Origin of the sequence: Halococcus thailandensis JCM 13552 (assembly GCF_000336715.1) — an archaeon.
Taxonomy (GTDB): domain Archaea; phylum Halobacteriota; class Halobacteria; order Halobacteriales; family Halococcaceae; genus Halococcus; species Halococcus thailandensis.
In genome coordinates this window covers 1-174,241 of sequence record NZ_AOMF01000166.1, presented here as the reverse complement: position 1 = coordinate 174,241, position 174,241 = coordinate 1, and the positions used below count along the sequence as shown (strand labels likewise).

The following is a 174,241-nucleotide window of genomic DNA, read 5'->3' as shown; positions in this document are numbered from 1 at the left end:
GTCTTCGACATCGAACTCGACGAGGAGGATCCCCAGGAGATCATTCGCACTGTCGAGGCGATGGAACCGACCTTCGGCGGTATCAATCTGGAGGATATCAAGGCCCCCGAATGCTTCGAGATCGAGGAGCAACTCCGCGAGTCGATGTCGATCCCCGTCTTTCACGACGATCAGCACGGGACCGCCATCATCTCCGGGGCCGCCCTGCTCAATGCCAGCGATATCGCCGAGAAAGAACTCGAAGACCTCGAGATCGTCTTCTCGGGCGCTGGCGCGAGCGCGATCGCGACCGCACGCTTCTATCTCTCGCTCGGTGCACGAAAGGAGAACATCACGATGTGCGATTCTTCGGGCATCATCACCGAGGAACGCGCTTCCCACGGCGACGTCAACGAGTTCAAAACCGAGTTCGCTCGCGACGTTCCCGAAGGCAGCCTGGAGGATGCTCTATCCGGTGCAGACGTCTTCGTCGGGCTCTCCGTTGGGGGCATCGTTTCCCAGAAGATGGTCCGCTCGATGGCCGACAATCCCATCATCTTCGCGATGGCCAACCCCGATCCCGAGATCAACTACGAGGACGCCAAAGCTGCCCGTGACGACACCGTGATCATGGCTACCGGCCGGTCGGACTACCCCAACATGGTCAACAACGTGCTGGGCTTCCCGTTCATCTTCCGGGGTGCGCTCGATGTCCGCGCCAGCGAGATCAACGAACAGATGAAGGTCGCTGCTGCGCGTGCACTCGCGGAACTCGCTCGCAAGGACGTTCCCGACGCGGTCGTGAAGGCCTACGGTGATCAGCCCCTGCAGTACGGTCACGAATACATCATTCCCAAACCTGTCGACCCCAGAGTTCTGTTCGAGATCACGCCCGCCGTCGCGCAGGCTGCCGTCGACAGTGGAGCCGCCCGCGCCGACGTCGATATCGACGACTACACCGAGGAACTCGAAGCGCGCCTCGGCAAGTCCCGCGAGATGATGCGCGTCGTTCTCAACAAGGCGAAATCCGAACCCAAGCGACTCGTTCTCGCCGAGGGCGACGACGAGAAGATGATCCGTGCCGCTCACCAGATCGACGATCAGGGTATCGCTCACCCCGTCCTCATCGGCGATCAAGGAATTATCACCGACACGATGGACTCGCTCGGGCTGGAGTTCGATCCCGAGATCGTCGATCCCGACGAGACAGACCTCGACCCCTATGCCGAGCGACTGACCGAACTGCGCCAGCGCAAGGGCGTCACCCGCACCGAGGCCGAAGACCTCCTGCGTGACGAAAACCATCTCGGCAGCGTGATGGTCGAGATGGACGACGCCGACGCCATGCTCACCGGGCTGACGCACGACTACCCCTCCGCGCTCCGCCCGCCGCTCCAGATCGTCGGCACTGCCGACGACGCGAACTACGCCGCCGGCGTCTACCTGCTCGCGTTCAAAAATCGCGTCGTCTTCTGCGCCGACGCGACCGTCAATCAGGAGCCCGATGCCGATGTCTTGGCCGAAGTCACCGAACACACGGCCGACCTCGCCCGACGGTTCAACGTCGAACCGCGAGCGGCCCTGCTGTCGTACTCGGACTTCGGTAGCGTCGACAACGAGGGTACCCGCAAACCGCGCGAGGCCGCACAGAAGCTTCGTGAAGACTCCAACGTCGAGTTCCCCGTCGACGGCGAGATGCAGGCCGACACCGCCGTCGTCGAGGAGATGCTGGAGGGCACCTACGACTTCTCGGAGTTGGACGAACCAGCCAACGTCCTCGTCTTCCCCAACCTCGAGGCAGGCAACATCGGCTACAAACTCCTCCAGCGCCTCGGCGGTGCCGAAGCGATCGGCCCCATGCTGGTGGGAATGGACAAACCCGTCCACGTCCTCCAGCGAGGCGACGAGGTCAAGGACATCGTCAATCTCGCCAGCGTCGCCGTCGTCGACGCCCAGGAGAACGGGATCGGCGAGTGAACTGAGAGGAGTTGGTTCGGTGGCGGCTGGCGGCGCGTCGACGGACGGCTGAACACCCGTCGTCGGCGCTGCCGCGGCGGTCGCTGACATCGCCAGTTATTTACAATCGAGCGCGATACGGGCGTGCATGGAGACGTACGACATCGCCGTCATTCCGGGCGACGGTATCGGCACCGAAGTCACGAGCGCCGCGATGGAAGTGCTCGACACCGTCGCGGAGAACCACGGCTTCCAGCTCGAACGATCGACCTACGACTGGGGCACCGAGCGCTATCTCGACGAGGGTGCGATGATGCCCGACGACGGGCTCGATCGGATCGAGTCGGCCGATTCGATCTTCCTCGGTGCCGTCGGCCACCCCGAGGTTCCCGACCACGTGACGCTCAACGGCCTGCTCCTCCCGATCCGGAAGGGGTTCGACCAGTACATCTGCAAGCGCCCGAACAAACTGTTCGAGGGCATCGAGAGCCCGCTTCGGGGCTACGAGGCCGGCGACATCGATCTCGTCGTCTACCGCGAGAACACCGAGGGCGAGTACGCCAACGTCGGCGGCCGCGAACACCGCGGGTTCAGCAACGAGGTCGCCGTCCAGTCCGGACTGTTCACCCGCAAGGGAACCGAGCGCATCGTTCGCAGCGCCTTCGAGGCGGCGACCGAGCGCGAGGGCCATCTCACCTCGATCACCAAATCGAACGCGCAGGCCCACTCAATGGTCTTCTGGGACGACATCGTCAAGGAGGTCTCGGAGGACTTCCCCGAGGTCGAGGTCGACAGCCTGCTCGTCGATCGCGCCTCGATGGATCTGGTTCGCCGGCCCGAGGAGTTCGACGTCGTCGTCGCCTCGAATCTGTTTGGGGATATCTCCACGGACATCGCGGCGATCATCACCGGCAGTCTCGGGCTCGCGCCCTCCGGCAACATCAACGAGGAGAACGACTACCCCGACATGTTCGAGCCGGTTCACGGCAGCGCGCCCGACATCGTCGGCCAGGGGATCGCCAACCCGCTCGCGTCGATCCTCACCGGTGCGATGATGTTCGAGTATCTCGGCGACGGCAAAGAAGCCGCCGCCGAGGACATCTGGAACGCCGTTGAGGCACAGCTCGCCGACGAGTCCGCACCGCGCACGCCCGACCTCGGCGGCGACGCCAAGACCGTCGACGTCGTCTCCGATCTCAGCGACCGGCTGTAAAGCTTCCAATCACACTTTTTCGACGATCGGTCTTCGGCGAGTCACGGCTATCGTCGGCGCGCTGCGAGATTCTTACGCGGTGGTCGGCGTGACAGTTCTCGAAAAAGACACGGCGTGTTCCGATGGAGCGCCGTCGATCAGGCGACGCGGTTCTTCAGCGATTCGCCGTCCTGGTATCGGCGGACGTTCTCGGCGACCAGCTCGGCGATGTCGAGGTGGTAGCGGTTCGTCGCCGATCCGCGGTGGGGCGAGATGATGACCTCCTCGAAGTCCCACAGCGGCGACTCCTCGGGGAGGGGTTCGGTCTCGAAGACGTCGAGACCCGCGCCGGCGATCGTCCCGGCGTCGAGCGCGTCGACCAGCGCGTCCTGATCGACGATCGGGCCGCGGGCGACGTTGACGAGGTAGGCGTCGTCGCGCATCGTTGCCAGCTCGTCGGTGCTGATCATCCCCTCCGTCGACGGCGTGTGCGGGACGGCGACCGCGACGAACCGGGCGTCGGCGATGGCATCGTGGAGGTCGTCAGGATGGTACACCTCGGAGACGCCCGGGACCGACTCCTGGGAGCGACGGACGCCGACGACGTCCATCCCGAGCGCGTCCGCGCGTGTGGCGATCCCTTGGCCGAGCGTCCCGAGTCCGATGACACAGAGGCGCTCGTCTTCGACGGTGAACGGGCGCTGGTACTCGGGCTCGTACCAGTCGCTATCGTTCTGGTGGTCGCGGTAGACGTGGAGCATCCGGGCGAGCGAGAGCATGTAGCCGACGGCGATCTCGCCGACGGTCGTTCCGTGAATCCCCGTGCTGTTGGTCAGGGGTGTGCCGGTCGTCTCGTACTCGTCGGTGTCGAAGGCGTCGTAGCCCGCACGGATGACGTGGACCCAGCCCGCGTCGAGGAATTCTGGCCGAGGTTTGAACGAGGCGACCGCGTCGCTCTCGTCGTAGCTCTCGTCGTCGCCGACGAGTTCGACGGGAATGGAGAGCTCGTCGAACGCTTCGACGAACCCCTCCTTCGGGATCTTGTTGCCGATCGATTCGTGAACGCAGAGCCGTTGCAGATCGGTGTCGTCGGTCATCGCTGAACACCCGTACGAACACGAGCGCGTCATTTGACTCTGTTGGAACGATCGCTGACAGGATGGGCGAACAATCCCGCTATGCGACAAACTTATGAGCACCCCGGGTTGTGTCGTAGATGTCCATCGACCGATGGAGTACTAGCATGAACGTTAACGAATCTATTGCGGAAGTGCTGAAAGCGGAGGACGTAGAGTATCTGTTCGGATTCCCGAGCAATCCCCTGTTCGACACCGGCTCGGCGGAGGACGCGGGCGTCCGCACGATCATCACACGACAGGAGCGCACCGCGCTGCACATGGCCGACGGCATCGGGCGTGTCTCCTCGGGCGAGAACATCGCGGCCTTCGCCTGCCAGCACGGCCCCGGCACGGAGAACTCCGTCGGGGGCGTCGCGCAGGCATACACGGAGTCGGCACCGCTCGTCGCGATCCCGGCGGGCTACGACCTGGCCGACACCGACGTCGATCCCCGGTTCAACTCGTTCCTCACCTACCAGCCCGTGAGCAAGACCTGCGAACAGCTCACCGACCCCGACGCCGTCGACGACACGATGCGGCGCGCGTTCAACACGGCACGGAACGGCCGCCCGCGGCCGGCCGTCGTCGAGGTCCCGAAGGACGTCTTCTCCGAGGACGTCGAGGAGTTCGACTACACGCCGACGAGCTCGACCCGCTCGGGGCCCGACCCCAGCGGCGTCGAGGAGGTCGCCGACGTGCTGCTCGAAGCGGAGAACCCGATCCTCTACGCCGGTCAGGGCGTCCACTACGCGAAGGCCTGGGAGCCGCTCAAGGAGCTCGCCGAGACGCTCGAAGTCCCAGTTGCAACGAGCCTCAACGGCAAGAGCGCCTTCCCGGAGGACCACCCGCTCTCGATCGGTGCCGGCAGCAAGAGCGAGCCCGGTCAGCTCCACCACTTCCTGCAGGAGTGTGACGTCATCTTCGGCGTCGGCTGCAGCTTCACCGACACCGCCTACGGCATCACCGTCCCCGACGACAAGACGGTCATCCACTCGACGCTCGATGCGGGCGACATCGATAAAGACGTCTCCTCGGAGTACTCGCTCGTCGGCGACGCGAAGCTGACGCTCGAAGCACTCAACGACGTCGTCAACGGTCGCGTCGACGGCTCGCGCGGTCGCCGCGACGACATCGTCCAGGAGATCGAATCGGTCCGCGAGGAGTGGCTCGAGGAGTGGCGGCCGAAACTCACCTCCGACGAGACGCCGATCAACCCCTACCGCGTCGTCCACGAGTTCGACAAGGCGCTCGACAAGGAGGGCTCGATCGTCACTCACGACGCCGGCAACGCACGCGACTTCATGGCCCCGTTCTTCGAGGTCACGGAGCCGCTCTCCTACGTCGGCTGGGGCAAAACCACTCAGCTCGGCTACGGGCTCGGCCTCATGATGGGCGCGAAGCTCATCCGTCCGGAGAAGACCTGCGTCCACATCATGGGCGACGGTGCGATCGGCATGACCGGCATGGACTTCGAGACCGCCGCTCGCGAGGACATCCCGGTCATGGAAGTCGTGCTCAACAACTTCGAGATGGCCTCCTACGACACGCCGTTCTCGGGTCACTACGCCGACTTCGCCGAGTCGCTTGGCGGCTACGGCGAGCGCATCGAAGACCCCGACGAGATCAGCGACGCGATCGAGCGCGGTGTCCAGAAGACCGAGGAAGGTACGCCCGTCCTCCTCGAGTTCCTCACCGCCAAAGAGACCGACAAGTCGATCTTCTAAGCGGGACGAACCACCGTTTCGGACGGTTTTCGGGTATTTACAGCGATCACGACGGGAGAGCGATCCCCGTCGACGGCTGCATCGGGCCGGCTACCGACGATTTTTATACACGGGGGCGAAACGCCATCGCATGGCAGTCAGTCGCCGCGACAGCACTCCGGGCGATCGGGAGGGAGCATGGATCGTATAGACCACAGGAATGGGGAGCAACAGCGATGATACGAAACCGGGAGGAGCTCGCGGAGACGCCCGCCCACGAGACGGCTCTCGACTGTATCGCGGCGGGCATCGAGGCGACGCAGCCGACACGCGTGATGAGCGAGGCGCTCGACCGCGACGGATCGACACTGACGATCGGCGACACGACCGTCGTTCTCGACGAGTATAGTGAGATCGTGGTCGTCGGTGGCGGGAAGGCCGCCGCACAGATGGCGAACGTCATCGAGGACGTGCTCGGCGACCGGCTCACCGACGGCGTCGTCGTCACGAACGATCCCCAGGAAACCGATCGGATCGCGGTCGTCGAGGGATCACATCCGACGCCGAACGAGGCCGGTGAGGAGGGCGCGCGGCGCGTGCTCTCGCTCGCCGACGGCGCGACCGAAGAGACGCTCGTCCTCTGCCTGATCTCCGGGGGTGGCAGCGCGCTCCTGCCGGCACCCGTCGACGGCGTCTCGCTCGCCGAACTCCAGTCGCTGACCGACGACCTGCTGTCGAGCGGCGCGACGATCCACGAGATCAACGCCGTGCGGAAACATCTCTCGGCGATCAAGGGCGGGCGACTCGCCGCCGCGGCGGCACCGGCGACCGTCCACAGTCTGCTGCTCAGCGACGTCGTCGGCGACGATCCGAGCATCATCGCCAGCGGGCCGACCGTTCCGGACGAGTCGACGTACGCCGACGCGCGCGACGTGCTCGATCGGTACGACATTCGACCCTCGGCGGCGATCGTAGAACGACTCGAAAACGGCGACGGCGAGCGATCGGAGACCCCGACCGCCGACGATCCGGCGTTCGAGCGGACCGAGCTCCACATGCTCGCCAACGGGTTCACCGCGCTGGCGGCGGCACGGTCGGTCGCCGAGGAGCACGGCTACACGCCGGTGATCCTCTCCTCACAGGTCGAGGGCGAAGCGCGCGAGGCGGCGAAGACACACGCCGCGATCGCCGACGAGGCGCTCGCGACCGGGAACCCCGTCTCGCCACCGGCGGTGTTGCTCTCGGGCGGCGAGACGACGGTGACGCTGGACGGCGACGGCTCGGGCGGCCCCAACCAGGAGTTCGTCCTCAGCGGCGCACTCACCAGTACGTCGGCGGACGTGGTGGTCGCCAGCGTCGACACCGACGGCAAGGACGGCGCGAGCGACGTCGCCGGCGCGATCGCCGATCGTGACGCACTCGACGACGAACGGCGGGCGCGGGCGGCGCTGGCGGCCAACGACGTCTACCCGTATCTCGCCGAGCGCGGACTGGTCGTCGACACCGGCAAGACGGGCACCAACGTCAACGATCTCCGTGTGCTGGTGGTCGGCGAGAGCGACGACACGCGCTGAGAAATCGAGACAGTCCCTTCGTTCTCACCCGTCCCCGTTCTCGAGACGTATCCGATCCATCGGAATGGCGTTGCGCTATGCTCAATGGATGTTTCGTTCGAGCGAACGACTGCTGCGTTCGGATGCTGACTCGCTGGGAAATCAGGGCAGTGGGTGACGGAGGAGAAAAGTCACTCGTAGGCGACGTTGAGTTCGATGACGTTCTTGATGTTGAGGATCAGCTCCGGCAGTTCGTCGACGAGTTTGCCGTCCTTGAGTCGGCTGCGCGGGCCCGAGACGCTGATCGCGCCGAGCGGCGTGTCGTCGGGATCGGTGATCGCCGTGGCGACACAGCAGAGCCCCTTCAGTCGTTCCTCGCGATCGACCGCCCAGCCCTGATCGGCGATCGTTTCGAGATCTTCGAACAGGACCTCGCGGTCGGTGATCGTGTGTTCGGTCATCTCCGGGAGCCCGTGGCGGTCGATGATCTCGTCCACGCGGCGTTCGGGGAGGCAGGCGAGGATCGCCTTGCCCATCGCCGTCGTGTGGAGATAGACCTCGCGACCGGCGTGCGTGTCGAGGTTGACCGCACGGCTGCTGTCGGCCCGATAGAGGAAGATGCCGCGGCCGTGCTCCTCGACCAGGAGGTTCGCCATCTCGCCGGACTCCTCGGCCAGGCGCTGGATCTCCGGCTTCGCCGTCTCGTAGATCCGTCGCCGGCGGCGCGCACCCACCCCGAGACTCAGGAATCGCAGTCCAACGTAGTAGACGTCGCCGTCGCCCTTGTAGACGTAGCGCTCCTGTTCGAGCGTTCTGAGGTGTTTGTACACCGTGCTCTTCGAGAGCTCCAGCTGGGTGGCGATCTCGGTGATCCCCGCCCCGTTGTGCTCGTGGACGAACTCGACGATCCGGAGCGACTTCGTCGTCGTCTTCACGGTCGTTTCGTCCTCAAGCTTCATGCGTTCATCACATGAGAACGCATCGATCACAACGTAAAACGATTGTTCTTTCGCTGAGCGTGTAGCAGTGGCCGAATCGAGACGGTCGTGAGAACGGATCGCCGGACGATGGAAGGAGGAGAGCGCTGCATCCATCGGTATCGGTTCAGCGTGATCGGTGCCAGCGGTTCGTCCGACTCGTCGTTCGACGAATCTCGTTTCGAAATATGGAATCGAGCGTCGATCGCTGACCGAGCAATCGGAATGGTTTCGGATGCTGGAGACCACCACGGCTAAACCGGGACGATATGCGGCGGACGAGCAGGGAGTTTTTATCGGTCGCCGCTGTAGCGGCGTCGATGACCGACGCGAACGACCCGGACAGTAGCGACGATGCGGACAGCGATTCGAACAGCAAGGTCGTACGGGTGCTGCAACGGTACGAGCTCGTAGGTCTGGGCGACGAGCTCGTCGAATACTGGACGGGCGAGGCGACCGAGCGCAAGAGCCTGCGCGAGCTGGCGGACTACTTCAACCGGGAGCTGCTCGCTCGGGTCCTGCGGGACGCCTCGGTGGACACGCTCGACGGCGAGCAGGCGAACCTCTATCGACTGTTGACCGACGAGGGCGTGAGCAGCGGGGCCGCCGTCCAGGCCACCAATCGACTCGAACAGCACGGGATCGACGTCGATCAACTGACGGCGGATTTCGTCTCGCGGCAGGCCATCCACACCTATCTGACGAGCTATCGCGACGTGAGCTACTCGTCGAGCGACGACGATCCGGTCGAGACCGAAACCACGAACGTCCGGCGACTCAGACGGCGCATGACGACGATCGTCGAGAGCAAAATCGAACGACTGCGCACCACCGGCCGCATCACGCTCGGTGCGTTCAACGTGCTCATCGACGTGCGCGTCCTCTGTGAGGACTGCGGCGCGCAGTATCAGGTGACGGAGCTGTTCGATCGTGGCGGCTGCGAATGCACGACCGATTCGTCGGACGAGTAGCCATGACAGCAGTCACTCTGTCATAGCGGATCGACCGTCGTTTTCCGAGCCCTTCTTCTGCGTTTCGAATCGTCGGCAGTCACTTTTTTATACATGGCGTTGCGAACTCGACCAATGAGTGCCGAGGAACTCGCTGAACGGGACATTCATATCCACGTCGAGAACGTCGGCGGTATCGACCGTACCGACGTCGAGACCGTCGCGGGCGTGACCGTTCTCACCGGCCGCAACGCCACGAACCGCACGTCGCTGCTTCAGGCCGTGATGGCCGGGCTCGGTAGCGACAGCGTCTCGCTCAAAGGTGACGCCGACGAAGGGGCCGTCGAACTCTCGATCGGCGACGACACGTACACGCGCACGCTCACGCGCGAGAACGGCGTCGTCGCCACCGACGGCGAGCCCTACCTCGACGATCCGACCGTCGCCGACCTGTTCGCCTTCCTCCTCGAATCGAACGAGGCACGCCGCGCGGTCGCCCGCAGCGACGACCTCCGCGATCTGATCATGCGCCCGATCGACACCGACGTCATCCGCACCGAGATCAGCGAACTGGAGGACCGCCGCCGAGAGCTCGACGACCAACTGGACGAACTCGACACGCTCCAAGACGATCTCCCAGACCTCGAAGCGAAGCGTCGCCGCCTCGACGAACAGATCGCGGAGAAGCGTGACGCACTCGAAGCAAAGGAAGCCGAACTCGACGACGCCGATCGCGACGTCGACGAAACCCGCGAGGAGAAGGCCGAACTCGAGGACACGCTCGACGAACTCCGTCGGACGCGCTCGAAACTCGAGGACGTCCGCTACGATATCGATACCCACGAGGAGAGCGTCGACGCCCTCCACGACGAACGCGCCGAGCTCGAAGCCGACTACGACGAACTCCCCGACGCGCCCGCCGGCGAGCGCAGCGAACTCGATGCCGAGATCGAACGGTTGCGCGAACGCGAGAGCAGCCTCGAAAGCGAACTCTCCGAACTCCAGAGCATCGTCCAGTTCAACGAGGACATGCTCGACGGCGACGACGTCGGTCGCCTCGATTCCCTCAACGAGGGGTCGCCCGGCGGGGACGATTCGGTCACCGATCAGCTCGTCGCCGACGAGACCGTCACCTGCTGGACCTGCGGCAGCGACGTCGATGCCGATCAGATCGAGGCCACGCTCGATCGCCTGCGGAGCCTTCGCCAGGAGACGCTTTCTGACGTCAACGACGTCCGCGAGGAACTCGACGAGCTCGTCGCCGACCGGAACGCGCTCGACGAGAAACAACAGCAGCGCGACCGGCTCGAACGCCGTCTCGACCGGATCGAGGGCGAACTCGACGACCACGAGACCACCCTCGAGGATCTCGCCGCCGAGCGCGACGCGCTGACCGACGAGATCGAAACCCTCGAAACGGAGGTCGAACAGCTCGAAAACGAGGAGTACACCGAACTGCTCGATCTCCACAAGGAGGCCAACCAGCTCGAATTCGAGCTCGGCCGACTCGAAGGCGACCGCGAGGAGGTCGTCGTGGAGATCGCCGACATCGAGGAGCGCCTCGACGAGCGCGATCGGCTCGAAGAGCAGCGTGCCGACGTGCAGGAGGAACTCGAAGAGCTACGCACGCGCATCGAACGCATCGAAACCGAGGCCGTCGAGGGGTTCAACGACCACATGGCGACCGTGCTCGACCTGCTCGACTACGAGAACATCGAGCGCATCTGGATCGAGCGCGTCGAACAGACTGTCCGCGAGGGCCGTCGGAAGGTCGACAAGAGCGTCTTCGAGCTCCACGTCGTGCGCACCACGCAGTCGGGGACCGCTTATGAGGACACGATCGACCACCTCTCGGAGAGCGAGCGCGAGGTCACGGGACTGGTGTTCGCGCTCGCGGGCTATCTCGTCCACGACCTCCACGAGACCGTGCCCGTCATGCTGCTCGACTCGCTCGAAGCGGTCGATTCGGACCGCATCGCCCGGCTCGTCGACTACTTCGCCGAGTATCCGGAGTACCTCGTCGTCGCACTCCTGCCCGACGACGCCGCCGCCCTCGACGACGACTACGAGCGCGTGACCGAGATCTAACGTCGATCGTCGATTTTAGATCATAGACTCTCGAATCGAGGAAAGCCGCTCGCACGATCGTACATACCGTCGGCGACTGCGATGAATCGCTGCTGACGATCGACGATGAAGTGAACAGCCGAACACCTGTGAAAATACGAACGATCGTATCGCGTCCTAAATAGAAGTAACTATAATATTGGCCGTTCTGACTCCACAAACAAGAAAAGAGAAGCAGAACGGCATCGAGACGACTGGCCGTTCATGTTCCAGCCGAGGATTCGCGCAACAATCGCCGGACGTGGCCCAGCGAGTAGCTGATATCGTACTCCCGTTCAATATGCTTCTGTGCCCGCTCAGGCGTCCATTCAGCCGAATCGTAGCCCAGTTCGGCTGGCGATCGGGCCAGATCGGCCGCCAGCTGCCGTCGTTGTGAGGGGTCGAGTTTCGCCGGGCGTCCCGGTCGGGAGTCGTCCGTGATCGCCTCGGCGATCGACTGCTGTTCGAACCGGTCGAGCCAGGAATAGATGGTCGCGCGCGGGATATCGTAGCGCTCGCTCACGGTTTCGACACTGACGCCGTCGGCGTATGCGAGCGCGACCATCAGCCGTTTCACGGCCTTCGATTCCGACGCGTCCGCGAAAGCGGCCTGCAACGCCTCGATATCGACGTCGGCGAGCTTGTCCATGTAGATGGTAACGCCGCGGACGACAAAAATCTATGTACTTCTGTTCGTTTCTGATATTGAGTGGAAAGTTTCGCGTTTCTATCACACTCTCTGGTGCGAGTCGGCAGTGAGCGGTCGGATGGGATCGTGGACGCTCGGCACAATCCTGACGACGGAGCGAACAGCGATCGGGGGAACGGGGTCGTACCGAATGAACGGCCTCTTGAGCGTTCGTCCGCTGGTGTCGACAATGTCGTCGGAGGAGGAACTCGGGGGGTTCGAGGAGATCCGTGACGAGGTCACGGGCAATCCGATGGTCGGTCTCCTTCGGTATGCGATCCCCTACTGGAAGCGCCTGAGCGTCGGCGTGGGTGCCTCGCTGCTGACACGATTCGCACGGCTCGTCCCGCCGCTGATCGTCGCCGCCGCGATCAACCTCATCGACAGTTCGGCCGGCGGATCGGGACTGCTGGTACAGGCCGGCTTGCTCCCAGGCGGGACCATCACCGGGCAGGCGGCACGGCTCGCGCTTCTCGAACGGCTGGTCGCCATCGCGGCGCTCGCCTATCTCGTTCGATCAGTGACGCGGTTCGTCTCGCGCTACCTGCTCCAGTCGATGGCCCAGAAGATCCAGCGCGACCTCCGCAACGACGCCTACGACCACATGCAACACCTCTCGATGGGCTTTTTCGCCAACCATCAGACGGGCGGAATGATGTCGATCCTCAACAGCGACATCAACAGGTTGGAGCGGTTTCTCAACACCGAGCTCCGCCAGATCATCCGCGTGATCGCCGTCGTCGGCGGCATCGGGATCATCCTCTTCATCCAGTCACCGACGCTGGCGCTCATCGCGCTCGCGCCCGTCCCCCTCATCGGGATCGCGAGCGGTGCCTTCCTCCGCTGGGTCGAGCCGCGCTACCGCGCCATCCGCGAGACCGTCGCACGGCTCAACACCCGCCTGGAGAACAACCTGGGCGGCGCGCCGGTGATTAAGTCGTTCAACCGCTACGCGTTCGAGCGCGGTCGCGTCGCCGCCCAGAGCGAGCGCTACCACGACGAGCAGGTGGGGGCGATCAAGATCCGCCGGGCGTTCTTCTCCGCGCTCCGCATTCTCACCGGCGTCGTGTTCGTCGCCGTGCTCTACGTCGGTGGGCGCGACGTCATCGTGGGTGCACCCGGCGCGGTCTCGGTCGGCGCGTTCGCCGGCGTCTTCCTCTACATCAGACGGCTCTACTCGCCGATGCGCCGGATCGGCAAGACGGCCAACAAGTACCAGCTCGCCAAATCGAGCGCCGAGCGCGTTTTCGGCGTGCTGAGCCACGAACCCGCGATCACCTCGCCCGAGAACGGCCACGTCCCCGAGCACGTCGACGGCGCGGTGGACTTCGACGACATCACTTTCGGCTACGACGACGGCAAACCGGTCATCGACGGACTCTCGCTCGACGTCGACCCCGGCGAGACGATCGGGCTCGTCGGTGCCACCGGTGCAGGGAAATCGACGCTGCTGAAGCTCATCCCGCGGTTCTACGACGTCGACGGGGGCGCGGTGCGCGTCGACGGTACCGACGTCCGCGAGTACGATCTCGAAGCGTTGCGCGAAGCGGTCGGCATCGTCGAGCAGAACCCGTACCTGTTCTCGGGAACGGTCGCCGAGAACATCGCGTACGGCACCGACGAGGCGCTCGAACGGACGATGGACGGAAAGGGGATCGACGAGCGCGTGCGTGCGGCCGCGAGAGCCGCCGAGGCCCACGAATTCGTCAGCGATCTCCCCGAAGGCTACGACACGCAGATCGGCGAGCGCGGCGTCAAACTCTCGGGTGGCCAGCGCCAGCGCCTCGCCATCGCCCGTGCGCTGCTCAACGACCCTGCGATCATCGTTCTCGACGAAGCGACCTCCGACGTCGACACCGAGACCGAAGAGCGGATCCAGGAGAGTCTTGCACGGCTCACCGCCGACCGGACGGCGTTCGTTATCGCCCACCGACTCTCGACGATCCGGGACGCCGACCGCATCGTCGTGATCGAGGACGGGGCCATCACCGAGCGCGGAAGCCACGAGGAACTGCTCGCGGCCGACAGCGCGTACACCGAGCTCTGGCAGGCACAGTCCGAGCAGACGCCTGAGCGGGTCGTCGAGGCGGACGACGACTGAGGGTGAAAAGGGGAAGGGGGTGTTGTTAGTCGATTCAGACGGTCTCGACGCGCTCGAACAGATACGCGCCGACCGAAACCATCACGACCGAGGAGACGACGAGCGCACCGAAATCGAGCAGCGGCGAGTACGTCGAGGCACCGACCAGCGCGGCCCGAAGCCCGTCGACGCCGTAGGTCAGCGGGTTGATCAGCGCGAGATACTGCACCGGGCCGGGCAGCCCCTCGATGGGGTAGATCGCGCCCGAGAGGAAGAACAGGGGGAAGACGATGAACTGCACGATCAGGCCGAACCCCTCGCTGTCGGAGAACTGGGAGGCCAGCGCGATGCCGAAGCCGACGAACGTGATCGCGATGAGGAGTAGGAAAACCGCCGCCAGCGGGATCGACAGCCAGCCCGCAAGCTCGAAACCGAGCGGGATCGAGAGCGCGAGGATCAGGACGGCCTGGACGATCGCGGTCGTCGAGCCGCCGGCGATCCGACCGAGCACGATCGAGGTGCGACTCACCGGCGCGACGAGGATCTCCTTGAGGAAGCCGACGTCCTGGTCGGAGAGGATCGCCAGGCCCGCGAACGAGGCCCCCAGAAGCATGGTGAACCCCATGATGCCGGGGACGAGATACTGGAGGTAGTCGACGCCTTCTGGGAGACCGGGGATGGCCGCGCCACTGAAGCCGAAGCCGAGGAAGAGCAGGAACATCAGCGGGAACGTCAGCGAGCCGACGATCTGTGAGGGTGTCCGCAGGAATCGCTTGACGTCGCGGAGCCAGAGCCCGTAGATGCCGAGTGGGTCGACGAGGCTCATTCGGCGACCTCCGCGGCCTCGGCCGTCGTACGATCCTCGCCGTCCTCGCGCCGGTCGGTGGCGCTCGCCTCGCGCTCGCTGATGGTGCTGCCGGTCAGCGAGAGGAAGACGTTTTCGAGGGTTGGCTTCCGGAGGTCGACCGAGGCGATGCTCGCTCCCGCATCGTCGGCGAGACGAACGAGGTCGGCGACCCGGGTATCGCCGTGAGCCATCGTGACTGCGACGCCCTCCTCGGTCTCGGTGTGCTCGCGCACCCAGGACTGCTCGTCGAGGCGGGCGAACAGTTCCCGGGAGGGGTTCTCCAACCCGAGCGTGACGACGTCACCGCCGAGCGAGTCCTTGAGGCTCTCGGGACTGTCGACCGCGACGATCTCGCCGTGATCCATGATCGCGACGCGCTCACAGAGGAAATCCGCCTCGTCCATGTAGTGCGTCGTGATGATGATCGTCACGTCCGACTGCTCGTTGAGTCGCTGGATGTACTCCCACGTGTCCCGACGGGTGCGCGCGTCCAGCCCGGTCGTCGGTTCGTCGAGGAAGAGCACTGCGGGCTCGTGCATCAGCCCGCGGCCGATCTCGAGGCGGCGCTGCATCCCGCCCGAGTAGCTCTCGACGGGCTGGTCCGCCTCGTCGGCGAGATCGACGAGTTCGAGCACCTCGGGGATGCGTCGCTCGCGTTCGGCCTTCGGTTTGCCGTACATCCGCGCGTGGAAAGCGAGGTTCTCGGCCCCAGTCAACTCCTCGTCGACCGCCGGTTCCTGAAAGACGATCCCGAGACTGTCGCGTACGTCGCCGGTCTCGTCGTTGATATCGTAGCCGTTGACGCGCGCGGTGCCCGACGTTGAGTCGAGCAGCGTCACGAGCATGTTGATCAGCGTCGACTTGCCCGCGCCGTTCGGCCCGAGCAGTCCGAATATTTCGCCCTGTTCGACCGCGAACGACAGGTCGTCGACCGCCGTCACCGCGTCGAACTCCTTCGTCAACCCCTCGACTCGGATTGCATCCATCGATCGTCGTTAACTGACTGTTCAGTTCGCATAAGACTGTTGTCTCGGCCCGCTTCAGCGTCGAGATACCGTCGGTAACCGTCTCTTCGCCGGTTTCTCGCCTCCGTCATCGGCCGAGAGCGACTCGGGGTGCGAACCGACGACCACAGCTGGCAGGACGATTTCGACGATCGAGAGATGAGTGTTATTGACCCACATATTTAACTACCGTGTGACCGCTATCCACGCACACGAATGGCACGCGGAAGTCGACCCGACCCACCGGGTGCGAACCGATGAGTCTCATCGCCATCGTCCACATCGCCCACGAGGATCTCGCACTGTCGCCGACGATCCGCGAGTGTCCGGACGTACGGATCCGGGTCATGTCACAGTCGGTGACCGACCCGGTGACGGGACTGTTCTTCTTCTACGTCGAGAACGGCGGGCAAGCGTTCGAAGCGGCCATCGAGCGCGACCACACCGTCGTCGAGTGGATGCAGGTGAACGACGCCGATTCGGGGACCGTCTATCGGCTGGAACACACCTCGGAGACGCTACTGCTGTCGCCGAAGACGATCGAACTCGGCGGGCTGATGCGCGATGCGACCAGCGACGGCACCGGCTGGACCGTCCGTCTCCAGTTCGAGGATCGGGAGTCGCTCTCGCAGCTCTGGGAGTACTGTCAGGAAACGGGGATCACGTTCGAGCTCCAGCGGCTGTTTCGCGATCAGTCCTGGGTCGACGCGGAGCTGACGGCGCTGACCGACCCGCAGCTCGACGCGCTGGTGACCGCCTACGAGGAGGGCTACTTCGAGGAGCCACGCACGAGCTCACTCGAAGAGCTGGCCGACCAGCTCGACATCTCGCCGACGGCCGTCGGCGGCCGCATCCGCCGTGGGACGGCCGCACTCATCGAAACCACGCTCACCGAGGAGTGACCGAACCGACTCACGGCCGGGGAGAGGACGAACCCGATCGTCACCGATCGATGCAGCTACCAGGAGACGAACCGAAGTCGCCATAGGTCCACGATAACATAGCCTTTTAGATGGTTCGAAGAGAGCGCGCAACGGACGCATTCGCCGTCGGTTGCCCCGCCTTCGATGCAGGCGATCGGTTCTGATACGAACGTTCATTATAATAGTGGCCGACTATGGGAGGAAAGGTTTATACGGTAGCTTGCGAAGAACAGCTATGCGATCCGATAGCACAGCGTAGTCGGCAGCCACGGAAGCGGGCCGCGTCGGCGGACCGCTCAACTGCCGGCGAGACACGCTGGATCGAATCGAACACAGCCACCGACAAGCGGATCACAACAATATGATGATAGTACACGGATGCGAATCGCATCGAACCGACCACGAGCATCGTCCGGAGACCGAAGATGGCTGACGCCGAACACGACGAAGCGATGGGCGAGATGTCGGAAGGGCTGCAGGTAGAGCTGTTCCATCCCGACTCCGAACGGGAGCCGGGGGATACCAACAGGCAGCTACTGGGGGGTCGGTTCGACATCCATCCGATCGTCTTCCCCGGAGCGCTGCTCCTCATCGGACTGTTCATCGCGATCACGCTCCTCATGGGGCAAGAACAGGCCAGCAGCGTCTTCGTAGGTCTCAGGACGTTTCTGGAGTCGACGTTCGGCTGGTTCTACATCATCGCGGTGAACGTCTTCCTGTTCACGATCCTCTATTTCACGTTCAGCAAGTACGGATCGATCAGGATCGGCGGCGTCGAGGCCGAAAAGGAGTTCAGCACCTTCTCCTGGATGGCGATGCTGTTCAGCGCCGGCATGGGTATCGGTCTCATGTTTTACAGCGTCGCCGAACCGATGCTGTACTTCGGTAGCCCGCCGGTCTTCTTCGGTGCCGAAGCCGAGACGGGGGCGGCAGGAGCGGCAGCGATGGCACAGACCATCTTCCACTGGGGGCTCTCACCGTGGGCCATCTACGGACTGGTCGGCCTCGGATTGGCCTTCTTCTCGTTCAATCGGGGGCTCCCGCTGACGTTCCGGTCGATCTTCTGGCCGCTGCTGGGCGAGCGCATCTACGGCTGGCCGGGTCACGTCATCGACCTCGTGTCGGTGTTCGCCACGCTCTTCGGTCTGTGTACCTCGCTCGGTCTCGGCGTTGCACAGGTGAACACCGGGCTCTCGTACGTGTTCGGGAGCAACATGCTCGGAGTGCTGGACGTCCCCACCGGCACACTGCCACAGATCGCCCTCATCGTGGGCATCACCGCCATCGCGGTGCTGTCGGTCGCGGCCGGACTCGACGGCGGTGTCAAGCGCCTGAGTACGGTCAACCTCTACCTGATGTTCGCGCTGCTTGGGTTCCTGCTCATCGTCGGACCGACGCTCTACATCGCGGGGACGTTCTCGCAGGGGCTCGGAGCGTACATCGGCAACTTCCTCTCGCTGACGTTCTTCACCGGTGCCATCGGTGCGGGGGGAGCCTCTTCGCTCGCCACGACAGTCGGCGACTGGACCGTCTTCTACTGGGGCTGGTGGATCGCGTGGTCGCCGTTCGTCGGGATGTTCATCGCCCGCATCTCGAAGGGCCGCACGGTCCGGGAGTTCGTAGTGGGCGTGCTCGTCCTGCCGACGCTGTTCTCGGCCGTCTGGCTCTCGGCGTTCGGCGGGAGCGCGCTGTTCAACTCGCTGTACGGCAACGGACAGGCACTCGCGGCCTACAACGAACTCGGCCAGACCGTCGCCATGTTCTCGCTGCTGGAGCAGTTCCCGCTCGGAGCCGTGAGCGGCTTGCTCGCCACGTTGCTCGTGATCACGTTCTTCGTCACGTCGTCGGACTCGGGTTCGCTAGTGATCGATCACCTGACCTCGGGCGGCAAACACGACGTGCCCCGAACCCAGCGCGTGTTCTGGGCGAGCCTCGAAGGCGTCGTCGCGGCAGTGTTGCTCTGGGGTGGCGGTCTGACGGCGTTGCAGGCGGCGGCCATCTCGACCGCCCTCCCCTTCACGGTCATCCTGCTGTTGATGTGCTACACGGTCTATCTCGGGCTCAGAAACGAGTACGAGATCCTGGAATCGGAGGAGTTCAGGGGCCATATCGAGGAGATCAGCGATCGCGAGGACGTCGCGGTGGACTCCTCCGGTGGCGACGTCGTGACGGATATCTCGGACAGCAGTGACACGACGACGGACGACTGAACATCCCCTGATTCGTGCCGTTTCGCGGAGACGAGCCACACACGATTCGCCTCGAACGTCAATCTATTGGTTCGTGCTACCGTATGGCTATCGACGACAATGGCCAGGGATATCGCGCGAGCCGCCGTCGATACGGCCAGATGGGTCGGCCATCATCTGATCGAGCCGCTTCGAGCCGACGACGAACTGAAGAACTTCACGCTGTCGATCCCCGAAACTCAGACCACGACGGTCGACGGCGACATCGGCTGGGCGAACCGTCCGCCCGCCGTGGTGAACTGCCCGCGATGTGACAGCGAGATCCATCAGTCACGTTCGATCGAGACGATCGACTGCCCACGGTGTGTCGGCGAGTTCGACGCCGCGGAGTTCGCCGCTCTGGAACTGCTCTATCTCCAGTGTCCCGTCTGTCGCACGCGAATGGAACACGGCAACCGCCATCCGAACGCGGTCGACGTGCCCGAATGGGCGACGTGTGAGCGCTGTCGCTACCACTGGGAGTTCGAACATTTCTGATGACCCGCGGAACGATCCGAACGGATCGGGGAAGGTTTACCCGGACGAACACCGATGATCAGTGACGATGAACGTACTCGCGGCAATGCTGGCGATCGCGGCAGTCGCGGCGATGGTGGGTGCAATGGTCCTCATGACCGCCGGGGAGTTCGGACTGGCCGGTGGACTGTTTCTGAGCGCGAGCATCATCATCTACTTCAGGGAGCGGTGGGTATAGCTGTCAGCGCACGATGACGACCACGATCGTGCCATTCATACTACCCTTGTTCGTAGCTTCGGACGATGTCCGCCATACGTCACACACCGGGTCCCGCCGCGGCGGAGGCGTTCACCTTCGGTATCGCGATCGCGACGGTCACGACGCTCGCCGGGATCGGCTTTCTCGTCTGGACCGGCGTGCTGACGGTGATCGGCGCGGTCGCCACGCTCCTGTTGGGGCTGCCGGCACTGCTCCTGATCGTCTCGTGTCTCCTCAGTGTGTGGCTCGGCTACGACAGAGACGCGGTCGACGTGGCGCTTTCCTGAGACGACCGGTTCGAAACGATCAGGGGTGGCGGGCGCGCGGACGCTACGGCCGTGATTCGATCTCGGTCATCTTCGTCGAGATCACCGGCACGGTCGCCGTCCGGACGACTTTCTCGACGATGGTGCCGAGCAACGCGCCGAACCGCCCCTGATAGCCCGTCCCCATCACGATGGCGTCGATCCCCTCGTCGGCAGCGTATTTGACGATCTCCTCGTGTGGCGTGCCGCTTCTGAGCTCGGCGACGCACTCGACGCCGGCCTCGCTCGCCATGTCGCTGACCTCGCTCGTAACGCGCTCGCCGTACTGTTCGTACTCCTCACGGATCTCCTCCTCGTCGTCCCTGAGCGAAAGAGTCCGTGGCACACCCGGCAGGTCCATGACGTACAGCGTATGGACCGTCGCCCCGAGCGCGGCCGCGAGTCCGATACCGTGTTCGGCAGCCTTCCTGGCCTCGTCGCTCCCGTCCGTCGGGACGAGGATCCGGTCGTACATCCCTTTGGTCACCTCTCCGCGGGGCTTCAGCGGCCGAACACATAGCGTTTTGCATGGAATAGCTGTCGATACGACATGACTGGACCCGTCACCGATCGTCTCGGCGGTCACGACGACCCGGCCTCGTCGTCCGTGGCGATCGCCGCGTCGCCATCCACGCTCTCGCCACGGACCGAGCGATGTGCTCCGGCGCGAGAAGTAGCGTCCGTCGTGTTCGGACGGGAAGCACCTCGGGGCCGTGAAACAAAAACGACGATCGCGCCCGCGAGACGGCTACTCGTCGGCTCGGCTGGCGTTCAGTTTGGCCTGCTCGCGCGCGCTCGGGTTCACCGACTCCTGGAACGGCACCTCGGAGACGGTCGCGTAGACCGGCTCGCCGGGTTCCTCGGCGTACTCGTCGGGGAGATGCACCTCGAACTCGATGTCGGCGTCGGCGTCGTAGATGCTGTCGTCGAGCGGTGCGTCGAGGTCACGCAGTTTTTCGGCAGGGACGTGCGCGAGCGCGATGTTGGTGTCGAGTTCGGGGCTGTACCACGGCGAGGTGACGTAGCCACACTCCTCGCCCGTCTCGGGATCGGAGACGAGCCAGAAGTCGGGCGCGTAGTCCCGGATCGGCTCGCCGGCCATCTTCAGCCCGATCAGTTTGTGCGTGAAGGGGTACTCGCCGTTCTCGATCTGCTCTTGCTGGCGTTCGAGCTCTTCCTTCCCGATGTAATCGACGTCGGTGTCGTCAGGGACCTGATAGCCGAGGTTGACCTGGAACGGCGAGGTCTCGTGGTCCATGTCCTGGCCCCACGAGAGGATGCCCGCCGCGATCCGCCGGTGGTGACCCGGCGCGATCTGCATCCCGCCGTGGTCCTTGACGGTTTCGAGAACCGGATCCCAGACGGCCTCGGCGTTCTCCATCACGTCCTTCACGTAGATCTCGAAGCCCTTCTCGCCGGAGAAGCCCGTCTGGCTCACGAGCACGTCACAGCCGTCGACCTCGGCTTCCATCAGTCCGTAGTAGGGGACTTCGGAGACTTCCTCGCCGACGACCTCGACCATCACGTCCTCGGAGAGCGGCCCCTGGATCTGCATCGGCGCGACGTCGATCTCGTCGATCTCGACGTCGTAGTCCTCGCCGACGTTCACGCCCTGCAGCCACTGCATCAGGGTCGAATCGGAGATCGAGAACCAGAACTCGTCGTCGCCGGGCCGCAGCAACACCGGGTCGTTCAGGATGCCGCCATCCTCGTTGCAGAGGATGACGTACTTGCCGTGCATGGTCTCGATCTCGGTCGCGTCCCGAGTGATGACGCGGTTGACGAACGCCTCGGCGTCAGGCCCGGCAACGCGGATCTGGCGCTCGACGGCGACGTCCCACAGCGTGACGCGGTTGACGAGGGCGTCGTACTCGGCCATCGCGCCGCCATCTTCGGGTTCGACCAGCCCGCGGGGATGGTAGAGTCGGTTGTAGACCGTCGCGCGCCACGCGCCCTCCTCGTCGAAGGACTTGTGGAAGAAGGGTGATTTGCGAACGCGCGTCGAGACCAGCATCTCGATGCCGGGATCGCCCGACTGGCGCAGATTTCGTGGTACCGTTCGATCCGACTGATCGACGTTCGGGTGGTTCGGATGCTCCGCTCCGTCCGTTCTCGGTGGCTCGTTCTCGGACATCCCCTTTCGCTACGACCGACGGGTGCCTAAATCGACCAGTTAAACGAGACACCCCTTTATGTTCGTGAACGATTCACATCGCCTCGCCGGCCGTGATTTCGGGCTCGCACGCGCCATCGTGACGGAAAAGGATAGCACGCAGCGAACACGAACCTTGAAGCGACGGTCGGACGAACTCGAATCGACATGTCACCATCCGAAGACGGCCTGCCGACGGACTACGAGATCGCTCAGGACGTCGACACCGACCACATCACCGAGATCGTCGAACCGCTCGGGCTCGCCGCCGACGACCTCGAACTCCACGGCGACGACACGGCGAAGCTCACCTACGATGCCATCGAGCGACTCCGGGAATCCGATCGCGACGACGGCGACGTGATCCTCGTCACCGGGATGACGCCAACGCCGATGGGCGAGGGGAAGACCGTCACCACCGTGGGACTGAGCCAGGCGTTCAACCAGCTCGGCGAGAACGCGCTGGCGGCCATCCGCGAGCCCTCGCTCGGCCCGGTCTTCGGCGTGAAGGGCGGCGCGGCCGGCGGCGGCTACTCCCAGGTACTGCCGATGGAGGAGATCAACCTCCACTTCACCGGCGATCTCCACGCGCTCACGTCGGCGCACAACCTCATCTCGACGATGCTCGACAACCACATCAAACAGGGCAACGAACTGGATATCGCCGTCAATCGGGTCCAGTGGCCCCGTGCGATGGACATGAACGACCGCGTGCTCCGCGAGACCGTCGTGGGTCTCGGCGGCGAGGTCACGGGCGTCCCGCGCGAGGACGGGTTCATCCTCACCGCAGCCTCCGAGATGATGGCCGTCCTCTGTCTCGCCGACGACCTCGCCGACCTCAAGGAACGGGTCGGCCGCATCATCGTCGCCTACGACGAGGACGGCGACCCGGTCACCGCCGACGACATCGAAGCCACCGGTGCAGTCACCATCCTGCTGAAGGACGCACTCAAACCTAACATCGTCCAGACTGTCGAGGGAACACCGGCGTTCGTTCACGGCGGCCCGTTCGCCAACATCGCCCACGGAACGAACTCGCTGATCGCCGACGATGCCGCCCGAAAGCTCTCGGACTATCTGATCACCGAAGCGGGCTTCGGATCGGATCTCGGTGCCGAGAAGTTCATGGACGTCGTCTGCCGTCTGGGCGACATGGAACCGGCAGCGGTCACGGTGGTAGCCTCCATCCGCGCGCTCAAATACCACGGCAAGGACATGTGGCCCGCCGATCTCGACGCGCTCGACGACCCCGACCCCGAAGCGGTCGAGGGCGGACTCGAGAACCTCGACGCCCACGTCGAGAACCTCCGCGGGTTCGGCGTCCCGGTCGTCGTGGCGCTCAACCGCTTCCCCGGCGACACCGACGAGGAAGTCGACGTCGTACTGGATCACTGCCGGGAGGAGCTCGGGATCGAGGCCGCCGAATCGACGGTGTTCGAGGAGGGCGGCGTGGGAGGAACCGACCTCGCCGAGAAGCTCGTGACCGCCATCGAAACGAACGACGAGACGTTCGACTATCTCTACGAGGCCGACGCCCCAATACCGGAGAAGATCGAGACGATCGCCACCGAGATCTACGGCGCGGAGTCGGTGTCCTTCCAGAGCGGTGCCCGCGACGACATCGAGCGAATGAACGATCTCGGCTTCGACGACGTCCCGATCGTGATCTCGAAGACGTTCCACTCGCTCAGCGACGATGCCGAGAAGAAGGGCGTCCCGACCGGCTGGGAACTCGAAATCCAGGAGATTTACCCCTCCGCCGGCGCGGGCTTTCTCGTCGCCCTCACCAGCGACGTGCTGACGCTGCCGGGGCTCCCGTCCGACCCCGCCGCTGCCGACATGGATATCGATCCCGACGGGACGGTCTCCGGACTGTTCTGAAGGGATGGGGCGATCGCGTCACTCGTCGAGAACGCCGTAGCGCCACGACTCGGTGTCCTCGGTTCGGTTGAAGGTGTAGACGTGTAGTCCCCGAATATCGTAGTCGGGATCGTCGGCGTACGGTGCGAGCCCCTCGACGAGCTCGTCGGGCGTGTATCTGCCGCGCGAGCCGACGAGTTCGCGGACGAACCCCACCACTCCCGTGGTCTTCTTGAGGAATTTCACCGAGTCGCCGACGCCGACCTTCCGCGAGATGCTCAACAGTTTGTCGTACTTCATCACGCCCGGGATCCCGACCTCGACCGGGAGTTCGACGCCTCTGTCCCTGACGTCCTCGACCCACTCGACGACGGCCTCGGGATCGTAACAGAGCTGGGTTACGATGTAGGTGGCGTAGGGCGCTTTCTGCGCCATCGCGTCGGCGAGCGTGTCGTCGTCGAGGAACTCGTGGCCCTCCGGGTAGCCCGTGATACCGATCTCCTCGAACTCGTGATCGAGCCCCTCGAGCGCGTCGAGAAGGGCGTACGCCGAATCGAACTCGCCGATCGGCTCCTCGCGATCGCCGCCGGGAACGAAGATATCAGTGACGCCAGCGTCGGCGAGCCGCCGAGCGATCTCGTCCAGATGGTCGACATCGCGGACGTAGCGCGCGGCGATGTGTGGGCTGACGTCGAACCCACGGGCGGCGGCTTTCTCGGCCCACTCGACGGTCGCGTCGAGCCCCAGCTGTGGCGAGGTCGTGATGGCGATCGTCGCGTCCGCGGGGAGTTCATCCATTTCGTCCGCGAAACTGTCGAACGGCATCAGCTCGAATCGCGGATCGTCGAGGAGTCGTGCGACGCCGTCGTCCGCCGCCGACTGGCGCGTTACGGACATGGCTCGTCCGTGCCTCCCGAAACCACGGAGTGCATTTCGGACGCGTCTCGCTCCGCCTCGAACGCGAACATGTGTGAGAGTAGCAGTATCGCACGTTTAGCTCTTGGCCGGCACAACCGAACCGGTATAAGTCGGGGTCGGCAGCCGAATGCACGGTTCGTGTCGAACGCCGAAATCGATCGTCGATCGGACGTCCGGGGATAAACGGGAGCAGCAGTGAGGGCGAAGAATGAATAGCCACGGCCGAGATCAGAATGGCAGCCATGAGTCATGCCAACGGGCTGCCCGACGCGGCCGGAACCGTCGTCATCGGCGCGGGCATCGTCGGCTGTAGCACGGCCTACCACCTCGCCGAGCTGGGTCGGGAGGACGTTCTGGTTCTCGATCGGGGCCCGCTGCCGACCACCGGCGGCTCCTCGACACACGCGCCGGGGATCATGTTCCAGACCGACGAGCCGAAGGTGCTCTCGAAGTTCGCCACCTACAGCCGAAAACTGTACTCCAGTCTGGAGCGCGACGACGGCGAGCCGATCTACAACGAGACGGGCGGCATCGAGGTCGCGCGCAGCGACGAGCGGATGGACTACCTCCAACGACGGGTCGAGTGGGCGAAATCGTGGGGCGTGCCCGATCCACAGCTCCTGAGTCCGGAGGAAGTCGCCGAAAAGCTCCCGCTTGTGGACCCCGACGCCATCCAGGGTGGCTACTACTCGCCGACGGACGGGCAGGCATCGGGCGTCCGTGCGTGTGCGGCGCTGGCCGTCGAGGCGGAGGCAATGGGTGCGGAGTTCGTCGGTCACACGAAAGTCGAGGACATCGAGGCCGACAGCGACGGAGTGCAGGAAGTCGTCACTGAGAACGGTCGCGTCGAGTGTGACGAGGTCGTGGTGGCGACCAACATCTGGGCGCGCCAGCTGAGCGAGAAACTCGACGTCCATCTCCCGGTCGCACCGGTCGAACACCAGTACACGATGACCGAGCCACTCGCCGAACTCGACGGGCGAGAACAGGACGTCACCGACGATCCGGTCTACGAGAACTACCGATCGGTCTCCGGCGACAAGAGCGAAGTGCTCCTCCAGGACCCCGACCGGCCGATACTGCGGGATCAGGACAACGCGATGTACTTCCGCACGCACGGGAATCGGTACGGGATCGGCTCGTACAACCACGAGCCGGTCGTGCCCGACCCCGAAGAGCTCGATGGCAACGAGGACGGCGGCAATCAGGCGTCGATCCACGAGTTCACCGAAGAGTTCTTCGAGAACGCCACCCACCCCGATCGCCAGGAGAAGGCTCCTCGAACCGCGAGCGACGAGCTCCTGCCGGCGACGGATGGGAAACATCTCGACTACAAGTACAACGGGATGTATTCGGCGTCGCCGAACGGAATGCCGACGATGGGGCCAGTCCAGGAGTGTCCAGGACTCTGGACCGGGCTCACGACGTGGATCACCCACGCCGGCGGGGCCGGCAAGGCGCTCGCCGAGTGGATGGAACACGGAGTACCGCGACTGCCCGACGGCCCGATCGACCTCCGAAACTGCGACGTCAACCGGTTCGCACCCCACGCCGGGAGCTGGGACTTCGCACGCGATCTCGCCGACGAGGAGTATCGCAATCTATACAGCATCGTCCATCCGAAGTGGGTCCGCACCGAGTACCAGCGCGACATCCGGCGCACGCCGATCTATCACAGCCATCGGGAACTGGACGCCGAGCTGTGGGCCGAGGCCGGCTGGGAGGCCCCACACTGGTTCGAGTCCAACGAGGATCTCCTGGAGAGCTACGGCGAGCAAATCCCGGACCGGGAGGGCTGGGAGGGCAAGTTCTGGTCGCCGCTCGAAGGCGCGGAGTCGCTCCACGTCCGCGAGGCCGTCGGGCTCCACGACATGACCTCGTTCAACAAGATGGAGCTCGTCGGTCCGCAGGTCGACGAGTTCCTCCAAAACCTCTGTACGAACGACATGGATCTCGACGTTGGACAAATCCGCTACACGCTCATGTGTAACGAGGCCGGCGGCGTCCGCGCGGACATCACCGTGACTCGCGTCGACGAGGACCGATATCTGCTGCTCACGACCGGTCGCGAGGTCGGCCAGAACCACCTCGCGTGGGTTCGCGAGCAGGCCCCCGAGAGCGTGGTCGTCAACGACGTCACTTCCAGCCTGGCGGCGATGGTCTGTACGGGTCCCGACGCCCGAAAGACCCTCTCGAAGGTGATCGACGCCGACCTTTCGGACGAAAGCTTTCCGTTCTACACGAGCCAGCAGACGTTCGTGGAGAACGTCCCCGTGACCGCGCTCAGACTCTCCTATGCCGGCGAGCTCGGCTGGGAGCTCTACACGCCCTCGGAGTACGGCGAGCGGCTCTGGGAACACGTCATGGAGGCGGGTGCGGAGTACGACATCCGCCCCTACGGCAACGGCGCGCTCGACTCGCTCCGCATCGAGAAGGGGCTCAGACTCTGGGGCGAGGATCTCCACACCGAACACGACCCCTACGAGGCGGGGCTGGGCTGGGCCGTCGATCTCGACACGGAGTTCGTCGGCAAGGAGGCGGTCGCGGCGGCCGCCGAGGGCGACGTCGATCGGAGAGTGGCCTGTCTCACGCTCGACGACCCCGAGCAGGTCGTGCTCGCCGACCGGCCCATCCTCGTGCCCGACGGTGACGAAGTGCTCGGCTACGTCCACGCCGCCGAATACGGCTACACCGTCGGTGCCTGCGTCGTCTACACCTACCTCCCGCCCGAATTCGCCGAGCCGGGAACCGAGGTCGACGTGCTCTACGAGGGCGAGCGCTACGGGGCGACGGTGCGCGACGAACCACTGTTGTAGCCACGTTTGTCGATTACCCGACGATTCGTCGCCGCACACCAGCGGACTACTAAACGGCTGTGGTAGTCCACCCCGTGTTTTAAACCCACGACGGCGGAAGCCACACGGCATGAGCACAGGGACCACACCGCCGGAGAGCGCGGGGACCGTCGTCGTCGGCGCGGGCTGTGTCGGCTGTTCGGCGGCCTACCACCTCGCCGAGCAGGGTCGCGAGGACGTCGTCGTGCTGGATCGGGGACCGCTGTTCGAGACGGGCGGCTCGACCTCGCACGCGCCCGGGCTCGTCTATCAGACCAACGGCGGCAAGCTGATGACGGAACTGGCCGCGTACACGCGCGACCTCTACTACGACCTCGACAGCTACCGGATGTCGGGCGGCATCGAGGTCGCCTACACCGAGGACCGTTGGAAGTTCCTCAAGCGAAAGCGCGAGTGGGGCCAGTCCTACGGACTGGACGGTGGCGAACTGCTCTCGCCCGCGGAGGTCGAAGAGCGCGTCCCGCAGATCGATTCGACCGTGATCCACGGTGGCTACTACCTCCCGACCGACGGCAAGGCCCACGCGGTCGACGCCTCGCGGAAGATGGCCGAGCGCGCCCAGGAGGTCGGCCACGAGTTCTACGGCGACACGCTCGTCACGGACGTCGAGACAGGTGACGGGGCGGTCCAGGCGGTCGTCACCGAGAACGGCCGCATCGCATGCGACGAACTGCTCGTGGCGACGAACATCTGGGGCCCGCTCTTTGGGGACATGGTCGACACCGACATCCCGCTGGTGCCGTGCTCGCACCAGTACCTCGTGAGCGAACCGCTCGACGAACTGGCGGGAGCCGAGCGCGAGATCGAACAGCCGCTCCTCCGTCATCAGGACTACTCGGAGTATTTCCGCCAGCACGGCGATTCCTATGGGGTGGGATCGTACAACCACGAACCGCTGCTCGTCGATCCCGAGGACATCTACGGACCCGCAAAACTCGACGACCTCGGACTGGAGTACCCCTCGCTCCGGGAGTTCGCCGCCGAGCATTTCTACGAGAACACCCATCCCGACCACGACGAGAGCGCGTACGACGCCGCGCGCGAACTGGTCCCGGCGTTCGATGGTGTCGAGTGGGAGACCGAGATGAACGGGATGTTCTGCTTCACTCCCGACGGAATGCCGATTTTGGGGCCGGACGAGGACACCGAGGGACTGTGGTGGTCGCTCGCCATCTGGGTCACCCAGTCGGGCGGCGTGGGCAGCGTCGTCGCCGAGTGGATGGAGAACGGAGTTCCGCGCCTCGACGGTGAACGTGTCAACGCCGAGCCCGCCCACATCAGTCGATTCCAGCCCCATTCGGGGAGTCGAGAGTTCACCTACGGGCGGGGTGCCCAGCAGTATCAGGAGGTCTACCAGCTGATCCACCCGCGCGAACAGCCCGAAGACCAGCGCGCGCTCCGCCGAAGCCCGTTTTACGACCGACAGGACGACCTCGGCGCGGAGTTCTACGACACCAACGGCTGGGAGGTGCCCCAGTGGTACGAGACGAACCAGTCCCTCCTGAGCGAGTACGAGGTGCCCGACAGACCGGACTGGCTCGCGCGCAACTGGTCGAAGGCACAGGGCGTCGAACACCAGGCCGTCCGCGACCGGGTGGCGATGTTCGATATGACGACGTTCACCGGCATCGAGATCGCCGGCGAGGGAACGATGGAGTTCCTCCAGCGGTTGCTGACCAACGACATGGACTGTTCGGTCGGGCGGATGCGGTACGCGGCGATGCTGAACGAGGATGGGGGCATCCTCGCGGATCTGACCGTCGCACGGCTCGACGAAGATCGATATCTGCTGACGACGGGCGGCGGCAACTCCGCGACGCTCCACTCGCGCTGGATCCGCGAGCACGCACCCGACTCGCTCTCGATCACGGTCCACGATTCGAGCCGTTCCGGGGTGGGCGTCTGGGGGCCGGAAGCACGGGAGCTGCTCGGACCGCTCGTCGAGGCGGACCTCTCGGACGACGAATTCCCGTTCTACGCGGTGCGCGAGACCTATCTGGAGAGCCTGCCGGTGACGATGCTCCGGCTCTCCTACGCCGGCGAACTCGGCTGGGAGATCTACACACCCACCGAGTACGGCGCGCAGCTCTGGGACACCCTCTGGGAAGCGGGCCAGGAGCACGGAATCGTGCCGATGGGCTGGGAGGCGCTCGCCTCGGCGAGTCTGGAGAAGGGGTATCGGCTCTGGGGAACAGACATCACGCCCGAATACACGCCCGACGAGGCGGGGATCGGCTTCGCGGTCGACACCGATACCGAGTTCGTCGGGAAGGACGCGCTGCTCGCGGCGCGCGAGGCGGGCGTCGACCGAAAGCTTACTCCGCTCACGCTCGATGGATCGGGAATGATCGTTGATTCGGGTCATCCGATCCTCGATGGCGAGGACGTGATCGGCTACGGCTGTCGCGCCGGCTACGGCTACAGCATCGACGCAGGCATCGTCTACTCGTATCTGCCGACCGAGTACACCGACGCCGGCACGGCACTCGACGTACGCTACGAGGGCGAGCGCTACGCGGCGACGGTACGCGACGAGCCGCTGTTCGACCCCGAAATGGAACGGATGCGCGGGTAGTTCGATGAGCGAGTCAGTCACCTACGACGACATCGAGGCGGCCCGCGAGCGCCTCGACGACGAGTCGGTCGTCAAACGAACCCCCGTCGAGCGGAGCACGTCGCTCGGCGAACTGACCGACAGCGAGGTCCACCTGAAGATGGAACACCTCCAGTGGACCGGCTCGTTCAAGACGCGGGGTGCGTACAACAAGATCGCACAGCTCGTCGAGGACGGGGGGACCGATCGCGTGGTCGCCGCGAGCGCCGGCAACCACGCCCAGGGGGTCGCGCTCGCGGCGACGACACTCGGCATCGATGCCACGATCGTGATGCCGAAGGCCGCCCCGCAGGCGAAAGTCGACGCGACGCGTGGCTACGGCGCGCGGGTCGAACTCGTCGGTCAGGACTTCCAGGCGGCGATGGATCACGCTCAGGGGCTCGTCGACGACGAGGCGACCGCGTTCGTCCACGCCTACGACGACCCCGCGATCGTCGCCGGACAGGGCACGCTCGGAATCGAGATGTACGAGGACTGCAACGTCGACACCGTCATCGTGCCGATCGGCGGCGGCGGGCTGATCTCGGGCATCGCGACAGCGATGAACGAGCTCTCGCCGGGGACGCGCGTCGTCGGCGTGCAAGCCGAAGGGGCTGCCACAGTACCGGACAGCCTCGACAAGGGGATTCCAGTCACGCTCGATTCGGTGAACACCATCGCCGACGGGATCGCCACCGGTGGGATCTCGGAGCTCACCCTCTCGCTCATCGAGGAACACGTCGACGAGATCGTCACCGTGACCGACGGCGAGATCGCCCGCGCGGTCCTCCTGCTCATGGAGCGCGCAAAACAGGTCGTCGAAGGGGCCGGCGCGGCGTCGGTCGCGGCCCTCCTGAGCGACGAGCTCGACGTCGAGGGTGAGACGGTGTTCGCGCTGCTGTGCGGTGGGAATCTCGACATGACGATGTTGCGCACGGTGTTGATCCACGCGCTCACCGACCGCGAGCAGATCCTCCGCCTGCGCGTGCGCATCACCGACCGTCCCGGCGAGATGGGCACGGTGTCGAGCATCATCGCCGACCACGGCGCGAACATTCGCAGCGTACGCCACGACCGCTCGGTGCCGGAACTCGACGTCGGTGAGGCCTACCTCGTCTTCGAGATCGAGACCAGCGGCACCGGCCACGCACGCACCGTCATCCGATCGATCCGCGATCGCGGCTACGAGGTCAGCCACGAGAACGCCTGATCGCGGCGATCGGTGACGCATCCGGTAGCGGCGTCCGGTGATCGAGATCGCCCACTGATCGCCACGTGAAATCGACGATCGACGAAAACGGAGTCGACGGAATCATATATCTCGTGGCCGCTTACCGTACGCATGAACGTCGGTATCGACGCGGTCGCCATCCACGCCGGAAAGCTCAGGCTCGACCTCGCGGAGACGCTCGCCCCCGCGCTGGACGAGGAGCCCGAGAAGTTCACGAAGGGGCTCGGCCTCCACGCGAGTTCGTTCCCCGACGTCGAGGAGGACATCGTGACGATGGGCGCGAACGCCGCACACAAACTGATGGAGCGCAAGGGGCTGACGCCCGACGACATCGGGCGGATCGACGTCGCCACCGAGAGCGCCTTCGACAACGCCAAACCCGTCTCGACGTATGTCGCTGGCTGTCTCGAACAGGTCTACGGCGAGGACTTCCACCACGCGAACAAGGGCGAGCGCAAGTTCGCCTGCATCGCGGGCACGCAGAGCCTCGACGACGCCTACAACTGGATCCGTGCCGGGCGCAATCGCGGCCGAGCGGCGCTCGTGATCGCCACCGACACCGCCCTCTACGCGCGCGGCGACGCCGGCGAGGCCACTCAGGGCGCGGGCGCGGTGGCGATGCTCATCGCCGAGGATCCCGATCTCGTCGAAATGAGTGTCGAGCAGGGGTTCGGCAGCGCCGACGAGACCGACTTCCTCAAGCCGAACCAGCAGTTCCCGAGCGTCGACGGCCAGCGCTCGGTTCAGGTCTATCTCGCGCGGATGCGCGAAGCCCTGGAGGACTACGAGAGCGTCGCCGAGGAGACCCATCCCGACCAGTTCGAGTACATCCCGTTCCACACGCCGTTCCCCGGCATGGTCAGGAAGGCCGCGCTGCTCGGCTACCGCCACATGATCCGTAACACCGAGATCGAGGCCGACCTCACCGCGGCGATCGGCGAACAGCCCCGACCCGACGGGTTCGACGACGAGTCACAGTACCGCGACGCCGTCCGCGACTACATGGACGCGCTGAAGGAAACCGACGCGTACGCGGCGTGGTACGACGACACGATCGAGCCGACGCTCGACATCGCCCGTCACGTCGGCAACTGGTACACCGGCTCGGTCCACGTCGCCCGCGCGAGCGCGCTCCGCAGCGCCCGCGAGGCAGGCATCGACATGACCGGCAAGTCGCTGCTGCTTGGCTCCTACGGCAGCGGCGCACAGGCCGAGATCCACGTCGAAACGGTTCAAGAGGAGTGGACCGAGGAGATCGACGCGCTCGACATCGACGAGCAGCTGGCCGCACGCCGCGACATCTCGTTCGCGGAGTACGAGGAGATCCACGACGTCCACAACCACGACAAGGAGATCGACATCGACGCGTTCACCACCCCAAGCGAGGAGTTCGTCCGCGACGGCTCCGGTCCGATGGACGAGCGGACCTACCGCTACGTCGAGTAGTTACGGAAGCTCACCCATCGTTTCGAGCATCGCCTCCAGTTCACCGGCGGCGACCGCCAGCGAGAAGCCGTCGGCACGGGCGAGCGTCGGCGCGTGCTCCCAGAGATCGTCGCGATCGAGCCCGTGGAGAACGACCGCGCTCGGCGTCGGCGTCACCACCCGCAGCGCGACCAGCGCGCCCTCGCCGTGGGTGACACCCGTAAACACGAGCGCGCGATTCGTGCTCTGGCCGTAGAGGCGATAGAACTCCTCGGAGGAGAGCCGCGTGATCGCCTCGATGGAGTTGATGACGGTGTGGCCGGCGACGCTTTGCTGGGTGCCCCCAACGACCTCTGTCGCGCCGATGGCGTCGTAGAACTCCCCGGTGTCGATTGCCGTGGGATACTCCCGGAGGTCGCGGACGATGTCGCCCTCGAAGCCCGCCGAGAGGACCCGGGCGTACTGGCGCAGGTGTTCGCCGCCGCGTGCCTCGTCGATGTCGAGCAGCGCCTCGATGACGCGACGGACGATCGCGATGCCGGGGCTCTCGCGTCGCCCGCTCTCGTAATCCGATACGACGGACGCCGAGACGTCGAGCTCGTCGGCGAGCCTCGTCTGGGCGACGTCGAAATCCGTTCGCCATTTCCGGATCGTCGCGCCGGGGTCGTCGCTCAGGACGACATCGCCGGCGATCTTCCCGGCGAGATCCCGCCGCGTGCGCTCGGTCATGGCCGTGTCTCGCCCGTTTGGCGCAAAAGCCTGCTGGCATCGCCGCAAGGGCTATTCGCGACTGTGCCGAACCCCGTGCATCGACGACCAGTTCTACGAACTGTCGGACGAGTTCGTGTTCTCGAACGATCGAGGTCTCGTCAAGACGTTCGTCGATCTCGGCGGGAGCGAGGTCGCACGCGGCTCGACGGAGCAGGTCCACATCAACAGCGGCGTCGATCCCACGAGAGGGACGGAGTCGAACACCGTTGAGCGGATCTTTCCCGTGGCGCAGTCGGGCTGGCAGCTACTGTTGCTCCTGACAAGTGTGTTCGTTCTCGCGTGCGGTTGTGGGAGACGCGCTAGACGGATCGGTCATTCGATCGGGTGTAGACCACTACGATGGACAACGGAGAACTGAATGGATCGGTCGATGCAATGATGGAATATTAACCGTATAGTGTTCAAAAAGCATATGTGCGGTCATCTCAGCAGTTGCAATCGTGCACCGACCATCATTCAGGCGAATACTGCTTATAACATTGATCGGGGTTTCGGTTGTATCTTCTGTCGCCATCGCACAGGAGAGCGTCGAGATCGCTGGACAAGTCGAAGTTTCGGACGAGGAAGAGGGGCCGCAGAATCTGGCGTGGGATGGTGATTCGATATGGTATTCGAATCGGAATACGGAAACGATATACCAGGTTGATCCGACCTCCGGTGAGATAACGCAGTCGATAGGGACCGGATTGGACTCACCAACTGGTATCGAGGCAACAAATAATGGTCTGTGGGTCGTTACTGATTCATACAACGAAAAGAACTATATACACAAACTGAACCCAAACACTGGTGAGGAGATATCGAAGATCCCGGCGCCAGGAAGTTCCCGTGGGGGATTAGCTTACGATGGACAAAATCTCTGGACCATCGCAGAGGGTGAATCAGGGACAGGAATTTACAAAATCGACCCACAATCCGGTGAAGTAGTCAAATCACTCGAAACAAGACGGGTCAGTCCAACAAGTGGCTTAGCTTGGGGTAAAGGGTTTCTTTGGGTATCTGGCAGCGAATACATAGCGCAGATCGATCCATCGACCCCGTCTGGCGAACCCGTTCAGGAGTTCGAATCCCCGTATTTCGTGCCGACCGGAGTGGCATGGGACGGAGGATATCTATGGGAAACTGAAACGGCGAACAACACAATCACTCGGGTTAATGTCGGACAGGTCAGTCAGACGAATTCGCCGCCGAACGCATCGTTCGAATACTCCCCGAACCAGCCCACAACTGGAAATCGAATCAGTTTCGATGGAGCGTCATCGACGGATTCCGATGGTGTCATCGAGAAATATCAGTGGGATTTCGACGGCGACGGGATTTCTGACGCACAAGGAGAACAGGCTACGTACACGTACGAGTCGCCCGGTAACTATGCTGTGAATCTGACCGTTGTGGACGACAAAGAAGTGACTGGTTCCACCACGAAGCAGATCAGCGTAGGTGAAGCAAATGCTGGCCAGTCGAGTGCTGGTTCCGTTGGAACGGACCCAACCGATACGGAGGAACAGTCGACCCCGACCGCAACGCATACGGCTCAACCAGCAGGGGAATCAACTGACCAGCCATCGGATCCGAGCCAAGAGAACAGCGGCGTGGAGGAAGAGACAGTCGGGAACAGTATGAATAGTACTCAACAGGAGCGCGGCTTCCTCACCAACAGTGATTCGAGTTTACTGAATTTCCTCGGTGATCCGATCGTCCTGACTGTTGGTGGGTTCATCACTTCGGCAATAGGAATCCTGCTCCAGTTGTTCGGAGGACAGTAACGATGGCAAGAGGAAAATACACGAAATGGAGCTCCTTGTTGGGAGTGCCGTTCTTGTTGATCGGAGTGTATCTGTACCTGTTCGGCGGTTCGTTTCCCGAAGAACTGTCGTATCCGTTCATACTGTTCGGTGTCTTCATCTCACTGATCGGACTCTACGTGTATCTCCGCGCTGCACCAGAAGCACCCAATCTCAGAGAAGGTGAAGAGATCGTCGCAACTCAGCATCCCGTGCAACGGGTAGCTATCGTCGAGGTTCTCTTCGGTGGTCTCGTGCTCGGTATCGGGATCTACTGGCTTCTCTTCACCTTTCGTCCATACGTATATCCAACGGTGGCGTTCGTTCTGGGGCTGTACCTGTTTTCGAGCGGTCTCTACACGTATTGGGCCAACTCGCTCACGACGTACTACGTTACCAATCAGCGAGTGATTAGCGAATACCGGTTCTTGTCGTTGGCCAAACGCGAAATCTCCCTGAACAAGGTGCGAGGAGTCGAAGAACGGAGATCAGTCGTCGAAACGCTCGTCGGACTGGGGAACGTCCACATCGCCAGCGGCGGTGGCAAATCACTAGAGATCGAGATGAAAAACATGAAAAATTCGAGCGATTTCGTGGATGATCTGCGGCGAATGATCTAACTCGGTTCGAATATCGCTCGTCGCCACCGAGAGAATTAACTGCCGAAACGGATCATGGTATATTCAGCCCGAAATTCCACACTATCGAATAGAGATACCATGACCTCCGAGGTTTTGACGGAACACATACGTTCTCGGTGGGCGAACCGCGCTCATGGAAACGAGACCGTACGATCCGGAAACGGATTCTGGAGGGTTGTGGGAGCTCAAAGAACGGTTCGAACACGAGCTGGGGGCGCTCGGCGGCGATGAGAAGGCCGATAGTTACGATGGGAAGCTCACTGACGACTACCGCGAGCGCTATCTCGACTGGGTCGCGCGGTGTGTCGAACGCGATCCGGATAGCGTCACGGTCGCGGCTGATGGGAACGATCTCGCGGGCTACGTCTTCGTCCTCCCCGAGGAGCTGGCGATGATCTGGGACGCGGCAGTGTTGAACGAACTCTACGTGCACGAGTCATCCCGCGGGACCGATCTCGCCGACGAGCTCATGGCGGCGGCCTACGACTGCGCCCGTGACCAGGAGCTTCCGCTCGATCGCATCATGCTCGACGTCGATCGCGAGAACGGTCCCGCCAGCGGGCTCTACGCCCGTCACGGCTTCGAGTCGTGGGGCGAACTGCGCGCTCGCGATCTCTGAACGGCGACGAGCACGGCACCACCGAGCGGGCCGAAGACGAGCGGATAGCCGACCCCCGCCACGAGCGCGGGCGTGAGATTCGGACCGACGGCCGCGATGAGCACCGTGACCTGCGTGAGGAAGACACCGACGAACGCGAGCGCGAAGTAGCCCGGCAGGATCGTCCCCCCCGCGGCCGCGGCGATCGAAACACGCCTCGCACCGGCGCGGTGGGCGGCGAGCGCGCCAGCGACGAGCAGGAGTAGCGGCGGAAGGGCGAAGAGCAGCGTGCGCCAGCCGCCGGCGCTCACCTCGACGACGTCCGTCGAGAGATCCATCGCGCTGCTCGTGACCGAGACGTCGACGAAGTGTGCGCCGTAGAAGAACCAGCCCGTGACCTTCCAGGGTGCGACGCCGCTCCCCCCGAGCAGCGAGAGCGTCGCGTCGACGTTCATTCGCGAGAGCTCGGAGCGGACGCGCGAAACCGTCAGCAGATAGGTGAGGAGATAGCCGAGCAGGTAGGCCGCAGCGCCGGTGAGCGCGCCCGCCCTGAACGGGAGCCGGGCGATCAGTCGACCGCTCGCGCCGGTCATCGTCCACCTCTCGAAGCCCCGTCGAAAGTAGCTTCCGGCGGGTCGAACGGGCGCTTTATCCCGTCGCGTTCAGGTACTCGTCCTGGGTGATGGTGTAGCGATACTCGTCGGCGACGCCCTCGTCGTATGGAAGCCAATTTCTGAGCAGCCCCTCACGACGACCGCCGTGAGCCTCGACGTAGTTCTCGACCGCGTGCCGTGATTTCGCGTTGTCCGCGTGGTGGGTGACGGCGACGACCTCCAGGTCCAGTCGGTCGAAGGCGAGTTCGATGAGCGCCGCGGCGCGCTCGCCGGAGTAGCCACGACCCCAGAAACGCTTGCGGAGCCACGTACCGAGCGTTCCCGTACGCCGATCCCAGTCGATCGTGAGCCCGCCAGCGCCGGCGAACGCACCGGCACCGTCCTCGCCCTCGCGCGGACGAATGGCGTAGGTCACGGCCTCGCCCTCGTCCCACTGTTTCTCGCAGCGATCGACGAACTCCCTCGATTCGCCGACCGTCTCGTGGGGATCCCACGGCATATATTCGGTGACTTCAGCCATCGCCTCCTCGCCATCGGCGTCAGAACAGATCTCATAGAACTCGAACAGATCGAGATTCTCGTGCGAGAGCCGTTCGAGAACCAATCTATCGGTCTCGATGCGTTCGGGGAACACGTGCTGAGGTCCCACGGTGGTGTCAAAAACGTTCGGCCGTGCTCCGGAATCACTAAACGCGGCTCGTCCGTAGCGCCGGCAATGGATTGGACCGAGAAGTATCGTCCGTCGACGCTCTCCGAGGTCCGGGGTAACAACAAGGCTCGCGACGCGCTCGCCGAGTGGGCCGAGACGTGGGACGAGCATCGGGAGGCGGTCGTCCTCCACGGCGCGCCCGGCGTCGGCAAGACCTCGGCAGCGCACGCGCTCGCGGCCGACATGGACTGGCCGACGATCGAACTCAACGCCTCGAACCAGCGCACCAAATCCGTCGTCGAGCGCGTGGCGGGCGAGGCCGCGAAGTCGGGGACGCTGACGGGCGGGAGCGCCGGCCGGCGGCTCGTGATCATGGACGAGGCCGACAACCTCCACGGAAACGTCGATCGCGGCGGCTCGCGGGCCATCACGGGGCTGGTGAAGGAGGCCAGCCAGCCGATGGTTCTGATCGCCAACGAGTTCTACGACATGTCGAAGAGCCTCCGGAACGCCTGCGAGACGATCGAGTTCCGCGACGTCTCCGCGCGCTCGATCCTCCCCGTGCTCCGGGACATCTGCCGGCGCGAGGAAGTGGAATACGACGACGAGGCACTCGACGCCATCGCCGAGCGCAACAGCGGCGACCTGCGGGGGGCGGTCAACGACCTCCAGGCGCTCGCCGAGAGCACCGAGAGGCTCACCGCCGACGACGTGGTGACGAGCGATCGCGACAAAACCACCGGCATCTTCGACTTTCTGGACGCGCTCATCAAGGAAGAGGACGCCGAGGGCGCGCTCCGATCGTCCTACGACGTCGACGAGACGCCCGACGATCTCATCAACTGGATCGAGGACAACGTCCCCAAGGACTACGCGGGGGCGGAGCTCGCCGACGCCTTCGACAACCTGGCGAACGCCGATCGCTGGCTCGGGCGCGTGCGAGCCACGCAGAACTACTCGTACTGGCGATACGCGGGTGACGCGATGACCGCCGGCGTCGCCGCCTCGCGCCGGGAGTCGAAGGGTGGCTGGACGCGCTACGGCCCACCGAGCTACTGGTCGAAGCTCGGGCGCTCGCGGGCCACTCGCGACAAACGCGACTACATCGCCAGGCAGATCGCCACGGCGAGCGGCACGAGCATGGCGAGCGCTCGTCGCGAGATCATGCCGTTTCTCGCGACGATGACTCACCACTGCACGAACCGCGACCTCACGGTGTCGATGGCCGCCCGCTACGACATGGACGCCGAACACGTCGCCTTCGTCACCGGCAGCGGCGAGGACACCAACAAGGTCCAGTCGATCGTCGAGGACGCCACGAAACGCAGCGAGGAGGCCGCGGTCGCGGGCTCGGAAGGTGCGTTCGAGGGTGCGACGCGAACCACGAGCGACGGGTCGGACGACCCCGACGAATCGGGCGAAAGTGACGCGACGGACGAAGAGAGCGCAGCTGGCGACGACGACAATACGGCCGACGAGGAGAGTGCGGACGATACCGAGGAGTCCGACGACTCACAGTCCGGTCTCGGCGATTTCTCCTGAGTTCGGAACGAGAAGGGTTTGGCGAAGAACGACTGTCCGGAGTCAATACGCGGATATTTCGATCTCGGTGGGAGCAGCTGACGACACGGCAACTGGACTGACAGTACGAAACGAACGTCGTCAGTCGGCGGTCGTCGCGGCGGTGGTATCGCTGCTCGCTGGGGCCTCGTCGGGCGATTCGTAGGCCCAGACGGTGGTCGCCACGAGCGCGGCGAAGATGACGAGCGCGGCGGCGTGGTGGGTCACCTGGACGAGCGCCGTGTAGGTCGTGACGGTCGCCCCGCCGAGCAGGATCTGGACGGGGAGGACGACCAGTGCGACCGTGCTGGCAAGGCGGGTTCTGCGGCTCTTGTGACCGCGCCAGGCGGCGTAGGTCGTCCCGAGGATCATGAAGCCGGTGACCATCGCGACGAGTCGGTGGAACCACTCGATGAAGCTCGGCCAGTTCGCCGGGAACAGCCCGAAGACGCCGCCGTTACAGAGCGGCCAGTTGGCCCCGCAGGACAGACCCGCGCCCGCGGCGGCGGTGTACACGCCGAGGAGGATGAGCGCGAACGTCATCCCCGTCGTGACGGCAGCGAGGTGGCGGAATCGAACCATCGCCGAGAGTTAGGGGCGGTGGTACTTACGTCTGTTCGACTCGCCGCGGCCGCGATCGTTTTGGGTCGCTCGCTCGATTGACGACCGTGCACACTGACCCGGAAAAGGTCGCCCGTCTCGACGAGTATCTCGCCGGAACCGACTGCGAGGCGGTCTGGTTCGCCCGTCCGTCGAACTTCGCGTGGCTCACCGGCGCGAGCAACGTCGTCGACCGCGAGGCGCGCGTGGGCGTCGCAGCAGCGGGCTACGACGGCTTCTTCCACGTGCTCACCAGCAACAACGAGGCACCACGGTTCAGAAACGAGGTGCTCGATGACGTCCCCGTCGAGACGTTTCCGTGGTACGAACAGTCACTGGCCGAAGCCATCGCCGAGCGGTCGTCCACCCCGTTCGAAGCCGATTTCGAGGTGCCCGATGCGGAGCGCGTGGCCGCCACACGACTCCGCACGCCGCTCACGGAACCCGATATCGAGCGCTATCGTGCGCTTGGGCACGAGGCCGCGATCGTTCTCGAAGACGTCTGTCGAACCGTCGAGCGATCCGATTCCGAACGATCGGTCGCCGCACGACTCGAAGAGGAACTGTCCACCCGCGGAATCGACACGCCAGTCCTCCTCGTCGGTGGCGAGGAGCGCGCACCGAACTACCGCCATTTCCCGCCGACGGAGGCCGAGATCGGCGGCTACGCACTGGTGTCGATCACCGCACAGCGCGATGGGCTCCACGCGAGCGCGACGCGAACGATCGCCCTCGATCCGCCCGACTGGCTCGCTACACGCCACGAGGCAGCCATGCAGGTCGAGGCGGCTGCGATCGCAGCGACGCAACGACTCGCCGAAGAGGGTGGCACCGCCAGCGACGTCTTTCGGGCGATGCAGGACGCCTACGCGGCCGTCGGCCATCCCGACGAGTGGGCACGCCACCATCAGGGCGGTGCCACCGGTTTTGCGGGTCGGGAGTGGAAGGCGACGCCCGACGGCGATGCAGCGATCGAGGCACCGATGGCGTACGCGTGGAATCCGACGGTGCAGGGCGCGAAAAGCGAGGACACCGTTCTGATCGACGATGGCCTGGAGACGCTGACGGCGACCGGCGACTGGCCGACCCACGAGATCGATGTCGACGACGAGACGATCGTCCGTCACGACCTCGGCCCGTAACGACCGAGTTCGTCAGTCGTCGAATATCGGTTTCGGTTGGTTTTTTAGTGGTGTCGGCCGTGACGGTAGACATGGGACTGGACGAGGACGCACTCGACTATCACCGCGAGGACCCGCCCGGCAAGATCGAGATCTCGACGACCAAACCCACCAGCACCNAGACATGGGACTGGACGAGGACGCACTCGACTATCACCGCGAGGACCCGCCCGGCAAGATCGAGATCTCGACGACCAAACCCACCAGCACCCAGCGCGATCTCTCGCTGGCCTACTCACCTGGTGTCGCCACTCCGTGTAATCACATCCACGACGATCCCGACGACGCCTACACCTACACCGCCAAGGGCAACATGGTCGGTGTCGTCTCGAACGGCTCCGCCGTTCTCGGATTGGGCGATATCGGTGCACAGGCCTCGAAACCAGTGATGGAGGGTAAAGGCGTCCTGTTCAAACGATTCGCCGACATCGACGTCTTCGACATCGAACTCGACGAGGAGGATCCCCAGGAGATCATTCGCACTGTCGAGGCGATGGAACCGACCTTCGGCGGTATCAATCTGGAGGANGTCTTCGACATCGAACTCGACGAGGAGGATCCCCAGGAGATCATTCGCACTGTCGAGGCGATGGAACCGACCTTCGGCGGTATCAATCTGGAGGACATCAAGGCCCCCGAATGTTTCGAGATCGAGGAGCAACTCCGCGAGTCGATGTCGATCCCCGTCTTTCACGACGATCAACATGGGACCGCCATTATCTCCGGGGCCGCCCTGCTCAATGCCAGCGATATCGCCGAGAAAGAATTGGAAGATCTGGAGATCGTCTTCTCGGGTGCCGGTGCGAGCGCGATCGCGACTGCACGCTTCTATCTCTCGCTCGGTGCGCAAAAGGAGAACATCACGATGTGCGACTCCTCGGGCATCATCACCGAAGAGAGAGCTTCCCATGGCGACGTCAACGAATTCAAAACCGAATTCGCTCGCGACGTTCCCGAGGGGAGTCTCGAAGACGCTATCGAGGACGCCGACGTCTTCGTCGGGCTCTCCGTTGGGGGCATCGTCTCCCAGGAGATGGTCCGCTCGATGGCCGACAATCCCATCATCTTCGCGATGGCCAACCCCGATCCCGAAATCAACTACGAGGACGCCAAAGCTGCCCGTGACGACACGGTGATCATGGCCACCGGCCGGTCGGACTACCCCAATATGGTCAACAACGTGCTGGGATTCCCGTTCATCTTCCGGGGTGCGCTCGATGTCCGCGCCAGCGAGATCAACGAACAGATGAAGGTCGCCGCCGCCCGCGCGCTCGCCGAACTCGCCCGCAAGGACGTTCCCGATGCGGTCGTGAAAGCCTACGGCGATCAACCGCTCCAGTACGGCCCCGAGTATATCATCCCCAAACCCGTCGACCCCCGGGTTCTGTTCGAGATCACGCCCGCCGTCGCGCAGGCTGCCGTCGACAGTGGCGCTGCCCGCGCCGATGTCAATATCGACGACTACACCGAGGAACTCGAAGCGCGCCTCGGCAAGTCCCGCGAGATGATGCGTGTCGTCCTCAACAAGGCCAAATCCGAACCCAAGCGACTCGTTCTCGCCGAGGGCGACGACGAGAAGATGATCCGCGCCGCCCACCAGATCGACGATCAGGGTATCGCTCACCCCGTTCTCATCGGCGATCGTGAACGCATCTGGGAGACGATGGACTCGCTCGGGCTCGATTTCGATCCCGAGATCGTCGATCCCGACGAGGCAAACCTCGAACCCTACGCCGATCGGATCCACGAACTACGCCAGCGCAAGGGGATCACCAGAACCGAGGCTGCGGATTTCGCTCGCGAGAAGAACTACCTCGGCAGCGTGATGGTCGAGATGGGCGATGCCGACGCCATGCTCACCGGGCTGATGCACGACTATCCATCCGCGCTCCGTCCACCGCTCCAGATCGTCGGCACTGCTGACGACGCGAACTACGCTGCTGGCGTCTACATGCTCGCGTTCAAAAATCGGGTGATCTTCTGTGCGGATGCGACCGTCAATCAAGATCCCGACACCGACGTCCTCGCCGAGACCGCACAACACACCGCGGAGCTGGCCCGGCGGTTCAACGTCGAGCCACGGGCGGCGCTGCTGTCGTATTCGGACTTCGGCAGCGTCGACAACGAGGGTACCCGCAAACCGCGCGAGGCTGCACAGAAACTTCGTGAAGACTCCAACGTCGAGTTCCCCGTCGACGGCGAGATGCAGGCCGATACCGCCGTCGTCGAGGAGATGCTCGATGGAACCTACGACTTCTCGGAGTTGGACGAACCCGCCAACGTCCTCGTCTTCCCGAACCTCGAGGCGGGCAACATCGGCTACAAACTCCTCCAGCGACTGGGTGGTGCCGAAGCGATCGGACCGATGCTCGTCGGCATGGACAAACCCGTTCACGTCCTCCAGCGAGGCGACGAGGTCAAGGACATCGTCAATCTCGCCAGCGTCGCCGTCGTCGACGCCCAAGAGAACGGTATCGAAAACTGACTCGCCGGTAGCGGTTTTTTCGTCGTCGAAAGGGGTTTTGCAACCGGGTTTAGTCGAGAACGACCAGCACGTCGCCCATATCGACCGATTCGCCCTCGGTCGCGGCGACTTCGACCACCTCGCCGCCATGGGATGCCACGACGTCGTTTTCCATCTTCATCGCTTCGAGCACGCAGAGCACGTCGCCGGCGGCGACCTCGTCGCCCGCGGCGACGTTCACGTCCAGAATCGTCCCCTGCATCTCCGCGGTGACCTGCTCGCCCTCGGCGGTGCTCGCGTTACTGCTCCCGCCGTCGTCGCTCCCGCCGCTCGGGCCGGCGGAGCTGAGCTGTTGGGTGTTGCCGCCGCCCCCACCTGAGCTCGCCTGCACCGGCGGTGCGCCGTGCTCTTCGAGATTGACCTCGAAGCGCTTGTCGTTGACCTCGACGACGAAGTCACGTTTGGTGACCTCCTCGTCGTCGCCGTCGCTCTCGGTCTCGGCCGCGCCCCACTTCTCCTGGGCCTCGTCGATGCGCTCGGGATCGAGCTCCTCGTCGAGATAGTTCGTCGTGTGCTCGCCGGCGGTGAACGCCTCGTCGTCGAGCATCAGCCGATGGAACGGGATGATGGTGGTGATTCCCTCGATGCCGAACTCCGCGAGCGCGCGCCGACTCCGAATGAGACACTCCTCGCGATCCTGGCCCCAGACGATCAGCTTGGCGATCATCGAGTCGTAATCGCCGCCGATGTCGTCGCCCTGTCGGAGCGCGTCGTCGAGGCGAACGCCGATGCCGCCGGGCGGATCGTACGTGTCGAGCGTGCCCGTCGCGGGCGCGAACTCCTCGGCCGCGTTCTCGGCGTTGATGCGGAACTCGATCGCGTGGCCGTCGAGTTCGACGTCGTCCTGAGCGAACGGGAGCTCCGCGCCGGCCGCGACCCGAAGCTGCTGTTTCACGATGTCGATACCCGTCAGCTCCTCGGAGACGGTGTGTTCGACCTGGATTCGCGTGTTGACCTCGAGGAAGTAGAAGTTACTTCCCTCGTCGAGCAGTCCGTCCTCGTTGCGGCCCTCGTCCTCGACGAGGAACTCGAAGGTGCCGGCGTTGTAGTAGTCGGCGGCGTCGGCCCCGCGCCGGGCGGCCTCCTGGATTTCGGCGCGCAGGTCATCCGTGAGCGCGGGACTCGGCCCCTCTTCGATGACCTTCTGCTGGCGGCGCTGGAGCGAGCAGTCCCGTTCACCGATATGGCGGACGTTGCCGTGATGGTCGGCGATGATCTGGACCTCGATGTGGCGCGGTGATTCGAGGAACTTCTCGACGTAGACCGAGGAGTTGTCGAAATACGCCTCGCCCTCGCGCTGGGCGCTCTCGAACTGGTCTTCGATCTCGTCCTCGCTCTCAACGACCTTCAGCCCGCGCCCGCCACCGCCGCCCTCGGCCTTGATCGCGACCGGATAGCCCGCCTCGTCGGCGAACGCCGTTATTTCGTCGGCCGACTCGACCGGGTCCTCGGTGCCCGGCACTGTGGGAACGTCGGCGGCGGCCATCTCCTTTCGCGCGCTCGTCTTCTCGCCGAGTTGCTCCATCGACTCGCTGGCGGGGCCGACCCACGTCATCGCGCTGTCCTCGACGCGGGCGGCGAAGTCGGCGTTCTCGGCGAGGAACCCATATCCTGGGTGGACGGCGTCCGCACCGGCCTTCTCGCCCGCCTCGACGATCGCTTCGCCGTCGAGATAGGAGTCGGCGGCCCGCGCCGGGCCGACGTTGTACGCTTCGTCGGCGTAGCGAACGTGGCCGGCGTTCTTGTCGGCCTCCGAATAGACGGCGACGGTGCCGATGCCGAGTTCCTCACAGGCGCGCATCACGCGCACGGCGATCTCCCCGCGGTTGGCGACGAGGACCTTCTCGAACATTCTATCGACAATACCGGGACTTCCGTGATAAATCTATCCGCATGAACTCACAGCGGTCGGCGATCTTACAGTCTATCAGTTCGGCCGGCCGCGCTCCAGGGATCGGTCGGCGCGCCGAGCGTCACCCGGGCCGAGCGCTCGCCGATCGCTCGGAGCCGACCGGCGAACCGCCAGCGCTCGCCCGCCCACGACGGCGTCTCGTCCTCGTCGGCGAGCGCCGCGCGTTCGCGATCGGCGAGGTGGGCGCTCATCGCTGCGGCGATGGCGGCGGCCTCGTCGTCGTCGGCGTCGTCGGGGATGGCCGCCGCGAGCTCGTCGCGGGACGGGTTCGACGCCATCACAGTGGGATGTTGCCGTGTTTGCGCTCCGGCGTCTGTTTGCGCTTGCTCGACAGCATTTCGAGATCCTCGATCAGCGTCGGGCGCGTTTCCTGGGGTTCGATCACGTCGTCGACGAAGCCGCGCTCGGCGGCCGTGTAGGGGTTGGCGAAGGTGTCGCGATACTCGTCGATCAGCTCGTCACGGCGGGCGTCGGTGTCGTCGGCCGCGGCGAGCTCGTCGTCGTAGAGGACGTTGACCGCGCCTTTCGGTCCCATCACGGCGATTTCGGCGGTCGGCCACGCGTAGTTCACGTCCGCCTCGATGTGTTTCGACGCCATCACGTCGTACGCGCCGCCGTAGGCCTTCCGCGTGATCGTCGTCAGCAGCGGCACCGTCGCCTCGGAGAAGGCGTAGAGGAGTTTCGCGCCGTGTTTGATGATGCCGCCCGACTCCTGTTCTTTGCCGGGCATGAAGCCGGGCACGTCGACGAAGGTGAGGATCGGGATGTTGAACGCGTCACAGAAGCGGACGAACCGCGAGCCCTTGAGCGAGGCGTCGATGTCGAGCGTGCCGGCGTTGAATCGGGGCTGGTTGGCGACCACGCCGACCGATCGGCCGTCGAGGCGTGCAAAGGCCGTCACGAGATTTCTAGCGTAGGACTCGGCGACCGAGAAGAACGACCCCTCGTCGACGATGCGCTCGATGACGTCGGTCATGTCGTAGGGTTTGCGCGGCGAGTCCGGAACGAGATCGAGCAGCTCCTCGTCCTCACGTTCGGGATCGTCCCACGGATCGACGCGCGGCGGGTCCTCGACGTTGTTCTGCGGGAGATAGGAGAGCAGCCGCCTGATGTCGTCGAGCGCCTCCTTCTCGTCGCTCTCGGCGAAGTGCGCGACGCCGCTGTCGGAGGTGTGGGCCGCCGCCCCACCGAGCTCCTCGAAGGAAACCTCCTCACCGGTGACGGTCTCGATGACCGACGGCCCGGTGATCATCATGTGGCTCGTCTCCTCGACCATGAAGATGAAGTCCGTGATCGCGGGTGAGTAGACTGCGCCACCCGCGCAGGGACCCATGATCGCCGATATCTGCGGGACGACGCCCGAGGCCTGTTGGTTCCGGTGGAAGACCTCGGCGTAGCCCGCCAGCGAATCGATCCCCTCCTGGATGCGCGCGCCCGCCGAATCGTTGAGTCCGATGATCGGTGCGCCCACCTCCATCGCCTCGTCCATCACCTTACAGACCTTCTGGGCGAACACTTCGCCCAGCGAGCCGCCGAACACCGTAAAGTCGTGAGCGAAGACGAACACCGTCCGGCCGTCGACCTCGCCGTAGCCCGTGACGACGCCGTCGCCCGGCACTTCCCGCTCGTCCATGTCGAAGTTCGTGCTCCGGTGGGTGCGGAGCTGGTCGAACTCGTGGAACGTGTCCTCGTCGAGGAAGTAGTCGATGCGCTCGCGGGCGGTCAGCTTCCCCTTCTCGTGCTGGGATTCGATACGTTCCTCGCCGCCGCCGAGCTCGGCCGCGCGCTTGCGCTCGCGGAGATCGGCGATGGGGTCGGCGTCGGTATCGTCAGTCATGGGTCGTCTCCACGTGGCCGTGCATACCGGGCGTGGTCGGGCAGCGAAAAAGGGTCTTCCGATGAACGATGATTACCGTAGGGGACCCGGAATGATGTAGTAGCCCGTGTCGGGCGTGGCGAGCAGGTCCCAGAGATTGATCCCGACGACGATGACGACAACCGCGAGGATCACCGTTCGAATGCCCCACAGCCAGATCGGCGCGAGCGAGCCGATGCCCGAGCCGCTCGTGAGTTCGTCGATCGCGTCCCGTCCGAGAACCCAGCCGACGAACAGGACGACGAACAGCACCGCGATCGGCAGCAGCAGCGTGACGCCGATGCCGTCGAACCAGTCGAGCCACGCGGTCTCCCACGCCGAGGGGATCCCGAGGAGGAAGATCGCCGCACCGATCCCCGCCGCCGTCGGCAGCCGCGAGAAGCCGTAGTTGTCGACGAGATAGGCGACGACGGCTTCGAGCAGACTGATCGCCGACGACAGCGCCGCGATCAGGATGACGCCGAAGAAGACGACGCCGACCGCCTGGCCGACGATGTCGCCGCCGGGTAGCTCCGCGAGCGCCGTCGGGATGGCGACGAACACCGCGCCGGGACCGCTCGTGTCGGGCGAAACACCCTGAGCGAACAGCAGCGGAAGAACCACGAGGCCGGCGAGGACGCCGATGACGGTGTTCGAGATGCCGATGGTAACACCGTCGACCGGCAGGCTGTCGTCCTCACCGAGATAGGAGGCGTAGGTAATCATCACGCTGAACCCGACCGACAGCGAGAAAAAGGCCTGGCCGAACGCCGCGGGCAGGACGGAGCCGGCGTTGGCGATGATGGTGTCGAGGTTCGGGTTGAGGAAGAAGGCGTACCCCTCGCTCGCGCCGGGCAGGGTCGCCGCGAAGGCCGCGAGGCCGACGAGCATGACGACGACGGCCGGCACCATCACCTTCGTCGCGAGTTCGATGCCGTCCTCGATGCCGAGCGCGACGATCCCGATGGTGATCAGCATGAAGATCGCGTGCGTCCCCACCGAGGGGAGCCCGACCGAGATCGCGCCGAAGTACGACTCGGGTGCGGCGAGCGCGCCGCCGGTGATGCTCCCACCGATGTACCGGAGCACCCAGCCGCCGATCACGCTGTAGTACGAGAGCGTCCAGAAGGCCGCCACGACGCCGATGGCACCGACGAACCACCAGCCAGGATGGCTGAGTTTTCGGAACGCACCGATGGCGCTGGTGTTGGCCCGCCGGCCGATGACGAACTCCGCGAGGAGTACGGGGATCCCGATGAGCAACACGGCCAACAGATAGACGACCAGGAACGCCGCACCGCCGTTCGATGCGGTCTGGAACGGGAAACGCCAGATGTTGCCCAGTCCGACAGCACTGCCGATGGCCGCGAGGATGAATCCCACCCTCGTGGCCCATGTTTCACGTTCTGCCATAGCTGAGGGGGGTTTCGCCCCGGTTAAAAACCTTCGTGAAACGCTCGCGTGTGACCGGCTCTCCAATCAGGCCTCACCGTAGACGGGTACGGCCGCACCGCTCGTGACGCTCGTGGCGTCGCTACAGAGAGCGCAGACGACCGGAGCGATCTCCTCAGGCGTCGGCCAGTCGTCGGGATCGCCCGAGAGCATCTCGCGGTTGGCGGGCGTGTCGATCGTCTTCGGCATGATCGCGTTCGCGCGCAGCTCGCCACGGTTCTCTTCGGCGATCGTCTCCGTCAGCAGGCGCACGCCGGCCTTCGCCGCCCGGTAGGGACCATCACCCTCGCCACCCTCCAGCGACGACTTCGCCGACACCGAGACGATCGCGCCGTCGGTCTCGCGGAGCTGCGGGATGGCGTGTTTCGACGCGAGGAACATGGTCTTGAGGTTGACGTCGAACAATGTCTCGAATTCACCACTACTCGTCTCGTCGATCGGCTGGCCACCCTGCCAGGTGCCGGCGATGTTACAGAGCGCGTCGAGCCGTCCCTCTGCGTCGACGACGTCGTTCACGACGCGCTCGACGTCGTCCTCGTCGGTGAGGTCGGCCTCGTGGAACTCGCAGTCGGCGTCGAGCAGCGAGTCGTCATCGTCGGGCGTGACGAGATCGGTCGCGTGGACGATCGCGCCCGCGCTCTCGAACGCCTCGCAGATCCCGCTGCCGAGCGCGCCGCTCGCGCCGGTGACGAGCACTACCTCTCCGTCGAAATCGAATTCGGTCGACATGCCTCGACGAATGGTCGCCGAACGGAATAAAGCTAGTCACGGATGCCCAAACGAACACGGCACACGATCGAGAGGGAGTTTTGCGGTTCTGTGACGGAGACATCGTTTCCCGATAGGAGCCATCCAGTCGCTTACGCCTCCTCCCCGGACCCGCCGCGGTAGCCGAGATAGCCGACGAAATACGCCCCGGTGATGAACAGCAGTCCCGCGACCGTGTTCACTTCCAGGGCGACGTAGACGCCGATCGCGATGCCCGCGACGGCGACTGCGAGCGCGATCTGCATCCGTAGCGAATACGTCTCACCGGCGTGCGCGGCCTGCGCACCCGCGAAGCCGATGCGGCGCTCGCCGACGTAGGTGAGGGTCATCACCACGAGCGTCACGACCACGAGGACGATTCGCACGGTTCCAGGAAGTTCGATACCAAGCGCCCCGAACAGCAGCGGCGAGCCGATGACGAGCAAGCCGCCGAAGTAGATCAGCAGTCGGTTGGCGACGAGCACGCCGAACAGGGCGTCGAGTTCGCTCGTTTCGGTGTCGGCCATGCGTGCTCTACGCGACCAGTGGGAAAAGCGCAGCCACTCGGGTGAGAGAGCTCGACGGTTCGTCGGCGTCCTCGACGGAGCCGCTGGCGTCGATCGTCGCACGCGGAGCGGGAACGTCGAATAGAGCCGGATGGCGAGTGTGAACACCAGAAACGCGTCGCCGTCGATGAATCGAACGCCGTCTCGAACGATCAGTCCACGAGCGCGTCGGCCACCTTCTCGATCGGATGCGGTGGCTCCTCGCCTTCGTGTTCGCCGAGCTGGCTTCGACAGGACGCGCCGGGTGCGACGACTCGATCACCGTCGCTCTCGTCGACCTGCTCGTAGAGCACGTCGGCGATGGCACGGCTCATCGAGAGATGCTCCGATTCGTAGCCGAACGAGCCGGCCATGCCGCAGCAGCCCGAATCGAGCGCGTCGACCGCGTAGCCCGCCCGTCGGAGAACGCCAACGGCGTGATGATCCTTCTTCGTGGCCTTCTGATGGCAGTGACCGTGGTAGGTGAGCGATTCGTCCCGCTCGCCGAACCCGAGCGCCTCGTCGATCCGGAACCGATCGAGATACTCGCAGACGCCGTAGGTGTTGTCGGCGACGGTTTCGACATTGCTCGCCCCACCGTCCGTGGCTGGCTGCTCGCCTCCTTCGCCGGCGGCGACGGTGCCCGTCGGCACGCTCCGATCAGCGGCGGGGATCAGGTCCGGATAGTCGTACTGGACCATGACGGCGTCGGAGGGTTCGACCACGACGACGTCCCAGCCCCGGCGGACGAGCGGCGAGAGGGCGGCGACGTTCTGCTCGGCGGCGTCACGGGCCTGCCCGACGAACCCTTTCGAGTAGGCTGGCCGACCGCTATCGGTGACGCCGAGGGGGAGTTCGACGTGGACGTCGGCGGCTTCGAGCACTCGCACGGCGGCCTTGCCAGCCTCCGGATGGTTGTAGTTCGTGTACGTGTCGGGGAAGAGCAGGACCTTCCTGTCGGCGTCGGCGGCCGACACCTGCGCGCCGCCGCGGGCTTCGAACCACTCCGCGAAGCTCTCGGCGTGGAAGGTCGGCAGTGTTCGGTCTTCGGCGATGCCGATCGCCTTCTCCAGCACTTTACGTGCGCCCGGTAGTTCGGTCCCCCAGTTCGACAGCGGTGCGAGCCGGCTGGCGAACTCCGAGAGCGAGTCGATGTTCGCGAACAGATGGTCACGGAGGCTCGCGCCGTGGCGCTCGTGGTACTCGTTGGTGACTTCGGCCTTCATCTTCGCCATGTCGACCTCGCTCGGGCAGTCGTTCGCACAGCCCTTGCAGCCGATACAGAGATCCATCACCTCGTTCATGAACTCGACGTCGATCGATTCGTCACCATTGCCGGCATCGAGATCACCGCTCATCGCGTCACGGAGCAGGTTCGCCCGCCCGCGCGTGCTGAGGATTTCCTCCTCGGCGGCGCGGTAGGTCGGACACATCGTTCCGCCAGTGGTCGACTGATGGCCGCGGCAACCGCCACAGCCGTGGCAGAGCTCGGCCATCCCACGGAAGCCGTTCTCGTTCTCCCAGCGGAGTTCGGTCTCGAAGCTCGCGTCGAATTCGTACTCCGAATCGAACCGGAGATCCGCGGTCGGGCTGGGTGCCTCGCTATCGTCGGCATCGTTGGGTAGTCCACAGACCTGCCCCGGGTTGAGGAGCCAGTCGGGATCGAACGTCGATTTGAGATCGCGAAAGGTCGCCCAGAGATCCTCGCCGTAGAGTTTCCGGTTCCATTTCGTGCGCGCGTGGCCGTCGCCGTGTTCGCCCGAGACCGAGCCCCCGTACTCGACCACCAGATCGGTCACGGCCTCGGCGATGGCGTCCATCCGCTCGCGCCCCTCGACGGTTTTCGTATCGATGAGCGGCCGGACGTGGAGCACGCCGGGGCCTGCGTGGGCGTAGAAGCTCGCGAAGGTGTCCTGTTCGTCGAGGATTGCCTGGAAATCGGCGACGTACTCAGGGAGATGTTCCGCTGGAACGGCACAGTCCTCGATGAACGAGATGTGCTTTTCGTCGGTCGTGCGCGAGAGCAAAATGGGGAGCCCGGACTTGCGCATCTTCCAGAACTGCGCACGCGTGTCGGCGTCGTGGGCCTCCATCGCCGCGTTCGCGTACCGTCGTTTCTCCGTCAGTTCGTGCGCGCCATCGCTCGGCTCGGCGTCCGATTCGCTGCCCACGCGGTCGGCGACGAGATCCGCGACCTGCTGTTTTCCATCCCTATCGGACTCGGCGTAGAATTCGACGAGGAGCACCGAATCGGTTTGCTCCGGAAGCAACCCTACGACGTCGGCGAACTCGCTGGTATCGCGTGCGAGATCCAGGAGGACGGAGTCCATCACCTCGACGGCCGCGGGTTCGTGTTCGAGGATGGGCTCGACGTCCTCCATCGCGTCGCCGAGCGAATCGTAGGTCAGCAGACCGATGGCCTTCGTCTCGGGGACGGGTTCGAGCGCGACGGTCGCCGCCGTGACGATCGCGAGGGTGCCCTCGCTGCCGGCGAGCAGGCGTGCGAGGTTCACCGTGCCGTCCGCCGCATCCGAGATCAGCATGTCGAGATCGTAGCCCGAGACGTTGCGCTTCAGGTCGGGATAGGCCGCCTCGATCGCGTCGCCCTCCTCGTCGACGATACGAGCGACTTCGGCGTGGATGCGCGCTTCGAGATCACCCTCGGAGTCGGCGCGCTCGCGGAGTTCCTCGATCGTGAGTTCGCCGAACTCGGTGACAGTGCCGTCGGCGAGCACGACCTCGCAAGACTCGATGTAGGCGTCGGTCTTGCCGTACTTCAGCGAGTGCGCGCCGGTGCTGTTGTTGCCGATCGCTCCCCCGAGCGCGCTCTTGTCGCCCCAGGCCGGGTCGGGCGCGAACTTGAGGTCGTGGGGCGCGAGCGCCTCGTCGATATCGGCGAGATAGATCCCCGGCTGGGCGGTGGCCGTTCTGGATTCGGGATCCACAGCGAGCAGCTCGTCCATGTTGCGGGTGAAATCGAGCACGACCGCCTCGTTGACGGCCTGTCCGGCGAGGCTCGTTCCGCCGCCGCGTGGGAGCACCGGGATTCCCTGGTCGGCACAGTAGGCGACGACGGCGGCGACGTCGGCGGTCGATTCCGGGAAGACGACGCCGATGGGTAACATCTCGTAAGCGCTCGCGTCGGTCGCGTAGAGGTTGCGTGAATACTCGTCGAAGCGGACGTCGCCGTCGACGCGCGCTTCGAGCTCGTCGACGAGCGCCGGACGGTCGACCGCGCCGCCGCGATAGTCGTAGTTCGCGTCGTCCGCTGGGTCGTCGGCCGATCGCTGCGCGAAGTCGGTCGTCACGATGGCGCACGGTTCGTCCCCGGACGGTAAACAGGCATCGGAGAATGCACCATCGATCGATTCGTCTCGGTGGCAGTCGGTCGGGACACGGGCGTACGCCGTTTGGATCGGACCGCATGACGACGGTTCCGCGAAAGGCCGATATAGCTCAGTTCCGAACGATGGACGATGAGTGACGTTCTCACGACGTTCGAATCGTCGCTCGACGGGTTGGACGTCGAAACGACACGAACCGACGGCGACGGGTTCGCCGAGGCGCTCGACGATGCGATCCGCGAGCCGGCCGTCGGCGTTCCGCTGGGTCTCGACGACGTGTCGCTCGCCGACACCGCGGTGACGGTCGATCCCACGGCCGCAGAGCTCGAATCGGCACGGACGGGCGTCACCCCTGTCGAAGCGGGGATCGCTACCTACGGCTCGCTCGCGGTCGCAGCCGACGCGGCGGGGAGCGAGCCGGTGAGTCTCTACCCCGAGCGCCACGTCGCCGTCCTGCGCGAGGAAGACCTCCAGGCCGACATGGACGAGGCGTTCGCGTGGCTCGGCGAGGAGTTCGCCGCCGGGCGGGACAGTTACGTGTTCGCCACCGGCGCGAGCGCGACCGCCGACATGGGCGAGATGGTCGAGGGCGTCCACGGCCCCGCCGAAGTGCACGTCGTCGTGCTCCAGTCATGAGCGCCGACACCCGCCGCGAGAAGGCCGCACGGATCCGTCACCTGCTCGACACCGAGGGCGAGAACGTCCGCGAGAACGCGAGCCACTTCAACGAGAACCGGTACGACGCCATCGACGAGTTCGACGAGTACGAGGAACTCCGCACCACCGTCCGGGAGATCAAGGAGGACGCCATCGAGCGACTGCCCGAACTGATCGAGACGGTCACCGAGAGTGTCGAAGCCAACGGCGGGAACGTCTATCTCGCCGAGGACGCCGCCGACGCGAACCAGTATATCGAGAACGTGGCGGGCGACGCCGAGACGCTCGTGAAATCGAAATCGATGACGACCGAGGAGATCGAGGTCAACGATCGCCTCGAACAGTCAGGGGTGGACGTCTACGAGACCGACCTCGGCGAGTTCGTCCTTCAAGTCGCCGACGAGACGCCATCACACATCGTCGGCCCGTCGATCCACAAATCGCGCGAGGGGATCGCCGAACTGTTCAACGAGTATTTCGATCCCGACGAACCCCTGGAGACGCCCGAGGAACTCACCGAGTTCGCGCGGGACTATCTCGGCGAGCGGATTCGGGATGCGGACGTCGGGATGACCGGCGCGAACTTCGTCGTCGCCGACAGCGGGACGATCACGCTCGTCACTAACGAGGGCAACGCCCGGAAATCGGCCGTGACGCCGGACACGCACGTCGCGGTCGCCGGAGTGGAAAAGCTGATTCCCACGCTCTCCGATCTCCAACCGTTCGTCGAACTCATCGCGCGCTCGGCGACCGGCCAGCCGATCACCCAGTACGTCACGATGCTCTCTCCACCCGTGGAGACGCCGACACTGGAGTTCGAGGATTCCGACGCACCCCTTTCGGAGTCGGATGGCGACCGCGAGTTCCATCTCGTGCTGCTCGACAACGGCCGGACGGCGATGCGCGAGGACGAGCAACTCAGGGAAACGCTCTACTGCATCCGCTGTGGCGCGTGTGCGAACTCGTGTGCGAACTTCCAGCACGTCGGCGGTCACGCCTTCGGCGGCGAGACCTACTCGGGCGGGATCGCCACGGGCTGGGAGGCCGGGGTCCACGGACAGGAGAGCGCCGCCGAGTTCAACGACCTCTGTACGGGCTGTTCGCGCTGTGTCAACAACTGCCCGGTGAAGATCGACATCCCCTGGATCAACGAGGTGGTTCGGGATCGCATCAACCACGACGAGTCGACGGAGTTCGATTTCCTCGTCGAAGGGCTGACACCCGACGAGGAGCCGGGCGGCGTGGATCTCCAGAAACGGTTCTTCGGCAACTACGCCGACCTGGCGAAAGTCGGGAGCGCCACCGCACCGCTGTCGAACTGGATTGCGGGGACCGCCCCCGCGCGGGCGCTCATGGAGCGCGTTCTGGGTATCGATCGCCGGCGCTCCCTTCCGGAGTTCGAGCGTGAAACGCTTCGGAAGTGGTTCACTGCGCGCGGCGGGTCGCGCGTGTCACCGACCGACGCCGACCGCGAGGCGGTGCTCTACCCCGACGCCTACACGAACCACATCGAGGTCGAGCGCGGGAAGGCCGCCGTCAGGGTGCTCGAAGCGCTCGGGGTCGCGGTCCGTGTTCCGGACGTCGCATCGAGCGGGCGCGCACCGCTCTCGCAGGGGATGCTCGCGACGGCCGAGCGCCACGCCCACGATGCCTACGCCGATCTCGCCGAACAGATCGACGCCGGGCGGGATATCGTCGTCATCGAACCCTCCGATCTCGCGATGTTCGCCGGCGAGTACGAGAAGTTCCTGCCCAATCAGTCGGCCGAGCGCCTCGACGACAACAGCTACGAGGTCATGGAGTACGTCTACGGCCTGCTCGAAAACGGAGCCGATGGTGGGCAACTGCCGGCGGGCGACGGCGAGCGCGTGGCCTACCATAGCCACTGCCAGCAGCGGACGCTCGGGCTCGAAGCCCACACCGTAGCCGTCCTCGAAGACCGTGGCTACGACGTGCTCACCTCCGAAACCGAGTGCTGCGGGATGGCCGGCTCCTTCGGCTACAAGCGCGAATACTACGAACTGAGCATGGACGTCGGCAGCGAGCTCGAAACCCAGTTCCAGGACGAGGCGGCACGCGATCGGACCGTGGTCGCGAGCGGCACCTCTTGTCTCGAACAGCTCGACTCGCTCTTGGAGCGGCCGAGCCGGCATCCGGTGCAGCTGCTCGATCCCGACCGATAGCTCTCGGTCCGCCTGCCGAGACGGGAGCTTCCTCGCTCCCGAAGACGATACTGTATTGATGCGAACGAAACCATTATCACAACCCGACGTGTTTTTCCGTTGAGAATGGATCGACGGAAGTATTTAGCGGTGGTCGGTGCTGCAACGAGCCTCGGTCTCGCCGGCTGTAGCAGCGAGACGGGTGAGAACAACAGCAGTGGAAACGGCAGCGGTGACGAGAGTACTGAGGCCGCCAGCGGTGATGCGGAGACCGAGATGGAATCCGGCGGCGAGAGCACCGAGGCAGGCGGAGACGCGACGGAAGCCAGCAGCGACGAGGAGGCGACCGACGCCGAGAGCGAGGAATCCGAGGACGAAACGGCAACCGAATCGGACGAGAGTAGCGACGAGGAGAGCTCCGAAACGGACGCCAGCAGCGGCGATTCCGAGAGTTCCTCGGTCAGCGACTCCGGCGACACCGATGTCTCGGTCAAGAGCGCCGATATCGCAGACGCGTTCAGCCTCGACAGCGTCGAATACTACTCGGAGGACGTGTCCAACGGTGTTCGTGGTGAGGTGACGAACACCTCTGATAGCTCGATCAGCTACACGGGTATCGAGGTCAAGTTCTACGACGGCGAGGATACCCGTATCGGCGAAGCACTCGATAACACGTCCGACCTCGGCGGTGGCGAAACCTACGCGTTCGATGCGATCGGGATGTTGGACAGCGACAAGGCCGATTCGATCGCGAGCTACACGATCACCGTCTCCGATAGCGCGCTGTAACGGCTCGAATCGAGGTTTTTCGCTATTTTTCGATACGTCCGAGTGACGACGATAGAACGGCAGTAGTGCCCGGGGTGGGCTCCGAACCCACGATCTCCGCATATCCCAGGTCCGAGGCGACAGCCTCGGGGGAAAACCGCTCTCGAAACCCTATGAGTGCGGCGCTATGTCCAGCTAAGCCACCCGGGCTACCGATCGGTACTGGACTCGCGTTCATTAACCTTCCCATCTCGGCTTCGGCAGTCTTTTGACGATCGATAGCACAGTCGCGGTATGGACGTTCCCGGGATCGTCCGCGAGCGCCTCGCCGACGAGCGACGGATGACCAGTGTGAACGTCGGCGGCGACGACCGGGTCTACGTCACGCCACCGAAGACGCTCGTCTACCGCGCCGCGGGTCTGTTCAGCAGCGAATCGATCGAGGAGTTCCCCCACGACGTCAGTCGCTTCGACGTCTCGGCCGACCGCCGCGAGGCGACGTTCGCCTTCGAGTACGAACACGGCGTCGAGGCGTTCTCGGCCCCGCGCGAACGCATCGAGACGATCCTCCCGCCGGTGCTCGCGGGCGTGCTCCGGACCACCGACCGCATCGATCCCGACGAGGAGATCGAGGAGAGCTATCGGTTCGGCGATCGAACGCTCATCGTCACCGACCGACGGCTGCTCACCGCCGTCGGCGAAGCCGTCTGGGACCGCGAACACGACAGCTACGACTACGACCGGATCACCGACCTCCGCTTCGAGGACGATCTGCGCATCGACGTCGACGGCCGACCCCGCTATATCGAACTCACGGGCGATGGCCGACGTGAAGCCTACGAAACCCTCGAAGACGCGCTCTGTGCATACCACGGGGTTGCCAGCATCGACCAGCTCGCGGATCGCACGGCCGAATCGACGGCGACTGAACGCACGGCGGAGCCGACGACCACCGACCAGACGGCTGACCGGACGGCCGGGGACCCGACACCGACCGAATCGAGCGATCGAGCGCCTGCTCGTGATCCCGACGACGCGCGGCACGAACCCGCCGGCCGCAACGGCGACGGGACCGACGGGCAGCCGACGGAGCAGCCACCGCGATCCCGTTTCGAGCCCGACGAATCGACCGAGCCGCCGATCCCCGAAGCGTCCGAATCGGGCCGCGAGCCGACCGATCCGAGCCGTGATCCGGCTGAGCCGAACCGTGATCCGGCCAAAGCGAATCAGACGGGCGAGCCGGACCGGCGATCTGTCGAGCCGCGTCGGGAACCGTCCGAGCCGCGCCGTGGATCGAGCGGATCAGACGACGAGCCGGACAGCAGGCCCGTCAGTACGGAAAGCGGGGAGGGCGGGAACAGAACTGCCGACGTGGACCGACTGACAGACGAGGTCGACGCACTGCGCGATCACATCGAGCGCCAGACGGAGCTGCTCGAACGACAGCAGGAAACGCTCGAACGGCTGGCCGAGATCGCCGATCTCAACGACGACCGATAACCTTCCTGATACACGACGAGCCGAAGGGGCCGTGCTCGCCGGCGTCGAACTGGATGACGTAGCCCGTCGTGATCGACGCACCACAGCGCCGGCAGGTGAACTCGCCCTCTCTGGTGACGACGTCGCGCTCGAACCGGACGAACCCACCCGATCGAACGCGGATACGTCCGTCCGCGCGCTCGATGATGCCGCGCTTTTCGGCCGTATCGAGGATCGTGCGGGTCGTATGTGGATCGTTCGTGACGGTTTCGAGCCGGTCGATCGCCGCGGCGAGCGCGAGTTCGTCGTCGTCCAGGTTCGCGAGGAGGCTCACGCCGAGTTCGACGGCATCGCTCACGGTGGCGATCGGTCGCCGACGCCTAAACGTCGTGCGAAACGGATCGAAACCGGCTTCTCGCTCAGGATATAGATTCGGCTGTGTCACGCGCTCGTCGGCGTCTCGCGGGGGTCGCAGTCATCGTGAGTGTGGTGGCGCTCGCCGCGCTCACGATCTCGCCGAGCGTGCTGTTCGATCGGATTGCCGGCCTCCGCTCGCGTCCGTTCGTCTTCGCGCTGGTCGTCGTCGGGCTCTATCTCGGTCGCCCGCTCGTCGCGTGGCCGATGAGCCTCTGTTCGGCGGTGGTCGGCTACGGGTACGGGCTCGTCGGGACGCCGTTCGCCCTCGCCGGCGTGCTCCTCACCTGTCTGCCGCCGTACGTGCTCGGGAGATACGCGGGCAATGCGAGCGCGCTCGGCCGGATCGGCCACGCCGGCGAACGGTTCTTCGCGCGCACCGGCGGCGCTCGTGGCGTGGCCGCCGCCCGACTCGCGCCGCTGCCGGCCGACCCCGTCTCCGTCGGCGCGGGGTTGTCGGGCGTGGAGCTCCGGAGCTATCTCCTCGGCACGCTCGTCGGCGAGGTGCCGTGGACGGTCGCGGCGGTGTTCGCAGGGAGCTCGCTCTCGACGCTCGCCGTCGCCGGCCTCGAAAGCGCGAGCGTGGAACTCGGGCTCGCGGCGGGCGCTATCGCCGTTCTCGCGCTCGCCGGCCCGGCCTACGAGTATCTCCGGGATCGTCGTACTCACCAGAACGTATCGGAACAGTCGTAGACGACGCCGTGGCGCGGGCAGACGTACTTGCAGTGGCGGCGCTGCATGCCAGTGCCACACGCCGGACAGGGGCGGCCGTGGTCGCGATCGCTCATGGAGGAAGTTCGTCGGCGCGCAGGTGAACCTTTGGCCGTCTGGCGAAATTGGGTCGGAGTTCGGTCAACATTCATCCGCCTGTCGTCCCTCGCGTTGGCATGAGCCACGTCTCCACGGACGGATCGTTCGCTCCGGCGATCGTGACGGCGGTGTTCGCGGGCATCGCCGGCATCGTCGGATCGTACGCGCTCGCGGGCTACACGCCCTCGTTCGTCGTCGCACCGATCACCGCCGTTCTCGCACAGAACGTTCCCGCCGCGCTGCTGACGTTCGCCAAGGGGCCGCTCACCCAGTTCGGCCAGGCGTTCGGGATCGAACATCTCGGCCAGCAGGTGAACCTCCTGCTCGCGCTCGCCATCGGGACCGGGCTGTTCGCCTGTCTCACGCTCGCGGCGCTCGCTACCGGTCGCCAGTTGGGCACGGCCACGCTCTCGATTGGACTGACGGGCGTCCTCGTCGCGCTCGCAACGGTGATCGTGGCCGGTGCGATCGTGCCAGCGCTCGGGGCCGGGGTCGCCAGCGCGCTCGTGGTCGCCATCGCGATCGCCACGACGACCGGGACGGAACGGCAGGCGGGAGTGTCGACGGGGCGGCGCTCGATGCTCGGCAGCCTCGCCGGCACGCTCGGGATCGGCGTACTCGGCTACACGCTCGGCAGCAGCGGAGAAGCGGGCGACTCCGTAGCGGCGAGCACGGGCGCTGCCGGCGGTTCGAACACGGGTGGGGGCGGAAGCGACGGAACCAACGCGAGCGGCGGAGCCAATGCCAGTAGTGGCGGGGGACCGTCCGCCGGCCAGCTCCTCTCGAAGGCGGAGTCGGCCTCGTTCGGCATCTCGGGGCTCGAAGGGCTGGTCAGCGGCGAGGACTTCTACGAGGTCGACACGGCGAACGTCAACCCCGACGTGAACGCGAACGACTGGTCGCTGTCGCTGACCGGTGCGGTCGGAAACGAGCGGACCGTCGACTACGATCAGCTCACGTCGATGGCGAGCGAGCTCCGATTCATGACGCTGCGCTGCGTCAGCGACCCGCTCAACGGCGACAAGATGGGCAACGCGCTCTGGGAAGGGGTACCAGTGAGGAAACTGCTCGACACGGCGAACCTCCAGGGCAAGTACGTCATGGCCCGCTCGGACGACGGCTACTTCGAGGAGTTCCCGGTCGAGGCACTGACGACCGGCATGCTCGCCTACGGCAAGGACGGCAACCCTCTCCCGCGCAAGCACGGCCATCCGGTTCGGCTGCTGGTGCCGGGTCACTGGGGCGAGATCAACGTCAAGTGGATCGACGAGCTCGAGATCCTGAACCGCCCGGCGAAGGGGTTCTGGGAGAAACGCGGCTGGCACGGCACCGGCCCCGCCAACACGGTCGCCAAACTCTACGCGACGAACAAGGGGGACGACGAGATCACGGTCGCCGGCCACGCGAACGCCGGCACTCGAGGCATTCGAAAGGTGGAAGTCTCGACCGACGGCGGCTCCTCGTGGAACGAGGCGCGACTCTCCGACGTCCTCGAACCGAACCTCGGGGGCGACGTCTGGCGGCAGTGGGCGTACAGCTACGAGCCACCCGGGGGCAAACACGAGGTCGTCGTCCGCGCGATCGACGGCTCCGGAACGACGCAGCCGAAGAAAAACAGCGGACCCTACCCGCGCGGCGCGAGCGGGTGGGTCTCGAAAACGGTCGAATAACGGTTCTTTCGGCTGACGGCGTTCAGTTCAGCACTCCGACCAGCCACAGGACTCGCAGGTCTTGCAGCCTTCGGAGTAGTACAGCGTGAACGCCCCACAGGAGGGGCATTCTGGACTCTCGCCGTTGTCGATCAGCTGCTGGACGTCGTCGGTCGCGTCGGGTTCGGCCGCGACGCCGCCATCGGCCTCCGGTTCGGCGCCCTCGTCGGCGATCTCGGCGAGGTTGCGCTGCTGGGGATAGGTCTTCTCGATCTCGTCGTCGAGATACCGGCGCATCGCGGTGCCGATCGCGTCCGGGATCGACTGGATCTGCTCGCCCTTGTCCCAGGCGACCTTCGGACTGCGGGTGCCGTCGAGCTCGTCGACGATCTCCTTGGGTGCGACGCCCGAGCGCAGCGCGGTCGAGATCACTTTGGCCAAGGCCTCGGTGAAGGAGTTGGTGAACCCGCCCGAGTGACCGATGTTGGCGAACAGCTCGAACGGCCGGCCCTGCTCGTCCTCGTTGATGTTGACGTAGAGCTTGCCGTAGCCCGTGTCGATGCGCTGGGTCATCCCGTGGAGCACGTCCGGTCGGGGCTGTTTCGCCGCGTAGACCGGTTCGTCGAACGCCTCCTCGGTCGCGAGCGTCTCGCGCACGTCCTCGTGATCGAGGAACGCGTCGAGCCCGCCGAAGACCTCCTCGATCTGCTCGGCGATGACTGCGGCTGCCTCCTCGTCGTCGGCGAATTCGGCGTTGTCCGCCCGCGTGGTGAGGACCTGCTTCGAGCGCGTGCCGTCGCGGTAGACCGTGACGCCCTTGCCGCCGTTGTCGTAGATGTAGCGGTAGACCTCGTCCATGTCCTCCTTCGTGGCGCTGTTCGGGAAGTTGCAGGTCTTCGAGATGGCCGAGTCCACTCCGGCCTGACAGGCCACCTGAACGCCCGCGTGTTCGATGCCCGAGAGATCCGAGGTGACGACGAACAGTTCGCCGATGGCCGCGGGCACCGTGTCGAGCCCCTCGACGCCGTCGAACTCGTTCGCCGCCATCTGATCCTGGGCCTCGCGCTTCACCGCGTCGACGTCGATGTCGTTTGCCTCCAGCACCCGGAGGAAGTAGTCGTCGAACTCGACGAGCATCTCGTCGCCCTGGACGTCGTCGGAGACGTTCTTGTAGTAGGCGACGTTGTAGATCGGCTCACAGCCACCCGTCGTGTTGCCGACCATCGAGGTCGTCCCCGTCGGGGCGATCGTCGTCGTGTTGTGGTTGCGAATGGGGTAGCCGTCGGCCCAGTCGTCGGCCGATTCGCCCGTTTGGGCTTCGAACCACTCGCGGTAGGCGGTGGGGTCGGCGTACTTCGACTCCGCCCAGTCCTCGAAACTTCCTCGAACGTCGGCGAGTTCGTGGGAGGTGGATTTCGAGCCGTGGTTGATGTGCTCCATCAGCTGGCGGGCGATCTCGTTGCCCTCCTCGGAGCCGTAGCGCACGCCGAGCTGGATGTAGAGCTGGGCGAGCCCCATGATGCCGAGCCCGATCTTCCGCATCTCGCGGACCTTCTGCTCGATCTTCTCGACCGGGAAGTCCGACATCGTGACGACGTTCTCGAGGAAGCGCGTGCCGAGTTCGATGCGATGGTCGAACGCCTCAAAGTCGATGGCCTCGTCGAGATAGGCGCTCATCGCTGCCTCCTGACTGTCGTACTCGTCGGCGTGCTCGTCGGACCAGACCCGCCAGTCGGGCGCATCGGTCGCAGCGAGCGTCGAGAGGTTGATGTGGCCGAGGTTACAGGCCTCGTACTCCTCCAGAGGCTGCTCACCACAGGGGTTCGTGGCGAGAATCTCGTGATCGGGATGCTCCTCGACGTCGAAGGAGTGCTCCTTGTTCACCCGTTCGAGATAGATGACGCCGGGCTCACCGTTTTGATAGGCTCCGTCGACGATGTGCTCCCAGAGCGCGGCGGCCGGGATCGACAGCTCTTCGCCGACCTCGACGTGCTCGCCGAGATCGTAGCAGTCGTAGAGTTCCTTCGTCTCGGCGGTGGCGATGTGCGGTTCTTCAGTACGAGGATTGGTGAAGGTGAACTCCTCGCCGTTTTCGAGCGCCTCCATGAAGGCGTCGGTGACGCCGACGGAGATGTTGAAGTTCGAGAGATGGCCCTCGACGGCGTTGCGCAGGTGTTCCGGCACCTTCCCCTCGTCGTCGATGAGCTCGCGGGCCTCCTCCAGCGCGTCGACGAACTGCGTGTGCGTGAAGTCGTCGGGATCGTTGAGTCGCAGCGAGTGCGCCAGCGAGACGTCCTTGTTCTTCGCGTGGATGAACTGGATCACGTCGGGGTGCGAGACGCGCATGACGCCCATCTGTGCACCGCGGCGCGCACCACCCTGTGCGATCGTCTCGCACATCTGGTCGTACGTGCGCATGAACGTGATCGGCCCCGAGGCGATCCCGCCCGTGGAGCCCACGGCGTCGCCGTACGGCCGGAGCTTCCAGAACGCGTAGCCCATCCCGCCGCCGGACTGGAAGACCTGCGCGGCCTCCTTGGCGGTCTCGTGGATGTCGTCGATGTCGTCGGCCGGGGAATCGACGAAACACGCCGAGAGCTGCTGAAGCTCGTCGCCAGCGTTCATCAGTGTCGGCGAGTTCGGGATGAACGACAGCTCCTCCATCGACTCCTGGAACGACTGCGCGGTCGTCTCGACGTGGTCCCGGATCTCCGCCGGCAGCTCGGGCACCACGGTCTCGTAGGCGAACTTGTTGACGTTGTACGCCGACAGCGCCGTTGCGGCCTCGTCGTCGGCCGTCGTCCCCTTGCCGAACACCTCGCTCGCGAGGTCGTCGCGGCGCGGGTGGTCGGGCTTCAGCTGGTCGGGCGTGACGGTGATCTCGGTGTCGGTGCGCTCGGCCTCGAAGACCGCTTCGGCCAGCGCGACGTTCTTCGCGACGCGCTCGAAGAGATCCTCCTGGGTCTCGACGAGCTCGCCGTCCGAATCCTTCCGGAGATAGCGTGCCGGCAGGATGTTCTCGTAGGCGTTCGCGGTCAGGCGCTCTTCGAGCGTGTCGCCGTCGGTGCGCTTCACGGGCAAAACGACCTCGTCGGCCGACCGGTCCGCGCGGCTCATCGACCGTCCCCTCCGGCAGCGTGCGGGCGCTGACGGGCGAAACTCCCCTTTCGGTGTGGTGTAAAATCGGTCATTCGGTGACGAACTCCCTGTTCAATGGCCACCCAAATAAATTATCCGTCTTCATTTGATTTTTTGCAAGTGAGGTTGATTATGCTGTTGGTACTATGCGGCTTTCACTGATCGCGGGTTGCTTCCGAAGGTACCGGCTGGAGCAGTATAAACATACCCTGTCTGGAGTGAAAGTGATTTGTCTGACGAAAAACCACACGACTGCGATTGATGATCCAGGAGAAGCGACCGTATTTTCTAATATTTAAAAGTGTTGTAATTTATAGTTTTGACGGAGTCACAAACAACAGAAAAAGATCAATCTTTAAGTTGATGCCCTCGAATTGAGTCTTTGCTAGGGCTGGCGTGGGTCTCCGGCAAACATGCCGGGATCACGCTAACCTGATGTCACAACCGAGAGTAGCCACAGCACTGCGAGTATTATGAGAGTGATACCAACAGTTAGCAGTCCTGCAATGACTTGCTCCAGTGATGCTAATGACATCAGATACTGGACAACGGAGCGTGCTGCTACGTAGGCGGCACTAACGACAAAGACAACTGCTCCCATCTGCTCTACCTTGTTTCGTGAAGTCGGAGATTCATCTCCTTGTGTCGGTTTGCGCATCATGGTGGTTCAGGGTGCGAGGAATCGCGGAGCAGAGCCAGATGCTAGGGCTGGCGTAGGCGTCCGATCATCCGTCGGTCATTCGGTGACGAACTCCCTGTTCAATGGCCACCCAAATAAATTATCCGTCTTCATTTGATTTTTGCAAACTCAGGTTGAGAGACTGTTGATACTACCCAAATGTCTCCGTCCGTGGGTTGTCTTTCTAGACAAATCCCGAAAGGTCATAAGTGTATCCAGAGCGGAGCGGGAGTGATCGTACCACGAAAAATCAGCCGATGCTAAGTGGGTTCCAGACGAAGCGTGAAGGGGTACGTTCGAGATCGGGGCCTTATCGTCGCCGACCGCTCCAGACCAGCACGCCGCCGACGAGCGCGAAGATCACGCCGAGGGCGAGCGCGCCGATATGCCAGGGCTGGAACCAGACCGGCAGCGACACCACGTAGGAGAGCCCGGCGTGGGCCTGTCCGAGCAGCGGGAGCGACTCCCCGCTCGTCGTCGGTGTGTCGCCGGTGCCGTTCATCCGTGGGAGCCGGTCGTCGTTGAGCAGTTCGTTGTAGGGGAGCCGTTCGGCCTCGTAGGGCCAGATGCCGGTGTCGGTGTGCCAGACGGTCTCGCCCTCGGGTGTGACCTCGACGACGCGGTTGTTGCGGCTGTCGGTGATGAGCGTGTTGCCGTTGGGCAGGCGGTCGGCGTCACGCGGCCAGTCGAAGCGGACGCCGTTGGCCGAATCGACGCCCCATACGACTTCCCAGCTGCCGTTGCGCTCGTGGAGTTCCACGACACGGTCGTTCTCGCTGTCGGCGACGACTATCGCCCCCGGTCCGAGATACTGGGGGTTGTGCTGGTGGTTCAGGATCTCCGGATCGCCACAGCGCACGTCGCCGCCGCTGTCGTTGCTGTAGTCGGCGAGCCCGTTGTTCGCCTTGCAGTTCTGGTCGTTACCGTGGCCGGTGTCCTCGTTGATCACGTCGACGACGCCCTCACCGCGCTCGATGACGAGCAGCTGGTTCGCGTTCCGGACCGAGACCATGTATCTGTCCCCGCCGATCGGGTCGACGTCGTTGATGTGGAGCCAGTCGGTCTGGGTGGGGTCCGGCGGCGCGTCGTAGAAGTTGCTGGCGTTCCACTGCCAGGTGGTCGTGCCGTTCGGCGCGATGGTGAACACGCGCTCGGCGTCCATGTCGGTCATGATCACTTCGCCCGAGGGCAGGATGTTCGCGTCGTGGACCTCACTGTTGAGTTTCGTCGACACCGGGAACGACCACTCGTTGACGACGTGTGGCTCGGGCTGGGGGTCGATGAGCCGGTAGCCCGTCCGCGAGCAGGGCGCTTCGTACTCGCCACAGGACTGCTCGCCCTCGACGATGAAGCCCGCGAGCACCGTCCCGTTGTCGAGTTTCGTCACGTCGAAGTAGTCGACGTTCTCGCCGCGCTCGGTCCAGACATCGTCGCCGTTCGCGTCGTACTGCGTGACGGCTCCTTCGGACTGCATTCCGACGAGCGTCGCACCGCGCGTCGAATCGTTGTCGGCCGCGCTGGCAGTCGGTGTGGTCGCCGCGCTCACGGCGAGTGGCCCGACGACGACGATGACGGCCAGAACCACCAGGAGCGCACCGAGGCGCTGGCGAGAGGGCGAACGCATTGGTTGTGCCGACTGCGTGGCTGGCCGGGTTAACGCTACTGATTCGCGCTCGGGACGCGCTCGCCGTCGAGTACGGAGACGAAGTTCCGAAGAACGTCGTGACCGACGCTCGTGAGCACGCTTTCCGGGTGGAACTGTACGCACTCGATCGGATGCTTACCGTGGCGAATCCCCATCACGAGCCCGTCGGCGGTGCGCGCGCTCACGGTGAAACAGTCGGGCACGTCGGTGGCGATCAGCGAGTGATAGCGCCCCGCCCGGAACTCCTGATCGAGATCGGCGAACACGCCGCGACCGTCGTGCTCGATCGAGACGGCCTTGCCATGGACCGGTTCCGGTGCGCGCCCGACCGATCCACCATACTCGTAGACTGCGGCTTCCAGCCCGAGACAGACGCCGAGCGTCGGGATCTCGGTACTCACCTCACGGAGCACGTCGAGTGTGACGCCCACGTCGCGCTCGTTTTCCGGATGGCCCGGCCCGGGACTGATGACGATCCCGTCCGGGTCGATGGCACGGATTTCGTCGAGCGAGACCGTATTGCGCACGACCTGGGTGTTCGCGTGTTCACTCACGTACTCGACGAGGTTGTAGGTGAACGAATCGAAGTTGTCGACGAACAGGACATCCGGGCGGTCGGCGGCATCGGTGGGGATCGTCGGTTCGGCGGTCATCGGGACGGCTCCGGCGTCATCGACGGCCGTTCGATGCGTTCGAGCGCGGCGAGCACGCCCTTGATCTTCTGCTCGGTCTCGTCGTACTCGCTCGCCGGCTCCGAGTCGGCGACGACGCCCGCACCCGCACGCACGGTGATCCGATCCTCGCCCGCTCCCGACGACTCCACGCCGTGCTCGATCAGCGCCGTCCGGATCGTGATGGCGACGTCGGCGTCACCGTCCCACGAGAAGTAGCCGACGCCGCCGCCGTACAGCCCCCGCGGGGAGGCTTCGAGTTCGTCGATGAGTTCCATCGCGCGGACCTTCGGCGCGCCCGAGAGCGTGCCCATCGGAAAGGCCGCACGCGCCGCGTCGAACGCATCGTTTTCCTCCGTCAGTCTCCCTGTGACCGTCGATTCGATGTGCTGGACGTGGGAGTATTTCAGCACGGTCATGAACTCGGCGACACGCACGGAGCCGGGGCGACTCACCCGGCGCACGTCGTTGCGTGCCAGATCGACGAGCATCGTGTGCTCGGCGCGCTCCTTCTCGTCGGCGAGCAGCTCGCCCGCGAGCCGGCGGTCCTCGACCGGGCTCGATCCCCGTGGACAGGTGCCAGCGAGCGGGTTCGAGACGACTTCGTTCCCGCGGACAGAAACGAGCGTCTCGGGGCTCGCACCCACCACCGAGCGATCGCCGTATTCGAGCAGATACATGTACGGCGAGGGGTTGATCTCGCGCAGGGCGGCGTACAGCCCGCGCGAATCGACCTCGCCAACCAGTTCGCGGGCGCGCGAGAGCACCACCTGATAGCTGTCGCCGTCGAGGACGTGCTCCTTCGCCCGCCGGACGGATTCTTCGTACTCCTCGCGCGAGCCGGCGGTCTCCCCGCGGCGCTCGAATCCACCCACGTCGACCGTCGCAGCGGCGAGTTCCTCGCGGACGCGTGCGACCTCGGCGGTCATCGCGTCGTGGATCGCGGCGGGATCGTCGTCGGGGCGGACGAGCGGCGTGAACACGAGCGAGATCTCGTCGGATGCATGGTCGAACGCCACGGTCTTCGTGGTCAGGACGAACTGCGCGTCGGGCACCGACGAATCGGGCCGATCGATCCCGATCTCGTCGAGCTGTAGATCGTAAACCGAGTCGTAGGCCAGGTAGCCCACGAGTCCGCCGTCGAGCTGCTGGCGATCGGTGTCGGGGAAGTTCACCCGGTCGGCGTCGGGCAGCGCGCCGCGAAGCCGATCGAGGACGTCACCCGTACCGCTGTCGAACGCACCCCGATACCGTTCGGTGAAACACTCGATGTCGGTGCCGTCCGGATCGACGGTGACGAGCGCCGCCGGATCGTAGCCGACGAACGAGTAGCGCGCGTGGCCGTCTGCCTCGGTGGGCGCGAACGCCCCGTCGGGGTCGCTGGAGGCGACCTTCTCGGCGCTTTCGAGCAGGAAGGTGTGGTTCGCATCGTCGGCGAGCGTCGCGTACGCCGCGAGCGGTTCGCTATCGACGTCGAGCCGGGCGACAGCGCGCACGACCGCCGGACGATCTCGATCACTCACGAGATCGACGAACCGCNGCCAGCCCGCTCAGAGATGTGTATAAGAGACAGGTGTCACTCATGCGCGCAGCGGCTCCCCGCTGACACGCGCGACGAATCTCTGGAGTTTCGCGTGGTCTTTGGTGCCCGTACCCTGCTGGTCCTCGATCCCGCTCGATACGTCCACGCCGAACGGTGCGACCGTCTCGACCGCGCTGGCGACGTTCTCGGGCGTGAGGCCGCCGGCGAGCAGGACGGGAGCGTCGAGGTCGGCGACGATTTTCCGGGCGCGCGCCCAGTCGTGCGTCTCGCCGGTGCCGCCCGCACCCTGCTCGTCGGTCGAATCGAGTACGAGCGCGTCGGTGACGGTCGCGTAGTCGTCGAGATCGTCGTCGACCGCATCGACGCCGGCGATCACCGGGACGGCGATGCGTTCCGAGAGCTCCTCGATCTCGGCCGGCGAGCAGCCGTGGACCTGGATGGCGTCGGGCGCGACTCGTTCGACGAGCGCTGCGCCCTCGTCCGGCGTTTCGGGCATCGTGACGAGCACGCTCGTGACGGAGTCGGGAATCCGATCGACGAGCGCGGCAGCACGATCTGGCGCAAGTTCGCGCGGCGTCTCGATCGGCACTCGCGAGACGACCCCGACCATGTCCGCGCCGGCGTCGATGGCGGCGTCGAGATCGCGCTCGCGGGTCAGCCCGCAAAGTTTCGTACGAGTCATCGTCCCTCGCCCGCGACCGCCTCGGCCGTGCGCAGCGCGGCGAGTTTTTCACGGGCACGATCGGCGTCGATCGCCTCGCGAGCGTGTTCGACGCCGTCCTGAATACTGTCGGCGATGCCGGCGACGTACACCGCCGCGCCGGCGTTCGCGAGCACGATGTCGCGCTTCGGGCCCTCGATCTCGCCGGTGACGACCCCACGGAGGTCGGCGGCGTTCTCGGTGGGCGTGCCGCCAGCGACCGCCGCGACGGGGGCCGTATCGAGATCGAGTTCTTCGGGCGTTAGCGTGTACTCCTCGGTCTCCGTGTCGCGGACTTCGGCGACGCGCGTCTCGCCGTGGATACAGATCTCGTCCATGCCGGAGCCGTGGACGACGAGCGCGCGATCGACGCCGAGCTGGGCGAGCGCACGGGCGAGCACTGGGACGAGATCGGGATCGTAGACGCCGACGACCTGTGCGTCCGCGCTCGCCGGGTTCGTCAGCGGGCCGAGCACGTTGAAGATCGTCCGCGCGCCGAGCTCCTTGCGCGGGCCGATGACCGCCTTCATCGCGGGGTGGAACACCGGCGCGAGCATGAACCCGATCCCCTGGCGCTCGATGGCCGCCTCGACGTCCGTGGGTTCGGCGTCGATATCCACGCCGAGCTCGCGGAGCACGTCGGCGCTGCCCGACGAGGAGGAAACCGAGTAGTTGCCGTGTTTGGCGACGTTGACACCCGCGCCGGCCGCGACGACTGCGCTCGCCGTCGAGACGTTGATCGTGTCGTGATCGTCGCCGCCCGTCCCGCAGGTGTCGACGAGCGGCCGGCAGTCGGGTTCGATCGTGCGTGCGGCCGCGCTCATGCCCTGGGCGAAGCCAGCGATCTCGGTCTCCGTCTCGCCTTTCGTCCGCAGCGCCGCGAGCAGCGCTCCCATCTGTGCCTCGGTCGCCCCCTCGAAGATCTCCGTGGCCGCCGTGCGCGCGGCCGATCGCGAGAGATCCTCGCCGTCGGCCACCCGTGCGATGTACTCTTGCATGTGAGGATGTACTGATTCGCGTTGTAATGCACAAGTTCGTACATCGGCTTAAATCTACCGTCAGCGATTTCACATCGTGCCCTCGTTCCGAAACCTTCAATTAGGCCCGCGGCGGAACTGTGGGTAGAGCAAGGGTTCGTGGTCTAGGCTGGTTATGACACCTCCTTGACATGGAGGAGGCCGGCGGTTCAAATCCGCCCGAACCCACTATTTTCCCGCGAACATCTCGGTGAGCGATTTTCGGATAGATAGCTCCCTGATGAGTTCGAATTCCTCAATGTGATCCGTGAACCTGGCCGCAAAGTCCACGAGATAGCGTTGCGCGAGCGTTTCGACGGCGTAGTGCTTAACCTCCAACCTAAACAGGTGCGGCCACATCTCGGAATATAACGATCGACCGTCCAAAACGATAAGCCCGTCTGGGACGACTGGGGACCATGCCAGAAGCGTACGTCGTCGACGCGGTGCGGACCCCGTTCGGCAAGCACGGTGGCTCGTTTCGAGACACCCATCCACAGGACCTCGCGGCGATACCGCTGGAACGGCTCGAAGAGCGCAACGGGTTCTCAGGGCCCGACGACATCGAGGACGTGATCTACGGCTGTGTGGACCCGGTGGACGAACAGGCCAACAACATCGCGCGGATCGCGCCGATGGTGGCCGGCTGGGGCGACGACGTGCCGGGCGTGCAGCTCGACCGAATGTGTGGGTCGGGCCAGCAGTCGATCAACTTCGCGGCGGGCCAGATCCGTGCGGGCTTTCACGACGTTCTCGTCGCGGGCGGGGTCGAGCACATGACCCGAGTCCCGATGGGATCGGCCGGCAGTAGTCTCACCGACACCTACTTCGAGTATTTCGACGAACTCACCACACAGGGTGAGGGTGCCGAACGGATCGCCGAGGAGTGGGGGTTCTCCCGGAACGATCTCGACGAGATCGCCGTCGATTCGCAGAACCGCTGGGCCGACGCCGCGGACGCCGGCCACTACGATGACCAGGTGGTGCCCGTCGACGTGGAACTTGATGGGGAAACGACCCACGTCGAAGCGGACGAACACCCGCGTCCGGGGACGGACGTGGAGACGCTCGGCGGGCTCCCGCTGGCGTTTCGCGAAGAGGGTGAGGGAGTGATCCACGCCGGCAATGCCTCGGGGATCGTCGATGGTGCGGCGGCGACGCTGGTCGCAAGCGGCGAGGCGTGCGAGCGGTTCGGCTGGGAACCGATGGCCAGAATCGTCGACACTCACGTCGTCGGCGTCGATCCCGTGACGATGCTCACGGGACCGATCCCGGCTACGAACGAACTGCTCGACGCGAACGACGTGACGGTGTCCGACATCGATCGCTTCGAGGTCAACGAGGCGTTCGCGTCGGTCGTCGCGGCGTGGCTCAACGAGACGGGTGCCGAGTGGGACCGGACGAACGTCTGGGGTGGCGCGATCGCCCACGGCCATCCGCTCGGCGCGACCGGTGCGGCACTCCTCGGCAAACTGCCCTACCAGCTCGACGCGTGTGACGGCCGCTACGGGCTGTGTACGATGTGTATCGGCTTCGGCCAGGGGATCGCCACGCTGATCGAACGGGTCTGAGATGGTCCGCTCCGATTGAGAGCAGAGACGCGGCGGCAGACGATGACGCCCGTGAGATGACGTCGATCCGAGTGTTTACAGTCGAACCGAAATCACGAATCCGTTCGGAAACTCAGAGCCCGTACTGACTCGCGATGGTGTTGAGCTGGATCTCGTCGGTTCCCTCGACGATTCGGAAGATCCGTGCCTGATGGAGCCGATCCATGAACGGGTTTTCTTCCGCGAGCCCGCTGCTGCCGTGGATCTGCACCACGTCGTCGGCGATCTCCCAGAACGTATCGGTCGCGAACCACTTCAGGATCGACGACTCGGCGATGGCGGGATCGCTCCCGTCGAGCGTCCACGCACACCGCAATCCGGCGGCGTCGGCGGCATAAACGTTGGCGCGCCCGCGAGCGATCTTGTGTGAGATCGCCTGAAAATCACCGATCGGACGGTCGAACGCCTCGCGATCGGTGGCGAACTCGGTGGCACGATCGAGAAGCCACTCGGCACTGCCGACCGCTTGGGCACCGATCTCGAGCCGGCCGAGGCCGAGAAACCCCATCGCATCGTAAAACGCCGCATCGACGTCGCCGAGCACGCGATCGGCAGGGATTCGGACGTCGTCGAGTCGGACCTCGGCCTGTCGGCCCACCGAGCCGACGGCGTTGTTGAGCGATCCGAGTTCGAACTCGTCGTCCTCGACGATGAAGCAGGTGATCCCGCCGTGACGACCCGCTTCAGCCTGTGGGGTAGTCCGTGCAAAGACCTGGATGAAGTCGGCGTAGGGCGCGTTCGTGATCCACTGTTTCGTGCCGTCGAGAACCCACTCGTCACCGTCCTTGTCGGCGTGGGTGTCCATGTTCGGCGAATCGGAACCCACACCCGGTTCGGTCTGGGCGAACGCGGTCGTCTTCTCGGCGCGCATCGCCGGTTCGAGGTACTCTTCGATCTGGTCGCCCTCGGCCGCCGCGAGCAGCGGCTTCGGGCCCGCCGGCCCCGCGAGGACCTCGTTCGACAGGGGGACGGCGGATGTGGCGAGGCGTTTGTTCGCTCGGTACCACGTCACCGCCGACACGTCCTCGCCGCCGACGTCGCTCGGCATGTTCATGGCGTAGTAGCCCGCCTCGGCGCTCCGTTTGCGAACGCGCTCGATCGCATCGAGTACCTCGTCGGTCAATCGCCCATCGGGCTCGTGGCCGAGTCGCGGGTTCGTGAGCGTCTCCCCGAGCTCCTCGGCGATCGGTTCGACCTCCTGCTCCACGAACTCGTCGAGACTCCGGAGAACGAGCTGGGTCTCCTCGTCGATATCGAACGCGACACCGGAATCGCTCGCTGATCGTCCCATGAGCATCCACGTGGTTCGTCGACACCCCACATAATACCTTGCTACTGACGCCTCACTGCCTGGAGCGCGATCCGTACGGATCTCTGTCCGACGGTATTAGCAACGAACTCGTGCGATCCAGAACGGTGAGCGAACTACGTCCGCGAAAGCTTTGCTGCACGCGGTCCGTTTCTCGTTTCGACCATCTCGAACGTGACTTCCTCCCCGAGTTCGGGCACGTGACCCCGCACAGCGTTCGGAAGGAACAGGACGTCCTTCGCCGTCACCTCAGTCTCGATGAACCCCGACTGACTGGCGGCATTCACGTGACTTACCGTCCCTTTCGTCAGTGATTCGTGATTCATTGGTTGTAGATAGCCATGGTACCGACCCTCAAATAGATGTTGGTGTAATGAAGAATGATTGAGGACATGGGCACAGAGTGACAGAACGAGAACAGCGACGAGTTCGACCCGACAAAGGTCGGAGCAGTGGACCTGATACAGCTCTCTGAACGCGGAGCGTCGATCAGGGCCAGATATTCGGCATGCCCGACCGTACGAGCAGCTATGGAGCACACCGGATCGATGAAAGTGCCGGACGGGAAACTCGTCACCGTGACTGCGACCTACGGGGACACCATCGAATCGGTCACGATCACCGGCGATTTCTTCCTCGAACCGCCCGCGGCGCGGGAGAAGCTCGAACGGGTGATCGAAGGGCGACCGACGGCCGTCTCGAAGCCGGAACTGGTCGACGCGATCGAAACGGTCGACGCGGAGCTGATCGGTTTTTCGGCCGCCGATCTCGCCGAGGCGGTCCGGGAGGCGATCGATCGATGAGCGAGCCCGGAGCCACACCCGACGAAAACTGGCGGATCATCGACGGCGGTGTCCACGACGAACCGACACATCACGCGCTCGACGACGTGTTGATCGATCGTCTCGACGACGGCGAGATGGCACCGACGATCCGCTTCTGGTATCGGACGGGACCGGCGGTACCGATCGGTCGGTTTCAGGCCTACGCCGACGAGGTAGCCGACGAGTACGTCCGCGACCACGATATTGACGTCGTGCGACGGATCACCGGCGGCGGTGCGATGTACGCCGAACCCGGCGCGGTGATCACCTACTCGATCTATCTCCCGCGCGCGGCGGTCGCGGACGATATCGAACGGAGCTACGAACGACTCAACCGATGGGCGATCGACGCGCTCCGTGATCTCGGACTGGCAGCCGTTCACGAGCCGCTCAACGATATCGCCCACGAGGACGGCAAGATCGGTGGTGCGGCCCAGCTCCGGCGCTCGAACGCGGTGCTTCACCACGTCACGATGAGCTACGCGCTCGATATCGAGGCGATGCTCCGGACGCTTCGTATCGGTGAAGAGAAACTCTCGGACAAGGCCGTCACGTCCGCCGAGAAGCGCGTCACCCGCATCGCGGACTACGTCACGGAGGATCGCGAAGCCGTCATCGACCGCCTCAAAGACGAGTTCCGTGCCACCTACGGTGGTGAAGAGGGATCGTTGACCGACGACGAGCTGACGACGGCGAAGCGACGTGCCGAGACGACGTTCCGGACGGACGAGTGGAACAAGCGTCTGTAGGACTCGTGGCACAGAATTGGTGTACCACCGCCGTGACTTCCTGGATCGGATGGCAAAATCCGCGGCGTTCGCCCGTATCTCGAGAGCGGTGACAGCAGAAGTGCCGATCGGGATATCGGACGAGCCGATCCCACGGAGACCGACGACTGACCGTCGAGGGGTACGTGACCGTCGGCGATACTGGCAGAACCGTGGGTGGTGTACAGCCCCAACAAGCGAACGTTTCAACTGGCCAGCTTCGCGAGGAGTCGGGGATGGACGATGACAACGCGGTTCCATCGCGCGTTACCGAGCCGTTTCGCTTCGCGTACGACGCACCGACGCTCCGGTGTGGCCGCCACAGCGCCGGCGAGCTGGGTGAGGAGCTCGCGGCTCGCGGTCTCGAACGTGCGCTCGTCGTCAGCGGACAGACCGTCGGCTCGACGTCGGCGGTCATTGATCCCGTTCGATCGGGACTGGACGAGCGCCTCGCGGGCGTTTTCGCCGAAACGACGGCCGAAAAGCGGCTGGCGACGGCCGCCGACGGAGCCGAGCGAGTGCGCGAGCTGGATGCCGACTGTATCGTCGCGCTCGGCGGCGGGAGCAGCCTCGACGCGGCCAAACAGGTGAGCGTTCTCGCCGCACGTGCGGCCGCTGCGGACGACGATCCAGCGGCCGTCTACGACGCCGCGGGCGCGGAACTCACCGAGACGGGAACGCTCACCGTGCCCGAAACGGTCGTCCCGATCGTCGCGGTGCCGACGACGCTCGCGGGTGCGGACGTCTCGCAGGGCGGCGGTGTCGCGGCGACGCCCGAGGGTGGACTCGTCGACGAATCGGTGTCCGGCGGCCTCTCGGACCCCGCTCTGCTGCCGGTGGCCGTCGTCGCCGATAGCGCGCTGTTCGCCACGACGCCCGACGACGTGCTCGCCGCCTCGGCGATGAACGGGTTCGACAAGGGCATCGAGACGCTGTACGCCAGCACGGCGACGCCGGTGACCGATGCCACCGCCGTCCGAGGGCTCTCGCTCTATCAGGACGGGCTGCTCGCGTTCGGCGACGGGACACGCGAGCCCTGGGTCTTCGACGCGCTCGCCCGGGGCAGCCTGCTCGTCCAGTACGGCATCTCGCGGCCGGACGCGGGCACGCTCTCGCTGATCCATTCGCTCAGCCACGGCCTGACACGAGGCAACCCCATCCAGCAAGGGACGGCCCACGGCATCGTCGCGCCTCACGCCCTCGACTATCTCTTCGAGCACGTCGACGGCCGGCGGGATCTGCTGGCCGACGCGCTCGGCATAATCGATGCCGACGACACGGCCGACGCGATCACGACCGCCGTCGCGGACGTCCGGGACGCGCTCGGGCTGCCGACTCGACTCCGTGACGTCGATGGTCCCGAACAGGACGAGTTCCCGGCGGTCGCCGAGGCCGTTCTCGCCGACGGCTTCATGGCGAACGTGCCCGCTGATCTGAACCCGACGAGCGAGGAGATCGAAGCGGTGCTGGCGGCGGCGTGGTAGAGAGCGTTCGTATGTCGTGACCTGTTCGCCGTGGCCCCGTCTCCCTCCCCCCCTCTCACTCAATCGGCGCGATCGGTTCGCCCTTCGTCCGACACCGTCGCCTCATCGGTCGTCGCCACCCCGTTGACGAGCTCGTGGATACCGACGACGAGCGCCGGTACGACGATCATGAAGATGTGTTCCTCGATCGGAATGCCCAGCAGCTCGACGCCGGTACGGAGCTGGATCTCGAAGACACCCACACGGAGGGTGTACCAGTCCCAGACGTACGCGATCGGGTAGAGCGCCACCACCGTTCTGGCGGCCCGTCTGAGCGACCCGGTGTAGGCCAGCAGCGCGAGCGCGGCCGTCCCGAAGACCACCTCGGTCACGAGATAGGTGTACGGGCCGAACACGCCGATGTCCGGTAGCATCATTCCATGCGCTACGTGCGCGGGGGTCAAGAACTGTCGGGCCGTCGGGGTCGCTGCAGCGTGGGCGACGACACGACATCGTGAGAACGAGCAAAGTGTTGATTAGCCCCGCCGTTGAACTGATGAGGGTGAGAGCATGAACATCGCCGACATCGCAACCACCGACCACGTCGAAGTGAGCGCCGACCAGCGCCTCGGGAAGGTTCGAGCGCTCTTCGAGGAGGAGAGCCCGCGTGGGCTCATCGTCACCAACAACGGTGAGTACGCCGGCGTGATCACCCAGCGCTCGCTGATGCAATCACACGTCGAGGACTCGACGAAGGCGAACGCGCTGATGAGCTCGGCCCCACAGGTCAAACGGACGAGCGACGTTCGGGACGTCGCACGGATGCTCGTCGAGGGCAACACGAAAGTCGCCCCGGTCGTCGAGGGCGACAGCCTCTGGGGGATCGTCACCGCCGACGCGATCCTGGAGGCCGTCCTCGACAACCTCGACGCGCTCGTCGTCTCGCAGATCCACACCGACGACGTCATCACCATCGCCGAGGACGCCAGCGTCGGCCAGGCGATCAACCGCCTGCGTGAACACGGCGTCTCCCGGCTCCCCGTCGAGAACGAGGCGGGCTACCTCACGGGCGTGGCAACGACCCACGATCTCGTCGATTTCGTCGTGCGCAACATGGACCAGCCGACCGAGGGCGAGCGCTCGGGCGACTCCGATCGCATGCTCGATATCCCCGTCTACGACCTGATGAGCGCGCCCGTCGAGACGATCTCGGGCGACGAATCCGTTCGCGAAGCGGTGTCACGAATGCTCGACAACGACTACAACGGGCTGGTCGTCACGCCACCCGAGGACGACCGCACCATCGACGGCGTGCTCACCAAGACCGACGTGCTCCGGGCGCTGACGTTCACCGAGGAGGACCACATGGACGTCCAGATCACCAACATCGACCTGCTCGACACGATCACTCGTGAGGATCTCCGTGAATCCGTGACGCAGGTCGCCGACAAGTTCCAGGAGATGCAGGTCCACCACGCCCACGTGCGATTCCACAAACACAAGGAGAAACTCCGTGGCACGCCGTTGATCCAGTGTCAGATCCGCCTGCGCACGAGCCAGGGCCAGGTCGCCGGCACCGGCGAGGGCTACGGGGCCGAGAGCGCCTTCCGGGTCGCACTCGACAAACTCGAACGCAACGTCCTCGAACGAAAGGGGATCAGGGCCGACGAGCAGCGCCGCGGGCAGATCCTCAGAAAGCTAAACGAGATCTGATCGGCGACTCGCGGACGGTGCGACTCTTTTTCATCGAACGAAACGAGCAGTGGTTCGGTCGTATCGCGTCGGATCGCGCTACGATTCGGCTGGCCGATCCGATCAGGCTGCTCCGCCGACGTACAGCACGACGACGAGGAACAGCCACACGACGTCGACGAAGTGCCAGTACATCGAGACGGTGCTCACGGAGGTGTGACGCTCGGCGGTGTACTGTCCGGCGAGTCCGCGCACGAAGACGATCCCGAGGAGGATCGCACCCATCGTGACGTGGAGTCCGTGCAGTCCGGTGAGACTGAAGAAGGCGCTGGCGAAGATGCCGTCGGTGAGGGTGAACCCCTCCTCGATGATGAAGGTGTAGTACTCGAAGACCTGGCCACCGATGAAGACGATCCCCAGGAGAAGGGTGACGCCGAGCAGCCCGAGGAACCCCTTGCGATTGTCCTTGCGCAGCGAGATCTCGGCGAAGTGGATGGTGAAACTGCTGGCGACCAGCAGCGCCGTGTTGATCAGGACCAGCGAACTGAGGAGATGGGGGAGTTCACCGGGTGGCCACGTGCCCACGCGGATGAAGAAGAAGTAGATGAAGCCGGCACCGAAGGTGGCGATTTCGGTGCCCAGAAACAGCAGCATGCCGAATCGGAGTGAGCCCGCGCCGCGGCTGTCTGTGCCGCGCGACCAGTAGTCGGCGACGTAGGCGTGATAGAGCCAGCCGAACAGTCCGAACAGGAAGAGGCCGGCGCTGGCGATGAAGACGATCGGGCCGGCCGATGGCGGGACGAGTTCGATATCACCGTGTCCAAGGAAGAACAGCGCCGCGCCGAGATAGAGCCCGGCAGCGCCCGCAGCGCTGATGAACGGCCACCAGCTCGCCTCGCCGAACCCGCGCGGCCAGTCCTCGGTCGCCGGGAGGTGGTGTCCCTCCCCCTCGTTCGTGTCGTCGGCGGTTCCCATACGCGCCGGTTGCACACCGATGATTAAAAACCCTCTTACACCGCTCGGCAGCCAGCCGTCGGCTGCTCGCCACGGCTGGTGGTCGTTTCGATGGGTTTGTTACGCTCGCAGCCCACGGAGCGGTATGGACGACCAGCCAGGGTTGAGCGACCAGTATCGGATGTCGAGTCCGTGGCCGCTCATCGTCGTGCTCGGCCTCCTGTTTTCGGAGCTCGGCCTGCTGTTCAACGTGTTTCCGGTCGCCGTCGGCGGACTGCTCCTGTTCGTCGGAGCCATCGCCGGCATCGTGCTCGAATCGGGCTACGCCGATCGGCCGTGGAACCTGCTCGCGGGACTCGGCGTCGCGCTCTGTGTGCTCGGCGCGCTCGTCACCGTGACCCAGCTCGACAGCGTCACGTTCGATGCGATCGCCACCGTCGTCGGCCGGCCAAACGGGATCGTCGGTCGTGGCGTCGAGCTGCTGATCGCGGGCATCGTCTCGGTCGTCATCGGGGCGGGCGGACGATTCGCCGAGAGCGAGTCCATCTGACGATACAGCGCCGAACGAGACACCGGGGAACCGACAACCTATTTATCCGGCCGGGTGAAGGGGCCAATCATGTCAGAGCGCACGTTCGACCGCGAGACGCTCCTCGACCTCACGGTCAACATCGTTCCGCTCGGGATCCTCACGTTCTTCATCCTCGTCTTCCTGTTCGCCAGCCCGTGGGAGCTCGACCCGTTCGTGACCGCCATCAGCATCGGGCTGTTGGTCGTCCCGTTCGCCGTCCTCGTGCTCGTCACGTTCGTCTCCGGACGGGCGGTCGCACGGGACGAGCAGAGCGCTACAGCCGCCGGCGAACTCTCGGCGAGCGACGCAACCCTCGATAGCGGCGTCGAGGAGGAGCTGGTGAGCGACGATCACCCCGAAAGCGATGACGACCAATCCGAAAGCGATGCCGAAAACGACGAGAGTAGCGACGCCGAACCCGACGACGCTGGCGGCGACGAGGACGACGAGAACTGACGCCATCGTCGGTGCCGACGCCGCTTCCGTCCAGCGGTCGGCGTGTGGGAAGCCGGAATCTAAGGATTCTTTACCCCGTAGGTCACAGGGTCGGACATGGTAGAAGCGCAGTTGGTGTTGACAGCGTTGATGGGGCTGTTCCTGGCGGGCGTGGCCGTCTGGCTCAGCCGCATCGAGGACTGGCGTTCGTACACGCCGCTTGCCGGCGGTGGTGGTGCCGTCGGCGAGGAGAGCGGCTACGCACACGACGAAAAGCCGAGTGGTCTCATCCGATGGCTGACGACCGTCGATCACAAGGACATCGGGATCCTCTACGGGGCCTACTCCATCATCGCGTTCGCCGTCGGTGGTATCATGGTCATTCTGATGCGGACCGAGCTGCTTACGCCCGACGAGGCCATCATCGGTTCGCAGTTCTACAACTCACTGCTGACCAGCCACGGCATCACGATGCTGTTCCTGTTCGGTACGCCGATGATCGCGGCCTTCGGGAACTACTTCATTCCGCTGCTCGTCAACGCCGAGGACATGGCGTTCCCACGCATCAACGCCATCGCGTTCTGGATGCTGCCGCCGGGGGCGCTGCTGGTCTGGGCCGGCTTCCTCGTCGTTCCGTTTACCGATATTCAGCCCGCACAGACCGCCTGGACCATGTACACGCCGCTGTCGGCCGGCGTCGGCACCGGTACGCAGGCCGGCGTCTCCGGGCTCGGCATCGACTTCATGCTGTTGGGACTCCACTTCACCGGACTTTCGGCGACGATGGGCGCGATCAACTTCATCGCGACCATCTTCACCGATCGCGGCAGCGACGTCAACTGGGCGAATCTCGACATCTTCAGCTGGACGATGCTCACCCAGTCGGGACTGATCCTCTTCGCGTTCCCGCTGCTGGGCAGCGCGCTCATCATGCTGCTGCTCGACCGTAACTTCGGAACGACGTTCTTCCTCGCGGAGGGTGGTGGGCCGATCCTCTGGCAACATCTGTTCTGGTTCTTCGGCCATCCTGAGGTCTATATCCTCGCGCTCCCACCGATGGGGCTGGTCAGTTTCATCCTCCCGAAGTTCTCCGGACGCAAGCTGTTCGGCTTCAAGTTCGTCGTCTACTCGACGCTGGCCATCGGCGTGCTCTCCTTCGGCGTCTGGGCACACCACATGTTCGCGACCGGTATCGACCCGCGCATCCGCGCGAGCTTCGAGGCCGTTTCACTCGCGATCGCCATCCCGAGCGCCGTCAAGGTGTTCAACTGGACGACGACGCTCTGGGGCGGGAATCTCAGGCTCACCGCGCCGATGCTGTTCTGTGTCGGTGCGGTCTCGAACTTCATCTTCGGCGGTGTCACTGGCATATTCACGGCAGCGATCCCGATCGACCTCGTGCTGCACGACACCTACTACATCGTCGGTCACTTCCACTACATCCTCATGGGACTGCTCGCGTTCACGGTGTTCGCCGGGATCTACTACTGGTTCCCCATCATCACCGGCAAGATGTACCAGAAACGCCTCGCGAAGTGGCATTTCTGGCTGACGATGATCGGGACGAACATCACGTTCTTCGCCATGCTCCTGCTGGGCTATCTCGGCATGCCGCGCCGGTACGCGACCTACACCTTCGGTGTCGGACCCCAGCAGATAATCGAGGTCCTCCACCAGGTGACGACGCTCGGGGCGTTCATCCTGCTGGTCGGCCAGATCATCTGGGTCTGGAACATGATCCAGTCGTGGTACGAAGCGCCGACGCTCCAGGACAACGACCCGTGGGATCTCAAGGAGACTGGCCAGTTCACCAACGAGTGGGGCTGGAACGAACGTCGCCTCGAAACGGCCATCACTGACGGCGGCGAGGAAGAGGAGACAGCGATGACCGACGGCGGCGACCCCGTCGACGGATCGGCCGACACCGAGTAGGCGTTCGACACGCCGATCGAACGTTCGACCGTCGTCGCGATTCTTGCTATCAGAGAACGGTTGAATACGGTCGGCTATCGATCGAGAGAGCCACCATCGCCGCGACCGTCCGCTGGCACCACTGGCGACGTCTCGGATACCGTTTTTCGGGATAGACGGATCGTGGAAAAGAGATCGGCAGCAGCCCGGAGTGGTTCAGCTGGTGGCGACGAGAACGACGGCCATGACCGCCATCAACAGTGCGATGCCCGAGAGGACCGCCAGCAGGATCTCCTTTTCGCTCATGGAGCGCATAGCGGACACGCGGACAAAAGGCTAATCTTCCGGCGAGCGGTAGCAGTCGTGTGTCCGAGACCCCAACGCGCGGACGGCGGGCGGATTACAGCGGCCGCAGCGTCGTGTTCACCATCTACTGCGTCGCTATCGGCGTCGCCGGAGTGATGGGCTTCCTCCTCGGGATGATCGGGCCGGACGCGCTCCGCTCGGTGAAGCTGTTTTTCCTCATCGAGATGCCACCGACACCGTTCGGGCTTGCGGTCTACGGGATGGTGACGCTCGCGACCATCCTCGGCGTGCTCTTGCTCGCGGTTCGGTTCGTCTCCCGACGCTACGGCGACCGAGACCGGTAAGGCGGCGCGACCCGTTCACCGATCATGTACACCGTCGTCGTGGGTGCTGGCACGGACCACGAACGCACGCTGCGGAAAGCTCGCACGATCGTCGATCTCCCCGCGGCCACGGACTCCCTCGCTGTCGTGCTGGTACGGGCGGGCGATGGCTCCGCCGACCCGTCGGAGATCAGCGCGTTTTTCGACGAACACGATATCGACACCACCGTCGAAACCGTGAGCAGTGATCCACCGACTGCGCTCGTCGAAGTGGCGGCCGAGCGCGAGGCCGATCTCATCTGTGTCGGCGGCCGGACGCGCTCGCCGGCCGGGAAGGCACAGCTGCGTAGCGGTGCACAGTCGGTGATCGTCAACGCCGATCGTCCGGTGCTAGTTGCGGGCGAGCCGGATCACTGATCCAATCGCGCGTCACGGACGCCAAACGCGAGCAGCAGTACGGCCGCCCCACCTTCGCCCGGAAGGAGATCAACATCGACGAGACTCAGGAAGTCGATCGTGAGGCCGAATCCCGCAAGATCGAGCGGTGCCGGATTCCCGCTCTCTATCGGGTGGCGTGCGGTCGTTCTAGTCCGCCTGTAGTTGATCGCGGATCGTCTCGGGCACGCTCGGGTCGGCGAGCGTGCTCGTGTTGCCGAGCTCCTCGTCGTTGGAGATGTCCTCCAGGAGTCGGCGCATGATCTTCCCCGAGCGGGTCTTCGGCAGTTCGTCGACGAACAGCACGTTCGACGGCCGGGCGAACTTGCCGATACCCTCCTCGACGGATTCGACGATGCGCCCGCGCAGCTCTTCGGTTTCCTCGACGCCCTCCCTGACGGTGACGTAGACGTCGGGCACCTCGCCCTTCTCGGCGTCGTCACGCGCGGCGACGGCCGCCTCGGCGACGTCCTCGACCTCCGCGATCGCGCTTTCGAGCTCCATCGTTCCGAGTCGGTGGCCGGCGACGTTCATCACGTCGTCGAGCCGGCCGAGAATTCGGTAGTAGCCGTCCGTTCCCTGGACGGCCGCGTCGCCCGCCTCGTAGATCCAGTCCGCGGAGTCGTCGGAGTCGGTGTCCGAGAATCGCTCCCAGTACTCCTCGATGAACCGTTCGTCGTCGCCGTGGACGGTTTGAAGCATACCGGGCCACGGCCGCGTGATGGCGAGGTTGCCCGCCTCGCCGGACTCGGGTGCGATCTCCTCGCCCGCGTCGTCGAGGATGGCGGGTTCGATTCCGGGGGCTGGACGGCCGGCACTGCCGGGTTTCATGTCCTGGATCGCCGGCAGGTTCGTGATCATATGTCCGCCGTTTTCGGTCTGCCACCAGGTATCGACGATGACGGCGCTCTCGTCGCCGACGTGTTTGTAGTACCAGAGCCAGGCCTCGGGCTGGATCGGTTCTCCTACAGTGGTCATGTGTCGGAAGTCGAAGTCGTAGCCCTCCAGTTCTTCCTCGCCCCACTTCATGAACTGGCGGACCGCCGTCGGCGAGGTGTGGAAGATGTCGACGTCGTACTTCTCGGCGATCTCCCAGGTCCGTCCCTTGTGCGGGTAGTCGGGCGTCCCCTCGTACATCACCGAGGTGGTACCGAGCGAGAGCGGCCCGTAGACGATGTAGCTGTGACCCGTGATCCAGCCGATATCCGCCGAACACCAGTAGGTGTCCTCGGGTTTGATGTCCTCGTCGTACTTCGCGGTTCCCGTCGCGTAGGCGAGATAGCCACCCGTCCGATGCTGGCAGCCCTTCGGCTGGCCCGTCGTCCCCGAGGTGTACATGAGAAAGAGCGGATCCTCGGCGTCGCGGCTGACCGGCTCGACGCGCTCACCACGATGGTCGTCGAGAAGCTCCGAAACGAGCGTGTAGTCGTCGCTGACGTCGACCTGAGGCTCGTCGTGGCGCGTCCACGCGAGCACGTCGGGATCGCCGTCGACCTCGGCCATCGCCTCGTCGGCCTTCTCGATGTGCTCCAAGAAGTCGCCACGGCGATAGTAGCCGTCGATGGTGACGACGTGATCGGAGTCGGCGTCGTCGACCCGTTCGGCGAGCGCGCTCGCCGAGAAGCCGGCGAAGACGACGCTGTGGGGTGCGCCGATACGCGCGCACGCGAGCATCGTGATCGGCAGCGCCGGCACCATCGGGAGATGGATCGTGACGATGTCGTCCTCCTCGACGCCGGCCGAGCGCAGCGCGGCGGCCATCTCGTTGACCTCGCGATAGAGGTCCTGATAGCTGACGTTGCGCTGTTCGCCGTCCTCGCCCTCCCAGAGCAGCGCGGTCTGGTTCTTGCGCTCGTCGAGATGGCGGTCGATGCAGTTGTGGCTGGCGTTCAGTTTCCCGCCGACGAACCACTCGTAAAAGGGCGGGTTCGAGTCGTCGAGTACCTCGTCCCAGTGTTCGTCCCAGTCGAGCATTGCGGCGTACTCCTCGAACCCCTCGGGGAACTCGTCGAACCGGTCGTAGACCGCGGGATCGGCCATGTTGGCCTGTCCGACGAACTCGGTCGGTGGCTCGAAATACTCCTGTTCGGCCAGTCGTGATTCGATCGTCAACTCGTCATCGGTTGTCATGAATTGTCGTACCCAAATGTGGCCGACGGCGCGACGATACATAATTGTTATCCCAGAAGCGACGGAGCCGAACCGGCCGCCGGCGGGGCGGTGGGGCGCGGAATCAGGCCACGCCGACGGTCTCGCGGTAGGAGCCGTGGCGACGCTCGAACAGCTCCATGATCTCGCCCATCGTCGTTCCCACCTTCACCGCTTCGACGATGGCCGGCATGGCGTTGTCACCGCTCTCGACCGCTTCACCGAGTGTTTCGAGCGCGTCCTCGACGGCCGCGTCGTCACGTTCTTCTTTCACCTCGGCGAGGCGGTCGCGCTGGCGCTCCTGGACCTCCTCGTCGACGTGGAGCATCTCCGGTTTGGTGTCCTCGTCCGACTCGTACTTGTTGACCCCGACGACCGTCTCCTCGCCCGTCTCGACGCGTTCCTGATACTCGAAGGAGGCGTCCTGGATCTCACGGTGGAAGTAGCCCTGTTCGATACCCGCGAGCACGCCGTCCCGAACGGAGCCGTCGCCCATCTCGCGGATCTCCTCGATGTAGGTCATCGCCTTCTCTTCCGTCTCGTCGGTGAGGCTCTCGACCGCGAAGCTCCCGCCCAGTGGGTCGACGATGTCCGCCGCACCCGACTCCTCGGCGATGATCTGCTGAGTTCTGAGCGCGACGCGTACCGCCTGCTCGGAGGGGAGCGCGAGCGCCTCGTCGTAGCTGTTGGTGTGGAGGCTCTGGGTGCCACCCAACACACCGGCGAGCGCCTGAACCGTCACGCGGGCGACGTTGTTGAGCGGTTGCTGGGCGGTGAGGCTCTGGCCGGCGGTCTGGGTGTGGAACTTGAGCTGCTTCGATTTCGGATCCTGGGCGTCGTACCACTCGTCCATCACGTTCGCGTAGATGCGCCGGGCGGCCCGGAACTTGGCGACCTCCTCGAACAGCGAGTTGTGCGAGTTGAAGAAAAAGGAGAGCTGTGGCGCGAACTCGTCGATGTCCAATCCCCTGTCGAGTGCGTCCTCGACGTAGGCGAAGCCGTCGGCGAGGGTGAAGGCGAGCTCCTGGATCGCCGTCGAACCCGCCTCGCGGATGTGGTAACCCGAGATCGAGACGGGTTTGATCTTCGGCGTCTCCGCGACGGCGAACTCGATCGTGTCGGTGACGAGATCGAGCGACGGATCGGGCGGGATGACCCACTCCTTCTGCGCGATGAACTCCTTCAGCATGTCGTTCTGCATCGTTCCTCGAAGCTTTTCGCGGGGTACGCCGCGCTTGTCGGCGAGGGCGACGTACATCGCGAAGATCACTGGCGCGCTCGGGTTGATCGTGAACGACGTCGAGACCTCCGCCAGATCGATGCCGTCGAAGAGGATCTCCATGTCCCGGAGCGTGTCGACCGCGACGCCCTCCTTTCCTACCTCTCCGTCGGCCATCCCATCGTCGGAGTCGATCCCCATCAGCGTCGGCATGTCGAACGCCGTCGACAGTCCCGTCTGGCCCTCGTCGACGAGATAGTGGAAGCGCTCGTTGGTCTCCTCGGCGGTGCCGAAGCCGGCGAACTGGCGCATCGTCCACGTCCGCCCGCGATACATCGTCGGGTAGACCCCCCGGGTGTACGGCTCCTCGCCGGGGTAGCCCAGATCCTCGTCGTAGTCGATGTCGGCGACGTCGTCGGGCGTGTAGAGCCGATCGACGTCGAGGTTCGAGACCGTGGCGAAGTGCTCCTGGCGTTCGCCGTGGCGCTCCAGAACGGGGTCGAGGGTCTCCTCGGCCCACCGGTCCTTCCCCTCGCGGATCGCTTCGAGATCCTCCTCGTCGTACATGCTCGCAGTTTTTGCGTGGGTCGTCAATGAAGGTTCCGGGCAGGAAAAGGTGGCCTCACTCGGGGTTCTGGAGGCGCTCGACGCTCTCGATGAGCGGATGGTGGGCGTAGTCGACGACCGCGATGTCGTCGATCGTCGAGAGCCCCTCGTTGCGGGCGGTCTGGGCCATCCCGAGCTCGACGCGCTCGTCGACCATGATGACGTAGGCGTCCATCTCCTCGATGCCCGACTGTGCGGCGGCCTTCACCCGGTGGTGGCCGTCGGCGAGCAGCAGTTTCGCGCCCCCATTGTCGATGACGACGAGCGGTTCGGTCAGCCCGTGGTCGAGTTCGTAGCTCCGGCCTTCGAGTTCGTCGCCGTACACTTTCGATTGGGTGGGCGTCAGGTCGGCGAGCGCGACGCGCCGGCGCTCCTCTTCCGTCTCGACGCCGTGGATGTTCTCGAGCGTGCGCGAGAGCTTGCCCACCTTCTCGGGCGTGGCGCGCTCGATCTGGCTGCGGACGACGTCGGTGTTGGCGATGATCCCCGTGAGGTTGCCGGCATCGTCGACGACCGGGAGTTTCTGGATGCCCGATCGCAGGATGACGCGCGCGGCGTCCGAGAGCGCCATGTCGGGGTGTGCGACGACGAGATCGTCGCTCATGACGGTGAAGACGAGCGCGCTGTCGTCGGCGAGCAGGAGGTCGCGGGCGCTGACGAAGCCGATACAGTTGCGACCCTCACAGACCGGCAGGCCGCTGTGTTCTTCGCTTTCGGCGATGCGGCGGGCGACCGCCGCGACCGTGTCGTCCGGCGAGACGGTCGCGACCTCGCGGGTCATGTAGTCGGCGACCCGTGGCTTGTCGCTGCCTTCGTTCATTGGTAGGCCGTCGCCGCGGGCGGACAAAAACGTCTCGTTCAGTCGCGTGACGACTCCTCATCGTCGGCGTCGCCATCCTCGTCGTCGGCGAACGGGCCGACCGAGCGCGCGTCGGGGCGCGACTCGATGGCCGTGAAGAAGCGTTCGACGATGAGGTCGTGGACGATCTCCGAGAGCTCCGCCTCCTCGTTCTCGCCGAGCAGCCCGAGCGGGATCTGTGCGCCGGCCATGTCCGCGTGGCCGCCGCCGCTGCCGATCCGATCGAAGGCGTCCCGCAGGGTCTCGCCGATGTCGAGGGTCGCCCCGCGGGTCCGACCCGAGCAGTAGACCGTCCCGTCGATGATGCCGTACACCAGCGTGGTCCGGACGCCCTCGATATCGAGCAGCTGATCGGCCGACTGGGCGAGCGCGTCGCGCTCGTGGAGCTCCTCGATGTGGCTCACGAGCACCGAGCCGCGGACCTCGCGGTTGGTGATCGCCCGTGCCATCGTTTCGAGCGTCTCGGCGCTCATGCTCGGCGTCGCGATCCGTTCGAGCACCGACTCGTCGGTGAAGGGGAGCAGGTAGGCCGCGGCGTCGAAGTCCACCGTCGAAGCCTCACGCCGGAAGTCGTCCGTGTCGACCCGGATCCCGTACAGCAGCGCGGTCGCGACGGTCTCGTCGATCTCGATGCCGAGCTGGCGGAGATACTCGACGAGCAGCGTGCTCGTCGCGCCCACGTCGCTCCGGAGGTCGACGAACCGCGCCTCGACCGGCGCGCGCGGTGGATGGTGGTCGATCAGCACGTCCACGGGGGTGTCCTCGGCCAGTTGGTCGTTGACGCCCGGCCGGGAGTGATCGACGAGCGCGACGCCCCCATAGTCGTCGATGTCGCCCGGTTCGAGTTCGCGGAGTTCGACGTCCAGGACGTTGATCAACGCTCGATTTTCCTGGTGGGTGATCTCGCCGAAATAGCAGATCTCCGCCTCGCGACCGACCGTCCGCGCGACCTTACAGAGCGCGAGCGCGCTCGCGATCGCGTCGGGATCGGGGTTGTCGTGGGTGACGACCGCGAGCGGCCCGTCGATCGAGCGGAGCACGCGCCGGAGCCGTCGGGGCCGCATACTCGCCTCGCCGATGCGCTCGACGAGATCGGCGGCGACGGTCGCCTCCCTGTCGACGAGTCGGTCGGCGATCGATTCGATCTGCAGCCGTGTTTCGACGGCGGGCTCCTCGCCCGCATACGCGAGGACGAAGGTGTCGGGATGGTGTTCGCGGGCGAGTTCGACGGCCGCACGGTTGGTGGCCGGGTCGTCGTCGGCCACGACGACGATGTCGATCGAGCGGTCGACCGCCGCGAGGGTTTCGGGGTCGGTCGGGTCGGCCAGGCGGGCCGTGACGCGGTCGCTACGGAGGGTTTCGATGCGATGTTCGTCCGCACAGCAGACCAGCACCCGCCCCGGCCGGTCGGCGAGCTCGCTCACGAGCGTCCGACCGACGGAGCCGCAGCCGAGCACGAGCCGCGAGACCATGCCCACCGCTGGGTGCCACGACGATTAAAACCCCCGCAAGCGGGATGATACACCGTCGGACGGGACGCCGGCATATGCCACCCATTCACCGTCGCATCGTGTTTCAAAGCCTTTGTAACGATCGACCGCGGAATTATGTGTATGACGGCAACCGTCGTCGTCCTCGGCGCTGGGTATGCCGGGGCCGGCGCGATACTGAGCCTCGAAGACGCCCTCGACGAGGAGACCGATCTCGTGTGGGTCTCCGACAACGATTACCATCTCGTTCTTCACGAGAGCCATCGCTGTATCCGTGATCCGAGCGTCCAGCAGAACGTGACGATCCCCGTCGATTCGATCAAATCGCCCAGCACGCGCTTCATTCAGGGCGAGGTCACTGGTCTCGACTGTGACGACCAGGAAGTCTCCCTCGACGACGGGTCGACGGTGTCCTACGACTACGCGCTCGTCACGCTCGGTTCCCAGACCGCCTACTACGGCATCGACGGGCTCGAAGAGCACTCGCTGACGCTCAAGAGCCTCGACGACGCCTTCGAGATCCACGATCAGGTCAAGGAGGCCGCTCGCGAGGCGACAGAGGACGACCCCGCACAGGTCGCCATCGGCGGGGCCGGGCTCTCCGGCATCCAGACCGCCGGCGAGGTCGCCGAGTTCCGCGACATGCATCACGCACCGATCGAGATCACGCTCGTCGAGGCGCTCGACGAGATCTTCCCGGGCAACGATCCCGAACTCCAGGGGGCGCTCAGAAAGCGCCTGCTCGATCTCGACATCGAGATCGCGACCGGCGACCCGATCACCCAGGCCGAAGCGGGCGAGATCCACTTCGAATCCGGCGAGTCGCTCGCTCACGACGTGTTCGTCTGGACCGGCGGCATCACCGGTCAGGACGCGATGGACGATGCCGAGCTCGACGACGAACACAACCGCGTCAACGCCGACGCGACGTTCGAGACGAGCGACGATCACGTGTTCGCGCTCGGCGACTCGGCGATCGTCGACCAGCCCGACGGGCCGTGTCCGCCGACCGCACAGGCCGCCTGGCAGGCCGCCGAGGTCGCCGGCGAGAACGTCGCCCGCGCGCTCCACGGCCAGCCGCTGGCCGAGTGGACCCACGAGAGCAAGGGGACGGTCGTCTCGGTCGGCGACAAGGCCGTCGCCCACGATGTCGTCGGCGTCCCGATGAACACCTTCGGCGGACCGGCCGCGGAGATCCTGAAGAAGGGGATCGCCACGCGCTGGATCCGCGACGTCGGCGGCACGCTGCGTGCGGCGCGCGCGTGGCCGAACATGTAGCTATCGGCGACTAACCGACTGTTTTTCACTGCGCGCCACCCAGCCTGTGGCATGCGCGTCGCGCTGGTTTCTGTCGGTGACGAACTGCTGGCCGGCGATACGGTCAACACCAACGCCTCGTGGCTCGGCACGCGCCTCACCGAGCGAGGGGCCGACGTCGAGCGCGCGGTCGTCGTCCCCGACGATATCGACGAGATCGCCGCCACCATCGCCAGCCTCCACGACCGCTACGACGCCGTCCTCGTCACCGGCGGACTCGGGCCGACCCACGACGACATGACGATGGACGCCGTCGCGCGAGCCTTCGACCGCGAACTCGCGAGGAGCGACGAGGCCGTCGAGTGGCTCGAAGCACACGGTGGCTACGAGCGCGACGACCTCGCGACCGGGACGACCGATCTCCCGAGCGGTGCGCGCGTGCTGCACAACGAGGCGGGCGTCGCGCCGGGCTGTGTCGTCGAAGGAGTGTACGTTTTCCCGGGTGTGCCCGACGAGATGAAGGCGATGTTCGAGTCGGTCGCCGAGGAGTTTACGGGCACCGTCGAGGCCGTCGAGTTCGTCTACGCCGACGAGCCCGAGAGCGCGCTGCTCGACAGGATCGAGGGGGTTCGCGAGCGTTTCGACGTGAGCGTGGGAAGCTATCCCGGCGAACACGTCCGGCTCAAGGTCCAGAGCGCGAGCCAAGACGAGGTCACGGCGGCGGCCGACTGGCTCGCCGAGCACGTCACGCTCGTCGAGGACTAACGGTAGAGATAGGCCCACCACGCGGCGACGACGGCCAGACTCGCGATCGTGACGAGCGCGCCGGCCCCGTTGATGATACCCGTCTGCACACCTTCCTGAAGGAGCACCGCGTTCATGACCGTGTTTCCGGCCCGCCCCGTATAGGTCGTTCGAGTCGGACGGCTTTTGCCGGCGACTCCACTGAAGACGGTATGCGACGTGTCGGCTTCGTGGTGAACCCGATCGCCGGAATGGGCGGTCGAGTCGGACTGAAAGGCACCGACGGCAAGGTCGAGGAGGCACGCGAGCGCGGGGCGGAACAGCGGGCTCCGGAACGCGCCCGCGAGGCGCTCGACGGACTGCTGGCCGCCGATCCGGACGTCGAACTGCTCGTCGCCGGCGGCGAGATGGGCGAGACGATCGCCGTCGACGCCGGCTTCGATCCGGATGTCCGCACCCAGTCGTCGGAAGAGACGAGCGCTGCCGACACGCACGACGCCGTCGCGGCGTTCGCCGACGCGGGCGTCGATCTCGTCCTCTTCGTCGGCGGCGACGGCACCGCGGTCGACGTCGCCGAGACGCTCGACGAGCACGGCGAGATCCCGATGCTCGGCGTGCCCGCCGGCGTCAAGATCTATTCGTCGGTGTTCGCGGTCTCGCCGCGCGCGGCCGGACGGATCGCGGCGACGTTCGAACGCACCGAAACCCGCGAGGTCAACGACATCGACGAGGAAGCCTACCGCGCTGGCGAGGTGACGAGCGAACTGAAGGGGCTCGCCGAGGTTCCCGTCGCCGAGGAGCTCCAGTCGAGCAAACAGCTCTCGGGCGGGAGCGTCGAGACGCTCGCGGCGGGGATCGCCGCCGACGTCGAGGCGGGCACGACCTACGTGCTCGGACCGGGGAGTACGCTCGGCGCGATCAAACGCGAACTCGGCTTCGACGGCAGCCCGCTCGGCGTCGACGTCTGGCGAGCGGACGAGGAGGGTGGCGAACTGCTCGTTCGCGACGGGAGCGCCGACGAGATCGAGGGGAGTCTCGGCGAGCGGAACGTCGTGATGGTCTCGCCGATCGGCGGCCAGGGGTTCGTCTTCGGGCGGGGCAACCAGCAGCTCTCGCCGGCCGTGCTCCGAGCATCCGAGATCGAGATCGTCGCCTCGCGGGCCAAACTCGACGATATCGGCGTGTTGCGTGTCGACACCGGAGATGGGGAACTCGACGAGGAGCTGCGGGGCTGGCGAAAGGTGAGGATCGGGCGCGTCGAGCAGCGATTGCTCGAGATCGTGTAAGGGTGTATCGCTAGTAGGCTCGGCGGGCTGTTTAGTGGGGTATGGTGAAGATTAAGGTGATTGAGGACACCATGACCGCATGGTCGAAACGCGAAAAGTCCAGCGGCTCGGTCCGTCGACGCTGGCGATGACGCTGCCCGCCGAGTGGGCGCGCTCACACGACGTCGAGAAGGGTGACGAGGTGTCGCTGCGCGCCGGAGGGAAGGGGACGCTCACCGTGATGCCCGAATCCTCACAGACCGAGGAGTCGCGGGCGACGATCCACGCCGAGAACATGGACGCGGACGTGCTCGAACGTGCCATCGTCGCCCAGTACGTCCTCGGCCGCCGGGTCATCCACGTCGAGGTCGAGGAGGGGACGCTCGATTCGGCGCACATCAACGCCGTCTACAACGCCGAGACGCAGCTGATGGGCCTCGGCGTCATCGAGGAGACACCGGAGCGCATCGCCATCCGCTGTTCGGTCGATCCGGAGGATTTCACGCTCGACAACCTGCTCGAACGGCTCGAATCGACGGGGAGTACGATGCGCGACGAGGCGATGAAGGCGCTCGCGCTCGGCAACCCCGACTTCGCCGAGCGCGCGCTGAATCGCGAGCGACAGGCGAACAAGATCTTCGTGCTCCTCTTGCGGCTGATCTTCACTGCCTACCAGAATCCGACGCTCGCGCGGGCGGTGGGGCTGGACGACGGGTTCCCGCTCATCGGCTACCGATCGATCGCCAAGAACCTGGAGCTGACCGCCGACAACGCCGAGGACATCGCCACGATCGCGATGGAGTCGCCGGGCCACACCCTCGAGGTCGACGACGCGACGATGCGACGCATCAGGGAGTTCACCGATGCCGTCGACGAGATCTCCGAATTGGCAGTACGGGCCGCCGTCGAGCGGGACTTCGAACGCACCGTCGAGGTGCGCGAGCGGTTCGCCGAGCTCAACGACCGCGAGAGCGAGATCCTCGACGATCTGCCACAGATGGGCAACGAAGCACTGTTGCGCGTGCGCGAGGTGCTCGTCAGCCTCGCCAAGACCGCCGAGTATGCCGTCCGCAACGCCGAAATCGTCACCAACCTCGCGCTCAACGAGGAGTCGATCCACACGACGATCGAGTAGTCCCGTCACCGGTTTAGGCTCCGGCGTCGTATCGCGGCCGATGGACGACAGCGTTCTCGACGCCATCGGATCGCCGCTGGTGGCCGTCGCCGCGCCGGCCGGCGCGACCGTCGCCGCGAAGATCGAATCGAAGAACCCCGGCGGGTCGGCGAAGGACCGTCCGGCGCTGGCGATGGTCGCGGCCGCCGAGGAAGAGGGGCTGTTGGAGCCCGGCGACCGTCTGGTCGAACCGACCAGCGGCAACACGGGCATCGGGCTCGCGGTCGTCGCGGCGGCGAAAGGGTACGATCTCACGGTCGTGATGCCGGCCTCCAAATCCGAGGAGCGGCGCAACCTCATGCGCGCCTACGGCGCGGACGTCGATCTCGTCGACGGGGAGATGGAGGAGGCGAGGGAGCGCGCCGACGAACTCGAAGCCGAGGGGATGGTCCAACTCCGCCAGTTCGAGAACGCCGCCAACGCGCGCGCCCACTACGAGACGACCGCCGAGGAGATCCTCGACCAGATCGAGGGGCGCACCGTGGACGCGCTCGTCGCCGGGGTCGGCACCGGCGGGACGATCACCGGCATCGGCAGCCGACTGCGCGAGGAGTTCCCCGAGATGGAGGTCGTCGCGGTCGAACCCGAGACCAACGCCGTGCTCTCGACCGGTGAAGCCGGCGTCGACGAGTTCGAGGGGATGGGGCCGGGGTTCGTGAGCGACGTTCTCGACACCGATCTCCTGAGTTCGGTCGAGACGGTCGCCCTCGACGACGCCGAGGACGAATGCCGACGGCTCGCTCGCGAGGAGGGGATTCTGGTGGGCCAGTCGAGCGGCGCGTCGAACCTCGCCGCCCGCCGGGTCGCCGAACGCCTCGTCGACGACAGCAGCGCGACCGACGACACGGACACCACCGACGATCCGCTCGTCGTCACTGTCTTCTGGGACAGCGGCGAGCGCTACATGTCGACCGGCATGTTCGACTGAGGCGCGGCGACAGACGCACCGCGACCGCTGGACGATCGTCATCGAAGCGGACCCAAAACTTACGACGGGTTTGCTCGTAGAATAGCCCATGCGATACCGTCGGCCACGCGCTCTGGGTATCGTAGCCATCGCGCTCGCCGGGATCGCCAGCGCCGTCGTCTACCCGGATCTGCCGGCCCGGCTGGCGACCAACTGGGGTCTCGACGGCGGCGTCAACGGCACGATGACCCGGCCGCTGGGTGCGTTTTTCCTGCCGGCGCTCGCCGCTGGCGTCTATCTCTTCATGCTCGTCTCGCCACAGTTCGACCCCAGAAAGCGGAACGTCGAGGCGTTCCGCGGCATCTACGAGTGGTTCGCCGCCGGCATGACGTGGTTTCTGGGCTACGTTCACGCGTTCGTGCTGCTCTGGAACCTCGGCGTTCGACCGCCGATCGGGGCCACGCTCGCGCCGGCGATCGGGGCCGTCCTCTACGGGGCCGGGCTGCTCGTCGAACGTGCCGAGCCGAACTGGATCGCCGGGATCCGGACGCCGTGGACGCTGGACGACGACGTGGTGTGGGAACGAACGAACCACCGGGCGGCGCTCGCGCTGAAGGTCGCCGGGATCGCCGCGCTCGGCGGCCTCCTCGTCCCCAACGCCGCCATCGCGTTCGTGATCGTCCCGGCGCTGCTCGCCGTCGCGTATATCACCGTCTACTCATACGTCGCGTATCGACGCCGCGGAACGCCGTGATCGTTCGCGTTCCGGCATGGAATCGTCCGTTTCGCCGGTTTCCAAACGGCTTTTCGGTCGTCGATCCTTCGATCGAGTGCATGTCTTCAGAGCAGTTCAGTCCCGACAGCGTCGAGCGTGCGAAGGGGATGCCGATGCTCGGGTTCGGAACCTGGGAGAACGAGGATCCCGAACAGTGCACCGAGAGCGTCCGCACGGCGCTCGAAACGGGCTACCGACACGTCGACACTGCACAGGCCTACGGTAACGAAGAAAGCGTCGGCGAGGGGATCGAACGGGCCGACGTCCCGCGCGAGGACGTCTTCCTCGCCACCAAGGTCTGGATCTCGAATCTGGGCTACGACGACGTGATCCACAGCACGACCCAGAGCCTCGACGATCTCGGCGTGAATTCGGTCGACCTGCTCTACACCCACTGGCCGTCCGGCGAGTACGATCCCGAGGACACGCTGTCGGCGTTCGCCGAACTGAAGGATCGCGGCGCGATCGATCGCATCGGCGTCTCCAACTTCGAGCTCGAACATCTCGACACCGCCCGCGATGTGCTCGACGAGCCGATCTTCGCCGAACAGGCCGAATGCCATCCCCTGCTGCCCCAAGAGGAGCTTCGGGGATACTGTGACGACAACGACATCGAGTTCGTCGCCTACTCGCCGCTCGCGCGCGGGAAGGTCTTCGAGATCGACGAACTCGGTGAGATCGCCGCAAAACACGACGTCAGCGAGGCACAGATCAGCCTCGCGTGGCTCCGCGAGAAGGACGTGACCGTGATCCCGAAGGCGACGAGCGCCGACCACATCGAGGACAACTGGGCGTCGCTCGGCGTCGATCTCGACGACGAGGACATCGAGAAAATCGACGGCATCGACGAACACGAGCGACAGGTCGATCCCGACTTCGCACCCTGGTGAGAACCGGTCGCGGCGACTGAACGGTTTGCCAACCCTTATTCTCACAGCACACCGAGGGTCGGTATGGAGTTCGACCTCGGAAAGACGGTCGGGGCGTTCGTGGTGCTGTTCGCCATCATCGCCATCGGCACGTTCATGAGTCCGATGGCGACGAGCACCGTGATGATGGTGCTCGGTGGCCTGCTCGTCTTCGGCGTACTGACGCTGTTCATCGGCATCCAGCACGGCGAGTACCGCGCACTGCGCTGATACCGTCGATCGACGCGAGGCGTATGCGATAGCACACCACCCCGGCGCGAAGCCACAAACGCTTTTACGGTCCTAATTATATCTCATTACGAGATGCCACAGGACTTTCCCGACTACCTCGACGTCGACTACACCGACGGCGAGGGCGAAGACCCCGAGGACTACCCGAGCATCGAGGATAAGATCGAGAAGGCGATCCAGGTCACGAAGACGGGGCTCGAACAGTACGACAACCCCGCGGTGATGTGGACCGGCGGCAAGGACTCGACGCTCACGCTCTACTTCATCAAGGAAGTCGCCGAGCGCTTCGATCTCGACGTCCCACCCGCGATCTTCATCGACCACTACCAGCACTTCGACGAAATCCACGACTTCGTCGACAAATGGGCCGACGAGTGGGACCTCGACGTCCGCTACGCGCGCAACGAGGACGTCGGCAACTACGTCGACGAGCACGGGCTCGAACCCGGTGACGACATCGAGATCTCGGAGCTCTCCGAACACAACCGCCACCACGTCCGCGAGATCCTCGAATACGAGGAGGACACGTTCGACTTCCTGCTCGACACCTACGTCGGCAACCACCTGCTCAAGACGGTCGCGCTCAACGACGCCCTCGAAGAGTACGACGTCGACGGCGTCATCTCGGGCGTGCGCTGGGACGAACAGGAGGCCCGCGCCGACGAGACCTTCTTCAGCCCGCGCCACGACCCCGAGATCTACCCACCCCACGACCGCATCCAGCCGATCCTCCAGTTCGCCGAACCCGACGTCTGGGACGCCTTCTGGAACTTCGCAGTGCCCGAGACGGTCGCCGAGTACCCCGACGAAGGCTACGTCCCCCAGAGCGCCGACGATCTCCCGAACGGCCTCACGAACGAGGACATCCCGATCAGCCCGAAGTACTTCGCCGGCTTCCGCTCGCTCGGCAGCGAAGTCAGCACCGAAAAGGCAGACGAGGAGCCCGCCTGGCTCCAGGATCTCGAAGGCACCACCGAGCGCGCGGGCCGCGCCCAGGACAAAGAAGACCTGATGGAGCGCCTGCGCGATCTCGGCTACATGTAGGACCTTTTTTGACCTCGGGTCCGCTTCGCGGACCTCTCGGCCAAAAAATCTCCACCAAAAAAGACCGCTCGCAAACCACGCGAGCGGCGAACCGCGCTCACTTCGTTCGCGCGGACGCTATCGTTCTCCGCTTCCCGCACCAGCACAGCACCGCAGAAGCCCTCGCGCTCCCTTCGGTCGCGCTCGCCCTTCATCCGCCAGGAGAGTAAACTCTCCTGAGCCTGCGGTCGCTTTGCGACCGCAGACGCCAGGACCGCGCCGCCACCGCAACCGCACCGCTGCCACCCAGCGGCCGCACGGCCGCGCCGCGACCGCACCGCCAACCGCCTCAGTAGAGATCGTCGAGATCCGATTCGACGTGGCTGTGCTCGTCGGCCGGGAATTCCTCGTCCTCGACGGCATCGACGTAGTCCGCGATCGCGGTCTCCATCTCGCCGCGGAGATCGCCGAACGATTCGGCAAACGGCGGGATGCGCTCGCCGAGGCCGAGCACGTCGTTTGCGACGAGCACCTGGCCATCGCAGTTTTTCCCGGCGCCGATCCCGATGGTGGAGATCGAGAGCTCGTCGGTGATCCGGGCGGCGAGGTTCGCCGGTACGTGTTCGAGCACGAGCGCGAACGCGCCCGCGTCCTCGTGGGCGACGGCAAGGTCGACGATCTCGCTGGCGGCCTCCCGGCTGGTCCCCTGTCGCGCGTAGCCCAGTTGATTGACTTTCTGCGGTGTGAGTCCGAGATGAGCCATCACCGGAATTCCGAGTTCGGCGAGGCGCTCGGTGAGATCGACAGTGTGCGATCCGCTTTCGAGTTTGACGGCGTGTGCGCCCGCTTCTTTCAGCATGCGCCCAGCGTTGTGGAGGCTCTCGGCCTCGTCGACGCCGAAACTGAGAAAGGGCATATCGGCGATCACGAGCGTCTCGTCGGTCGCGCGCGCGACCGCGCCGGTCCGGCTGGCGACCTCGTCGACCGTCACCGGAAGCGTCGAATCGTAACCCAGCGCCGCGTTGCCCATGCTGTCGCCGACGAGGATCGCGTCGATCCCCGCCCGCTCGCAGGCCGCCGCCGTCGGCGCGTCGTAGGCGGTCAACATCGTCAGCGGCGTCTCGCCGTCGGCACGGAACTCACCGACCGTGGTTGGCATGGGCGACCCTCACACGCGACGGGAGTAAACGGCTCCGACTCCGTACGACGATCACGCAGCGTGAGATCGCGCCATCAGCCACAGAATAAAACCAAACCCCATATATAGGGGAAGCCCTAACTTTGGGTGAATTCCAACGGAGACGTCTCACGCTATGCAAGGACAAAACCAGCAGCAAGCCTACGATCGCGGTACCACGATCTTCTCGCCCGATGGCCGACTCTACCAGGTGGAGTACGCCCGCGAGGCGGTCGAGCGCGGAAGCACGAGTCTCGGCGTCCGGACCGAGGAGGGCGTCGTTCTCGTCGCCGAACAACAGGTCCGGTCGCCACTGATGGAGGGATCGAGCATCGAGAAACTGCACAAGGTCGACGACCACATCGCCGTCGGCTCGGCCGGCCACGTCGCCGACGCGCGACAGTTGGTCGACTTCGCCCGCGAGCAGGCACAGGTCGAGCGACTGCGCTACGGCGAGCCAATCGGCGTCGAAACGCTCGCCGGGGCGCTCACCGACCACATTCAGGAGTACACTCAGACCGGCGGCGCGCGACCGTTCGGCGTCGCGCTGCTCGTCGCCGGCATCGAGGACGGCGAACCGCGACTGTTCGAGACCGATCCGTCCGGCACCGCGACCGGCTGGTCGGCGAGCGCCGTTGGTGCCGACCGCGACGCGATCCTCGACGACCTCGAAACGAACTACCGGCCGGACGCGGACCTCGACGGCGGCATCCAGATCGCGCTCCAAGCGCTCGCGTCCGTGGGGGACGCGTTCGAACCGAGCGAGGTGGCGATATCGACGATCGACACCGAAACCGAACAGTACCGGACGCTCGACCACGACGAGATCGAAGCACACCTCGACGAGATCGAGTTCGAGGCCGACGATGAGTGAGGACCGTCATCGGATGGGTGGGCTCGACAGCGAAGCGCGCGCCACCACGCCCGAGCTCGGTGGCGCATCGGGAGGCGAAGACGGAACAACGGAAGTGAAGACGGGAACGACGACCGTCGGTCTCACGGCCGCGGAGGGCGTCGTGCTCGCCGCGGATATGCGCGCGAGCGCCGGCAACATGGTCGCGAGCAAGAACGCGCGAAAGATCCTCCAGGTTCACTCGTCGGCCGCCCTCACCATCTCCGGCAGCGTGAGCGCGGCCCAGTCGCTGGTGGAGTCGCTGCGTGCGGAGGTCCGGCTCTACGAGACCCGCCGCGACACGGCGATGAGCCTGAACGCACTCGCGAACCTCACCGCGAACCTCCTGCGAAGCGGGAACTTCCAGATCGTCCAGCCGGTGCTCGGCGGCGTCGACGACGAGGGCGCCCACATCTACAGCATCGGCCCCGGCGGGAGCGTGATGGAGGAGACGTACGCCGCGAGCGGGTCGGGCTCGCCGTTCGCGCTCGGCGTCCTCGAAGGGGAGTACGACGAGGAAGCGAGCGTCGACGATGCCGAGACCACCGCAGCCCGAGCCGTCCAGAGCGCGACCGAGCGTGACACCGCCAGCGGCAACGGTCTCTCACTCGCGACGATCACCGACGAGGGCGTCGATATCGACAGCTACGATCGCGTCGAGAACGCCCTGTGACCGACTCGACGTCCAGCGGTAGCGAATCTCGTCGCAGCGCTCGAAGCAATCGACTGTTGGTACAGGAATGACCACGACGGATGGATCTCTCGATCGTCGATCTCGTACCGATTCCGGAGAACGGCACGGCGACCGAAGCGTTCGAGAACGCCGTCGAACGCGCCCAGCACGCCGAAGAGCTCGGCTACTCACGCTACTGGGTCGCCGAACACCACGACTTCCCCGAGCGGCTCGCCAGCACCACACCGGAGGTGCTCATCCCACACATCGCCGCGAAAACCGACGACATTCGAGTGGGGTCCGGTACTGTGCTGCTCAACCACTACAGCCCGTACAAGGTGGCCGAGTCGTTCAGTGTGCTCGACGCGCTCGCGCCCGACCGCATCGACGTGGGACTCGGGCGCGCGACAGGCGATCCAGTCAGTAACCTCGCGTTGCAGGAAGATCGGAGCGAACAACACCGGAGCGACGACCACGCCGAGAAGATCGACGAGGTCGCGTCCCACCTCTACGACGGGTTCGACGACGAGCACCCGTTCGACGATCTGAGTCTCGCCCGCTCGCGCGACAGCGTTCCGGAGGTCTGGGTGCTCGGGGCGAGCCCGTCGAGCGCCGCCATCGCGGGCGAACTGGGGCTCCCCTACTGTTTCGCGGCGTTTCTCAGACCCGGCCCCGCCGTCGAGGCGTTCGAGACCTATCACGACCGGTTCCAGCCCTCGTCGTACGGGGCCGGGCCGGAGCACTCGAAGGGGGCGATCGCGGTCAACGTCACCTGTGCCGAGACGGACGAGGAGGCGGCCCGGCGGCGTGCGACCGTCGAGGCGTCCCGGCAACGGATCCGGCGCGGCACGATCAACGAGGATCCGATCCGGTCGGTCGACGAGGCGATCGAGGAGCTCGGCTACGTCCCCGACCCGACGCCGACCCCGCTCGAACCGGGCCAGTGGCCCCGCCAGATTTCGGGGAGCCCATCGACGATCCGCGAGCTGCTGGAGACGATCACCGACCAGGTCGGCGTCGACGAGGTCGTGGTCCAGAACCAGATGGGCGATCACGAGATGATGCTGGAAACACACGAACTGCTCGCCGACGCGGTCGATCTCACGCCGCGATAGCGGACGACCAGCCCGATTCCGACGACCGACGACCGGCGATCGCGCGTGTCACCACGCCGGCGGCTACGATCCAGCGAGAAAGGTTTATCGCCGTACGCGAGAACTCTCACCGTGCCCGAACCCGTCGAGACGAGCGATCCCGAGGGCGTCGACTACGGCTGGGTGATGCAGGTCACGTTCGTCCTCACGATCGTCGTCGGCGCGCCGATCGTCGCACTGCTCTCGGCGGGCACCCCGCTCGACTCCTGGAACGCGCGTGTCTCCTTCGCCGTCCGGGTCGGCGCGGTCGTCTGGATCGTCGTCGCGCTCGGCGTCTACGGCTACGCGCGACGGACGAACGATCAGTAGCTCGTCGGCCCGTCGCCAACGTACGCAAACTGCGTACCGGCTCGTTCGGCTGCCTCCTCGTCACCCGCCGAATCACCCACGAACAGCGTCCGCTCGGGGGCCGCACCGAGCTCCTCGGCGGCAGCCAGCAGCGGTTCGGGCGCGGGCTTGCGCTCGGGAACCGAGTCGCGACCGACGACGCTCTCCATCCGCTCGGCGAGGTCGTGTTTTTCGAGCGCGATGTGACAGGATTCCTCGCAGTTGAGCGAACAGACCCCGATCGGGAGTTCGGTCTCGATCTCGTCGGCGAACGGGAGTCGGCGCGCGTCGCGTGCGCCGTCGCGTTCGGCCGCGGCGATGAGCGATTCGACATCGTTCCCGACGCCCGCGTCCTCGGCGGCGTCGAGCATCGTCCAGGCGTCGAGACCCGATGGATCGACGTCCGCATCGCGGAGTATCGCTGCGATCTTGCTCTCGACGGCCCGCCAATCGACGGTGAGGCGCACGAGCGTGCCGTCGAGATCGTAGACGACGGCGTCGACGTCGTCGGGGACGATAACGGTCATACCGGGACAAGAACAGGACGGGGGAAGTCGGCTTCGATCAGTCGAGCAGTTCGCGGGCGATGACGTTCTTCTGGATGTTGCTCGTCCCCTCGTAGATGGTAGTGATCTTCGCGTCGCGATAGAGGCGCTCGACGCCGCCTTCGGTGGTGTAGCCGTAGCCGCCGTGGATCTGGACCGCCTCGTTGGCCACGTCGACGGCGTTCTCGCTGGCGACGTATTTCGCCATGCTCGCGGCCTCGCGATGTTCCTCGCCACGATCGGCACGCCGAGCCGCATCCCGCGTCAACAGCCGACCGGCCTGGGTCTTCGTCCGCATCTCGGCGAGCTTGTGCCGGATCGTCTGGATCTCACCGATGGCGTCGCCGAACTGCTCGCGGTCCTGGGCGTAGGCGAGCGATTCGTCGAGGGCGTGCTGGGCGAGCCCCACCGCCTGCGATGCAATGGCGATGCGTCCCCCGGTGAGGATCGACAACGCCGCCGACAGCCCTCGTCCCTCCTCCGTCAGTCGATTCTCGACCGGAATCCGCGCGTCGTCGAACGTCAGGCTCGTCGTGTCGCTCGCGCGCAGGCCGAGTTTGTCCTCTGTGGGACCGACCTCCAGACCCTCGGTGTCCTTCGGCACGAGGAACTGCGTGATGCTTCGGTCGTCCTCGCGATCGGTCTTCGCGAAGAGGATGATCACCCCGGAGCGCTCGCCGTTCGTGATCCACTGCTTGTCGCCGTTGATGACGTATTCGTCCCCCTCACGCCGTGCCTCGGTGCTCATCGCGGCGGGGTTCGAGCCGGCGTGAGGTTCCGAGAGGGCGAACGCACCCACGGGGCGACCGTCGACCATCTCGGGCAGCCAGCGCTCGCGGTGGCGCTCGTCGCCGAACTCGGCGATACAGGAGGTGGCGAGACAGTGAACAGAGAGCGCCGTCGCCACCGCCAACATCCCGCCGGCAAGCTCCTCGTTCACCAAACTATAGGTGAGCGAATCGGCATCGAATCCCCCATAAGCTTCGGGCGTCGTCAACCCCGTCATGTCGAGGTCGGCGAGCCCATCCCAGACGTCCTCGGGGAAGCGCTCCTCGCGATCGGCCTCTTCGGCCCCGGGCCTGATCTCCTCGCGAGCGAACTCCCGGACGGTGTCGCGGATGGCGCGCTGTTCGGCAGTGAGGTCCATACCACGCCACTAGCTCCGGGCGCGCAAAAATCACCCGTTCCGGAGACTGCTTCACTCAGTCGTCGACGAGCGTCACGTCGAGTCGCTCTTCGAGTGCTTCGACGAGCGAACCGCCGACGCCGGCACGGGCGGCACGCCCCTCCTCGATCGCGGTGAGGCTTTTGGGATCGGCGTCGAGCTCGTCGGCCAGCGCCGCGATATCGAGGTTTGCCTCCTCGCGCGCACTCCGCGCTCGATCGCCGTATTCGGAGACGAGATATGGCAGCTGGTCGCGGTCGTAGTTCGTCCCCTCGCGCTCCCAATGGCTCGAATCACCCGTGGTGGCATCCCCGAATTTCGCGACGTTGCTGGCCGCTCGCTGGCGGTCGCCACGGCCGCTGGAGCCGCCGTCACGACCTCCCGTATCGCGACTCGATCGTCGATCCTGTTCGCCGTGGGGGACGCAGTCGGGACAGAGTTCAAGTTCGGCCCCGGAGACCATCGCCGTCGTCAGATCGTCGCTCGCGGTCCCGCAGAGCTCGCAGCTCCCGCCACCCCCGGACGAGTCGCCGGTGGAGTATTTGGGCATACCCGATCTTTCGCGCGTGGACGGTATAATGCTACGCCTCCACTTTTTTTACGACTCGGGTTCGCCTCCGGCGAACCTCTCGTCGCAAAAACCTGGACTAAAGACATCCGCTCGCTCACTGCGTTCGCTCGCGGCGAACCGCGCTCGCTGCACTCGCGCGGAGACACCCACTCCGCACAGCACCACAACAGCCCACACTCCTCCCCAACCGATTCGCTCGTTCGTTTCACTCACTCGCTCATCCACCGCCAGAACTCCGTTCTGACNCAATGTTCGCGCTCGGTGCTCGCGTTGTCTGCTCACGGGCCATCGGCCCGTTCGCACGGCCAGCGGGACCTTCGGTCCCGCTCGGCTCGCACACGAGCGCGAGCGCGCGCCGACCGCCGCTTTCAGCGATGGCCGTCGAGCAACCGTTCGACGTATTTCGCGATCACGTCGACTTCGATGTTCACGCCGTCGCCGGGTGCCAGCTCGTTCATCGTCGTCAGCTCGTAAGTCGTCGGGATCACGGCCACCGAGAAGCGGTCCTCGTCGAGTTCCGCCACGGTGAGGCTGATCCCGTCGACGGTGATTGACCCTTTCTCGACGACGTAGTGTGCGACGTCGTCGGGCAGCGAGAACGTGAACTCCCAGTCCTCGCCGACCTGTTCGACGTCGACGAGTTCGGCGGTCGCGTCGACGTGGCCCTGGACGAAGTGGCCGTCGAGCCGTCCGTCGGCGGCGAGCGGGCGTTCGAGATTGAGCGCGTCGCCCGGCTCGACCGCCGAGAGCGTCGTCCGCGCGAGCGTCTCGGCCGAACAGAACAGTTCGATGGTTTCGCCCGTCTCCTCGACGGTGAGACAGGTGCCGTCGACGGCGATCGAGTCGCCGTGTGCGAGCCCCGAGAGATCGGTTGCGACGTGGAGGCGTCGTCCGCTCTCTTCCTCGCGCACGTCCCGCACTTCGCCCGTCGTCTCGACGATGCCGGTGAACATGGCGCTCCTACTGCCCGTCGTGGCATGAGTGTGGCGTTCGGGAGCCACGCCGCTTATAGTGGGCGAGTTCCTGTTGTGGCCAATGTCCACCGATTCGCACGTCACCCGACTGTTCGGCGGGCCGGGCAGCGGGAAGACGACGGCGCTGCTCGATCGCGTCGAGGAGATCCTCGACCAGCCGGGCGTGACCGTCGACGACATCCTCGTGGTATCGTACACCCGGGCGGCCGCCACCGAGATCCGCGAGCGTCTCGCCGAGCGCCTCGACGTGAGTCCGCGCTCGCTCAAGGGCAACGTCTCGACGATGCACGCGAAGGCGTACGGACTCCTCAACCTCTCGCGCGGCGACGTCGTCGGCGAGAACGACAAGAAGGAGTTCTGTGAGTCCTACGGGCTGGAGTTCGAGGACGAGTACGAGGGCTCACGCCGCCGGAGCGCGCGCTCGACGACCATCGGCAACAAGATCATCGCCACGAGCCAGTGGCTCCAGCGCACCACGAGGGACGTCGCCGACTGGTACGACGTCCCCTTCCAGTGGAACGACGAGGAGGTGCGCCTCCCGCCCGACATCGACGAGAACGCCCAGCAGGGCAACAAATACACGCCGACCTGGCCGAGCGACGACGACCGCATCGACGTCCCGGAGGCGATCCGCGCGTGGCGAACGCACAAGGGCGAGGCGGGCAAGGTTGGCTTCGCGGACATGCTCGAACGGGTCGAGCAGCGCTCGTTGCTGCCAAGCGTCGACTACCTCGTCATCGACGAGTTCCAGGACATCACCACCCTCCAGTATTCGGTCTACGAGGAGTGGAAACCACACGTCGAGCGCGCGCTCATCGCCGGCGACGACGATCAGGTCGTCTACGCCTGGCAGGGCGCTGACCCACAGCTTCTGCTCGAGGAGGGCGGCGAGGACGTCATCCTCGACACCTCCTACCGACTCCCGTCGCGCGTGCTCAACGTCGTCAACCGGGAGATCCGCCACATCGAGAACCGCCAGGAGAAGAACCTCAGACCGCGGATCGAGGGCGGGAGCGTCGAGGCCGTCGAGACGCCCTCGATGCTCGATCTCGTTCGCAACGTCCGCTCGACGGTCGAGAACACCGACGAGACGGCGATGATCCTCTTTCGCGCGCGCTACCAGCTCTTCCAGTTCATGGACGAGTTCATCGGCGAGGGGATCCCGTTCCGCGCGCTCACCGACCAGCGGATGTGGACCGACCGGCTGGCTGACTACGTCAACGCCGTCGAGAAGTCCACCGCCGGCGAGTCGATCACGGGGCTCGAAGCCCGCCGACTCGCCGATATGCTCGCCGACACGGCCTTCGGGACGAACAACCGCGACGCGCTCTACGACGCGATCGACGAGCGACAGGAGGAAGCGGGTGTCGAGGATCTCACCGATCTCGTCATCGATCCCGATCTGGTCAAAGAGCACGCGCCGTTCATGCCCGGACCGGCGTCGGCCGAGGACATGCTCAGAAAGACCTCGCAGTTCCAGAAGAAATCGGTGAAGGCCTACTTCGCGGGCGACTACCAGGACGTCGAGCGTGATCGCGTCCGAGTGGGCACCATCCACTCGGCGAAGGGTCGCGAGGCCGACCACGTCTTCGTCGCGACGGATCTCACCGAGAAGGTCGTCGAGCAGATGGCCGCCTCGGTCGACGACACGGCGGGCGTGCCGGGCGGGGAGTTCGACAAGGGCACCGATCCGGTGCCGATGCTCACAGACAACGAGCGCCGCGTGTTCTACGTCGGGATGAGCCGCGCGCGCGAGCGACTCGTTCTCCTCGAAGACCTCGTGAGCGGCGCGCCGACGCTCCCGGTCGACGTGCTGCTCGACAACGAACCGAGCGGCGTCACGATCGAGGACGTGCTCGCCGAGACCGAAGCGCCCGCCGCCGACTAGTTCTCCTCATCCTTCACGACCGCACTCACGGTCTTCTCGGCCGCGGCCGTCGGCACGTCGTCGGGCGTCGTGACGTACTGTTTCAGCGCGACCATCAGGACGGCGACGACACAGAGTGCGATCCCAATTACTGTTCGTCCCGAAACGACGAGATTGATGCCGAGGAGTGCGACCGGGAGCGCGAAGGCGAGCGTCAGGACGAGACCGAGCGTGTTGAGGATGCCCACGTGCGCGCTGGGCAGGGATGACACTTACCGGCTTCGCCCCAACGAGGGTGATCGCGGGTCAGTCGGCCCGCGGCGACCAGCCACAGACCGAACACGTGCTCGCGTCCGTCTCGTGAAGGCCGCCGCAGTCGGGACACTGCTTCTTGTTGTAGCTCTCTTCCCACCCCGGCGAATCGGTCTCGTGACCACGTCCCGAGAGAAAATCGTCGATGTCGGTCTCGTTCGATACGGTTGCCATGCGTGTTACGACATGGCACACCACTCATATAGCTCTGGTGGTTGACCCACACCTCTGCCGGAAGCGGACCGAGGATATCGAGGACGAATTCCGGTGTCCGCCTCAGAGGTCGCAGCGTCCCATGCTTTTGATGGCGCAATTCGAGAACGGCAGCCGATTGGCAGGGCAGGCTTAATGTCTCCCCAACGACTACCACTACTAGATGGCCGCGCAAGCGTACCGCATCGTCTCCAGCGAGGACTCGACGATACACGACGAGCCACATATCGAGGGACGACGCATCACTGTCCAGTTCGTCCACGAGCGCGTCGAGGGTCGCGGTCTGTCTCCACAGACCGTCGCCGACCGTCACGATCTCGCTCTCGGCGACGTGTATCGCGCGCTGGCGTACTACCACGACAACCCGGACGAGATGCGCCGCGTCGAACGTCGGCGGCAGCGTGCAGCCGCGGACAACGCCCATCTGACGACCGACCCGGAGAACGTCCGCGACTGAATGAGCTATCGCATCGTCGCCGACGAGAACGTCGAACCGGCGACGCGACAGTATCTCGACCAACTCGGGCACGATGTCGAATGGATCGGTGATATCCCCGAACTCGGTGTGGGCGTAACCGACGATGAGATCGCCGCCTACTCCACCGAGACGAACCGGTTAGTCCTCACACAGGACGACGATTTCTTCACCGAACTGTCGATCGAGGACAGTACCGGTGTCCTCTTTCAGCGCGACCAGACGCTCACCGCCCGCGACGTCGGCGACATCATCGACGAAATCGCTCGTTACATCCCCAGCCACGAGGTCGGTCTCGAATACGTCGGCCGCGACTGGCTCTGATTCGGAGAATTCACGGCGAGACACGAACCGGCCGAAAGTCACTCAGAGATCGTACAGCGCGCCGTATTTCTCGCGCGCGTAGTCGAGGAAGTAGTCGGCGGTGAACGCCTCGCCGGTGGCCTCGTCGACGAGATCGGGCGTCGTGTAGCGCTTGCCGTGCTGGTGGACGTTCTCGGTGAGCCACTCGTGGAGCGGGTCGAACTCGCCCGCCTCGATCTGCCCGTCGAGATCGTTGATCTCCTCGTCGGCGCTCGCGTACAGTTGGGCTGCGAGCACGCTGCCGAGCGAGTACGTCGGGAAGTAGCCGAACGAACCGTGCGACCAGTGGATATCCTGGAGACAGCCCTCGGCGTCGGTGTCGGGCCGAACGCCGAGATACTCCTCCATCTTGTCGTTCCAGACCGCGGGAACCTCGCTCACGTCGAGATCGCCCTCGATGAGCTCGCGCTCGATCTCGAAGCGGAGGACGATATGCATGTGGTAGGTCAGTTCGTCGGCCTCGATCCGGATGGGGTTGTCGTCGTAGACGCGATTGGCCGCCTCGTAGGCAGCACGGGGCGTCACGTCGTCGAGTTCCGGGAATCGCTCGCGGACGTGAGGCAGAAACAGCGACCAGAACGGCTCGGAGCGCCCGACGTGGTTCTCCCAGAATCTGGACTGGGACTCGTGAACCGAGAGGTTCCGGTTCTCGCCGAGCGGCGTTCCGTACTCCTCGTCGGGCAGTCCCTGTGTGTAGGTCGCGTGACCGAACTCGTGAATGGTGCTCGTGAGCGCACCGAGCATGTCGTCGTCCTCGTAGCGCGTCGTCACGCGCGCGTCGAAGGTGGTGCCCATCGAGAAGGGATGCGGCGCGGTGTCGAGACGACCCCGATCCCAGTCGTAGCCCAAGGTATCGAGCGCGTCGCGCGTGAGTTCCTCCTGTGTATCGGGATCGAACTCGCCGGCGAACGGACTGGCGAGTTCCACGTCACTCGCACCCACTTGGTCGATGAGCGGGACGAGCTCCTCGCGCAGTCGCTCCAGGATCCGCTCGGCGGTGTCGAGTCCAAGGTAGGGTTCGTAGTCCTCGAACAGCACCTCGTAGGCCGGCCGGTCGGAGTCGATCTGTGCTGCGTAGTCGCGCTTGAGCTCGATGAGTTCCTCCAGAATGGGTGCGAATTTCGAGAAATCGTCCTCGGCTTTGGCCTCCTTCCAGACCGGTAGCGCCTCGCTCGTGGTGCGCGAGATTTCCTCGACGAGGTCGGTGGGAACGCGCGTCGCGCGCTCGTACTGGCGGCGGATCTCGCGGACGGCAGAGGCTTCCTCGTCCGTGAGTTCCGCGCTCTCGGCCGCGTCGAGCGCCTCGCCCATCGCCTCCTCGGTGAGCAGCTCGTGGCTCGTCGCCGACAGCGCCGAGAGCTGTGCCGAGCGAGCGGGCGTGCCGCCCTCGGGCATCATCACCTCCTGATCCCAGTTGAGGATCCCTGCCGCACCCTCGATGTTCGAGATGCGCTCGTAGCGGTCGAGAAGTTCCTCGTAGGCAGCGGTCTGCGTGGCGTCGGTTGCCATACCCGATTGCCGAGTCGCCGGCCTATCAATTCTCGCCTCCCGACGCCGCGCCCCGGTAGATCTCGTAACACCGATCCAGCACGTCGAGCGAGACGCTTTCGTCCTTCGTGTGGGCTTCGCCCGGTTCCGCGGGGCCACAAACCACGCACGTCACCCCTGCCTCGGCGAGCCAGCCCGCATCGGTCGCGTGTGGCTTCGTCACCAGTTCGGGATCACCGTTCTGAGCGCCGTCAGAGGCAGCGAGCACCCGTTGGCCGAACGCCTCGTCGTCACAGGCCATCGGCGGGAGGTCCTGATCGACGGTCCACTCGACGTTCTCATCCTCGACCTGCGAGAGCGGTGCGCGCTCGCCCGGCACCGTGCGCTCGTCGACGGTCACCGAACAGGACTCGGGGATCACGTTCCACGCCGACCCGCCCTCGATCTCGGTGACGACGATGCTCCCCTCCACATCCTCGCCGAACACCGCGGCGCTCGGCCCGTCCATCCCTCGGATCGTATCGACCGCCTCGCCCGCCCGGTAGATGGCGTTCTCGCCGGCCTCGGGTTCGCTCGCGTGCGCGGCCGTTCCGTAGGCAGTGATGGTGCTCGCCCGTCGCCCTTTGTGGGCGATCGCGACGTCCGTCACACTGGGGGCCGAGTAGCCAGTCGAGCCTTCGCCGACGATTGCGTAGTCGGGCGCGAACCCGTTCTCGATGGCGTGGCGCGCGCCCTCGCCGCCGATCTCCTCGCCGACGAAACTGGCGAAGACGAGTTCAGTAGTGGGATTCGCGCCGTCGGGCTGTGCCCGACTCTTCGAGGTGCGTGGCACCTCGCTATCCCGAAAGGCGCACATCGCAGCTGCGACAGCCCCTTTCATGTCCGCCGTCCCGCGGCCGTGGAGTCGTTCGTCGCGCTTCTCGACGACGTACTCGTCCCCGTCGATCTGTTCGTCGTCCGGCGGCACCACGTCGTGATGGCCGACGAACGCGAGCGACTCCCCACCGCTCCCGCGCCGGGCGACGACGTTGCCGATCTCATCGCGGGTGACGGTGGCGTCGGTCTCGCGGCGGAGCCAGCGCTCGATGAAATCGCCCGCTTCGGTCTCGTCGTCGTGACTCGGGATCGCAACGAGCTCGCGAGTGAGCTCCGTGACGGCGGACATGGTGGGCGATCGGGCAGCGGCGCATAAGCGCTTTCGCCCGCGCTTGAACATCCTTATGCCGCTCGCCGGCCCAGTGATGGTATGACTATCGTCCCGGACACGAGCGCGGTCATCGACGGTCGCGTGTCCGAACGAGCGGCGAGCGGTGGGCTCTCCGGCGAGACGGTCGCGATCCCCGAGGCGGTCGTCGCCGAACTCGAAGCCCAGGCCAACGACGGCCAAGAGACCGGCTGGGAGGGGCTCGACGAGCTCCAGCGACTCGCCGACCTCGCCGACGACGGCGAGATCGAGATCGAATACATCGGCCGACGACCCGAAGCGAGCGAACGCCACAGCGCCGACGAAGGGAGCGTCGACGCGCTCATCCGCGACCTCGCAGCCGAACACGGCGCGACGCTGCTCACGAGCGACGAGGTCCAGAGCGAGGTCGCCCGCGCCACCGGGCTCGCCGTCGAGTACGTCGATCCCGAGATCCGCGAGGTCGAGACGCTGTCGATCGAGGAGTTCTTCGACGACGAGACGATGAGCGTCCATCTCAAGACGGGCGTTCCGCCGATGGCCAAGCACGGGACGGTCGGCGAGATGCGTTTCGAGGAAATCCGTGACGAGGTTCTCACCGAGGGGGAGCTCCGCGAGTGGATCGACGAGATCGAGAGCGCGACACACGCCTCCAGCGAGGGGTTCGTCGAGCTCGACAAGCATGGCATGACGATCGTCCAGTTCGGCGAGTACCGGATCGCGCTCGCCCGTCCGCCCTTCGCCGACGGGCTGGAGATCACGGCGGTCCGGCCGATCGCCGAGACCGAGCTGTCGGACTACGACTACGCCGAGGACCTCCGCGAGCGCCTGCTCGACCACCAGCGCGGCGTGCTCGTCGCCGGCGCACCCGGTGCGGGGAAATCGACGCTCGCGGCTGCGGTCGCCGAGTTCCTCGCCGATTCGGGCTTCTCGGTGAAGACGATGGAGAAGCCGCGCGATCTGCAGGTCGACGCCGACGTGACTCAGTACACCGAACTCGACGGGCAGATGGAGAACACGGCCGACTCGCTGCTGATGGTGCGGCCGGACTACACCATCTACGACGAAGTGAGAAAGACCGAGGACTTCTCGGTGTTTTCGGACATGCGTCTCGCGGGCGTCGGGATGGTCGGGGTCGTCCACGCGACGCGGGCCATCGACGCGCTCGGGCGACTCGTGGGCCGGGTCGAGCTGGGCATGATCCCGCAGGTCGTCGACACCGTGGTGTTCGTCGAGGCCGGTGGGATTTCGACCGTGTACGACGTCCAGACCGAAGTCAAGGTTCCCGAGGGGCTGATGGAGGAGGACCTCGCGCGACCGGTCATCCAGGTCCGTGACTTCGAGACGGGCCGACCCGAGTACGAGATCTACAGCTTCAACCGGCAGGTCGTCACGGTGCCGGTGGGCGACGCCGAGAGCGAGGACAGCGGCGTGGACAAGATCGCGAAACAGGAGATCGAGCGGGAGATTCGCTCGGTCGCGCGCGGGAGCTGCGAGGTCGATCTCAAGAACCAGAACACGGCCGTGGTCTACGTCGAGGAGGCCGACATCTCGACGGTGATCGGCAAGGGCGGCGGGCGCATCACCGACATCGAGAACAGACTGGGGATCGACATCGACGTGCGGACGTTCGACGAGCGACCGGGCGGGCGCTCCGGCGGTGCTGCTGGCGGGTCGAGCGGTGGTGCGAGCGGTGCCGTGGGTGGCGGCAACGGTGCGGGCGATATCGTCACGCCCGAGATCACCGCCCGGCACGTCGTCATTCCGATGGAGGGGCACGCGGGCGAGACGGTCGAGGTGCAGGCCGACGGCGAGTATCTGTTCACGGCGACGGTCTCGCGCGGCGGCGAGGTGCAGGTCTCGCGCGGGAGCGCCATCGCCGAGGAGTTAGAGCAGGCGATCGATCGCGGACGGCAGGTCACGGTCGCGCCGTCGTAAACGTCCACAGTCGGCTGATTTTCTGCGATTCGCGCGGTGCAGCAGCCGCGGTGCGGCTGGCGGTTCCTGGTGGATGAAGGGCGAGCGCGACCGGAGGGAGCGCGAGGGCTTCGGCGGTACGGGGTGCTGTGCGGTTGCGGAACGAGTTGATGTCCGCGCGAACGGAGTGAGCGCGGTTCGCCGCTCGCGCGGTTTGCGAGCGGATGTTTTTAGTCCAGGTTTTTGCAAGCGGGGGTCAAGCGAGCAAAGCGAGCGCGACCCCCTGCAGTAAAAAAGTGGGTTTAGGTACGCCAGTAGGACGGCGTGAGCAGCACGAGCACGGGGAGGATCTCGAGCCGGCCGATCCACATGAGGAAGGTCATGAGCAGTTTCGAGGTGGCCGGGAAGGCGAGGTAGTTGTTCATCGGGCCGACAGCGCCGAAGCCGGGGCCGACGTTGCCGAGGGTCGAGGCGATGGCGCTCGTGGCTTCGAGTGTGGAGATGGTGTAGCCGACGCGCCAGGAGTCGATGACGACCAGGAGGCTGGCGAGCACGAAGAGGGCGATGTAGAGCAGCGTGAAGGCGTAGATGCCGCGGATGGCGCGCTCGTCGATGACGCGGCCGGCGAGTCGGACGGGCGACACCGCTTCGGGGTGGACCGTTGTAAAGAGTTCGCGCCGGAGGGATTTAACGATGACCACCCAGCGGATGATCTTGATCGCACTGCCGGTCGAGCCGGCCGAGCCGCCGATGAACATCGCGAAGAAGAGGATCGTCTTCGCGGGTGCGCTCCACGTGGTGAAATCCATGTTGGCGAAGCCGGTGGTCGTGATGATGGAGACGATGTTGAACAGGGCGTGACGCACCGAATCCTCGACCTGTCCGATGATGGGCGGGACGGCGTCGGTGACGGTTTCGATGCCGACACCGGTGAAGAGGAGGCCCGCGATGACGGCGGTCAGCACTCCGATGACGCCGACGTACGACCGGAGCTCGGTGTCCTGTGTCAGTTTCTCCGGGTTGCCGGTGAGCGCGTGCCAGAACAGCGCGAAGTTGGCACCGGCGGCGACCATGAACGGGATGATGAGCCACTGGACGGCCGCCGAGAACGCTTCGATCGAGCGGGCTTCCGGCGAGAACCCGCCCGTGGGAAGCGTCGTCAGCGCGTGCGAGACGGCGTTGAACAGCTCCATGTTCGGCGCGAGACCGCCGAGATGGAGCCCGTAGAGCAGCAGCATTTCGAGGACGGTGAGGCCGAGATAGACCAGCCAGAGCACGCGTGCGGTCTCGGCGATGCGCGGGGTGAGCTTCTCGATGCCAGGGCCGGGCGCTTCGGCGTCCATCAGCTGTGCGCCACCGACCGAGAGTTCGGGGAGGATCGCGACCGCGAGCACGACGATCCCCATGCCGCCGAGCCACTGGGTGAGCTGTCGCCAGAGCAGGAGGGCGTGTGAGTGCTGGGCNGCGACCGCGAGCACGACGATCCCCATGCCGCCGAGCCACTGGGTGAGCTGTCGCCAGAGCAGGAGGGCGTGTGAGTGCTGGGCGAACGAGATCTCGCCCATCATCGTCGCGCCGGTCGTCGTGAACCCGCTCATCGACTCGAAGAGGGCGTTGATCGGGTGGGCGAGCGTCGATCCGGTGCCCATCCCCGAGAGGAGATAGGGGACGGTGCCGACGAGCGCGACGACGAGCCAGGTGAGCGCGACCATCAAGAATCCCTCGCGCGTGCCGAGATCGGGCTCGGGTTCGACGCGTTCGAGCGCCAGTCCGACGATCACGGTGACGACGAACGCGACGGCGAACGTCAGTACGTCACGACCGTAGAAAAGCGCCACCGCGAGCGGAATGAGCAGGGTCGTCGAGAGATACTTCACGATCGTGCCGACGAGACCGATGCTCGTCCGCCAATCGACGCGCAGCCGACTCGACGACCACTTCGAAGCCACGTTCTGGCTGGCGGCTGTCGCCGGGATCAATCTATCGCTCTACGATCGCCAGAACGCGCGCGTGAAGAGCACGAGCACGGGGACGATCTCGATGCGCCCGATCCACATCAGTATCGTCATGACGAGCTTCGTCGCGACGGGAAAGCCCGCGTAGCTGCCGTAGGGACCGGCGAAGCCGAAGGCCGGGCCGATGTTGAGAAAGGTCGAGGCCGCCGCACCCATCGCCTCGAACTCGCTGAGAGCGGCGGCCGACCACGTGGTGTCGACGACGACGAACACCGTCAGCAGCGCGAAGATCACGACGCTCACGAGCGTGTAGGTGTAGATATCGCGGATCGTGCTCTCCTCGACCGGCGATCCGGTCAGCCGCACCGGCCGGATCGCCTCCGGATGGATGGCGGTGAAGAGATCGCGTCGAAACGACTTCAGGACGACCAGCCAGCGCACGGTCTTGATCGAGCAGGTCGTCGAGCCGGCCATCCCGCCGACGAACATCCCGACGAAGAGGACGTGGCGCGACAGCGGCGACCACAGGTCGAAATCGACCGTCGCGTAGCCCGTCGTCGTGACGATCGAGACCACCTGAAAGAGCGCGTGGCGCAGCGTCGTCTCGACGGTCCCGAAGCGACCGTTGACGAACAGCGAGATGGCCACCAGCGCGGTCGCGCCGAGGACGATCGCGAGATAGAACCGGAACTCCTCGCTCGCTCGCAGGCGGCTCGGATCGCCCTGCAGGAGATAGTAGAGCAGGACGAAGTTGGTCGCGCCGACGAACATGAAGGGGATCGTCGCCCACTGGACGGCCGGCGAGAACGCACCGATGCTCGCGGCCTCCGGCGAGAAGCCGGCCGTCGAGACGGCGGTGAGTGCGTGTGCGATCGCGTCGTACAGCGACAGCGCCGGTGCGAGACCGCCGAACGCCAGCACGAGCAGGACGACGACCATCAGCCCGGTGAGTCCGGTGTAGATGCCGCCGAGCAGGCGTGCGGTCTCGGCGATCTTCGGCGCGAGCTTGGTGACGTCCTGTGTCTGGGTTTCGGTCTCCATCAGCTGTGCGCCGCTGACCGACAGCTCCGAGAGCAGCCCGACGGCGAGCACCAGAATGCCGAGACCGCCGAGCCACTGGAGGACGCTGCGCCAGAGCAGAATCGATCGCGAGTGCAGGCCGAAATCGGTGATGACGGTCGCACCGGTGGTCGTGATCCCGCTCATCGCCTCGAAGAGGGCGTTCGCCGGGCTGGCGAACACGCCCGCACCGGTGAGAACGAAGGGGATGGTGCCGACGAGTGCGACCGCGAGCCACGCGAGCGCGACCAGGAGGAACGCCTCGCGCGGGCCGGGGGCCGAGCGCTCGAAGCGCTGCAGACCGGTGCCGACCGCGAGCGAGAGCAGCGTCGGCACGACGAACGGGAGCAGCGAGTCGCCGTAGAGGGCGGCCACGCCGACGAGCGCGGCGAGCGGGACGGTGAGCGCCTGCAGAACGACGCCGAGAAGACTCGCGCTCGTGCGGACGTCGACCCGAACCGCCATCAAAGCCGGCTCGCGACCGCGTCGACGACCTCGGTTTCGACGAAGACGACGACGTGATCGCCGACTTCGACGACCGTATCGCCACGGGGGGTGATGAACTCGCCGTCACGCGTGATCGCGCCGATCGTCACTCGGGCCGGGAGATCGTCGGTGGCGTCGGTGATCGGCTGCCCGGCGAGCGTGCTATCGTCGTCGATCTGGATCTCGAGCACTTCGGCGCGATCGTGGTCGATGATGGCGACGTTCTCCATGCGGCCGTCGAGCGTGAACCGGATGATCTCCTCGGCGGTCGCATCACGCGGGTTGATCGCCGCGTCGACGCCGACCGCCTCGAAGAGATCGGTGTATTCGGCGCTCTCGACGACGGCGATCGTCCGATCGACGCCGACGCGGTCGGCGAGCAGCGAGGCGAGCAGGTTCTTCTCGTCGGCACCGAGCGCGGCGATCGCCACGTCCGCGTCGCCGACGTGTTCGCGCGTGAGGAACTCCCGGTCGGTCGCGTCGCTCGACATCACCGTCGTCTGCGGGAGTCGTTCGGCGAGCTCGCGAGCACGCTCGGGGTCGCGTTCGATGAGGCGCGGCTGCAGTCCACGTTCCCCGAGCAGCTCGGCCGTCTGGACGGCGATCTGGCTGCCACCGATGATGATCACGTCACGGTTCTCGTCGCGGTCGGTGGCGAGATCGGCGGCGAACGCGCGCGTGCTTTCGGCGCTGCCGATGACGACGATCTCGTCGCCGGTAGCCAGCTTCGTCTCGCCGTCGGGGACGATCAGGCCGTCCTCGTGGAGCACGGCCGCGACGGTGAGCTCGTTGAACTGGTCGTCGGCCTCGGCGACCGTCTGGCCCGCGATCGGACTGTTCGCGGGGATACAGAACTCCGCCAACAGGACACTCCCCTCGGCGAAGACGTCGACGTTCTGGGCGGCCGGCAACCCGATGACGCGGGTGATGGTCTCGGCGGCCAGCAGGTTCGTCGAGACCATGAAGTCGACGCCGAACGCGCCGCCGGACTCCTCCCACGTCTGGAGGTAGTTCGTCGATCTGACGCGGGCGATGGTGAACGCGTCGCTGGCGGTTTTGGCCGTCGCGCAGGTGACGATGTTCGTCTCGTCGTCGTCGGTGCTCGCGATGAACAGGTCGGCCGCGCCGACGTCGGCCTCCCGCAGCGTCGCGAGCGACGTGCCGTCGCCCTCGATGGCGAGCACGTCGAGCGAGTAGGTGAGCGATTCGACGCGGCTATCGTCGGTGTCGATCACGACGACCTCGTGGTCGTCGTCGAGGCTCTCGGCGATCGAGGAGCCGACCTGTCCGGCCCCGACGATGATCACGCGCACGGGGATCGCCCTCTGACCATACCGACAGTTCGTAGCGGCGAGTAAGTGGATTTCCCTTTCAGCGTCGGTGCACCGAGCTTCACTCCGAGACCGTAACCGTGCCGACCATCCCCGAACTCACGTGGGGGATGCAGACGTAGGTGTACTCGCCGGCCGTCTCGAAGGTGTGTTCGTAGGTCTGGCCCTCCTCGACGACGGCGTAGGGATCGCCGTCGTAGGAGGCGAACGGCTCCGCGCCGTCGGGAAGACTCACCTCCTCGCTGTCCTTCGGTACGGCACCGACGTTGTGACCGGCGCTCTCGAACTCCCACGATACCGTATCGCCGACCGACACTTCGACCGCCTCCGGTTCGAAGACGAGCCGTCCATCCGGGCCGGACGCGACCGTGGTCGTCTCGCCGCCCGCGCTACTGTTGCCGCTCGCACCGCCCGTTCCGTTTCCGCCGGCCGTCGCGTCGCCACTCGTCGAACCGCCGCTCTCGCTCGTGGCGTTCCCACCGGAGCCGTTGCCACCACCGCTCCCGCCGCTCGTCCCGTTGCTGTCATCGCCGCCGTCACCGGCGGAACCGCTGCTGCTACAGCCCGCCGCGAGCACGGTACCAGTCGTGGCGATGCCGGCGAGGAACCGCCGCCGATTCGTTCGTTGCATTCGCCGAAAGCTTCGGCGAGGACGGACAAAAGCCGTTGGATATCGTCGTGTTCGGCGGTCTACGCTACCGATGAGCACGATCCCGCAGTACGATTCTCTGCGTGGTGTCGTCGTGTCGAGAGAGTGTATGAGCTACTCGCCGCGGATGCCCGCCCGCCGGCCGCGCTCGATCGGCGCGCCGACGGTGTTGCCCCACTCGACCCACGAGCCGTAGTAGTTGCGCACGCTCTCGTAGCCGAGCAGTTCGTGGAGGACGAACCAGGTCAGCGCCGAGCGCTCGCCGATGCGACAGTAGACGACTACCTCCTCGTCGATGCCCGCCTCGCGGTAGATCTCACGGATGGTTTCCTCGGATTTGAACCGGCCGTCGGCGTCGACGACCTGGCTCCAGGGGACGTTCACCGCGCCGGGGATGTGGCCGCCGCGCTGGACGCCCTCGTTCCAGCCCGGCGGCGCGAGCACCTCGCCGCGGTACTCCTCGGGAGTTCTGACGTCGACCAGCGACGTGCCGCGTTCCATCGCCGTCTCGACCTCCGCGCGATCGACTCGGATCGATTCGTTCGGGCTCGCGCCGGTGTACGACCGTGGACTGAACTCCGGAACTTCGTCGGTGAGCTCGTAGCCTTCGGCGAGCCAGCCGTCGCGGCCGCCGTCGAGCAGGCGGACGTCGGCGTGGCCGTAGTAGCTGAGCAGCCAGTAGCCGTAGCCGGCGAACCAGTTCATCATGTCGCCGTAAACGACGACGGTCGACTCGGGGGTAATACCGATTTCGCCGAGCAGCGCCTCGAAGTCGGCGACCGACGGGATGTCGAACGCCGTCGAGTCCTGGAGATCTTCCTTCCAGTCGAGCTTCGTCGCCCCCGGGATGTGGCCCGTCTCGTAGCTGCTCGGATCGAGGTCGACTTCGAGCAGGCGGGCGGCGGGGTCGTCGGCCACGAACTCGTCGAGGCGCGCCGCGACCCACTCCGGCGGGACGAGCACGTCCGTCGCGTGGTCGGTCATCGCTTACCGTCCGCTAGGTCGCAGTGGCTATTAAACCCGTGCTGTCGGCTACCGATGACGTGCCGATCGCTGCCGTGTGGCACGCGAGGGACGGAGGCTATCGGAGCCAGCGATCGCGCTCGTCGTCGGCGACGTAGCGGCGCGCGAGCTGGCTCTCGGCCTGTCGGAGCCGGTAGGAGAGCGTCGAGCGGGGGACGTCGAGCTCGTCGGCGAGCTCGTCGAGCGTCGTCTCTCGCGGTGTCTCGTAGTAGCCGTCCTCGACGGCCGCCTGGAGCGCCGCGCGCTGTTCGGCCGCCACCGAGACCGACGCCAGCGAGTCGCGCTGCCAGCCGTCGGCGTCGCGGAGATGGCCCATCCGGAAGGAGAGTCCCTCGCGCAGTCGGGCGGCGAGCTCGTCGTAGAGCACGCCCACCTTCGCGTCCGAGCGCATCAGCACGCGCCAGGAGTGACGGTTCTCGCTCCGAAGGGTCTCGAAGACGAGTCCGGGCGGGAGATGCTTTCCCGAGAGGGTGTGGACGGACTCGCAGGCGCTGATCCCGTCGAGATAGGTGTAGATGACGAGCCGCCCCTCGCCGCGTTCGAGCACGTCGTGATAGCGCGTCGCCTCACAGTCGCGTTCGGTGAGCGACTCCCCGCAGGTGTCGTCGTCGAAACGAATGTCTTCGATGCGGTCGAGCGTCGCCGGCGAGCCGGCGATGCGTTCGATGCGCCAGAACCGTTCTTCAGTTACGAAGCCGTCGAGCGAGCGCGCAACTGCGTCGGGATCGTCGATGAAGGCGTCCATGATGGGGTCGGTCCCGCGCTCGTACTCGATGGTGAACGTGAACTCCCGCATCCATCCGTCCGTTCGGCGCGCGCGAAAAGAACATGCCGTTTCGGCAGCCGTCAGAAGAGGGTCGTGAGGACGGCCAGACAGACCGTGCTCACACAGATGAGGCTCACGAGCACGACGAGGACCGGCTTGAGCCCCGTCGAGCGGAGTTCGTCGAGGCGGATGTCGAGCCCGAGGCCGGCGAAGGCGAACAGGAACAGCCAGTCGGCGGCGTGTTCGAGCGAGGCGAGCTGGGCCCCGCCGAGCACGCCGGTGTTCGCGACCAGCATCAGTCCCAGAAAGCCGAGTACGAACTTGGGGAACGAGTGCCAGAGGTAGCCGACGCCGCCGGGAACGGCGTCCTCGCGCTCGCCGCCCGAACGGCGGATGTAGTAGAGTGCGTAGGCGATGGCCGCGAGACCGATGAGCGCGTTGCGCGTGAGTTTGACGAGCAGCGCCCACTGGCCGGCCGCCTGCGAGAAGGCGAAGCCGGCCGCGGTCACGGGGCCGGTACTGAACATCGTCAGGCCGGCCCAGATGCCGAAGACCTTGTCGGTGAGCCCGAAGAGGTGGCCGAGCGCCGGATAGGCGAGCAGCGTCACGGCGTCGAACAGTAGTACTGTGGCGGCCGCGTAGGCGATCTGGTCCTCGTCGGCCTCGATGCTGCCGGCCGTCGCGACGACCGCCGAGACGCCACAGATGCTCGACCCGGCGGCGAGCAGCGAGCCGATCTGCTCGCGGATGCCGAACGCGCCGCGCGCGAGCGCCTCGACGGTGAGGATCGTCGTTATCACCGTGGCGATGACGAGTGCCAGGATCGTCGGGCCGGCGTCGACGACGCGATCGAGGGCGACGCTCGCGCCCATCAGGACGATCCCACCTTCGAGCCAGAGCTTGTTCGTCCCGACGCCGGCGCTCGCCCAGTCGGGTACGCCGTAGAGGTTGCCGACGACCAGCCCGATGACGATGGCGATGATCAGGTGACTCGTCGGAATGACCGTCGCGAGCGCCCGCGCGGCCAACCCGATGACGACGAGCACGCCGATGCCCGGCAGCACCGACTCGCGGACGTTCACCACGGGATCTGCACACCGCTGGCGACGATCACCAGGACGAGCGCGCCGAGCACCACCGCCTGCCAGTCGTGTGGGAGCTCCGTCCAATACCTGGCCAGCGTCCTCGCAGCGCTCGATTCGCCACCCACCGTGCCGCCGCTCTGCTGTTCGTTGCTCATCGGCTCCCCCGTTCGTCGCGATCGATCCCGTTTCGACGCGTTCGATCAATACGTCGCATCTTGCTTGTCCGTCCGGCGATGGCAATCATAGCCCTTCGTTTGGCGCACGCCAAATCTTCCGCTCGCGTCGGTGCTCCACTGGGATCGAGTCGATCGACTCACTTCCGGAGATACGTTTATTACCTATGTTGAACAATGACATACGAACGATGAACACCGAGCGCCTCGTCGAACTGATCAGGCGTGCGCCGGTGCTCGCGGCGTTGCGGGACGCCGAATCGATGGATCGGCGCGATCTCGAGGCGGAGCTCGACGTCTCGAAGTCGACGGTTCACCGCCTCACGCGCTCGCTCCGCGAGCACGGGCTCATCGAGCGCGAGGCGGGTGCGTTCGTGCTCACGCCGTTGGGACGGACGTGCGCCCGCGAGGTCGCGTCGTTCACAGCGACCGTCGAGACGGCGTGGGAGCTCGCGCCGGTGCTGGCCGCCGCCGCGGCCCACGACGTCGCCTTCGATATGGCGGCGTTCGCCGACGCGACCGTGACGACCGCCGCGCCCGGCAACCCGTACCAGCCGGTCGAGCGGTTCATGACGCTCGTCGACGCGACCGACGAACTCCGCGGGCTCGATCCGGCGATCATCAACCCACTGCATATCGACGCGCTCCACGAGCGCATCGTCGGCGGGATGACGACCGAGGTCGTCTTTCCGACGAGTGTCGTCGCGGAGCTGCTCGAAACGAACCCCGACCGCGCCGAGCGGACGTTCGCGAGCGGCAACTTCTCGATCCTGGTCCACGACGATCTGCCGTTCGGGCTGACGCTCTGTGCCGAGCGCGTCGGTGTCGGCAGCTACGACGACGACACCGGACTGTTGCGGACGTACGCCGATACCGACGCGCCCGCCGCCCGCGAGTGGGCCGAGGCGGTCTACGACGACTACCGTGACGCCGCGATCCCGCTGGGCGAACATCCCGAACTCGCCCGGCTTCACCCGGGCATGACCGTCGGTGAGAGCGAGTAAGCCCATCGGCCGCTCGCCGGTGGGCATCGGGTCTGTAGCATACATACGGATCCTCATCGCGTCCGCATCGGGCCTAGTGGTTATATACCATAGCTGCATAAGTATTATTAATACTGACTGTCTATGGTCGTGTATGCACGATGTCGTCGAGGAATCCGCACGCGAGTCGACATACGAGTGCCTCCAGTGTGGCAAGATCGTCGAGCGAACGACACATCCGGGCTCGTGTTCCTGTGGCGGCAGTTTCCAGAACCGGGCGATGTCGCTCGAATAGGGCGAGCGCGAAACCAGTAGATTGAGGGCCGCCGACCGTTATGCGACGATATGAGCCTCGAACGCGATCAGTACTGTCCGGTGTGTGACGACGAACGGGTGTTCTACCGCGCGGCGAGCACGATGATGCATCTCGGCGAGAAGACGAAATGGCGCTGTCCCGACTGTGACTACGGGTTCGTCACCATCGGCGAGAACGTCGACTCCAGCGCATCGGCGTAGGTCGATCGAGGCCCACACGTTTTTGCTGTCGCGACGACTGCCCATAGCCACAGGATGAACCGATGAGATGACGGGTCGATCGGGCGCGGCGACGCGGCCCACGTTCGAACGGACGGAGGACGGGTTGGCGGTCGTCGACCCGGTCGAACGCCATCGATACGTGCTCTCGACGGGTCCGACACGGCCGACGGCGGCCGATCCGTCGCGTTTTCGCTTTCCCGTCGAGAGTGCTGTGTCGATCCGGACCGACGGGATCACGCTGCCGAGCGTGGTGTCGGTCCACGTCCGCGACGAGTCGGGCGTAGTGGTCGCCCGTGCCGAGCATCACGCGGAGGAGAAGCTCCCCGCTGGCGAGTATATCGTCGAAGTGAGTGCACCGGTAAAGCTGTATTTCCGCGTGGAGAGTACTCTCCGGATCAGTGCCGACGCGGAGGGAATGGCAATCGAATTCGGTGGCGAGCGCGAAGTGCTGGTCGGCGCGCGATCGCATCACGAGCGACCGGCGGCGACGGTGCAAACGCCGGCCGAGCCCGAGGNGATGATGACGGCGATCTCGACGTTCGGGTCGGCGCTGAAGACGACCAGTCCGGAACGGTCGTATCCGACCCTGCGGGGCCATCCGCCGACGGTCGAACTCGGCGAATCGCTGGATCTGGCGGGACTCGAACCACCCGAAACGGGTGTGACGATCGAGGTGCCGCCGGAGTACGAATCGATATACGTCGTTGCCCCGCTCGCGTACTATCTTGGTGCGACGATCGAGCCAGGTATCGAACCGCTGTTACGGACCGATCGCGGGTTCGAGCAGTCGCTCGCCGGCCCGCAGGGGTTCGAGCAAACGGTCGCGCGGACGCTCAAGCAAGCGTTCTTCATGGACTGTCTCACTCGGACCGAAGGACTGTATCCGGTCGATCTCCACGAGCGACGGCTGATGGAGGGCGAGCTAGGACTCGATTTCTCGGCGCTCTACGAGCAACCGCTGGCCGCACAGCTCGAAACGTATCTCTCGATTCCCTACCGGACGATCGCCGAGCACGTGCCGACCTGGAAGCTCACCGCGAACGTCGCGGCGACGCCAGCGAGCAGCGAGCACCTGCCCTTTGTCGTCGCCGATCTCGCCATCGTTCGGGCGGTGAACCCGGCATCCAGTCCGGAGGGAACGGCGACCGCTGTCGAGAGCGCGACCGACGAGGGTGGTCGGTTCGTCGACGGGCCGGCCGACATCGATATCGAGGAGCCGTTCGTACGACCCGAACCGGCCGATTCGCTAGAGCAGACGTGGATCGGGGAGGGAACGCCGCTGGGGGCAAGCAAGGCGTCGCTGGCGGCCTATCGCAACCGATTGGAACGGACGCCCGCCGAGGGCGACATCGAGATCACGGTCGTCTGTAACGACGCGGCGATGGACGACGAGCGCGTCGTCGAGGCGAGCTACGGCGAGCGGGCCGATCTTCCCTTCGACGTGACCGTCGCCCACGACCTGACGACCGACGAGTTGGCGGACGTACTCGCCACCCGGACGGATTTCCTCCACTACATCGGCCACGTCGACGACGAGGGATTCGCGTGTGTGGACGGCCGTCTCGACGCCCGGCAGCTCGATTCGGTCGGTGTCGACGCCTTCCTGCTCAACGCCTGTCAGTCGTATCGCCAGGGAATGGCGCTGATCGAAGCCGGTGCAATCGGCGGGATCGTCACGATTTCAGATATTTTGAACAGCGAGGGCGTCAAGATGGGTCGTGCGCTCGCCTGCCTGCTCGATGCCGGCTTCCCGCTGGGGCCCGCCCTCGAGATCGCCCGCGGCGAGAGCATCGTCGGCGGGCAGTATCTCGTCGTCGGCGACGGCGGCTTTGCCATCGCCGACGCCGCGGGCGGCACGCCGACGCTCTGTGAGATTGAGCGCACCGGGGACGGCTTTCGGGTGGACCAGATCACGTATCCGACGCGCGAGCGCGGTCTCGGCAGCCTCTTCATTCCTGCTGCGTCGGGTGACCGTGACTGCTATCTCTCCTCGGGTCGCGTTCGCCGGCTCGATCTCTCGGCACACGAACTCTGGGCGTTTTTCACGCTCGAAGCGATGCCGGTGAAGATCGACGGCCAGCTCCACTGGAGCGACCGGATGGATTTCGGCGTGCTTCAGGGACCGGAGTAAGTGCAGGCGCTGGCACCGCTCACGTCGGTGACGCCACAGCACGCCACCGTGAACTGAATGCTCTCGCTCGGCGACTCCGCTTCCGATGGTTGCTGTTGACTATCACTCACAACTGGTCGATATTCATCCGTGTCTCGGATGAAACTATCGTATGGTTTCCAACAGCAACGTAAACGGTCAAAACCGTGTCGCGCGACGTCCGTCGGTCGATCGAACGGTTAACGGCTGATCGAGGGAGCAGTTGCCTTCTTCTGTCTGCATGACATGCATATCGTTGCGGATATCGTGCCCGGAAGTTACAATATGCATTTACTTTGTGCGTTTCAGGTTCAGTTGGCCAATAAAATTAAATAGATGGGAAACCTCCGTTTAGTTGCTATGAGTTTCACGAACCGAATCGAAACGGACGTTGCCGACGTCTACCGCGCCGTGCTTTCGGAAACGACCGACGACGCGTTCGTCGTCGCACCCGCGGCGGCATCGGTCGAGCGGCTCGTGACGGTGCTCGACGGTCTCGACAGCCCGCCGACAGTGCGCCTACTCGCGTTCGACAGTACGCTCAAGGACGTTCTCGACGACTTCCTGGTCGCCAGCACCGCCGCCGATCTCATCGACGAGGGCACGCTCTCGTTGGGGACGATCGAGGAAGCCGGCACCGGCCAACTGATCGTCACCGACGACACGGTCGTCTCGCTCGTCACGGCGGGCCAGCGGGTGGCCGCCCTCGGCACCGACGACGAGGAGTTCGTCGCGAACGCCAACGAGCGCTCCGAAGAGCGCTGGGACGCGAGTTCGTCGTATAGCCTCAGAACCCCGCCGCTTTCGCGGATCCGCGAGACGATGGCCGAGGCGTTCGATCCCGGCGTCCGCGACGACTTCGACGCCGTGCTCGCCTCGCTCGACACCGCCCGCGGCGACGGCAACGGTCTCGACGAGGTGACGATCAGCCTGCTCGTCGCGGCGAAAAACGAGGAGCTGCTCTACGACATCTCGAAGTGGGGTGAGGACACCGGCGTCGCGAGCAAGGCCACCTTCTCGCGGACGAAAACCCGCCTCGAAGAGATGGGGCTGCTCGACACGACGAAGGTGCCCATCGATGTCGGCCGCCCGCGACTGCGGCTGCTGCTCGGCGACGAGCGCCTCAGCGAGGCCGACGCCGACGAACTGGCGGCCGTTGCCACCGGTATCCTCTCGACCGACGCGTCCTGATTCAGACGGACCCGAGAGATTAGATCCGGAACCGCCGTTCTCACTGCCGATTTGTTCCGCTCGCTTCGTCCTCTCCGACCTACTGGGCGAACGCGTCCCTGAGATCGTCCGCGAGCAGTGCGATCGCGTCGCGGCTCCGGTCGATCGTGTCGACCAGATTGAGAAAGCCGTGGATCATCCCCTCGAAACACTCGTGAGTGACCGGGACGCCCGCCGCGTCGAGGCGGTCGGCGTAGGCGATCCCCTCGTCGCGCAACGGGTCGAACCCCGCGGTGATGACGGTCGCCGGCGGGAGGCCGGAGAGATCGCGTGCCATGAGCGGTGCGGCGTACGCGTTTCGCGCGTCGGTCGGCTGGTCGAGATAGCGGTCGTAGTACCACTCGGCGCTGGCCCGTTCGAGGAGATAGCCCTCGGCGTTCTCCTCGTAGGAGTCGAACTCCTGGAGCGACGGCGAGTTGACCGACGGGTAGACGAGCGACTGGTGGCAGAGCTCCGGCCCGTCGCGGTCGCGGGCAACGAGCGTGACGGCGGCGGCCAGATTGCCGCCCGCGCTGTCGCCGCCGACCGCGACCCGCTCCCCGTCGCCGCCGAGCTCGTCGGCGTAGTCGACGGCCCACTCGGTGGCCGCGTAGCAGTCCTCGACGGCCGCTGGGAAGGGGTGCTCTGGCGCGAGGCGGTAGTCGACCGAGACGACGAGACAGTCGGCCGCGTTGGCGAGCGCACGACAGACCGGGTCGTGAGTGTCGAGCCCGCCGACGACCCATCCGCCCCCGTGAAAGGTGACGAACACGCCGTAGGGCTCCGTCCCCGTCTCGGGCGCGTAGACGCGCACCGGCAGCGGCCCGCCCGGCCCCTCGATCGAGAACTCCTCGATTTCGCCGACGGGCTCGGGATCGGGCGTCGTGAACAGTTCGTCGAGGCGGTCGCGGGCGGTCGGAACCGACATGCCGTGGGTCGGCGGCGTGCGCTGTTGGTCGATCCGTTCGAGCAGCCGTTCGACCTGTGGATCGAGGTCGTCCATCCGTCGGACCGACGGCGACGACCGACGTAGTTCTACCCCTCCGATAACTCCGAGGTATGTGGAAAGGTTTTCGTATGCCCGCTGGGTATCACGGATGATGAGTTCCGTGAGCGCGCTGGCACAGCGACTCGCCGTCGTCGCCGGCTTCGAGAACCCACGGACGAGCCTGGAGCAGTACCGGACGCCGCCGGGGCTGGCGGCCAGGCTGGTCCACGACGCCGATCTGCAGGGCGACATCGAGGGGCGGTTCGTCGTCGATCTCGGAACCGGGACGGGGATGCTCGCGCTTGCGGCCGCGCTCCGTGGACCGCGCGGCGTGGTTGGTGTCGATATCGACCCCGAGCCGCTCTCGACGGCGCGCGACAACGAGGGACGGGTCGGCACGGCCACCGACGTCTCGTGGCTGCGCGCCGACGCGACCGACGCGCCGCTCAACACGAACGACGACACGACCGTCGTGATGAACCCGCCGTTCGGCGCGCAAGCGGGCAACGAACACGCCGACCGCGCGTTCCTCGCGACGGCCGCCCGTCTGGGCGACGTCTCCTATTCGGTTCACAACGCCGGCAGCCAGGAGTTCGTTGCATCGTTCGCCGCCGACAACGGCGGGACGGTCACGCGCTCCTTTCGCGCCGAACTCGATCTCCCCCGACAGTTCGACTTCCACGACGAGGACTCCCACACCGTCGAGACCGAGATTTTTCGCATCGAGTGGGCCTAGAGCCACGTCACGATCTGGCTGTAGAGGCTGCGCGCCGTCAGCAACGTGAAGACGAACATCAACACGGTGACGACGGCGAAGACGGCGTTCAGCCAGCGCGGGTGGTCGAAGAACTTCCGATTGGCGAAGAAGAGCGCGAGCGCGAAGATCGGCAGTCCGATCAGGCCGTTGACGGCGGGCATCACGATGCCGAGTCGCACCGGCGTGATGTCGGTGAACTCCAGCAGGAGGATTGCGAAACCCACCGCCATCACGATGAGTATCTCGACGGTGCGCCGGAAGCCCCGATCGCCGAAGACGGTCGTCCGATCCCAGGCCTGCGGCACGAGAAAACCGGCCCCGAACAGCGTGCCGGTCGCCGAGGAAAACGTCGCCAGCAACACCGCCAGGACGAACACCGGCAGCGCCCAGCCGCCGAAGATGGCCTGTAACGGCACGCCGGGGCTGGTGAGCGTCGGTGTCCCCGGATCCATCGTCAGCGCTGAGACGATGATCACGGCCGCGCTGAGGAGCACGATGAAGGCGATACCGACGAAGTTGTCCCGGCGGTACGGCCCCATCTCGGTCCAGTTCTTCGAGGGCTGGATACTCGATTGAATGATGAAGTTCGGGTAGTAGACCGTAGTGCCGAACAGTGCGATGAGGCTGGTCAGAAAGCCGATATCGCTCCGCAGATACGGCACGAACCCCGACATGACCCGCCCGATCGGAAGATCGAGTCCGAGCGTGAGAACGATGTAGATGGCGAACACAGTCAGGATGATCGCCGCGATGGCGGCCTCGATGCGATCGTAGACGCGGAGTTCGACCAGCGCGATGCCGATGCCGCCGGCGAGGATCGCACCGAGGTAGACGTTGTCGAGCGGCGTCAGATAGGCCAGCGCAGCACCGGCGACCGCGTAGTTCGAGATCGCCCAGAACTGCATGATGAAGGCGATGAACAGCGCCATCGCCTTCGTCGGCCCCGCGCCGATCGCTCCACGGATGTAGCTCACGACGGGTTCGTCGATGGTCGCGAGTCGGCCGGACATCTCGTGCATCGCCAGATCGACGACGAGCGCGATCGGCAGCGCCCACAACAGGAGGAACCCCCAGTTCGCCCCCGTGTTGGCGAGGATATACACCGAGCCGGCCCCGAACACGTTCGCCGAGAACAGCAGCCCGAGACCGTACGCCTCGACGAACCGTTTCGGTCCCTCCACCGGGAGCCAGGAGGGCACGTAACTGTCTACTGAGCTCATCGTCGACTCACCCATGATTGTATCATTCGTGCTCACCCTCCATGGTTATAGATAGCGCACAACGTGTAGCTAATTGGCTCGGTCGCCTGCAGAAGACGGCTCCTTTAACCGCGATGGTCCAATTCAGGGCTACTTACCGGCGGGAATCGGATCGTATGGCTCCGCGACACCGCTCACCGATAGCGCTCGCGTTCGGCGATCGGGACGCGTGTCCCGCCGGTCGCGGCGAACAGCGTCCGTCCCTCGCGGCTGAAGGTGATGTTCGCGGCGCGCGTCGTGCCGTTGTTCGGAAGCGGCGCACGTCCGAGCGTCCCGTTGGCTCGCGAGACGACGAGTCCGAACCCCTTCCGTCGTGGGACGATCGAGACGTTCTTCCCCCGGATCGTCGCGTCGGCAGTCGCCGGTGCGGAGCGGTAGCCGACGCGACTTTCGGTGCTCCGATTGAGCCAGACCTTGTAAGCGCGGTCGTCGCCCGCCCGCCAGCCGGTGCGCGAGACCCGTATCCGCTCGTCCCAGCCCAGGCCGCCGAGGCGGACGGTCGCCCGGCCGGTGAACGCGAGCCGCGATGCCTGGACGGCGGTCGTCCAGAGATGGCGTCGCTCGCTCGTCACGATGACGCCGCTGGCGTTGACGGTCGTGCTCTCGCCGAACGCCGCGACGTCGACGACCGACACCTGTCGGTTGGTGACGTTTTCGGCGTATCGCACGGTATAGTCCCTGACGGCGATCGCGTCCGACTGGTCGGCCGTCGCGTTGGCCGGTGTGCTGGCCGCCCGCGCCGTCGACGACTCGACGGTCGTGAGGTTCACCGGGATCGCGGGTGCCGACAGCGCCGCGAGCGCGAGTAAGACGACCACGGCCGTGCCGGCCCATCGCTTGGTGCCGCCGACGAGTGGGACCGTCGATGGGATGCGTCCGGTGGCGACGACGCTCGCGACGACCAGGAGGGCGAGCCCGAAGACGAGCACCACGCCGAGCGCGCGATAGAGCACGAACCCGCCGTTGCCGCGAAACCAGTAGACCGCCCACAGGGATTGTGAGACGGCGAACAGTACGGTTCCGAGCCAGAGTCGACCTGCCGTGGGGCCCGTCTCGCGCCGTCGGACGAGCACGATTCCGGCGAGCACGCCGACGAGCAGGCCGATCGCGTGGGCTTGGATGGCGATGCCGGCCCACCACGGCGCGCCGAACGACGGGCTGGCGCTGGCCTGGACGACCGGGTTCCGGACGGCGGCGTAGATCTGCCGAACGGCGTCGCTGGCCGCGAGCGCGACCACCGTCGCCAGCGGATAGTGGACGAGCGCGACCCCGGCGATCGCAAACAGCACGCCCGAGAAGCCGATGACCGGGCCGATCGCGAACAGCGCGACGAACAGCCCGACGAGCAGCGCCGCGGCCGGGATCGCGAGCACGCGGGCGAGCGGGTTCCTCACGAGCGGTGATGTGGAGCTCTGCTCGTCCGGGTAATGTCCCCAGGCGTACTCGGCCAGCGGGGCGAGCGTAAGCGTCCCAACCAGGTTCCCGATCAGATGCCCCGGACCGACGTGGGCGAACGAGGAGAGAACGATGCCGAGCGGGGAGCCGTACGACCACGCGCGAAAGGGAAGCGCGAGCGGGCCGTACCAATGCTGGAATCCACCCTGGACGAACAGATAGATGGCGAGCACGCCGAGCACCGTGAGCAGCGTTCCCCAGGGGATGCCGGCGAGAAAGCGCGCCCGCAGCGCCGCGGTCCGGTCGCGGGCATCGAGTCGCCACGCCACGAGCGCCGAGAGGACGACCGCGAGGGCGACGGCGATGCGGGTGAGCGCCAGCCACGGCGAGCTCATGGCCAATCCTGGGTATGCGTGGGTTTCACTCTGTCGCGGCCAGTCGTCAGGTTCAAGCGCGCGAGACCGAACAGTAGTGTATGGAACTGCGGGTCATCGAAAGCGACGAGAACGAACTCTCGATCGAGGTCGCCGGCGAGGGACATACGTTCATGAACGTGCTCAAAGGAGCACTGCTCGAAACCGAGGGTGTCACGACGGCCACCTACGACGTCAACCCCGAGCAGTCCGGCGGTCAGACCGAACCGATTCTCACCATCCGAACCGGGGGAACGGACCCGCTCGACGCGCTCGAAGACGGCGCAGGACGGGTGAGCGACATGACGGCGGCGTTCCGGACGGCCTTTGAAAGCGCTGCCTGAACTCAGTTCGCGGGCTGTCTGTACATGCCGACGGCCTCGCGGGCGAGCACGAAGCCCGCGACGAGCAACACGCCGCCGAACACTGCCATCCAGAGCCCGATCATCTGCTCGCCCGCACCGAGCGTTTCGATACCGTTGAGTTCGACGAACGCGCCGGCGACGGCTGCGAGCGTCGCCCCGACGGCGCGCACGGCGGCCGATCCGAACTCCGCTGCTATCTCTAGAACTGGTTCGATCATGGCGTCCGCTCACCTGTGGACTGTCAAAGCGCTTGTGATTCGGCGACGAAACGTAATCCTTGAGGGAATTCGGCGAGAACCGGCGGTATGGCCCGCTACGGCGATCTCAACTACGGTTGGCTCACGAAACACGGCTTTGGGCTCGGCGTCGCCCTGTTCGTCCTCGGCGCGCTGGGTTCGATCGCCGGCCCGGCGCTGTTCGGCTCGCTCCCCGGCTGGGAGGCGACCCTGTTCGCCGACAGCGAAGTCGCCGGCATCGTCATCGCCTTCCTCTCGGTGATGTTCTTCGGGATCGTCCTGCCGCTCACCGAGTGAGCACGCTCTACCCACGACGGCGACTGCCTTCTCAGCGCCGCACCGGAACCCCGTGTTCGTCGAGATACTCCTTCACGTCCCCGATCGAGTATTCGTCGAAGTGGAAGATCGAGGCGGCGAGCGCCGCGTCGGCATCCGCAGCGGTGAACACCTCCTCCATGTCGGCTGGGCCGCCACAGCCTGAAGAGGCGATGACCGGTGTCGAGACGTTCTCACAGACCGCGCGCGTCAGCGGGACGTCGTAGCCCTCCTTCGTCCCGTCGGCGTCGATCGAGTTGACGAACAGCTCGCCGGCTCCTCGACGTTGGGCCTCGCGCGCCCACTCGACCACGTCGATGCCCGTGCCCTCGCGGCCGCCCTTCACCGTGCACTCGAACCAGCAGGATTCACCGTCCACGGTGACGAACTGTTCGCCCTTCTCGTCGTAGCGACGGCGCGCATCGACCGAGATGACGATACACTGGCTGCCGAAGCTCTCGGCACCCTCCGTGATGAGCGCCGGTCGATCGAGCGCGCCCGTGTTGATCGAGACCTTGTCCGCGCCCGCTCGCAGGGTCTCTCTGATGTCCGCGCGCGTGCGGATGCCGCCGCCCACGGTCAGGGGGATGAACACCTCGTCGGCCACGCGCGAGACGACGTCGAGCATCGTCTCGCGGCCGTCGGCGGAGGCGGTGATGTCGAGGAAGACGAACTCGTCGGCCCCCGCCTCGTTGTATCGGCGGGCCATCTCGACGGGATCGCCCGTGTGTTCGAGGTTCTCGAAGTTCACGCCGGTGTAGACCGCCGGCTCGCCGTCATCGTCGAGATCGACGTCGATACAGGGGATAACGCGCTTGGTGAGTGTCATATACTGTTGACACCGTGCCACTCATTCTTAACTCGAAGGCTTTGGCGCTACATACGATGTATGGCAGCTTCCGCGGAGACCGCATATGAGCAAACACAAATCGTGAATTCGCCACTGATGGAAAGACCATCCATGCATTGATTATGACAGGCTCACTCGGATATAATATGCCAAAATATGCCACTCTTGACGATATAGACGAGGAAACACGATATAGTATCCTTACCGCCTTGCATGAAAACGAGCGGTTTTTGGGTGGTATTACGGCGACGGACGCTTTCCGAGCAAGCCAACAAACCCGTTTGATCCTGACTGATCAGCGTCTCCTCACGTTCAGCCAGAAAAATGCTACAAGCCCTCTTTCCGAAATTGATCGAGCAAATATCTCACACGCCGACTTCGAAGAAGGAATCCTGAGTCGAACACTGACTATCGTAGGCACGGACGGACTCACTCAAGAATGGGATCTCGATATCAACGGTGCAGGCGAATTTGCCGAGGCAGTCTTGAGTGGTGGTGTTCAGCGCGTCTATGATGACGATTTCCAAATCGAATCACACTCTCGCATCAATGGGGTAAACGACTCGAAAACTACTCCGGGCTTCAACAATGGACCCGGCGGCAATACGGAACGGAATCACGGACGGGACAGAGAACCATCGGCAACTGAAAGGGGTCGGAGCACACCGGAACCCGTTACTGACAGTAGCACCGATTACCAGCACCCAGCCATCGCTGATCTTTCACAATCCGAGTTGCTTTCCGAGCTTCAGTCGATGGATAACTACGATTTCGAGTACTTCGTCGCCGATATCTGGGAGCAGATGGGATGGGAGACGGAAGTCTCGCAAGCATCGGTGGACGCTGGAATCGATGTGACCGCTACGAAATCGAACCCCTACCCAGAGAAGAACATAATCCAGGCCAAACGGTACGGTGAAAACACGAGTGTTGGCGGTCCGGACATACAACAATACGCGAGTCTCAAACAACAAGTCTCAGGTACTGATTCGGTAATCGTCGTTACCACGGGATCGTTCACCAACGCTGCTGAAAAACGTGCTACCGATCTCAACGTCAAAACCGTTGATGGAGACGGAATCGTAAGCATGGTTGACGATCTTGATGCGCGCAATCTCGTCGCGGATTATATTGATATTCCTCTTGAATCATCTGCCGAATCGGAATTCGATTCCGAACTCGGGTCTACGCCGATAGGCGATCACGGAACAGACTCTCCTGATACGGCTGCTATGGGACATGCGAGTCCTGCACCGGATCACGAACTGGAGGCTATTTCCTCCGACGAAGGCGATTCGACGATCCTTCACGTTGCCGACCGAATCGTGGGTGCCACAAATCAGACGACTGATCAGGAGTCATCTGCCTTCGAAACGAGGGATCAAACGAGAACGGCCGATCAGACGGGAGTTGACGATGTAATCGCCAACTCGCAATCAGCCGGAAACTGGCACTATGGTGTCATTGGGCTCTCTGCAATCAGTATCCTCGGACTTTTCGCGGGAGTTGCTGATGTTGCTGGCTTCTCCATTCTGTTACTGCTTCCCATCACGTATCTTGATATCCGAGATGTACGTACAGTGACTACCGAGTGGCAACCGAAAACGTGGCTGTATCTTCTCGGAATGTTCTTCGTGGTGTTCATTGCTGCGCCGCTCTATCTCTACCGACGCAAAACAGTTGTCGGACTGTAATGAATGCGCTGAGGTTTCGTGAGCTACTCTTCGGCACATTCGAATCATTTTATACGCTCCTCATCAATTTGCGACCATGAGCGATGACGCGCCGACCGAGCCACGCGAGTCGGAATCCGGTCAGGAGCAGGCGACCGACACCGAAGACCAGACGATGGTTGAGGGCGATCGCGAGCAGCGCGAGAGCCACCCCGACGATGCGGGTGCGGGAACCCATGGAAGCGTCGAACCGGTCGCTACCCGCGAGACGTCGCCGATGAGCGAGTTCACGGGGCGACAGGCCGGCATCGGCGCGCTCGTGGCGGTCGTCGGACTCGCCGTCACGTTCGCGATCCCGCTACTGCTTACGCTCGGCTGAGTCGGCTCGTCCGCACCGACCGCACCGCCCGATCATCCGTCCGTGCCGGATTCGTGTTCGTCCGTTTTCACGCCGGAGCGGCCGTTTCCGTCACTGTCTTTCCCGGCGAGCGAGTAGGCAGGATCGATGACAGCAGATCTCTTTGCACCGCTCGAACTGCGTGAGACGACGATCCCGAACCGGGTGATGGTCTCGCCGATGTGTCAGTATTCCTGTGACGACCGCGACGGGTTGGCGACCGACTGGCATCTCGTCCATCTCGGCAGTCGGGCGTCCGGCGGGGCCGGCGTCGTGATGACCGAGGCGACCGCCGTCGAGGCCCGTGGGCGCATCTCGCCGGAAGATCTCGGCATCTGGAGCGACGCACACACCGAGGCGCTCGCGCCGATCGCCGAGTTCGTCAAATCCCAGGGCTCGGTGCCGGCGATCCAACTCGCTCACGCCGGGCGGAAGGCATCGAAAGCTCGGCCGTGGGATGGCGGCGAGCCGCTCCAGCCCGACGAGGGTGGCTGGGAGACGATCGCGCCGAGCGACCAGCCATGGCCCTACGAGAACGGCGCAACGGCGACCGCGAAGATGGAGCAGGACGACATCGAGGACGTCATCGACTCGTTCAAAGCTGCCGCCGAGCGTGCCGACGAGGCTGGCTTCGACGTCGCTGAGATCCACGCTGCTCACGGCTACCTCCTCCACGAGTTCCTCTCGCCGGTCACCAACCACCGGACGGACGACTACGGCGGCGACTACGAGGGGCGGAGCCGGCTGGTCCGCGAGGTGACTGCCGCGGTGCGGGAGGTCTGGCCCGACGACAAGCCCGTCTTCGTGCGGATCTCGGCGACCGACTGGCTACCCGACCGTGAATCCTGGACGGTCGACGACTCGGTGCGACTGGCCGACGATCTCGCCGCAGCGGGCGCGGACCTCATCGACGTGAGCGCCGGCGGCAACGATCCCGACCCGCAGATCCCCTACCGGGGACCGGGCTACCAGCTCCCCTACGCCGACCGCATCAGCCGCGAGCGCGAGTCGGAGATCGCCGTCGGCGCGGTCGGGGGCATCTCTTCGCCGGAGCAGGCCGACGCGCTCGTGCGCAACGGTCGAGCCGATATGGCCATCGTCGGCCGCGAACATCTCCGCGATCCGTACTTCTCGCTACACGCCGCCCGCGAGCTCGATCGGCCTGAGGCCGCCGAACCACCCATCCAGTATCGGCGCGGGTTCTGAGCGGCTCGACCGTCGCGAGTCCCACATCAGCACCGAGATAGCGCTAGACGTCGACCGGTACTCGAATTGAACCGTCACTCTCACTACCACTGGCCTCGCACGATCGGTACAGCCGATGGATGGAACTACTTCTGGTGACTGTCGGCACGCGTCGTCCCGAGATAGGACCCTGTGATGCGGAGACGGGACTACCTTCGCGGGCTGGGCGCGATCGCTGGCATCGTCGGTGTCGCGGGCTGTTCGTCAAGCGCCTCCGAGGAACCGGCCGCGGGTCCGACGGCCCAGGAGCCAGCAGGAAACGCGTCCGACGAATCACGAACCGAACGCACTGCGCCGGGATCGGTGACCACCCGAACCGTCGACGAATCGACCGCCAGCCCGACGGCCCAGCCGACGACCACGGCGACAGAGGTCCCGACACCGGAACCGCCCGCGAACAGGCTGTTGCTCGCGCCGGCACTCGGTACGAGTTGGGGGTACGCCAGCGACTCCGCGCCTCGGGTTCGGGACAACGGTACGATAACGGCGCTGTATCGTGGCACGCAGTCGTACACGCGGACCCTTCGGACACGGCTCTGGCCATGCGAGGGTCAGACGCTCGACGCGCTCGGCGGAACGTGTTCGCTCGGGAGTCTCCCCCGTCGATATCGTTCACGCGACGACATCGAAACGGCGGATCCCGCGATCGGCGAGACCGCGTTCGCGTGGTGGTCGGGGCCGCGGACCGACATGGAAGTCGTCGCGGCCGATCACGTGTTCCGTATGACCCATATGCCGCTCGCGGCGCAGGCCGACGAAAGCACGGCCAGCCTGCCGTCCCGCGCTGCACGACTGACTGAACTCATCGGGTTCGCCCGACAGCAAGCCGACAAGCTCGCCTCGTTCGGCTGAACCGTCGCGTCAAGGGCGTGTCCCGATTTCTCGTCCCTTTCGAGTCCGAGAAACGCACGATCGACTGCCGGGGCCGAAAGAGGCACCCGTCTGGTGGCCGTTCTCCACTCGATGGCAACCGAAAACCGAAGCGATACGTTCGACATCGGCGGCGAGGACACCGTTCACCGACTGGGCTACGGTGCGATGCGACTCACCGGCGAGGAGATCATCGGCCCGCCGGACGACGAGGAGGAAGCGAAAGAGGTCCTCCATCGAGCGACCGAACTCGGCGTGGATTTCATCGACACCGCCGATTCATATGGGCCGGCGGTCTCCGAACGGCTGATCGGCGAGGCGCTCGCGCCTTACGAGGACGTGTTCGTCGCGACCAAAGGCGGGCTCTGGCGCGACGACCGCGACGGCTCGTGGCCGAAATGTGGCCAACCGGGCTACATCCGCAACTCGATCCTGGGAAGTCTCGATCGACTCAAGACGGAGACGATCGACCTCTATCAGTACCACCGTCCCGATCCCGATGTGGACTACGCTGAAGCGGTCGGGACCTTCGCCGATCTCAAAGAGGAGGGGAAGGTCAACCACGTCGGTGTCTCGAACGTCTCGGTCGAGCAGCTCGAAACGGCCCGCGACGTGGTCGAGATCGCCACCGTCCAGAACCAGTACAACATCGGTGATCGCGAGCACGAGGAGGTCCTCGACTACTGCGAGGAGCACGATATCGGCTTCATCCCGTGGGCCCCGCTCGGCTCGGGCGACCTCGACGGGCTTGGCGAGGTAGCGGACAACCACGACGCAACCGAGTATCAGGTCGGGCTCGCCTGGCTGCTCCAGCACTCGCCCGTGATGCTCCCGATCCCGGGCACATCGAGCGTCGAGCACGTCGAGGAGAACATCGCCGCCAGCGATATCGAACTCACCGACGAGGAGATCGAGACGATAGAGAACTGAACCGGAAAACGAGCTGATCGCGCCCGATTTTACGAATCAGACATTTCTGGTGGCGGTGGCGCGCGATGAATCCGGCCGAAGGCCGGAGAACGCGCGAGGGATGAGTGAACGAGCGAAGCGAGTGGGCGAATCGGCTGGGGAGGGTGTGGCTTGCGGTTCTCATTTTCGTCAGAATTCGCCGTGAAGTAGTTACTCGATCGGATAGAACATAACAAGATATATTGAGAAATCTCGACATGTGAGTGTAGAGTTCACGAATCGCGCTGTTCGAGCCATTCCTCGCGCAGCAGTCCGTACTGGAGCATATCGCGGTGCTCACCGTCGATGAACATGTATTTGCGGCTGCGGCCTTCCTCGCTGAAGCCGAGCGATTCGAGCAGTCCCTGAGAAGCATCGTTGAAGTCGAACGCACCCGCGCCGATGGCGGGCGTCTCGTAGCTCCGAAAGACGTACTCGACGACGAGCGCGACCGCCTCGGTGCCGTAGCCCTCGCCGTGGACCTCCGGCACGAGCCAGTAGCCGAGCTCGGGGCGCTTCCAGTCGGCGTCCTCGACCGAGACGACGCCGATTCGTCGCACTGCGCTCTCGTCGGGTTGGCCGGGCCCGGCATCGTCATCGAGACAGACGAGAAAGCGATCGGTCGCTTCGGTATCCCACTCCTCGACCTGTTCTCGATTTCTGAGTGGGGAACCGAGCGGATAGCGAATTTCGGGGTTGGCGGATGCGCGCTGCGTGAACGGGATATCCTCTTCTTCGACGGTGCGGAGCGTGACGCGCTCGCCGTGCTCGATGCGTGCGCCGGGCATGACCGTACATCCCGGATGAGCAGGTTATGCGTTCCGACTCGGTCCGTTTCCGTCGTCAGTACTCCATCCCTACCAGGTGCCGTGGAACGTGTCGAACGAGAGCGAGTCGAGCGGCTCGTTGCCGACGGCGATCTCGTACTCGCCTGGTGTGAGCATCGGCTTGTGGAATCGCGGGCCGTCGTCGGTCGTGATGCGTGGACAGCCGGTGTTGACGAACGCGTCCATGTCGAAGTTCCGGAGCCGATCGGGCGTCACCTCGTCCATCGTGATGAGGTAGGCGTTGTCGTTCGCCTCGACGATCTCTTCGGCCTGGTCGTAGCGACCCTGACCGATCTTCGTACAGAAGATGACGCCCCACTTCTCGGCGTCCATCGCGCGGTGGACGGCACCGTAGCGCTGTTTGAGGAACTTCTCGGTGTCGGCGATCGAGACGGCGTTGTTGACGGGATCGGCGATCACGACCCGCTTGTCGGGGTGTTCCATCGCCAGCCCGAGCGGGTGGAACTTCCCGCCGCCGACGTAGAGAACCTGGTCGGCGTCGATGTCCGCCGAGGCGTAGTTACAGCCCAAGACCTGTCCTTCGTGAGTGAGTCGCTCGTCACCGCGGCGGGTGTGCACGTCGAAATCCCGCTCTTCGAGCCACGCGCGCATCTCCTCGAACTTGTTCATATGCTGGGCGGTCGTCACGAGACCCACGTCTGGGTTTTCGTCGGGATCGGCGAGTTCGTCCAGGGAGTCCTTCAGGATCGGCTCGACGTCGACGTTCGAGAAGAGCGGCACGTAGATGATCTTGTCCGACTCCTTCATCGGCGAGTGGCCGAAGTGGACGAACACATCAGTTCGGCGCATCATGTAGGTGTCGAGGTCACAGGCTCCATAGCAGGGCTGGCCTGACAGGAGTACCCGCACGTCGTCGGGCAGGCGCTCGCGCAGGTCGTCCGTCACTGCTGGGCCGCGGCGTTTCAGTCCCTCGGGGAACTGCAATCCGACCTTCTTCGCGTCGCGCTCGTCGACCGCCTCGACGATCCTGTCGAGCTCGTAGTCCCACTCCCGGTCGTGTTTGAGCGCCATCCCCGTCTTGGTGAGGTCGCCCGATTTCGACTCCGACGTGTGGCTCATTGGCCGGTTTATCGCCTCCTGCCGTTTAGTCCCGGCGTTTCGCCGAGCGAGCGGTCGGGCGGTGCGCCGTCGACGTCTTCGATTCACCACCGCCCGGGAGGTTGAAACCCGCCGCACGTCTACGCCGCCCCATGCCCGCCGATCTCCCGCTCGAACACGTCCACGTCGAACCCGATCGTCCGGCCGACGGCCCCGCACCGGCGGTGTTCGTCCTCCACGGCCGCGGCGCGGACGAACAGGACCTCCTCCCGGTCGCCAAACGGCTCCCCGACGGACTCCACGTCGTCAGCCTGCGCGCGCCCGATCGGCTCATGCAGGGCTACACGTGGTTCGAGATGGAGCTCCCCGATGGCGACATCGCGCGCAGCCAGCCCGAACCCGAGGATTTCGATCGGTGTCTCGATCTCGTCGACGAGAGCATCGCTGCCGCGATCGAGTGCTACGATCTCGATAGCGATCGCATCGGTCTTTTTGGATTCAGCCAGGGGGCCATCACGAGCCTCTCGCTGCTCTGTGAGGGGCCCGAGCGGTTCGCGTGGGTCGTCTGCTCACACGGCTACCTGGCCGCACCACATGCGGATAGCGAGCCGGAGGGGATCGCTGACACGCCGGTGTTCGTCGGCTCGGGCACCGCCGATCGGATGATCCCCGCCGAACGCGCCGAACGGGCCGCGAAGCGCCTTCGTGAATGGGATTGTAACGTCGAGTTCCACCGCTACGAGAGCGCCCACGGCATCGGTCCGGACGAACTCGCCGATCTGGTGGCGTGGGTGGAGAACCGACTCGCCTGACCGCCACGTTGAAGACGCTCACGACCCAACCCCATGCGATGAGCACCGAATCGGAAGTCGAACCGGAGATCGACGCCACGACGGGCAGCCAGCCGGAGACGGTCGCGAACGACCTCGGCGCGGCCATCGCCGACATGCCCGAATACGAGCGGTTTGTCGAGACGAAAGCCGCCGTCGAGCGCAATCCCGAAGCCCAGCAGAAGGTCCAGGAGTTCGAGCGCCTCCGCGACCAGTTCGTCCAGGCTCGCCAGACCGGCGAGGCCACGCAGGACGACCTCGAAACCCTCCAGAACGCCCAGCAGGAACTGCACGAGGTCCCCGAGATGGCCGAGTTCCTGCAGGCACAGGACGAACTCGACGCGCGCCTCGAACGGCTCAACCAGGAGATCACCGCCGATCTCGACATCGACTTCGGCGATCGCATCGGCGGCTGCTGTAACGACTAGCTCTCCGACCGCCGTCCGGCAGTATATACCCGTCCAGCACCTGTTTTCGGTATGGTCGCCGTCCGCTACACCTGCCCGCGCTGCGACGCGCTCGTCACGCTCGATCGCGCGGCCGAACTCGCCGACAAGTCGGTGACGCCCTTCGCCCTCGACGGTTGGGAGTACGCCGCTCCGCACGAGGAGTTCGAGAGCGCCGACGGCGTCGAGATCGTCTGTGGCGCGGCCGAGACCGACGGTGAGGGCTGTGGGGAACTGTTCTACCTGAACTTCGTCAAGTACGACGAGGGTCGTGCGGTTGAGGCGCGCACGACGCCGGCGGACGTCTCGTTCGACTTCCTGCGTTAGCCCTTGATGTTGCAGACCGGGAACGTTCGGGCCACGGTGTCGCCGATGCCCAGTTCGTCGGAGACGCGCACGACCTCGTCGACGTCCTTGTAGACGCCCGGGGCCTCTTCGGCGACCGTCGCGCCGCTCTGGGCCTTCACGTACACTTTCTGGCCCCGTAGCTCGTCCTGGACGTCCTCGCCCCAGAACTCGTCTTTGGCCTGCGTGCGACTCATCGTCCGGCCGGCACCGTGGGCCGTCGAGCCGAAGGTCGTCTCCATCGAGCTCTCACCGCCGCGCAAGACGTACGAGCCAGCGCCCATGCTTCCCGGGATGATGACCGGCTGGCCGACGTCGCGATAGGCGCGGGGAACTTCCTCGTGCCCGGCCGGGAACGCCCGCGTCGCGCCCTTGCGGTGGACGTAGAGTTCGCGCTCCTCACCGTCGATCTCGTGATCTTCCTTCTTCGCGATGTTGTGTGCCACGTCGTAGAGCAGGTTCATCTCCATCTCCTCCCACGAGCGGTCGAACACCCGCTCGAACACCTGTCTGGTGCGATCCATGATGAGCTGGCGGTTGACCCACGCGTAGTTGATCGCTGCACACATCGCGCCGTAGTACTCCTCGGCGAGCTGACTGCCGGCGGGTGCGGCCGCGAGCTCCTTGTCCGGCAGCTGATCGAGGAGCTCCGGATGGGCCTGCTCGACCTCGCGGGTGTACTCGGTACAGACCTGGTGGCCGAGTCCGCGCGAGCCACAGTGGATGAGCACGACGATCTGATCCGCCGAGAGCCCGTAGGAGTCGGCCACGCCCTCGCGGAACACGTCGGTCACGCGCTGGACTTCGAGGAAGTGGTTGCCCGATCCCAGGCTGCCGATCTGGTTTTTCCCTCTGTCCTTGGCCTTCTGCGAGACGACAGCGGGATCGGCGTCCGGCCGGCGACCCTCGTCCTCGCAGTGGGCGAGATCGTCCTCGACGGCGTGACCCTCGTCGAGCGCCCATTCGACGCCCCGATCGAGGATCTCCTCGACCGTCTCGACGTCCGATTCGACGACGCCACCGCCGCCGAGTCCCGAGGGGACGTTCGCAAAGAGCGACTCGACCAGCTCCTCCTCGTGGCCCTGAACGTCGTCGTAGCTGAGGTTCGTCGTCATCATCCGCACGCCACAGTTGATGTCGAAGCCCACAGCTCCGGGCGAGATACACCCCTCTTCGGCATCGATACCGGCGACGCCACCCACCGGGAAGCCGTAGCCCTGGTGGCCGTCGGGCATGCAGATCGCGTGTTGCTGCACGCCCGGGAGCTGCGTCGAGTTCTTCAGCTGCTGGAGCGTCTTGTCGTCCGCGATCTGATCGAGCAGCTCCTCGCTGGCGAGCACCCGTGCCGGGGTGTTCATCTCTCCCTCCTGGGGAATCTCCCAGATGTACTCCTCGACCCGTTCGAGCGTGATCCCGTCGGCGTCGTACGTGTCCATACCGATCGTATTCGAGCACTGCCGGAATAGGTTTCGTCTGCCCGGATCAGACGTCGAAGACGACGTAGGCGTTCCAGCTTTCGTCGTCGCGCTCGATGCGCATCTCGGAGTACGTCACGGCCTTCACCTCGCGCGCATCGATCGTCCCGAGCGGAACGCCCCGCGCGCTCGCGTCGAGTTGCCACCCGTCATCCGTCCGGTCCACCACAACCCGGTTTTCGACGGGAAGCACGCCGCGCACGTCGCGCTGGTAGATGCAGTCGGCGAGATACTCGTAGAGCAGCGCCTCGCGGTTCTCGGCCTGGACCGCGAACGAGAAGCGGTCGCCGTCGTCGGGGATCGTCTCGCACATCGCCGCCGCCAGCCCGTCGGCGACCGCACCGAACGTTGCGTCGAGGGTTTTCCCGTCGGCGGCGACAGCCACGTCGGCGGTATGTTCGCGGAGTTCGAAGCTCACGACTCGCCCCGTTCCGGTCGGTCGCTTTCTCCGGATTCGTCGGTGGGTTCGCCCGGCCCGCCGACGACCCCCTCCGCGACGGTCGTCCGTTCGGCGTCGTACTCGCCGAGCGCCGCCATCTCGTCGGCCGAGAGGCTCGCCGCACCCTCCGTATCGCCGATCGCCACGCCGCTCGTGACGATGGCGCTGACGGCCTGCTCGACGGTGAGATCGACGTCGTAGACCTTCGTCGTGGGAACGTGGATCAGAAAGCCACCCATCACGGGATTCGGCGCGAGCGGCATGAACAGCGTTCTGAGATCGTCGTGGCTCGCCGCCTCGTCGACGGTCGCCGGCGGTTTCGCAGTCACGAACGCGAAGGAGTAGGTTCCCTCGTTGGGGAACTCGATGAGCTTCACCTCCTGAAAGCTGCTGGTGTCGCTTTCGAGCAGCACGTCGCTCATGCGCCGAAAGCTGGTGTAGACCGAACCGACGCCGGGGATCGCCTCCATCGCGGTGTGAAACCACGCCGAGAGCTTGCGGTCCGAGGAGGTCGCGTGCGCGACGAAGCCGACGACGAGCACGATCGCTACGAGCGCGAAGACGGTCCCGAACTCGATAAGTACGGAGCCGAACTCGGGGCCGAGGCCGATCGCGCGGGCGAAGCCGACGACCGGGCTGACGAGGCCGAGCACGCGCGCGGCGGCGACGACCGGCGTGAGTACGTTGCTGAGGAAGTTGAGCACGAACCCGAGGATCATCACGGTGACGAGAAACGGGATCGTGAGCGCGGCACCCGTGATCAGCCATTCACGCACCTGATAGAGCAGTCCCGACGATTCTCGCGAGTCCGACGCCGAAGCCATACCCCTGCCAGCGGATGCCGCGTCGAAAGCGTTGTGCCTTCATCTGCGGGCGGTGGAGTTATAGTTCCCTACACGTAACGCCCGACGGTGAGTATCGATGTCACGAATCGCGTCGTCGGGCCCGGCAGTGACGAGCATCTCGACGCCGCGTGGGAGCTGAAAGAGCGCATCCGCCGTGAGGAGGGGGTGCTCAAACAGCGCCGCGGCTTCTTCGCCGACGCCTACCGCCGAGCGACCGTCCATCTCGTCTTCGCGGGCGATGAGGAGCTCATCGGTTTCGCGGCCGTCCGCCGCGACGGCTACGTGCTCTTTCTGGCCGTCGATATGCCCCATCGTGGCGAGGGGTTCGGCGAGCGCCTCATCGCCACCGTCGCCGACGAGCACGGCTCCGTGAGCTGTCACGCCCGCGCGAGCAATCAGGACGCCGTCGGCTTCTACGAACATATCGGCTTCGAGGTCCAGCGCCACATCGATCACTACTACGAGGACGGCGGCGCAGCCTATTATCTCAAGCTCGGTGACGGTGGTCTCGCCGATCGCATCTCGTCGTTCTTCCGCGGTTGACTATCCTTTCCAACCCGTCGAAAAACCTCTGTCCCTGCAGCGCCAGCTCAATCGCTGGCGTGGGCCTGCTCGAACGGTCTGGGCGGCAGCCTGAGCTCGTCGAGCCCAGGGAGATGTTTGATGTTGTAGATCACCTTCATCTCGTCGGTGACCGGGATGCCGTTACAGGAGAGGCGGATCCCGTGGGCTTTCATCTCCGGCGGGAGGATCGTGTCGGCGGGCATCTCCAGCTCGCCTTCGACGACCGCGACCGCACAGTTCGCGCACGCGCCACCGCGACAGGCGTAGGGCCACGCGAACCCGCGGTTTTCGGCGGCTTCGAGCAGTGACTCGCCCGGTTCGACGACGAACTTGCCGTGGTTGACCGGGTCGAGATCCGCGTCGCCCGCCTTCCCGAAGAGATCGCTGTCGCCGACGTCCCAGCCGTGATCGTCGAGCACGGCGTAGTTCAGATATTCGACGTGTGCGCCCGCCGGGCCGTCGTCCGGTTCGGGCTCCTCCTCGATCTCCTCTTTCTCGGGCGGCGCTTCGAGTTCGCGGCCGGCCTTGGCCGCCTCGTAGGCCGCTCTGACGCGCTGGAACTCTGCGGCCGATCCTCCGTGGTCGGGATGGGCCTCGATGATGCGCTCGCGGTAGGCTCTCCGGAGGTCGGCCTCGCTCGCGTCGGGGTCGATATCCAAAACCTCAAACGGGGACGCCACACCGAATATACCGTGCCCCGACTGAAAAGCATTCCCGATACGGAACGGCGCTGTGGCCGCTCTGCCGGCCATCGAGCGCCCGCGTGATCAGTCGTCGCCGAGGCCGAGGCCGGGATACCAGCGATCGGCACCGGCCTCGCGCGCCTGCTCGTCCATCCGGGCGAGCAGCGCCGTCGCGAGGCTCGCCGTCTCGGCCGCCCGGTTCTCGCCTTCGGTGCGGAACTCGCCGGTCGTCCGGTTGGCATACACCGTGCAGACTGCGCCCGCCCGGAGCCCGTAGAGATTTGCGAGACTGAGGATTGCGCTCGATTCCATCTCGAAGTTGAGCACGCCGGCCTCGCGCAACTCCTCGAAGCGCTCCTCGCTGCCGGCGGCTTCGAACCCCTCGAACCCTGGCCGGCTCTGCCCCGCGTAGAAACTGTCGGTGCTCGCGGTCACGCCGACGTGGTAGTCGTGGCCCAGCTCCTCGGCTGCGGCGACCAGCGCCGCCACGACGCGGTCGTCGGCGCTCGCCGGGAACCCCTCGCGGACGTACTCGTCGCTGGTCCCCTCCTGTCTGACGGCCCCCGAAGTGATGACGAGATCGCCGACGTCCATCTCGGGCTGGATCGCCCCACAGGAGCCGACCCGGAGGAACGTCTCACAGCCGACGCGCGCGAGCTCCTCGACCGCGATCGCCGCCGAGGGGCTGCCGATACCCGTCGAGGTCGTGCTGATCGGCGCGCCGTCGTACGCGCCCGTCGCAGTGCGGAACTCGCGGTGTTCGGCGACGACTTCGGACTCGTCCCACTGGTTCGTGATCTTCTCGATGCGCTCGGGATCGCCCGGCAGCAGTACGGTGTCGGCGACGTCGTCGGGAGCGACCCCGAGGTGATACTGCGTCTCGTCGTTCGGATCCTCGCTATCGCCGGTCATCGTCCCAGCGTCTCCGCCGAAATCGCGTCCGGTAGCAGTTCGCCGAGCCGATACTCGCTTCTGGATTCGCCCTCGTCGCAGAGCACCCGAAAGTCGTCGTCGCAGAACTCCGAGAGGCTCTGGCGACACATTCCACAGGGAAGAACGCCGTCGTGCTCGGACGAGGCGACCGCGAGGCGTGCGAAGTCGTGGTGGCCGTTCTTGACCGCCTCGGCGAGCGCGACCTCCTCGGCGTGGAGGCTGTTCGAGTAGTTGGCGTTCTCGATGTTACAGCCGAGAAAGACCGTTCCGTCCGCCGTTTCGAGCGCCGCCCCGACCCGATACTCGGAGTAGGGGACGTGTGCGCTCGCCGTCGCGTCACGGGCGCGGTCGATGAGTTCGTCGTCGTCCATGCCCGTGGAGTCACTCGCGTGGCGTCAAATACCCACCGGGACTCGACGGAACGTGACGGGTTACTGTCCTCTCAGAGCTTGCCTTCGGCGTCGGTGGCGAGCTCGCGCATACGCTTGCCGATGCGGCCGGCGTCGGAGAACTCGTCGTCGCTCATCGCCTCGGCGAGGGCGTTGCCGAGGATGAAGACGGCGTGTTTGTGCTCGTTTTTCGATTTGTGGACGTCGTCGGGCGTGACGTCGAGCTCCTCGTAGGTCTCGAACAGCTCCGGGTCGACGTCCTCGCGGTTGTTGACGAATTCGGTGATCGTCACCATCTCCTCGTGGAGTTCGAGGAGTTCCTCCTTGTGCATATTGGGTATCTAGAGGTGTTCGGTCGGTTTAACGGTTGTCCTCACGATCGGTCTCACACCGTCGGACAGCAGTACGGAACGATCGGTGTTCGATACCATTTCGATGAATGGATCGTCGCGTCACGGGTTCCCGATCGGCTCCCCAAAAATATCAGAAGACGTACTCGTCTTCGTGGCCCATCATCCCGTCGTCTTCGAGGCCAGTGCCCTCTTCGTCGTCCATCGGTCCGTTCGTCTGATACGCTCGCATTCCCGTCGAGAGAAGCTCTTCGACCGCTTCCTGACGGTTGAGGAACTCCCCTTCCTCGACCATGCGCGCGATCTGCATTTCGAGCTGCTCCGGGATCGTGATCTCTACTTTAGCCATCGGAACACCGGGGCTTCGGTAGAGGGGTATTTAATTCTGACGGGGAAATCAGTTCGTGCTGGAAAAACACTATCTCGCGGAGAACAACTCGTAATTTCGAGATACGAAACATATTTTCTGATCAGTGAACGACAGGTCTCGTCTCGCAGCCCGCGGTGAACGACCCGTGGAAACGCACATCGGGCGAATCACGGCGGGAGCGCGCCCGAAACCGGAAGGACACGCTCAAGGGCCTCCCGTCCCAACCGTCCGTGATGGCACAGGCAGGACGTGAGGGACACCCGCCGGGCATCGGCGACGGACGGCTGGTGAGTCGCACCCGCGAGATCGACGACTGCTCGTTTCGTGCGTTTCTCTCGGCACAGTCGGCTCCGCGGGTCGCGTGGGCGACACCCGACGGTCTCGAACTCGTCGGCGGCGGCGCGGCGGCGGTCGTCCGTGCCGAGGGGACCGATCGCTTCGATACGCTCCGTGCGGACGCCGCAACGCTGTTCGACGATATCGATGCCGACGGCCCGCCCGCCGCCCGCCCGCGCCTTCTCGGCGGACTCGCCTTCGAGGCCGATCACACGCCCGCCTCGCCGTGGGAAGGGTTTCCGGCGGCGCTGTTCGTCCTGCCGCGCGTCCAGCTCACGCGTGCGAACGATCGGACGTGGCTGAGCGTCACGTCCTACGACACCGACGCCACCCCCGAGAGCGTCGCCGAGCGTCTCGACACCGTCCACGAGACGATTGCCGATCTGCCGATGCTGCGCCCGAGCGGGCAGCGACCGGGGATCGCCACCACCCGGCGATTGACTACCAACGCCGAGTGGACCGAAAGCGTCGAGCGCGCCGTCGCGTCGATCCGGAACGGCAATCTCCGGAAGGTCGTCCTGGCCACCGCACTCGACGTGACGCTCGCTGCGCCGATCGACGTTCCCGATACGCTCGAACGGTTCCGGCGAACCTACCCCGAATGCTACCGGTTTCTCGTTCAGCCGACCGAGGAGCGCGGGTTCTTCGGCCCACCGCCGGAGCGCCTCGTCAGGATGGACGGCGACCACGTCGCCACCGAGGCGCTCGCGGGTTCGGTCGAACGCGGCGACACGCCCGAGGAGGACGCCGAACTCGCGCGCTCGCTCGAAGCAAGCGACAAACTCGGCCACGAACAGGCGCTCGTCACCGACACCATCCGCGAGTGCCTCGCTCCCTTCGGCACCGTCTGCGTGGGCGAGCGCGGGATCAAACGCCTTTCCAACATTCAACACCTCCGAACGCCGATCACGGCGACGCTCGACGACGACACTCACGTTCTCGATCTCGTCGAGGTGCTCCATCCGACACCGGCGGTCGGCGGTCTCCCGCCCGAACGCGCCCGGTCGGTGATCCGCGAGACGGAGCCGTTCGACCGTGGCTGGTACGCCTCCCCAGTCGGCTGGTTCGACGCCGCTGGCGACGGCGAGTTCGTCGTCGGCATCCGATCGGCGGTCGCCGGCGGCGACGACGCGACGCTGTTCGCGGGCGACGGTATCGTCGGCGATTCCGACCCCGACGAGGAGTGGGCCGAGCTCGGGCCGAAGTTCCAGCCGGTGCTCGACGAACTCGACGAATGACCCGGGACTCGCGCTGGCCGAACCGGAACACGCTCTGGGCGGACGTCTTCGTTTCCGAACTCGTCGCCCAGGGCGTTTCCACGGTCTGTATCGCGCCGGGGAGCCGCTCGACGCCGCTGACGGTCGCCTTCGCCGAGCATCCGGAGATCGAGGTTCTCTCGCATCTCGACGAGCGCTCGATGGGCTTTTTCGCGCTCGGGCGCGCCAAACGCACCGGCGAGCCCGTCCCCGTGCTCTCGACGTCCGGCACCGCGACCGCCAATTTTCATCCCGCCGTCATCGAGGCGAATCAAGCGCGCGTCCCGCTTCTGGTGCTGACCGCCGACCGCCCGCCGGAACTGCGCGACAGCGGCGCGAACCAGACGATCGATCAGAACAAACTGTATGGCTCGGCGGTCCGCTGGTATCACGAACTGCCCGAACCCGAGGCGAACGGTCGCAAACTCCGCTCGCTGCGGGTAACGGTCGCCCGCGCGCTCGCGGCCAGCACCGGCACGCCGCCCGGTCCCGTCCATCTGAACGTCCCGTTCCGCAAACCGCTCGAACCCACTCCCGTATCGGGCGACGTGCCCGACGACATCGCCGATTCGGAGCCGCTCGGCGCGACGGGACGCGACGGGCCGTTCGTCCACACCGAACAGGGTCGTCCCGTGCTCGACGATTCCACCGTCGATCGGATCGCCGACGCGCTCGCGACCGAGCGTGGCCTCGTCGTCGCCGGCCCGAGCACGACTCTCGACGCGTCGGCGATCGCTGCTCTGGCCGAGGCGACCGGCTTCCCGATCTGTGCCGATCCGCTGTCGGGGCTGCGCTTCGGTCCGCACCGCGCCGACGCCCTCGTCTGTGGCGGTTACGACTCATACCTCGATGCCGACGCGTGGCCCGCGCCGGAAGTCGTGATCCGTGTGGGTGCATCGCCGACCTCGAAAGTTCTTCGCCAGTATCTCCGCCGTTCGGTCCGCGAGTCGGGAACCCGCCAGTTCGTCGTCGACCCCGCCGGCGAGTGGCGTGAGGCGACGTTCGTGGCGAGCGACCTGCTCGTCGCCGATCCGAACCGACTCGCGCGCACCCTCGCCGAGCGCGTCGAGACGAGCGCGAGCGACGAGTGGCGTGATCACTTCGCTGCGGCCGAGCGACGCTCCCGGCAACTCGTGGACGACGCGAGCGACGAACAGTTCTTCGAGGGGACGGTTCTGAGAGACGTCTTCGCCGACGCCCCCGACCCCGCCACGGTGTTCCTCTCGAACTCGATGCCCGTCCGTGACGCCGACCGCTTCGGGGCACCGCGCGACGCCGGGCTCACGGTGCTGGGCAATCGCGGTGCGAGCGGCATCGACGGCATTCTCTCCTCGGGACTGGGTGCCGGCAGCGCGACCGACGAGCCGCTCGTCGTCGTCGTCGGCGACGTGGCCTACTACCACGACATGAACGGGCTGCTCGCGCTCTCGCGCTGTGACGTCGACGCCACGATCGTCCTTCTCGACAACGACGGCGGCGGCATCTTCCGGCTGCTCCCGATCGCCGAGTTCGATTCAGTGTTCGAGCAGTTCGCCACGCCTCATGGGCTCGATTTCGCACCCACAGGCGAGCTGTACGGATTCGAGTTCGTCCGCGCCGACGGTCGCGAGTCGTTTCGGGACGCCTACCGAGCATCACTCGACAGCGCCGGCACGCAGGTCATCGAACTTTCGTTCGACGCCGAACGGAGCCACCGCTTTCGCGACGACGTCCAGAAACGCGTTCTCGACGAGTTCAACGAGTAATCTCAGGCCGCGGCGGCGGTCCGGTCGCTTGCCGTCTCGGTGCCGAGTCGCCGCTGAGCCAGCCCGAGCAGTCCGTCGAGCGTGATCGCCAGCAGCGCCCCCGGGATCGCGCCGGCGAGCAGCTGCGTGGTGCTGAACAGTTTGATGCCGCCGATGACCCAGACGCCGAGCCCACCGCCGCCGATGAAGAAGGCGAGATAGGCCGAGCCGACGTTGAGAACGACGCTCGTGCGGATACCGGCGAAGATCACCGGCAGGGCGAGCGGCAGGCGGACTTTCCGGAGGATCTCCCAGTCGGTCATCCCCATCCCGCGGGCGGCGTCGACGGTGCTGTCGCTGACGCTCTCGATGCCCGCGATCGTGTTCGTGAGGATCGGGAGCAGCGAGTAGGCGAACAGGCCGACGACCGAGGGGAGAAAGCCCAGCCCGAGTATCGGGAAGGCGAGCGCGATGATCGCGAGCGTCGGCACCGTCTGAGCGACATTGCCGAACCCGGAGACGATCGAGTTCACCCGATCGTTGCGCGTCGCAGCGATCCCCAGGGGGACGGCGACGATGATCGCGAGTGCCTCCGAGACGAACACGAGCGTGAGATGCTCGCGCAGCAGCTCGAAGAACCGAGCCGAGTTCGCCAGCAGATACGCCCACGTCTCCGCGAGCAGGCTGATGAGATCGCTCATTCGCTCGCCGCCTCGATCTCGTCGGCGTGATAGCTCCTGATGTCCTCTTCGGTGACGACGCCGATGACCGTGGCGTCCTCGACGACCGGGAGCGCCCGCACACCGGCCTGGATACACCGCGAGAGCGCGACCTGTGCGCTATCGCTCGGCGTGACCGGGATGAGCTCGCCGCCGTCGGCCATCACGGTGTCGGCGGGGTCGAACGCCTCAACGACGTCGCGGTGTTCGTTGGGCACGTCCGTCCGCATGATCTCGCTGACCTGAAGCACGCGCAGCTGTTTCAGCGTGCGATCCGGCCCGATGAAGTCCTCGACGAACTTCGTCGCCGGTGCTTCGAGCATCGCCGACGGCGTGTCGTACTGGACGAGCTCGCCGTCGTTCATCATGGCGATCTTGTCACCCATCTTCAGTGCCTCGTTGATGTCGTGGGTGACGAAGATGATCGTGGTATCGATCTCCTCCTGGATGTCGAGGAACTCGTCCTGGAGGTTCTCGCGGGTGATGGGGTCAAGTGCGCCGAACGGCTCGTCCATCAGCATCACGTCGGGCCCGGCCGCGAGCGCGCGGGCGACGCCGACGCGCTGCTGTTGGCCGCCCGAGAGCTCGCCCGGATAGCTGTCCCGATACTCCTCGGGCGGGAGCCCCATCAGATCGAGCAGTTCGTCGACCCGCTCGTCGGTGCGGTCGTCGTCCCAGCCCTTGAGCTCGGGCACCGTGGCGACGTTTTCGGCGATCGTCATGTGGTCGAACAGCCCGATATCCTGGATGACGTAGCCGATCTGTCGGCGGAGTTCGGTCGCCGGGAGCTCCTGGATGTCGGTCCCGTCGTAGTAGACGGTCCCCTCGGTCGGCTCTTCGAGGCGGTTGACCAGCTGCATCGTCGTCGTCTTCCCGCAGCCGGAGGGACCGACGAGAACCGTCGTCGTCCCCTCCTCGACCTCGAAGCTGAGGCCGTTGACCGCCTGTGTACCGTCGCTGTACTGTTTGTGAACGTTGTCGAACTCGATCATTGGAGTTGTGTGCGGATTGCGTCGAGCAGTCGCGTCGTATAGGTCGGTTCGAGGTCCTCGCCGTTACGCAGGCGGAGACCACGTTCGGTCACGGCAAACAGGTAATCGAAGGCCAGCGCCAGCACCGAGACCAACACCGTGGCGACGACGATCATCGCCGTGTTGCCCTGGTTGATGCCGTAGAAGATGAAAAAGCCGAGCCCGGGGCCGCCGATGAACGCGCCGATGGCCGCAAGCCCCACCAGCAGGACGACGGCGTTTCTCACCCCGGCCATCACGACCGGGAGCGCCACGGGCAGGCGAACGCGCCAGAGACGTTCGAACCGGTTCATCCCGAGACCCGTGCCGGCCTCGATGGCAGCGGGGTCGACCCCTGTGACGCCGAGGTAGGTGTTTCTGATGACTGGCAGCTGTGAGTACGCCACTAACGCGACGATCACCGGCGGCGTCCCGATACCCAAGATGGGGACGAGCATTCCGAAGAAAGCGATCGAGGGGATCGTGAGCAGTATGCTGGCGATCCAGAGCACGACCGTCGCCGCGCGCTCGTTGTAGCTGATGGCGATCCCGAGTACGATGGCAATCGGCAACGCGACTACCAGCGTCTCGACCGCGAGAACGATGTGCTCGCCGAACAGCCGCAACAGACGGTCGCTGTTCTCGGCCGCGAACTGGACGAGCGAGGCGAAAAACGAAACGACGCCGCTCATATCAACCCCTCCGAACGAAGGTACTGCCGCGCGACCTTCTGGGGGTCTTGCTTTTCGATCTGTACCTTCTTGTTGAGATCAACGATCTTCTCGTAGGTCAGCGTCGGCCCGATGGCGTTCAGCGGTTCGCGGATCTGGGGTTTCTCTTCGATGATGTCGTTGGTGATCGGTGCCGGATTGTATGTCGGGAAGAAGCTCTTGTCGTCTTCAAGTACCTTCAGGTTGTACTGGCGGAGCTGTGGGTTGGTAGTGAACCCCATCCCGATAACAGCCCGTGTGCTATCGATTATCTGGTAGGTGAGCGACGAACTGGCGGTACGGGTGTTGAGATTCGAGGCGGCCTTCTCGAACCCGTACCGTTTGAGCATTCCCGGCCAACCATCGTCTCGTTGGGAGAACGAAATACCGAGCACGACCGGCGCGTTCAGTTGGTTGTTCTTGACGTATTTTGCGAAGTCGCTGATGGTTTTCACCCCCGTTTTCTCTATCCATTCCGGTTCGGCGATGAGGGCGTAGGTATTGTTGAACGGGGCCGGATTCAGCATCGTCAGGCCGTAGTTGCGCTGCATCGACTGCTTGACCTTCCGAAAGAGCTTCTCCGGTTTCGAGATGATCTTGTCCCGTTTGGGCGGGAAGAGCGCCCACGCCGTCCCGGTGTACAGCCAGAACAGATCGGTCTCGTCGCTTCTGACCGCCCGGAAGTTCATCGGGTCCCCACCGAGGGAGGTCTCGTCGATCACGGATAGATCGGTGTTTTTGCGAAGGGATTCGATAGCCATGTAGCTCAACAGGACCCCCTCCGGGAACCGCTGTGAACTCACCGTCACGGCATCGGTGTCGGCACCGAGGACGGCCGTACAGCCCGCGGTCGCGCCCATGCCGGCCGTCGCGGCCGTCGCGCCGCCGTATTTGAGAAAGTCGCGTCGTGTGGTCACGTTCTATCCTCCTTGATCCGTTTCGACAGCGCCTGTGCGCTGGATGGACGGTTCTCTGGGTTGTCTGGATGCATCGAGTGCATGTATCGCTGTGGCGCTGGAAAAACACGGAGTCGGATACTTAGTCTCTTGGCTTGCCAGTGCGCATGCGTGCCACACAAACGCGAGTTGCCGAACAACTCCGGTAGTGTCGATACGCCACGAGTCGGTCGGCCGCTCACGTAACGTTACCGCCGCCACCGCCCGACTACCAAGGTTTTTCGCTCATCCGGGCGCAGTACCGGTATGGTTTCGGCACTGTTCGACCCCGACCGCTGGCGATCGATCGATCGGTTCGACTTCGCGGATATCACCTATCATCGAGCCACCGACTCGGGAGCCGTGCGCATCGCCTTCGATCGCCCCGCGGTGCGCAACGCCTTCCGCCCCAAAACCGTCGACGAGCTCGCGACGGCGCTCGACCACGCCAAACGCCAGACCGACGTCGGTTGCGTGCTGCTGACCGGCAACGGCCCCTCGCCGAAGGACGACGGCTGGGCGTTCTGCTCGGGCGGCGACCAGTCGGTCCGCGGCGGCTCCGGCTACGAGTACGACGGGAGCGAGGGCGACAGCGAGAACACCGGCCGACTCCACATCCTCGAAGTCCAGCGCGCGATCCGCCACCTCCCGAAACCCGTCGTCGCGGTCGTCCCCGGCTGGGCGGTCGGCGGCGGCCACTCCCTCCACGTCGTCTGTGATCTCACCATCGCCAGCCGGGAGCACGCGAAGTTCCTCCAGACCGACCCCGACGTCGCGAGCTTCGACGGTGGCTTCGGCTCCGCCTATCTCGCCAAACAGATCGGCCAGAAGAAGGCTCGCGAGGTGTTCTTCCTCGGGAAGACCTACGACGCCGACGAGGCCGCCGAGATGGGCATGGTCAACGAGGCGGTCCCACACGACGAACTCGAAGCCACGGCTCTGGACTGGGCCGACCGGATCAACGGCAAGTCGCCGACCGCCATCCGCATGCTCAAATACGGCTTCAACGCCACCGACGACGGCATGGTCGGCCAGCAGGTCTTCGCCGGCGAAGCCACCCGTTTGGCCTACATGACCGACGAGGCACAAGAAGGACGGGAAGCGTTCATGGACGGTCGCGATCCCGAGTTCGAGGACGTTCCCTGGTATTACTAGGATCCCACTCTTTTGCTGCGAGGGGTCGCGCTCGCTCCCTCCGGTCGCTCGCTTGACCCCCGTCTGCTCACGGGCGGCTTCGCCGCCCGTTCGCACGGCCAGCGGGACCTTCGGTCCCGCTCGGCTTGCAAAAACCTGGACTAAAAACTCCCGCCCGCTCCCTCGCTACGCTCGGTCACTCACGGCGAACCGCACTCGCTACGCTCGCGCGGATGCTATTCCATTCTCCGCACAGCACCGCCGAAGCCCTCGGCCGCTTCGCGGGCCTCGCCCTTCATCCGCCAGGAGAGCAAGCTCTCCTGAGCCTCAGCTCGCGTCGCTCGCCGAGACGCCAAACGAAGCGACGGACTGCTCGCTCGCCTGCGATTCGCTTGCGGCAGTTTCGCGAGCGGACTGGCGTAGCGAGTTCAGGAGAGATCGGCTTCGAGCACGAAATCCGGCTCGCCACTCACCGCGACGCGGGCGGCCGCAGTGTCAGAGACGTGCCGTGGCGTCTCGGGGATCAGCACGCGCGTGCGGTCGGCATCCAGTTCGGCGGCATCGGCGCTGATCGCGTCGAATAGCGCCCGTGCGGCGTTGAGCTCGTCCCACGCACCGACGCCGTACTCGGCCCAGTGTTCGCGTTCACCGTCCTGCTCGCGCTCGTAGTCGCGCACCCGGTGAGCCATTCCGTGGGTACCATCGGATTCCTGCACGGTGAACATCCGCGTTTCGCCGGCCGCCTGACGCAGGCGCTCGCGAGTGAGCTCCGAGACGGCCCACGACTCGTTTCTATCGAGTACGAGGCCGTCCAGAGCGTCGCGTGCCGCCGAGCGCTGCCAGTAGCCCCAGGCATCGTCGGGCGCGTTGATGACGTCGTAGCTCGATTTCCTGCCGCTGTGATCCGACTCTGAGTCGGGCTTGGGATGTGCCCAGCGGAACTCCGTCCGTGGATCGAACCCGGCGGCGCGCGACCCGCCCAGTCCGGCCACGTTCCACGAGAAGACCATATTTCGACAGAGACTCGCCCCATGTTCGCGCGCCCACGCGAACAGCGCGTCGTTCAGTTTCGTGCTGAGGCCCGCGCCGCGGTAGTCGGGGTTGACGCGCATCCCCTGAGCCCACGCCTCGTGTCCGGAGAGCAGCACGCCCTGACAGATGCCCGCGATGTCGTCGCCGGCGTCGGCGACGAACGTCCGCTGGTGATCGCCGTCGCTCGCGACCCACTCGTGATAGACGTCCGGGATGTAATCGCTCGCTTCGCGATCGGCCCACGTCCCGCGAGTGAATTCCACGACCGCCTCATAGTCCTCTCGGCGTGCCTGTCGGATGTGGATGCCCGTACTCACTGCGCACGACCCCCGTCGACCAGACTCTCGGCGGGTACCGATCGCTCGGTGCACTCGCCGGCCAGCGACGTGCCCATCGCCCCGGCGATATCGTCCTCGTTCGCCAGCGCCCACATCAGTTTCACCTTCGCAGTGCCGGGCAGGGTGTCCTCGGCCTCGATGACGCCCACATCGAGCAGGTCGCGCCCGGTGTCGTAGACCCGGTCACAGACCCGTCCCGAGAGACACTGACTCGTCATCACGACCGTCGTCCCCTCATCAATCAGTTCCTCGATTCGCGGGATCCAGTCGGTATGGACGTGGCCCAGCCCCGTGCCTTCGAGGACGAGTCCGGCACTCCCCTCGGCCACATCGAGAAATCGCTCGCTCGTGCCGGGCGTGAACTTCACCAGTTCGACGTCGGTTTCGAGACCCGATTCGATGGTGAGGTCGGCTGCGTCGCGCTCGCGGTGCTCCTCGTGGAATTTTACCTCGCCGTCCTCGTAATCGACGTGACCGAGCGGTGTCCCGTCGACGGTTGCGAAGGCGTCGCGGCGCGAGGTGTGGTTCTTCCGCACGCGGGTTCCCTGGTGGAGCGCACACCGGTCGTCGGAATCGCTCGCGTGCATGCAGACCATGACCTCGGCGCAGTCGCTTTTGGCCGCCTCTACCGCACAGACGGCGTTCATCACGTTGTCCGAAGAGGGTCGGTCGGCCGAGCGCTGACTCCCGGTGAACACTACCGGCACCGGTGTGTCGAGCATGAACGCGAGCGCACTCGCCGAGAACTGCATCGTGTCCGTGCCGTGCATCACGACCACGCCGTCCGCGCCCGCCTCGATCTCCTCGTGGACCGCCTGAGCTAGCTCCTGCCAGACGCCGGGCGTCATGTTCTCGGAGAGGATGTTCGCCACGACCCGCCCGCGGTAGTTCGCCCGCCCCGCGAGATCGGGCACCGCCTGGAGCACGTCCTCGGCGTCGAACCGCGCCGTCACGGCTCCAGTCCGGTAGTCCACGGTTGAAGCGATCGTGCCACCCGTCGAAACGAGCGCGATCGTCGGCAGCCCCTCGTCGAACGCTACCTCTGAGGATTCGCTCGCGTCCGCACCGCCGACGTCGTGGACGCTCGCCTCGACGACTTCCAATTCGGCTCCCTCCCTGTCGATACCGACGTTGTAGCCACCGTCGAGTTTGAGCACGGCGCGCTCCGCGGTCGTGGCGGGCATGAGAACGCCCTCGTGGGTCCGTCCCTCGCGCGTGAGACGGACGCGATCGCCCGGATTCATATCTCGACTACCGCCCTCGCGGACTTCAATTCGTCCTTCCGCCGATCGCGCGCTGAACCGCATGCCGATATATAAATATCCCCGTCGAGCTGGCAGGAGCTTCATGGGCCGGTGGTGCGTAGCTCGCACGAGATGTCGGGGACCGAACCGTCGATGCAGATCGACACCGACGCACGAACGTACCGCTACTACCGTCACGCCGTCGAGAAACACTGGGATCCCCACGAGATCGATCTCGCGGCCGATCGCGAGGCGCTGGCCGATCTCGACGACGTCGGTTTCGAGGGGCTCAAGCGCGCGCTAGCCCTGTTCGGCGCTGGCGAGGACGCCGTCGCCGAGGACCTCGCGCCGCTGTCGGTCGTCCTCGACGATTTCGAGGATCAGCTGTTCATCACGACTCAGCTCTACGAGGAGGCCAAACACGCCGACTTCTTCGATCGGTACTGGCGCGAAGTCATTCATCCGGCCGAAGACGACCGCGGTGCCGAGCGCAGTTCGCCAGCCGACGAACGATGGTTCTCCGACGAGTACGACGAGCTGTTCGAGCGCAACGAGCGCGCGATGGCACGGCTGCTCGACGACGACACGCCCGAAAACCGCGCGAAGGCGTACTCACATTACCACATGACCGTCGAGGGAATCCTCGCTCAGACCGGCTACTACGGACTCACTCGCCAGTTCGACACCGACACCTACCCCGACGTACCGCATCTGCCGGGGCTCGTCGAAGGACTCACCTCGATCCGTAGCGACGAGGGTCGCCACGTCGGCTTCGGCATGGCGAAACTCAAGGAGCTCGTCGAGAGCGAACGGGTCGATCCGTCGGTCATCGAGGACACCGTCGGCGAACTGCTCCCGCTAGTGCAGGCGTCGATCCCCGACTACGAGAGCGACGAACCGGGCATCGAGCCGAACGAACTCGTCGAATACGCCACCAGCAAACACGGCCAGCGCATGCAGCAGATCACCGCCGCGAACGATTCGATCCCCGATGTCGACGAACTGACCGCGCTCGGCGACTGAGGGGTTCGTCAATCGAACCGGTCGACAGGGAAAGGTCCATGTCGTTCGGGGCACACGTTCCCGTATGGCCGACCGCGCCGGCGAACAGACGACGACCCGCGACACCGAGGAGCTGCTCGCGGAGGTCGAGACCACGTCCGAGGCGGTCGACGACGAACCGGCGACGGCGAGCGACGGCCCGACGCTGCGCGAGCGAGCGGAGGACGTTTTCTCGGTGCGAACGTTCGTCGTCGCGCTCGCGCTCACCGCTGTCGGCGTCGTTCTCGGTGGGTTCGTCCCGATTCTCGGCGCGATACTCAGATATGTCGGCGTCTTTTTCGCGACCTTTGCGCTCGGCGCGGCGAGCGAGCGCCGCCACTACGTCGAAGCCGGTCTGGCTGGTGCGCTCGTGCCTGCCGTCGGCACGCTGCTCGATTACTTTGCACTGACGATCGGCGGAGTTGGCGCTCCGGTCATCGCTGTCGCCGCCGGCGTCGGACTACTCGCCGGACTCGTCGGGCACTACTTCGGACGTGATCTACGCGACGGGTTGACGCGCGAGTTGTAGCGCGCAGTACTCTGGAGCTCACTCCTCATTCCGTCAAATCAGGCGGCTCTATCGGAGTCGTGGAGATCGCCTCAATGGCCCGTAACCTCTAGTCCGACGACGCCAGCGACGATGAGACCGATGAACCCGAAGCGGGCGATGCTCGAGGCCTCGTCGAACAGAACGACGCCCAGAATGGCCGTCAGGGCGGCTCCAATGCCCGTCCAGACGGCGTAGGCCGTGCCGATCGGGAGCGACTGGACGGCTCTGGCCAGCAACACGACGCTGATGGCCATCGAAATCACCGTCGCGACGCTGGGGACGAGTTTCGTGAAACCGTCCGAGAGTTCGAGACCGAGCGCCCAGCCGGTTTCGAAGATCGCTGCAACGACGAGGTACAGCCACGCTGAGACCATCATTGAGGCATGAAAACCCGGATGCATAGCGGTTGCGAAATCGGATCCACGGGATGGTCGACTGCTTTCGACAACCACCACTCCCTGCTTGCAGACACTCACCACCGATTCGTCGTTCGCCGGCTCACTGTTCGTCTTCACGACGAACGAAACCGTTGGTCGCCAGCAGATCGAGTGCGGTGCTTGACGACTGTCGTCAGCCTCCTTATAGGACGTAATTAACAGTCGCAGTGGAGGTTGATTTAGCTCGTCGGAGACATCGCGTCAGCGCTCGCTTCGTCTGGCTCGGGCGGCGAGGCGTTATCCCGTGAGAAGTGACCGAACGCTGCACCAGCGAATATACTGACGTTGACATCCTCCCCGCCCTGAAGGGCGAGGATTCCTCGTTGGGATATTAGGGTTTGCAGTCCACCACGGGTGCGCCCGGTGAGAATCCGTGCGTCCGATCATGAAGATGGACCACTGGCTGTGCCAACCAGCCGGTACTCCTATCGCCCGATGGCGACTCGGAGTTACTTCTCCGTCTGATATTCTCTGCTCCATTCACATCTGCATTCGCCGTCATACCACACACTTCGCACCGGTACAAGCCACGTTCGACGCGCTGCCGATCGGCTATCTTTCCACACGCCGAACAGGTCTTCGATGTATCTCGCTCGGAAACGTCCGCATCCACCGTGATACCTTCGGCCTTCGCCTTGTACGTAAGAACCTTCGTGGCCTTGTCGAACGGCCACCCGTGCAAATCAAGGTTGCCGTGCTTGCCCCAGTTCACCGCGTCACCGTTCTCATCGTCGCGGATACCACCGAGGTCACCAATCGCGATCCTCCCGACGTTGTTCTCTTTGGCATCTTCAACGACGTGTTTTGCCCACGCGTGGATGAACTGGCTCCGACGCTCGGTACGTTTATGATTGAGACGAGTCGCCCGATTGCTCCACGAACGGTCGCATTTCGCCACTTCTTTCGTGAAGTAGTACTCGTTCTCTTTGAGGTAGTTGCCCGGATACAGCGTGGCTTCGTCGTTGCTGTACGCAACGGCGGCGAAGTTACAGATGCCGAGGTCGATTCCGGCGGTTTCGTCGCCGGGCGGATCGGGCGTCTCAATCTCGTGTTTGCAGACGATGTGCAACCGCCACTCACCGTGTTCGTACACCGCGCGCACCTGCTGGACGTTTTCGATAGCAACGTCGTCACGGGTGTCGTATTCACAGAGGATGTAGTCGTCGCGACTCTCCTTGTGGTTGAAGCCCTTCGAGAGTCGAAGGCGATCGTTCTCGGTATCGTGACGGATCCCCTTCTGTTTCCACGTCACCGTGGAACGCGGGTGTTCCTCGTGAACGAGGTTGCCGTCCTCGTCGTAGTAATTGCGTTTGCGGAATCCGGGCGGGTTGTCCCGCGTGTCGGACGACCCGTACCACGAGTGAAAGGCTTCAGCGAGTTCTTCCAGAACGCGCTGACTGGATTGTGACTGCAAATCCGTGTATTTCTCATGACCTTTCAGCTCGCTTTTGAGGTCGCCTTCACCGGGAATCTCACCGGTAGTGTCCCATTCGGTTTGGATGTGGTATAGACCAACGTTCCACAGTTTCGACACACTCCAGCCACACCTGTCGAGGTCGTCACTCACCTGTGAGTGGTTGGTGATCGTCGCTCGGTGGGTGCGGTGGTCGTGCATCGGCGGAACGTTGTACGTAACCAGTTATGAGTTACAGAGTTAAGTATATGTTTATTGGATTGGTGACGAATATCCGGCCCGTTATCGCCGTGTAACCGGTAGGTGAACGGTACCATGATACAGTTGACGGCGCGTATCCCCGCGCTGAAGCGCGAGGTTTTGCGCCTGTTTTTCACATAACAGAACTACCGTCTGTTCTGTAATGAATCCTAGTGATGGTTTGATATATTTAGTTCCCTGTACGCAGCTACTCCTCTGCTTGCTCTCCTTCCCGGCGATCCGTCATTCGACGGTCCACTGTCCGTCTTCACGACGGACGAGATCGTTCGTCGCCAGCAGATCGAGCGCGTCCTCGACGATCGCCAGCGGGACGCCCAGCCGTTCGGCGATCGCGTCGGCGGTATCGGTGCCGGTCTCGATGGCACCGAGCACCTCCGCACAGAAGCGCGCGTCGCCGTGGTCGCCGATCCCGTCGCTGTTCAGTCGGTCCTGGAGGCGATCGGTGAGCGTGTCGTGTAGTGCTGCCAGCCGACCTTGCACCCAGCGCTGGGCCAGTGAGAGCTCGTCCTCCAGTCGCTCGAACCGACGGAGATCGGCGGCGAGTTCAGCGAGATCGCTCGTCTCCGTTCGCGAGACGTCGATGGTGACGTACCGACAGGTCGTGAGATCGAGGCTCGAACTCGCCGGATAGGCGCTTTTGGCACCGAACTCGTACGGCGAGACGTTCACCTCCAGTCTGAGATTGCGTGCGATGCGGAAGTACTTCCGACGGCCGTCGTCGACGTGGCTCTCGACCAGCCCTGCCTCCTCCAGCTTCCGGAGATGGTCGATGACGGCCTTCGGGCTCACGCCGAGCGAGTCGCTGATCTCGGTGACGTAAAACGGCCGCTGGGCGAGTAATCGGAGGATGCGTCGGCGGTTCTCGTTGCCGAGAAGGTCGAGCAGCGCCGCGGAGTCCATTCACTTACGGTTAGTGCCCGAGGCGTAAAACGTTGTCTTAGCGGTCGGTTCGATCGCTCGTTCGTGTATCCGCCGTTCCGGGGGTTCGGTCGGGAGTTTGTGGGCTCCCGTTGCTCGCCGTCGGAACCGCCGAGAGGTTCTCGACGCGCTGGCCGAGCTGGTCGAGCGAGGACGCGTTCACGCCCTCGCTCGTCGCGGTCGTCTTTGCCTCGCTGATGGCGGTGCTGAGGGCGTCGCGGTCGGCGGCGAGGCGTGCTCTCCGTGCTTTGTGGCTGGGGGAGCCGTTCGCTTGCGTCCGGAACGTCTCGATGCGGGTCGCGAGCCTGTCGAGGCGCACGCTGAGTGTCGCCGCACGCTTGGCGACCAGCGCCTCCCTCCGCGATTGGTTCTCGGCGGTCTCGAAGGCCGCAACCCACATGCCTGTATCGACCGAACTGTTGGCTGTGGCGACGCCGCGCTGCATGAACACCGAGACGTCGTGGCCAACGTCCTCGCTCGCAGTGTGAGTGGTCGTTTCGGTCGCTCCGAGCTGTGGCCCGACACCGACGCCCACGAGTCCACAGAACAGTATCGAAGCGAGAACGACCGCGACGGCGTTCGTGTTCACTGACTGTCGTTCGGGGGTCGAGCAGTAAAAGCGCGCTGGCCGTTCGTGCCCCGATCCGACTGTATCCATCGGCTGGACCGCCCGAAACTACAAGTGGGTTCCTGTGGTACGACAAGACATGGCTCGTTGCCCACACTGTGAGGCCGATATCAGCACCTGGACGGAGCGACTCCAGCAGGCCAGCGCCGCGAGCACGCCGAAGGTCTGGACCTGTCCCGAGTGCGACGTCGTGCTCGGCATCTCCGATTGGGGGCACGACTGACGCGCGGAAACGCTTATCCCCGATCGTGTGGTAGTGATACACATAGCATGTTCGAACGATTCTCGCGCGGCTACTACGTCGGCCGGCTCTCCATCGAACCCACGCCCGACGAGGCTGCGGGCGCGTTCATCCAGCGTGCCACCCACGAGCGGCTCAACGAGCAGCTGTACGCCGCCGGCGAGGGGATCGAACGGACCGACCTGCCGCTGGTGATGAAGCTCGAAACGAGCCACTTCGCCGTCGACGGCGACAGCGGTGTGCCCCAGGACACGCTCTGGGTGCCCGAGTCGCTACTCGACGAGACCCGCATCGAGACGCCGCCCACTCTCCGAGAGGTGTTCCTCGCCAAGGCCGACCGCGCCGCACAGCTGTTGCGCCTCTCCGGGCAAGCGGTCTGAGGAGTCGCGACGGAGGCGTCGTCTCAACAGGCTTATCCCCCGCGTGGAACCTATCGATGCCATGAGCGATGTCGTCGTGACGCTGCCGGACGGCTCCGAACTGCAGGTCGAGCGCTGTCTCTTATACACATCTCTGANCGGCTCCGAACTGCAGGTCGAGCGCGGCTCGACGGTCGAGGACGTGGCCCACGAGATCGGCCCCGGACTCGGCCGCGATACGGTCGCGGGCGTGGTCGACGGCGATCTCGTCGCCGCCGCCGAACCGATCGAGACGGATATCGATCTCGAGATCGTCACCGACCAGTCCGACGAGTATCTCGATGTGCTCCGCCACTCGGCGGCGCACGTCTTCGCGCAGGCACTCGGCCGTCTCTACCCCGATGCGAAACTCACCATCGGGCCGTGGACCGACGACGGCTTCTACTACGACATCGCGAACGTCGATCTCGACGAGGACGATCTGGACGCGATCGAAGCCGAAGCCGAGGAGATCATCGCGGCCGACCTCCCGATCGAGCGCGCCGAGCGCCCGCGCGCGGATGCGATCGAGATCTACGACGACAACCCGTTCAAGAGCGAAATCCTCGAAACCGAGGCCGCCGGCGAGGATCCCGTGAGCTTCTACGAGCAGGGCGACTTCTTCGATCTCTGTCAGGGCCCACACGTCGAGTCGACGGGCGAGATCGGTGGTTTCTCGCTGCTCGAAACTTCGGCGGCGTACTGGCGCGGCGACGAGGACAACGAGACGCTCACGCGGGTGTACGGGACGGCGTTCCCGACCGAGGACGGGTTGGAGGAGTTCCTCGAACGGCGCGAACAGGCCAAGGAGCGTGACCACCGCAAGATCGGCCAGGAGATGGATCTTTTCAGCGTTCCCGAACACTCGCCCGGCTGTGTGCATTTCCATCCGAACGGCATGGCGATGCGCCGTGAACTCGAAGACTACATTCGGACGAAAAACGACGAGTTGGGCTACGAAGAGGTTTGGACACCCGAACTCAACAAGGCCGAGCTCTGGAAGCCGACGGGTCACTACGAAAATTTCACCGAACAGGGTGAGATGTTCAACTGGGAGCAGGACGACACCGAGTACGGTCTGAAGCCGATGAACTGCGCGAACCACGCCTACCTCTATGGCCGCGAGCGCCGTTCCTACCGGGACCTCCCGATCCGCTACTCCGAGTTCGGCACCGTCTATCGCAACGAACAGTCCGGCGAGCTCTCGGGCATGCTTCGCGTGCGCGGGATGACCCAAGACGACGGTCACGCGTTCGTCCGCCGTGACCAGATCCGTGATGAGATCACCCATACCCTCCAGATCATCGAGGAAATCTACAGCGACGCCGATCTCGACGTGCTCTACAAGATCGAGACGAAGGGCGACAACGCCATCGGTAGCGACGATATCTGGAGCGATGCCACCGATGCGCTGCGGGAAGCACTCGAATCCGAAGGGCTGGACTACGAAATCGAAGACGGTGAAGCCGCCTTCTACGGCCCAAAGATCGGTCTGAATGCCCTCGATGCGCTCGGGCGCGAGTGGACCATCGGGACCGTGCAGGTCGACTTCAACATTCCCGAACGTCTCGATCTGAGCTACGTCGGCGAGGACAACGACGAGCACAGGCCGGTTGTCGTCCACCGCGCGCTGCTCGGCAGTTTCGAGCGGTTCATGGGCGTACTCATCGAGCACTTCGGCGGCGACTTCCCGCTCTGGCTCGCGCCCGAGCAGGTCCGTATCCTCCCGGTGAGCGACGACAACATCGCCTACGCGCAGTCGGTCGCCGACGAACTCGACGGCTTCCGTACCGAGGTTGAGACGCGTTCGTGGACGGTCGGGCGCAAGATCCGTGCGGGTCACGACGACCGCGTGCCGTACATGCTGATCGTCGGCGACACCGAAGAGGCGGATGGCACGGTGTCGGTCCGCGACCGTGCTGAGCGCGAGCGTGATGGGGTCTCGGTCGAGGCGTTCGGCGATCATCTCGAACACGAACGCGACGAGAAACTGACGTCACCGGCGTTTCTCGACTGAACTCGCTCTTTTTCGCCGAGAGATCAAGAGCGAGCGTGCCGTAGGATCACCATGGGTGAGTGCGCCATCTGCGAGCGCTCCGTCGAGACGACGCGGCACCATCTGACGCCGCAGAACCGCAAGGAGAGCCCGGTCGCCAGGATCTGTGATCCCTGCCACCGTCAGATCCATGCCGTCTTCACCAATCACGAACTGAAACAGCGGTTCAACACCGTCGCCGACCTCAAGGAGAGCGAGGAGATGCAGAAATTCGCGTCCTGGATCCGGAAGACGAACAAGAAGGCCGTCCAGGTCGACGAATCGAAACACGTCAGCGACTGGCGCGGGTAGCCATCGCGACTGCCTCGTATAAGTGGTGGGTGGAAAGAAGGAGGGCGTAGGGTGTGGAGAGAGGGGGAGGGGCAGCGGGAAGCCACGATAACGGCCACGAATGGCTCGATGACGAATGAATGACAATCTATATCAATTGGACGAATGACGTGACGAATCAGACAAAGTATTTACCGCTTGTGGCCGATGCCCGAATGGGAGTGGCCTGCGGATGAGCTATTTCGAACGACTCAACCGGTACATCGGACGGGAGGACAGCGAGAGGACCGAATACGTCTGCCGCGACTGTGCTTCGGGGTTCGACGAACGCTGGCAGGTCTGTCCGGAGTGTGGGGGATACTCAGTTCGGCGGCGCGAGTGGGGGTCGTTGCGGTAGCTAGCGCCACCAGTCGCCCCGGCGCTCGTCGTGACCCGTCGTTTCGCGCAGCACCGGCGGGTAGGCCGATTCGTTCTCGATACCGAAGCCAAGTGCGAGCCAGCGCGCGACGTGCCAGCCGACGGCGTCGGCATCGAGACCGCTGTAGACGATCTCCAGGCGTGTGTACGTTTCGAGCGCGCCGTCGCCGTCGCTGTCGCTACCGAAGACCGAGCCACACGAACCCGCGTCGGGGCCACAGGGCGAGCGCTCGGCGGAACGGATCACGACGTCGGCGTTCTCGAAGTCCGACACGACACGAAAGGAGACGTTCTCCGGGACGCGGCCGTCAGCACCGCGATCGTAGTAATCGAGCGCGTGACCGATCCCCTCGCGCTCGGCCGTCGAGACGTCGTCGGTGACGAAGACGGAGAGGGTCGAATCGTTCCACGCGAGCGCGCGCTCGCTGGCGTTCGGTTTCGGCAGGCTCGTCAGCGTCGTGTGCGTCGCCATCAGCTCGCGCGGCGGGTCGCCGTGGCCGAGCCCGAGCGCATGGCCGAACTCGTGTTCGAGCACGCGCACCGTCGAGTTCGCCGAGAGGTTGTCGAGCGCGCGCACCCCAACCGTCTCGCCCGTCTGTGATGGCGACGTGATCTCGGGCGAGCAGCCAGCAGCACTCTCGACCTCGCCACAGCGGTCGATCCGCGGCACGAACGACACGCGGATGTCGGGATCGCTCTCGTTCGCGACGAACGTGACGTTCACCGAGTAGTTCAGATACCGCTCACCGTGTGTTTCCCAGTAGTCGGCGGCGTCGGCGACCAGCGGCGCGAACGACCGCCCGGAGTCGGTGGCAGCCACGGCCACGGTGATGTTTCGGTCGCCGTAGGGGTTGTCGGGATCGCCCGCGTAGCCAGCGAGGCCGTCGGGCAGCGACCGCTCGCTGAGGCCGATACAGCCGGCCGAAACGACGAGCGTGGCGACGAGCACCGACAGAACGGTCGTCCGGCGATTCCTCTCCCTCACGCTTGGTTCACGGGCGGCTCAGATGGTGAGTTCGCCCTTGCGCTGGAGCACCTCGACCGACTCGGCGTCGACGGCCTCGACGTCGAGATGCATCGGAATGAACTGGCGTCGCTCGTAGGCCTCTGTTTCGTCCTCCGTTCCCACGGTACACCACAGCTGCGGACGGTCCGGCCCGTGCCAGTCGCCCTGTCTGCTGATGCCGAAACAGACGAGTTCCTCGCCGTCGTGTTCGATGATGCCCCCTTTCCGGACGTCGGGGTCGCCGTTGATGATGAGCCGCTTCATGACTGAACGTCAGCCGACACGAACCTAAGCGCTTCGGACGGACATGGGAGGTCGGTTCAGGCCATTCCCTGCTCGGGATGTTCTTCGGCCATGTGTTCGTTGAGTGATTCCTCGCTTCCGAACGATTCGTTACAGATACGACAGCTTATGTCTGGTGAACTCATCGTTCGCACGACGCCACGATCGATAAAAACGCTTTCACTGGCAAACGACGGGTTCCGATCGGGTGAGCCGACGCCGTCGCGGCCGGGTCCCGCCAGACCAAACGGGTTTTATCCGCCCGTCCGTTATCGACGCGCAGTAGCCATGCAGATACCACGCCGGTTCAACACGTACTGTCCGAACTGTCACGAACATCACGAACACGAGGTCGAGAAGGTCCGCAGCGGTCGCGAGACCGGGATGAAGTGGATCGACCGACAGCGCGAGCGCGGCACGTCGGTCATCGGCAACGCCGGCAAGTTCTCGAAGGTGCCGGGTGGGGACAAACCCACGAAGAAGACGAACCTCAAATACCGCTGTGGCGAGTGCGGCAACGCCCACCTGCGCGAGGGCTGGCGTGCCGGCCGCGTCGAATTTCAGGAGTAATCATGCCCGGGAACTTCTACACCGTCCGCTGTCCGGATTGCGAGAACGAACAGGCTGTCTTCGGCAAGGCCGCGAGCACGGTCCCGTGTGCGGTCTGTGGGATGACGCTCGCCACACCCACGAGCGGCAAGGCCGTCTTCGAGGGCGAGGTCCTCGACACCGTCGAGCGCCGCGAGACGGCCGATGCCATCGCGGGTGAATCAGAGGCCCAATGAAATACAGCGGCTGGCCGGATCCGAGCGAACTGGTGGTCGGGAAGGTCGACGAGATCGCCGACTTCGGCGTGTTCGTCGATCTCTCCGAGTACGAGGACAAGCGCGGGCTCGTCCACATCTCCGAGGTCGCCTCGGGCTGGATCAAGAACGTCCGCGACCACGTGAGCGTCGGCCAGACGGTGGTCGCCAAGGTGCTCGACGTCGACGAGGGCTCCCAGCAGATCGATCTCTCGCTCAAGGACGTCAACGATCACCAGCGCTCGGAGAAAGTCCGTGAGTGGAAATCCGAACAGAAAGCCGACAACTGGATGACGATCGCCTTCGGCGAGGATATCTCCGACGAGCAGTACGCCACCGTGGCCAACGAGTTCCTCGCCGCGTTCGGCTCGCTGTACGACGGGTTTGAGGAGGCCGCCATCCACGGTACGGAGGCGCTCGCCGACACCGATCTCTCCGACGAGGAGATCGACGCCATCGTCCAGACCGCCCGCGAGAACGTCTCGGTGCCGTACGTGACGGTCTCGGGCTACGTCGATCTCGAAAGCCCCGACAGCGCCGGTGTCGACGTCATTCGTGAGGCGCTGCACGCCGCCGAGGGCAACGGCGAACTCCCCGAAGAGGTCGATCTCGACGTCACCTACGTCGGGTCGCCGGAGTATCGCATCCGCGTGCAGGCACCCGATTACAAGATCGCCGAGCGCGAGCTCGAAGCCAGCGCCGACCGCGCGGCGGCCAACATCGGCGATCACGGTGGCAGCGCCGAGTTCCACCGCGAACGCCGCAGCGACGACGAGTAACCCGTCGCGATGAAGGCGGCCATTCGCGTCTGTGACGCGTGGGAATCGACCCACGACCGACCGATCTACACTCTCAGTACCACCTGTCCCGACTGCGGCGGTCCGGCGGTCAACAGCGCGCCAGCGCCCTACAACCCCGAAGACCCGTATGGCGAGTACCGACGCGCTCTTAAGCGCCGCGACGCGGATTGAGCCATGGACGAATTCGACGTCGAGACGCTCGCGGAGCCGGAGCTCGCCGACCCGGTGCTCGTCGAGGGGCTGCCCGGCGTGGGTCACGTCGGCAAGCTCGTCGCCGAACACTTGCTCTCGGAGCTCGACAGCGAGCTCGTCGCGCGGGTCTATTCGGAGCATTTCCCGCCGCAGGTGAGCATCGAGGACGGCCGTGCGAAACTCGCGTCGGCCGAGCTCCACGCCGTCAAGGCCGGCGAGCAGGACCTGCTCGTGCTCACCGGCGACCATCAGGCCCAGGACGCCGCCGGCCACTACCGGATGACGGATCTCTTCCTCGATCTCGCGACCGATCACGGGGCCGAGCGGGTGTTCGCGCTCGGCGGCGTCCCCACCGGCGAGCTGATCGACGAGTACGGTGTCATCGGGGCCGCGACCACGGACGAACTCGCCGAGGAACTCGAAGACGACGGCGTGGAGTTCCGCGAGGGTGAACCCGCCGGCGGGATCGTCGGTGTCTCCGGCCTGCTGCTCGGGCTGGGCGAGCGCCGCGATCTGCCGGCAGCGTGTCTGATGGGCGAGACGAGCGGCTATCTTGTCGATCCCAAGAGCGCGCGGGCGGTGCTCGAAGTCCTCGAAGAGCTCGTCGGCTTCGAGGTCGGCTTCGAGTCGCTCGAGGAGCGCGCCGACGAGATGGAGGAGGTCGTCCAGAAGATCCAACAGATGGAGCAGGGCCAGCAGGCCACCGACGACGACCTCCGGTATATCGGTTAGTTCTCTTCCTCTTCGACGTCGTGTTCGATGACCTCGACGATATCGAGAGGTACGTCTCTGAGTGCGCCGCCGACTTCGCTTTTGGCGATGCGCTGGGCGTGTTCGCGGCCGTCGGCGTTGAACACCTCGATTTCGAGCACCAGCCCCACGAGTGCCGTGCCCGCGGCGACGAACGCCGAATCGAACGGTTCGCCACAGGCCGGACAGCCGGTCGCGCCGACGTCGACCTCGACGTAGGACTTGTCCTCGTTGTTCAGTCGCTTGCCGGCCTCGCTGACCGCGACGCCGATGGCGTCGTCGATGCTGTCGACGTCACGAACCAACCACGCCGCCTCCATCGCAACGAGATAATCCGCCATGCACTATGCTGGGCCCCCGCCGTATCGTACCTTGTGGTTTCCTGCGCACGTGAACGCGAACTCATCGATAGGTTATGCCGACGAACGTCCTGGGTCGTCGATCGCCCTGCCCTCTATCGACGGGTTCGCGTCTCGGGCTGCACTCGATACAAATACAGTTGAATCGCACTACAGCGGCGGTGTGTGTTCGAGTATCGTTCACGATCTTGGTGCGATACAGTTATATACACGGTCGGATACCCCCCGTCGAGGACATGAAAGCACGACTGCACCGCGCGTCCCTGTTCGCCGCGTATCAGACTGTGCTGCTGGTGGGTATCGTTACGTTTCCGCTCGCGTTGGCCGCCGAACGTGCCGGGATTTCGCTCCCGATCGGCCGGCTCGTCGAGCGTCTCGGCGAGGCGTACGAGCGCGCGAGCGAGGAGTAGGACTTCTGAAGGACTGGTCTTTTAAGCGTCCGGCGAGTACACGGCGCAATGCCTGACCTACCAGACGCTCCGGAGTTGGAGCAACCCGGCCGACAGGCGACCGACGACATCTACGGTCCGGAGCTTGGCTCGCTGCCGAGTCCCGACATGGACGACGCCGAGATCACCAAGACCGGGACGACGACCGTCGGGATCACGACCACCGACGGTGTCGTGCTCGCCACCGACCGCCGGGCGAGCGCGGGCAACATGGTCGCGAGCAAGCGCGCTCAGAAGATCGCCGAGATCCACCCCCGTGGTGCACTCACGATCTCGGGGGCGGTGAGCGCGGCACAGGCACTCATCAGCAACCTCCGTGCGGAGGCCGATCTCTACGAGGCTCGCCGCGGCGAGGAGATGAGCATGCAGGCGCTCTCGACGCTCACTTCGAACTTCCTGCGCAGCGGTGCCTTCTACATCGTCCAGCCGATCCTCGGCGGTGTCGACGACGAAGGTGCTCACATCTACAGCATCGACCCCGCGGGCAGCGTCATGGAAGAAGAGTACGACGCGACCGGCTCCGGTTCGCCGTTCGCCTACGGTGTGCTCGAACAGCAGTACGAGGACGGTCTGAGCAACGACGAGGCCAGAACCGTCGCCGCGCGCGCAGTCAAAAGCGCCGTCGAGCGCGACACCGCCAGCGGCAACGGTATCATCCTCTCCGAGATCACCGAGGACGGCGTCGAGATCGAAGAGCACGACGACATCGAGCAGCTTCTCTGAGGCCAACCGCTTTTCGCCGGTCACAACTGTCGAGCGACTGCTGTAGCGATTGCGGTTGCGGTTTCCTGGTGGATGAAGGGCGAAGAGCGACCGAAGGGAGCGAGTGAGGGCTTCTGCGGAAGCGGTGCTGTGCGGAGCGGTGGACGTATGTCCGCGTGAACGTAGTGAGCGCGGTTCGCCGCGAACGAGGCCGCAGGCCGAGTGAGCGGTCTTTTTGGTCCAGATTTTTGGCCGGGGTTCGAGGCGAGCGAACGACGTGAGCGAGCCGAGGACCCCGTCTAAAAAGGTGGGGGTCCGCAATCCTTTTGATTACCCACGGTTATCAGCGTGCATGGAGCTGCCGACGCCGGAGGATCTGCGCGAGCATCGGAATCGCGTCGGACTCACCCAGAGTGCGCTCGCCGATCGCGCCGAGGTCTCACAGCCGCTTATCGCGCGTATCGAGAGCGGCGACGTCGATCCGCGGCTGTCGACGCTGCGGCGTATCGTGACGTCACTCGACGCCGCCGAGGGTGGGATTCGGCGTGCGCGCGATCTGATGCACACCTCGGTGATCGCCATTGCGCCCGACGACAGCGTTCGAGAGGCGATCGACCGGATGGGCGAGGAGGGATACTCGCAGCTGCCGGTCGTTCACGATGGCTATCCGGTGGGGATCATCTCGAACGGTGACGTTCGGCGCGCGTCCTCGGAGAACGCGGCCGAACTCCCCGTCGCGGACGTGATGCGCGAGTCGATCACGACCGTGGCCCCGGAGGCGACGCTCGATACGGTCGATACGCATCTCGACCACCACGACGCCGTCATCGTCGTCGAGAGCGGGCAGATGCTCGGCATCATCACGGAGGCCGACGTCGCTGCGCACCTGTCCTGACGGTTTCCGATGCCGTGCTGTCTTCTTCTCAATCGAGTTCCAGCCCGTCGGTAGCGACGCCCGTCCCCTCGGTGACGTGACCGACGACCTTCCCGTCCGTCGCGTCGGCGAGCGCGGCGGCGTCGTCGGGAGCGAGCGCTGCGACGAACCCCATTCCCATGTTGAAGGTCCGGTAGAGCTCCTCGTCGGCCACATCTCCTCGGTCGGCGACGAACTCGAAGACCTGTCTCTTATACACATCTCTGATGGCGCG

At 65.1% G+C, this 174,241-nt stretch carries 174 protein-coding genes and 2 tRNA genes; 92 read left to right on the top strand and 84 right to left on the bottom strand.

All coding sequences use genetic code 11. The annotated features are described in order from the left end of the window. Together C451_RS15750 and C451_RS15745 are read left to right on the top strand one after the other, a co-directional pair. Positions 1 to 1,956 (top strand): NADP-dependent malic enzyme (locus C451_RS15750; protein WP_007742060.1); only part of this gene is annotated, 1,956 nt, incomplete at its 5' end. A 127-nt stretch (positions 1,957 to 2,083) separates the two neighbouring features. After that, the gene (locus C451_RS15745; RefSeq protein WP_007742059.1) at positions 2,084 to 3,148 is read left to right on the top strand and encodes a tartrate dehydrogenase; all 1,065 of its coding nucleotides are present in this window, start codon (positions 2,084 to 2,086) and stop codon (positions 3,146 to 3,148) included. Positions 3,149 to 3,285: 137 nt separating this feature from the next. Here C451_RS15745 and ddh read toward each other — a convergent pair whose 3' ends face one another. Continuing rightward, a complete protein-coding gene (gene ddh, locus C451_RS15740; protein WP_007742057.1) occupies positions 3,286 to 4,224 on the bottom strand; it encodes a D-2-hydroxyacid dehydrogenase in 939 nt (312 codons plus the stop codon). A 146-nt stretch (positions 4,225 to 4,370) separates the two neighbouring features. Here ddh and C451_RS15735 point away from each other — a divergent pair, with 146 nt between their 5' ends. Both C451_RS15735 and C451_RS15730 read left to right on the top strand, forming a co-directional pair. Further along, a complete protein-coding gene (locus C451_RS15735; RefSeq protein WP_007742055.1) occupies positions 4,371 to 5,969 on the top strand; it encodes a thiamine pyrophosphate-requiring protein in 1,599 nt (532 codons plus the stop codon). 215 nt (positions 5,970 to 6,184) lie between these two features. After that, positions 6,185 to 7,522, top strand: a complete 1,338-nt coding sequence (locus tag C451_RS15730) for a glycerate kinase type-2 family protein (protein WP_007742054.1) — start codon at positions 6,185 to 6,187, stop codon at positions 7,520 to 7,522. 170 nt (positions 7,523 to 7,692) lie between these two features. Here the strand turns inward: C451_RS15730 and C451_RS15725 are convergent, their stop codons facing one another. Beyond that, a complete protein-coding gene (locus C451_RS15725; protein ID WP_049913168.1) occupies positions 7,693 to 8,460 on the bottom strand; it encodes an IclR family transcriptional regulator in 768 nt (255 codons plus the stop codon). Positions 8,461 to 8,798: 338 nt separating this feature from the next. On the opposite strand from C451_RS15725, the gene rdfA reads away from it, so the two are divergent. Then, the gene (rdfA, locus tag C451_RS15720) at positions 8,799 to 9,449 is read left to right on the top strand and encodes a rod-determining factor RdfA (RefSeq protein WP_007742052.1); all 651 of its coding nucleotides are present in this window, start codon (positions 8,799 to 8,801) and stop codon (positions 9,447 to 9,449) included. A 114-nt stretch (positions 9,450 to 9,563) separates the two neighbouring features. Then, positions 9,564 to 11,516: an archaea-specific SMC-related protein gene (locus C451_RS15715; protein ID WP_007742051.1), complete on the top strand. Its 1,953-nt coding sequence runs from the start codon at positions 9,564 to 9,566 to the stop codon at positions 11,514 to 11,516. A 241-nt stretch (positions 11,517 to 11,757) separates the two neighbouring features. Here C451_RS15715 and C451_RS15710 read toward each other — a convergent pair whose 3' ends face one another. Continuing rightward, the gene (locus tag C451_RS15710; RefSeq protein WP_007742050.1) at positions 11,758 to 12,183 is read right to left on the bottom strand and encodes a helix-turn-helix domain-containing protein; all 426 of its coding nucleotides are present in this window, start codon (positions 12,181 to 12,183) and stop codon (positions 11,758 to 11,760) included. A gap of 229 nt (positions 12,184 to 12,412) precedes the next feature. Between C451_RS15710 and C451_RS15705 the strand changes: the two genes are divergently transcribed. After that, entirely contained in the window at positions 12,413 to 14,323 is a 1,911-nt protein-coding gene (locus C451_RS15705) for an ABC transporter ATP-binding protein (RefSeq protein ID WP_049913167.1), read from the top strand. Between the two features lie 34 nt (positions 14,324 to 14,357). On the opposite strand, the gene C451_RS15700 is transcribed toward C451_RS15705, so the two are convergent. Beyond that, positions 14,358 to 15,128 (bottom strand): ABC transporter permease, encoded by a 771-nt coding sequence (locus C451_RS15700; protein WP_007742048.1) that lies wholly within the window; start codon positions 15,126 to 15,128, stop codon positions 14,358 to 14,360. Beyond that, a complete protein-coding gene (locus tag C451_RS15695; protein WP_007742047.1) occupies positions 15,125 to 16,135 on the bottom strand; it encodes a daunorubicin resistance protein DrrA family ABC transporter ATP-binding protein in 1,011 nt (336 codons plus the stop codon). Before C451_RS15695 ends, C451_RS15700 begins: the two co-directional genes overlap by 4 nt. A 275-nt stretch (positions 16,136 to 16,410) precedes the next feature. On the opposite strand from C451_RS15695, the gene C451_RS15690 reads away from it, so the two are divergent. The 5 genes from C451_RS15690 (at position 16,411) to C451_RS15675 (ending at position 20,327) form a co-directional block, all read left to right on the top strand. Then, positions 16,411 to 17,055, top strand: coding sequence for a helix-turn-helix domain-containing protein (locus tag C451_RS15690; RefSeq protein ID WP_007742045.1), 645 nt, complete (start codon positions 16,411 to 16,413; stop codon positions 17,053 to 17,055). A 446-nt stretch (positions 17,056 to 17,501) separates the two neighbouring features. Continuing rightward, a complete protein-coding gene (locus C451_RS15685; protein WP_007742042.1) occupies positions 17,502 to 19,286 on the top strand; it encodes a BCCT family transporter in 1,785 nt (594 codons plus the stop codon). 99 nt (positions 19,287 to 19,385) lie between these two features. Continuing rightward, positions 19,386 to 19,802 (top strand): hypothetical protein, encoded by a 417-nt coding sequence (locus C451_RS15680; protein ID WP_007742040.1) that lies wholly within the window; start codon positions 19,386 to 19,388, stop codon positions 19,800 to 19,802. Between the two features lie 67 nt (positions 19,803 to 19,869). Beyond that, positions 19,870 to 20,019 (top strand): hypothetical protein, encoded by a 150-nt coding sequence (locus tag C451_RS22985; RefSeq protein ID WP_162832756.1) that lies wholly within the window; start codon positions 19,870 to 19,872, stop codon positions 20,017 to 20,019. A gap of 65 nt (positions 20,020 to 20,084) precedes the next feature. Further along, entirely contained in the window at positions 20,085 to 20,327 is a 243-nt protein-coding gene (locus tag C451_RS15675) for a hypothetical protein (RefSeq protein WP_007742039.1), read from the top strand. Positions 20,328 to 20,370: 43 nt separating this feature from the next. Here C451_RS15675 and C451_RS15670 read toward each other — a convergent pair whose 3' ends face one another. Both C451_RS15670 and C451_RS15665 read right to left on the bottom strand, forming a co-directional pair. Then, positions 20,371 to 20,820 carry a universal stress protein gene (locus tag C451_RS15670; RefSeq protein WP_007742038.1) on the bottom strand — a complete coding sequence of 150 codons (450 nt, stop codon included), beginning with the start codon at positions 20,818 to 20,820 and terminating at the stop codon, positions 20,371 to 20,373. A 273-nt stretch (positions 20,821 to 21,093) separates the two neighbouring features. After that, a complete protein-coding gene (locus C451_RS15665; RefSeq protein WP_007742036.1) occupies positions 21,094 to 22,479 on the bottom strand; it encodes a glycine cleavage T C-terminal barrel domain-containing protein in 1,386 nt (461 codons plus the stop codon). Between the two features lie 186 nt (positions 22,480 to 22,665). Here C451_RS15665 and C451_RS15660 point away from each other — a divergent pair, with 186 nt between their 5' ends. Continuing rightward, a complete protein-coding gene (locus C451_RS15660) occupies positions 22,666 to 24,378 on the top strand; it encodes a formate--tetrahydrofolate ligase (RefSeq protein ID WP_007742033.1) in 1,713 nt (570 codons plus the stop codon). Between the two features lie 18 nt (positions 24,379 to 24,396). On the opposite strand, the gene C451_RS15655 is transcribed toward C451_RS15660, so the two are convergent. Continuing rightward, positions 24,397 to 25,254: a methylenetetrahydrofolate reductase gene (locus C451_RS15655; protein ID WP_007742030.1), complete on the bottom strand. Its 858-nt coding sequence runs from the start codon at positions 25,252 to 25,254 to the stop codon at positions 24,397 to 24,399. 263 nt (positions 25,255 to 25,517) lie between these two features. Here C451_RS15655 and C451_RS15650 point away from each other — a divergent pair, with 263 nt between their 5' ends. The 4 genes from C451_RS15650 (at position 25,518) to hmgB (ending at position 33,400) form a co-directional block, all read left to right on the top strand. Further along, complete coding sequence (locus C451_RS15650; RefSeq protein ID WP_007742027.1) at positions 25,518 to 28,091, top strand: GcvT family protein; 2,574 nt, start codon at positions 25,518 to 25,520, stop codon at positions 28,089 to 28,091. Between the two features lie 109 nt (positions 28,092 to 28,200). After that, entirely contained in the window at positions 28,201 to 30,705 is a 2,505-nt protein-coding gene (locus tag C451_RS15645; protein ID WP_007742024.1) for a GcvT family protein, read from the top strand. Between the two features lie 4 nt (positions 30,706 to 30,709). Further along, positions 30,710 to 31,933, top strand: a complete 1,224-nt coding sequence (ilvA, locus tag C451_RS15640; protein ID WP_007742023.1) for a threonine ammonia-lyase — start codon at positions 30,710 to 30,712, stop codon at positions 31,931 to 31,933. 132 nt (positions 31,934 to 32,065) lie between these two features. Beyond that, the gene (hmgB, locus tag C451_RS15635) at positions 32,066 to 33,400 is read left to right on the top strand and encodes a hydroxymethylglutaryl-CoA synthase (RefSeq protein WP_007742021.1); all 1,335 of its coding nucleotides are present in this window, start codon (positions 32,066 to 32,068) and stop codon (positions 33,398 to 33,400) included. Here the strand turns inward: hmgB and C451_RS15630 are convergent, their stop codons facing one another. Further along, positions 33,401 to 34,108 carry a helix-turn-helix domain-containing protein gene (locus C451_RS15630; protein ID WP_007742020.1) on the bottom strand — a complete coding sequence of 236 codons (708 nt, stop codon included), beginning with the start codon at positions 34,106 to 34,108 and terminating at the stop codon, positions 33,401 to 33,403. A 482-nt stretch (positions 34,109 to 34,590) separates the two neighbouring features. Between C451_RS15630 and C451_RS21175 the strand changes: the two genes are divergently transcribed. From C451_RS21175 to C451_RS15610, 3 genes are all read left to right on the top strand, one after another. After that, positions 34,591 to 35,916: a PKD domain-containing protein gene (locus tag C451_RS21175; RefSeq protein WP_161605868.1), complete on the top strand. Its 1,326-nt coding sequence runs from the start codon at positions 34,591 to 34,593 to the stop codon at positions 35,914 to 35,916. A gap of 2 nt (positions 35,917 to 35,918) precedes the next feature. Further along, positions 35,919 to 36,554 (top strand): PH domain-containing protein, encoded by a 636-nt coding sequence (locus tag C451_RS15615; protein WP_049913159.1) that lies wholly within the window; start codon positions 35,919 to 35,921, stop codon positions 36,552 to 36,554. 154 nt (positions 36,555 to 36,708) lie between these two features. Further along, a complete protein-coding gene (locus tag C451_RS15610; protein WP_007742009.1) occupies positions 36,709 to 37,194 on the top strand; it encodes a GNAT family N-acetyltransferase in 486 nt (161 codons plus the stop codon). On the opposite strand, the gene C451_RS15605 is transcribed toward C451_RS15610, so the two are convergent. Continuing rightward, positions 37,149 to 37,766: a hypothetical protein gene (locus tag C451_RS15605; RefSeq protein ID WP_007742008.1), complete on the bottom strand. Its 618-nt coding sequence runs from the start codon at positions 37,764 to 37,766 to the stop codon at positions 37,149 to 37,151. The genes C451_RS15610 and C451_RS15605 overlap by 46 nt on opposite strands. 55 nt (positions 37,767 to 37,821) lie before the next feature. Further along, positions 37,822 to 38,421, bottom strand: a complete 600-nt coding sequence (locus C451_RS15600; protein ID WP_007742007.1) for a GNAT family N-acetyltransferase — start codon at positions 38,419 to 38,421, stop codon at positions 37,822 to 37,824. A gap of 81 nt (positions 38,422 to 38,502) precedes the next feature. Between C451_RS15600 and C451_RS15595 the strand changes: the two genes are divergently transcribed. Further along, the gene (locus C451_RS15595; RefSeq protein WP_007742005.1) at positions 38,503 to 39,978 is read left to right on the top strand and encodes a replication factor C large subunit; all 1,476 of its coding nucleotides are present in this window, start codon (positions 38,503 to 38,505) and stop codon (positions 39,976 to 39,978) included. Between the two features lie 120 nt (positions 39,979 to 40,098). On the opposite strand, the gene C451_RS15590 is transcribed toward C451_RS15595, so the two are convergent. Then, complete coding sequence (locus C451_RS15590) at positions 40,099 to 40,578, bottom strand: COX15/CtaA family protein (RefSeq protein WP_007742004.1); 480 nt, start codon at positions 40,576 to 40,578, stop codon at positions 40,099 to 40,101. Between the two features lie 86 nt (positions 40,579 to 40,664). Here C451_RS15590 and C451_RS15585 point away from each other — a divergent pair, with 86 nt between their 5' ends. Beyond that, the gene (locus C451_RS15585) at positions 40,665 to 41,738 is read left to right on the top strand and encodes a M24 family metallopeptidase (protein WP_007742003.1); all 1,074 of its coding nucleotides are present in this window, start codon (positions 40,665 to 40,667) and stop codon (positions 41,736 to 41,738) included. A 163-nt stretch (positions 41,739 to 41,901) separates the two neighbouring features. Continuing rightward, positions 41,902 to 44,262, top strand: a complete 2,361-nt coding sequence (locus C451_RS15580) for an NADP-dependent malic enzyme (protein WP_007741998.1) — start codon at positions 41,902 to 41,904, stop codon at positions 44,260 to 44,262. 49 nt (positions 44,263 to 44,311) lie between these two features. On the opposite strand, the gene C451_RS15575 is transcribed toward C451_RS15580, so the two are convergent. The 7 genes from C451_RS15575 to C451_RS15545 form a co-directional block, all read right to left on the bottom strand. Then, positions 44,312 to 46,153 carry an acetyl-CoA carboxylase biotin carboxylase subunit gene (locus C451_RS15575; protein ID WP_007741996.1) on the bottom strand — a complete coding sequence of 614 codons (1,842 nt, stop codon included), beginning with the start codon at positions 46,151 to 46,153 and terminating at the stop codon, positions 44,312 to 44,314. Between the two features lie 65 nt (positions 46,154 to 46,218). Continuing rightward, positions 46,219 to 46,491: a hypothetical protein gene (locus C451_RS15570; RefSeq protein ID WP_007741994.1), complete on the bottom strand. Its 273-nt coding sequence runs from the start codon at positions 46,489 to 46,491 to the stop codon at positions 46,219 to 46,221. Further along, positions 46,491 to 48,050 (bottom strand): acyl-CoA carboxylase subunit beta, encoded by a 1,560-nt coding sequence (locus C451_RS15565; RefSeq protein ID WP_007741993.1) that lies wholly within the window; start codon positions 48,048 to 48,050, stop codon positions 46,491 to 46,493. Before C451_RS15565 ends, C451_RS15570 begins: the two co-directional genes overlap by 1 nt. Positions 48,051 to 48,122: 72 nt before the next feature. Further along, positions 48,123 to 49,481, bottom strand: a complete 1,359-nt coding sequence (locus C451_RS15560; protein WP_049913158.1) for a sodium-dependent transporter — start codon at positions 49,479 to 49,481, stop codon at positions 48,123 to 48,125. A 66-nt stretch (positions 49,482 to 49,547) separates the two neighbouring features. Continuing rightward, positions 49,548 to 50,249 (bottom strand): SDR family oxidoreductase, encoded by a 702-nt coding sequence (locus C451_RS15555; protein WP_007741991.1) that lies wholly within the window; start codon positions 50,247 to 50,249, stop codon positions 49,548 to 49,550. A gap of 131 nt (positions 50,250 to 50,380) precedes the next feature. Continuing rightward, on the bottom strand, positions 50,381 to 50,794 hold the full coding sequence (locus C451_RS15550) for a hypothetical protein (RefSeq protein ID WP_007741990.1): 414 nt from the start codon (positions 50,792 to 50,794) through the stop codon (positions 50,381 to 50,383). A 191-nt stretch (positions 50,795 to 50,985) separates the two neighbouring features. Then, positions 50,986 to 54,120, bottom strand: coding sequence for an FAD-binding and (Fe-S)-binding domain-containing protein (locus C451_RS15545; protein ID WP_007741989.1), 3,135 nt, complete (start codon positions 54,118 to 54,120; stop codon positions 50,986 to 50,988). Between the two features lie 168 nt (positions 54,121 to 54,288). On the opposite strand from C451_RS15545, the gene C451_RS15540 reads away from it, so the two are divergent. From C451_RS15540 to C451_RS15530, 3 genes are all read left to right on the top strand, one after another. After that, on the top strand, positions 54,289 to 54,792 hold the full coding sequence (locus C451_RS15540) for an LUD domain-containing protein (protein ID WP_007741988.1): 504 nt from the start codon (positions 54,289 to 54,291) through the stop codon (positions 54,790 to 54,792). Then, positions 54,789 to 56,996 carry an LUD domain-containing protein gene (locus C451_RS15535; protein WP_007741987.1) on the top strand — a complete coding sequence of 736 codons (2,208 nt, stop codon included), beginning with the start codon at positions 54,789 to 54,791 and terminating at the stop codon, positions 56,994 to 56,996. Before C451_RS15540 ends, C451_RS15535 begins: the two co-directional genes overlap by 4 nt. Before the next feature lie 105 nt (positions 56,997 to 57,101). Then, the gene (locus C451_RS15530; protein ID WP_152420482.1) at positions 57,102 to 57,764 is read left to right on the top strand and encodes an FxLYD domain-containing protein; all 663 of its coding nucleotides are present in this window, start codon (positions 57,102 to 57,104) and stop codon (positions 57,762 to 57,764) included. 66 nt (positions 57,765 to 57,830) lie between these two features. Here C451_RS15530 and C451_RS22155 read toward each other — a convergent pair. After that, positions 57,831 to 57,953, bottom strand: a tRNA-Met gene (locus C451_RS22155). Between the two features lie 84 nt (positions 57,954 to 58,037). Between C451_RS22155 and C451_RS15525 the strand changes: the two genes are divergently transcribed. Further along, the gene (locus C451_RS15525) at positions 58,038 to 59,243 is read left to right on the top strand and encodes a DUF7115 domain-containing protein (protein ID WP_007741981.1); all 1,206 of its coding nucleotides are present in this window, start codon (positions 58,038 to 58,040) and stop codon (positions 59,241 to 59,243) included. Here the strand turns inward: C451_RS15525 and C451_RS15520 are convergent. Next, positions 59,227 to 59,580 (bottom strand): DUF5830 family protein, encoded by a 354-nt coding sequence (locus tag C451_RS15520; protein WP_007741980.1) that lies wholly within the window; start codon positions 59,578 to 59,580, stop codon positions 59,227 to 59,229. The genes C451_RS15525 and C451_RS15520 overlap by 17 nt on opposite strands. 80 nt (positions 59,581 to 59,660) lie before the next feature. Between C451_RS15520 and C451_RS15515 the strand changes: the two genes are divergently transcribed. Continuing rightward, positions 59,661 to 60,329, top strand: a complete 669-nt coding sequence (locus C451_RS15515) for a TVP38/TMEM64 family protein (protein ID WP_241431249.1) — start codon at positions 59,661 to 59,663, stop codon at positions 60,327 to 60,329. On the opposite strand, the gene C451_RS24115 is transcribed toward C451_RS15515, so the two are convergent. Then, complete coding sequence (locus C451_RS24115; protein WP_275039338.1) at positions 60,302 to 60,424, bottom strand: HVO_2523 family zinc finger protein; 123 nt, start codon at positions 60,422 to 60,424, stop codon at positions 60,302 to 60,304. The two genes, C451_RS15515 and C451_RS24115, sit on opposite strands and share 28 nt — an antisense overlap. Before the next feature lie 99 nt (positions 60,425 to 60,523). On the opposite strand from C451_RS24115, the gene C451_RS15510 reads away from it, so the two are divergent. Then, positions 60,524 to 62,116, top strand: coding sequence for a molybdopterin-dependent oxidoreductase (locus tag C451_RS15510; protein WP_007741978.1), 1,593 nt, complete (start codon positions 60,524 to 60,526; stop codon positions 62,114 to 62,116). Between the two features lie 27 nt (positions 62,117 to 62,143). Here the strand turns inward: C451_RS15510 and C451_RS15505 are convergent, their stop codons facing one another. From C451_RS15505 to trpD, 6 genes are all read right to left on the bottom strand, one after another. Beyond that, positions 62,144 to 65,212 (bottom strand): adenosylcobalamin-dependent ribonucleoside-diphosphate reductase, encoded by a 3,069-nt coding sequence (locus C451_RS15505; RefSeq protein WP_007741977.1) that lies wholly within the window; start codon positions 65,210 to 65,212, stop codon positions 62,144 to 62,146. Positions 65,213 to 66,222: 1,010 nt separating this feature from the next. Continuing rightward, positions 66,223 to 67,536: a hypothetical protein gene (locus C451_RS15500; protein ID WP_007741976.1), complete on the bottom strand. Its 1,314-nt coding sequence runs from the start codon at positions 67,534 to 67,536 to the stop codon at positions 66,223 to 66,225. Between the two features lie 35 nt (positions 67,537 to 67,571). After that, positions 67,572 to 68,210, bottom strand: coding sequence for an anthranilate synthase component II (gene trpG, locus C451_RS15495; RefSeq protein WP_007741975.1), 639 nt, complete (start codon positions 68,208 to 68,210; stop codon positions 67,572 to 67,574). After that, a complete protein-coding gene (gene trpE, locus C451_RS15490; RefSeq protein WP_007741973.1) occupies positions 68,207 to 69,751 on the bottom strand; it encodes an anthranilate synthase component I in 1,545 nt (514 codons plus the stop codon). Before trpE ends, trpG begins: the two co-directional genes overlap by 4 nt. 57 nt (positions 69,752 to 69,808) lie before the next feature. Next, positions 69,809 to 70,453 carry a phosphoribosylanthranilate isomerase gene (locus C451_RS15485; protein WP_007741972.1) on the bottom strand — a complete coding sequence of 215 codons (645 nt, stop codon included), beginning with the start codon at positions 70,451 to 70,453 and terminating at the stop codon, positions 69,809 to 69,811. After that, complete coding sequence (gene trpD / locus C451_RS15480; RefSeq protein WP_007741971.1) at positions 70,450 to 71,469, bottom strand: anthranilate phosphoribosyltransferase; 1,020 nt, start codon at positions 71,467 to 71,469, stop codon at positions 70,450 to 70,452. The genes C451_RS15485 and trpD overlap by 4 nt, the downstream gene beginning before the upstream one ends. 132 nt (positions 71,470 to 71,601) lie before the next feature. Here trpD and C451_RS15475 point away from each other — a divergent pair. Both C451_RS15475 and C451_RS15470 read left to right on the top strand, forming a co-directional pair. Further along, positions 71,602 to 71,676: transfer RNA gene (locus tag C451_RS15475), tRNA-Val, on the top strand. A 230-nt stretch (positions 71,677 to 71,906) separates the two neighbouring features. Then, positions 71,907 to 73,058: a thiolase family protein gene (locus tag C451_RS15470; protein ID WP_007741970.1), complete on the top strand. Its 1,152-nt coding sequence runs from the start codon at positions 71,907 to 71,909 to the stop codon at positions 73,056 to 73,058. A gap of 112 nt (positions 73,059 to 73,170) precedes the next feature. Here the strand turns inward: C451_RS15470 and C451_RS15465 are convergent, their stop codons facing one another. Both C451_RS15465 and C451_RS15460 read right to left on the bottom strand, forming a co-directional pair. Continuing rightward, a complete protein-coding gene (locus tag C451_RS15465) occupies positions 73,171 to 74,388 on the bottom strand; it encodes an acyl-CoA dehydrogenase family protein (RefSeq protein ID WP_007741969.1) in 1,218 nt (405 codons plus the stop codon). A gap of 134 nt (positions 74,389 to 74,522) precedes the next feature. Continuing rightward, a complete protein-coding gene (locus tag C451_RS15460; RefSeq protein ID WP_007741967.1) occupies positions 74,523 to 74,732 on the bottom strand; it encodes a cold-shock protein in 210 nt (69 codons plus the stop codon). 204 nt (positions 74,733 to 74,936) lie between these two features. Here C451_RS15460 and C451_RS15455 point away from each other — a divergent pair, with 204 nt between their 5' ends. The 3 genes from C451_RS15455 (at position 74,937) to C451_RS15445 (ending at position 77,481) form a co-directional block, all read left to right on the top strand. Beyond that, positions 74,937 to 75,209 carry a hypothetical protein gene (locus C451_RS15455; protein WP_007741965.1) on the top strand — a complete coding sequence of 91 codons (273 nt, stop codon included), beginning with the start codon at positions 74,937 to 74,939 and terminating at the stop codon, positions 75,207 to 75,209. Continuing rightward, on the top strand, positions 75,206 to 75,979 hold the full coding sequence (locus C451_RS15450) for a lipoate--protein ligase family protein (RefSeq protein WP_007741963.1): 774 nt from the start codon (positions 75,206 to 75,208) through the stop codon (positions 75,977 to 75,979). The genes C451_RS15455 and C451_RS15450 overlap by 4 nt, the downstream gene beginning before the upstream one ends. Positions 75,980 to 76,233: 254 nt before the next feature. Further along, positions 76,234 to 77,481, top strand: a complete 1,248-nt coding sequence (locus C451_RS15445) for an iron-containing alcohol dehydrogenase family protein (protein WP_049913157.1) — start codon at positions 76,234 to 76,236, stop codon at positions 77,479 to 77,481. Positions 77,482 to 77,540: 59 nt separating this feature from the next. On the opposite strand, the gene C451_RS15440 is transcribed toward C451_RS15445, so the two are convergent. Continuing rightward, complete coding sequence (locus C451_RS15440; RefSeq protein WP_193788320.1) at positions 77,541 to 77,894, bottom strand: lycopene cyclase domain-containing protein; 354 nt, start codon at positions 77,892 to 77,894, stop codon at positions 77,541 to 77,543. 136 nt (positions 77,895 to 78,030) lie between these two features. Here C451_RS15440 and C451_RS15435 point away from each other — a divergent pair, with 136 nt between their 5' ends. Beyond that, positions 78,031 to 79,173, top strand: coding sequence for a CBS domain-containing protein (locus C451_RS15435; RefSeq protein WP_007741959.1), 1,143 nt, complete (start codon positions 78,031 to 78,033; stop codon positions 79,171 to 79,173). Positions 79,174 to 79,275: 102 nt separating this feature from the next. Here the strand turns inward: C451_RS15435 and C451_RS15430 are convergent, their stop codons facing one another. Beyond that, a complete protein-coding gene (locus C451_RS15430; RefSeq protein ID WP_007741958.1) occupies positions 79,276 to 80,127 on the bottom strand; it encodes a cytochrome c oxidase subunit 3 in 852 nt (283 codons plus the stop codon). A 124-nt stretch (positions 80,128 to 80,251) separates the two neighbouring features. Between C451_RS15430 and C451_RS15425 the strand changes: the two genes are divergently transcribed. The 5 genes from C451_RS15425 to C451_RS15405 all read left to right on the top strand — a co-directional run bounded on the left by C451_RS15425 (position 80,252) and on the right by C451_RS15405 (position 84,069). Further along, positions 80,252 to 80,656 (top strand): DUF7541 family protein, encoded by a 405-nt coding sequence (locus C451_RS15425; protein ID WP_007741954.1) that lies wholly within the window; start codon positions 80,252 to 80,254, stop codon positions 80,654 to 80,656. Between the two features lie 69 nt (positions 80,657 to 80,725). Further along, the gene (locus tag C451_RS15420) at positions 80,726 to 81,133 is read left to right on the top strand and encodes a DUF6684 family protein (protein ID WP_007741952.1); all 408 of its coding nucleotides are present in this window, start codon (positions 80,726 to 80,728) and stop codon (positions 81,131 to 81,133) included. A 129-nt stretch (positions 81,134 to 81,262) separates the two neighbouring features. Then, positions 81,263 to 83,044, top strand: coding sequence for a cbb3-type cytochrome c oxidase subunit I (locus tag C451_RS15415; protein ID WP_007741948.1), 1,782 nt, complete (start codon positions 81,263 to 81,265; stop codon positions 83,042 to 83,044). Positions 83,045 to 83,388: 344 nt separating this feature from the next. Then, the gene (locus tag C451_RS15410; RefSeq protein ID WP_007741946.1) at positions 83,389 to 83,673 is read left to right on the top strand and encodes a DUF7520 family protein; all 285 of its coding nucleotides are present in this window, start codon (positions 83,389 to 83,391) and stop codon (positions 83,671 to 83,673) included. A gap of 24 nt (positions 83,674 to 83,697) precedes the next feature. Continuing rightward, positions 83,698 to 84,069 carry a universal stress protein gene (locus C451_RS15405; protein WP_007741944.1) on the top strand — a complete coding sequence of 124 codons (372 nt, stop codon included), beginning with the start codon at positions 83,698 to 83,700 and terminating at the stop codon, positions 84,067 to 84,069. Positions 84,070 to 84,237: 168 nt separating this feature from the next. Here the strand turns inward: C451_RS15405 and acs are convergent, their stop codons facing one another. The 4 genes from acs to C451_RS15385 form a co-directional block, all read right to left on the bottom strand. Next, positions 84,238 to 86,217, bottom strand: coding sequence for an acetate--CoA ligase (gene acs / locus C451_RS15400; RefSeq protein WP_007741942.1), 1,980 nt, complete (start codon positions 86,215 to 86,217; stop codon positions 84,238 to 84,240). A gap of 103 nt (positions 86,218 to 86,320) precedes the next feature. Beyond that, positions 86,321 to 88,021 carry an acyl-CoA mutase large subunit family protein gene (locus C451_RS15395; protein WP_007741934.1) on the bottom strand — a complete coding sequence of 567 codons (1,701 nt, stop codon included), beginning with the start codon at positions 88,019 to 88,021 and terminating at the stop codon, positions 86,321 to 86,323. A gap of 55 nt (positions 88,022 to 88,076) precedes the next feature. After that, complete coding sequence (locus tag C451_RS15390; RefSeq protein WP_007741932.1) at positions 88,077 to 88,880, bottom strand: CBS pair associated ParBc domain-containing protein; 804 nt, start codon at positions 88,878 to 88,880, stop codon at positions 88,077 to 88,079. Positions 88,881 to 88,918: 38 nt separating this feature from the next. After that, on the bottom strand, positions 88,919 to 90,391 hold the full coding sequence (locus tag C451_RS15385) for a DHH family phosphoesterase (protein WP_007741930.1): 1,473 nt from the start codon (positions 90,389 to 90,391) through the stop codon (positions 88,919 to 88,921). A gap of 141 nt (positions 90,392 to 90,532) precedes the next feature. On the opposite strand from C451_RS15385, the gene C451_RS15380 reads away from it, so the two are divergent. The 9 genes from C451_RS15380 to C451_RS15340 all read left to right on the top strand — a co-directional run bounded on the left by C451_RS15380 (position 90,533) and on the right by C451_RS15340 (position 98,735). Next, positions 90,533 to 91,687 carry an NAD(P)/FAD-dependent oxidoreductase gene (locus C451_RS15380; RefSeq protein ID WP_007741928.1) on the top strand — a complete coding sequence of 385 codons (1,155 nt, stop codon included), beginning with the start codon at positions 90,533 to 90,535 and terminating at the stop codon, positions 91,685 to 91,687. Positions 91,688 to 91,738: 51 nt separating this feature from the next. Then, positions 91,739 to 92,431, top strand: coding sequence for a competence/damage-inducible protein A (locus C451_RS15375; protein WP_007741926.1), 693 nt, complete (start codon positions 91,739 to 91,741; stop codon positions 92,429 to 92,431). A 191-nt stretch (positions 92,432 to 92,622) separates the two neighbouring features. Beyond that, a complete protein-coding gene (locus C451_RS15370; RefSeq protein WP_007741925.1) occupies positions 92,623 to 93,696 on the top strand; it encodes an ATP-NAD kinase family protein in 1,074 nt (357 codons plus the stop codon). A 79-nt stretch (positions 93,697 to 93,775) separates the two neighbouring features. Further along, positions 93,776 to 94,810: a phosphate signaling complex PhoU family protein gene (locus tag C451_RS15365; RefSeq protein WP_007741924.1), complete on the top strand. Its 1,035-nt coding sequence runs from the start codon at positions 93,776 to 93,778 to the stop codon at positions 94,808 to 94,810. Positions 94,811 to 94,850: 40 nt separating this feature from the next. Next, positions 94,851 to 95,777 carry a PLP-dependent cysteine synthase family protein gene (locus C451_RS15360; protein ID WP_007741923.1) on the top strand — a complete coding sequence of 309 codons (927 nt, stop codon included), beginning with the start codon at positions 94,851 to 94,853 and terminating at the stop codon, positions 95,775 to 95,777. Between the two features lie 88 nt (positions 95,778 to 95,865). Then, positions 95,866 to 96,510 carry an SdpI family protein gene (locus C451_RS15355; protein ID WP_007741922.1) on the top strand — a complete coding sequence of 215 codons (645 nt, stop codon included), beginning with the start codon at positions 95,866 to 95,868 and terminating at the stop codon, positions 96,508 to 96,510. Positions 96,511 to 96,590: 80 nt separating this feature from the next. Continuing rightward, positions 96,591 to 97,421 (top strand): aldo/keto reductase, encoded by an 831-nt coding sequence (locus C451_RS15350; RefSeq protein ID WP_193788319.1) that lies wholly within the window; start codon positions 96,591 to 96,593, stop codon positions 97,419 to 97,421. A gap of 63 nt (positions 97,422 to 97,484) precedes the next feature. Next, on the top strand, positions 97,485 to 97,670 hold the full coding sequence (locus C451_RS15345) for a DUF7333 family protein (RefSeq protein ID WP_004055902.1): 186 nt from the start codon (positions 97,485 to 97,487) through the stop codon (positions 97,668 to 97,670). A gap of 93 nt (positions 97,671 to 97,763) precedes the next feature. Next, positions 97,764 to 98,735, top strand: coding sequence for a phosphoadenosine phosphosulfate reductase family protein (locus tag C451_RS15340; RefSeq protein WP_007741920.1), 972 nt, complete (start codon positions 97,764 to 97,766; stop codon positions 98,733 to 98,735). Between the two features lie 328 nt (positions 98,736 to 99,063). On the opposite strand, the gene panB is transcribed toward C451_RS15340, so the two are convergent. After that, on the bottom strand, positions 99,064 to 99,873 hold the full coding sequence (panB, locus tag C451_RS15330) for a 3-methyl-2-oxobutanoate hydroxymethyltransferase (RefSeq protein WP_007741919.1): 810 nt from the start codon (positions 99,871 to 99,873) through the stop codon (positions 99,064 to 99,066). Between the two features lie 154 nt (positions 99,874 to 100,027). On the opposite strand from panB, the gene psmA reads away from it, so the two are divergent. The 4 genes from psmA to C451_RS15310 all read left to right on the top strand — a co-directional run bounded on the left by psmA (position 100,028) and on the right by C451_RS15310 (position 102,919). Next, complete coding sequence (gene psmA, locus C451_RS15325; protein ID WP_007741917.1) at positions 100,028 to 100,765, top strand: archaeal proteasome endopeptidase complex subunit alpha; 738 nt, start codon at positions 100,028 to 100,030, stop codon at positions 100,763 to 100,765. Continuing rightward, on the top strand, positions 100,758 to 101,456 hold the full coding sequence (gene psmB / locus C451_RS15320; protein WP_007741915.1) for an archaeal proteasome endopeptidase complex subunit beta: 699 nt from the start codon (positions 100,758 to 100,760) through the stop codon (positions 101,454 to 101,456). Before psmA ends, psmB (C451_RS15320) begins: the two co-directional genes overlap by 8 nt. A gap of 80 nt (positions 101,457 to 101,536) precedes the next feature. After that, the gene (locus C451_RS15315) at positions 101,537 to 102,571 is read left to right on the top strand and encodes an LLM class flavin-dependent oxidoreductase (RefSeq protein ID WP_007741914.1); all 1,035 of its coding nucleotides are present in this window, start codon (positions 101,537 to 101,539) and stop codon (positions 102,569 to 102,571) included. A 111-nt stretch (positions 102,572 to 102,682) separates the two neighbouring features. Further along, the gene (locus C451_RS15310; RefSeq protein ID WP_007741913.1) at positions 102,683 to 102,919 is read left to right on the top strand and encodes a DUF5822 domain-containing protein; all 237 of its coding nucleotides are present in this window, start codon (positions 102,683 to 102,685) and stop codon (positions 102,917 to 102,919) included. On the opposite strand, the gene C451_RS15305 is transcribed toward C451_RS15310, so the two are convergent. The 4 genes from C451_RS15305 to C451_RS15290 form a co-directional block, all read right to left on the bottom strand. Beyond that, the gene (locus C451_RS15305; RefSeq protein ID WP_007741912.1) at positions 102,913 to 103,464 is read right to left on the bottom strand and encodes an HAD family hydrolase; all 552 of its coding nucleotides are present in this window, start codon (positions 103,462 to 103,464) and stop codon (positions 102,913 to 102,915) included. The genes C451_RS15310 and C451_RS15305 overlap by 7 nt on opposite strands. A gap of 37 nt (positions 103,465 to 103,501) precedes the next feature. Continuing rightward, on the bottom strand, positions 103,502 to 104,629 hold the full coding sequence (locus C451_RS15300; RefSeq protein ID WP_007741909.1) for an acyl-CoA dehydrogenase family protein: 1,128 nt from the start codon (positions 104,627 to 104,629) through the stop codon (positions 103,502 to 103,504). Between the two features lie 55 nt (positions 104,630 to 104,684). Continuing rightward, positions 104,685 to 105,197, bottom strand: a complete 513-nt coding sequence (locus C451_RS15295) for a helix-turn-helix domain-containing protein (RefSeq protein ID WP_007741907.1) — start codon at positions 105,195 to 105,197, stop codon at positions 104,685 to 104,687. A gap of 389 nt (positions 105,198 to 105,586) precedes the next feature. After that, the gene (locus C451_RS15290) at positions 105,587 to 106,171 is read right to left on the bottom strand and encodes a riboflavin synthase (protein ID WP_007741906.1); all 585 of its coding nucleotides are present in this window, start codon (positions 106,169 to 106,171) and stop codon (positions 105,587 to 105,589) included. 82 nt (positions 106,172 to 106,253) lie between these two features. On the opposite strand from C451_RS15290, the gene C451_RS15285 reads away from it, so the two are divergent. After that, the gene (locus C451_RS15285; RefSeq protein WP_007741905.1) at positions 106,254 to 108,080 is read left to right on the top strand and encodes a UvrD-helicase domain-containing protein; all 1,827 of its coding nucleotides are present in this window, start codon (positions 106,254 to 106,256) and stop codon (positions 108,078 to 108,080) included. Here C451_RS15285 and C451_RS15280 read toward each other — a convergent pair. Both C451_RS15280 and C451_RS15275 read right to left on the bottom strand, forming a co-directional pair. After that, the gene (locus tag C451_RS15280) at positions 108,077 to 108,307 is read right to left on the bottom strand and encodes a DUF7533 family protein (protein ID WP_007741904.1); all 231 of its coding nucleotides are present in this window, start codon (positions 108,305 to 108,307) and stop codon (positions 108,077 to 108,079) included. The two genes, C451_RS15285 and C451_RS15280, sit on opposite strands and share 4 nt — an antisense overlap. 58 nt (positions 108,308 to 108,365) lie before the next feature. Continuing rightward, positions 108,366 to 108,545 carry an HVO_0416 family zinc finger protein gene (locus C451_RS15275; RefSeq protein ID WP_007741898.1) on the bottom strand — a complete coding sequence of 60 codons (180 nt, stop codon included), beginning with the start codon at positions 108,543 to 108,545 and terminating at the stop codon, positions 108,366 to 108,368. Positions 108,546 to 108,747: 202 nt separating this feature from the next. Between C451_RS15275 and C451_RS15270 the strand changes: the two genes are divergently transcribed. Both C451_RS15270 and C451_RS15265 read left to right on the top strand, forming a co-directional pair. Further along, on the top strand, positions 108,748 to 109,041 hold the full coding sequence (locus C451_RS15270) for a DUF433 domain-containing protein (protein ID WP_007741896.1): 294 nt from the start codon (positions 108,748 to 108,750) through the stop codon (positions 109,039 to 109,041). Next, positions 109,042 to 109,383, top strand: a complete 342-nt coding sequence (locus tag C451_RS15265; RefSeq protein ID WP_007741894.1) for a DUF5615 family PIN-like protein — start codon at positions 109,042 to 109,044, stop codon at positions 109,381 to 109,383. A 42-nt stretch (positions 109,384 to 109,425) separates the two neighbouring features. Here C451_RS15265 and C451_RS15260 read toward each other — a convergent pair whose 3' ends face one another. Both C451_RS15260 and C451_RS15255 read right to left on the bottom strand, forming a co-directional pair. Next, positions 109,426 to 110,931 (bottom strand): carboxypeptidase M32, encoded by a 1,506-nt coding sequence (locus C451_RS15260; protein ID WP_007741893.1) that lies wholly within the window; start codon positions 110,929 to 110,931, stop codon positions 109,426 to 109,428. Positions 110,932 to 110,956: 25 nt separating this feature from the next. After that, positions 110,957 to 112,075 (bottom strand): M20 family metallopeptidase, encoded by a 1,119-nt coding sequence (locus tag C451_RS15255; RefSeq protein ID WP_007741892.1) that lies wholly within the window; start codon positions 112,073 to 112,075, stop codon positions 110,957 to 110,959. Positions 112,076 to 112,156: 81 nt separating this feature from the next. On the opposite strand from C451_RS15255, the gene C451_RS15250 reads away from it, so the two are divergent. After that, entirely contained in the window at positions 112,157 to 114,031 is a 1,875-nt protein-coding gene (locus C451_RS15250; RefSeq protein WP_007741891.1) for a PINc/VapC family ATPase, read from the top strand. A 281-nt stretch (positions 114,032 to 114,312) separates the two neighbouring features. Here C451_RS15250 and C451_RS15245 read toward each other — a convergent pair whose 3' ends face one another. From C451_RS15245 to C451_RS22670, 8 genes are all read right to left on the bottom strand, one after another. Beyond that, entirely contained in the window at positions 114,313 to 115,959 is a 1,647-nt protein-coding gene (locus tag C451_RS15245) for a TrkH family potassium uptake protein (protein WP_049913155.1), read from the bottom strand. A 39-nt stretch (positions 115,960 to 115,998) separates the two neighbouring features. Continuing rightward, positions 115,999 to 117,489: a TrkH family potassium uptake protein gene (locus C451_RS15240; RefSeq protein ID WP_007741885.1), complete on the bottom strand. Its 1,491-nt coding sequence runs from the start codon at positions 117,487 to 117,489 to the stop codon at positions 115,999 to 116,001. Then, the gene (gene trkA / locus C451_RS15235) at positions 117,489 to 118,823 is read right to left on the bottom strand and encodes a Trk system potassium transporter TrkA (RefSeq protein ID WP_007741883.1); all 1,335 of its coding nucleotides are present in this window, start codon (positions 118,821 to 118,823) and stop codon (positions 117,489 to 117,491) included. Before trkA ends, C451_RS15240 begins: the two co-directional genes overlap by 1 nt. 79 nt (positions 118,824 to 118,902) lie before the next feature. Continuing rightward, positions 118,903 to 119,472, bottom strand: coding sequence for a plastocyanin/azurin family copper-binding protein (locus C451_RS15230; RefSeq protein ID WP_007741881.1), 570 nt, complete (start codon positions 119,470 to 119,472; stop codon positions 118,903 to 118,905). 132 nt (positions 119,473 to 119,604) lie between these two features. Further along, a complete protein-coding gene (locus tag C451_RS15225; RefSeq protein WP_007741880.1) occupies positions 119,605 to 120,474 on the bottom strand; it encodes a sulfurtransferase in 870 nt (289 codons plus the stop codon). Positions 120,475 to 120,571: 97 nt separating this feature from the next. Continuing rightward, a complete protein-coding gene (locus tag C451_RS15220; protein WP_007741878.1) occupies positions 120,572 to 121,309 on the bottom strand; it encodes a helix-turn-helix domain-containing protein in 738 nt (245 codons plus the stop codon). 50 nt (positions 121,310 to 121,359) lie between these two features. After that, positions 121,360 to 122,364: a YeiH family protein gene (locus C451_RS15215; protein ID WP_007741875.1), complete on the bottom strand. Its 1,005-nt coding sequence runs from the start codon at positions 122,362 to 122,364 to the stop codon at positions 121,360 to 121,362. Next, a complete protein-coding gene (locus tag C451_RS22670; protein ID WP_161605867.1) occupies positions 122,358 to 122,519 on the bottom strand; it encodes a hypothetical protein in 162 nt (53 codons plus the stop codon). The genes C451_RS15215 and C451_RS22670 overlap by 7 nt, the downstream gene beginning before the upstream one ends. A gap of 209 nt (positions 122,520 to 122,728) precedes the next feature. Between C451_RS22670 and C451_RS15210 the strand changes: the two genes are divergently transcribed. The 4 genes from C451_RS15210 (at position 122,729) to C451_RS15205 (ending at position 126,188) form a co-directional block, all read left to right on the top strand. Continuing rightward, positions 122,729 to 123,541, top strand: a complete 813-nt coding sequence (locus tag C451_RS15210; RefSeq protein WP_007741873.1) for a helix-turn-helix transcriptional regulator — start codon at positions 122,729 to 122,731, stop codon at positions 123,539 to 123,541. A 133-nt stretch (positions 123,542 to 123,674) separates the two neighbouring features. After that, positions 123,675 to 123,815: a rubrerythrin-like domain-containing protein gene (locus C451_RS22150; protein ID WP_007741872.1), complete on the top strand. Its 141-nt coding sequence runs from the start codon at positions 123,675 to 123,677 to the stop codon at positions 123,813 to 123,815. Positions 123,816 to 123,865: 50 nt separating this feature from the next. Then, complete coding sequence (locus tag C451_RS22980) at positions 123,866 to 124,036, top strand: DUF7838 family putative zinc beta-ribbon protein (protein ID WP_007741871.1); 171 nt, start codon at positions 123,866 to 123,868, stop codon at positions 124,034 to 124,036. Between the two features lie 67 nt (positions 124,037 to 124,103). Continuing rightward, positions 124,104 to 126,188: a hypothetical protein gene (locus C451_RS15205; RefSeq protein ID WP_007741870.1), complete on the top strand. Its 2,085-nt coding sequence runs from the start codon at positions 124,104 to 124,106 to the stop codon at positions 126,186 to 126,188. Here C451_RS15205 and C451_RS24110 read toward each other — a convergent pair. Continuing rightward, the gene (locus C451_RS24110; RefSeq protein WP_275039337.1) at positions 126,173 to 126,298 is read right to left on the bottom strand and encodes a hypothetical protein; all 126 of its coding nucleotides are present in this window, start codon (positions 126,296 to 126,298) and stop codon (positions 126,173 to 126,175) included. The two genes, C451_RS15205 and C451_RS24110, sit on opposite strands and share 16 nt — an antisense overlap. A 268-nt stretch (positions 126,299 to 126,566) precedes the next feature. Between C451_RS24110 and tbsP the strand changes: the two genes are divergently transcribed. After that, positions 126,567 to 127,397 carry a transcriptional regulator TbsP gene (gene tbsP, locus C451_RS15200; RefSeq protein ID WP_007741869.1) on the top strand — a complete coding sequence of 277 codons (831 nt, stop codon included), beginning with the start codon at positions 126,567 to 126,569 and terminating at the stop codon, positions 127,395 to 127,397. 79 nt (positions 127,398 to 127,476) lie between these two features. Here tbsP and C451_RS15195 read toward each other — a convergent pair whose 3' ends face one another. Beyond that, on the bottom strand, positions 127,477 to 128,418 hold the full coding sequence (locus C451_RS15195) for an alpha/beta hydrolase (RefSeq protein WP_007741868.1): 942 nt from the start codon (positions 128,416 to 128,418) through the stop codon (positions 127,477 to 127,479). A gap of 97 nt (positions 128,419 to 128,515) precedes the next feature. Here C451_RS15195 and C451_RS15190 point away from each other — a divergent pair, with 97 nt between their 5' ends. Next, entirely contained in the window at positions 128,516 to 129,139 is a 624-nt protein-coding gene (locus C451_RS15190; protein WP_007741867.1) for an METTL5 family protein, read from the top strand. On the opposite strand, the gene C451_RS15185 is transcribed toward C451_RS15190, so the two are convergent. Beyond that, positions 129,136 to 130,380: a divalent metal cation transporter gene (locus tag C451_RS15185; RefSeq protein ID WP_049913164.1), complete on the bottom strand. Its 1,245-nt coding sequence runs from the start codon at positions 130,378 to 130,380 to the stop codon at positions 129,136 to 129,138. The genes C451_RS15190 and C451_RS15185 overlap by 4 nt on opposite strands. 173 nt (positions 130,381 to 130,553) lie before the next feature. Continuing rightward, a complete protein-coding gene (locus tag C451_RS15180) occupies positions 130,554 to 132,209 on the bottom strand; it encodes a rhomboid family intramembrane serine protease (protein ID WP_007741864.1) in 1,656 nt (551 codons plus the stop codon). A gap of 80 nt (positions 132,210 to 132,289) precedes the next feature. Between C451_RS15180 and C451_RS15175 the strand changes: the two genes are divergently transcribed. Next, positions 132,290 to 132,571, top strand: coding sequence for a DNA-directed RNA polymerase subunit L (locus C451_RS15175; protein ID WP_007741863.1), 282 nt, complete (start codon positions 132,290 to 132,292; stop codon positions 132,569 to 132,571). A 2-nt stretch (positions 132,572 to 132,573) separates the two neighbouring features. On the opposite strand, the gene C451_RS15170 is transcribed toward C451_RS15175, so the two are convergent. Next, the gene (locus C451_RS15170; RefSeq protein WP_007741862.1) at positions 132,574 to 132,810 is read right to left on the bottom strand and encodes a hypothetical protein; all 237 of its coding nucleotides are present in this window, start codon (positions 132,808 to 132,810) and stop codon (positions 132,574 to 132,576) included. A gap of 87 nt (positions 132,811 to 132,897) precedes the next feature. On the opposite strand from C451_RS15170, the gene C451_RS15165 reads away from it, so the two are divergent. Next, positions 132,898 to 133,125 carry a DUF7860 family protein gene (locus C451_RS15165; RefSeq protein WP_007741861.1) on the top strand — a complete coding sequence of 76 codons (228 nt, stop codon included), beginning with the start codon at positions 132,898 to 132,900 and terminating at the stop codon, positions 133,123 to 133,125. A 31-nt stretch (positions 133,126 to 133,156) separates the two neighbouring features. Here C451_RS15165 and hisF read toward each other — a convergent pair whose 3' ends face one another. Next, complete coding sequence (gene hisF, locus C451_RS15160) at positions 133,157 to 133,972, bottom strand: imidazole glycerol phosphate synthase subunit HisF (RefSeq protein ID WP_007741860.1); 816 nt, start codon at positions 133,970 to 133,972, stop codon at positions 133,157 to 133,159. 167 nt (positions 133,973 to 134,139) lie between these two features. Between hisF and C451_RS15155 the strand changes: the two genes are divergently transcribed. From C451_RS15155 to C451_RS15135, 5 genes are all read left to right on the top strand, one after another. Next, positions 134,140 to 135,687, top strand: coding sequence for a restriction endonuclease (locus C451_RS15155; RefSeq protein ID WP_007741859.1), 1,548 nt, complete (start codon positions 134,140 to 134,142; stop codon positions 135,685 to 135,687). 76 nt (positions 135,688 to 135,763) lie between these two features. Continuing rightward, positions 135,764 to 136,045 carry a DUF7550 family protein gene (locus tag C451_RS15150; protein WP_007741858.1) on the top strand — a complete coding sequence of 94 codons (282 nt, stop codon included), beginning with the start codon at positions 135,764 to 135,766 and terminating at the stop codon, positions 136,043 to 136,045. 126 nt (positions 136,046 to 136,171) lie between these two features. Next, entirely contained in the window at positions 136,172 to 137,269 is a 1,098-nt protein-coding gene (locus C451_RS15145) for an NADH:flavin oxidoreductase/NADH oxidase (RefSeq protein ID WP_007741856.1), read from the top strand. Between the two features lie 174 nt (positions 137,270 to 137,443). Further along, entirely contained in the window at positions 137,444 to 138,160 is a 717-nt protein-coding gene (locus C451_RS15140; RefSeq protein ID WP_007741855.1) for a hypothetical protein, read from the top strand. Positions 138,161 to 138,271: 111 nt separating this feature from the next. Continuing rightward, a complete protein-coding gene (locus C451_RS15135) occupies positions 138,272 to 139,108 on the top strand; it encodes an aldo/keto reductase (protein ID WP_049913163.1) in 837 nt (278 codons plus the stop codon). 251 nt (positions 139,109 to 139,359) lie between these two features. Here C451_RS15135 and C451_RS15130 read toward each other — a convergent pair whose 3' ends face one another. After that, positions 139,360 to 139,914, bottom strand: coding sequence for a GNAT family N-acetyltransferase (locus C451_RS15130; RefSeq protein ID WP_007741853.1), 555 nt, complete (start codon positions 139,912 to 139,914; stop codon positions 139,360 to 139,362). Positions 139,915 to 139,983: 69 nt separating this feature from the next. Further along, complete coding sequence (gene dph2 / locus C451_RS15125) at positions 139,984 to 141,033, bottom strand: diphthamide biosynthesis enzyme Dph2 (protein ID WP_007741852.1); 1,050 nt, start codon at positions 141,031 to 141,033, stop codon at positions 139,984 to 139,986. Positions 141,034 to 141,164: 131 nt separating this feature from the next. On the opposite strand from dph2, the gene C451_RS15120 reads away from it, so the two are divergent. From C451_RS15120 to C451_RS15110, 3 genes are read left to right on the top strand one after another with little or no spacing between them, the layout of a single operon-like run. Further along, the gene (locus C451_RS15120) at positions 141,165 to 141,824 is read left to right on the top strand and encodes an alpha/beta hydrolase (RefSeq protein ID WP_007741851.1); all 660 of its coding nucleotides are present in this window, start codon (positions 141,165 to 141,167) and stop codon (positions 141,822 to 141,824) included. A 38-nt stretch (positions 141,825 to 141,862) separates the two neighbouring features. After that, positions 141,863 to 142,270 carry a YlbF family regulator gene (locus tag C451_RS15115; RefSeq protein WP_007741850.1) on the top strand — a complete coding sequence of 136 codons (408 nt, stop codon included), beginning with the start codon at positions 141,863 to 141,865 and terminating at the stop codon, positions 142,268 to 142,270. 51 nt (positions 142,271 to 142,321) lie between these two features. Next, complete coding sequence (locus C451_RS15110) at positions 142,322 to 142,615, top strand: hypothetical protein (RefSeq protein ID WP_007741849.1); 294 nt, start codon at positions 142,322 to 142,324, stop codon at positions 142,613 to 142,615. Here C451_RS15110 and C451_RS15105 read toward each other — a convergent pair. The 3 genes from C451_RS15105 to C451_RS15095 are packed head-to-tail and all read right to left on the bottom strand — an operon-like array spanning position 142,612 to position 145,371. After that, a complete protein-coding gene (locus C451_RS15105) occupies positions 142,612 to 144,069 on the bottom strand; it encodes an RtcB family protein (RefSeq protein WP_007741848.1) in 1,458 nt (485 codons plus the stop codon). The two genes, C451_RS15110 and C451_RS15105, sit on opposite strands and share 4 nt — an antisense overlap. Positions 144,070 to 144,115: 46 nt before the next feature. Continuing rightward, complete coding sequence (locus tag C451_RS15100) at positions 144,116 to 144,526, bottom strand: archease (RefSeq protein ID WP_007741845.1); 411 nt, start codon at positions 144,524 to 144,526, stop codon at positions 144,116 to 144,118. Continuing rightward, on the bottom strand, positions 144,523 to 145,371 hold the full coding sequence (locus tag C451_RS15095) for a DUF502 domain-containing protein (RefSeq protein ID WP_007741843.1): 849 nt from the start codon (positions 145,369 to 145,371) through the stop codon (positions 144,523 to 144,525). The genes C451_RS15100 and C451_RS15095 overlap by 4 nt, the downstream gene beginning before the upstream one ends. Positions 145,372 to 145,458: 87 nt before the next feature. Between C451_RS15095 and C451_RS15090 the strand changes: the two genes are divergently transcribed. Beyond that, positions 145,459 to 145,935: a GNAT family N-acetyltransferase gene (locus C451_RS15090; RefSeq protein WP_007741842.1), complete on the top strand. Its 477-nt coding sequence runs from the start codon at positions 145,459 to 145,461 to the stop codon at positions 145,933 to 145,935. A gap of 47 nt (positions 145,936 to 145,982) precedes the next feature. Here the strand turns inward: C451_RS15090 and fer are convergent, their stop codons facing one another. The 5 genes from fer to C451_RS15065 form a co-directional block, all read right to left on the bottom strand. After that, a complete protein-coding gene (gene fer / locus C451_RS15085; RefSeq protein ID WP_049913154.1) occupies positions 145,983 to 146,636 on the bottom strand; it encodes a ferredoxin Fer in 654 nt (217 codons plus the stop codon). Between the two features lie 87 nt (positions 146,637 to 146,723). Next, on the bottom strand, positions 146,724 to 147,551 hold the full coding sequence (locus C451_RS15080; RefSeq protein WP_007741840.1) for a nucleoside phosphorylase: 828 nt from the start codon (positions 147,549 to 147,551) through the stop codon (positions 146,724 to 146,726). Further along, complete coding sequence (gene cdd / locus C451_RS15075) at positions 147,548 to 147,943, bottom strand: cytidine deaminase (protein WP_007741839.1); 396 nt, start codon at positions 147,941 to 147,943, stop codon at positions 147,548 to 147,550. The genes C451_RS15080 and cdd overlap by 4 nt, the downstream gene beginning before the upstream one ends. Before the next feature lie 71 nt (positions 147,944 to 148,014). Continuing rightward, positions 148,015 to 148,293: a UPF0058 family protein gene (locus C451_RS15070; RefSeq protein ID WP_007741837.1), complete on the bottom strand. Its 279-nt coding sequence runs from the start codon at positions 148,291 to 148,293 to the stop codon at positions 148,015 to 148,017. A 151-nt stretch (positions 148,294 to 148,444) separates the two neighbouring features. Beyond that, entirely contained in the window at positions 148,445 to 148,660 is a 216-nt protein-coding gene (locus C451_RS15065; RefSeq protein ID WP_007741833.1) for a DUF7120 family protein, read from the bottom strand. 254 nt (positions 148,661 to 148,914) lie between these two features. Here C451_RS15065 and C451_RS15060 point away from each other — a divergent pair, with 254 nt between their 5' ends. Together C451_RS15060 and menD are read left to right on the top strand one after the other, a co-directional pair. Continuing rightward, positions 148,915 to 150,255, top strand: coding sequence for an isochorismate synthase (locus C451_RS15060; protein ID WP_152420481.1), 1,341 nt, complete (start codon positions 148,915 to 148,917; stop codon positions 150,253 to 150,255). After that, positions 150,252 to 152,018, top strand: a complete 1,767-nt coding sequence (gene menD, locus C451_RS15055) for a 2-succinyl-5-enolpyruvyl-6-hydroxy-3-cyclohexene-1-carboxylic-acid synthase (RefSeq protein WP_007741829.1) — start codon at positions 150,252 to 150,254, stop codon at positions 152,016 to 152,018. Before C451_RS15060 ends, menD begins: the two co-directional genes overlap by 4 nt. Positions 152,019 to 152,020: 2 nt before the next feature. On the opposite strand, the gene C451_RS15050 is transcribed toward menD, so the two are convergent. From C451_RS15050 to C451_RS15035, 4 genes are read right to left on the bottom strand one after another with little or no spacing between them, the layout of a single operon-like run. After that, a complete protein-coding gene (locus C451_RS15050; RefSeq protein ID WP_007741827.1) occupies positions 152,021 to 152,698 on the bottom strand; it encodes an ABC transporter permease in 678 nt (225 codons plus the stop codon). Further along, complete coding sequence (locus C451_RS15045; RefSeq protein ID WP_007741826.1) at positions 152,695 to 153,708, bottom strand: ABC transporter ATP-binding protein; 1,014 nt, start codon at positions 153,706 to 153,708, stop codon at positions 152,695 to 152,697. Before C451_RS15045 ends, C451_RS15050 begins: the two co-directional genes overlap by 4 nt. Next, a complete protein-coding gene (locus C451_RS15040; RefSeq protein ID WP_007741825.1) occupies positions 153,705 to 154,418 on the bottom strand; it encodes an ABC transporter permease in 714 nt (237 codons plus the stop codon). Before C451_RS15040 ends, C451_RS15045 begins: the two co-directional genes overlap by 4 nt. Then, positions 154,415 to 155,353: a glycine betaine ABC transporter substrate-binding protein gene (locus C451_RS15035; RefSeq protein WP_007741824.1), complete on the bottom strand. Its 939-nt coding sequence runs from the start codon at positions 155,351 to 155,353 to the stop codon at positions 154,415 to 154,417. The genes C451_RS15040 and C451_RS15035 overlap by 4 nt, the downstream gene beginning before the upstream one ends. A gap of 285 nt (positions 155,354 to 155,638) precedes the next feature. Between C451_RS15035 and C451_RS15030 the strand changes: the two genes are divergently transcribed. Beyond that, positions 155,639 to 156,526 (top strand): 1,4-dihydroxy-2-naphthoyl-CoA synthase, encoded by an 888-nt coding sequence (locus tag C451_RS15030; RefSeq protein ID WP_007741823.1) that lies wholly within the window; start codon positions 155,639 to 155,641, stop codon positions 156,524 to 156,526. Between the two features lie 407 nt (positions 156,527 to 156,933). Here the strand turns inward: C451_RS15030 and C451_RS15025 are convergent, their stop codons facing one another. Beyond that, positions 156,934 to 157,854: a GNAT family N-acetyltransferase gene (locus C451_RS15025; protein ID WP_007741822.1), complete on the bottom strand. Its 921-nt coding sequence runs from the start codon at positions 157,852 to 157,854 to the stop codon at positions 156,934 to 156,936. Beyond that, the gene (gene gatD / locus C451_RS15020) at positions 157,851 to 159,119 is read right to left on the bottom strand and encodes a Glu-tRNA(Gln) amidotransferase subunit GatD (protein ID WP_049913153.1); all 1,269 of its coding nucleotides are present in this window, start codon (positions 159,117 to 159,119) and stop codon (positions 157,851 to 157,853) included. The genes C451_RS15025 and gatD overlap by 4 nt, the downstream gene beginning before the upstream one ends. Before the next feature lie 132 nt (positions 159,120 to 159,251). Here gatD and C451_RS15015 point away from each other — a divergent pair, with 132 nt between their 5' ends. Both C451_RS15015 and C451_RS15010 read left to right on the top strand, forming a co-directional pair. Next, complete coding sequence (locus C451_RS15015; protein ID WP_007741820.1) at positions 159,252 to 160,142, top strand: ribonucleotide-diphosphate reductase subunit beta; 891 nt, start codon at positions 159,252 to 159,254, stop codon at positions 160,140 to 160,142. Between the two features lie 64 nt (positions 160,143 to 160,206). After that, positions 160,207 to 160,689: a hypothetical protein gene (locus C451_RS15010; RefSeq protein WP_007741819.1), complete on the top strand. Its 483-nt coding sequence runs from the start codon at positions 160,207 to 160,209 to the stop codon at positions 160,687 to 160,689. A 71-nt stretch (positions 160,690 to 160,760) separates the two neighbouring features. Here C451_RS15010 and C451_RS15005 read toward each other — a convergent pair whose 3' ends face one another. From C451_RS15005 to C451_RS14990, 4 genes are all read right to left on the bottom strand, one after another. Then, the gene (locus C451_RS15005) at positions 160,761 to 161,084 is read right to left on the bottom strand and encodes a DMT family transporter (RefSeq protein WP_049913162.1); all 324 of its coding nucleotides are present in this window, start codon (positions 161,082 to 161,084) and stop codon (positions 160,761 to 160,763) included. A 394-nt stretch (positions 161,085 to 161,478) separates the two neighbouring features. Further along, positions 161,479 to 162,762 carry an RNA-guided endonuclease InsQ/TnpB family protein gene (locus C451_RS15000; RefSeq protein ID WP_007741816.1) on the bottom strand — a complete coding sequence of 428 codons (1,284 nt, stop codon included), beginning with the start codon at positions 162,760 to 162,762 and terminating at the stop codon, positions 161,479 to 161,481. A 282-nt stretch (positions 162,763 to 163,044) separates the two neighbouring features. Beyond that, entirely contained in the window at positions 163,045 to 163,722 is a 678-nt protein-coding gene (locus tag C451_RS14995; protein WP_007741815.1) for an ArsR/SmtB family transcription factor, read from the bottom strand. Between the two features lie 37 nt (positions 163,723 to 163,759). After that, positions 163,760 to 164,398, bottom strand: coding sequence for a hypothetical protein (locus tag C451_RS14990; RefSeq protein ID WP_241431248.1), 639 nt, complete (start codon positions 164,396 to 164,398; stop codon positions 163,760 to 163,762). Between the two features lie 49 nt (positions 164,399 to 164,447). On the opposite strand from C451_RS14990, the gene C451_RS22975 reads away from it, so the two are divergent. The 5 genes from C451_RS22975 to C451_RS22970 all read left to right on the top strand — a co-directional run bounded on the left by C451_RS22975 (position 164,448) and on the right by C451_RS22970 (position 167,730). Next, positions 164,448 to 164,591 (top strand): hypothetical protein, encoded by a 144-nt coding sequence (locus tag C451_RS22975; RefSeq protein WP_162832755.1) that lies wholly within the window; start codon positions 164,448 to 164,450, stop codon positions 164,589 to 164,591. Between the two features lie 47 nt (positions 164,592 to 164,638). Beyond that, positions 164,639 to 164,989 carry a DUF5802 family protein gene (locus C451_RS14985; RefSeq protein WP_007741811.1) on the top strand — a complete coding sequence of 117 codons (351 nt, stop codon included), beginning with the start codon at positions 164,639 to 164,641 and terminating at the stop codon, positions 164,987 to 164,989. 61 nt (positions 164,990 to 165,050) lie between these two features. Beyond that, entirely contained in the window at positions 165,051 to 167,024 is a 1,974-nt protein-coding gene (thrS, locus tag C451_RS14980; protein ID WP_007741810.1) for a threonine--tRNA ligase, read from the top strand. Positions 167,025 to 167,075: 51 nt separating this feature from the next. Then, complete coding sequence (locus C451_RS14975) at positions 167,076 to 167,354, top strand: hypothetical protein (RefSeq protein WP_007741809.1); 279 nt, start codon at positions 167,076 to 167,078, stop codon at positions 167,352 to 167,354. A gap of 211 nt (positions 167,355 to 167,565) precedes the next feature. Further along, complete coding sequence (locus C451_RS22970) at positions 167,566 to 167,730, top strand: hypothetical protein (protein WP_007741808.1); 165 nt, start codon at positions 167,566 to 167,568, stop codon at positions 167,728 to 167,730. Here C451_RS22970 and C451_RS14970 read toward each other — a convergent pair whose 3' ends face one another. Genes C451_RS14970 through C451_RS22145 form a run of 3 tightly spaced genes read right to left on the bottom strand, consistent with a single transcriptional unit; the run spans position 167,731 to position 169,184 of the window. Beyond that, positions 167,731 to 168,735 carry a matrixin family metalloprotease gene (locus C451_RS14970; protein ID WP_241431247.1) on the bottom strand — a complete coding sequence of 335 codons (1,005 nt, stop codon included), beginning with the start codon at positions 168,733 to 168,735 and terminating at the stop codon, positions 167,731 to 167,733. An 18-nt stretch (positions 168,736 to 168,753) separates the two neighbouring features. Then, complete coding sequence (locus C451_RS14965; protein WP_007741805.1) at positions 168,754 to 169,020, bottom strand: HAH_0734 family protein; 267 nt, start codon at positions 169,018 to 169,020, stop codon at positions 168,754 to 168,756. Positions 169,021 to 169,076: 56 nt separating this feature from the next. Continuing rightward, positions 169,077 to 169,184, bottom strand: coding sequence for a C2H2-type zinc finger protein (locus C451_RS22145; RefSeq protein ID WP_152420480.1), 108 nt, complete (start codon positions 169,182 to 169,184; stop codon positions 169,077 to 169,079). A gap of 142 nt (positions 169,185 to 169,326) precedes the next feature. On the opposite strand from C451_RS22145, the gene C451_RS14960 reads away from it, so the two are divergent. From C451_RS14960 to C451_RS14940, 5 genes are read left to right on the top strand one after another with little or no spacing between them, the layout of a single operon-like run. Continuing rightward, the gene (locus C451_RS14960) at positions 169,327 to 169,608 is read left to right on the top strand and encodes a 50S ribosomal protein L44e (protein ID WP_004055622.1); all 282 of its coding nucleotides are present in this window, start codon (positions 169,327 to 169,329) and stop codon (positions 169,606 to 169,608) included. Positions 169,609 to 169,610: 2 nt separating this feature from the next. Then, complete coding sequence (locus C451_RS14955; protein WP_007741803.1) at positions 169,611 to 169,823, top strand: 30S ribosomal protein S27e; 213 nt, start codon at positions 169,611 to 169,613, stop codon at positions 169,821 to 169,823. Further along, positions 169,820 to 170,620, top strand: coding sequence for a translation initiation factor IF-2 subunit alpha (locus tag C451_RS14950; protein WP_007741802.1), 801 nt, complete (start codon positions 169,820 to 169,822; stop codon positions 170,618 to 170,620). The genes C451_RS14955 and C451_RS14950 overlap by 4 nt, the downstream gene beginning before the upstream one ends. A 9-nt stretch (positions 170,621 to 170,629) precedes the next feature. Beyond that, positions 170,630 to 170,812: an RNA-protein complex protein Nop10 gene (locus C451_RS14945; RefSeq protein WP_007741801.1), complete on the top strand. Its 183-nt coding sequence runs from the start codon at positions 170,630 to 170,632 to the stop codon at positions 170,810 to 170,812. A gap of 3 nt (positions 170,813 to 170,815) precedes the next feature. Continuing rightward, positions 170,816 to 171,565, top strand: a complete 750-nt coding sequence (locus C451_RS14940; RefSeq protein WP_007741799.1) for a proteasome assembly chaperone family protein — start codon at positions 170,816 to 170,818, stop codon at positions 171,563 to 171,565. Here the strand turns inward: C451_RS14940 and C451_RS14935 are convergent. Continuing rightward, a complete protein-coding gene (locus C451_RS14935; protein WP_007741797.1) occupies positions 171,562 to 171,924 on the bottom strand; it encodes a DUF555 domain-containing protein in 363 nt (120 codons plus the stop codon). The genes C451_RS14940 and C451_RS14935 overlap by 4 nt on opposite strands. Before the next feature lie 254 nt (positions 171,925 to 172,178). Between C451_RS14935 and C451_RS22965 the strand changes: the two genes are divergently transcribed. From C451_RS22965 to C451_RS14925, 3 genes are all read left to right on the top strand, one after another. Continuing rightward, entirely contained in the window at positions 172,179 to 172,352 is a 174-nt protein-coding gene (locus C451_RS22965) for a hypothetical protein (RefSeq protein ID WP_007741796.1), read from the top strand. A 48-nt stretch (positions 172,353 to 172,400) separates the two neighbouring features. Beyond that, positions 172,401 to 173,114: an archaeal proteasome endopeptidase complex subunit beta gene (gene psmB / locus C451_RS14930; RefSeq protein ID WP_193788318.1), complete on the top strand. Its 714-nt coding sequence runs from the start codon at positions 172,401 to 172,403 to the stop codon at positions 173,112 to 173,114. A 331-nt stretch (positions 173,115 to 173,445) separates the two neighbouring features. Further along, positions 173,446 to 173,988, top strand: a complete 543-nt coding sequence (locus C451_RS14925) for a CBS domain-containing protein (RefSeq protein WP_007741793.1) — start codon at positions 173,446 to 173,448, stop codon at positions 173,986 to 173,988. 28 nt (positions 173,989 to 174,016) lie between these two features. Here the strand turns inward: C451_RS14925 and C451_RS14920 are convergent. Beyond that, a partial coding sequence (locus C451_RS14920) for an AIR synthase-related protein (protein WP_007741792.1) occupies positions 174,017 to 174,241 on the bottom strand: 225 nt, incomplete at its 5' end.

Bases quoted from the DNA above. Each gene is read 5' to 3' on its own strand.
- C451_RS15745 (WP_007742059.1), top strand. From the start codon at position 2,084: ATGGAGACGTACGACATCGCCGTCATTCCGGGCGACGGTATCGGCACC.
- ddh (WP_007742057.1), bottom strand. From the start codon at position 4,224: ATGACCGACGACACCGATCTGCAACGGCTCTGCGTTCACGAATCGATC.
- C451_RS15735 (WP_007742055.1), top strand. From the start codon at position 4,371: ATGAACGTTAACGAATCTATTGCGGAAGTGCTGAAAGCGGAGGACGTA.
- C451_RS15730 (WP_007742054.1), top strand. From the start codon at position 6,185: ATGATACGAAACCGGGAGGAGCTCGCGGAGACGCCCGCCCACGAGACG.
- C451_RS15725 (WP_049913168.1), bottom strand. From the start codon at position 8,460: ATGAAGCTTGAGGACGAAACGACCGTGAAGACGACGACGAAGTCGCTC.
- rdfA (WP_007742052.1), top strand. From the start codon at position 8,799: ATGACCGACGCGAACGACCCGGACAGTAGCGACGATGCGGACAGCGAT.
- C451_RS15715 (WP_007742051.1), top strand. From the start codon at position 9,564: ATGAGTGCCGAGGAACTCGCTGAACGGGACATTCATATCCACGTCGAG.
- C451_RS15710 (WP_007742050.1), bottom strand. From the start codon at position 12,183: ATGGACAAGCTCGCCGACGTCGATATCGAGGCGTTGCAGGCCGCTTTC.
- C451_RS15705 (WP_049913167.1), top strand. From the start codon at position 12,413: ATGTCGTCGGAGGAGGAACTCGGGGGGTTCGAGGAGATCCGTGACGAG.
- C451_RS15700 (WP_007742048.1), bottom strand. From the start codon at position 15,128: ATGAGCCTCGTCGACCCACTCGGCATCTACGGGCTCTGGCTCCGCGAC.
- C451_RS15695 (WP_007742047.1), bottom strand. From the start codon at position 16,135: ATGGATGCAATCCGAGTCGAGGGGTTGACGAAGGAGTTCGACGCGGTG.
- C451_RS15690 (WP_007742045.1), top strand. From the start codon at position 16,411: ATGAGTCTCATCGCCATCGTCCACATCGCCCACGAGGATCTCGCACTG.
- C451_RS15685 (WP_007742042.1), top strand. From the start codon at position 17,502: ATGGCTGACGCCGAACACGACGAAGCGATGGGCGAGATGTCGGAAGGG.
- C451_RS15680 (WP_007742040.1), top strand. From the start codon at position 19,386: ATGGCCAGGGATATCGCGCGAGCCGCCGTCGATACGGCCAGATGGGTC.
- C451_RS22985 (WP_162832756.1), top strand. From the start codon at position 19,870: ATGAACGTACTCGCGGCAATGCTGGCGATCGCGGCAGTCGCGGCGATG.
- C451_RS15675 (WP_007742039.1), top strand. From the start codon at position 20,085: ATGTCCGCCATACGTCACACACCGGGTCCCGCCGCGGCGGAGGCGTTC.
- C451_RS15670 (WP_007742038.1), bottom strand. From the start codon at position 20,820: ATGTACGACCGGATCCTCGTCCCGACGGACGGGAGCGACGAGGCCAGG.
- C451_RS15665 (WP_007742036.1), bottom strand. From the start codon at position 22,479: ATGTCCGAGAACGAGCCACCGAGAACGGACGGAGCGGAGCATCCGAAC.
- C451_RS15660 (WP_007742033.1), top strand. From the start codon at position 22,666: ATGTCACCATCCGAAGACGGCCTGCCGACGGACTACGAGATCGCTCAG.
- C451_RS15655 (WP_007742030.1), bottom strand. From the start codon at position 25,254: ATGTCCGTAACGCGCCAGTCGGCGGCGGACGACGGCGTCGCACGACTC.
- C451_RS15650 (WP_007742027.1), top strand. From the start codon at position 25,518: ATGAGTCATGCCAACGGGCTGCCCGACGCGGCCGGAACCGTCGTCATC.
- C451_RS15645 (WP_007742024.1), top strand. From the start codon at position 28,201: ATGAGCACAGGGACCACACCGCCGGAGAGCGCGGGGACCGTCGTCGTC.
- ilvA (WP_007742023.1), top strand. From the start codon at position 30,710: ATGAGCGAGTCAGTCACCTACGACGACATCGAGGCGGCCCGCGAGCGC.
- hmgB (WP_007742021.1), top strand. From the start codon at position 32,066: ATGAACGTCGGTATCGACGCGGTCGCCATCCACGCCGGAAAGCTCAGG.
- C451_RS15630 (WP_007742020.1), bottom strand. From the start codon at position 34,108: ATGACCGAGCGCACGCGGCGGGATCTCGCCGGGAAGATCGCCGGCGAT.
- C451_RS15615 (WP_049913159.1), top strand. From the start codon at position 35,919: ATGGCAAGAGGAAAATACACGAAATGGAGCTCCTTGTTGGGAGTGCCG.
- C451_RS15610 (WP_007742009.1), top strand. From the start codon at position 36,709: ATGGAAACGAGACCGTACGATCCGGAAACGGATTCTGGAGGGTTGTGG.
- C451_RS15605 (WP_007742008.1), bottom strand. From the start codon at position 37,766: ATGACCGGCGCGAGCGGTCGACTGATCGCCCGGCTCCCGTTCAGGGCG.
- C451_RS15595 (WP_007742005.1), top strand. From the start codon at position 38,503: ATGGATTGGACCGAGAAGTATCGTCCGTCGACGCTCTCCGAGGTCCGG.
- C451_RS15590 (WP_007742004.1), bottom strand. From the start codon at position 40,578: ATGGTTCGATTCCGCCACCTCGCTGCCGTCACGACGGGGATGACGTTC.
- C451_RS15575 (WP_007741996.1), bottom strand. From the start codon at position 46,153: ATGTTCGAGAAGGTCCTCGTCGCCAACCGCGGGGAGATCGCCGTGCGC.
- C451_RS15570 (WP_007741994.1), bottom strand. From the start codon at position 46,491: ATGGCGTCGAACCCGTCCCGCGACGAGCTCGCGGCGGCCATCCCCGAC.
- C451_RS15565 (WP_007741993.1), bottom strand. From the start codon at position 48,050: ATGACTGACGATACCGACGCCGACCCCATCGCCGATCTCCGCGAGCGC.
- C451_RS15560 (WP_049913158.1), bottom strand. From the start codon at position 49,481: ATGGCAGAACGTGAAACATGGGCCACGAGGGTGGGATTCATCCTCGCG.
- C451_RS15555 (WP_007741991.1), bottom strand. From the start codon at position 50,249: ATGTCGACCGAATTCGATTTCGACGGAGAGGTAGTGCTCGTCACCGGC.
- C451_RS15550 (WP_007741990.1), bottom strand. From the start codon at position 50,794: ATGGCCGACACCGAAACGAGCGAACTCGACGCCCTGTTCGGCGTGCTC.
- C451_RS15540 (WP_007741988.1), top strand. From the start codon at position 54,289: ATGAGTGACGTTCTCACGACGTTCGAATCGTCGCTCGACGGGTTGGAC.
- C451_RS15535 (WP_007741987.1), top strand. From the start codon at position 54,789: ATGAGCGCCGACACCCGCCGCGAGAAGGCCGCACGGATCCGTCACCTG.
- C451_RS15530 (WP_152420482.1), top strand. From the start codon at position 57,102: ATGGATCGACGGAAGTATTTAGCGGTGGTCGGTGCTGCAACGAGCCTC.
- C451_RS15525 (WP_007741981.1), top strand. From the start codon at position 58,038: ATGGACGTTCCCGGGATCGTCCGCGAGCGCCTCGCCGACGAGCGACGG.
- C451_RS24115 (WP_275039338.1), bottom strand. From the start codon at position 60,424: ATGAGCGATCGCGACCACGGCCGCCCCTGTCCGGCGTGTGGCACTGGC.
- C451_RS15510 (WP_007741978.1), top strand. From the start codon at position 60,524: ATGAGCCACGTCTCCACGGACGGATCGTTCGCTCCGGCGATCGTGACG.
- C451_RS15505 (WP_007741977.1), bottom strand. From the start codon at position 65,212: ATGAGCCGCGCGGACCGGTCGGCCGACGAGGTCGTTTTGCCCGTGAAG.
- C451_RS15500 (WP_007741976.1), bottom strand. From the start codon at position 67,536: ATGCGTTCGCCCTCTCGCCAGCGCCTCGGTGCGCTCCTGGTGGTTCTG.
- trpG (WP_007741975.1), bottom strand. From the start codon at position 68,210: ATGACCGCCGAACCGACGATCCCCACCGATGCCGCCGACCGCCCGGAT.
- C451_RS15485 (WP_007741972.1), bottom strand. From the start codon at position 70,453: ATGACTCGTACGAAACTTTGCGGGCTGACCCGCGAGCGCGATCTCGAC.
- trpD (WP_007741971.1), bottom strand. From the start codon at position 71,469: ATGCAAGAGTACATCGCACGGGTGGCCGACGGCGAGGATCTCTCGCGA.
- C451_RS15470 (WP_007741970.1), top strand. From the start codon at position 71,907: ATGCCAGAAGCGTACGTCGTCGACGCGGTGCGGACCCCGTTCGGCAAG.
- C451_RS15465 (WP_007741969.1), bottom strand. From the start codon at position 74,388: ATGGGACGATCAGCGAGCGATTCCGGTGTCGCGTTCGATATCGACGAG.
- C451_RS15460 (WP_007741967.1), bottom strand. From the start codon at position 74,732: ATGAATCACGAATCACTGACGAAAGGGACGGTAAGTCACGTGAATGCC.
- C451_RS15455 (WP_007741965.1), top strand. From the start codon at position 74,937: ATGGAGCACACCGGATCGATGAAAGTGCCGGACGGGAAACTCGTCACC.
- C451_RS15450 (WP_007741963.1), top strand. From the start codon at position 75,206: ATGAGCGAGCCCGGAGCCACACCCGACGAAAACTGGCGGATCATCGAC.
- C451_RS15445 (WP_049913157.1), top strand. From the start codon at position 76,234: ATGGACGATGACAACGCGGTTCCATCGCGCGTTACCGAGCCGTTTCGC.
- C451_RS15440 (WP_193788320.1), bottom strand. From the start codon at position 77,894: ATGCTACCGGACATCGGCGTGTTCGGCCCGTACACCTATCTCGTGACC.
- C451_RS15435 (WP_007741959.1), top strand. From the start codon at position 78,031: ATGAACATCGCCGACATCGCAACCACCGACCACGTCGAAGTGAGCGCC.
- C451_RS15430 (WP_007741958.1), bottom strand. From the start codon at position 80,127: ATGGGAACCGCCGACGACACGAACGAGGGGGAGGGACACCACCTCCCG.
- C451_RS15425 (WP_007741954.1), top strand. From the start codon at position 80,252: ATGGACGACCAGCCAGGGTTGAGCGACCAGTATCGGATGTCGAGTCCG.
- C451_RS15420 (WP_007741952.1), top strand. From the start codon at position 80,726: ATGTCAGAGCGCACGTTCGACCGCGAGACGCTCCTCGACCTCACGGTC.
- C451_RS15415 (WP_007741948.1), top strand. From the start codon at position 81,263: ATGGGGCTGTTCCTGGCGGGCGTGGCCGTCTGGCTCAGCCGCATCGAG.
- C451_RS15405 (WP_007741944.1), top strand. From the start codon at position 83,698: ATGTACACCGTCGTCGTGGGTGCTGGCACGGACCACGAACGCACGCTG.
- acs (WP_007741942.1), bottom strand. From the start codon at position 86,217: ATGACAACCGATGACGAGTTGACGATCGAATCACGACTGGCCGAACAG.
- C451_RS15395 (WP_007741934.1), bottom strand. From the start codon at position 88,021: ATGTACGACGAGGAGGATCTCGAAGCGATCCGCGAGGGGAAGGACCGG.
- C451_RS15390 (WP_007741932.1), bottom strand. From the start codon at position 88,880: ATGAACGAAGGCAGCGACAAGCCACGGGTCGCCGACTACATGACCCGC.
- C451_RS15385 (WP_007741930.1), bottom strand. From the start codon at position 90,391: ATGGTCTCGCGGCTCGTGCTCGGCTGCGGCTCCGTCGGTCGGACGCTC.
- C451_RS15380 (WP_007741928.1), top strand. From the start codon at position 90,533: ATGACGGCAACCGTCGTCGTCCTCGGCGCTGGGTATGCCGGGGCCGGC.
- C451_RS15375 (WP_007741926.1), top strand. From the start codon at position 91,739: ATGCGCGTCGCGCTGGTTTCTGTCGGTGACGAACTGCTGGCCGGCGAT.
- C451_RS15370 (WP_007741925.1), top strand. From the start codon at position 92,623: ATGCGACGTGTCGGCTTCGTGGTGAACCCGATCGCCGGAATGGGCGGT.
- C451_RS15365 (WP_007741924.1), top strand. From the start codon at position 93,776: ATGGTCGAAACGCGAAAAGTCCAGCGGCTCGGTCCGTCGACGCTGGCG.
- C451_RS15360 (WP_007741923.1), top strand. From the start codon at position 94,851: ATGGACGACAGCGTTCTCGACGCCATCGGATCGCCGCTGGTGGCCGTC.
- C451_RS15355 (WP_007741922.1), top strand. From the start codon at position 95,866: ATGCGATACCGTCGGCCACGCGCTCTGGGTATCGTAGCCATCGCGCTC.
- C451_RS15350 (WP_193788319.1), top strand. From the start codon at position 96,591: ATGTCTTCAGAGCAGTTCAGTCCCGACAGCGTCGAGCGTGCGAAGGGG.
- C451_RS15345 (WP_004055902.1), top strand. From the start codon at position 97,485: ATGGAGTTCGACCTCGGAAAGACGGTCGGGGCGTTCGTGGTGCTGTTC.
- C451_RS15340 (WP_007741920.1), top strand. From the start codon at position 97,764: ATGCCACAGGACTTTCCCGACTACCTCGACGTCGACTACACCGACGGC.
- panB (WP_007741919.1), bottom strand. From the start codon at position 99,873: ATGCCAACCACGGTCGGTGAGTTCCGTGCCGACGGCGAGACGCCGCTG.
- psmA (WP_007741917.1), top strand. From the start codon at position 100,028: ATGCAAGGACAAAACCAGCAGCAAGCCTACGATCGCGGTACCACGATC.
- psmB (WP_007741915.1), top strand. From the start codon at position 100,758: ATGAGTGAGGACCGTCATCGGATGGGTGGGCTCGACAGCGAAGCGCGC.
- C451_RS15315 (WP_007741914.1), top strand. From the start codon at position 101,537: ATGGATCTCTCGATCGTCGATCTCGTACCGATTCCGGAGAACGGCACG.
- C451_RS15305 (WP_007741912.1), bottom strand. From the start codon at position 103,464: ATGACCGTTATCGTCCCCGACGACGTCGACGCCGTCGTCTACGATCTC.
- C451_RS15300 (WP_007741909.1), bottom strand. From the start codon at position 104,629: ATGGACCTCACTGCCGAACAGCGCGCCATCCGCGACACCGTCCGGGAG.
- C451_RS15295 (WP_007741907.1), bottom strand. From the start codon at position 105,197: ATGCCCAAATACTCCACCGGCGACTCGTCCGGGGGTGGCGGGAGCTGC.
- C451_RS15290 (WP_007741906.1), bottom strand. From the start codon at position 106,171: ATGTTCACCGGCATCGTCGAGACGACGGGCGAAGTGCGGGACGTGCGC.
- C451_RS15285 (WP_007741905.1), top strand. From the start codon at position 106,254: ATGTCCACCGATTCGCACGTCACCCGACTGTTCGGCGGGCCGGGCAGC.
- C451_RS15275 (WP_007741898.1), bottom strand. From the start codon at position 108,545: ATGGCAACCGTATCGAACGAGACCGACATCGACGATTTTCTCTCGGGA.
- C451_RS15270 (WP_007741896.1), top strand. From the start codon at position 108,748: ATGGCCGCGCAAGCGTACCGCATCGTCTCCAGCGAGGACTCGACGATA.
- C451_RS15265 (WP_007741894.1), top strand. From the start codon at position 109,042: ATGAGCTATCGCATCGTCGCCGACGAGAACGTCGAACCGGCGACGCGA.
- C451_RS15260 (WP_007741893.1), bottom strand. From the start codon at position 110,931: ATGGCAACCGACGCCACGCAGACCGCTGCCTACGAGGAACTTCTCGAC.
- C451_RS15255 (WP_007741892.1), bottom strand. From the start codon at position 112,075: ATGTCCGCCGTCACGGAGCTCACTCGCGAGCTCGTTGCGATCCCGAGT.
- C451_RS15250 (WP_007741891.1), top strand. From the start codon at position 112,157: ATGACTATCGTCCCGGACACGAGCGCGGTCATCGACGGTCGCGTGTCC.
- C451_RS15240 (WP_007741885.1), bottom strand. From the start codon at position 117,489: ATGGCGGTTCGGGTCGACGTCCGCACGAGCGCGAGTCTTCTCGGCGTC.
- C451_RS15230 (WP_007741881.1), bottom strand. From the start codon at position 119,472: ATGCAACGAACGAATCGGCGGCGGTTCCTCGCCGGCATCGCCACGACT.
- C451_RS15225 (WP_007741880.1), bottom strand. From the start codon at position 120,474: ATGACCGACCACGCGACGGACGTGCTCGTCCCGCCGGAGTGGGTCGCG.
- C451_RS15220 (WP_007741878.1), bottom strand. From the start codon at position 121,309: ATGCGGGAGTTCACGTTCACCATCGAGTACGAGCGCGGGACCGACCCC.
- C451_RS22670 (WP_161605867.1), bottom strand. From the start codon at position 122,519: ATGAGCAACGAACAGCAGAGCGGCGGCACGGTGGGTGGCGAATCGAGC.
- C451_RS15210 (WP_007741873.1), top strand. From the start codon at position 122,729: ATGAACACCGAGCGCCTCGTCGAACTGATCAGGCGTGCGCCGGTGCTC.
- C451_RS22150 (WP_007741872.1), top strand. From the start codon at position 123,675: ATGCACGATGTCGTCGAGGAATCCGCACGCGAGTCGACATACGAGTGC.
- C451_RS22980 (WP_007741871.1), top strand. From the start codon at position 123,866: ATGAGCCTCGAACGCGATCAGTACTGTCCGGTGTGTGACGACGAACGG.
- tbsP (WP_007741869.1), top strand. From the start codon at position 126,567: ATGAGTTTCACGAACCGAATCGAAACGGACGTTGCCGACGTCTACCGC.
- C451_RS15195 (WP_007741868.1), bottom strand. From the start codon at position 128,418: ATGGACGACCTCGATCCACAGGTCGAACGGCTGCTCGAACGGATCGAC.
- C451_RS15190 (WP_007741867.1), top strand. From the start codon at position 128,516: ATGAGTTCCGTGAGCGCGCTGGCACAGCGACTCGCCGTCGTCGCCGGC.
- C451_RS15185 (WP_049913164.1), bottom strand. From the start codon at position 130,380: ATGAGCTCAGTAGACAGTTACGTGCCCTCCTGGCTCCCGGTGGAGGGA.
- C451_RS15180 (WP_007741864.1), bottom strand. From the start codon at position 132,209: ATGAGCTCGCCGTGGCTGGCGCTCACCCGCATCGCCGTCGCCCTCGCG.
- C451_RS15175 (WP_007741863.1), top strand. From the start codon at position 132,290: ATGGAACTGCGGGTCATCGAAAGCGACGAGAACGAACTCTCGATCGAG.
- C451_RS15170 (WP_007741862.1), bottom strand. From the start codon at position 132,810: ATGATCGAACCAGTTCTAGAGATAGCAGCGGAGTTCGGATCGGCCGCC.
- C451_RS15165 (WP_007741861.1), top strand. From the start codon at position 132,898: ATGGCCCGCTACGGCGATCTCAACTACGGTTGGCTCACGAAACACGGC.
- hisF (WP_007741860.1), bottom strand. From the start codon at position 133,972: ATGACACTCACCAAGCGCGTTATCCCCTGTATCGACGTCGATCTCGAC.
- C451_RS15155 (WP_007741859.1), top strand. From the start codon at position 134,140: ATGCCAAAATATGCCACTCTTGACGATATAGACGAGGAAACACGATAT.
- C451_RS15150 (WP_007741858.1), top strand. From the start codon at position 135,764: ATGAGCGATGACGCGCCGACCGAGCCACGCGAGTCGGAATCCGGTCAG.
- C451_RS15145 (WP_007741856.1), top strand. From the start codon at position 136,172: ATGACAGCAGATCTCTTTGCACCGCTCGAACTGCGTGAGACGACGATC.
- C451_RS15140 (WP_007741855.1), top strand. From the start codon at position 137,444: ATGCGGAGACGGGACTACCTTCGCGGGCTGGGCGCGATCGCTGGCATC.
- C451_RS15135 (WP_049913163.1), top strand. From the start codon at position 138,272: ATGGCAACCGAAAACCGAAGCGATACGTTCGACATCGGCGGCGAGGAC.
- C451_RS15130 (WP_007741853.1), bottom strand. From the start codon at position 139,914: ATGCCCGGCGCACGCATCGAGCACGGCGAGCGCGTCACGCTCCGCACC.
- dph2 (WP_007741852.1), bottom strand. From the start codon at position 141,033: ATGAGCCACACGTCGGAGTCGAAATCGGGCGACCTCACCAAGACGGGG.
- C451_RS15120 (WP_007741851.1), top strand. From the start codon at position 141,165: ATGCCCGCCGATCTCCCGCTCGAACACGTCCACGTCGAACCCGATCGT.
- C451_RS15115 (WP_007741850.1), top strand. From the start codon at position 141,863: ATGAGCACCGAATCGGAAGTCGAACCGGAGATCGACGCCACGACGGGC.
- C451_RS15110 (WP_007741849.1), top strand. From the start codon at position 142,322: ATGGTCGCCGTCCGCTACACCTGCCCGCGCTGCGACGCGCTCGTCACG.
- C451_RS15105 (WP_007741848.1), bottom strand. From the start codon at position 144,069: ATGGACACGTACGACGCCGACGGGATCACGCTCGAACGGGTCGAGGAG.
- C451_RS15095 (WP_007741843.1), bottom strand. From the start codon at position 145,371: ATGGCTTCGGCGTCGGACTCGCGAGAATCGTCGGGACTGCTCTATCAG.
- C451_RS15080 (WP_007741840.1), bottom strand. From the start codon at position 147,551: ATGACCGGCGATAGCGAGGATCCGAACGACGAGACGCAGTATCACCTC.
- cdd (WP_007741839.1), bottom strand. From the start codon at position 147,943: ATGGACGACGACGAACTCATCGACCGCGCCCGTGACGCGACGGCGAGC.
- C451_RS15070 (WP_007741837.1), bottom strand. From the start codon at position 148,293: ATGCACAAGGAGGAACTCCTCGAACTCCACGAGGAGATGGTGACGATC.
- C451_RS15065 (WP_007741833.1), bottom strand. From the start codon at position 148,660: ATGGCTAAAGTAGAGATCACGATCCCGGAGCAGCTCGAAATGCAGATC.
- C451_RS15060 (WP_152420481.1), top strand. From the start codon at position 148,915: ATGGCACAGGCAGGACGTGAGGGACACCCGCCGGGCATCGGCGACGGA.
- menD (WP_007741829.1), top strand. From the start codon at position 150,252: ATGACCCGGGACTCGCGCTGGCCGAACCGGAACACGCTCTGGGCGGAC.
- C451_RS15050 (WP_007741827.1), bottom strand. From the start codon at position 152,698: ATGAGCGATCTCATCAGCCTGCTCGCGGAGACGTGGGCGTATCTGCTG.
- C451_RS15045 (WP_007741826.1), bottom strand. From the start codon at position 153,708: ATGATCGAGTTCGACAACGTTCACAAACAGTACAGCGACGGTACACAG.
- C451_RS15040 (WP_007741825.1), bottom strand. From the start codon at position 154,418: ATGAGCGGCGTCGTTTCGTTTTTCGCCTCGCTCGTCCAGTTCGCGGCC.
- C451_RS15030 (WP_007741823.1), top strand. From the start codon at position 155,639: ATGGTTTCGGCACTGTTCGACCCCGACCGCTGGCGATCGATCGATCGG.
- gatD (WP_049913153.1), bottom strand. From the start codon at position 159,119: ATGAATCCGGGCGATCGCGTCCGTCTCACGCGCGAGGGACGGACCCAC.
- C451_RS15015 (WP_007741820.1), top strand. From the start codon at position 159,252: ATGTCGGGGACCGAACCGTCGATGCAGATCGACACCGACGCACGAACG.
- C451_RS15010 (WP_007741819.1), top strand. From the start codon at position 160,207: ATGGCCGACCGCGCCGGCGAACAGACGACGACCCGCGACACCGAGGAG.
- C451_RS15005 (WP_049913162.1), bottom strand. From the start codon at position 161,084: ATGGTCTCAGCGTGGCTGTACCTCGTCGTTGCAGCGATCTTCGAAACC.
- C451_RS15000 (WP_007741816.1), bottom strand. From the start codon at position 162,762: ATGCACGACCACCGCACCCACCGAGCGACGATCACCAACCACTCACAG.
- C451_RS14995 (WP_007741815.1), bottom strand. From the start codon at position 163,722: ATGGACTCCGCGGCGCTGCTCGACCTTCTCGGCAACGAGAACCGCCGA.
- C451_RS14990 (WP_241431248.1), bottom strand. From the start codon at position 164,398: ATGGATACAGTCGGATCGGGGCACGAACGGCCAGCGCGCTTTTACTGC.
- C451_RS22975 (WP_162832755.1), top strand. From the start codon at position 164,448: ATGGCTCGTTGCCCACACTGTGAGGCCGATATCAGCACCTGGACGGAG.
- C451_RS14985 (WP_007741811.1), top strand. From the start codon at position 164,639: ATGTTCGAACGATTCTCGCGCGGCTACTACGTCGGCCGGCTCTCCATC.
- C451_RS14975 (WP_007741809.1), top strand. From the start codon at position 167,076: ATGGGTGAGTGCGCCATCTGCGAGCGCTCCGTCGAGACGACGCGGCAC.
- C451_RS22970 (WP_007741808.1), top strand. From the start codon at position 167,566: ATGAGCTATTTCGAACGACTCAACCGGTACATCGGACGGGAGGACAGC.
- C451_RS14965 (WP_007741805.1), bottom strand. From the start codon at position 169,020: ATGAAGCGGCTCATCATCAACGGCGACCCCGACGTCCGGAAAGGGGGC.
- C451_RS22145 (WP_152420480.1), bottom strand. From the start codon at position 169,184: ATGAGTTCACCAGACATAAGCTGTCGTATCTGTAACGAATCGTTCGGA.
- C451_RS14960 (WP_004055622.1), top strand. From the start codon at position 169,327: ATGCAGATACCACGCCGGTTCAACACGTACTGTCCGAACTGTCACGAA.
- C451_RS14955 (WP_007741803.1), top strand. From the start codon at position 169,611: ATGCCCGGGAACTTCTACACCGTCCGCTGTCCGGATTGCGAGAACGAA.
- C451_RS14950 (WP_007741802.1), top strand. From the start codon at position 169,820: ATGAAATACAGCGGCTGGCCGGATCCGAGCGAACTGGTGGTCGGGAAG.
- C451_RS14945 (WP_007741801.1), top strand. From the start codon at position 170,630: ATGAAGGCGGCCATTCGCGTCTGTGACGCGTGGGAATCGACCCACGAC.
- C451_RS14940 (WP_007741799.1), top strand. From the start codon at position 170,816: ATGGACGAATTCGACGTCGAGACGCTCGCGGAGCCGGAGCTCGCCGAC.
- C451_RS14935 (WP_007741797.1), bottom strand. From the start codon at position 171,924: ATGGCGGATTATCTCGTTGCGATGGAGGCGGCGTGGTTGGTTCGTGAC.
- C451_RS22965 (WP_007741796.1), top strand. From the start codon at position 172,179: ATGAAAGCACGACTGCACCGCGCGTCCCTGTTCGCCGCGTATCAGACT.
- psmB (WP_193788318.1), top strand. From the start codon at position 172,401: ATGCCTGACCTACCAGACGCTCCGGAGTTGGAGCAACCCGGCCGACAG.
- C451_RS14925 (WP_007741793.1), top strand. From the start codon at position 173,446: ATGGAGCTGCCGACGCCGGAGGATCTGCGCGAGCATCGGAATCGCGTC.